Genomic DNA, 222,718 nt, shown 5'->3' on the forward strand with positions numbered 1-222,718 from the left:
CGCCTGGTTGACCGGCCCCTTGAAGTGCAGGTTGCCCCAGCCGCCATTGCCGCCCTTGCACAGGCGCACGACCATGCCGGGCGTGTCGAGGTCGGCGATCAGGGTTTCCTTGTCCTCTTCCAGCACCTGGGTGCCGACGGGAACCTTGAGGGTAATATCGGCACCGGCTGCGCCATGGCGGCCACGGCCCATGCCATGGATCCCGGTCTCGGCCTTGAAGTGCTGTTGATAGCGGTAGTCGATCAGGGTGTTGAGGCCGTCCACGGCCTCGATCCAGATATCGCCGCCACGGCCGCCGTCGCCACCGTCAGGGCCGCCGTATTCAATGTACTTTTCGCGTCGGAACGAGACCGCGCCGCCGCCGCCGTTGCCGGAGCGGATATAGATTTTGCACTGGTCCAGAAATTTCATGGACGTCTTTTGTCTCAAGGTGCTTGCCACGTCGAGCCGAAATGGCGCTGGACGGAGCATAGCCGCTTCAGCCTAACGCCGTTCCCGGGCGTGACGAAATGTTAAAGCTGACCGTGCAACAAAGAGTCTTGCTTTGAAACCGTCGTTTTTGACCGACGGCAAGGGAGACGGACGTTGACGACGACACGGGAGGAAGGAGCGGAAATCGCACGGGACCTGCGGGACCTGTCGCTCCAGGACCTGTGTCGCAAATACGCCGGCGAAGCCTCGATCCACCGCAATATCCTGATGAGCCGGGGGACCGGGGTCACCGGCACCTGGCGCGATTTCCGGGCGTTCCTGGGCGATATCGGCACCAGACCGACCGCCGAGCACGTACTGGTCCTGACCAATCGCACCGAACGCACCTATGGCCCCGGTCGCGCGCGCTGGATGACTCCCGCCGAGCAGGCGGTCCACGAGGCCGAGTTCGACCGTATCCAGGCCGAGAAACAACGCGAAGAGCAGCTTCTGCTGCACCAGGCTGCGGCGATGAAGCGCGCCAGCAATCCCAAGGCCGCGTCGTTTGGCCAGTGGACGCCCATGGGCGGCCAGCAGGTGGCCTATAGCGATGTCGCCAAGCGCCTGAACATCCCGGTCGCGGCCCTCTCCAAGACCATGACCGGCGGCAAGACGGCCGACGAACTGGTCAAGCGGGCGGCTGGAGCCAACGAACTGATCAATCAGGAGGCCACCTGGCTGCCGCCCGATCCGGCGCGCAAGGCCGGCTTCTTCGAGGCCTTCCGCATCTGGCACATGCAGGTTCAGCCGCAATTCAGCCGGGCCGCCACCCCGACCTTCCTGTTCCTCTACATCGCCCTGCCCGTCATGAAACAGTGCCGCGACGAGCTGATGGAGCTGGACCTGTGGAACCCGCTGAGCCAGCGCGCCATGAGCGCCCGTGACGCCCACAGCGCCTGGAAGAAGTACACCGAGTTCATGCCGCGCGCCCAGGTGGCCCTGATGGAGATCCCCATCTACGCCACCTATTCGCTGCTATCGGACCTGGACGCCCTGTGCGACCGGATCCTGACGGCCGAGAAACGCTTCCGCGAAGGCCAGCAAAAAGTGATCCAGACGCACCGCGCAGCCTAGGGCCGGGCCGCAGAACACTATGTGTGGGAGCTCACGGCTCCCGAGCCGGTTCGTGAAACCGGTCTTCCTGGCCCCTGTGCCCAGGACCCATAGCCGGCGGCAGGCTGTGAAACTCAGGTGTTCTGCAGCGGAAGAGCCCAGGGCTCAGGCCCAGCTCAGCTGTCCCTGACACCATGGATCCTGGGCACAAGGCCCAGGACGACAGACGTTTTTCGCCCTACCCTGTGCGAGAACCCTCCCCCTGAGTGAACCGTCAGGCGACCATCAGGCCAGCCAGACCATCATGCGCGTCGCCGCAGGCTGGCCGCGCGCGACCGACGGCTTCATCTCGACGACACCGGTATAGAGAAAGCCCGCCTTGATCAGCACCTGGGCGGAGGCGGGGTTGTCGGCGAAGTGACCGGCCACAACCAGCTTCTTGCGCCAGACCCGCCGCGCCCAGTCCAGGGCACCCTGAGCGGCTTCCGTCGCCAGGCCACGGCCCCAATAGGGCTTGCCGATCCAGTAGCCAATCTCCAGATGGCCACCTGGCGGCGTGAACAGACCCAGCACGCCGATGACGCCCTCATCATCCAGCTCAACGGCGAAGGTGTTGTCGCGACGGCGATCCTGAAGCTGGCAACGGGCCACGAAGTCTTCCGCGTCGCGGCGGCCATAGGGCCAGGGCATGCGGGTGGTCATGCGCGACACGTCGCGCTCGCCGCCCAGGGCCGCCAGGCGCGGCGCGTCGGCCATGGCCGGAGCGCGCAGCGTGATCCGCCGCGTCTCGATCGTGGGACAGGTCTCGATGACGCACATCACGCGCCTCCCGTATGTCTCGATCCCTCTTGGACGGAGACCGTGACGCCGCCATGGCGATCCTGCTTCAGGGCGGCGTTGGACAAAACAAAAGCGGGGAGCCCGGCGTTCCGGACTCCCCGCTTGGGTTCGTCTGTCCAGATCGCCTTCTCAACCGAGAAGCGCGACCCGAAAATCGAGTGCCTGCTACTCGGCGGGCTGCGCGGTCGGCGCAACCGTTACGTAGGTGCGGTCATGCTTCTTGGTCACGAACTTCACCGCGCCTTCGACGAGTGCGAAGAGGGTGTGGTCCTTGCCGATGCCGACGCCCGCGCCCGGCCAGAACTTCGTGCCGCGCTGACGGATGATGATGTTGCCAGCGAGAACCTTCTCGCCGCCGAACTTCTTCACGCCAAGGCGGCGGCCGTCGGAGTCGCGACCGTTGCTGGACGAGCCGCCTGATTTCTTGTGAGCCATCTTGCTCTCCTAATCTCTAGAGGCGCAGCCGCTTAGGCTTCGCCGTCTTCCGGGGCGGCTGCAGCCTTCTTCGGCGCGGCCTTCTTTTTCGGGGCGGCTTCAGCGACCGGAGCGGCCGACTGGGCGACCGGGATCGTGAAGGGCACAGCGGCGTCGCCGAGGCCACGAGCGCGGGCGTTCAGGATGACCTTGGGGGTCAGGTCGATGACGCCGTCCCACTTGGTTTCCGAACCAGCGCCCGACACCGAGGTCACGCGCACGACCGTTTCGGTCTGGCGGTGGCCGCGTGTGCGGCGATAGCCCTGACGGCGGATCTTCTTGAAGATCTTCACCTTCTCACCCTTGCGGGTTTCGATCAGGGTTCCGGAGACGACAGCGCCGTCCACCGTGGGGGCGCCGACCGTCACGGCCTCGCCTTCGCCAAGCATCAGGACTTCGCCGAAAGCGACTTCCGAGCCCGGTTCACCGTCGAGCTTTTCGACAACCAGCAGATCGCCGGCTTGGACCCGGTACTGCTTGCCGCCGGTTTTGATCACCGCGTACATAGGTTAGCGCCTTAAGAAACGTGCGTTCGCAAAATAGGGAACGCCCGCAAGGAAACCCGGCGGGCGAGGGGGCGGACTTATACAGCCGACCGACCCCGAGTCAACGGGCTCCAGGGGATGCGACACAGATTCCCACGCTTGAAACGCCGATACGTCGTCACAGCGTTTCACGGGGCCCGTCAATTCAGGGGCAAGGCGATTCAGGCTGGAACGTTACAATGTAACAGTATATAGCCACTTCCGTGACCTGGACCTTCTTCGCCTCTATCGCCGCCACCGGTTTCGCCGTGGCCTTCCTGCATGCGGCCCTGCCCACGCACTGGCTGCCGTTCGTGCTGGTGGGACGTGCGCAGAAGTGGTCCACGGGCCGCACTCTGGGTGTCACCTTGCTGGCTGGACTGGGCCATGTGGGCCTGACCATCGCCCTGGGCCTGGCGCTGGTGATGGCCGGCCTGGCCCTGCAGCCCAGCCTGGGCCACGTCTTTCACTGGATCGTCGGCGGGCTGATGGTGGCGGTCGGACTCTTCTATGTGCTGCGCGGCCGCCACAGCCATGCGATCCCTGACGCAGGCCGACGCGTCTACGCCTCCGACAGGGCCGCCATAGCCGCCCTGGTCACCCTGCTGACCCTGTCACCGTGCGAGGCCTTCCTGCCCTACTACCTGGCCGGCATGGAGCACGGCTGGCAGGCCTTCGTGGCCCTGAGCGTGGTCCTGATGGTCGCCACCGCGGCCGGCATGCTGATTTTCACCGGCCTCAGCCTGGCCGGCTTCAAGCGCCTGGGCCTGCACTGGGTCGAGCGTTACGAGGAAACCATCCTGGGCGCGGCCCTGATCCTGGTCGGTATCGCGGTAGCCTTCTTCAAGTCCTGAATGCGGGAGCTTCCGCCGGAGCTCGTGAGCCCCTAAATAGCGGCCATGACCCAGACCGCTTCCTCCACCGGCAAGATCCCCGTCACCGTGCTGACCGGCTATCTCGGCGCCGGAAAGACCACCCTGCTCAACCGCATCCTCACCGAGGCGCACGGCAAGCGCTATGCCGTGATCGTCAACGAGTTCGGTGAAGTGGGCATCGACAACGACCTGGTGGTCGGGGCCGACGAGGAAGTGTTCGAGATGAACAACGGATGCGTCTGCTGCACGGTGCGCGGCGACCTGATCCGGGTTCTGTCGGGCCTGATGAAGCGCAAGGGCGGCTTTGACGCCATCATCGTCGAGACCACCGGCCTGGCCGATCCGGGTCCTGTGGCCCAGACCTTCTTTGTCGACGAGGACGTCAAGGCCCGCACCTATCTCGACTCGGTCACCGCCCTGGTGGACGCCAAGCACATCCTGCTGCGTCTGGGCGACAGCCGCGAAGCCGTCGAACAGATCGCCTTCGCCGACCAGATCGTGCTCAACAAGACCGACCTGGTGTCGGAAGACGACCTGCGCCACGTCGAAGCTCGCATCCGCCGGATCAACCCGCTGGCTCCGATCCATCGCGCCCAGCGCAGCAATGTTCCGCTGTCGGCCATCATCGGCAAGCACAGCTTCGACCTGGAACGGATCACCGAACTGGAGCCGGCCTTCCTGAACCCGGCGCATGGCGAAGCCGGTCATGTGCACGACGAGCACTGCGGTCACGACCATCATCATCACGATCATGGCCATGGGCATGGGCACGACCATGTTCATGACGAGCATTGCGGTCACGACCACCATGACCATGCTCACGACCACGGGCATGCCAGCGCCATCCATGACGACGGCGTCAAGGGGATCTCCCTGACCCTGGACCGGCCCGTGGACGGCCAGAAGATCACCGCCTGGCTTAACGACCTGCTGGCCCGTCGCGGCCCCGATATCCTGCGCGCCAAGGGCATCATCGACGTGCAGGGCGAGAACCGCCGCCTGGTGTTCCAGGCCGTCCACATGATCCTCGAGGGCGACTTCCAGCGCCCCTGGCTGGACAGCGACAAGCGCTACAGCCGGATGGTGTTCATCGGCCGAGACCTGGACGAAGCCGAACTGAAGGCCGGGTTCGAGGCGACGGCGGCCTGAGGGGCCGTCTCCGCCTCTACCGGATCTCCTCGCTGATCAGGCCCACCCGGAACCAGCCTGCGGTCTGGAGCTGGTTCAGCACGCCCATGAAGTCGGCATAGGGCACGTCGGCGTCAGCGCGGATCATCACGCGCTGGTCGCCCTTGGGTCCCGCCTGGCCGGCAGCCATGAACCGGGCGTCCAGATCGATCTCGAGGTTCGCGATGCTGGTCTGACGGTCAGCGATGAAGATCGCGCCCGACTTCTGCACCGAGATGAAGACCGGCTCCTTCTGGTCGGCCCTACGGTCGCTGGCCTGAGGCAGATCGACCTTGATCGCCACTGTGGCCATCGGCACGGCGACCATGAAGATGATCAGCAGCACCAGCAGGATGTCCACGAACGGCGTGACGTTGATGTCGGCGTTCTGGTTCAGCGCATATTTGCCGCCCCCGCCGCCTGAAAGTTTCGCCGCCATCGCCTGTCTCCTCGCGCCTGGCCGATCTGGCCATTGAAGTTACAGTCGTAGTCTGGGCAAATTCCTGCGCCTGTAAAGATAGAAAACTACATCCGTAAAGCGTAGGGCGCAAAAAGAGAGGCCGGACGCGGGGTCCGGCCTCTGATTTTCGATGATCGGGGAAGGATCCTAGTGGATGTCTTCGTTGATCAGGCCGACCTTGAACCAGCCAGCGGTCTGCAGTTGGTTCAGCACGCCCATGAAGTCGGCGTACAGCACGTCAGCATCGGCGCGGATCATGACGCGCTGATCGTCCTTCGGGCCGGCTTGGCCGGTCGCGTTGAACTTGGCGTCCAGGTCGATCTCGAGATTGTCGAGGCTGGTCTGCTTTTCAGCGATGAAGATGGCACCCGACTTCTGGATCGAGATGAACACCGGCTCTTTCGGCTTCTCAGTCGCCAGGCTCGGCACTGCCGGGGGCAGGTCGACCTTGATTGCCACGGTGGCCATCGGCACGGCGACCATGAAGATGATCAGCAGAACGAGCAGAATGTCCACGAACGGCGTGACGTTGATGTCGGAATTCTGATTCAGGGAGTAGCGACCACCGCCACCACCGGAGAGTTTAGCCGCCATAGCCTGACTGTCTCCCAAAGGCCGCGTATGTCGCGTGCCTGGATTTCGTTACGACGCACGTCTGGCGCAGACGGGCGTGGAAGTAAAGCCCGACGACGCTGCGCAATGGCAACCCCCTTTCTGACTCTTAGTGGCCGAACATCGTTCGCACCTGTCAGGGCGCCGCAGTCGGCGCGGCGCCCTGCGGCTAGGCGCCCGTGTCCGCTCTTGGTATGGGCCGCAGATGATTTTCTCGTTCGACGCCTTTGTTACCGCCGCCCTGTTCGATCGTTCGGGCCAGGCCGTCTTTGCCCTGGGCGACGGCACGGTCCGCCTGCAGTCAGGCGATGACTATGTCACCGTCGAGGCTCATGGCGGGCAGATGGGCGCAGCGGTGCTGAGCGCGGTGATCCATCCCTCCGGCGTCGGTGTGATCACCGGCGGCGACGATGGCCGCGTGGTCTGGAGCCGAATCGAGAACGGCGAGGTGGTCGCCACGGTCCTGGCCGAGATCAGGGGCAAGTGGATCGAGCACCTGGCCGCCAGCCCCGCCTCGGGCCTGATCGCCTTTACGGCCGGCCGAGAGGCCCATGTGCGCGACGCCGCCGATCCGGCCTTCGCCCGCGCCTTCGCCCACGAAAAGACCGTGTCGGGCCTGGCCTTCGATCCCAAGGGCCGGCGCCTGGCCACGGCGGCCTATGGTGGCGCGCAGCTATGGTGGGCCAGGATCGCCGAGCAGAAGCCCCAGGTGCTGAAATGGGCCGGCAGCCATATCGCCGTCACCTTCAGCCCGGACGGCAAGTTCCTGGTTTCGTCGATGCAGGAAAACCAGCTGCACGGCTGGCGCCTGAGCGACGGCAAGGACATGCGGATGGGCGGCTATCCCGCCAAGATCAAAAGCGTGGCCTTCTTTGACAAGGGCAATCTGCTGGTCACCGCCGGCGCCAATGGCGCGGTGGTCTGGCCGTTCGCCGGAGCCAGCGGCCCGATGGGCAAGGAAGCCGCCGAAATCGGCTTCTCCCGCGATTCGATGGTGGTGCGGGTGGCGGGCGTCGAGACCCTGCCGGTCGCCCTGGCCGGTCAGGACAACGGCAAGATCTGGGCCGCCCACATGCGCACCGGCCGCATCGAGACCCTGAAGGCCGAGAAGGGCTCGCCGATCAGCGCCCTGTCAGTGTCGCCCGACGGCAAGGTCCTGGCCTGGGGCGACGAGGACGGCGAGGCGGGGCTGCTGGCGATCCCGGACCTCAGTGGGCCCCGCACGATCTGAGGAGGCTCTACCGCGCTTGCCCGCCCCCGTCGGCCTCGTCCATAAGACCCCATGGACGATAATCTGTTGAACGACGTGGTCTCGGCCGCACTCCGGGCCGGGGCCGACGCCGCCGAGGCTGTTTTCGCCGAACGGCAATCCCTCTCCGTCAGCGTGCGCCTGGGCGAGCTGGAAGAAGTCGAGCGCGAGGAGGCCCGCGATCTGGGCCTGCGGGTCTTTATCGGCCAGCGCAGCGCCACCGTGTCGGGCTCCGACATTTCCAGCCCTGCCCGCGCCCGCCTGATCGAGCGCGCCGTGGCCATGGCCCGCCTGGCACCCGAAGATCCCTATGCCAGCCTGGCACCCCGCGAGCGGCTGGCCAGCGGCCCCTTCCCCGACCTTGACCTGATCGACGCCTATGAGCCCAGCGCCGAGGCGCTGGAAGCCAGCGCCCGCGCCACCGAAGAGTCCGCCCGCGCCGTGGCTGGGGTCACCAATTCCGACGGCGGCTCGGCCAGCTGGAGCTCGGCGCGCTGGAGTCTGGCCACCAGCGACGGCTTTCTGGGTTCCCACGCCGCCACCGGCCATTCCCTGTCCTGCTCGGCCATCGCCGGCGAGGGCGCGGGCATGGAGCGCGGCGGTGAGGGCCGCTCGGCCCGCCACTTCGCCGACCTGCCGGGCGCCGACGCCATCGGGGCAGAGGCCGGCCGTTCGGCTGTGGCCCGCCTGAACGCCCGGAAGATCGCCTCGACCACCGCCCCGGTGATCTTCGAGAATCGCCTGGCCATGTCGCTGATCGGCCCGCTGCTGGGTGCGATCTCGGGACCGTCCATCGCGCGTGGCTCGTCGTTCCTGAAGGACAAGCTGGGTCAGGCCGTGTTCGCCCGGGGCGTCAGCCTGATCGAGGACCCGCACCGGGTACGCGGCCTGGGCTCGGCCCCCTTCGACGACGAGGGCGTCGACACCGTGCGCCGCGCCCTGATCGACGACGGCGTCCTGACCACCTGGCTGCTCAACACCAGCTCGGCCAAGCAATTGGGCCTGGAGACCACTGGCCACGCCTCGCGCGGCCTGGCGGGCCCTTCGGGCGTCTCGACGGCCAACCTGACCCTGTCGACCGGCGAGCGCGACCTGGCAGGCCTGATGAGCGACGCCAAGACCGGCCTGCTGGTCACCTCGATGTTCGGCCCCTCGCTGAACGGCAATACCGGCGACTGGTCGGTGGGCTGCTCGGGTCTGTGGTTCGAGAACGGCGAGGTCACCGGCCCCGTCACCGAAATCACCGTGGCCGGCAACCTGATCGACATCTATGCCCGGCTGATCCCGGGGTCTGACCTGGAGTTCCGGGGCTCGAACAACGCGCCGTCGATCCTGGTCGATGGTCTGGCGATCGCCGGCAAATGACCGACCTGGACCTGATCCTCGATGCGGCCAGGGAGGCGGGCGAACTGGCCCTGAAGGCCCGCGCCGGCGGCCTGAAGATCTGGTCCAAGGACGGCGGCTCGCCCGTCACCGACGCCGACCTGGCCGTCGACACCCTGCTCAAGCAGCGTCTGCGCGCCGCCCGGCCCGACTATGGCTGGCTGTCGGAGGAAACGGTCGATGATCCGGCCCGCCTGACCACGACCCGCCAGTTCGTGGTCGACCCGATCGACGGCACCGTGGCGTTCATGAAGAACAAGCCGTGGTTCGCCGTTTCGGTAGCCGTGGTCGAAAACGGCCAGCCCATCGCCGGCGTCGTCCATGCCCCGGCCCTCAACGAGACCTATGCCGCCCTGGCCGGTGGCGGGGCCACCCTGAACGGTGCGGCCATCTCGCCCAGCGACACCGAGGACCTGGAAGACGCCGCCATGCTGGGTGACGCCAAGATGTTCGTGCACCCGGCCTGGACCAATCCCTGGCCGGCCATGCGGGTCGAGAGCCGCAACTCCATCGCCTATCGGGTCTGCCTGGTCGCCGCCGGGGCCTTCGACGCAGCTGTGGCCCTGTCGCCCAAGAGCGAATGGGACGTGGCCGCTGCTGATCTGATCCGTTCGGAGGCCGGCGCCTGTCTGACCGACCACAAGGGCCGCAGCTTCAGCTATAATCAGCCCATTCCGCTGGTTCCCAGCCTGGTTTGCGCCAATGCGACACTTGCGCCATTGATCCTTAACCGGGTCGGGCATATCGACCTGCCATAAACAAAATTCCTCGCAGGAACGTGCTCACCCATGCCCGATAAGCAGCTTCTCCATCTCGTGATCGGCGGCGAACTGAAGGATGTTTCCGACATCGAGTTCCGCGATCTGGCGGCCGTCGAGTTTGTCGGCGCCTATGCCAGCTACGCCGACGCTCACAAGGCCTGGAAGGCCAAGGCCCAGGCCACGGTCGACAACGCCCATGCCCGCTACTTCATCATCCACGCCCACAAGCTGATGGATCCCAGCCTGGCCTGAAGCCGCACGCGACTGACGACGCCCGTCAGTCGCCGTAGCCGACTCCGACCAGATAGAGCCCGTCAGCCGGTGCCACCGGGCCGCAGGCCGTGCGGTCGCGGGCGTCCAGCGCCGCCCGGACGTCGTCGGGCGACCAGCGGCCGATGCCGACCTCGACCAGGGTGCCCGTCATCGACCGCACCTGTCGGTGCAGGAACGAGCGCGCCTCGAAATCCAGACAGACCTCTTCGCCCACCCGCCGCACGCGGGCCACGTCCAGCGTCTTCAGCGGCGACTTGGCCTGGCAGTGCATGTCGCGAAAGGTCGTGAAGTCATGCAACCCGACCAGATGCCGGGCGGCGGCGTTCATGGCCTCGGCGTCGAGCGGCTTCTTGACGTGCCAGACCCGGCCCTTGTCCAGGGCCGGCGGGGCCGGGCGATTGAGAATGCGGTACAGATAGCGCCGCTCATTGGCCGAGAACCGCGCATGCCAGTCGCCCTCGGCGACCTCGCAGGCCAGGATGCTGACCGCCTCGCGGGTCAGATGGGCGTTGAGGGCGTTCATCACCGTGCGGGCCGGCCAGTCGCGCTCCAGATCCACATGCACGACCTGCCCGGTGGCATGGACGCCGGTGTCGGTGCGGCCGGCCGCCGCAATGCGGATCTCCTGCCCGCAAAAGGCCTTCACCGCCGCCTCGATCGCACCCTGCACCGACGGCAGCGTCGCCTGGGCCTGGAACCCGCAATAGGACCGGCCGTCATACTCGACGAGGAGGCGGTAGCGGGGCATCAGGCCAGGATCGTCCCGGCCGGGATCGGGAAGCCGCGCACGAAGACGTCAGCCTCTTGCGCGCCCTTGCCCTCGCGCTGGGCCTTGAGCAGGCGCACCGCGCCGTCGCCGCAGGCGATCAATAAGGCGTCGTCCAGCACTGCGCCCGGCGCGCCATCGGCCTCCTCGACGCACGACAGCAACGCCTTGACCCGGACCGGGCCCTTTTCGGACGAAGCCTCGAACCAGGCTCCGGGGAACGGCGACAGGCCACGAATATGGGCGTCGACCTCTGCGGCCGGACGGCTCCAGTCGATACGGGCCTCGGCCGACTTGATCTTTTTGGCGTAGGTTACGCCGTCTTCGCTTTGCGGTGTTTCGCGCGCCCCACCGCGTTCGATGGCCCCCAGGGCCACCGGCAACATCCGCGCGCCGACAGCGGCGAGCTTGTCATGCAGGCTGCCGGCGGTCTCAAAGGTGTCGATCCGCACCTGCTCGGACATCAGGATCGGCCCCTCGTCGAGGCCCTCGCTCATCCGCATGACCTGGACGCCGGTGAAAGGGTCGCCGGCCATGATCGCCCGCTGGATCGGGGCGGCGCCACGCCAGCGGGGCAACAGGCTGGCATGCAGGTTGAAACAGCCCTCGCGAGGAGCCTCCAGCACCGCGCGCACCAGGATCTGGCCAAAGGCCACCACGACGGCGGCGTCGAGGTCCAGCGCCTGGAAGGCCTCGATCTCCTCGGGCGTCTTCATCGACACCGGCGTGCGGACGGGCAGACCGATACTTTCAGCGAAGGCGTGGACCGGCGAGGGCTTCAGATCCTGACCACGTCCACGCGGGGCCGGCGGTTGGGAATAGACACAGACGATCTCATGACCGGCCGCGACCAGTTCGGCCAGGCAGGCGACGGCGAAATCGGGAGTGCCGAGAAAAGCGATGCGCATCAGCGCGGTTTAGACGTCTGAAGCCTCGGGGGAAAGCCGCCGTCGGAACCTTGGCCTTGAGGGTTCGTTATCTGGCCCACGCAACCCCAGGAGCCCGACCATGCGTTCCCCCCTGATCTTCGCCGCCTGCGCCGCCGCCCTCTCGCTGGGCGCCTGCTCCAACGAACACGCCACCGAGATCAAGGAGGGTGCCAAGGCGGCCGCCAGCGACGTGAAAGCCGCCGCCAAGGACATCGCGACCGATCCGGACATCAAGGAAGCCGGGACTGCCCTCAAGGACAGCACCAAGGAAGCCGGGGCGGAGCTGAAGGAAGCCGCCGGCGACGCCACCGCCGCGATCAAGGACGCCGGCTCGGACATCAAGGCCGGCGCCAAGAAGGTCGGCCAGGAGACCAAGGAAGAGGTTCACGAGGCGACGCGCTAACAGCGCGGTCTCAAGCCCCTTTGCTTCGCTGCAGGCCAACGCTTCTGACGAGAGATTCGTTACGCCCGCTGTAAAAATAGCTCGTCACCCCGAGACTTGTTCCCGGGGCCCATGGTTCAGCGGCACGGATCCATATCGTTCTGCTCGGCGCGTGCGGCGGACAAATGGGTCCCGGGAACAAGTCCCGGGATGACGCTTCAGGGGCGTGAGGAAGTGCCCAATGGATCTTATCGTCAGGCTGCCTTGACGGCTGAGGCGATCGACCGGACCACCTTCTTGACCAGGGCCGGATCATCGCCCTCGGCCATGATCCGGATCAGGGGCTCGGTGCCCGAGGGGCGCACCACGATACGGCCCGAGCCGTTCAGCTGGGCCTCGCCGTCGGCGATGGCCTGCTTGACGCTGGACGCTTCCAGCGGCTTGCCGCCGGCGAAGCGCACGTTTTCCAGCAGTTGCGGCACCGGCTCGAACTGGCGGGCCAGGGCGCTCATCGGCAGGTCAGTCTCGATCATCACGGCCAGCACCTGCAGCGCTGCGATCAGGCCATCGCCCGTGGTCGAGAAGTCCGACAGGATCAGGTGCCCCGACTGCTCGCCGCCCAGGTTGAAGCCGCCTTCGCGCATCCGCGCCATCACATAGCGGTCGCCGACGCTGGTGCGCTCAAGGGTCAGGCCCTTGTCAGCCAGGAAGCGCTCAAGGCCCAGATTCGACATCACCGTGGCGACCACGCCGCCGGCCTTCAGCTTGCCGGCCTTGGCATAGGCGTCGGCGATGATGGCCATGATCTGGTCTCCGTCGACCACCAGGCCCGTCTCGTCGCAGATCACCAGCCGGTCGGCGTCGCCGTCCAGCGAAATGCCGATATCGGCCCGGTACTCGCGCACCAGCTTGGCCATGGCCTCGGGATGGGTCGAGCCGCATTCGGCATTGATGTTGGTGCCGTCGGGATCGACCCCGACGGTAATGATCTCGGCGCCGAGCTCATAGAGGGCGGTGGGTGCCACCCTGTAGGCCGCGCCATTGGCGCAATCGATCACGATGCGCAGGCCCGACAGCGACAGGTGGCGCGGGAAGGTGGCCTTGACGATCTCGACATATCGCGCCTGGGCATCGTCGATGCGCTTGACGCGTCCCAGGCCACGTGGCGGCGCCAGGCCTTCCTGCAGGCCCTCGTCCATCAGGGCCTCGATCTTCAGCTCCTGGGCGTCCGACAGCTTGTAGCCGTCGGGGCCAAACAGCTTGATGCCGTTGTCGGCGAAATCGTTGTGCGAGGCCGAGATCATCACGCCCAGATCGGCGCGCATCGAGCGGGTCATCATCGCCACGGCCGGGGTGGGCAGAGGCCCAAACAGCCGCACATCCATGCCCACGCTGGCGAACCCGGCGACCAGGGCAGGCTCGATCATGTAGCCCGACAGGCGCGTATCCTTGCCGATCACCACCAGATGGCGGCGGTCATCCTGCGAACGGAACAGCTTTCCGGCCGCCAGGCCCACCCGCAGGGCGACCTCGGCGGTCATCGGGTGCTGGTTGGCCTGGCCGCGGATGCCGTCGGTGCCGAAATAGGCGCGCTTGCTCATGGTCGTCTTCTGGTCTCGGTTTCGTAGCCCGGACCGCGAAACGATCCGAAATGCAGATTTATGAGAGGGTGGTTCGCACGAATGCTAAAGCCCGACCTCACGATATCCCGCGTCGACAGCAATAGTCTCCGTCGGCGCGTTCTACAAAGGATCATGGCTCATGTGCGGCATCATCGGCATCGTCGGAACCCAGCCCGTGGCCGACCGTCTGGTCGAGAGCCTCAAGCGCCTGGAATATCGCGGCTATGACTCGGCCGGCGTCGCCGCCGTGGTGGACGGCAAGGTCGAGCGCCGCCGCGCCCAGGGCAAGATCAAGAACCTGGAAGCCGTGCTGGCCGAGCACCCCCTGGTGGCCCAGAACGGCATCGGCCATGTGCGCTGGGCCACCCACGGTGCGCCTAACGTCAGGAACGCCCACCCCCACACCGCCGGCCGCGTCACCCTGGTCCACAACGGCATCATCGAGAACTTCGCCGAGCTGAAGGCCGAGCTGGCCGCCGCTGGCCGCACCTTCGAGAGCGACACCGACACCGAGGTCATCGCCCAGCTGATCGACGCCGAGCTGGCGACGGGTCTGGCGCCGCTGGACGCCTTCAAGGCCACGCTCGACCGCCTGACCGGCGCCTATGCCCTGGCCGTGCTGATCGAGGGCGCCGACAACCTGATCCTGGGGGCCCGCCGGGGCAGCCCGCTGGTCGTCGGCGAAGGTCAGGGGGAGATGTATCTGGGCTCCGACGCCCTGGCCGTGGGCCCCTTCACCAACCGGGTGATCTATCTGGAGGAGGGCGACTATGTGGCCCTCGACCACGATAGCGCCCGCATCTTCGACGCCTCGGGCGCAGCGGTGACCCGGCCGGTCAAGGTGGTGTCGCCCTCGGCCGTGCTGATGGAAAAGGGCAACTACCGCCACTTCATGGAGAAAGAGATCCACGACCAGCCCGACGGCTGCCAGCGGACCATCTCGGCCTATGTCGACGCCCTGACCGCGCGCACCGCCATCCCCGGTGACCTGGACCTCGCGGCCCTGGAGCGCATCCAGATCGTCGCCTGCGGCACCTCCTATATCGCCGGCGTCATCGGCAAGTATCTGATCGAGCAGTTGGCCGACCTGCCCGTCGATGTCGAGATCGCCTCGGAGTTCCGTTACCGCCAGCCGGCCCTGCGGCCGGGCTCGCTGGTTATCGCCATGTCGCAGTCGGGCGAGACCGCCGACACCCTGGCGGCCCTGCGCTACTGCAAGGCCAAGGGCATGAAGAGCGCCGTGGTCGTCAACGCCGTCGAATCGACCATGGCCCGCGAGGTCGACGTGGTCTGGCCGATCCATTGCGGCGTCGAGATCGGCGTGGCCTCGACCAAGGCCTTCACCGCCCAGGTCAGCGTGATGATCGCGCTGGCCGTCGGCGCGGCCAAGGCACGCGGCCGGATCGACGACGCCGAGGAGCAACGGCTGGTCCGCGTGATGCTGGAGGCCCCGCGCCTGATTGCCGAGGCCATCGGCCTGGAAGACGCCATCAAGGAGATTGCCGTCGAGATCGCCAAGGCCCGCGACGTGCTCTATCTGGGCCGTGGCCCGATGTCGGCCCTGGCCCTGGAAGGCGCTCTGAAGCTGAAGGAGATCAGCTATATCCACGCCGAGGGCTATGCCGCCGGCGAGCTCAAGCACGGCCCCATCGCCCTGGTGGACGACAAGACCCCGATCATCATTCTCGCGCCCTACGACTCTTGGTTTGAAAAGTCGGCCTCGAACATGAGCGAGGTGATGGCGCGCGGCGGCCAGGTGGTGTTCATCACTGATCCGCAAGGCGCAAAGCATGCCCCGGCCGGCGCCAGGGTGGTGGTCACCGCCCCCGCCTGCGACCCGCTTGTCTCGGCCCTGGTGATGTCGGCCCCGATCCAGCTGCTGGCCTATCACGTGGCCGTGCTGAAGGGTGCCGACGTGGACCAGCCGCGGAACCTGGCCAAGTCGGTGACGGTGGAGTGATCCACGCCCCGGCGCGGCGATCAGCTATTCGGGCACCTTCGCGTCTATGGCGTCGAGAACTTCGCGGGGATCAGCAGGCTTTTCCATCGCCGCTGTCTCGTCATCGACTCGGTCTTGGACTGTCGGCATGTCGCGGCGCAGTTCCTCGATGAGCGCGACGAGCTTGGCGCTCTTTTTATCGGCCAGCATGGCCAATTGCAGGGTCAGCTGAGCCCTGCGCTCCGACAGCTGGTTTTCGCGCCGCTGGGTGACCAGAATCAGGATGGCGACAAACAGGGCAGCCAGGGTGGCGCTCAACTCAAGCCAGGCAAAGGTCGGGCCGTGAATGCCTTTGGGCGATTGACTGGCCAGCACGATCCAGGCCGCCACGGCGCCTGCCAGCAGGAGCGCAAAGATCGGACGACCCAGCAGGTCCGTGATCCGGTCTATGCCGTTCTGGAGCGCCGACGAGCCTTGATGGTGTTCACGGTGAAGCGCGCCAAGCGACTCGACCGACTCCTCGACATGATCATCGAGTTCGGTAGCGGTCTCTGTGCCCGCCGGGTCTGCTTTGCGCTCGGTCATGCACAGCATAACGCCAGCCGCAACGCAGCGATCCCATAAAACGGCTCGGCTACGCGCCCAGCATGCCCCAGCAGAGACCGACCTGGCCGCCCCAGTAGAGGAACCAGATCGCCCAGGCCGTCAGGCGCGGCGAGCCAAAAAGCTTGGTGCCCTTGAAGAGGTCAAGCGACAGGATGGCGTCCGAGGCCATGAAGGCCAGGGCGCCGGCCGTGGCGGGCCAGAAGCGGGCGGGCAGCAGGAGGCCGGCGGTGACCATGCAGACGATGGCGACCCCATAGGCGATCACCGGTAGTCGCAGGGGGCCAAGCGAGCTCCACAGGGCCCGCAGCATAAGGCCTGCTGCAGCCACCACCGCCAGGGCGGCGATCCAGAACACCGTATCTGGCGAAGCGCCGTGCGCGCCCAGCAGCGGCGCATAGACCACATGGCCCACCAGGAAAGCGGCCAGGCCCAGCGGCAGCCACCGCTTGGGGTCGCCGGCCAGGAAGGCGTCGCCCACCGTACAGAGGGTCAGGGCCAGGGCCAGCAGCACGCTGCCGCCCTCCAGATAGGCGATCACCGCCAGCGCCCCGACCGCCAGGCACTTGACCAGGGTGCGGATGAGCGAAGGTGGTCGGGAGCTGAAGATCAGGCCATAGGCCAGGGCGGCGATTGCCGACAGGCCCCAAAGCCAGGCTTCAGTCATCGCTGGAGAGCTTGGCCAGGAAAGCCTTGGCGGCGTCCTTGTGGCGGGATTTGAGGTTCTTGCCGACGATGGCGATCACGGCGGCGATCACGGCCGCGTCGTCGGTCATGCCCAGGGCCGGCAGCACGTCGGGGATCACGTCGGTTGGCAGGACGAAATAGGCCAGGGCCGCCATCATCATGCCCTTGGCGGCGGCGGGGGTTTCCTTGTCGCGGGCGCACCACCAGACCGACAGCACGTCGGCGGCGAAGGGAATGCGCGCCGCGACCTTGCGGATCTTGGGCAGGAAGCCGCGCGCGACCTTCTCTTCATTGACCCGCACCGTGGCCGGAACCAGGGCCTTCGACGGGTCCAGGATCTGGTTTACGTCGGGGGACGGTTTGGCGTCGGCGCTCATCGGTCTAAAACCCTCTCCAAGTCGCCATCATAAACGCAACATACCGGGAAACGTCCATGAAACTCGACAACACCGTCGCTGCCGTCATCACCGGGGGCGCATCGGGCCTCGGCGAGGCCACCGCCCGCGCCCTCGCCGCCCACGGCGTCAAGGTCGCCATCTTCGACATGAACGAGGCCACCGGCGAAGCCGTTGCCAAGGATATCGGTGGCGTGTTCTGCAAGGTCAATGTCACGTCCGACGCCGATGTCGACGCCGGCTTCGAGAAGGCCCGCGCCGCTCACGGCCAGGAGCGCATCCTGGTCAACTGCGCCGGCACCGGCAACGCTGCCAAGACCGCCGGCCGCGACAAGGCCACCGGCGAGACCAAGCACTTCCCGCTCGACGCCTTTGACCGCATCATCCAGATCAACCTGGTCGGCACGTTCCGCTGCATCGCCAAGTCGGCCAAGGGCATGCTGGACCTGGAGCCGCTGGAAGACGGCCTGCGCGGCGCCATCGTCAACACCGCCAGCGTCGCCGCCGAAGACGGCCAGATGGGCCAGGCGGCCTATTCGGCCTCCAAGGGCGGCGTGGTGGGCATGACCCTGCCGATCGCCCGCGACCTGATGAGCGAAGGCATCCGCGTCAACTGCATCCTGCCGGGCATCTTCAACACCCCGCTGATGAACGGCGCGCCCGAAGCCGTAAAGGCCGGTCTGGCCGCCTCGGTGCCGTTCCCCAAGCGCCTGGGCAACCCTGAGGAATACGCCCACCTGGCCCTGACCATGATCACCAATGACTATTTCAACGGTGAAGATGTGCGCCTGGACGGCGGCATCCGCATGGCGCCGCGCTAAGCGTCTCACGACGATCCTCCCCCTCTGGGGGAGGTGGCCCAGAGGGCCGGAGGGGGCCAGCGCGGCATAGGCCGAGCAGCCCCCTCAGTCGCTCCGCGACAGCTCCCCCGAAGAGGATCAGCTCGCTACGTCTTCGGCGTCGGCAGAACGATGCTGCTGGCCAGGTTGGTCATGATCTCGCGGGCATCATAGGCCCGCGCATCGCCTTCGGGCTTCTTGCCCTTGTGCAGGACGATTTCGGCACCGGCCTCGAACTTCTCGACGGTCCGGATTTCCGCGCGGTCGCCGAAGAAGGGGTCGCCCCAGAAGGGATCCCAGCTACGCCAGCCGTAGCGCGGACCGAAATAGCGCCAGGACGGGCGCCAGAAGCCGTAGTCGAGCCCATAGCCGAAGCCCGGACGGCCCAGGGGGTCACCGTCAACGACCGTACGGGCGGTCCGGTCCGTCCGCCGGTCAGCGGTCTCGAACCAGTCATAGCCCTGCTGCACCGTCACCTCGGCGGCGCGGTACAGCAGGTAGCGCTCCACGGTCTCGCGCGAGGTCAGGCTGTTGCCGGCGAAGGCCACGCGATAGCGGTCGGCCTCCAGGCGCTGTTCGGAAAAGCCGCCGGTGATGGCACCGCTGGTGACCTTGGGCTGATAGGGCGTGGCGGTCGCGCAGGCCGAAAGGCCCGCCGTCAACACCAGAGCCCCTACGAGGGCGATCTTCTTGAGGGACATCGTAGCGCTCCTTGGCGCGGAGTCGTGATCTTGGAGACTATAACTTTGGCGATGCTTTGTGGTTTCGCCAAGGCGTTTAGATAACGCGGCTGAAACTCAGCCCCGCGAGACGATCAGAATGGCGGCGCAGATCAGCAGGACCCCCACCACGAAAGCGAAGCCCCGCCGGAAGGCCGGCTCGTTCATGCGGGTCGACAGGGCCGCGCCGCCCAGGCCGTAGGCGCTCATGGTGATCAGATCCATGCCGATGGTGGCGAAGGCGAACATCAGCAGTTGCGGAACCAGGGGCCGGCCGACATCGATGAACGGCGGCAGGACGGCCGTGAAGAACAGCAGGGCCTTGGGATTGGCGATCTGCACGGTGAAGCCGTCCAGGAAAGCCGAGCGTCCGGCCTTCACCGTGGCGGTGGCGTGGTTCTCGATATTGCGGATCCCGGCCCAGATCGACTTCAGGCCCAGCCAGACCAGATAGGCCGCGCCGGTCAGGGCCAGCACATGGAAGGCCTCGGGAAAGGCGATGATCAGGGCCCCCAGACCCAGGGCAGAGCCGGCGAACCAGATCAGGGTCGCGCAGTTCATGCCGACCACGCCCAGAAGCGCCGCGCCCTTGCCCTTTTCCATGCCGGTGGCGATGGCGAACAGGTTGGCGGGCCCCGGGGTAATGGCCATGACGAACATGGTGGCCAGGAAGGCACCGTAGCGAGCAGGATCGACGGGCAGGATCATGGAGCCGCTTTAAACAGAACCCCCGCCCGTCGAGAAGGGTCGATCAGGCCCCGACCGTCACCAGCATCCAGATCGCCCGTCCCAGGGCGCCAAACAGCAGGATCGCCGTCGCCGCCATCTGGATCACGAAGCCCAGCTCGCGCTTGTCGGCCGACTGGGCATAGCCCAGGGCGTAGAGCACCCGGCCGATGATCCAGACCACGCCCAGTCCGGCCGCGACCATGTCGCTCCAGTAGATCGCAAACAGCCACAGCGACGGCAGGAAGATCGGCAGCCATTCCAGCGTATTGGCCTGGACGCGGATGTGGCGCTCCAGCGCGGGATCGCCGGTCATGGCAGGCGCGTCGATACCGCTCTTCTTGCGCGCGCCGCCGACACGGACGCCCATCCAGATATAGACCAGCAGCGCGACCAGCGTGACGATGGCGACCCAGGAATGTGGCTGCATGTTGTGTTTCTCCCCTTTTCGCGAACCGCTTTTGCGCCAGCGCAAGGCCGGTTCGTCGTGAAGGGGCTAAACCATCATCAATCGCCGCGCGAGGCCAGAGCCCAGGCAAGCCCGCCCAGGGAACCCGATCAGGCTCCGGCTCGCTGTAGTGGCGACACGACCCCTTCGCGCGGAGGCTTCCAGCCATGCGAGTTCAGTCCACGGCGATCGCCCAGATCGACTACCGCCCCGAACACGGCAAGCTGTTCGTGACGTTCCATGACGGCGGCGAATACGTCTATGTCGGCGTGCCCGAGCGCGTCAGCCGGGCCTTTGCCCGCTCCGCGCTGAAGGGCCGCTTCTTCCAGCGGATCATCCGGGACCGGTATCCCTATAATCGGGTGTGACACGAGTTCTCGGCTTCACGCGGGCGGCCCGCTGAAGGGTGGGGAGGCGGCGGAGCGTCCGGGCCAGGCCCGGATGTGTGTTTGTAGAGGAGTACCGTTTCGGCTTGGGCCGGAGCGCTCCGCATGACCGATTTTCCAGTGAGCCCTCGGGGCGCGGGGTCTTAACCCGCTCCCGAAAGAGGCCCCCGACGGGCGGAGAGGGATGCGTCCCCTCCGGGCCGCGCGGGCGATTTCAGCCCGCACCTGTCGCGCCTCATCGGGACCCTCGCGGGTTTCTCGCCTTCGTCCCGCTTTTTCAGGGAGCCCGGTGGAGATCCGTTGCGAGCGGCGGTCATCCAAGACCCACCGACGAGCGCTACCCGCTCGATCATCCCCGCCGCGCGTTTGGTCGCCAGCTTCGCGCCCTCCCCTGCGACGGGGCGAGATGCAGTATGGGGGCGGTTTGGGGGGTGATGCGTCGATTTCGCATCGTGACGGTGGTGGCGGGGGTCAGGGCGTTGAAATCATTGGCGGCCGAAGGGCGTTATCCCCGTTCGACGACGGGGATAGGGGGCGGTAGGGGGTCTTCTCCCTTCCCCCTTGATGGGGGAAGGGTCGGGGATGGGGGTGACAGAGGGTCCGGATGGGGCGCGGTCGGCGTGAAGTCGTCCGGCGGTGTCACCCCCATCCCTGCCCTTCCCCCATCAAAGGGGGAAGGGTCGCGCCCTGATAGTCCGGATTTTGGCCAGGCCTCCGCGCCGGAGGGAGCCATCCTTACATCTCACGGCGAGACGATCGCAGGGCGGATCAGGTCACTCAAGGACGACGCGCCGCGTCGCCGCGCAGCGGCCGCCGGAGGCGGTCCTTGACTGACCTGATCCGCCCTGCACGCTGCAGCCTCCAAGAGATGTAAGGTTCGCACCGACCTGGCGAGGTCGTCTTTTCGACGCTGAGCGTACGGTCATGGCCCCTCTCTCTTTGTGTTTGGACCGGGGACATCCGTGACAGGTGTTCGGAGACATCCGTGACACATTTTCCGATCTCAGAGGGAGGTCGGGATGCCGTTCACGGGGGTGTCTGCGATGGATCGCAAACGGGAGTTTGTACGGCTGGCCTTGGTTGAAGGCTGTAACAGGCGGGAGCTTTGCCGGCGGTTCGGGGTCAGCGCGACGCTGGGCTACCGGCTCATGGCGCGCTATCGGGAGCAAGGCGATGCGGGCCTTGAGGCGCGATCTCGCCGACCGCGGACCTCGCCCCGGCGCACGGAGACGGCGGTTGAGGATGCGACGCTTCAGGTCCGTGCGGAGCATCCGGCCTGGGGTGGCCGCAAGATCGCGGCGGTGCTGCGGCGTGAGGGGCTTGAGGCTCCAGCCCCCTCGACGGTAACCCAGATCCTGCGCCGGGGTGGTGTGGCGCTGGGCGGTGAAGGCGGCGGCGCTCAGCCTTTCATCCGCTTCGAGCATCCCCAGCCCAACGATCTGTGGCAGATGGACTTCAAGGGCCACGTGGCCCTGGGCTCAGGGCGACTGCATCCCCTGACGGTGCTGGACGACCACTCGAGGTTTGCCGTGGTCTTGGCCGCCTGCGCCAACCAGAAGACCCAGACCGTCAAGGATCAACTGATCCAGGCCTTTACGCGCTATGGTCTGCCCTGGCGCATCGCCACCGACAACGGCTCGCCCTGGGGCAACGGCCCCGGCGATCCCTACACCCCGCTGGGCGTGTGGCTGATCGAGCTGGGCGTGCGCATCAGCCACTCCCGGCCCTATCATCCCCAGACCTTGGGCAAGGACGAGCGCTTCCATCGCACCCTAAAGGCCGAGGCCCTGAGCACCCCCTTCGAGACCCTCGACCATGCGGCCCGCGCGCTCGATCACTGGCGCGACATCTACAATCTGGTCCGGCCTCACCAGGCCCTGGACATGGCGGTTCCCGTCGATCGCTACCGACACAGTCCAAGGCCCTACCAGCCCGTCATCCCGCCCTTCGAGTACGGACCCGACGACCAGGTTCGCCGGGTCCAGCAAGGGGGCCATCTCAGTTTTGCCAACCGTCCGCTCAAGGTCCCAAAAGCCTTCGCTGGAAAAGCTGTCGCCCTGCGAGCCACCCAGACCGATGGCGTCTTCGACGTCTTCTTCCAGACCCAACGTCTCAAAACCATCGACCTGAGGACCGCAAAATAGCATCCTCAACCTGTCACGGATGTCTCCGAACACCTGTCACGGATGTCCCCGGTCCAAACACTTTGAGAGAGGGAGGGGCCCGTCCCGGCGAAGGCCGGGATGGGAGGGATAGGTTTCACCCTGTCCGAACCGAGCACGGCCAGCCTCTCCTCCTGAGGACTCCAACCGACAGGACGGCTGGCACCATTCGAACGATCACGTCTGCCAAGCCACGAGAAGCCGAAAAGCGGACGCTACGGACGTCTGAGAAGGGTGGAAGTCGGACGTTGCTCGATGGAGATTTTCAGTTGAACCTTCGGCATGGCAGCCGCTCAAAGCATGAGTCGTCGGATATCCTTGGTAGTCACCGCTTTTGCGTGCTTGCTTTTCGGGGCATGCGAGAAGGTCGCGGATCCTCCACGCCCGCAGGTTTCAAGTGAAGATTGTGCTCTTGCTGCGAAGGCCCTTGAACGACTGGTAACTGAAGGACCTTCTTCCTACGGCTGGCGTTTGGATTTTGGATCGCCTCGGACCTCTTGGAAACGTGATGCCTTCGTGCCTCCAGCAATACTGGAGCAATCGGGGTCCCAACAAGAATACGTATGGCTTGAGTTCGGCCCTGAAGTGCCTTCCCTGCTGCCTCGGTTCCTGCGTCGTCGCGATTTGAACCCTGACGGGGTGAAAGGTCCCTCTGTTGAGATGGCCCAAATGTTCGCCGCGTCTCGCCCAATAAATGCAGCCGGCTGCCCAGAGGTGCGCGCTTATGCGGCTTCTCAAAGGGCGCTACCGACGCGGGGCGACAGTACGCTGACTGCCCTTGGACCGAACGAGCATTGGCTAATGGTGGAACGGGCTGTCATATCTCCCGACGGCAAGGAAGCTATCGTATCGTTCGCCGAAAAGAATGGTGTCGGCATACTTGTTTTCTACCGAAGGCAAACAGACGGCAGTTGGCGAGAAGCCGCTTCGGTGAACTCATGGATTTCGTAGGGATATGTCTTAAAGGTCCGGCTCGGGTCGAGACCAGAAACCAGCCCACAGCCCGAAATCGGACCTTCGCAGCGCCCCGCCGCCTGATTAGCCGAAGGCCGCCGGCTGAGAGCCGGCCGGCACCCGAGCCGCACCGCAGACGCCTCATGGTCAAAAGGCTGCAAAATCAGGGCCTCTCGGCCGGCGGTGAAACCTCTCACCCTCCCATCCCGGCCGTCGCCGGGACGGGCCCCTCCCTCTCTTTATGAGAGAGGGGTTCCGTAATCACCTAACCACCCATGGCGGAGTCCGCCCCGCCCCAAACAGAAAAGGCGCCGCAGGTCTCCCCGCGACGCCCTTTCGATAGCTCAGCGCAAGCCGCCTAGCCGCGCTGGTCGCGCTTGGCCAGGACGCGCAGGCGCAGGGCGTTGAGCTTGATGAAGCCGCCGGCGTCGCGGTGGTCATAGGCCACCTTGCCTTCTTCGAACGTCACCAGATCCTGGTCGTACAGGCTGTGCGCGCTCTCGCGGCCGATGATGCTGACATTGCCCTTGTAGAGCTTGACCCGCACCTGGCCGGTGACGCGCTGCTGGCTGTAGTCGATGGCGGCCTGCAGCATCTCGCGCTCGGGGGCGAACCAGAAGCCGTTATAGACCAGCGATGCGTATTTGGGCATCAGCTCGTCCTTCAGGTGCATCGAGCCGCGATCCAGGGTGATGCTCTCGATGCCCCGGTGGGCGGCCAGCAGGATGGTGCCGCCGGGGGTCTCGTAAACGCCGCGCGACTTCATTCCGACGAAGCGGTTTTCCACCAGATCCAGGCGGCCGATGCCGTTGTCGCGACCCAGCTCGTTCAGCTTGGTCAGCAGGGTGGCGGGGCTCATGGCCACGCCGTCAATGGCGACCGGGTCGCCCTTCTCGAAATCGATGGTGATGACCGTCGGCTTGTCGGGCGCGTCTTCCGGCGCGATCGTGCGCATGTGGACGAACTCGGGGGCCTCGACGGCCGGATCTTCCAGGACCTTGCCTTCCGACGAGCTGTGCAGAAGGTTGGCGTCGACGCTGAACGGCGCTTCGCCGCGCTTGTCCTTGGCGATCTGGATCTGGTGCTTCTCGGCGAACTCCAGCAGGGCCTCGCGGGACTTGAAGTCCCATTCGCGCCAGGGCGCGATCACGTGGATGTCGGGCTCCAGCGCATAATAGCCCAGCTCGAAGCGGACCTGGTCATTGCCCTTGCCGGTGGCGCCGTGGCTGACGGCGTCGGCGCCGACCTTGCGGGCGATCTCGATCTGCTTCTTGGCAATCAGCGGGCGGGCAATCGAGGTGCCCAGCAGGTACTGGCCCTCATAGACCGTGTTGGCGCGGAACATCGGGAAGACGTAGTCGCGCACGAACTCTTCGCGCACGTCCTCGATGAAGATGTTTTCCGGCTTCACGCCGGCGGCCAGGGCCTTGGCCCGCGCCGGTTCGATCTCTTCACCCTGGCCCAGGTCTGCGGTGAAGGTCACGACCTCCGCGCCGTACTCGGTCTGAAGCCACTTCAGGATGATCGAGGTGTCGAGACCGCCCGAATAGGCGAGCACGACCTTCTTCACGGGCTTGTCGGCCATGAGCGGAGGTCCTTATCGAGAAAACACAGAGTTCGGCGGGTTCAAGGGCGCCCGGGGCCACGGGTCAAGCCCTATCGACCTAAAGACTGCCTTCGTCATGCAAGGTTCGCAGGGCGAACCGCAGGTGAAAGAGCTGGGCCAGGGCCATCAGGGCGGCCAGGGTGATGCGCACGCACAGCAGCATCATCGCATCCAGGCCGGTGGCCCTGAAGGTCAGGCCGCTCAGCGTGAAGGCGAAGATCATCAACATGGCCAGCACGGGAATGATCAGCAGGCCCAGCGGCTTGGCCGCGCGCCAGGTGGGCGCGCCGTCGCGGCCCCACTGCATGGGTATGGTCACCCCCTTGGGCACCCGCTTCCACGTGGCCAGGGCGGCCGAGGAAATGATGGCCAGGGCGGCGATGGACAGGCCATCGCCGACGATGCGCAGAATCGACTCCATCCCTAAACCGTCACCTGCGCGCCCAGCTCGACCACGCGGCCGGGCGGGATCTTGAAGAAGTCGGTCGGATTGGCCGCATTGCGCATCAGGTAGATGAACAGGCGATCCTGCCACAGCGGCATGCCGCTGTTGGCCGACGGCACGATGGAGCGGCGACCCAGGAAGAAGCTGGTGGCCATGATGTCGAACTTCAGGCCCTGCTTGCGACAGACCGCCAGGGCCTTGGGCAGGTTGGGGCTTTCCATGAAGCCATAGGTGATGGTCACCTTCTTGAAGTCGTCATTGACCTTCTCGATCTTGACGCGGTCGTCCTCATGCAGGCGCGGGGCGTCGGCCGTGCGGACCGTCAGCACTACATTGCGCTCGTGCAGCACCTTGTTGTGCTTGAGATTGTGCATCAGGGCGACGGGCGTCATGTCCGGGTCGGAGGTCAGGAAGATCGCCGTGCCGGGGGCGCGGTGCGGCGCGCGGGCCCGCAGGATCTCCATCAGATCGGCCAGGGGCACGCTGTCGCGACGGGTCTTGTCGGTCAGGATCTGCGAGCCGCGCACCCAGGTGGCCATGATCAGGAACAGGGCCGCGCCGATCAGCACCGGCAGCCAGCCGCCCGAGAAGAAGCGCAGGGCGTTGGCGGTCAGGAACACGACGTCCAGGGTCAGGAAGGGCACCAGGAAGCACAGGGCCTGCGGCAGGCTCCACTTCCACAGGCGGCGCATGACGATGAAGGCCATGCAGGTGGTCACGATCATGGTTCCGGTCACGGCCAGGCCATAGGCGTGGGCCAGGGCCGACGAGGTCTGGAAGGTGAACATGATGGCCAGCACGCCAAACAGCAGCATGGTGTTGAGCTGCGGTACGTAGATCTGGCCCGACTGGGTTTCAGAGGTGCGGCGCACGTCGAGGCGTGGCAGCAGGCCCAGCTGGATGGCTTGCTGGGTCAGCGAGAAGGCGCCGGTGATCACCGCCTGGCTGGCGATGACCGTGGCCGCCCCCGCCAGCAGCACCAGCGGCAAGCGGAACGCGGCCGGAGCCATCTCGAAGAACCAGTTCAATTCAGGCATCGGCCGGCCGGCGGCCTCGGCGGCCTCCAGGGTACCGAGCGCGAAGGCACCCTGGCCCAGATAGTTCATGGTCAGGCAGGGCAGCACGAAGAACAGCCACGCGGCCTGGATCGGCCAGCGACCAAAATGGCCCATGTCAGCGGTCAGGGCTTCGACGCCGGTCACGGTCAGGAACACTGCGCCCAGCACGATAAAGCCGGTCAGGCCGTGCTCGGCCAGAAAGCCGACGGCGTAGTGGGGGCTGATGGCCATCAGCACGCCCGGGTTCTGGGCCAGATTGATCGCGCCCAGCAGGAACATCACGCCAAACCACAGGGCGCAGACCGGGCCAAACAGCTTGCCCACCGAGGCGGTGCCCCGGCTCTGGATAAAGAACAGACCCAGCAGCATGACCGTGGCGATCAGCAGCACCACCTGGTTGTTGACGCTGTTTTCCAGCGCCGGAATGGTGCGCAACCCCTCGACCGCCGACAGCACCGACATGGCCGGGGTGATCAGGGCGTCGCCGTAGAACAGGGCCGCGCCGGCCACGCCGAGGGCGAACACCAGCATGGTGCGCCTGCCCATCGCGTGCTGGGCCAGGGCCATCAGCGACAGCACGCCGCCTTCGCCCTTGTTGTCGGCCCGCATGATGAAGACGACATATTTGATCGTCACGACCAGGATCAGCGCCCACAGGGCCAGTGACACCACGCCGTAGATCTCGGACCGCGTGACGCCGTCATGGGCGGCCGCGTGCAGGGCCTCCTTGAAGGCGTAGAGCGGGCTGGTGCCGATGTCACCGAACACGATGCCGACCGAGCCCAGGGCAAGCGCAAAGAAGCCGTGACCCTTGAGATCGGGCCCATGCTGCTTGGGGATGTCGGACGAGGCGGGGGCGCAATCCGGGGTCGGCGCGCTGGAGGCTTCGGAAGCCATTCAATGTCTCCGGGCGCCCCCACTCGCAAAATGCGCACGGCGGGCCCATATCGATCAAGCGCGGCGCGATACACCCAATCCGATCCGGGTTCAATCGTCACGCTACGTTCTCCTGCCCAGCCCCTTCGTCGAACGGAAACATCCGCTGGGCGAAAATGGCGTCCAAACTGACCAAGACTTACGCATTGCGGGCGGTAATCGGCCGCCAGGCCCAACCCCAGGCTTCGCGGCCATTTGATCGAACGGCGAGTTTTTCATTGAACGCGCGGCGATCGTCCCTAGGTTCCTAAAGAGATGTCCGACAGCCAAAAGTTCCCCGTGGCGGCCCATGCCCTCGCCTATCTCGCGCACAAGCAGGCCTTTTCGGCCGACCGCGCGGTGGCCAGCGCAGAACTGGCCGCGTCCGTGCCGACCAATCCGGTCGTGGTGCGGCGCGTGACCGCAATGCTGGGCAAGGCCGGCCTGATCGGGGCCAGGGCGGGCGCCAACGGCGGGGCCTGGCTGCTGAAACCCGCCGAACAGATCACGCTGGATGTGGTGTTGCGGGCCGTCAACGGCTGCGCCCACCTCGGTGTGGCCCCGCCCGGGGTCAAGGGCTGCCCGGTCGGCGAGAAGATCCCCGAAGCCGTCCGCGCCGCCATCACCGCTGCCGACGCCGCCGCTCATGAGCGCCTGGGCCAGATCACCGTGGCCGACCTGCTGGCCGGCGCGCACTGACGTCACGGGCCGTCAACGACGCCCTCCGCTTTTACCGCCGCCTTGAACCAAATCGCCGGCCGTGCTGGTCTCCGGCGAAGTTTCGCTTTCGCATCGGACACCTTGCCCATGGCCCGCCGTCTCGCCCTGATCACCGGCGCCTCCGCCGGCATCGGGGCCGCCTTCGCCCGTATCCTGGCCGGCCATGGCTATGACGTGGCCCTGACGGCGCGGCGCGCCGACCGGCTGGAGGCCCTGGCCGCCGAAATCCGCCTGCGCTTCGGGGTCGAGGCCTATGCCATCCCCGCCGACCTGGCCGATCCGGCGGGGGCCGACGCCGTGCTGGCGGGCGTCGAGGCCCAGGGCCGCGTCGTCGACGTGCTGATCAACAATGCCGGCTACGGCCTGCCAGGAACCTATGCCGCCACCACCTGGGCCGAGCAGAGCGTCTTCCTGCAGGTGATGCTGACCTCGGTCTGCGCCCTGACGCACAAGGTGCTGCCGGGCATGGTCGAGCGGCGGTTTGGCCGGATCGTCAATGTCGCCTCGCTGGCGGGTCTGGTGCCCGGCGCGGCGGGGCACACCCTGTATGCGGCGACCAAGGGCTTCCTGGTGAAGTTCTCCCAGAGCCTGCACCTGGAAAACCTGTCGACCGGGGTCCATGTCAGCGCCCTGTGCCCGGGCTTTACCTGGTCAGAGTTCCATGACGTCAACGGCACCCGCGCGCAACTCAACCAGTCCATGCCCGACTGGATGTGGCTGGGGGCCGACGAGGTCGCCGCCTCGGGCTATGAGGCCGTCGAGGCCAACCGCCCGGTCTGCGTGCCCGGCGCGCCCAACAAGACCATCGCCGCCATCGCCAAGCTGCTGCCCGACGACTGGGCCCTGGCCCTGATGGCCCGCCAGGGCGGCCGGTTCAGGAAGGTGTGAGCGGCCTGGGCGCTCAGTAGGCGCAGTCGGTGAACACCCGGCTGATATCGCCCTTCCAGGCTCCGTGATACAGCGCCAGCAGGCGGTCAGCCCGGGTCATGCCGCTGTCGGCGATCTCTTCCAACTCGCCCAGATAGATGGTCTCATCCAGGAAGCCGCCATTCATGTGGGCGCGGTCCTTGAGGCCGGACTTGGCGATGGCGACGAGATCGCGGGCCACATCCTGGGCAGTGCGGCCGGCGATCGGTGCCTTGAGGCCCAGAACCGGCACGTCGCGGCGTAGGGCCGCGCGATCCTCGGGCGTCCAGTGCTTGCACAGGTCCCAGGCGGCGGCCAGGGCGGCGTCATCATAGAACAGGCCGGTCCACAGGGCCGGCAGGGCGCACAGACTGCTCCACGGGCCAGCATCGGCGCCGCGCATTTCCAGATAGGTCTTCAGTCGCACTTCGGGGAACAGGGTGGTGGTGTGGTCGGCCCAGTCCTTGATCGAGGCGCGCTCGCCCGGCAGCTCTTCGATCTTGCCGTCGATGAAGTCGCGGAAATTGCGGCCGGCCAGGTCGATATAGCGGTCGCCGCGCTTGGCGAAATACATCGGCACGTCCAGCGCGTAGCGGGCGTAGCGCTCGAAATCGAAGCCGTCCTCGAACACGAAATCCAGCAGGCCGGTGCGGTCGGCGTCGGTGTCGGTCCAGACATTGGCCCGGCTGGAGAGGAAGCCGTTGGGCTTGCCTTCCGTGAACGGAGAATTGGCGAACAGGGCCGTGACGATCGGCTGCAGGGCCAGGCTCATGCGGAACTTGGCGACCATGTCGGCTTCGCTGGAGAAGTCGAGATTGGCCTGCACCGTGCAGGTGCGCAGCATCATGTCGAGGCCCAGGCCCCCGACCTTGGGCATGTAGTTGCGCATGATGACGTAACGCCCCTTGGGCATCACCGGCACCTGCTCGCGCGTCCACACCGGCGAGAAACCCAGGCCCATGAAGCCCAGACCCAGTTCGTCGGCGACGGTCTTGACCTCGTCCAGGTGCTGGCCGGTCTCGGCGCAGATGTCGTGCATGGTCAGCAGCGGGGCGCCGCTCAGCTCGAACTGGCCGCCGGGCTCCAGGCTGACATTGGCGCCGTTGCGCTCCAGCCCGATAATGACCTCGCCTTCCATCACCGGCGTCCAGCCAAAGCGCTGCAGGCCGACCAGCAGGGCGTGGACGCCCTTGTCGCCGTAATAGGGCACGGGCTCATGCGAACCCAGATAGAAGCCGAACTTCTCGTGCTCGGCCCCGACCCGGAAGGCTTCCTTGGGCTTGGAGCCCGAGGCGAAATAGGCGGTCAGATCATCGAGCGTCAGCGGACGCTCCTGCAGGCTGGTGGTGTCGGCCATGAGCCGTGTCTCCCCAAGATCTCATACGCATCAAGCAGGGAGAGGCCCATTTCCCCCACACCGGCCGCGACCGGAACCTGTCCTGCGGACAGGCTCCCATACAAAAAATCAGCGCGCGACCGCCGCCGAAACCGGTTTCCAGTTTCGACTGTCGCGCTGTCGAGAAGCGCAATTGGGCGTTTTCTTTGAGAACCTCAAGAGGCCTCTTCCGCATTAGCCCTAACGCCAGTCCCCAGCCGTCGCCTGCCACAGGGTCAGGGCCGCGATGGCCGCAGTGTCGGCGCGCAGGATGCGGGGCCCTAGTGACACCGGCGTGACGAACGGCAGGGCCCGCAAACGCTCGCGTTCCTCGGGCGAGAAGCCGCCTTCAGGGCCGATCAGGATGGCGGCGGGACCCTGGCTTGCGGCCAGGGCCTGGATCGCCGGCAAGGCGTCACCGCCCTCGTCGCAGAACACCAGCTTTCGCGCCGGATCCCAGCCGTCGAGGATCTCGGCCAGCTTTACGGGGTCCTCCACCGTCGGCACGTCCAGACGGCCGGTCTGCTCGGCGGCCTCCATGGCGATGGCATCGAGGCGCCCCAGCTTGACGAAGTCGACATTGGTCCGCCGGGTGATGGTCAGCCGCACCCGGCGCACGCCCAGCTCGGCGGCCTTTTCAACGATGGTCTCGACCCGGCCGCGCTTGACCAGGGCGATGACCAGATCAAGGTCAGGCCCCAGCGCCATGGGCCGGGCCAGCGCATCCACCTTCAGCAGCGCGCCGCGCTTGCCGGTCTCGGTCAGGGTGGCGGTCCACTCGCCGTCACGGCCGTTAAACAGCAGTACCTGGGCGCCGATGGCCTGGCGCATCACCGAGGTGAGATAGCGCGACTGGTCGAGGGTGAGGATGACGCCATAGCCGGCGGCCAGGTCCTGGGGAACGAAAAGACGGATCATGGGCTCCTTCTAGCGCAACTGTGCTTTCCGAGGGTAGGCTCACGAGATGAGCAAGTCAGACGACTACGAAACCGAGCTCGCTGCCCTGCAACTGGCCCTGATCCGGATGCAGCAGAAGGCCATCAAGGACGGCTGGAAGATCCTGACCGTATTTGAGGGCCGCGACGCCGCCGGCAAGGACGGGGCGATCAGCCGGATCACCGAGCACCTGTCGCGACGCAACACCCTGGTCGTGGCCCTGCCCAAGCCTTCCGACCGGCAGCAGGGCGAATGGTATTTCCAGCGCTATGTCGAATGGTTGCCGGCTTCGGGCGAGGCGGTGTTGTTCAATCGCTCCTGGTACAATCGCGGCGGCGTCGAGCCGGTGATGGGCTTCTGCACGCCGCAGCAGCACGCCCAGTTCCTCAATGACGTGCCCGCCTTCGAGAAGATGCTGGTCGACAGCGGCATGCGCTACGCCAAGTTCTGGCTGGATATCAGCCGCGAAACGCAGGGCGAGCGTCTCAAGGCCCGGGCCGAAGATCCGCTGAAGGCCTTCAAGATCAGCCCGCTCGACGCCGTGGCCCAGGAAAAATGGGACGACTACACCGCCGCCCGCGACGAGATGCTGACCCGCACCCATACCGAGGCCGCGCCGTGGATCTGCGTCCGCGCCGACCACAAGAAGGCCGCCCGCCTGAACATCATCCGCTGGCTACTGCATGCGGCCGGCGAGAAAAAGCTGGTCAAGGGCATCGCGCAGCCTGACCCCGAGGTGATCTTCCCGTTCGAGCTTGCCGCCCTCAGCGACGGACGGCTGGCGCGGTAGCGCACGAGCCTTCTCCCCTTGAGGGAGAAGGTGGCCCGAAGGGCCGGATGAGGGGTCGCGCCAGACTTTCATGGATTGGCGGGCGGCTGGCGCGAGCGACGGACAGGACTTTCAACCCCTCATCCGCCGGCCGGCGGCCGGCACCTTCTCCCGCAAGGGGAGAAGGATCTAGGAGCGCCCCTTCCGCCCGGCGCGCTCTGCGGCGAGCTCCAGGTTCTGCACCACGCGATACTGGACGATCTCACGGACCAGGGCCTCGGGCAGGGGCTTGTCCGGCTGGAAGCGGATCGTGCCCTTGCTGGTGTCGAAGTCCGCCAGTTGCTCGGCGAAATGCCCGATCACCGATCCCGCATAGAGAGAGCAGTGTTTGGCCGCCGCGCCGAAATGCACCAGATTGCCGTGCAGCTTGAAGGTGGGCAGACCATAGCTGATGGCTTCCTCCGCCTCCGGCACGACCGCGCGGATCTGACCCCGCAGGGCCTCGAGCGCGGCGCGCTGGTCGTCCGGCAGTTCGGCCAGATAGGCGGCGGTCGAGAGGGCAGCGGGTTTCACGGCGGAGGCTCCCGGGAGGCTTGGCGGCAGACTTGGCGGACGTCCCGCCCGAGACTGGCCTGACGGCAAACCGCAAGCAAGCCTGGGCCGGCTCAAGCCCGGTGACCGCCCGATGCGAAGGGTGAAGCGACCGCCACCGGCTTCACAGCGGGCGCGGGGCATGGTCCTGTCGCGCAAACGGCGAGGACGAGGCATGGACCTGACGGCAAACCCATCAGCCCGGACGACCACCGCCATCCGGTTGGGCGTGGGCCTTCTGCAGGGTCTGGCCCTGTACCTGCTGCAGCACGCCCAGACGGCCAAGACCTGGCCGGCCACCGCGCCGCTGGTCTTTGCGCCCCTGGTCCTGACCGCCGCCTTTGCACCCTTCGTCCTTCTGGCCGGGGCCGGAGCCCTGCGCCGCAACGCCCTCATCCTCTGGGGCCTGGTTGCGGCTGCCTTTGCGGCCGGCCTCGGGTTCCACGGGGCCTGGAACGGGGTGGACGGCGACCGGATGCCGGACGTGCCGGTCTTCATCGCCATCGCCGGCGGCCTGTTCATCGCCCACCACCTGGTCCAGCCGGCCGCCGGGCATCGCCGTCTGGTCGCGCCCTATGAAGCCTATTTCGACACCACCTGGATGCACGGCGTGCAGATGGCCCTGTCGGCGGCCTTCACCGGGGTGTTCTGGATCCTGCTGTTCCTGGGCTCGGCCCTGTTCGACATGATCGGCATCGACGCCTTTCGCAAACTGATCGCCGAGCAGGCCTTTTCGATCCCGGCCACCACGCTGATGTTCGCCGCCGCCGTGCAGCTGACCGACGTGCGGCCCAGCCTGGTGCGCGGGGTGCGGACCGTGGCCCTGACCCTGCTGGCCTGGCTGCTGCCGCTGATGACCCTGATCGCGGCGGGCTTCCTGGCCAGCCTGCCGTTCACCGGCCTTGAGCCCCTGTGGAAGACCCGCGCCGCCACGGCCCTGCTGCTGACCGCCGCCGCTCACCTGATCGTGCTGATCAATGCCGCCTATCAGGACGGCGAGGACGCCCCGCACCTGATCCTGAAATGGGCCGCGCGGATCGCCGGCCTGCTGCTGGTTCCGATCGGCCTGCTGGCCGCCTATGGGCTCTCCCTACGCATCGGCCAGCACGGCCTGACGCCCGAGCGGGTCTTTGCCGCCGCCTTCGTGGTCATCGCGCTGGGCCATGCCGCCGGCTATGCCGTCGCCGCCGCGCGACCCGGCGCCTGGATGAAGGGGCTGGAGCGGACCAATGTCGCCATGGCCTTCGTCAGCGTGGCCCTGATCCTGGCCCTGTTCACGCCCCTGGCCGACCCGGCGCGGCTGTCGGTGCAGGATCAAGTGCGGCGGCTGGAGACGGGCAGGGTGAAGCCCGAGGCGTTTGACTTCCAGTTCCTGCGGTTTGACAGCGGGCCCTACGGCAAGGCGGCGCTGGAAACGCTGAAGGCCAGCAAGGTTAGCGACATCGCCAGGCGGGCGCGGGCGACAACGGCCCAGACCGACAAGACGCCGCCCGAGCCGCGGAAGTCAGACTTCTCCGGCATCTCGGTCTATCCGGCAGGCGCGAAACTGCCCGACAGCTTCGTCAGGCAGGACTGGGGTCCTGACTCCGGCTCATTCTGCATCCGGCCGGGTTCGGTCTGCTCGGCCGTGATGCTCGACACGGACGGCGACGGCGTCAACGAGGTGCTGCTGGGGGCCGGTAGTTTCGAGGTGTTCAGGCTCGTGAACGGCCGCTGGCGCAAGACAGCGGAGGCCTCCACGGACTGTAACGAGGTCAATCTCGACGAAGCGCTGAAGGCAGGCACTGTGCGGATGTCCGAACCGGTGCAGCGCCGCGACATCCTGGTGGGAGGCCGGACCCTGGTTCTAGAGCCTTCCGGGCCGGGGTGTGCGCTTTAGGCGTGCCCGCACTTGCCCCCTCCGCGCCTGCGGCGCTCCTCCCCCAGAGGGGGAAGATGGGGTCGGCGCGCTTCATCTTCCCCCTTTGGGGGAAGACGATCGCGCAGCGATCCGTAGGGGGCCAGTGGCCTAACCCACCCCCTCGCTCACCGCATTGAGCCGCGCATAGACCCCGCCCTTCGCCTTCATCTCAGCATGGCGGCCTTCCTCGACGACGCGGCCCTTCTGGAAGACCAGGATGCGGTCGGCGCCGCGCACGGTCGACAGGCGGTGGGCGATGACGATGGTGGTGCGGCCGGCCATCAGGGCTTCGGCGGCCAGTTGCACGTCGGCCTCGGTCTCGACGTCCAGCGATGAGGTGGCCTCGTCCAGAACCAGGATCGGCGCGTCGGTCAGGAAGGCGCGGGCGATGGCCACGCGCTGGCGCTCGCCGCCCGACAGCTTGACGCCGCGCTCGCCGACCAGGGTGTCATAGCCGTGCGGCAGTTGCAGGATGAAGTCGTGGGCGAGGGCCTTGCGGGCGGCCGCCTCGATCTCCTCACGGGTGGCGTCCGGCTTGCCGTAGGCGATGTTCTCCGTCAGCGTGCGGTGGAACAGGGCAGGATCCTGCGGCACCACGGCGATGGCGCGGCGCAGGGAGCCCTGGGTGACCGCCGCCACGTCCTGGCCGTCGATGACGACCCGGCCGCCCTGCAGGTCGTGCAGGCGCTGGATCAGCTTGACGAAGGTCGACTTGCCCGAGCCCGTCGGCCCGACCAGGGCCACCCGCTCGCCCGGGGCGATGGTCAGGGAGAAGCCGTCATAAAGCGGCGCGCCGGCGGCCTTGTAGCGGAAGGTCACGTCCTCGAAGGCAATGCCGCCCGGGCCGACCCGGAAGTCGGGCGCGTCCGGCGCATCGGCGATCTGCGGCGGCAGGCGCTCCCAGGCGGCGACGTCCTCGGCGTCGTCGAGGCCCTTCTGCAACATGCGGATGTTCTCACCCAGATTGCGCAGATAGCCGCTCATCAGCATGAAGGCGGTAATGGCGAAGGCCACGTCGCCGGGCGAGGCCGTGCCCTGGCTCCAGCCCCAGACCATCGAGCCGGTCAGGCCGGCCTGCAGCAGAACCAGCAGCAGGTTCTGGCCCAGCCAGACATCGGTGAAGCGGTTCCAGGTGACCATCACCGCCTCGCGCCACTGGGCGGTGACGGCGGCGATCCGGGCCGTCTCGCGGGCCTCGGCCCCGAAGCTCTTGACGGTCGGGTTAGAGGTCACGGCATCGGCCAGGGCTCCGCCGATCTTCGAATCCAGCGCGTTGGAGCGCAGGTTGCTGGGCCGCACATAGCGCTCGGTGACGATCAGGTTGGCACCCAGATAGGCCGCGACCACCACCAGCGAGACCACCCCGGCCAGGGGTTGGCGAAACAGCATCATGAACGACAGGCCCACCAGCACGATGATCCCCGGCCCCAGCCAGATGGTCACCGCGTCGGTGACGCTGTCATAGCCCCACATGGCCCGGGTCAGCTTGCGCACCGTGGCCCCAGCGAAACTGTCGGCGTGCCAGTCGGACGAGAAGGCCTGGACGCGGGCAAAGCCCTCGTTAGTCATCTCCTCCATGTTGCGGGCGGCCAGCGGGATCCAGAACCGGTGCGAGATGTTGCGCACCACCGCAAAGGCGAAATAGACGCCGACAAACATCCACAGGGCCGACCAGGCCGACGGATCGCCGCGCGGCTTTTCCACCACCGTGTCGATCAGGTGTCCCGAGGCGTAGGGCAGGGCCAGATCGAAGGCCACCGCCACCAGGGTCAGACCCACGCCCAGCCAGAACAGCGCCGGCCGCCGCTTCCAGAACCGTGCGATGAAGCCCAGCACCTGGCCGTTGGACAGCACCCGCTTGCGGCTACCCGTTTCGTCCTCGTCGTCGATGAAGTCGCTCATGATGGGGGCTAGATAGGGGGTTCGGCGTGCCGAGACCAGCCACGCCGGGCTCGTCGGGGCGCCGCGTCTAGAGCAACGCGCGCGAAATCAAACTCGCTTGCCTTGCTCTAGCTTTTTTGTTTTCGCATCGTTTTTGCTGAAAACCGGCGTTCACTTTTCCGCACGATGCTTTAGCGCAAACCCCTGACCAAGGCCTTCGCCTCCGCCTCGATCTCGGCTCCCTTCTTCCGGACAGGGATCAAGGGACATGGAGCGCTCAGCACCTTCTGGCAGGGCGGCAGGACCCTGGGTTCGTTCGAGCGCGCCGCTGTGGCCAGCAGCGGGATCATCCGCGCCCACAGAACCGCTGGTTTCATGGGCTTTTCGATCACCATGTCGGCACCGCAGCACGCGGCCCGCGTGATGTTCACCCGCGAGGTTTCGGCCGTCATGATCGCGAACGGGGTGCGCTGGAGGCGCGGTGACGCGTGTTGGCGCACCCAGCGGACCAGGGCGAGACCATCCTCGTCCGGCATGAGCAGGTCGGAGATGATCATGTCGACATTGTTCTGCTCAAGCAGGATCTGGGCCTGGGCCACTGACGCACCGCCGAACACCGAGACCGCGCCCCAGGCGAACAGAACTTCACGCACCAGCCGGATCCATGCGGGGTTGTCGTCGACCACGAGGAAGCGCGACGATCGGACCAGGCCCTCGACGTCGCGCGACATGAACTCCCTTCCTTCCGAACGACTTCGGAAAGTGACTACCGCGTCATACTCGCCCTTAGGTCAAGATCCGTCACGAATAGTCAACCTAGGCACGCGGCTATATGCCTCAGGCGGCGCGCGCCGCGAGGCCTATCGACCGGCCTTTCTGCGCCCGCCGCCGAACGGCCGCCAGCGCAGGAAGCCCTTGATGGCCGGGCCTACAATAGGCGTGCGCAGGAGCGGCCGAACGACCAGCGGGCGGGTCTTGAGGAAGCAGACCACCGCCCCGATCCAGAAGACGGTGGTCGGCATGCCGGGCACCACGATCCCCACCGCGCCGGTGGCGACCAGGGCCCCGCCCACACCATCCAGCGCCCAGCGCTCGGCGCGGCTCAGCCTGCGCCGGCGGCGGGACGGACGCTCGGGACGGACCACGCTCATCGGGCGACCATCGCCGCTGACGCCCGGTGTGTCGAGAAAATTGAGAGCGAGTCGCAAGGTCTCAGGCCTCGCAGACCCCGCCCAGACGGCGCGGGGCCGGGCGCGACAGCCGGCGGCGGATGCGCGGGCCAAACTTGGTGGCCGACGTCAGGCGCAGCGCCATGCCGGTATCCCCGCCCCGGACGAAGGCGCGGCCGGCGGCGGTCCACAGAAGGGTGGTGACCGGCGCCGGCGCCACAATTCCCAAGGCTCCGCCCAGGATCAGCAGCACCCAGCCGGTCAGACGCGAGAGCCCGGAAACGAGATCGGCGGGCCGGGGGGCGGACATGGGGCAACTCCTGAGCAGGACGGGATCGGGGAGGGCGGAAAGCTGGGCGGATTCCACCCTCCCCGCGCCGACGGACTGTCAAGTTACGCAGACACTCCGGCGGCGGCGGTGGCGACGGTCGGCCCGGGAGCGAACCGATCCGTCGTTGAAAGGACCATGCGTTCCGCGTCGAAATTAATCCAATTGATCGTTTCAGTGTTCGCGATAGACGATCCCTATGGAGCACACGGTTTCCCCGACCCCCGACCCGCGCTAAGCCTTGGCCATGAGCACCATCCTGCCCGACGCCGCCCCCACCAACTGGGTCGACCGCCATGCGCCGCTGGCCCTGCGCCCGTGGCTGAAGCTGGGGCGCTTTGACCGTCCGGCCGGGATCTGGCTGCTGATGCTGCCGGGCTGGCAGGGCATCGCCCTGGCGGCCTCGGAAAAGGGCCAGTGGCCCAATCCACTGCTGCTGCTCGCCTTCTTCCTCGGCGCGGCCCTGATGCGGGCGGCCGGTTGCGCCTTCAATGACATCGTCGACCGCGACTTCGACGCCCAGGTCAGCCGCACCGCCATGCGGCCGATCCCGGCGGGTCTGATCTCGGTGAAGCAGGCCTGGGCCTTCGTGTTCGGCTGCTGCGGCGTGAGCTTCCTGATCCTGCTCTGTCTGGGCTGGATCGCCATCGGGCTGGGCGTGCTGTCCCTGGGCCTGGTCGCCGCCTATCCCTTCATGAAGCGGATCACCTGGTGGCCGCAGGCCTGGCTAGGCCTGACCTTCAACTGGGGCGTCCCCCTCGGCTACGCCGCCGCAACCCACGAACTCTCCTGGTCAGCCGCCCTGCTCTACGCCTCAGGTATTTTCTGGACCCTGGGCTATGACACGATCTACGCCGTGCAGGATCTGGAAGACGACGCCCTGGCCGGGGTGAAATCCTCGGCCCGCAAGCTGGGCGACCGGGCGCAGCTGGGCGTTGCGGCCTTCTATGCCGCCGCCTTCGTCCTGGCCGTGATCGCCGCCTGGGTGGGCAATCTGGGCGCGCTGTTCCTGCCGCTGGCCGCGCTGTTCGCCGTCCACCTTTCGCGCCAGGCCGCGGCCCTAAAGCTGGACGATCCGGCCGGCGCGCTGAAGCTGTTCAAGTCCAACACCCTGGCGGGGTTTGTCCTGTTCCTGGCCCTGGTGGCAGGACTGTGGAAGCCGGCGGGGTTCTGAAGACCGAGCCTGCCGCAACGGCAGGCTGTCGAACCTGACACGGCCGTGAAATGATCGTTCCATGGCCGTCGCCGCCCGTGTCAAACCACTGGACCTGTTCACGCCCGAGGAATGGGCGCGGATCTCGGCGCGCTCGTCCTGGCGGGGCATCGCCATGGTCGCCCACGCCTGGGGCGTGATCGTGCTGGCCGGTGCCCTGTTCGTCGCCTTCCCCAACCCTCTGACCTATCTGATCGCCGTGATGCTGATCGGCGCGCGGCAGCTGGGCCTGGCGATCCTGATGCACGAGGCGGCCCACGGCGGCCTGCATCCCAACCTGAAGGTCAATGACGGGCTGGGCGAATGGCTGTGCGCGGCCCCGACCGGCGCGGCGCTGAAGAGCTACCGGCCCTACCACCTGACCCATCACAAATATGCCCAGCAGGCCGAGGATCCCGACCTGATCCTGTCGGCCCCGTTTCCGACCACGCGGGCCTCACTCTGGCGCAAGGTCTTGCGCGACCTGACCGGCCAGACCTTCTTCAAGCAGCGGTTCGGGCCCCTGCTGGGCAAGCTGAAGACGCGCTCGCGCAGCCAGCCGGCCAGCGCGGTATTCGGGACCGAGGCCGTGCGCCAGGCCCCGTTCCTGCTGTGGAATCTCGGGCTGCTGGTCGCCCTGTCGGCGGCGGGCCTGTGGTGGGCCTGGCTGGCGCTGTGGGTCGTGCCGATGGCGACCTGGTTTCCACTGGTCACCCGTCTGCGCAACATCGCCGAGCATGCCCTGGTGGCCAGGGACGAACCCGACCCCTTCCGCCACGCCCGTACAACAAGGGCCAACTGGCTGGAGCGCGCCCTGATCGCGCCCTACTACGTCAACTTCCATGCCGAGCATCACATGATGATGCACACCCCGTGCTGGAACCTGCCTCTGGCGCACCGGCTGCTGGCGCAGAAGGGCCTGACGGGCAGGATGCTGACTGCCCGAGGCTATGTCGAGGTGCTGAAGGTGGCCTCGGCGGCGGGTTAGGCCGCCGAGGCGCCCAGGATTACTTGCAGCCCTTGGCCTTGTGCAGGTCAGCCAGGACAGCCTTGCGCTTGACGACCAGCGCCTCGGCCTTGTCGGCGTCCATATAGTTGCCGATAGCGGCCGGCCAGAACAGCAGCACCGCAGCGACATTGGCGCCGCTGACGCCCTTGTTGTGTTGCGCCTTTTCCAGGATGTCGTTCAGGCCCTTGTCCTGGGTCGCGATCTGCTCGCAGGTCAGGCTGCTGTCGTTAAGTTCGGTGGTGGCGACCTTCTTGTTGGTGGCGCAAGCGCCCAGAGCCAGGGTGGCGCACAGCAGAAGGCCCGCCTTTGCGGCGAGTTGAACGTCGAACTTCATGGTATTCCCCCGATATATGCGGCCCGCAACGGACCGACAACCTTCGCTACAGGGTTGCGAGCCATGGTCAAGCCACCAAAGGACGTTCCATTGCGCAACCCCGGGCAAAGATGATCGATCAGACCCTGCCGGGCCGCCGCGCCTTCATTCTCGAGAACACCCGGCTGCAACCGCCGCCGCATGCGCCGGAGCTGGTGCTGCATCTGGCCGACGAGATCACGCCGATCTGGAAGCTGACAGAAGAGGCGCTGGAGGAACTGGGCCTGCCGCCGCCGTTCTGGGCGTTCGCCTGGGCCGGCGGCCAGGCCCTGGCGCGCTATATTCTAGATCACCCCCAGATCGTCGCGGGCAAGACTGTGGTCGATTTCGCCACCGGCTCGGGCCTCGTCGCCATCGCCGCGATGAAGGCGGGGGCCAAGCGTGTGCTGGCCAACGACATCGACAGCTTCTGCCAGGCGGCGGTCGAGCTGAATGCGCAGGCCAATGGCGTGGTGCTGGACTTTACCGACGCCAACCTGCTGAACGCCCCGCCGCCCGTCTGCGACGTGCTGCTGGCCGGCGACATCTGCTACGAAAAGCCGATGGCCGAGGCGGTGATGGCCTGGCTGCGGCAGGGCCGGGTGGCCGGCGCGGCGGTGCTGATCGGCGACCCTGGCCGCACCTATTTCCGCAAGGATGACCTGATCAAGCTGGCCGAGTACCAGGTGGAGACCACCCGCGAGCTGGAAGATTTCGCGGTCAAGCGCACCAGCGTCTGGACTCTGCCCTGAGCCGAAACTAGAACAATAGAAGAACAACATGAGGGGCCGCGACCATGCGCGAAGACGGCAAGATCGACTATATCGAATGGCCCTCCAGCGACCTGCCGGGGACCAAGGCCTTCTATCAGGCGGCCTTCGGCTGGACCTTCGCGGACTATGGCCCGGACTATGTCGCCTTCCAGGACCAGGGCACGCACGGCGGGTTTTTCACGCCGGAGACAGCGCCGCCGCCCAAGCCGCTGGTGATCCTGTACGCGCATGATCTTGAGGCCATGGAGGCCCGGGTTGTCGCCGCCGGCGGGGTGATCAGCACGCCGATCTTCAGCTTTCCCGGCGGCCGCCGGTTCCACTTCATGGATCCGGGCGGCAATGAACTGGCCGTCTGGACCGAAGGGTAGTTTCAGATCCTCCCTCTCTAGGGGAGGTGGCCCGGAGGGCCGGAGGGGGACAGCTCGGCCTATCCAGCATTGGCCTCCTCAGTCGCTCCGCGACAGCTCCCCCAAAGGGGAGCCTCTAAAAAACCGTCACACGCCATCGCTAATGTCCGGCCCCGGAGTATCGGGGTCGGACGGATGGGCGAGCGAAGCTGCGGCGATTGCGGGATGTGCTGCAAGGTTCTGCACATCGGCGAACTGGAGAAGGCCGCCGGCGTCTGGTGCAGCCATTTCAAAAAGGGCGCCGGCTGCGGCAATTACGAGGCCCGCCCCCAGGCCTGCCGGGGCTTTACCTGCCTGTGGCTGGACTCGGTGCGGCTGGACGACCGCTGGCGGCCAGACCGGGCCGGGTTCCTGATGTATGCCGACAAGGACGGCAAGCGGCTGAACGTGGTGGTCGACACCGGCAAGCCGACCTCGTGGCAGCGCGAGCCCTACTATTCCAAGCTGAAGGCCATGTCGCAGCGGGCCTATGACGGTTTCGAGCTGATGATCTGCATCGGCGACCGCCGGGTGGTGATGTTCCCGTCGGAAGACGTCGACCTGGGCGTGCTCAATCCCGACCACAAGGTGGTCAGCGGCTATGTCGAGCGCGAGGGCCTGCAGGTTCCCTTCGCCATGGTACTGAGCGACGTCAACTAGAGCCCCGCGCTGAAAGCTCACCTTCATAAATTGTCATCCCGGAAGCCTCGTAGAGGCTGTCCGGGACCCAGGGGCAACCGCACTGCAATGGCCCTGGGTCCCGGCTCTCCGCTGCGCTGCGGCCGGGATGACAAGGATTTTGTGGGGGAGAAGGATCAGAACTTCGGGTGAAACCCTCGCGGCACCCAGCCGAAGTCTCGCGTCGCATCGCCGCTGTCGAAGGTCAGGTCCACACCCATCCGCGACCCCATGGCCGCTGTCGCGCCGGGCAGAAACGGTGAGGCCGTCTTCAGCGCCAGAGCAAAGAGCGCGGGCGGCAGGGTGATCACGACCGGGCGCCTTCCAAGGCCGATGAAGATGCGCCGGGCCATCTCGCGATAGGTCAGGGTCTCGCCGCCCACCAGGTCATAGGCGCGATTGGCAGCGGCAGGCGCGCTCGCCGCCGCCAAGGCGCCGATCGCCAGGTCCTGCGCATGGACCGGCTGGCGCAGGCCCTCGCCCTTGCCCGACAGCGGCAAGACGCCGAATCGGCGGATCAGGCCGGCCAGCCGACTGACATTGCCGTCATGGCCCTCGTCATAGATCAGGGTGGGCCTCAGGATCGTCCAGACCACGCCGTTCTGCGCGCAGAAGGCCTCGATCTCAGCCTCCGCCGCAGCCAGGCTGGCGGCCACCGCACGTTCCGCCGGGATGTCAGACGCCTGCTTGGTGAAGCGACTGGTCGAGGAAAAGGCCACCAGCCGCGACAGGCCCCGCGCCTTCAGGGCCGGCAGGGCGGCGGGCAGCAGCCAGATCGGCGACAGCGAGAACACGGTGGCCACCGGCGGCAGGCCCGCCTCCAGATGCGGATCGGCCAGGTCTGCGTCCAGCCATCCGGCCTCATCGCTCGGCGGGCGCCGGCTGACCGCCACGGGCTCGGCACCCTGATCGCGTAGGGCCGCCATCAGCCAGCGGCCGATCAGGCTGGTGGCGCCCAGAACCAGCACGGGCGTCTTGAGGGTGTTGTCGTGCGGCATCCTGTTCCTATAGTCGCATCGGGAGGCAAGACCCATGGCCATGACCTTTGAGGCGGTGCGCGCCTTCGCCCTCAGCCTGCCCGGCGTCGAGGAAGGGACCAGCTATGGCTATCCGTCCCTCAAGGCTCACGGCAAGTTCCTGACCCGGCTGAAGGAAGACGGCGACACCCTGGTCTGCCCCGGCGTGTCGTTCGATGAGCGCGAGATGCTAATCGCCGCCGAGCCTCAGACCTTCTATCTGACCGATCACTATCGCAACTATCCCTATGTGCTGATCCGGTTGTCATCGGTCGATCCGGGCACGGTGGAACGGCTGATCGAGCGCCACTGGCGGGCGACGGCGCCGAAAAAGCTGCTGAAGGCCTGGGACGGCCGGCCGGCTGTCGCAACGGAGACCCCATGAAAGCCTGGCGCATCCTGATCGCCCTCGTCGCCTGCCTGGGCCCGGCGTTGCAGTACGGCCTGATGCTGGAGGGTGAAACCCTGGCGACGGCAGCGGCCAAGTCGCTGGTGTTCTTCAGCTACTTCACCATTCTCAGCAACCTGCTGGCGGCTGTGGCCCTGACCGCGCCGCTGGTTGCGCCGGGCTCGGCCCTGGCCGGCTGGGCCGAGCGGTCCTCGACCCGCATCGGCATCGCCGTCTATCTGGCCGTGACGGCGGGCATCTATCACGCCCTGCTCGCTCCGCTTTGGGACCCCAAGGGCCTGCGCCTGGTGTCTGACACCGTGCTGCACACCATCACCCCGAGCCTTTTCGTCACAGACTGGCTGGTGCGCGGCGGCCAGGGGCCGGTTCGATGGAACGCATCCATAAAGGCACTGGCGCTTCCGACCCTCTATGGCGTCTGGACCCTGCTGCATGGGGCCTTGTCGGGCTTTTACCCCTATCCGTTCCTGAACGTGGCCAAGCGGGGCTATCTCGACGTCACCGTGACCATGCTGGTCATGGCGGCCGGCTTTCTGGTGGTGGCCCTGGCCTTTACGGCGCTGCACCAGGCCCGCGCCCGGCTGGCGGCCCGACGCACGGTGCCTATATCGGCCTGAGGCGTTTACTGCAGCGCCACGTCCTTTCCGGAGCCTCCATGTCCAAGCTTGTTCCCGCCGTCCGCTCGGGCGATGTCCTGATGCCCGCCCTGGGCTTTGGCACCTGGCAACTGGATAACGGGACGGCCCAGCCCCTGGTCGAGCAGGCGCTGGAGATCGGCTATCGCCACATCGACACCGCCCAGATCTATCGCAACGAGCGTGACGTGGGCGCGGGCATCGCGGCCAGCGGGATCAAGCGCGACGACATCTTCCTGACCACCAAGGTGTGGATCGACCAGTTCGCCGACGGCGATCTGCAACGTTCTGCCGAGAAGAGCCTGGAAAAACTGGGCGTCGATCACGTGGACCTGCTGCTGCTGCACTGGCCCAAGCCTGATGTGCCGTTGGCGCAGACCATGGCGGCGCTGAACGACGTCCGTGAGCGCGGCCTGACCCGGGCCATCGGCCTGTCCAACTTCCCCTCGGCGGTGATGGCCGCGGCCCAGGAGGCCTCAAAGGCGCCGATCGCCACCAATCAGGTCGAGTATCACCCCTATCTGTCGCAAAAGACCCTGATCGCCGCCGCCCATGCGGCCGGAACCTCGATCACAGCCTGGTCGCCCCTGGCCCAGGGCAAGGTGGCCGACGATCCCGTGCTGATCGGCATCGGCCAAACCCACGGCAAGACGCCGGGCCAGGTGACGCTGCGCTGGCTGATCCAGCAGGGCGTGATCGCCATTCCGCGCACCAAGACCCCGGCCCGCATCGCCGAGAACTTCGACATTCTCGATTTCGAGCTGTCCGACGCCGACATGGCCGCCATCTTCGCCCTGGCCCGACCCGATGGCCGGCTGGGGAACTGGCTGGACGAAGCCTATAGCTGGGACGTCGACTGACGCGCCCTACCCTTTCAGAACGTCATCGACCCAGGCTGGCACGACTTGGCTGGCCGGGCCATAGAGGCGCTGGTCGAAGGCCCGGGCACCGTCGGACGGCTCCAGATTGATCTCCAGCGTGGCGATGCCCCACTGGCGGGCCTGGGAGACGAAGCCGGCGGCGGGATAGACCGAACCGGACGTGCCGATGGCCACAAACAGATCGGCGTCCTGCAAGGCCTCGTCAATCTGGTCGAGGAACAGCGGCTCTTCGCCAAACCAGACCACATGCGGCCGCGCGGTCCCGATCCTGCCGCAGGCCGGGCAGGCGCTGTTAGCCGACAGTGTCGCGCGATCGGGCCAGGTGACCGCGCAGACGTCGCAGCGGGTCACGGCCAGTTCGCCGTGCATGTGGACGACGCGCCGGCTGCCACCCTGCTCGTGCAGGTCATCGACGTTCTGGGTGCACAGGAACAGAGCGCCCCCACGCTGCGCCAGACCTGCCTCCAGCTGCGCCAGGGCCAGGTGGGCGGCGTTGGGCTGGGCCGCGTCCAGATTGGCCCGCCGGGCGGAATAGAAGGCCCGCACCTTGGCCGGGTCGCGCGCATAGCCCTGCGGGGTGGCCACGTCGTTCAGATCGTACTGCGTCCACAGCCCGGCCTTGTCGCGGAACGTGCCCAGCCCGCTCTCGGCCGAGATCCCTGCCCCGGTCAGCACGAAGATATTCATGGACGCCCCCGAACCTGACGCCTGCGTCACTTTTTAATTTGACCCATCGTCGCCATTGAGTTGACAGTGTTCAGATTGTCGGAGGTCCGCGCAAGACGGAACCCGACCCGGCCGACAGGAGGAAACCCATGACGGACAAGAACATCACCAAGGACGCCATGTACGACGCGGTGGCTCCGGACGACTTCGTCTCGATGCTTGAGCTGGACCGCTACAACAACCGCTCCACAGCCTTCGACAAGATCATCTCGGCGACCCACGACCATTTCTGGGATCCGCTGGACAAGGCCTATATCGACTATGACGAGCCTTTCGACATGGAGAACCAGGCCCTGGTGCCCGAGGATCTCGTGATCGCCCTGTCGACCGACTATGTCTCAAACCACCTGTCCGACCCCAAGCAGCGCATCCGCTTCATCAACCAGTCGGTGCTGCGCAGCTTCTCGTCGATCCTGCACGGCGAGCAGGGCGCGCTGAACCTGTCGGCCAGCCTTTGCCATGTGCTGAAGGACCAGGGCGCGCAGGAATATGCCGCCAACCAGACCCGCGAAGAGGCCCGTCACGTCACCGCCTTCGCCAAATACATCAAGGCCCGCTGGGGCCGGCCGGTCGAGTGCGGCCCGGCGCTCAAGACCCTGCTGGTCGAGATCATCGGCGCGCCCGAGGTCTACAAGAAGATCATCGGCATGCAGATGCTGGTCGAAGGCCTGGCCATGGGGGCCTTCGCGACCTTCTACACCAAGATCAATGACCCGCTGGGCAAGAAGATGCTGCAGCTGGTGATGACCGACGAGGCCTTCCACCACAAGTTCGGCAAGATCTGGGCCGACCGCACGGTGCCCAAGCTGACGCCTGAAGAGCATGCGATCATCGAGGACTGGGCGGCCCACTGCTTCCAGACCCTGCTGTTCAACCTGGTCTCGCCGCACCAGCAGCTGGACCTCTATGCCGAATTTGGCCTGGATCCCGACAAGGTGGTCGAGGAGTACGGGAAGATCATGACCGACGACGTGCGTCGCGAGGCCATGAAGGAGCAGACCAACATCTTCCGCGTGCTGGTCAAGACCCTGCTCAATGCCGGCATCATCACCGACCGCACCAAGGCCTTCTATGCGATGTATGTCGACATTGAAGAACTGCGCGGCGAAGGCGACCGGATGGTCGGAGACGACATCGCCGAAGAGGGCATTCGCCACCTCCAGGCCATCAACTTCAAGGATCGGCCCTACAGCGGTGTGAGCATCGCCGCCGAATAGCCGAACGTTAGGCCTTGGAACGGACCGCCCGCCGGGAACACCGGCGGGCGGTTTGCGTTTGAAGAGGTCATCTGCAAGGTTTTTCAAAGATGCGCCTCAGCGCCCTCATGCTCGCCCCCGCCCTGGCCGTAGCCGCCCTCTCCGGCTCGGCCCTCGCGGCCGCCCAGCCGCCGGCCAAGGCGGTCTCGGCCGAGTTCTATTCGGGAAAGTGGTATGAGATCGCCCGCACGCCCAATGCCGGCCAGCGCGACTGCCAGGCCGCCACCACCCAGTTCACCAGCACCGGTTCCCGGGGCTTCAAGGTGGTGCAGGTCTGCCGCAAGGGATCGGCTTCAGGCGCGGCCAAGACCTTCAACACCACCGGCAAGATCGTTCCCAAGACCCGCAACGCCAAGTTCTCGATGAGCTTTCTGGGCGGACTGAAAAAGCAGGAATACTGGGTGCTGGACCGCGCCGACGACCAGTCATGGGCGATCATGGCCACACCCGGCGGCAACTATGTCTGGCTGCTGTCGCGCGAGGCTTCGATACCCGAGCCGGCGCGCATCCAGGCACTGGCGCGGGTCAGGGCGCTGGGCTACGCCAAGCTTGAATACCCCGCCCAGCAGCCCGCGTGAGCCCCATGAAAACGCCGATCCTCGCCCTTTGCGGCACCGCCCTGCTGCTGGCCGCCTGCGTCGCCGGACCCAGTGGCAATCCCAGCCCGCCCCAACCCGCCAAGTCGGTCGATCTGGATCGCTATCTGGGCCGCTGGTACGAAGTCGCCCGCTACGACATGCGATTCCAGAAGGGCTGCGAAGCCGTTACGGCCGAGTACTCAAAGCGTCCAGACGGTCTGATCCGGGTTCTGAACACCTGCCACGACGGCGCGGTCGATGGGCCGGTCAGGACCGCCGAAGGCAAGGCAAAGGTCGTCGACACCACCACCAACGCCAAGCTGAAGGTCTCGTTCTTCGGGCCGTTCTGGGGCGACTACTGGGTGATGGACCACGCCGACGACTACAGCTGGGCCATCGTCGGCGAGGGCTCGGGCAAGTATCTGTGGCTGCTGTCGCGCAAGCCGCCCAGCGATCTGGAGCGTGAAGCCCTCACCGCCCGCGCCAAGGCCCTGGGCTATGACGTGACGATGCTGCGGCCGACCAAGCAAGCGGTCCCTTAACGCTGCAACGCCGCATTGACTTGTACGGGAATTGGTACAAGTTAAAGGCTGATATAGAGGCCCAACATGGACGTCCTGAGCTATTCGGAGACCCGCGCCAATCTGAAGGACGTCATGGACCGCGTGGTCGATGACAGGACGCCCGTGGTGATCACGCGCCAGAAGGCGGAATCGGTCGTGATGGTCTCGCTGTCGGACTGGAACGCCATGGAAGAGACGCTGCACCTGCTGTCGTCGCCGGCCAACGCCGAACGTCTGAAAGCCTCCATCGCCCAGTTGAACGCCGGCCATGGTCAGGAACACGCGCTGATCGAACCGTGAGGCTGGTCTTTTCGGAACAGGCCTGGGCCGACTATCTGCATTGGCAAGCCGGCGACGCCACCACCCTCGACCGCGTCAATGCCCTGATCAAGGAATGCCTGCGCACGCCCTTCAAGGGCACGGGCAAGCCTGAGCCCCTGAAGGGCGATCTGAAAGGGTTCTGGTCGCGCCGGATCACCCTGACCGACCGCCTCGTCTATCGCGTGTCTGGGGCGGGCGAAGCCCAGCAACTGGAAATCGCCCAGTGCCGCTTCCACTATTAGGCGCGTGATGGTTTTTCACGGCCCGCTTTCAAAGCCGCTCTAAGCGCCCCTTGAAATCCGAACAAACCTAGAACAAGATCGCGCCATGGATGTCGTGATCGACCTTCGCCCGTCGCGGCCCGAAACCACCGATGCGGTCACGCGCGGCGCGGCGCGGTTTCTGGTCAGTCTGGGCTATGCGCCGCTGGCCGAAGTGACCCTGCCCAATGGCCGGCGGGCCGACCTGATGGCGCTGGGGCCCAAGGGCGACATCCTGATCGTCGAGGTCAAGTCGGGGCTGGAAGACTTCCGGATCGACCGCAAGTGGCCTGAATATGCGCCCTTTTGCGACGCCTTCTATTTCGCGGTCGCGCCCCATTTCCCCGAGGGCGTCCTGCCTGACGATCCTGGCCTGATCGTCGCCGACGGCTTTGGCGGGGCGGTGGTGCGCGAAGCTCCGGTCGCGCCGCTGGCGCCCGCCCGCCGCAAGGCCCTGACCCTGGCCTTTGCCCGGCTGGCGGCCCTGCGTCAGGCCGGCGTTCCCGCCGAGCGGCTCTGAGCGCGGGCGTCGCCCACTAGCCCGGCGCAGTCGGCGTCCTTGGCCTCAGCCGTACTGGCGACGAGCGGGATGGCGGCCCTGCGACATCAAGCCGGACGATGCTCTAGTAAACGAGACCCAGGCTGCTGACAGCCACCGCCGCCACAACGAAGGCCGCGATGGCGATCAGTTCATAGAGCTTGAAAAATGGCTGGCCGCGCATGCGCATGGTGTTTGGTTCCCCCGTCCCGAAATGGTCCGCCGACAGCCCGCTCCCGCAAACCCCGCGCCAGGAGTCAGGGTCGTTTGCCCGGCCAGACCAGATAGCCCTGAGCGTCCCGACCGGCGCTGCGGTAGTCCACGCGGTACGGCTCAGCTTGATACCCTGGGTCGAAACCTGAGCGCCCGTCCGGCCCTTCATCATCGTCCCGATACGAATAGCCAGGTTCTGCGACAGAACCGTGCGGCAGCGCCGCAAATCGCTCGCGATCCGACCAGCGGGAGGCGTCTGCATGTTCGACCACCTGGGGCGGACGGCCATAGCCCCATTGGTCGAAAGCCACCCAGCCGCGCTCGGCGTCGCACTCAACCCTGTCCCAGCGATAGGCGCCGCCCGGGCCGGTGACGCGGCGCACCACGCAGTCGCCCGGTCCCGTATTGGGTGGCAGCAGCATCGGGTCCAGCGGCAGGCCGACCCCGCCCTGGATCGGACCGGCATGGGCCGCAGCGGTAAGGCAGGCACCCGCCAGAAGGGCGAGGCCAAGACGGGAAACAGTCATGAAAGAGCTCCTGGACCTTCAGGAAACCACTGCAGGGCGCGCCTGGCTCCACCCTTCCCCCGCCGCGCGAGCGATTTTCGCCGGCTTGCCTCGCGCGAGGGCGCGCCCTACCGTGCGGTTAAACAAATGTTTGAGGCAACCATGGCGATCGAGGCGGTGATCTGGGATTTCGGCGGTGTGTTCACCACCTCGCCGTTCGAGGCCTTCCGCCGCTACGAGGCCGAGCATGGCCTGCCCGCCGACTTCATCCGCACAGTCAATTCCACCGATCCCGACGTCAATGCCTGGGCCCGGTTCGAGCGGTCCGAGATCGACGCAGCGGCCTTCGACACCCTGTTCCTTGAGGAAGCCACGCGCCTGGGTCATGCCGTACGCGGCGCCGACGTGTTGCCGCTGCTATATGGCGACATCCGTCCTCGCGTGGTCACCGCGCTGGAGACCTGCAAGGCCCGGTTCAAGGTCGGTTGCATCACCAACAATGTCACCACCGGCCATGGCGCAGGCATGGCCTCGACCACCGAGAAGGCCGAGGCGGTGGCCAGGATCATGAGCCACTTCGCCGTGGTGCTCGAAAGCTCCAAGGCAGGGGTCCGCAAGCCCGATCCGCGCATCTATCTGATGATGTGCGAGGCCCTGACCGTGGCCCCGGAAAACTGCATCTATCTCGATGACCTGGGCATCAACTGCAAACCCGCCGCAGCCCTGGGCATGACCGCGATCAAGGTCTCCAGCGAGGACCAACTGCTCGCCGACCTTGCGAAGGCGACCGGATTGGCGTTCTGAAGGGGACCACCGCCTTCGCATCAGGACTTGCCATGTCACGCCCCCGGATCGGCGCCGCCGCCGCTGTTGCTCAGCTTTCGGGCTGGAGCGCCGCGCCGGACAAGGACGCCATCACCAAGACGTTCAAGTTCGCCGATTTCAATACCGCCTTCGGCTTCATGACCCGCGTGGCCCTGATGGCCGACAAGCTCGACCACCATCCCGAATGGTTCAATGTCTACAACCGGGTCGAGGTCCTGCTGACCACCCACGACGCCGACGGCGTGACAGAGCTGGATCTGGCGCTGGCGACGTTCATGGACGGAGCGGCCGCCAGCTGAAGCTGTTTCCCCCTTCCGCCTCGCCCCCTTCCGGTTCAAACTGATGTTTGAATAGTTTGGGAGGACGCCGAATGGCGCAAGACACGGGCCGGGTCGCCGGCAAGAAGGCCTTCATCACCGGCGGGGCCCAGGGGCTTGGCGCAGCGGCGGGGCGAATGCTGGCCAAGGAAGGCGCGAAGGTCAGCCTGGCCGACATCAACCTGGCCGGCGCTCAAGCCGTAGCCGACGAGATCAACGCCGCCCACGGGGCCGGCACGGCCTTTGCCTTCCAGCTGGACGTCACCCAGGAAGACGAATGGATCGCCGTGCTCGAACAGGCGACCGAGGCCATGGGTGGGCTGTCGGTGCTGGTCAACAATGCCGGCATCGGCGGCGACGGCCCGATCGAGAGCCTCGATTTCGGCCTGTGGAAGAAGGTGATGTCGGTCAATGTCGACTCGGTCTTCCTGGGCGCCAAGCACGCCCTGACCCACATGCGGGCCCATCAGCCGGGCTCGATCATCAATCTCTCGTCGATCGCCGGCCTGATCGCCAACGGCAATTCTCCGGCCTACAACGCCTCCAAGGCGGCGGTCTGGCTGCTCAGCAAGAACATCGCGCTCTACTGCGCCAAGATGAAGCTGGATATCCGCTCCAACTCGATCCACCCCACCTTCATCGACACGCCGATCCTGGACGGCTTCACGGCGCGGTTCGGCAAGGAAGAGGCCCACGCCAAGCTGGCGCGGCAGGTGCCCCTGGGCCGCATCGGCGAGCCCAACGACATCGCCAATGCCGTGCTCTACCTGGCCAGCGATGAGAGCAAGTTCATGACCGGCTCGGAGATCAAGGTCGACGGCGGCATCTCGGCGATGTGATGCCTGAGTGATCCTCCCCCTCTGGGGGAGGTGGCCCAGCGGGCCGGAGGGGGCAAACTCGGCCCAGGCCGCATTAGCCCCCTCAGTCGCTCTGCGACAGCTCCCCCAGAGGGGGAGCACCTACCCAATGCCCTACCGCGGTGCCCTTTTCGCCAGGATCCGCTGCAGGGTGCGCCGGTGCATGTTCAGGCGCCGCGCCGTCTCGGACACGTTGTGACCGCACATCTCATAGACCCGCTGGATATGCTCCCACCGCACGCGGTCGGCGCTCATCGGATTTTCCGGAGGCGTTGGTGCAGCGTCCTTGGCGGCGAGCAGCGCCCTGGACACTTCGTCGGCGTCGGCAGGCTTGGACAGATAGTCGACAACCCCGGCCTTCACAGCCGCAACAGCGGTCGCGATATTGCCATAACCGGTCAGCATGATGATCTTGGCGTCCGGTCGGGCGTCGCGCACCGCTTCGACCACCTTAAGCCCCGTGCCGTCCTCCAGTCGCATGTCCAGCACCGCATGGGCGGGCGCAGGCTGGCTGCGCAACAAGGCCAGGGCCTCGGCGACAGAAGCCGCGAGGGTCACAAGAAAACCGCGCTGTTCCAGAGCGCGCCCAAGACGCGTTCTGAGCGGCGCATCGTCGTCCAGTAGCAGCAAGGTCTTGTCGGGCAGGGCCGCGACCAGCTCACCAATATCCGCCATGACTCTAGCGCCTCCCCGCGCATCTACTCAACCGCGTGTCGTTACTTCGCATCATGTCGCGCTAAAACCATTTGCATCAAGCCCCCGTGTAACCGGGCGCTTCAAGCGCCGACCTTGGCCAACGCGCCGAGACCACCGCCCCGCCACGACGTCCATTGCGAAAATCCACCGCAGCCCCGGTTCTTTCGAGCAAGGTCTTGGCGATGAAGAAGCCCAACCCCATGCCGATGTGCCCCGTTCGTGAGCCTTCGGCACCTGGCCGCGTGGTCACATAGGGCTCGCCCAGCTTGGCGAGAACTTCAGGAGAAAAGCCCGGGCCATCGTCGCGAACCTCGATCACAACCGAGCGCTGGTCGAAACGGGCAATGACCAGCACCTCGGCGCGGGCGAAGTCGACCGCGTTCTCAACGATCGAGGTCATGGCGTGGATCACCTCGGGTCGCCGCCAGATATCAGGGGCTGTCTCGCCGGACGGGCCATTGACCACGGCCTCGACCCGCACACCGTGCACCAGATGCGGCTCAATGACGTCCTGGACCAGCTGCAACAGGCTCATGCGCTCATGCACAGCGTCGGTGGCCTCGGGCATCTCGGTCAGGCGCTGCAGGATCTCGCGACAGCGCGCGGCCTGGCCGATCATCAGTTCGGCGTCTTCGCGCGTCTGATCATCCGGGGCGTTGCGGGCCATTTCACGGGCCACGACCGAGATGGTGGCCAGGGGCGTGCCCAGTTCATGCGCCGCCGCCGCGGCCAGGGCACCCAGGGCTGACAGTCGCTGCTCGCGCGCCAGCACCGTCTCGGTGACATTGAGGGCCAGCTCCATGCGCGCCGACTCGCTGGCCGCCTGCCACGCGTAGGCGCCGGTGATGACGATGCCCAGAATGCGCGCCACAACCATGACCGCCAGAACCTGGGGACTGGGCTCGGGCGCCGACGGCGCGCCCATCAGGGTCGGCACCGGCATATGGAAGAAGGCCAGCAGGATGGTGCAGGCCACGGCGAGCAGGCCCAGCCCCAGGGCATAGCGCGCCGGCAGGGTGGCCGCCGCCAGGGTGACGGGCGCAATCAGCAGCAGGGAGAAGACGTTCTGCGCCCCTCCGGTTAGATAGAGCAGGCCGGTCAGTTGCAGGATGTCGAAGGCGATCTGGGCGGTGGCCTCGCCCTCGCGCGCCAGCCGCTGTCCGGTCGACGCCAGGCCCAGCAAGACGTTCAGCCAGGCCGACAGGGCGATCAGCGAAAAACAAAGGGCCCAGGGGATCTGCAGCTTGAGCACCAACCCGACAAACAGCAGAGCCGCCGTCTGGCCACCCACCGCCAGCCAGCGCTGGGCCAGCAGCGATCGAACCCGCAGACGACCGCGACGCAGCCCCGGGGCGGCCCAGGACCAGTCATCATCTTGCGCCGGATCAGCGCCCGGATTATCGAGCCCCTTCGCACGCTGGTCGTTGGGCGCTCTATCGAACGAAACGTCAGCCATGTCGCAGGATTGTCCAGAATATCCCGTCTGGCGAGAGCGAAAGGTAAAATACGCATGCCTCGTCACCGACTGATCCTGATCCTGACGTGCCTGGTGGGTGCGGTCATCCTGGCGGGTCTGGCCTGGAGGGCCGGGGTGTTCACCCCAGCCCCCGCCCCGGCAGCCGTCGGCGGCCCCTTCCAGTTGGTCGACCAGACCGGCAAGCCGACCACTGAAAAGGCGCTGAAGGGCAAGTGGAGCGCGGTCTTCTTCGGTTTCACCTACTGCCCCGATGTCTGCCCCGGCACCCTTCAGGGCCTGGCGGCGGCGACCGATATCCTGGGCCCCAAGGCCAAGGATCTGCAGATCGTCTTCATCTCGGTCGATCCAGGCCGCGACGATGTGAAGCAGATGAATGCCTATGTGTCGGCCGACTATGTGCCCAAGACCACGCTGGGCCTGACCGGCACGCCTGAACAGGTCGCCGCGGCGGCCAAGGCCTATCGCGTCTACTACGCCAAGGTCGGCGAGGGTCCCGGCTATACGATCGACCACTCGACCGCGATCTATCTGATGGATCCCAAGGGCCGCTTCAGCACGGTCATCCCTTACAACCTGCCGCCTGAAGACATCGCACGGCGCATCAACGACGCCATGCAGGGGCGCTGATCGCAGGCCCGGTTCACCGGGCTGCGGTTCTGTGTGGACTTTCTTAGGTTTCGATATGCTATGCTGCGGCGCAACATATTGGATGCGCCATGCTCTACGCCCTTCATGAAGCGGCCTATTACGCCTCCTCACCCCTGCGCGAAGCCGCCAGGGTCGCACGGAACTTTTGGGGCTCTCCGCTAAATCCTGCCGCCAACACTGATATGGGCCGCCGAATCCACGCGGGTGCCGACCTGTTCTCGAACGTCACCCGGCGTTACGGCAAGCCGGCCTGGAACATCGACACCGTCAAGGTCGGCCAGGTCGATGTGCGGGTGCGGCCTACCGTAGTCTGGGAAAGCCCGTGGGCGCGGCTGATCCAGTTCGACCGCGACATGGCCGACATGCGCCGCGCCGGCAAGTTCTCGCTCGATCCGGCCGTGCTGATCGTCGCCCCCCTCTCAGGGCACTACGCCACTCTGCTGCGCGGCACGGTCGAGGCCTTCCTGCCCGACCACGCTGTCTTCATCGTCGACTGGGTCAATGCCCGCGAAGTGTCGATGCTGGAGGGCCGCTTCGACTTCCACGACTATATCGACCACATCATCCAGATGCTGGGCGTTCTGGGCCCCCGCCCCAATGTGGTTGCCGTCTGCCAGCCCGGACCGCCCGTACTGGCCGCCGCCGCCCTGATGGCCGAGGACAACCACCCCTCGCGCCCGGCCAGCATGACCTTCATGGGCTCGCCCATCGATGCGCGCCTGTCGCCGACCGTGACCAATACCCTGGCCGAGGAGAAGCCCTTCGCCTGGTTCCAGTCCAACATGATCTACACCGTGCCGCCGCCCTATGTGGGCGTGGGCCGGCGCGTCTATCCGGGCTTCGTGCAACTGGCCAGCTTCATGAGCATGAACAAGGCCAAGCACCAGGAAGCCCACAAGCGCTATTTCCAGGACCTGGTGAAGGGCGACGGCGACAGCGCCGACAAGCACCTGGAATTCTACGACGAGTATCTGTCGGTGCTGGACCTGACCGAAGAGTTCTATCTGCAGACCATCGACATCGTCTTCCAGCAGCACCTGCTGCCCAAGGGTGAGCTGAGCCATCGCGGCCGTCTGGTCCGGCCTGACCTGATCACCGACATCGGCCTGATGACGGTCGAGGGCGAGAAAGACGACATCTCGGGCATCGGCCAGACCCAGGCGGCCCACACCCTGTGCTCGAACCTGCCAGGCGAGATGAAGACCGACTATGTCCAGCCCGGCGTCGGCCACTACGGCGTGTTCAACGGCCGCCGGTTCCGCGAGGAGATCTATCCCCGGGTTCGGTCGTTCATCCGCAAGAGCGATCCCAACTTCCCGGACGAGGCCTGATCGACAGGGCCTGATGGGCGCGGCGGTCTTGCGCCGTCTGCCTGCAGACGCGATGTAGGGACATGGCTCTGCTTCGCGCCCCGCGCTTTTCCGACGGCGACCGGCTGGATGTGGCCGGCTGTCCCGTGCGGCTGAAGGTCGACGGACGGGCCCGGCGCATCTCGCTGCGGGTCGATCGCGCCAAGTCGGAGGTGGTGGCCCTGGCCCCCAGCCCGCGCCGCCTCTCGGAAGCCGCCGCCTTCGCCCATGAAAAATCGGCCTGGATCGCAGGGCAGCTGGCCGCCCTGCCCGGCCGCATCAGTCTTGCGCCCGGCGGCGTGCTGCGCCTGAACGGCAAGCCCTACCGGCTGGAGCAGGCCCCCGGCCGGCCGCGCATGACGGAAGAGGCCCTGATCGCGCCGGACGATGCCAACTGGGGCCTGAAGATCCTGCGCCTGGCCAAGCGCGAGGCCATCACCGTCCTGACCGAGCGCACTGCTGTCCACGCCGCCGCCCTGGGCCGTCCCATGCCCAGCGTGGCGGTGGCCGATCCCAAGGCGCGCTGGGGCTCTTGCCGGCCCGCGCGGCCAGGCGTTCCCGCTGCGATCCGATATAGCTGGCGGCTGATCCTGGCACCGGCCGAGGTGGCCGACTATGTGGCCGCCCACGAATGCGCCCACCTGATCGAAGCCAATCACGGGCCCAACTTCTGGGCGCTGTGCGAAAGGCTGGTCGGCGATCCGGCCCCGCATCGCCGCTGGCTGCGCGCCCATGCGGCCGAATTGCACGCGATCGGGGCGTAGGGGCTCATACCAAGCGCCGCTAAGCCCGACTCCTTGCGCCCTGTATATCCCGTCACCCCGGGACTTGTTCCCGGGGCCCATTGTTCCACCGCAGGTGCGGGGCAGAATAAACGCTCACGATGACGCTGACCCATGGCCCCCGGGAACAAGTCCCGGGGTGACGGGATATGTTCAGATTTGAGCCCTCTCAGGTCAGGATCAAAGGCCGTTGGTATCAGGGCGTCGGGGTGAACAGCTTCAGGCCCAGTATGCCCGCCACGATCAGGGCCAGGCACGCCAGACGGGCGGCTGTGGCCGGTTCCTTGAACAGCACAATGCCGACAATGGCGGTTCCGACCGCGCCTATGCCGGTCCACACGGCGTAGGCCGTGCCCAGCGGCAGGGTCTTCACGGCCCAGCCCAGCAGGCCCATCGACAGCACCAGGCTGATCGCCGTCAGGGCGATGGGGATGGGCCGGGTAAAGCCCTCGGTGAACTTCAGGCCCACGGCCCAGCCGATCTCGAACAGGCCGGCGATGAAGAGAATGATCCAGGCCATGACCTGCTCCGCGAAAAAGAGAGCGGGGCCGTCCCCGGAAACGTGAAAAGGCGCGGGGTCGTCCCCGCGCCTTTCCTAGATAGAACTGCCCCGCTGCCGGGGCAAGCAAACCGACCCTAGAGCCCTTTCCGACCTGATGGCTTCATCAGGGTCGGGCGAAAAGGGCTCCAAATCAAAAGTCTAGAGCATTTTTCGATCCGATAACCGTTTCACACTTATCGGAAAATGCTCTAGCGGCTGGTGGTGCTGTAAAGGACCTGGGCGCGCTCGAAGTTCTTGCCGACCGAGGTCTCGTCCAGCTTCTTCAGGCGCATATAGACCAGACCGGCGTGACCGGCCGCCCAGTTGTCGTCCCACGAGACGGTGAAGCGGCGGAAGTCGCTGCCGACGGTCTGATCGTTGCGGATCAGGCGCAGCTGCGGGCTGTTTTCCCAGCTCGCCCAGTCATGCAGGGCCGTGGCCAGGGCCTGGGCCTGAACGTCGCCCTGAGCATACTCGATGGTGATCGTGCAGACGTTCTTGTTGGAGCCCGGATTGTCCAGATACAGCTGGTAGGGCTTGCCCAGGTCAAGGAACCACTGCTCCTTCTTCTTCTTCAGCCCGGCCGCCTTGACCAGCGCCTGGAAGTCGCCGCCGACCACGGCGGGCTTGCAGATCGTGTCGAGCACGCCCAGCAGCTTGAGGGCGACCGGATCGGTGGTGGGCGGCGGACGGGTGGGTTCGACATAGGCCGGAGCGGCTTCCGCCGCCGGCGCGGCCACGACCGGCGCAGCGGCCGGATCGACGGGCGCAGCCGGGTCAACCGGAGCTTGGGCCGGCGTCTGGGCCGGGACAGCGGCGGGGGCCGGAGCAGTTTGCTCCTGGGCGACGGCGGCGGTCGAGACCATGCCGAGAGCGATCAGGCTGGCGAGCGCAAGGCGCATTATCGAGATATCCCCATCAAGCGAGAGGTCGGCATTAAAACCGACAAGCGGTCCCTCGCAACCCTTATGGCGACAGATTACGACGTAGATGAGGCCACAAGTGTAATTTTTTCGTCCCGACAGCAGAGGGGCGACGATTGAAGAGCAGATTTACGACAGAAAATCCGGATCGTCCCCTCGCAGCCAAGGGGAGCCTGGCAGGCTTGGCAGACGGGTGAGCGGCGTAGGGACCCAGCCCCCCGCAGCCAGGCGAGAGGCAGATCGCTTCCGCTCACCCGAGCCGTTTACTTTTTGCCCTTGTCGAGCTTGACCTTCGAACTCTTAAACCGGGCCTCATCAGCCGGGACCAGCCGGAAGCCGCCAGTCACGAGGCCCATGCGCACGGTCTGTTCGATATAATAGGTCTGGCCGGGCTCAACTTCGATCCTCAGACGATCCTCTGCCTTGTTGATCGCCATCGGACCAGTGATGTTGTAGCTGTGAATTCCGGGCTCGGCCTCAAGGCTGAAGGCACCGCCATTGGGCAGATCGCCCAGATAGGGGGCGTCCTTGGCCGCCTTGCCGTCATCGCCGACCTCGACGATGTGGTAGGTGTAGATCGCGCCAGACAGACGCCCGGGGCGGAAGAAGTAGATAAGACCCTTGCCGGACGGGGCAGTCGCGCCGGCGGCCGTTGTGCTCTCAGAGGCCGCTTCCGGCGTGGTTGCAGGTGTCGCTTGAGCAGGAGCCGCTTGGGCTGGTGCCTCTTGCGCGGGAGCCTCTTGAGCGAACGCCGTCGTCCCGAGCAGAAGCGACGCAGCGGCGCCCGCCACGATCATGGCCATTTTCACGTGTTAGTTTCCTGTTGCTGGTGGTGATGGAGCTAGCGGCAGTTCCACGTCTTCGGCCAGCCGGACGGTGGCCCGCGCGCCTGCCGGCATTTCAATGTCGCCGCCTTTGACAAGCACCGCCGCCATGCCGGCATAGGGGATCAGCAACACGCCCGTCGCCAGATCCACCCTGCTCTTGCCGGAGGCCATGAAGGTCATGCCCCGGACACGGACCTGCCGGCCACCAAGCTCGAGGTAGCGGGCGGAAACGATCAGCTTGCCTTGCTTGCCGCCCATGCCCGACCGCGCGACGTCAATCACTTCGCCTTCGCCCATGGCTCCAGCCGGCGCCACTTCTGTACCCTGCCAGGTGATCGGCTCGGCGAGGCGAAGCTTGAAGCGTTCGGAGAGCTTACTGGTGGCCGAGCTCAAGGTGTCGACCATTTCAACCTCAACCAGCGTTCCTGCGGGAAGCTTCGTTACGCTTGCGGTTGATGGGGCAGCCGCCGGAACTTGAGCCGGAGCCGGAGCCGGAGCCGCGACCGTGGCGGGGGCTGTGGGGGCCGGGGCACCGGCCTGTTGCGACGCAGGCTGCGCCAAGGCCAGCACAAGAAACACGGCGGCAAGCATTGGAAAAACTCCGAGAAGCTTAACCTTAGCATCGCGCATTACACCCGTAAAGGTTGTCTGGCTACGTCAGCGCGTGGCGTGTGGTGGGCCTGAGCGGGGCCTGTGCGGCGCGCAGAAAAGCGGACTCAGACCTGCCGCTCGATAGACACGAAAACGGCCCGGACACTCACGCGTCCGGGCCGTCTTTGAGCTCATGCCCTAACGCGTGCCGAAAAGCTTTACGCCGCCTCGACCGCGTGTTCGGCCAGGATGGTCAGGCCGTCGGGGCCGACATCGGCGAAGCCGCCCTGGATGTCGAACAGCTTGGTGGTCGCACCGTCCTTCACGGTGACGCGGCCTTCGCGCAGCGTCGTCATGAACGGGGCGTGGTTGGCCAGAACGCCGAAGTCACCTTCAGCGCCCGGAGCCTGGACCATATCGACCTCGCCCGAGAACAGTTCGCGTTCCGGAGCGACCAGAGAGAAATGCAGCTTAGCCATTATTCCACGATCTCCACGTCGCCGAGAGCCGCCTCGACGTCTTCGTCGGTTTGGATCTCGGTGCCGCAGAACGGGCAGTAGCGGATGGTGGCCAGCACGACGCCGGTCTCACCCTCTTCTTCCCGTTCGCCAAGGTTGAGCAGGATCAGGCCGCTGTCATGCTGGACAAGCGCGTCGGCCGGGTCCGAAGAGACCGCGTCCTCGAGCTCCTCGCAGCAGAAGCCAACCAGATCGTGTTCGTCGGTCATCAAGCTTCGCTCGCCAGCTTTTCGGCCTTGGCCACGGCTTCTTCGATGGCGCCGACCATGTAGAAGGCGGCTTCCGGCAGGTGGTCGTACTCACCTTCGACGATGCCCTTGAACGAGCGGATGGTGTCCTTCAGCTCGACGAAGGCGCCGGGCGTGTTGGTGAACTGCTCGGCCACGTGGAAGGGCTGGCTCAGGAAGCGCGAGATCTTGCGAGCGCGGGCAACCGTCAGCTTGTCCTCTTCCGACAGCTCGTCCATGCCCAGGATGGCGATGATGTCCTTCAGCGACTTGTACTGCTGAAGCACTTCCTGGACCGAACGGGCCACGTTGTAGTGCTCTTCGCCGATGACCAGCGGGTCCATGATCCGCGAGGTCGAGTCCAGCGGATCGACGGCGGGGAAGATGGCCTGGGCGGCGATGTCGCGCGACAGAACGGTGGTGGCGTCAAGGTGGGCGAACGAGGCGGCGGGCGCCGGGTCGGTCAGGTCGTCGGCGGGCACGTAGATGGCCTGGACCGAGGTGATCGAACCCTTGTTGGTCGAGGTGATGCGCTCCTGCAGGTTACCCATCTCGGTGGCCAGTGTGGGCTGATAGCCCACGGCCGAGGGGATGCGGCCCAGCAGAGCCGACACTTCAGCGCCGGCCTGGGTGAAGCGGAAGATGTTGTCGACGAACAGCAGCACGTCCTTGCCTTCTTCATCGCGGAAATACTCAGCGATGGAGAGGCCGGTCAGGGCCACGCGGGCGCGGGCGCCGGGGGGTTCGTTCATCTGGCCGTAAACGAGGGCGCAACGCGAGCCTTCCGTCGAGCCGTTATTGGCCTTCGGGTCGGTGTTGACGTTGGACTCGATCATCTCGTGATACAGGTCGTTACCTTCGCGGGTGCGCTCACCCACGCCGGCCAGAACCGAATAACCGCCGTAAGCCTTGGCGATGTTGTTGATCAATTCCTGCATCGTCACGGTCTTGCCGACGCCGGCGCCGCCGAACAGGCCGATCTTGCCGCCCTTGGTGTAGGGGCACATCAGGTCGATGACCTTGATGCCCGTGACCAGCACTTCAGCGGTGTTGGTCTGCTCGGCGAAGCTGGGGGCGTCGCGGTGGATGGTGCGGAAGATGTCCGACTTGATCGGGCCCTGCTCGTCGATCGGCTCGCCGATGACGTTCATGATGCGGCCCAGGGTGCCGGGACCGACCGGAACCCGGATCGACTCGCCGGTGTCGCGCACGGCCTGGCCGCGCACGAGGCCTTCGGTAGCGTCCATGGCGATGGCGCGGACGGTGTTCTGACCCAGGTGCTGGGCAACTTCGAACACCAGGCGCTGGCCGGAAGCCTGGTTGATGGTTTCAAGGGCGTTCAGGATCGCCGGCAGTTCACCGGTGAACTCGACGTCGACGACGGCGCCGATGATCTGAACCAGCTTGCCGGTCGCTGCGCCGATGGTGGCGGGAGCGGCCTGGGTCGCCTTGGGCGCAGCGGCCTTGGGGGCGGCCGGCTTCTTGGCGGCGGGAGCCTTGGGAGCAGCCGCTGCCTTGGGGGCGGCGGCGGCCTTGGGGGCGGCGGGCGTCTTGGCGGCAACCGGCTTTTCAGCGGCGGCGGCGGGAGCCTTAGCGGGGGTCTTGGCCATGGCGTGCGGGTCTTTCGTGCGTGCTCGTGCGTGCGTTTTTTACGTTAGGCTTTTGATCAGACGGCTTCGGCGCCGGAGATGATCTCGATCAGCTCCTTGGTGATCTGGGCCTGGCGGGAACGGTTGTACTCAAGGGTGTAGCGCTTGATCATGTCGCCGGCGTTGCGCGTGGCGTTGTCCATCGCCGTCATCTGGCTGGCATAGAAGCCGGCCATGTTGTCGAGCAGGGCCGACAGGATCTGGACCGTCAGGTTGCGCGGCAGCAGGGTCTCGAGGATGGCCTCTTCCGAGGGCTCATACTCGTAAACCGCCGAAGCGCCGGCAGCCGGGGCAGCGCCGCCTTCGACAACCGCCGGGATCAGCTGCAGCGCCGTCGGGGTCTGGGTGACCACCGACTTGAAGCGGCTGTAGAACAGCGTGACCACGTCGATGTCGCCGGCTTCATACAGGCGCGTAACGACGTCGGCGATCGGCTGGGCCACCGACAGGGTGAACTGGCGATAGGCCGACAGGTCGAAGTTCTCGACGATGCGTTCGGCATAGAGCCGGCGCAGCTGCACGGTCGACTTCTTGCCGACGCAGACGATCTTCACGTCCTTGCCCTGGGCGATCAGCCCGTCGATGTGCAGGCGCGCAGCCCGGACGATCGACGAGGTGAAGCCGCCGGCCAGACCACGATCGGCCGCCGCGACAATGACCAGGTGGCGGTCATCGCGACCGGTGCCGGTCAGCAGGGCCGGAGCCCCGTCTCCCGACACGCCGGCCGCCAGGTTGGCGATCACCGAAGCCAGGCGCCGGGCGTAGGGACGGGCGGCTTCAGCCGCATCCTGGCTCCGGCGCAGCTTGGCTGCCGCCACCATCTGCATCGCTTTCGTGATCTTTTGCGTCGCCTTGACGCTAGAGATCCGATTGCGCATTTCCTTCAAGCTGGCCATTCGGCGCTACTCTCTCCGAGCGTTCCGAGGGGGCTTAGGCGAAGGTCGACGAGAAGCTGTCGAGCGCGCTCTTCAGCGTGTTCTCCAGATCCTTGTCGAGCGCCTTCTTGGTGCGGATGCCGTCCAGCAGATCCTTGTGCTGGCTGTGCAGACGCGCCAGCAGTTCGCTTTCGAAGCGGCGAACGCTGCTGGTCGGGATCTTGTCGAGATAGCCGCGCGTACCGGCATAGATCACGCAGACCTGCTCTTCGACGGCCTGCGGCGAATACTGGGGCTGCTTGAGCAGCTCGGTCAGGCGCTCGCCGCGGGCCAGCATCTTCTGGGTCGAGGCGTCGAGGTCCGAGCCGAACTTGGCGAAGGCGGCCATTTCGCGATACTGGGCCAGCTCGCCCTTAATCGCACCGGCAACCTGCTTCATGGCCTTGATCTGGGCCGACGAACCGACGCGCGACACCGAGATACCGACGTTCACGGCCGGGCGGATGCCCTGGTAGAACAGGTCGGTTTCCAGGAAGATCTGGCCGTCGGTGATCGAGATCACGTTGGTCGGGATGTAGGCCGACACGTCGTTGGCCTGGGTTTCGATGATCGGCAGAGCCGTCAGCGAGCCCGAGCCATTGTCTTCGTTCAGCTTGGCGGCGCGTTCCAGCAGGCGGGAGTGCAGGTAGAACACGTCGCCCGGATAGGCTTCGCGGCCCGGCGGGCGGCGCAGCAGCAGCGACATCTGGCGGTAGGCGACGGCTTGCTTGGACAGGTCATCATAGATGATCAGGCCGTGCAGGCCGTTGTCGCGGAACCACTCGCCCATGGCGCAGCCCGAGAACGGGGCCAGGTACTGCAGCGGGGCCGGCTCGGAAGCCGAGGCCACGACGACGATGGTGTATTCCAGGGCGCCGTGCTCTTCGAGAGTCTTGACGATCTGGGCAACGGTCGAACGCTTCTGGCCGATGGCGACATAGACGCAATAGAGCTTGGCGCTCTCGTCGGTGCCGGCGTTGGCGGCCTTCTGGTTCAGGATGGTGTCGATGGCGACGGCGGTCTTGCCGGTCTGACGGTCACCGATGATCAGTTCGCGCTGGCCGCGGCCGACGGGGATCAGGGTGTCGATCGACTTCAGGCCGGTCTGCACGGGCTCGTGCACCGACTTGCGCGGGATGATGCCCGGGGCCTTGACGTCGACGCGGCGACGCTCGGTCGAAACGATCGGGCCCTTGCCGTCGATCGGCTCGCCCAGCGGGTTGACGACGCGGCCCAGCAGGCCGCGGCCGACCGGAACGTCGACGATCTCGCCGAGGCGACGGACTTCGTCGCCTTCCTTGATGGCCTGGTCCTGACCGAAGATCACGCAACCGACGTTGTCGCGCTCCAGGTTCAGGGCCATGCCCTTCACGCCGGCTTTCGGGAATTCGACCATTTCGCCGGCCTGGACGTTGTCCAGACCGTAGATGCGAGCGATGCCGTCACCGACGGACAGCACTTGGCCGACGTCGGACACGGCGGCGTCTTCGCCGAAATTGGCGATCTGCGACTTGAGGATGGCCGAGATTTCGGCGGCGCGGATGTCCATGGCTGTCTTGGGCTCTCTGCGATTTTTATCGTTTGGGCGCGCTTATACGCTTAGGCGCGCTTCAGGGCGAATTTCAGGGAATCGAGCTTCGAACGGAGCGAAGCATCGAACAGGCGGGAGCCGACACGCACCTTGACGCCGCCCAGAATGGACGGGTCGACGCGGGTCGAAAGTTCGGGGGTCTTGCCAAGGGCCTCGGCGAGAGCGGTCTGGACGCCCTTCAACTGGGCGGCAGTCAGGGCCGTGGCCGAGGTCACCTCGGCGGAAACCACGCCGCGATGCTTGGCCGACATTTCGGAAAAGGCGGTGATGGCGCCCATCAGGTCGCCGGCGCGGCCATTGGCGGCGACCAGGCCGAGGAACTTGCTGGTCAGGGGCTGGAAGCCGGCCTTCTTGGCGATGGCGGCCAGGCCCGTGGCCTTGTCCTGGGCGGAGAAGGCCGGCGAGGCGACAAGGCGGCGCAGATCGGCGCTGTCGGCGTACATCGCCCTCAGCGACTTCAGGTCGGCTTCGACCTTGGTCAGCTGATTGCCTTCAATCGTCAATTCGAACAGGGACTGCGCATAACGCTGACCCGCATCCGTCGCCTTGGTTTCGTCCGCCACTTGGTATCCGCCCGGTGCGTTGCAATGGCCGCAGACAAGAAGATTACCCCTTATCCCGGCTTAAAGGCTTGAGCGCGCTTGAAAAAAGCACATGGACGACCGACGCTGGCGCGTCGCTCGGTCCGAAGCCGCGCGCCTGATAACACGGGCTTTTCGCAGTCGCAACCAAACCGGCGCGATCAAGCCTCAACACGACGAAAGACAGCCGATCCGGCGGCCGCGAGGCTTCCGTTGCGGCGCCGGGCCTCGACCTGGGCGAAGACGAGGCTGCGGGTGGCCCGCTCGACCCAGGCGCGGACAGCAAGATCCTCATCCTGGCCCTCCGAACCATAATCAATAGTCAGGGAGGACGGGCGTGTGTCGGCGCCGGCGGCGTCGCGCAGCGCGGCTTCGATCTGGGCGGCAAGGGACGCGGTCATGATCTCTTCCCTAGTCCCGACGGCGAGAAAGAAAAAGGGCGGCGGGACCAGCCCGCCGCCCCATCAGGCGAATGCTCGAGGAAAACAGCCAGACGGGACGAATGTCCCAACGCGTCTGGGTACTGAAAGGTCAGCCCGGCCTCAGGCGGCCTTGGCCGAGGCGTTGCAGCGGGCCAGGTCGTCTGCGTCCAGCGACTTGGTCTCGCCGCCAAAGGCCGAAACGCGGCCCACTTCCTTGGCCAGGGCCTTGCAGGCGGCGGCGGTGATGGCGCGCGAGGGCGCATGAGTCGAGACGCATTCGGCACCGTCGCAGACGAAGACGGCGCCGCCGGCGACGATCTTGGTCTTGGCGGCAACCGGCGCTTCCAGGGCGGCGGCGACACGGCCATCCGCCAGGGCGGCGCCGGCAAACATGGACACGGACAGGGCGGCGACAGCCGCAAAGGTACGGAGCTTCATTAGAGCCCTCCAACGTTCAGGGGAGTTGTGCAAAGATCGGTGATCGGTGAGACGCTTAGATGTGCAAGTTACTGGCGTCCGACCTTCGGGATCAGGCACCGGTATCCCCACCGGCGCCAGAAGGCTGAACTAAGCACTGCTTAGATATCAGTGATAGGCAATAGCGCAAGCGAAATTTGGCGGCGCTCGATTTTTTTTGAAAACGGCCAAAGCCCAGGGGTTTTGGCGACCGATCAGACGTCCGGCTGGAGCGCGTTCCGAAAAGTGGGAACCGGTTTTCGGAATGAAACGCGCGTCAAAACAGAAGACTAGAGTGGGTGATCGGATTGCATCAGATCGCAACCCGCTCTAGAGGCCCAGGATCTGGTCGATCCGGCTTTCGGCCCGGGCATGGATGGCCCGCTCCTCGACCATGCCTTCAAGCCGGGCATAGCGACCATCCTTGCCGACCTTGCGCCGGATCCCGTCGGCGGTGAGCAACTGACCAGACCTTGGGCGGTCCGAAATCTGCTCCATGATCGAGGCCATCCACGCACTCACCAGGGCGGCAAGCACAGGCATGGCCACCCCGAGCGTACCCGTCCCAAAGACGAACTGAAGCTGGGTGATCAGGTGTTGGCGGTTGGGCTGCAGTGCCAGCTGGCTGATCAGAACCAGCACCCCGACCTCTATAAGGCCGACGGTGCCGACAGCGGCGACAACGCCCAGCAGTCGGGGACGAACCGACAGGCCGAGCATGGCACCCAGCAGTGCGGCGGTAACCAGCGCGATCATGGCTCAGGGCCCAGCACAGCCGGGGTCAAGACCCCGAATAGCCCGCTGTTCCGCAACGGCACGGTTGGCCGCCCCAAAGGCGGGCGCATACTCGCGGCAAGCAAGAAGAGTGCCTGGGAGGCAAGGCCATGGACTTCAACCTACCGCCGGAACTGACCGCCTATCTGACGGTCCTGGACCAGTTCATCGCTGACGAGATCGCGCCGCTTCAGGCTCGCGACGACAACGAGCGCTTCTTTGACCACCGCCGCGAATGGGCCCGCACCGACTGGGACGCCGGCGGCCTGCCCCGTCACGACTGGGAGGAACTGCTGGCCAAGGCCCGCAGGCTGGCTGACACCGCCGGCCACTACCGTTTCGCCCTGCCGCGCGCGTTCGGCGGCCAGGACGGCTCCAACCTCTGGATGGCGGTGATCCGCGAGCACCTGGCCAGCAAGGGCCTTGGCCTGTTCAACGACCTGCAGAACGAGCACTCGATCGTCGGCAACAATCCGTTCGTGCTGATGATCCGCGATTTTGGCCGGCCCGATCAGCAGCACCTGATCACCGACATGCTCGACAAGGGCGCCTTTCGCCCGACCTTTGGCCTCACCGAGCCCGACCATGGCTCGGACGCCACCTTCATGGAAACCCGCGCGGTGCGCGAGGTCCACAAGGGCGAGAGCGGCTGGCGGATCAATGGCGAGAAGATGTGGACCACCGGCATGCACGCCGCCACCCACTGCTGCCTGTTCGCCCGCACCAGCGGGCAGGACGGCGAGGCCAAGGGCATCACGGCGTTCCTCGTGCCGGCCCATGCGCCGGGCGTGAAGATCGAGGAGTATCTCTGGACCTTCAACATGCCCACCGACCACCCCAGAGTCAGCTTCACTGATGTGTGGGTGCCGGACTCAGCGATGTTCGCGCCCGAAGGCCAGGGACTGGCCCTGGCCCAGCACTTCGTGCACGAGAACCGCATCCGCCAGGCCGCCTCCAGCCTGGGGGCGGCGGTGTTCTGCATAGAAGAGAGCGTGAAGTACGCCAGAGTGCGCAAGCCGTTCGGCAAGCCCCTGGCCGAGAACCAGGCCATCCAGTTCCCGCTGGTCGAGCTGGCCAGCACCGCGGAGATGCTGCGCCTGCTGATCCGCAAGACCGCCTGGGAGATGGACCAGATGACCAAGCCGGAGGTGGAAAAGCGCCTCTCTGACAAGGTCTCGATGTGTAACTATCAGGCCAACCGGCTGGTCTGCGAGGCCGCCGACCGGGCCATGCAGGTGCACGGCGGCATCGGCTACTCCCGCCACAAGCCGTTCGAGCACATCTATCGCCACCACCGCCGCTACCGGATCACCGAGGGCAGCGAGGAGATCCAGATCCGCAAAGTGGCCGCCTGGCTGTTCGGCTATCTGGGCCCGCGCCGCAAAGCCTTCGCGGACATGGAGACCGTAGAGTCTCGCCCGACCTGACCATCCCGCCGTGATCCGGGCCGGAGCCCTCCGGCAAGGGTCTGGCCGCGGCGGCAGCCCTGACCGATAGTCATCCACTGAACGCCCAAGCGTCGCCCCGGAGGAACCATGTCCAGCATCGACCCCACCCGCGCCCAGTTCGACGCCTTCAAGGCCCTGCCGCGCGACAGGCCGATCCAGATGCTGAACCTGGTCCGCCTCCGCCCCCAGGCCGACTATCCGGCCGACCATCCCGACCACGGCAAGGGCCTGAGCGGGCTGGACGCCTATCGCGCCTATGGCCGCACCACGGCTGAGCTGTTCAAGCGGGTCGGCGGTCGCCAGATCTGGGCCGGACGCCCTGAGACCGTCGTCACCGGCCCGGCGGACGAGCGCTGGGACCTGGCCTTCATCGCCGAATATCCCGATGCCAAGGCCTTCCTGGCCATGGTCACCGACCCCGACTATCGCGAGTGGGTCAAGCACCGACAGGCCGCCGTCGAGGACTCTCGCCTGATCCGCCTGGCCCCGCTAACGCCGGGCGACGGGTTCGGCGAGTAGGACCCCCTCTTTACGCGCAAAGCCAAGCTCGATAGCCCTAGGCCATGAGGCGGGGGTCTCTAGCTAGAACCGGGCTTTTGCATGAGTGGTGCGAAGACTTCCGATCCGACCTCGTCGGTTCGACAAAAGGGCTTTCTGGGCGCGGTGGAGCGACTGGGCAATCTGCTGCCCGAACCCGTCATGATCTTCGTCTGGCTGATCCTGGGCCTGATGGTCCTGTCAGCCGTGGGCCAGGCGCTGGGCTGGTCGGCCTCGATCACCTATGGCGGCGACGAGGCCCCGCAGTTCGGCGAGCTGGAAAACGGCATACTGACCTATGCGGCCAGCAGCCTGTTTTCCGAGGCCAATCTGGCCCGGCTGTTCACCGAAATGCCCAAGACCCTGACCAGCTTCGCCCCCCTGGGCCTGGTGCTGGTGGTGATCCTGGGGGCGGCGGTGGCCGAGCGTTCGGGCCTGTTCAGCGCCCTGATCCGGGCCAGCCTGCGCGAGGCGCCCAAGGTGATCCTGACCCCGCTGGTGGTGGTGATCGGCATGGTCTCGCACCATGCCTCCGACGCGGCCTATGTGGTGTTCATCCCTCTGGCGGGTCTGCTGTTCGCTGCGGTGGGCCGCCATCCGCTGGCCGGCATCGCGGCCGGTTTCGCGGCCGTGTCGGGCGGTTTCGCCGGCAATCTGACGCCGGGCCAGTTCGACGTGGTGCTGTTTGGCTTCACCCAGGAAGCGGCCCGGATCATCGACCCGACCTGGACCATGAACCCGCTGGGCAACTGGTGGTACATCCTGGCCATCGTCTTCATCTTCACGCCCATCGCCTGGTTCCTGACCGACCGGGTGATCGAGCCGCGCCTGGGCCCCTGGGGCGGCGAGGCCGATGACAGCCTGAAGGCCGAACTGGCCAAGTCGGCGGTGACGCCAGAGGAAAAGCGCGGCCTGAAGCTGGCCGGTCTGGCGGCTCTCGCCGTAGTGGCGCTGTTTGCGGCCCTGACCCTGATCCCCGGCTTTACCCCCCTGATCGACGAGACCAAGACCGGTCCCGCCCAGCTGACCCCGTTCTACAGCGCCCTGATCGCCGGCTTCATGCTGCTGTTCCTGGCCTGCGGCGTGGCCTTCGGGGTCGGCGTCGGCGCGGTACGCTCGGACAAGGACGTGGTGATCATGATGGCCGAGGGGGTGCGCTCGGTGGCCCCCTATATCGTCTTTGCCTTCTTCGCCGCCCATTTCGTGGCCATGTTCAACTGGTCGCGTCTGGGTCCCATCGCCGCCATCCACGGGGCCGAGGCCCTGAAGGCCATGAACCTGCCGGCCCCGCTGCTGCTGGTCAGCGTGCTGGGCTTCTCGTCGGTGCTGGACCTGTTCATCGGCTCGGCTTCGGCCAAGTGGAGCGCCCTGGCCCCGGTGGTGGTGCCGATGTTCATGCTGCTGGGCATCTCGCCGGAAATGACCACCGCCGCCTATCGGATGGGCGACAGCTTCACCAATCTGATGACCCCACTGATGAGCTATTTCCCGCTGGTCCTGGCCATGACGAGGCGGTGGGACAACAGCATGGGCGTCGGCTCGCTGCTGGCCCTGATGCTGCCCTACGCCCTGGCCTTCATGGTGGCCGGCGTGGTCATGACCCTGGCTTGGGTGGCCTTCGACTGGCCGCTGGGTCCGGGCGCCCAGGTGCACTACACGCCGCCGGGTGGGTTGTTGAAATAGGGAGTAGGCGGGGGCAATCCCTCATACCCCTCCGTCATTCCCGCCCTTGTGGCGGGAACCTCTCGATCCGCCGCAGGTGCGGAAGGGGCGAAGTGCGCGCGCACTTCGCTGGCGTCTCACGGGTCAGCGAAACCAGGGATTCCCGCCACAAGGGCGGGAATGACGGTTGAAGGGGAGGGGAGTGTGAAACGGAAGGCCGCCAGCGGCGAGGCCTCGCCTTAAATCCTTGGAGGCGAGCTTGCTCTGAGGTCAGGCCGTGTCAATGACCGGCCAGAGGCCGGCCGCGCGCGGCGGCGCGGCGCGCCGTCATTGACACGGCCTGACCTCAGAGCTCCAATTCCGCCAAGGGTTTCAGGGCGCGCCAGCCTCCGCTGCGGCGGAGGCCGGCTTCGTTTGGACTGGCGGAGGCGCTACATGAGTAAGGCTACCGAGCTCTGGAATTGGAGCCTGCGGTTCCTGAAAGTATGCGCTCTCCCCGTCGGCTCGTTCCCTCTCATGGCCTATCTGATTCAGGGATGGGTTGAGGGTTGGCCCTCGGTCCTCGTTTGGGATTTCCGCTTGAATCAGGCGCTGCAATTTTCAACGACGACGTTGTGCGCCTTCCTGGTCTTCTTTGTGGTCAAGCTCGTTGCCCGGTCAATTCGCGGACCCGATGAACTAGGATGAGCGGTCACTAAAGCCACCCCCTCACCCAAAACCTAGCCACCACCGCCACTTCGCCCTATACCGCCCGCATGTTTGAAGGCCTCTCCCCCCTCGCCCGCGACGCACGCGCCTGGCCGTTCGAGCAGGCGCGCGCCCTGCTGGCCCGCACCCTGCGTCTGCGCCTGTCCGACGCCGAGCGCGATCTCGCCGCGACCCTGATCCACGCCGGCAAGACCGACGAAGCGGTCGCCACCCTGGAGGGCTTACGCAAACCGGTGGTGCTGGAGACCGGCTATGGCCCGTCGGGCCTGCCGCACATGGGCACCTTTGGCGAGGTGGCGCGCACGACCATGGTCCGCGCGGCGTTCCGCGCCCTGACCGATGATGCGATCCCCACGCGCCTGATCTCGTTCAGCGACGACATGGACGGCCTGCGCAAGATCCCGCCGAATGTGCCGAACGGCGAGGTCATGATCCCCGACCTCGACAAGCCGCTGACCGTGGTCCGCGACCCCTATGGCGAGTTCGAGAGCTTTGGCCATCACAACAACGCCCGCCTGCGCACGTTCCTTGACGGGTTCGGCTTCGACTATGAGTTCGTGTCCTCGACCGACTGCTATCGCGGCGGCCGCTTTGACGAGACCCTGCTGATCGCCCTGGAGCGCTTCGACGCCATCCAGAAGATCATGCTGCCCTCACTGGGCGAAGAGCGCCGGGCCACCTATTCGCCGTTCCTGCCGATCAGCCCCAAGACCGGCAAGGTGCTGCAGGTCCCGACCCTGGAGCGCAACGTGTCGAAGGGCACGATCGTGTTCCGCGACGAGGACGGCGAACTGACCGAGGTTCCGGTCACCGGCGGCGGCGTCAAGATGCAGTGGCGTCCCGACTGGGCGATGCGCTGGACGGCGCTCGGCGTCGACTACGAGATGAGCGGCAAGGACCTGATCGATAGCGTCCGTCTGTCGAACCAGGTCTGCAAGGTGCTGGGCGGCTCGCCGCCGGAAGGGTTCCACTACGAACTCTTCATGGACGAGAACAACCTGAAGATCTCCAAGACCAAGGGCAACGGCCTGACCATGGACGAGTGGCTGCGCTACGGCGCGCCCGAGAGCCTAGCCTACTACATGTTCCAGAGCCCCAAGAGCGCCAAGAAGCTCTATTTCGACGTCATTCCCAAGGCGACGGACGAATATCTGCAGCAGCTGGACGCCTTCCAGAAGCAGGAGCCGGCCAAGCAGATCGACAATCCGGCCTGGCATGTCCATTCGGGCAAGCCGCCGCAGCAGGGCTCGCCGGTGTCGTTCAGCCTGATGCTGAATCTCGTCTCGGCCGCCGACGCCTCGACCAAGGACATCCTGTGGGGCTTCCTGGGCCGTTACGTGGACGGCGCGACGCCGCAGAGCCAGCCGCTGCTGGACCGCCTGGCCGGCTATGCGATCAACTATTACGAGGACTTCGTGAAGCCCTCGAAGACCTTCCGCGCCCCGACGGACGTCGAGCGCGCGGCGATCGTCGACCTTCGCGCCCGCCTCGCCGCCCTGCCGGAAGGCTGCCAGGACGCCGAACTGATCCAGAACGAGGTGTTTGCGGTCGGCAAGGACCACGAATTCGATCCGCTGCGCGCCTGGTTCCAAGCTCTTTACGAAGTGCTGCTAGGGCAGAGCCAGGGGCCACGCTTTGGCTCCTTCGCGGCGATCTTCGGTCTGGACCGGACGATCGCGCTGATTGACGAAAAACTCGGCTAGCGGGCAGTTCGGCCCGCCGACCGGGCCATTGGCAGGTTCGTGCGTGCGGCGGGCGCTTTCTGACCCGATCCGCCCCATGTCCGGCCAGCTGAAAATTTCCCGGCGTCTGTGACGCCTCTGCGGTTGCGCCGCCGCGCGAAAAGCGTGACGAGCGACCGATGTTTTATTTCGCTCCCGGCGCGGGGCGGCCGCCAAAGAGGACTCCATGCGCGTAGTGATGATCGGCACGGGCTATGTCGGACTGGTGTCCGGGGCTTGTTTCGCGGACTTTGGTCACGTGGTGACTTGCGTGGACAAGGATCCGAGCAAGATCGAGCGGCTGGAGCGGGGCGAGATCCCGATCTTCGAACCGGGCCTGGATGATCTGGTGGCGCGCAATGTGCGCGAGGGCCGCCTGTCCTTCACGCTCGAAGGCGCGGCCGCCATCAAGGAAGCCGACGCGGTGTTCATCGCCGTGGGCACCCCCACCCGGCGCGGCGACGGGCATGCCGACCTCTCTTATGTCTATGCCGCCGCCGAAGAGATCGCCGGCCTGATCGAGGGCTTCACCGTCATCGTCACCAAGTCGACCGTGCCCGTGGGCACCGGTGACGAGGTCGAGGCCATCACCAAGCGCGTGCGCCCCGACGCCCAGTTCGCCGTGGTCTCCAACCCCGAGTTCCTGCGCGAAGGCGCCGCCATCGAGGACTTCAAGCGTCCCGACCGCGTCGTCGTCGGCACCGAGGACGAGCGCGCCCAGGCGGTGATGCGCGAGCTCTATCGCCCGCTGTCGCTGAACGAGACGCCGATCGTCTTCACCGGCCGGCGCACCAGCGAACTGATCAAGTATGCCGCCAACGCCTTCCTCGCCATGAAGATCACCTTCATCAACGAGATGGCCGACCTGTGCGAAAAGGTCGGGGCCGACGTCCAGCAGGTGGCCAAGGGCATCGGCCTGGACAAGCGCATCGGCGGCAAGTTCCTCAATGCCGGCCCCGGCTATGGCGGTTCGTGCTTCCCCAAGGACACCATCGCTCTCGTCAAGACCGCCCAGGACTATGGCGCGCCCACCCGGCTGATCGAGGCCACCGTCGAGATCAACGACGCCCGCAAGAAGGCCATGGCCACCAAGGTCGCCGCCGCCCTGGGCTCGCAGGATCTGTCGGGCAAGACCGTCGGTGTGCTGGGCGTGACCTTCAAGCCCAATACCGACGACATGCGCGACGCCCCCAGCCTGGACATCCTGCCGGCCCTGCAGGCCATGGGCGCCAGCGTCCAGGCCTTCGACCCCGAAGGCGGCCACGAGGCGGTCAAGATGCTGCCGGGCGTGACCTTCGCCGCCGGCCCCTATGAGGCGGCAGAGGGTGCCGACGTCCTGCTGATCCTCACCGAATGGGACCAGTTCCGGGCGCTCGACCTGGACCGCCTCAAGTCCGCCCTCAAGGCCCCCGTCGTCGTCGACCTGCGCAATGTCTACAAGCCCGCCGACATGGTCCGCGCCGGATTCACCTATACCTCCATCGGGCGCGCATGATCGCACGCCTGCGCGAACTGGCCGGAAAGCCCGAGCTCCGGTCTTTCGCCATCTCTTTCGCCCCGACCCTGGCGGCCCTGGTCTTTCAGCTCGGCACCTTCGTGCTGATGGGCCGGTCGCTGGGCGCGGCCCAGTTTGGCCAGCTGGCCGCCGCCATGGCCCTGACCGTGGTGGTGGTCGAGGTCGTGGGTCTGGGCTCGGGCGATATTCTGGTGCGCGCCATCGTCCAGCGGCCCGAGCGGTTCGGTGACTATTTCGGCAACTCGGTCTGGCTGGGCCTGCTCAGCCTGCCGGTCTGCGTGGGCGCAGCCTATCTGATCGCCACCCAGCTGCTGCATATCGCCATCGCCCCGCTGGCCCTGATCGTGATGCTGGCCACCGACACGCTGAACGCTCGCGTGGCGGCCAGTGTCGAGAACGTCTTCGTGGCCCACCGCGAGGTGGTTCGCGCCAGTTTCGTGCGACTGTTCTCGGCCGTAAGCCGCTTCGCCCTGGCTGCGGCGGTACTGGGCTTTGGCGGCGTCAAGCAGGTCGAGACCTGGATCTGGTTCACGGCTGGCTATGCCATCGTCACCTCCGCGCTCTATCTGGCCATGGTCGTGCGGCGCTATGGGCCGCCCAGCCTGCATATCGAGCGCGCCGAGTTCGGCACGGGGGTTCTGTTCTCGGTCAACCAGACCGCTCGCGCCGCCCAGGGCAACCTGGACCGGGCCATGATGGCCGCCGTGGCCCAGGGCTCGCTGATCGGTGCCTATGCCGCCGCCTCACGCGTCGCCCAGCTGGCCCTGTTTCCCATCCAGATTGCCAACCGGCTGCTGTATCCGCGGTTCTTCGCCCATGGGGCGGCCGGCGGGCTGGCGGCGACCCGCAAGTTCGCCATCCGCTGCGCGCCGCTGCAACTGGCCATCGGCCTGGCCTGCGGGGCAGGCGTCGCGGTGGCGGCTCTGAAGATCCCGGCCCTGATGGGCGAGGGCTTTGCCGAGACCACCGCCATCACGCTGGGCCTGGCCTGCGCCCTGCCGCTGATGGCCGTGCAATATCCCGCCGCCGACGCCCTGACCGGGGCCGGCCGGCAGGGCCTGCGCACCGTGATCTTCACCCTGGCCACCGTCGTGTTCAGCGCGGGTCTGGCGGCCGGGGCCAAGTTTGGCGGCATGTGGGGCGTGGTCGCGGCCTTCGTCGGCGGCCATGCGGCCATCGCCGCCACGCTGTGGATCCTGCTGTTCAGCCTGCGCGACACCCCGCCCACGGCGCCCGCCCAGGCCTGAGAAAGACGCTCGCACGCGGCGCGCCGCCTCATCTTCGTCAAATGGAAAGATTTGATAAGGATAAAAGGTCACACCTTCAGGCGGTTAAGGGCGCGTTGTGCGACCTGAGCGCCGGCCTTGCCCGCTCGCCATGCTCTGGCGTGGGCCGGGCAGGTTTGGCAAACTCGACCCGGGCGTCACCGGACGCGGCGTAGATCTGGATTAGATATGGCCCTCAGCGATAGCCCCCGGATGATCGTCACCCAGCCCGGCCTCGACGCGCCGGTGCAGGATTTCCTGGCCATGACGCTGGGCATCGCCCTGTCGCTGGCCCTGGCCATGGGTATCATCGAGTTCTCGACGGCGTGGTTCTGGCCTCAGAACGGCGTCGATTTCTTCTTCACCATCCAGCGGGTGGGCGGCGGCGCATTCCGCTCGGCGCTGTGGATGGTGATCGCCCTGGGCTTCATGGGCGCGCTCATTCGCGGACCGGTCTACGCCCTGCTGGGCGGCTTTGGTCCCCTGGCCGCCTTCTGGTGCATCGCCCTTCTGTCATCGGCCCTGGGCGACGACCCTGCCAATTCCCTCTGGTTCCTGACGCTCTGGACCGCCATGGCCTGCGCGGCCCTGTCCATCGGGACCCAGAGCTCGGGCCGGCACATCGGGACCGTGGTGGCTTTTACCTTCTCGATCGTCGCCCTGATCTCGCTGCTGCTGTTCGTCGCCAAGCCCGAATGGGGCTCCATGCAGGGCAACGGCCGGACGCTGATGCGCGGCCTGTTCCTGCACAAGAACACCTGCGGCTGGTTCGGCGCCATCGGCTTCCTGTTCATCCTGTCCTACACCAGCGGTGCCAACATCTTCCGCTGGGGCGTGCTGGCCCTGTGCGCCGCAATCGCCGTGCTCAGCCAGTCGGGCACCGCCCTGGGCATGATGATGGTCGGCACGGGCTTCCTGATCCTGCTGCGCCAGCTCAAGCAGATCCGCGTCACCGCCGCCTTCAAGGTGCTGGTGATCGTGGCCTTTCTGGTCGTCCTGGCCTTGACCATCAACTATGTGCTGCCGGCGATCACCGAGGCCCTCGAAAAGGGCCAGAGCCTGCGCAACCGCGAGTCGGGCTGGAACCTCTATCTGCGCTTCTTCGAAGGCCACATGGTCCTGGGGCGTGGCCCCGGCTCGTTCGTGACCGGCACCTCGGTGATCAACAAGATGATCTCCGAGACCTTCGTCAACGATGTGAACATGAGCGTTCACAACATGTATCTGGCCCTGCTGGGCGAGATCGGTGTGCTGGGCCTGACGGCCTTTGTCGGCGGCTACCTCTATATCGTGGTCATCGGATCCACCCAGGCCAACGTCAATCGCGGCGACATCACTGCCGCCATCCTGGCCCTGGCGGTGCTGGGGGCGGGCTTCACCGAAGCGCGCGACACCCTGGTGCCCAATGTGGCCACCTTCCTGATGTTGCTGACCCGGGCCTCTGCCGTGAAGCTGCGCTACAGCGAGATGCGCGCCCGGCGCGGATCTGCGGGCTCTGCCGAGCCGGCGACGGCGTGATCCGTCGTTCGACACGGCTCTGGCCGGCCGCCCAGCGAACGTTCGACGGCGACAAGATTTCTGGCAGCATCGCCGCCAACCGTCACATGGACATGCCAAGCTGGCGTTGTTTGTCGCCGAGCGTTCACCAGAACGCTACGGTTGAATGACGATAAAACGGGTGAAACGGAATCGAGCGCGACAGGCGATCATGCCGCGTCGCCTCGCAGTCCTCGACATGAGCCTTTCAGAAGACTTCGGGCGCGAATGAGCAAAGATCTGCAATACCGACCCGATATCGATGGCCTGCGGGCGATCGCGGTCCTGTCCGTGGTGCTGTTTCACATCGGCGTGCCGCACATGGAAGGCGGCTATGTCGGGGTCGACATCTTCTTCGTCATCTCGGGCTTTCTGATCACCAAGATCATCGCCAGCGAGGTCGAGCGCGGCGATTTCAGCATCATCCGCTTCTATGAGCGCCGTATCCGGCGAATCTTCCCGGCGCTGTTTGTGATGCTGATCATCACCGCCCTGGTTTCAGCGGCCGTGCTGATGCCGCTGGACTTCAAGGAGTTCTCGGCCAGCGCGGTGGCCACCACCCTGTTCAGCTCCAACATCTTCTTCTGGCTGAAATCGGACTATTTCGACCAGGCCGCCGAGCTCAAGCCCCTGCTGCACACCTGGTCGCTGGCGGTCGAGGAGCAGTACTACACAGTCTTCCCGCTGTTCATGGCCCTGGTCATGCCGCGCTGGCGCCACTGGCGCTGGGCGCTGGGCGCCGTGACTCTGGCCTCGCTGGTGCTGAGCATGGTGCTGGTGCGCCACGATCCGAACATGACCTTCTACCTGCCGTTCTCGCGGTTCTGGGAACTGCTGATCGGCTCGCTGATCGCTGTGGGCGTACCGCCCCCGATCCAGAACAAACCCGCCCGACAGGCGCTGGCCCTGACCGGCCTGGGCCTGATCCTGTTCAGCGTCGCCACCTATACGCACGAAACCCGCTTCCCCGGCGAGAGCGCCCTTCTGCCCTGCCTGGGCGCGGCCTTCATCCTCTATGCCGACATTCGCGGCCCCACCTGGGTGGGAAGCCTGCTGTCGCTGCGTCCGATGATCTGGATGGGGCTGATCTCGTACTCGCTGTATCTGTGGCACTGGCCGGTGCTGGTCTTTGCCCGCTATGTGCTGATGCGGCCGCTGGAGACCCTCGACAAGGTTCTGATCTTCCTGGTCGTCATGGTCCTGGCCTATCTGAGCTGGCGCTTCGTGGAGCGGCCCTTCCGGCGCGCCCGCAATATCGGCCCCAAGCCCCTCTTCATCGGTGCGGGCGCCGTGGCGGCCGTGATCCTGGCCGTCGGCGGCGCGGGCTATGTTTTCAACGGCCTGCCCGACCGCTTCCCTTCAGCTGTGCGGCGCTACGCCCTGGCCTCTGAAGACATCAACCCCCGCCGCGCGACCTGCGACCGGCGCTCGCCGTCCGACATCGCTGCCGGCAAGGTCTGCACGCTGGGCGCCCCGGGCGCAGGCCCCGCCACCTTTGCGGTGCTGGGCGACAGCTTTGGCGACTCGCTGATCCCGGGTGTCGACACCGCCGCCCGCCAGGCCGGCCGCAAGGGCGTGATCCTGACCCAGAGCGGCTGTTACGCCCTGATCGGCGTCGACCAGGGCAATCCCGATTGCCAGAAGCAGCTGGAGGCCAGCCTGGCCTTCATCCGCAAGTCGCCGGACATCAAGACCGTGCTGCTGATCGGCCGCTGGACCACCGCCGTCAACGGCAGCCGTTTCGGCGCGCTGCGCGAGAAGGCGATGTTCATCCGCGACAGTGACTCTGCCCAAAGCTCTTACGCCGAGAACCAGCGGGTGTTCGAGCGGTCCATGGCCCGCACCATCGGCCGGCTCAAGCCCCTGAACATCGTGGTCGTGGCCTATGTGCCCGAACAGGCCGTGGACGTGCCGCGCGCCGCCGCCCTGATCCGCTATTTCAATCCCAATCCCGAGATCGGCGTGGCCCGCGATGTCTATGACTCCCGCCAGGCGCCGGTCGAGGCGATCCTGACGCCCCAGTCCCAGGACCTGGGCTTCAAGATTGTGGATGCGGGCAAGGTGCTGTGCGACGCGCGTGAGTGCGTCGGGGCCAAGGACGGCAAGGTGCTCTATTTCGACGATAACCATCTGAGCGCCACCGGGGCCCAACGGCTGAGCGGCGTGATCGCCCAGGCGCTGAAGGACTCGTAAGACCACGCCCTGATCAGGGCGTGGTCCAGGCCCGAACATAGTCGATCTCGAGCGCCGCAGGATACTCACCGAACGCCGGGTTTCCCGCCGTCTTGTCGCTGACCGCCAGGTTCAGCAGCATGTACATCGGCTGGCTGTAGCGGAACGGCGTGCGCCAGGTTTCGACGTCGTCGAGATAGAAGACCAGCTCGGACGCCGTCCACAGCACGCCATAGGTATGGAACCCGGTCGTGGTGATGCGAGGCTGGGCCGGCGGACGTTGCATCTGTTCGGCGGTCTTCACCCCTGTATGGACGGTGATGTTGGCCTGGCCCGTGCGGTCCAGCGGTACGCCGGGGCGGATCTGCACCGTGGGGTGCGGACCCGCATAGTGCTCGAACACATCGATTTCAGGCAGCCGCCCGGCATTGGCCGGCGTGTTCTCCACCGGCAGCAGCCAGAAGGCCGACCATGTGCCCCAGATGTCCGGGACCTTCACCCGGGCTTCGAAATAGCCATAGGTCTGGCGCAGGCTTTTCTGGGTGGTGATCAGGCCGCTGGCATAGGCGCGCTTGCCCTGGCTGCAGGCGACGGCATCGGCCACCGACAGCCGCGAGGCCTCGATCGACAGCTTGCCATCGGCCACCTTGAAGGGGTCTAGCCCGCAATAGGCCTCATCGACATAGACCTGCAGTTCGCCGGGAATGGTTCGGGCGACGAACTGCTCGTCGCGTCCGGGCCGATGATCGCGGCGGTCGCGCTGGGCCCCGAAATAGTAGTCGCTTTTCCAGATACCCCCGGGGTTGTCCGGGCTCCAGAGATCAAGCTTGCCGTCGGCCGCGTCGAACTCGGCCGAGAAGGTGGGCTGGAAACCGCTGCGGTCCAGCGGGGTGCCGCCAGGCTGGGCCGCAGCGGCGGCCGTCGCCATCAGGGCGGCGGCCGTCAGAGCGACGGCAAGCGACCGGATCTGGCCTGACGCCATGCGGGGAACTCCTGACTGAAAGCCGATGGCCTGCATTAGGCGATCGCTGCTGCGGCGTCACTAAGGCGGCGGCCGGTCCGAGTGCTATTCCGGCGGAGTCGCCGCCGCCAGGGCGCGGCGCGACAACTGGTGCTCGCGCAGGGTGATGAACAGGGTCGAGGCCACCACGATGCCGGCTCCGATCAGGGTCGCAGCCCGTGGGACCTCATGGAACAGCACGAAACCCGCAATGACCGCGAAGACCAGCCGCGTATAGTCGATGGGGGCCATGACGGCGGCCTCACCGGCCTGCATGCCCTTGATGTAGCAGCCCTGAGTCACCGTGCCGATCACGCCCATCGCCGCCAGCAGACCAAGGTCAGGCAGGCTGGGCCAGCGCCACACGAACAGGGCCGGCGGCAACGAGAACACCAGGCCCAGCACCGCCGCATAGACCAGCAGGGTGAAGGGCGAGTGGTCGCGGGTCATCACCTTCATCCCGGTGATGGTCAGGGCGAACAGCAGGGCCGAAGCCAGGGCGGCCGCCTGGGGCCAGCCCAGCCAGCCACCGGAACCGCCGGCTCCCGGCTGCAGCATGACCAGCACCCCGGCAAACCCGGCCACGGCGGCCCCGATCCGCAAGGGTCCCAGAGGTTCGCGCAGCACGATCGCCGCCAGGGGCACCAGCCAAAGGGTGCGCGTGAACGACAGGGCGTTGGCGTCGGCCAGCGGCAGGGCCTGATAGGCGTAGAAGCCCAGGATCAGGGCCAGCACGCCCGCGCTGGACCGGAAGATCAGAAGGCCGGGGCGAGTGGTCCGGAACGTCCCTCGCCAGTCGCGGGCGACCAGGGGCAGCAGCACGATCACGCCCGCCAGCTGACGATAAAAGGTCTGCAACGCAGCCGGATAGCCCGGGCCCAGATACTTGATCAGGGTGGTCATCACGGTGAAGCCCAGCGCAGAGGCCAGCATCCACAGCGCGCCGCGCAGGTTGGGCGTGAGGGCGTTCCGCTTCACCCGGCCGCGCCGGAGGCGATCATGGCCTCACGCATCTGCTCGGCCTGCTCGGGCGTGATGCCCATGGCCGACAGCAGGGGCGAGGGGGCCTCGCGGTTCCAGCTGTGGGTTCCGCCGATGGTGATGCCGCCATCGACCACGATGTGGGTGCCGGTGACGAATTCGGAATCGTCGCTGGCCAGGTAGAGGGCGGCGCGGGCGATGTCTTCGGGCAGGCCGGCCTTGGGGATCGGCTGGATCCTGGATCCCACCTCGGCGACACGGGCGGCCATCTGGTCGGCGACCTCGCGCGGCAGCCCCATGGAAGCCCCAAAGATCGAGGTGGCGATCAGGCCCGGGCAGATGGCGTTGACCCTGATCTTCTGCGGCGACAGTTCTGCGGCCGCGCAACGGCTCATGTGGATCACGGCGCACTTGGCGGTGGAATAGGCCAGGGGCCCAAAGCCCGCCTGCAGTCCGGCGATCGAGGCCGTGTTGATAATGGACCCGCCGCCCCGCTCCAGCATCAGGGGCAGGGCGTGCTTCATGCCCAGAATCGGACCGCGCAGCAGCAGGGCGAAGGTGTGGTCCCAGCCCTCGGCGGTCATGTCGGCCACGCCCAGCGGCGTGCCGCCGTGGCCGGCATTGTTGAACAGGATGTCCAGCCCGCCAAAGGCGTCCCTGGCCAGGGCGATGGCGGCGGCGATGTCGGCTTCAACGGTGACGTCGCAGCGGGCGAAGCGCACCGCGTCAGGGAAGCGCCGCTCCAGCATTTCGCCCTTCTCGGCCTGGAGATCGGCGGCGATCACCTTGGCACCCTGCGCCACAAACAGCTCCACCGCGCCCAGGCCGATGCCCGAACAACCGCCGGTGATCACGGCGACCTTGCCGTCCAGACGTCCAACCATGGTGTAGTCCCTTCCCTGCCGCCCGACCTCTGCTGGGTCGGTGATCAACGATCATACTCGCGGAGTGAAAGGGGCTTGGCTAGCCCTGGATCGCGGATGTCTCGACCTGGGCCTCAGACTCGGGCGAGCGTCGCAAACAGGCCTGGCGCAGGTCGCTCATGGCCGGACCCACCAGGCTCCAGGGCTCAACGCAATAGCGCACGAACAGCCGGCGCGGATCGACGACCAACCGGAACAGCCACTCCACGCCGAGGCGTCCCATCCAGCGCGGCGCGGCCTTCTGGGCACCGGCCTCATAGTCGAAGGCCCCGCCGACCGTGAAGCTGGCGCAGGGCGCGGTCAGGGCGGGATGGTTTTCGAGCACCCAGACCTCCTGACGCGGCATGCCCATGCCCACCAGCAGGATCTGCGGGCCAAAAGCGTTGACCGCCTCGACCACGGCGGCGTTTTCGGCCGATCCCGACGTGGCGTCGAAATAGCCGTGATGGGTGGCGAGGTTCACATCGGGAAAGTCGGCCAGGATCCGCTTGCGGGCCGTGTCGGCCACGCCCGGCGCGCCGCCGACGAAGAAGACCCGCCAGCCCTCGGCCTGGGCCCTGGCCCAGAACAGGTCGCGCCAGTCCAGATAGGTGCAGCGATGGAACGGCCGGCTGGAACGGCCGATCAGCCGCGCCCACAGGATCAGCGGCGTCGAATCGACCTCGACCAGATCGGCGGCGGCGAAAAAGGCCCGCACCGCAGGACTTTTGCCTGCCAGATACAGGCTGTGCAGATTGTGGTTGGCGATGATCGCGCCCTGGCCCCGGGCCAGTCGGCCAGCCACGAACTGGAACACCTCTTCGGGCCGGACCAGATCCATGGCCGCACCCAGCACCATGACGCGTTCGCTGCTGCGCCGCTGGCGGCGGAACGGACGGGCGGGCGCCGAAGGCTGAGGGCTGGACAGGGCGACGTCGGACATGCGGCCAAGCTTGGCCTAGCGACGTAAGCATCCCGCTAAACTTCATGCTTAGCGGGGGGTAACCCTGACGGCCCGGCGCGCCGGAGCCGTCAGATTCAGGCCGTCCTAGTCGTTGGTCACCACGACCTTGCCCATGGCCTTGCGGCTGGCCAGGTGGGCGATGGCCTCGCCGGCCCGGGCCAGGGGGAAGCGCTCCGAGACGTGCGGCTTGATCTTGCCCTCGGCATAGAGGGCCATCAGCTCCCTGACGTTCTGGGCATGGCCGGCCGGATCGCGGGCCACCGCCGCGCCCCAGAACACGCCCACGATGTCACAGGACTTCAGCAGGGTCAGGTTCAGGGGGATCTTGGGAATGCCCGACGGGAAGCCGATCACCAGGAAGCGGCCACCCCAGCCCGAAGCCCGGATGGTGGCTTCGGAATAGTCGCCGCCGACCGCGTCATAGGCCACGTCCCAGCCGCCCGGACCGCAAGCGTCCTTGATCAGATTGGCCAGGGCCTTCTGGCCGTCCTTGTCGAACGGGCCGCGCGGATAGATCACGCCGGCGTCGGCGCCGTGGGCGATGGCCAGGTCGATCTTTTCCTGGCTGGAGGCCGCTGCGATCACGCGAGCGCCCGCCGCCTTGCCCAGTTCCACCGCCGCCAGGCCCACGCCGCCGGCCGCGCCCAGCACCAGCAGGGTCTCGCCGGCCTTCAGGTGACCGCGTTCCTTGAGGGCGTAGTAGGAGGTGCCATAGGTGAGGATGAAGGCCGCCGCCTCGTCAAAAGGCATGTTGTCGGGAATGGCCGTGCAGCGCGCCTCGTCCAGGGCCAGCTTCTCGGCCATGCCGCCGTGGCCGGTGGAGGCCAGCACCCGGTCGCCGACCTTGAAGCGGGTCACGCCCTCGCCGACGGCCGCGATCAGGCCCGAGACCTCACCGCCGGGCGCAAACGGGCGCTCGGGACGGAACTGGTACTTGTCTTCGATGATCAGCACGTCGGGATAGTTGACGCCGCAGGCCTTGACCTCCAGCAGCACCTGGCCGGGACCGGCCACGGGATCGGGCAGTTCGGACAGTTCCAGGGTTTCGGGTCCGCCGACCACCGTGCTGAGAACCGCCTTCATCTGTCTTCTCCCGGGTTTTTTCGTTAAGAGCGGCGGACGCTAACGCAGGGCGCGCGACCAAGGAAGCGGAATGTCAAACAAACGTTTTAGCCTGGCCCTGCACGGCGGAGCCGGCGCGGCGCCGGGCCATGATTACAGTGTCGAGATCGCCCATATGCGCGGTCTGGTCGAGATCGCCCGCGACCGGCTGGCCGCCGGGGCCGGCGCCCTGGATGTCGCCGTCGAGACCGTGGTCGCTCTTGAAGCCAGCGGCCTCTACATCGCCGGCAAGGGCGCCTCGCCCAATGCGGCCGGGGCCTATGAGCTGGACGCCTGCCTGATGGACGGGGCCAGCGGCCGGGCCGGATCGGTCGCCGCCCTGCAAGGCTTCGAGAGCCCGATCCTGGCGGCCCGCGCCGTGATGGAGAAAACGCCGCACGTGATGCTGGCCGGCGAGGGCGCCATGGCCTTTGCCCGCGCCCAGGGCCTGGCGCAGATCGCTGACCCCGACAGCTGGTTCACGAAAGCCGGAGCCTTCGAGAGCAACCATCCGCCCGATCACCCGACCGGCACCGTCGGCTGCGTGGTCCGCGACGCGGAGGGCCGGCTGGCCGCCGCCACCTCGACGGCCGGTGTGTTCGGCAAGATGCCGGGCCGCGTGGGCGACTCGCCCATCATCGGGGCCGGGGCCTGGGCCGACGACACCGCCGCTGTGTCCTGCACCGGCCAGGGCGAGTTCTTCATCCGCACGGCGGTGGCCGTGCAGATCGCCCACCGCATGCGGTTCGGCGGCGAGAGCCTGGAGACCGCCGCAGCCGCCGCCATCGCCGCCGTCGCGGCCCTGGGCGGCGACGGCGGGCTGATCGCGATCGACAAGGACGGCAATGTCGCGATGCCGTTCGCCTCGAACGGCGTCAAACGCGCGGCGCTGTTCCCCGATGGCACGATCTTCAGCGCCGCCTTCTAGGGCCGTAGCGGCGGGCGGCTGCTTTACGTTTGCGTGACCTTTCCCATCCGGAAATCCCGGTCTAGGGTGCCCCCAATTCAAACTAACGTTTAACGGGGAGAAGCGCCCATGCGCGAAGCGGTCATCGTCTCTTACGCCCGCACCGGTCTGGCCAAGTCCAACCGCGGCGGTTTCAACAACACCCACGGTGCGGCCATGGCGGGTCACGCCATCCAGCACGCCGTGTCGCGGGCCGGCCTTGAGGGCGGCGAAGTCGAAGACGTGGCCCTGGGCTGCGGCGGCCCCGAAGGCGCCACCGGCATGAACGTGGCGCGCAACGCCGCCATGTGGGCCGGCCTGCCGGTCACCGTTTCGGGCCAGACCATCAACCGCTTCTGCTCGTCGGGCCTGCAGGCCATCGCCACGGCGGCCAACTATGTCCGCAATGACGGTGCCAATGTCGCCATCGGCGGCGGCGTCGAGTCGATCTCGCTGGTGCAGGGCGGCGGTCACATGAACCGCTTCCACATCACCGAAGAAAAGCTGATGGGCACCCATCCGGCCCTCTGGATGGCGATGATCGACACCGCCGACATCGTGGCCAAGCGCTATAATCTCAGCCGCGAATACCAGGACGAATACGCCCTGCGCAGCCAGCAGCGCATCGCCGCCGCCCAGGCCGCCGGCCTGTTCAAGGACGAGATCGTGCCGATGGCCACCAAGATGAAGGTGGTCAACAAGGAAACCAAGGAAGAGAGCTTCGTCGACTACGTGGTCGACAAGGACGAGTGCAACCGCGCCGACACCACGCTGGAAGGCCTGGCCAGCCTCAAGCCCGTCATGGGCGAAGGCAAGTTCGTCACCGCCGGCAATGCCAGCCAGCTGTCGGACGGTGCCGCCGCCGTGGTGGTGATGGAAGCCGCCGAGGCCGCCCGTCGCGGCCTGACCCCGCTGGGCGCCTTCCGTGGCTTCGCCGTCGCCGGCTGCGAGCCTGACGAGATGGGCATCGGCCCCGTCTATGCCGTGCCACGCCTGCTGGAACGCCATGGCCTGAAGGTCGACGACATCGACCTGTGGGAACTGAACGAAGCCTTCGCGTCGCAGTGCCTCTACAGCCGCGACAAGCTGGGCATCGATCCTGAGAAGTATAACGTCAACGGCGGCTCCATCGCCATCGGCCACCCCTTCGGCATGACCGGCGCCCGCTGCGCCGGCCACCTGCTGCTGGAAGGCAAGCGTCGCGGCGCCAAGCTGGGCGTCGTGACCATGTGCATCGGCGGCGGCATGGGAGCGGCTGGATTGTTCGAGATCTTCTGATTTCGCGCTGACTACCGACCTGGACGGGCCGGGACCTTCGGGTTTCCGGCCCGTTTTCGTTTGTGGGGGCGCAGCAGATGGATCGGACACGGACTGACAGCCTCACGCGGCGTTGGCCGCTGAAGGGGTTGGGGAGGCGCGAAGCGGCCGGGGCGAACCCGGGGACCGTGATGGGTATTGTGTGCGTTTCGGCTCGTCTCTTCCGCTTCGCAGAAGCTGTTCTGACCGTGAGGATGGCGAGCTCGCGAGCGCTGTTTCAGCTCTGGCCCCCAATTGTCCCCCGGACGGGCGCGCCCAACCCCTGCGGTGCATCCGTGAGGGGTCCGACGGGTCGCGATAGACGGCTTTACGATCACCGCCCTGTCGTTCCGCGCTGTCTGGCAAGCAAGACCTCCGGTGGCCCCGGATCAATCCAACGAACAGGCCACTTTCATCCTCGCTGCGTGACCGCGCGGCCCCGCTCAGCTTCATCCCCATCGCCGCTTCGGGCCGGTACCAAGCGCCCTCCCCCTGCGACGGGGACAGCTGTGATTATGGGGGTGGTTTTGGGCGCGTCTGACGGCGCGGTGCGAGATTTTTGCAGGGCGTTGATTTGGCGAGGGTTTGTCGGCGATACGCCGGGGATGTAAGCGGCTGGATCCCCGTTCTCCAAGCCCAAAAAAGCTTGTCATCCCGGCCGGACGCCCGAAAGGGCGGGAGCGCCGGGACCCAGGGGCAGCCGGCAGTGAGGCGGCCCCTGGGTCCCGGCTCTCCGCTACGCTGCGGCCGGGATGACAAGCTTTTTTGGGATCAGCTTACAATGGTGCCCAGGCCTCGCCTTAAAACCTTGGAGGCGAGCTTGCTCTGGGGCCAGGCCGTGTCAATGACCGGCCAGAGGCCGGCCGCGCGCGGCGGCGCGGCGCGCCGTCATTGACACGGCCTGGCCCCAGAGCTCCAATTCCACCAAGGGTTTCAGGGCGCGCCAGCCTCCGCTGCGGCGGAGGGCGACGTCGGCAGGCAGACGGTAGGAGAGGCTATGGTGGGTGGTTAGCGGACAGGCCCTCTCCATCCTGACGAGGGTGCAGACGGCAAGTGGCAACCTTCAGCGGAAGAAAAAATCACTGCTCGAATAGCCCAAGGTTATGGGGCTGAGCTCATCTTCTCGGTAAGAAGCTACAGCGAGTGCGTGGTTGCGGATGATGAATATAGGCCAATGTCCAAATTTCGACGGGCACCCCGCTGGAAGGTAATGCTTGCAGGAAATCTGCGTGGTTGAGACAGGCACATATTCGTTCGCCGGAAACACTTGATCGATACACTCGAAGCTCAAGCGCTGCATTTCCGCGCGGAAAGCAGTGGCGCGAGGCTTTGGGCCGATCACCCGGTCAGCTTCTTGCTCCAGAACTAGGCCACGCACGATGCCGGTTGGCAAACGCCAGCGCCATACATCGTTCGGATCGGAACCGTGTTTAACCTTACGTTTGTACGCGGCGCGCCTTTCGAACTCTCTTGCAAGTAGGTCGCGGCGTTTCACAGGGTTTGACCACGTCGCGTTCACAACCCTGGACAGTGGATCGTTCGGACACGGCACCGGACCGAATGGCGGAGGTTGATGAGCACCCATTAGGGTTGGCGGTTTTTGGAATGAAAGAAACGATAGCGTGCCGTACCCGGCGGCAAGCAGCAGGGCTCCTAAAGCAATCCAGCGCTTCTTCATGTCATCCCCGTTATACACGCTAAAGGTGTCTGCAACATCAGTAACAGCACGCCAGAAAAGCGCTACCGCAGGCTAACGACGGACCTTAGCCGAGACTCGGGACTTGTTCGGGCCCTGTCCGCGTCCAGCGTGGTTCCTGTGAACTCCGGTCAGGGTCGGCAACACAAGTTTAGCCCACCCCGCAAACCGGACATTCGCTTGCCGTCCAGAACGCCCACTTTTTGAGAGTCACGGATGGACGCTGAGACACAACAATCCTTCTCCCCTTGCGGGAGAAGGTGGCGCGAAGCGCCGGATGAGGGGTCGAAAACCCTGTCGGAAGGGCCTGCGCGACCCCTCACCCGACCCGCTGCGCGGGCCACCCTCTCCCGCTGTTTGGACCGGAGACATCCGTGACAGGTGTTCGGAGACATCCGTGACACATTTTCCGATCTCAGAGGGAGGTCGGGATGCCGTTCACGGGGGTGTCTGCGATGGATCGCAAACGGGAGTTTGTACGGCTGGCCTTGGTTGAAGGCTGTAACAGGCGGGAGCTTTGCCGGCGGTTCGGGGTCAGCGCGACGCTGGGCTACCGGCTCATGGCGCGCTATCGGGAGCAAGGCGATGCGGGCCTTGAGGCGCGATCTCGCCGACCGCGGACCTCGCCCCGGCGCACGGAGACGGCGGTTGAGGATGCGACGCTTCAGGTCCGTGCGGAGCATCCGGCCTGGGGTGGCCGCAAGATCGCGGCGGTGCTGCGGCGTGAGGGGCTTGAGGCTCCGGCCCCCTCGACGGTGACCCAGATCCTGCGCCGGGGTGGTGTGGCGCTGGGCGGTGAAGGCGGCGGCGCTCAGCCTTTCATCCGCTTCGAGCATCCCCAGCCCAACGATCTGTGGCAGATGGACTTCAAGGGCCATGTGGCCCTCGGCTCAGGGCGACTGCATCCCCTGACGGTGCTGGACGACCACTCGAGGTTTGCCGTGGTCTTGGCCGCTTGCGCCAACCAGAAGACCCAGACCGTCAAGGATCAACTGATCCAGGCCTTTACCCGCTATGGTCTGCCCTGGCGCATCGCCACCGACAACGGCTCGCCCTGGGGCAACGGCCCCGGCGATCCCTACACCCCGCTGGGCGTGTGGCTGATCGAGCTGGGCGTGCGCATCAGCCACTCCCGGCCCTATCATCCCCAGACCTTGGGCAAGGACGAGCGCTTCCATCGCACCCTAAAGGCCGAGGCCCTGAGCGCCCCCTTCGAGACCCTCGACCATGCGGCCCGCGCGCTCGATCACTGGCGTGACATCTACAATCTGGTCCGGCCTCACCAGGCCCTGGACATGGCGGTTCCCGTCGATCGCTACCGACACAGTCCAAGGCCCTACCAGCCCGTCATCCCGCCCTTCGAGTACGGACCCGACGACCAGGTTCGCCGGGTCCAGCAAGGGGGCCATCTCAGTTTTGCCAACCGTCCGCTCAAGGTCCCAAAAGCCTTCGCTGGAAAAGCTGTCGCCCTGCGAGCCACCCAGACCGATGGCGTCTTCGACGTCTTCTTCCAGACCCAACGTCTCAAAACCATCGACCTGAGGACCGCAAAATAGCATCCTCAACCTGTCACGGATGTCTCCGAACACCTGTCACGGATGTCTCCGGTCCAAACACCCGCAAGGGGAGAGGGGCAAGCCCCTACCGCTCTTCGTCGAACCGGTTCGCAACCAGCTCCGTCAGCGCCTCGACGGCAGCCTCGGCTTCCGGGCCCTCAGCCGCGATGTCGATGGTGGAGCCGATGCCGGCGGCCAGCATCATCAGGCCCATGATCGAGCGGGCGTCGACGCACGCGCCCTCGCGGCTGACGGTGACCTCGGCGTCAAAGCCGGCGGCCATCTTGACGAACTTGGCCGAAGCCCGGGCGTGCAGGCCCCGCTCGTTGACGATCTCGACCGTTTTCGCCGCCATGCGACTCATTTTTCTCCCGCCAGCACGTAGGAGGCCACGGAGATGTATTTGCGTCCAGCCTCCTGGGCGTGGGCGACGCAGGCCTGCAGGTCCTCGCGCTGGCGCACGCTGGCCAGCTTGATCAGCATCGGCAGGTTCAGCCCGGCGATCACCTCGGCGCGGGTCTGTTCCATCACCGAGATGGCCAGGTTGCTGGGCGTGCCGCCGAACATGTCGGTGACCAGAATCACGCCGCTGCCGTCATCGACGACGGCGCAGGCCTTCAAAATGTCCGATCGACGGCGCTCCATGTCGTCCTCGGGACCGATACAGATCGCCTTCACGGCGCTCTGCGGTCCGACAACATGTTCCATGGCGGAGACAAACTCCTCCGCCAGGCGACCGTGCGTAACGATCACGAGCCCGATCATGCCTGATTTCTCAAACGGGAACCCCTAACCCGGCGCGGCCGGGAGGAGCCGCGCGGGCGGCCTTGATACGCTCGTTAGAGAGCGACTCCAAGATGCTCCAGCATGCGTCTTATTTTCACCGGGGCGGCGGGTTCCATCGGCCACAGGTCGAAAACGGGAACATTCACGCCCGCCAGGGGCTGGAACCGCGCCTGAGGCAGGCGTTCGACCTTCGAAGGGGCGTCAACACAGCGCACGACAAGAACAATTTCGCAGACCGGGATAGCCGGCTGGGCCACGACGCCCAGGCCGCGAATCTCCAGCAGGCCCGCCAGGGTCTGGGGTGCCTTGCCATAGGGACGCCCGCCCGATGCAAAGACCAGGGTGCGGTCGTCGGCCACCAGGCGGAAGCCTGATTCGAGCGCGCGGAGCGCCAGATCGCTTTTGCCGACCCCCGAGGGCCCCTCGATCAGCACGCCCCGCCAGTAGCCGCCCACCTGCAGGGCCAGAAGGCCGGCATGACGAATCACTCGCGGGCTTCCGGCAGGTCGACGGTAAAGCGGGCACCCAGGGTGCGGCCGTCGGCGTCGAGGCGGTTCTCGGCCTTCAGCGCGCCGCCATGGGCCTCGACGATTTGCCGGGCGATGGACAGGCCCAGTCCTGAATTGCCGCCGAACGCCCGCCCCTTGGGCCGCGAGGTGTAGAAGCGCTCGAAGATCGTCTCGAGATTCTCCGGCGGCATGCCCGGACCGTCATCGTCGATGGTGGTGATCAGCCGGCCGCGCGTGCGGGTCAGCACGACGCGAACCTCGCCATCGGCCGGGCTGAACGAGCGGGCATTGTCGATCAGGTTGCGGAACACCTGGCCGATCGGCGTCTCGCGGGCCATCAGCCGGGCCGTGGCACCCGGCTCGCCGGTGACGACGGTGACCCGCACGCTGCCGGGAGCCTCGCCCGGGCGAAGCTGGGCCTCATAAAGGCTGGCGACCTCGGCCAGCAGCTTGGCCAAGTCGAGCGCGCGCGGCGCTTCCCGCGACAGCTCGGCGTCCAGGCGCGAGGCGTTGGAGATGTCGGTGACCAGCCGGTCCAGCCGGTTGACGTCGTTTTGCAGGATGGCCAGCAGCCGGGCTCGCGCCACGGGGTCGGAGACCAGGTCCAGGGTCTCGATGGCCGAACGGATCGAGGTCAGGGGATTCTTGATCTCGTGGGCCACGTCGGCGGCGAACCGCTCGATACCGTCCATGCGCTCGGACAGCGAGTGGGTCATCTCCTCCAGGGCGCGGGACAGGTCGCCGATCTCGTCCTGCCGCCGGGCGATATCGGGCAGGGAGATGGCGCGCGCGCCCTGCAGCCGCACGCGGTCGGCGGCGCGGGCCAGGCGCAAAACGGGCTCGGCGATCAGCCGATGCAGCAGGATCGACGAGATCAGGGTCGCGGTAATCGCTACGAGGATAAAGGGCAGCAGGGCCCGCCGCTCGGCCGCGATGATCGCATCGACATCGCCGGCCTCCAGCGTCAGGACACCCAGAACTGCCCGCACGTGCTGGATCGGGATCGAGACCGAAACCACCCGCTCGCCGTTCTCGGACACCCGCGTGCCCGACACCGGGCCGCCGCGCAGGGCCAGGGCTACCTCGTCGGCCAGGGCCTTGCTGGCCCGGGCGCTCTTGGCGGCAGCGGCGGGGTCGAGGTGGGTGTCGGCATCGTCCTGGCCCGGCTTGCGGGCGGGCGGCAGCACCTTCCATTCGACCCGGTCGGCGACCACGAAACTGTCGGCCAGCACCTTGCCCTGGGCGTCGAACAATCGCGCCCGTTGCGAGCGGGGAATGAACAGCAGCTGGAAGATCGCGCTGGCCGTATAGGGATCCAGCGCCGGCTCAGGGTCGCCCACCGTCGCCGACTGGTCGATGACGTTGGCGATCAGCTCGCCCTGGGTGGTCAGGCTGTCGATCCGGGCATTGACCAGACCGCTGCGCAGCTCATTGAGCACCAGCGCCCCGATCACCAGGATCGCCAGCGCCAGCACGTTCAGACCAATGATCAGCCGGCCCAGCCGCGAGCCGCGCGGCCAGGACCAGCGCCGGCCGCGCGGCTCGCCGTCAGACTTCGCGATAACGGTAGCCAACGCCGTACAGGGTCTCGATGGAATCGAACTCGGGATCGACCTGGCGGAACTTCTTGCGCATCCGCTTGATGTGGCTGTCGATGGTACGGTCGTCGACATAGACCTGATCGTCGTAGGCGGCGTCCATCAGGTTGTCGCGGCTCTTCACGAAGCCCGGACGCTGGGCCAGGGATTGCAGCAGCAGGAACTCGGTGACCGTCAGGCGCACCGGCTTGCCTTCCCACAGGCTGTCATGGCGGGCTGCGTCCAGGGTCAGCTTGCCGCGCTTCATCACCTTGGAACCGGCGGTGCCGGGGGCGGACGACGGCTCGTCGTCCTCGGGGCGGGCGCGGCGCAGCACAGCCTTGACCCGCTCCAGCAGCAAGCGCTGGCTGAAGGGCTTGTGCATATAGTCGTCGGCGCCGAGGTTGAAGCCGAGGATCTCGTCGATCTCGTCGTCCTTCGAGGTCAGCATGATGACCGGAATCTCGGAGGTCTGGCGCAGGCGGCGCAGCACTTCCATGCCGTCCATGCGGGGCATCTTGACGTCGAGGATCACCAGATCCGGTGCCTGGCTTTCGACAGCCTCAAGACCTGAGGCCCCATCATAATAGGCCTTGACCGTGTGGCCGTGGCTTTCGAGGGCCAGCGAGACGGAGGCGACGATGTTCTCGTCGTCGTCGATGAGCGTGATAGCGGCCATGGAGCCCGTGTGATCCTTCACCTTCGTTCGGCGCGATCCTATCGACCGCCCGCCTCCGCTTCAACGCGCGGTGCGGCAAAGCTTTCCAAGGTCTTTGCGGCCCCAGCGTGGCGCCATTGCGACCCAAGATGTCGCGAGCGGCGAGTCGGCGGAACGGCCTCAACCTCGTTTTAAGGTCTTGTATCCCATAAGTGGGTCTTCGGGAGCCCTTCGCCTATGAGCGACGTCCATTACGAACTGTTTGTGCGTCGCAAGGCCGGCGCGGCCTGGACCCTGGAAATGGCCACGGAGGTCCGCACGACCGCCGTGCAGAACGCCGAAGAGGTCCTGACCTCGGGTCGAGCCATCGCCGTTCGGGTGACCAAAGAGACCCTCGACCCCGAAACCCGCGAATACAAGTCGATCTCGATCTTCACCAAGGGCATGGTCGACGGCGGCAAGCCCAAGAAGCAGGTCGAGGACCTGGACCCCCTGTGCGTCCAGCCGGCCGACCTCTACACCGCCCACGCCCGCGACCGGATCGGCCGCCTGCTGGAAGGCTGGCTGGCCCGCCACAACGCAACCCCCTTCGAGCTTCTGCACCGGCCAGACCTGGTCGAAAAGCTGGAAGCCTCGGGCACCGACCTGCAGCACGCCCTGCAGAAGATCGCCATTCCCGAAGCCGAGGCGCGCGGCGTTTCGGTGCATGAGCTGATCCGTACCCTCCAGTCGCTGGTCGAGCGTTCGATCACCAACCTGACCAAGGCCTTCAAGAAGGGCCAACTTCCGGACCTCGACAAGGAAGGCTTCGCCAGGGCCGCCACGCGTCTGGCCGGCGACCCCGACCGCGCCTTCCTGCTGGGCGCCGGCGTCGCCGCCTCCATCGCGCCCGGCGTCAGCTGGTCCGACAAGATCGCCCGCCTGCTGGACCTGGCCGACGCGGCGCCGACCGAGCCCGTGCCCCGCGCCGTGGCCATGCACGCCATCGAGCAGCCCCTGGCCGAGATCATCGGCTCGCGCGCCGGCATGGCCGATCTGCTGGGCACCAGCGACGACCTGGGCTTGACCCTGGCCGCCATGACCCGCCTCACCGGCGGTGCCCAGGTGGAAGCCCTGATCCGCGTCCAGCCCAATGTCGCCGCCTGCATGCCCGAGCTCAGCGGCACGGCCCGCCGCCTCAGCGACTGGCTGTCAGGCGATCAGTTCGCCGCCGTCCGTGCCTCCATCGCCCGCCGGGTGCTCAAGGAGCTGAACGGCGTGCGCCGTCTCAAGCCCACCGACGCCGAGGCCGAGATCGAGTTCCTGCGCGCCCTGGCCATGAGCCTGACCGCCGCCGCCGGACGCATCCTGCCGGCTGAAGACATCCAGGCCGCCTTCACCACCCGCTCCAAGACCCTCTTGAACGGCGAGTTCATCGAGGCCCTGCTGGGTCGCGACCGCTCGGCGCGCGACGAGGTCGGCTTGCTGATCCGCCTGGCCGAGAACGTGATGGGCGCGGTCAACAAGCGTCAGGCCGCGCGCTGGCTGAGCGCCAATATCACCTCGCTGCGCCTCGAGAAGGAACTGCGGCAGGGCCCTGAATCGCCCGTCGCCAAGATGGCGGCGCTGGCCGGCCTGCAGCGCAGCGTGATGCGCTCGGGCCTGGTGCGCGAAGACTTCGAGCCGGTGTGCGCCAAGCTGGGCCAACTGGGTTCGCTGGTCGAGGAAGACAGCCGCCTGTTGACCATGCTGGTGCGCGCCCCCGCTCCGATCGGCCATCGCCTGACCCTGCTGGCCAAGCTGGCCATGGGCGAGGCCGGCCCGACCGGACCGGTGGCCGAACGCGCCCGGATCGAGGCCCTGAAACTGGCCCGGGCCCCCGAGGCCCGCGAGGCCCTGGCGGCTTCACCGGCCACAATGCAGCTGATCAAGGGTCTGCTGCAGCAGCAGGCCGCTTAGAGCGCGTTCCGAAAAGTGGGAACCGGCTTTCGGAATCAAACGCGCGTGAAAGCAAAAAGCCAGAGCGGGTGATCTGATTTCATCAGATCGCAACCCGCTCTAAGCCAAGACCTCGGCCAGAGCGTTCACGACCCTATCGACATCCTCATCGGCCATGCCCGGATAGAGCGGCAGGGTCAGGCAACGGTCGTACCAGGCCTGGGCACCCGGCAGGCTCAAGGCCCCGTAGCGCTGCACATAGTAGGGCTGCTGATGGACCGGGATGTAGTGAACCTGGCTGCCGATCCCCCGCGCCTTCAGACCCTCGACCACCGCCCGCCGCGATAGACCCGCGGCCTCGAAGTCGATCAGCACGGTCAGCAGGTGCAGGGCCGGATCCGACCAGGCCGGGGTGGTCGCCAGGCGAACATGCGGCGACAGGGCCGCCAGCTGCTCGACATAGAGGGCCGTCAGCGCCCGGCGCCGCGCGACGAACCGGTCCAGCTTGGCCAGTTGCGACAGGCCCAGCGCGCACAGCACGTCGGGAATGCGATAGTTGAAGCCGATCTCCGGCATCTCATACCACCAGGGATCCGACCCCGGCGGCCGCACCATGCCGTGGCCGCGCAGGGACCGGGCCCGCGCCGCCAGGGCAGCGTCGTTGGTGGTCAGCATGCCGCCCTCGCCGGTGGCCAGGGTCTTGACCGGATGGAACGAGAAACTGGCAAAGGCGCTGTGGGCCCCGTCACCGACCGGATGGGCCACGCCATCGAAGGTTCCCACCGAGCCCAGGGCATGGGGCGCATCCTCGACCAGCACCGCGCCGGCCGCATGGGCCATGGCGCGCAGAGCCGGCAGGTCGCAGACATCGCCGCGCAGATGCACCGGCAACACCGCCTTCACCCGCCGCTCGCCCGCCCGTTGCAGAGCCTGGGCCAGGGTGTCGGGGGTCATCAGGCCGGACTCGGGATCGACATCGGCGAACACCACCTCGGCCCCGACATAGCGGGCGCAGTTGGCGGTCGCCAGGAAGGTGATCGAGGGCACGATGCAGACATCACCCTCTCCCACCCCCAGGGCCAGCATGGCCAGGTGCAGGGTGGCGGTGCCGTTGGCGGCGGCGATGGCGTGGGCGGCGCCCACCTTTTCGGCAAAGGCGCGCTCAAAGGCCTCGACGGTCGGACCGGTGGTCAGGAAGTCGGCGCGCAGGGCCGCCGCCACGGCCGCCACATCATCATCCTCGATGGTCTGGCGGCCATAGGGCAGGAAGGGCTGCGGCCCGCCCGACATCAGTCGGCCTTTTCCGCCAGCATGGCCAAAAGGCCCTCGGCCGACAGCCAGTCGTCATTATTGTCGCTGCTGTAGCAGAAGCCCTCGGCCACCGGCCGGGCACCGTCATCGGCACCGAAACGCTTGCGCGGATATTCCACGAAGGTGGGCTCGATCACATAGCGGTCGTCCAGCTCGATGGTGGCCCGCGCGTCATCGGCGCTGATCATCATCTCGTGCAGTTTCTCGCCCGGACGGATGCCGACGACCTTGATCCCCGCGCTGGGCGACAGGGCCTTGACCAGGTCAGGCATGGTCATCGACGGGATCTTGGGCACGAAGATCTCGCCGCCGCGCATCAGGTTCAGCGACGAGAGCACGAAATCGACCCCCTCGTTGAGGGTGATCCAGAAGCGGGTCATGCGCGCGTCGGTGATCGGCAGCTCGGTCGCGCCATTGGCCAGCAGGCGCTTGAACAGTGGCACCACGCTGCCGCGCGAACCGACGACATTGCCATAGCGCACCACGGCGAAGCGGGTGCCGATGTCGCCCGACAGGTTGTTGGCGGCCACGAAGGTCTTGTCCGAGGCCAGCTTGGTGGCGCCGTACAGATTGATCGGGTTGCAGGCCTTGTCGGTCGACAGGGCGACGACCTGTTTCACATGGTTGGTCAGGCTGGCCCAGACCACGTTCTCGGCGCCCAGCACATTGGTGTGGATGCACTCGGACGGATTGTACTCGGCGGCCGGCACCTGTTTCAGGGCGGCGGCGTGGATCACGATATCGACCCCGCGTAGGGCCAGGGTCAGGCGCTGGCGGTCGCGCACGTCACCCAGGAAAAATCGCATCTTGGCATAGGTCGCCTCGTCGAACTGCTCGCGCAGTTCGATCTGCATGTCGCTCTGCTTGAGCTCATCGCGCGAATAGACGATCACCTTGCGCGGATTGGACAGTCGCAGGACCGTCTCGATGAAACGACGCCCGAACGATCCCGTGCCGCCGGTGATCAGGATCACCTTGCCGTCCAGGTCGAGGGTCTGCGGAGAAAAACGCCCCACGTTCAGCCTCCTGAGCCGCCCGCCGCGAAGATCCGCGAGGGTGCGATTCGTGGTTAACGCACCTTTGTCGCGCCTAGGCGTAAAGAGGACGTCAATCCCGTTGCGCTATTCATAGCGAATGCTTCGCGCTCCGCCCCTGCTTCAGATCGTCCTTGCCTGCGCCGCGCTGGCCGCGCCGGGGTCCGCACTGGCCAGTGCCCCCAAGAAAGAGGAGAAGGCGCCGGTCACCTATTTCGCGCTTCAGCCCCTTACAGCCGTGGCCATACGCCGTGACGGCCGGCGCGGGGTTCTGACCCTGGAAGCGGGTCTGGAGGCCAAGGACCCCAAGCTGATGGAGCGCGCCCAGCAGTCGCAGCCGCGCCTGCGGGCCGCCTTTGCCCAGGTGCTGATGACCTATGCCGCAGGCATGCGCCGGGGCGAGCCGCCGGATGTCGACTATATCGGCCGCGAGATGCAGAAGGCCGCCGACAAGGTGCTGGGCAAGCCCGGCAGCCGCGTCCTGCTGGGTTCGGCCCTGCTGAACTAGGGTTTCGGCATAGATGATGCTCCCCCTTTTGGGGGAGCTGTCGCGGAGCGACTGAGGGGGCAGCGCCGGCGAAACGGAAGCGGAGCTCTATCTGGGCCAGCCCACGCTGCCCCCTCCGGCCCTCTGGGCCACCTCCCCCAGAGGGGGAGGATCTTCGCCTACCCCTTCTTCCCCCGCCGCGCGCGGAAAAAGCCGCGCAGCAGGTCGGCGCTCTCCTGGGCCATCACCCCGCCGGTCACTTCGGGCCGCCAGTGGCAGGTGGGCTGGGCGAAGAACTTGGGGCCGTTCACCACCGCCCCGCCCTTGGCGTCGTCGGCGCCGAACACCACCCGGCCGATCCGCGCATGGCTGATGGCCCCGGCGCACATGGCGCAGGGTTCCAGCGTCACCACCAGGGTCAGACCGGTCAGGCGATAGTTTTCCAGCTTCGCCGCCACCTGTCGCATCACGGCGATCTCGGCATGGGCGGTGGGGTCATGGGCGGCGATCGGACCATTGCCGGCCACGCCCAGCACCTGGCCGGTGGCCGGATCGAGGATCACGGCCCCGACGGGGGTTTCTCCGGCCGTCGCCGCAGCCCGGGCGGCGTCGAGGGCCAGACTCATCATGGCGCGGTCTTGATCGTCCTGCAGATCGGTGCGCATTTGCCCAAAAGCCCATCGTGAGATGCGCCCGGCCCCTCGAAGGAACGACAATGACCAGCACGCCCCACGACCCCCTATACGATCCCGGCACCGACGGCGACCTCGACGATCCCTCGACCGGCGAACGCGTCGCCAAGGCCCTGGCCCGCGCGGGCGTAGCCTCGCGGCGCGAGGTCGAGCGCCTGATCGAGGCCGGACGCGTAGCCATCAACGGCAAGGTGCTGACCACCCCGGCGGTCAAGATCGCTCCGGGCGACTTCCTGACCGTCGATGGCAAGCTGGTGGCCGAGCGCGAGCCCACGCGGGTGTTCCGCTATCACAAGCCCACCGGCCTGATGACCACCCACAACGATCCCAAGGAGCGCCCGACGGTGTTCCAGGCCCTGCCGCGCGAGCTGCCGCGCCTGATCTCGGTGGGCCGTCTGGATCTCAATTCCGAAGGCCTGCTGCTGCTGACCAATGACGGCGAGCTGTCACGCAAGCTGGAAGCCCCCAACAACGGCTGGATTCGCCGCTACCGCGTGCGCGCCTTCGGCAACACCGACCAGGCCCGGCTCGACCGGCTGAAGGACGGCGTCACCATCGAGGGCGTCCGCTACGGCTCCATCGAGGCCAAGCTCGACAAGGCCCAGGACAAGGTCGGCGGCAAGAATATCTGGATCACCATCTCGCTGACCGAAGGCAAGAACCGCGAAATCCGCCGGGTGCTGGAGCACCTGGACCTGAAGGTCAATCGCCTGATCCGCCTGTCCTATGGCCCGTTTGCCCTGGCCACCCTGCTGCCGGGTCAGGTCGAGGAAGTCGGCCCCCGCGTGATCCGCGAACTGCTGGCCGACCTGGTCGCCGAAGAAGACATGCCCAAGGGCGACAAGCCGCAGTTCATCGGCATCGCCGATCCGCTGCACGCGCCCGGCACCGCCAGGGGCGGTGAGCTGCAACGCCGGGCCATCAAGTCTGCGCCCCTGCCCAAGGTCGCCGAGCCCGGCGAGCGCAGCGTTGAAAAGCCGGTCTACAAGGCCGGTTGGGCCAAGCCCAAGAAGAAGGTGGTGATCGCGGGCGTCAAGCCGATCAAGCGCGCGCCCAAGGGCATCGAGAGCAAGATGATCGGCCCCGATCCGCTTTCGCCGCGAGGGGCCAGGCCGTCGACGGCGGCCAAGTCGTTCGGTGCCAAGGCAGCCGGCGGCGTGGCGGGAACGAAATCGTTCGACAAGGCAGGAGCCAAGCCGGGTGCCAAGCCGGCCCCGGCCAGCGGCTTCGAGAGGCGTTCGGCGGAAAAGGCCTGGAGCAAGCCATCTGCCGGCAAGCGTGTCGGTTCCAGCGAGGCCAAGCCCTTCGACAGGCCGGCCGCGAAGCTGGCCTCAGCCAGGCCGGCGCGCGCCGGTGGATTTGAGGCGAGCTCGGCGGAACCGGCCAAGGGCAAACCCTTCACGGCCAAGGCGTTCGACAGTCCGGACACGAAGCCGTCTTCGGCCAGGCCGGCCCGCTCCACCTTCGAGGCTCGCGCGGCCGAGCCTGGAAAGGCGGGCGGCAAGCCCTACACCGGCAAGCCGGCCGGTCCCGGCGGTTCCAAGGCGTTCAGCAAGCCTGGCGCGAAACCCATGGCGGGCAAACCCGCGCGAGCGGCCCCTGCCGCGTTCGACGCCAAACCCGGCGCGCCGCGTCCCTACAAGGGTCCGAAGACGCCGCGCTAACTCAATCCTTGTCATCCCGGCCGCAGCGGAGCGGAGAGCCGGGACCCAGGGGTCATCGCAGTGCGCCACCCCCTGGGTCCCGGATAGCCTCTGCGAGGCTTCCGGGATGACAAGTTTATGTGCGCTTTGAACTCGAATCCTCCCCCAACCACCCCGCCAGCCGCCGGGTGCGCCGCGCCACGGTGACCAGGGCCCCTGCCGCGATCAGCGCCAGCGCCAGCAGCATCACCTGCCCCTTGCCGCCCCAGAGCGGCTCGAAGGCCGAGATCACGCAGGCGACCGTCAGGGCCGCCATCCGCTGCGGCTTGGCCATGGGACCGGAAAAGTCGGCCGGCTGGCCAAGGCCCCGGCCCAGTTCGCGCACATAGGCTGTAGTCACCGCCAGCACGGCGGCGATCCAGCCGGCGACTTCGGCGCCGTGCAGGCCCAGCGCCCGCGCGCCATAGCCGGCCCCGACCAGCAACAGCACGTCGGCCACCCGGTCGGGCAGTTCATTCCAGATCGGCCCGGCCGGTCCGCCCCTGCCGTGCTCGACCGCCACCAGTCCGTCCAGCAGGTTGCAGACCAGTCGCAGCTGGACGCACAGGGCCGCCACGATCAGGGCCGCCGCTCGTCCGGCCGGCTCCAGCAGGCCCGACAGCAGCAGCAAGGCGCCGCCCAGCGCCGCAAAGGCCACGCTGGCGGCCGAGATCGCGTCGGGGCTGACCTTGGCCGCCGCCAGACGCGCCGCCAGGACCCGAGGCCAGGCAGCGGCGCGCACCTTCAACGGTCGGCGGTTCTGCGGCGTGTCGGTCATGACGGCTCCGGCTGTGTCGCTGCAGGCGACAACTAGGCTATACCCCACGTGTCGCGAATGGGGCGTGGATGTCGATCCTGGACCAAGTGAGCCGTTTTCTGGCCAGCCAGCCGCCCGCCCTGCTGTGGGGCCTGGCCGGGGTGGTCGCCCTGCTGGGCGTCGCCGCGCTGATCGCCGCCGTGCTGCCGGTGCTGAAGCCGCAGAAATCGTACGAGGAACTGCGCCTGCGGATCAGCAGCTGGTGGGTGATGGTGGCGCTGCTGGCCGGCGCCCTGCTGGCCGGCTGGCAGGCGACGGTGGCGGTGTTTGCCCTGATCTCGTTCCTGGGCCTACGCGAGTTCCTGTCCCTGGCCCCCACCCGGCGCGAGGACCGGTTCGCGATCCTGGCGGCCTATGGGGTGCTGATCGCCTCCTACGGCTTCATCGTCGGCGATCTCTACATGTTCTATCTGGTCTTCATCCCGGTGTGGGTGTTCCTGGGCATGCCGTTCCTGATGGCCATGCTGGGTCAGACGCGGGGATACCTCGCGACGGCGGCGACCTTTCACTGGGGGCTGGTCACCTGCGTCTACAATCTGGGCTTCGCGGCCTTCCTGATGCGGACGCCCGCGGTCGAGGCCCTGCCGGCCGGGGCTGCGGGCCTGGTGTTCTTCCTGCTGCTGGCCACCGAGTTCAACGACGTGGCGCAATATGTCTGGGGCAAGCTTCTGGGCCGCCACAAGATCCTGCCGACGGTCAGTCCCAACAAGACCTGGGAAGGCTTCCTCGGCGGCTGGATCAGCGCGGGCCTGCTGATCTGGTTTCTGGGCCCCGTCTTCACGCCGCTGTCGGGTCTGGGCCTGGCGATCATGGCGCTGGTCCTGCCGGTGGCGGGGTTTGCCGGCGACGTGACCATGAGCGCGGTCAAGCGCGACATCGGCGTCAAGGACACCAGCCACGCCATCCCCGGCCACGGCGGGGTGCTGGACCGCGCCGACAGCCTGACCTTCACCGCCCCGCTCTATTTCCACCTGATGGCGCTGTATGCGCTGGACCGGTTCTGACGTGAGCTTCCTGCGCTCCCTGCTGCTGATCCTGATCTTCCGTCCGATCGCCCTGTTCATGACCGGGGCCGACGTGTCGAACCGCGAGCGCCTGCCCCTGAAGGGCCCGGCGATCATCGCCGCCAACCACTCCAGCCATGTCGACACCCTGCTGATGCTGGCGATCTTTCCGTCGAAGGCGCTACGTCGCCTGCGGCCGGCGGCGGCGGCGGACTATTTCCTGCGCGACCCGGTGATCGGCTGGTTCTCGCGCCGCATTATCGGCATCGTGCCGGTGGCGCGCGCCAAGGCAGGCAGCGGCGAGGATGTTCTTGCTCCGGCCCGCGAGGCCCTGGCGGCGGGCGACATCGTGCTGGTCTTCCCCGAAGGCACGCGCGGCGAGGGCGAGAGCGACGAGATGGGCCAGTTGAAAAGCGGCGTGGCGCGTCTGGCCGAAGCTTTCCCCGAGGCCCCGGTGATTCCGGTCTGGATCCAGGGCGCGGGCCGCGTGCTGCCCAAGGGCGAGGTGGTGCCCGTGCCACTAAACTGCGCGGTGCTGGTGGGCGAGCCCCTGCACTGGGAGGGCAGCCGGCCGGCCTTCATGGATACCTTGCGCCAGGCGCTGCTGGCCCTGAAGGCCGACGCTCCGCCCTTGCGCTGGCGGGATAGCTAGAGCGCGATGGCATTTGCCGGAACCGTTCCTATAGCCGCTCTTCCCCGCGAAAGCGGGGACCCAAGCTGAGCTAACGGAGCCTTTGCCGGACACCCGGCTTGGATCCCCGCTTTCGCGGGGAGGAGCGGGGTAGGCGTGCGATTCCCAGCAAGCGCAACCCGCGTTAGACCGGCGCCGGGTCGCCGCGCCGGTCGATCCTGCGGGTCATGACCGGCCAGCGCACCACCGCCTCGGCCAGGGCGACATAGGACACACCCACCACGGCGGCGGCGACCAGCGACTCGGCCTGAAAGGTCTGCATCGCCTGGGGGATCGGTACGCCTTCAGCCGGCAAGCTCATTGGCCGCACCAGCAGCATGACGACGATGTTGTGGGCGGCATGGGCCCCGATCGCCAGCTCGATCCCGCCGGTGCGCAAGGTCATCCAGGTCAGGCCGGCGCCCATGGCGGCGCGCAGCACGAAGGCCTCGAGGCTGGGATCGAAGTGAATGGCCGCAAACAGCAGGCCATTGAGGCTCATCAGCACCACGGGATTGCGGGTGAAGGCGGCGCTGTGCTTGAGCAGCCAGCCCCGGAAGAGGATCTCCTCGGCCGCCGCCGCGATCACCAGCAGTACGACGGTGACGACGGCATAGGTCGCGCGCCCGACACTCGACGAGGCCAGGGTCAGGATCGGGGCTGTCGACATGGCGCTCGAAAACGCTGCCGAAATGAAGAACAGCACGGTCATCAGGCCGCCGACCAGCAGCAGACCGGCGATCAGCAGCCGGCTGCGGAACGGCGTCTCCACCACCCCATAGCGTCGCCACGTGCGGTGGGTCAGGCTGGCGGCGACGGCGACGAACGCCAGGGCCGCCGCGCCATTGCCTCCCGCCAGCACCGCCGACAGGAACAGTGAGGCCTGGGCGCTGGTCTGGGCCAGGGCCGGCTGGTCGAAAACGGCGAGCAAGGCGGTCGCGGCGGGCACGCCGTCCAGTCCGCTGATGATGATCATGAACGCCAGGCAGGCCGCCCCGACGCCCAGCAGGGCGGCGACCACCGCCGCCAGAGCGCCCAGAAAAACGGTCAGGGCCAGCGTCCGCAGGTCGCGATCCTGCGCCGTCAGGTCCGCAAGGAACCGCGACTCCCGCACCGCAGCCCAGATCACACCCCTCGCCATCGCCTCGCCAAGCTCTTCCTGCTTGGGCGACTAAGACGGGGCGGCCGGGAGCTTGTAAAGCGTCCGACTTGCCCGAAAGCGTCAACAGCGGCACACACGCCACACTGTATCGAAGGTTTGATCATGGCTGACGCCGTTCCGGGCGCGATCCGCGCTTTCCGTCCCGCATTTTTCGGCCACGCCGTCTGATGCGCATCGTCTCGGGACAGTATCGCGGCAAGGCCATTGTCGCCCCGCCCGGCGACGCCACACGGCCCACCTCGGACCGGGCGCGACAGGCGATCTTCAATATTCTGGAGCATGCCGCCTGGGCGCCGGAACTTCACGGCGCGCGGGTGCTGGACGTGTTTGCCGGCTCGGGCGCGCTCGGGCTGGAAGCCCTGTCACGCGGCGCGGGTTTTTGCCTGTTCGTCGAGACCGCCGATCCGGCGCGCGGCGCGATCCGCGAGAACATCGACGCCATGGGCCTGTTCGGGGTCAGCCGAGTGCATCGCCGCGATGCGACCGACCTGGGCCCCCGCCCGTCCAGCGCCGGCGCGCCGTTCAACATCGCCTTCCTCGACCCGCCCTATGGCAAGGGCCTGGGCGAGAAGGCCCTGGCCGCCATGCTGGCCCACGACTGGCTGGCCCCCGGCGCGATCGTGATGTTCGAACGCGGCCGCGACGAGCCGGCCCCGGTCACGCCGGGCTTTTCGGTGATCGACACCCGCGACTATGGCGCGGCCCGGGTGCTGTTCCTCAAAGCGGACTGAAGCGCTTCAGTTATCCCGCACGACCTTCAGCACCGCCTCGCCATAGCGATCCAGCTTGCCCTGACCGACGCCGCCGGCCTTGGCCAGGGCGGGCAGGCTGGCCGGACGCGCGGCGGCGATCTCGGCCAGGGTGGCGTCGTGGAAGATCACATAGGGCGGCACGTGCTGGGCCTGGGCCTGTTCCTTGCGCCAGGCGCGCAGGGCCTCGAACAGGCCCTGGTCGGCCATCGGCACGGTCAAAGCCTTGCCCTCGCGGCGCTTGCGCGGCGCGCCTGAGCGCGTGTCGGCGGCCGCCTCGACCTGCTGGCGCAGGCTGACCCGGCGCTCGCCGCGATAGACGGCCTTGACGCCCTCGACATCGCCCAGCCCGACCAGGGGCCGACCGTCATTGGGATCTTCCCGAAGCAGGCCCTCGAACACCAGGGTGTCGAGCAGGTCGCGCCAGGTGACGGGGCTGTATTCGCGGCCGATGCCGAAGGTCGACATCTGGGCTTCCTGCGGGGTGACGTCCTTGGTCTTGCCCAGCAGGTGGTCGATCAGACGCCCGCGCCCGAACCGCCCGCCCAGGCGGTGGGCGGCCGACAGCGCCTTCTGGGCGGCTTCGGTTGCGTCGATGCCCTTGGGCGGCGAGGTGCAGATGTCGCAGACCCCGCAGACGGCCACGCCCTCTTCGCCGAAATAGCGGCGCACGGCGGCGGCCCGGCAGGTGGTCCCCTCCAGCATGGCGTAGAACTGGCGCAGCTTGCGGGACTGGACCTGGCGGACCTCGTCGGGGGCGTCGCGGCCCTCGATCCGCTTGCCGGCCCAGGCCATGTCGGCCGAGCCATAGAGGGTGATGCCCTCGGCCGGCTGGCCGTCGCGCCCGGCCCGGCCGATTTCCTGCCAATAGGCCTCGATGGCGGCGGGCGGATCGGCGTGGATCACGAAGCGCACGTCCGGCTTGTCGACGCCCATGCCGAAGGCGATGGTTGCCACCATCACCGCCGCATCAGCCTCGAGGAACTCTTCCAGCCGGCGGGCGCGGACGTTTTTATCCAGACCAGCGTGATAGGCCAAAGCCGGTATGCCCTCGGCGATCAGCTTCTCGGCCAGCTTCTCGGTGGAATCGCGGCTGCCGGCATAGACCACGCCGGCCCGGCCCGGCCGCTCCAGCACCAGCTCGACCACCCGGTCATGGCCCTTGCCGCGCTTGCGCTCGGCGTTCAGGGCCAGTTCGGGGCGGGCAAAGCTGTCGACGAATTCGGCGGCGCCCTCCAGCCGCAGTTCGGCGCGGATATCGTCGCGGGTGCGGGCGTCGGCGGTGGCGGTGACGGCCAGGCGCGGGACCCTGGGGAACACCTCGGCGATACGGCCCAGCATCCGGTATTCGGGGCGGAAGTCATGACCCCACTGGCTGACGCAGTGGGCCTCGTCGACGGCCACCAGCGCCAGGTTCAGGCGCGACAGACGGTCCAGCATCGAGGGCTGCATCAGGCCTTCGGGCGACAGATAGAGCAGGTCCAGCTGGCCGTCCTCGATCCGTCGCCAGATGTCGGTGCGCTCGGCCGGCAGGGTGTTGCTGTCCAGGCGCTCGGCCGCGACGCCGGCCTGCTGCAGGCCCGCCACCTGGTCGGCCATCAGGGCGATCAGCGGCGAGACCACCAGGCCAAGGCCCGGACGGATCAGGGCGGGGATCTGGTAGCACAGGCTCTTGCCGCCCCCCGTGGGCAGCACGGCCATGGCGCTGCGTCCGGCCAGCAGCTCGCCGATCACCCCGGCCTGCAGGCCGCGGAAATCGGCGTGACCGAACGTGCGGCGCAGGACCTCGCGCGCGGTGTCGAGATCAGGGGAATCAGGGGTCTGGAGCACAGCGGACTTGTGACAGCGGCCGGCGCCAGCGCCAAGGCTTTCCGCGCGAAACCGGCCTGCCACAGGAGCGCCGCGATCGCCGTTCATCTCTCGTCAATCATGTCGCGCGTTTTGTGGGCTTGGGCTAAACGGGGCGCTGACGAGCGTCCTTTGACGTAGCGTGGGATGACGACGAGATGGCGAACGGAACCTTCGGCGGTAATCGGCCGGCGAAGCCGCAGCGCACGCCGCTTCAGGCGCTGCTGTACTGGACGACCGTGCTGGGCGTCTGGGGGCTGATCTTCGTCGTCGCCTTCTTCGCGGTGTTCGCCACCGACCTGCCCGACACCTCCAAGCTGTATGACGTCAAGCGTCAGCCCTCGATCAACTATCTGGACCGCTCGGGTGCCTTGCTGGCCGTGCGCGGCAGCCAGTATGCCCCGCCGGTCGATATCGACGCCCTGCCCAAATATGTGCCCGCCGCCTTCGTCGCGATCGAGGACCGCCAGTTCTATCGCCACTTCGGGTTCAACCCGTGGGGCATCATCCGCTCGGTGGCCTGGAACATGACCCATGACGGGCCCCAGCGCGGCGGCTCGACCATTACCCAGCAACTGGCCCGCAACCTGTTCCTCAGTCCGGCCCAGAACTATCGCCGCAAGGCCCAGGAGCTGATCCTGGCCGTCTGGCTGGAGCTGAAGTTCAGCAAGAAGCAGATCCTGGCCCTCTATATGAACCGGGTCTATTTCGGGGCCGGGGCCTATGGCATCGAGGCCGCCTCGCAGCGCTATTTCAACAAGCCCGCCAGCCAGCTGACCATCGGCGAGAGCGCCCTGCTGGCCGGCATGATGAAGGGCCCCGCCCGCTATTCGCCGGTCAGCGCCAGCGAGCGCGCCGCGCGTCGCGCCACCGTGGTGCTGGACGAGATGGTTCGCATCAAGGCGATCACGCCCCAGCAGATGGAAGAGGCGATCAAGGAGCCGGTTCGCGTCTCGGCCACCCTGGCCAACCAGCGCGCCCAGTATTTCACCGACTATATCGACGCCCAGGTCCGCTCGCTGGTCGGCGAACCGACCGAAGATCTGGTCGTCGAGACCACGCTCGACCTGCCCATCCAGGTAGCCGCTGAACGCTCGGTCAAGCTGGGCGTCGAGGGCCATATCAAGCAGGGCGTACAGCAGGCAGCCCTGGTGGCCATCGACGGCGAAGGCCGCATCCGCGCCTATGTCGGCGGGGCCGACTATGGCGAGACCCAGTTCGACCGCGCCACCACCGCCCGGCGCCAGGCCGGCAGCGCCTTCAAGCCCTTCGTCTATCTGACCGCCATGGAGCAGGGCCGCACCCCCGCCGTGATGGTGGTCGATGAGCCGGTCAAGATCGGCACGTGGGAACCCAAGAACTACACCAACAAGTATCTGGGTCCGATGACCCTGCAGACGGCCCTGGCCCAGTCGATCAATACGGTCGCCGCGCGCCTGGCCAATGAGGTGGGCACCGGCAATGTGGCCCAGACCGCCCGTCGCCTGGGCATTTCCAGCAAGATCCAGCTGGACCCGTCGATGGCCCTGGGCGCGGTCGAGGTCTCGCCCATGGAGATGGCCCAGGCCTATGCGCCATTCTCGAACGGCGGCTTTCTGGCCAAGGGCTATGGCATCGAGCGCATCCGCACTGCCAGCGGCCAGGTGCTGTACGACCACAATGTCGAAAAGGTTTCTCGACCGTCAGTGATCGGCTCACCGGCCCTGCAGTACATGAACCAGATGATGCGTGAGGTCGTGACCACGGGCACCGGCACACGGGCGCGGGTCGGCGACTACGACATTGCCGGCAAGACCGGCACGACCAGCGATTATCGTGACGCCTGGTTCGTCGGCTATACGGGCGGCTTCGTGGCCGCCGTCTGGACCGGCAAGGACGACAACACGCCGATGAAAAGGATCACCGGCGGCGGGGCCCCGGCCGAGATCTGGCGCAACTTCATGGCCGCCGCCCTGCCGCGCCTGAAATCAACCCCGATCCCCGGCGGGCTGGTCGAGCCTCCGCCCGCGCCGGGCGAAGATCCGATCGGCGACCTGATCGACCCCGCCACCGCACCCGAAGGGCCGTCGGCCGAGGTTCCCGCTGCGGCGGGTCCGCCGCCGGCCGATCAGTTGCCGTACTAGGCTGCGGCCCGGTCCCGGGCCTGGATGAAGTCCAGGCAGCGCTGGGCCACGGCTTCCCAGCCCGGTTCGCCCGGCAGCCAGTGGCTCATCTCCGGGAAGACCTCGACCGCGCCGTTCAGGCGAGCGGCCGTCTGGCGCACCGTGGCGGGCGGATGGATCACGTCCTTGCCGCCGGCTATGGCCAGGGTGGGCGCGCCCGAGGGCGTGGCGCTGGTGGTCATGAACGGATCCAGCCACCAGTTCAGCGTCTCCCACAGGGCCCGGCCGCTTTCGGGCGTCATGCGGGCATAGAGGGCCTTGCGCTCGGCGCGCTCCAGCCGGTCCAGGCTGTAGCGCTTGACCACGGTGTAGTCAGGATCAACGGCCTGCAGCCAGTAGGGACCCAGGGCATAGAGGCTGACGGCCGAAACCGCCTCTTCCAGGCTGGCCCCCGACACGCCCCAGGGCGGCGACGGAGCCAGCAGGATCAGGCGCGAGACCTTGGCGCGGGCGGCCGCCATCTGGGCGACCAGGCCGCCCATCGAGTGGCCGATCAGCACCGGCGGCTCGTCGCAGGCCGCGCACAGGGCGGCGATCTGCCTGGCGTAGTCGGTCATCGAGCGACCGGCGACGGCGCCCTGCCCTTCGCGGCCCAACAGATCCGGCGTGTGGACCACATGCCCGGCCGCCTCGAAAGGCTGACGGAAGAGGTCGAATGTCCAGCCACCGCAGAACGCGCCGTGGACCATGATAACAGGTGCGGGCATGGCCGCCTTTCGTACTTCGCCGACCCAGGATCAGCTGTCTGGACCCTACACGCTCTTCTTCGGCTTCGGCGAAGATTTGGCGGGCGCCTTTGTCGCAGCCGGCTTGGCCGGGGTGGCGGACGACGCCTTCGACCTGGCAGCGGCCTTGGGCTTGACGACCGCCGTCGGCGGCGACACGGCCTTTTCAACCTTGGCCTTGGGTGCCTTGGCCGGCTTTGGCGGCGACGCGGCCTGCACAACCGGCTTGGCCGAGGCCGTCTTCGCCTGAACCTTGGGCTTGGCGGCGACAGGCGCTTCAGCGGCGACCGGCGCGGGCTTCGGCGCGACATTAACCGGGGCCGGGGCGGGCGCAGGCTTGACCGCCTTGGGCCGGGGCGACGCCAGCCCCTTGGCGTTCAGCCAGCCGATGACGTCGTCCAGAATGACTGCCGTGCCCGGCTCGTCGATCAGCCAGTGGGCGTTGTCGGGATATTCCGAATAGTCCGCGCCATATTTCTGGCTGACCAGACGCACGTCCTCGACCGGCGTGGTGCGGTCAAGGACGCCGGCCACGACCATCACCGGGACCTTCACCCTGGCGGCGTCGACATGGACCGTGCGGTTGGGGTCCTTGTCGGGCCAGGCCAGGTCCGAAAGCGCGCGTCCGGAATCATAGACCGCCGCAGCGTAGAGAGCGTCGTGGCGGCTGGCGGGCACGGCGTTGAGCACGCCCCACTTGAAGCCGGTCTTCCACATCTTCACCGCCCGGGTCTCGGGGCGGGGCGACAGGGCGATATTGAGGAAGGTGAACACCGGCGACAGCTTGGGCTTGGCCCGCGCATCGGCCGGCGAGGCCGGTGCAAACAGCACGATCCCGGCGGTCAGGCCGGCCTCGGCCAGCTTCTGGGCGATCATGCCGCCCATCGAGTGACCAAAGACGATCGGTGCCGCGCCGGTTTCGCGCGCGAGCGAAGCGGCCAGGGCGCTCATGTCGGCGACATAGTCGGCCAGGGACAGCCCCGCCAGGCCCGCGCCCGGCGCCGCGACCCGGCGCAGCTCGCCCCGCAGGGTGGGGGTCTTGACGCGATAGCCTTCTGCGCGCAGCCGCGCGGCCACGCCGCCCCAGCAATCGCCGGCGCAGCCATAGCCGTGGATCATCAGAATGGTTCGCGGCATGCAATCGTCCTCCCTCGCGGGAGACTTATGCGTCGCCTCGCGCGTAGCCCCTGAACGCGGCGACCACCGTCTCGTAGACCCCGCGCTTGAAGGGTACGATCAGTTCCGGGGTTTCGTCGAGGCTTCCCCAGCGCCAGGCGTCAAACTCGACCTCACCATGAGCTTCCAAGTCAATCTCGGCCTCCTCGCCCGTGAAGCGGAAGGCGAACCAGACCTGTTTTTGACCAAGCCAGCCGCGCGCCTTTTTCGAGCCGGCGAAGTCGGCGGGAAAGTCATAGGCGATCCAGCCTTCGGTGCGGCCCAGCAGGTCGGCGGAGACCACGCCGGTCTCTTCGGCCAGCTCGCGGCGGGCGGCATCCAGCAGCTCTTCGCCGTCGTCGACGCCGCCTTGCGGGAATTGCCAGTTGTGGGGCGCAGGCTGCTGGTGGCGACGCCCCAGCCAGACGCGGCCATCGGCATGGAACAGCACCACCCCGACATTGGGACGGTGGCGCGGCAGGTCGTCGGTCGTCGGGATCGCACTCATCGCCGGGCCATGGCCGAAGCGGGGGCCAACTGCACGCCCCGCGCAGGCAGGCCCGCAGCCCAGGCACGCACCTGGTTGATCGTCACGGGATAGGCGAAGCCCGAACCCAGCGACTGGCCCCGGGCGGCGGCGCCGGTTTCGAGCGCACGCAGCTGGGCGTCGATGGCCGAGGCCGACAGCTCGTCGTCGATCACCCGGTCGGCCGAGGCGCGCGGGATCGCCCCACCCCGCCGCGCGGCCAGACCATCATCGACAAAGGCCAGGCCCCGGGCCTTCAGCGTCGCATTAAAGGTGTTCATGGCGGCGTCCGACTCGACGAACCGCGCGCCCAGATAGTTGCTGAGACCGAAATAGCCCGTAGCCCGCGACATCAGCCATTCCAGCTTGCGCACCGTGTCTTCGGGCCGGTTGGCGGCGATCAGGGTGTAGGGACCCGGGTCATTGGCCGGATAGTCGGCCGGCTCCATCGGGGTTTCCAGCAGCACCTCATGGCCATTGGCCCGCGCCAGGTCGATCCAGCCCTGCAAGCCCTCGGCATAGGGCGCGAAGGACAGGGTGATTTCCGGCGGCAGGGTCTCGATGGCGGCGCGGGTGGTCTGGGGGTTGAGGCCCAGGCCGCCGATCACGACCGACACCCTGGGCCGACCGGTGGCGGTAAACGGCCGGGCATAGGCCTCGGCGGCGGTCTGGCCATTGGCGGCGATGATCGGCAAGGGCGCGCCGCCCGGGCCGGGCGCGCTGAGACCGGCCAGAGGCGCCTGGGGCAGGGCGCCGCCGGTCACCGTGACGGGCACAGGCGGGGCCTCGCCCATGACCGAGATCGTCGCCTCGCCCTGGGGCGCCTCGACAATGGGCTTGGCCGAAAGATCGAAGGTTCCCGGCTGGAAGGCGGCTTCCTGATCGCTCTCGTCGGCCAGGGCCTCGCGCCAGCCCTCCGGCGCATTTTTCGTCGCGCCGATCTTGGTCAGTTCAGCCCGGACCAGAGGCGCGCCGGCATTGGGATCGCCCGTGACCAGGACCAGCACAGCCAGGGTGGACAGGAACAGCAGCCCCGCGCCGCCGGCGGCGATATAGGGATTGCTCGCGGCGGCCATCAGGCGCGCGCGCAGGTCGCCCGACGCCTCTGAAACAGGCGCGGCGGCGGCATAGGCGGGCTTGCGGGAGAACATGGCGGCCATCGACGCGACCCTAGCCGGCAAGCTTCAAATTTATGGTTAACAGAGCCCTGCGACCAATTGGCCCCCGACCTGAAAAGGCGGGGGCCAAAAGGGGCTATTTCTTCTCGATAACCGGCTTGCCCTGGGCGGCGGCCTTGGCCGTGACCTCGGCGATCTTGGCGGCCGGCTTGGGCATCTTGGGCGTCGTGGCGACCGAGCCGGCCTTCAGGACGGCCAGGGCGCGCTCCAGCTGGAAGTCGCCCCTCTTGTCGTCGAAGCCGGCGGGCGGGGCTTCGGCCGGGGTATGGGCTCCCTGGCGGGTCTTGCCCTCGTCGGCATTGAGCGCGTTCTTGAAGCTGGCCTCGCTGAACCAGACGCGGTTGGCGATGTCCTGGGCCTGGTCGCGGGTCTGGGCGACCTCGAGATCAGGCGCGATGCCGGTCTTCTGGATCGAGCGACCCGACGGCGTGAAATACTTCGCCGTGGTCAGCTTCAGGGCACCATCGGCACCGCCGCGCAGCGGGATCACGGTCTGGACCGAGCCCTTGCCAAAGCTTGTCAGCCCCACCAGCTCTGCGCGCTTGCGGTCCTGCAGGGCGCCGGCGACGATTTCCGCCGCCGAGGCCGAGCCCTGGTTGATCAGCACCACCAGCGGCAGGCCATTCAGCAGGTCGCCGGCCTTGGCGTTGTAGCGCTGGATGTTGCGCGGATCGCGGCCGCGCTGGCTGACCACCTCGCCGCCGTCCAGGAACACGTCGGCCACGCCCACGGCCTGATCAAGCAGGCCGCCGGGATTGTTGCGCATGTCCAGGACCAGACCCTTCATCTTGGGGTTCTTGGTCTTCAGCTCATTGATCGAAGAGACCAGCGCGTCGGTGGCCTTTTCGTTGAAGCCCGGCAGACGCACATAGCCATAGTCGCCTTCCATGCGGGCGATGGCGGCCTTGGGCTTGATGATCTCGCGCACCAGCTTGACGTCGAAGGGGTCGGTCTTTTCGCGGGCGATGGTCAGGGTCACCGGTTCACCCGGCGCGCCGCGCATCTGCTTGACCGCCTCGTTGACGGTCAGGCCCAGCACGCTCTGATTGTTGACGGCGGTGATATAGTCGCCGGCCTGGATACCGGCGCGCGAAGCCGGGGTGCCGTCCATCGGCGAGACGATCTTGACGACCCCCTCCTCGCTGGTGACTTCCAGGCCCAGCCCGCCATATTCGCCGCGCGTGGTGTCCTGCATGTCCTCGAAACTGTCGGGCGACAGATAGCCCGAATGCGGGTCCAAGCTGGTCAGCATGCCGTCCAGCGCCGCCTCGATCAGCTTCTTGTCATCGACCTCGGTGACATACTGGTCCTCGACCGTGCCCAGCACATCGCCGAACAGCTCCAGCAGCTTGTAGGTCTTGGCCTTGGGCGCGCTGTTGGCCTGCGCCATGGGGCTGACATAGGCCATGGCCCCCGCGCCGAGGACAAAGGCCGAAACTCCGATGAACAGGTACTTGCGCATTAGGCCCTGAAGGTTCCCTGGCGACGCTGTGCGGCGCACTGTGATGACTCTGGCTCAACCCTGCGGGAAGAGAACGTTCGATTTACGGCCATCATTGCTGAAAAAGTCGTCTACGGCGACCCTTGCTTCATCCAGCGTTCGGGATCGACCGGGGCGCCCTCTTTTCGGACCTCCAGATAGAGCTCCGGATCTGCAGATACACGATCACCCATCTTTCCGATCGGTTCGCCGGCCGCGACCGATTGTCCGGGGCCGACCGAAACCTGATCCAGACCGGCCAGCACCACATGGTAGGCGCCCTGGGCGCGCAGGATCAGGACGACGCCCCATCCATTCAGCGCGCCGGCATATTCGACGGTTCCGGCCACGGGGCTGCTTACGGCCCGGCCCTTGTCCGCGCGGATCGCCAGACCACTGGAACGGCCGCCGGCCGGCAGCGTGTCGCCAAACCGTCGGGCGATCGGTCCCGGCGCCGGCATCGCCAGGATCAGGGGCCCGGTCGGCTCACGGCTGATCAGGCCATCGGTCAGGGCACCAAGAGTGCGCAGTTCGCTGGCCTCGACCAGGGCTTCCTGGGCATAGGCGCGCTCCAGGCGGGTCTTCTCGATGATCAGGCGCTCGATCTCGCCCTTGCGGTCAGCCACCACGCTCTCGGCGGTAAACAGCTCGGCCGCCGCCGCCGCTGCCTCGCGACGCAGCGCCCCCACGGCCGAGGCCTGGCGGGCATAGCCGTCGGCCCGCCGCTGCAGGTCGGGCGTCATGGCCCTCACCAGGATCGCCGCCCGCACGGCGTCGCGGGCGTCGCTCGGGCTGACCAGAAGGGCCGGTGGCGGATTGCGACGAAACATCTGCAGGGCCGACAACAGGCGGGCCAGGTGGTGACGGTCACGCCCCAGATTGGCCAGAACCGAGACCTCGCGCGCATTCAGCATCTCCAGCCGCGCGCGCTTGAGGTCCACGTCATCGCCGGCGGCCAGGCGCGCATTGTCCAGGCGCGTCAGTTCGCTGCGCAGGTCTTCGATCTCCCGGCGGGTGTCGATGGCCGACTGCCTGTCGCGCGCCCGCTGGTCGGCGTTCTGACGCGCGACCCCGACCCCGGCCGCCGACAGGGCGAGAACCAGGGCGACCACCGACAGAACGAGAGGCGAGCGGCGCTGCAACATCAGACTCGCTCTTAACCCTAGAGCAACGCGCGCGAAATCAAACTCGCTTGCCTTGCTCTAGATTTCTGTTTTCGCATCGCTTTTGCGGAAAACCGGGGACCACTTTTCCGCGCGATGCTTTAGTCGCGATGATAGGGCGAGCCCGACAGGATGGTGACGGCGCGATAGATCTGCTCGGCCAGCATCGCCCGGGCCAGGGCGTGCGGCCAGGTCTGGGGGCCAAAGGCCAGGGTTTCGTTTGCGCTGGACAGGATCGACGGATCCAGGCCGTCGGCTCCGCCGATCAGGAACACGACCTTGCGCGTCCCATCGTCGCGCAGCCGGCCGATGTGCTCGGCGAAGGCGCGGCTGGGCCGCACCTTGCCGTGCTCGTCGCAGGCGATGACATAGGCACCCTCAAGATGCGGACGCAGCACCTCGGCCTCGGCGGCCTTGCCGGGCTTCCTGGCCTCGACCTCGACGATCTCGGCCGGACCCAGGGCCAGGGCGCGGCCGGACGCCGTGGCGCGGGACATATAGTCCAGCGCCAGCTGCGCCTCGACCATGCGGCCAAGCTTTCCAACGGTGAGGATGGTGAGCTTCATTCCAGCGAGCATGTGCCACGAACGGCCCGCTTCGTCGCCACGAAAGCCTTGGCGGACGCGACGAAGCAGTCGGGCGCGGTGAGCAGCAGGAAGTGCGGGCCGCCCTTGACGATCGTCAGGCCCACGCGGCCGGCCGGCTTGAGGCGTGCGGTCTGGGCCTGGGCTCCGGCCAGGGGGGTCTTGGGGTCGAGATCACCCTGCAGCACCAGGACGGGCGGCAGCTTGGCGGGCATCTTGCCGAACCCGCTATCGCGCGGATAGGCGTTGCTCGCGCCGCCAATCAGCTGTCCGGGCAGGGGGCTGGTGAACAGCAGGCCCGCAGCCTCGGCGTCGATCTGGGCCTTGGTCAGGCCGGGGCGGGCGTTGTTTTCCGAGGCGCTGATCAGGCTGACCAGCGGGACCGACATCGATGACTGCTCAAAGCGCATGAAGTCGCGCGCGAAGGCCTCGAGTTCGGCTTTCGCCTTGAGGGCCGGAGCGGGATCACCGGCGCGTAACGCCGCCAGTATGCCGGGGATTTGGGCGCGCTGGGCGGGATGGTCGAGCAGGGCACCGAAGAACAGCTTGGGCTTGCCGCCCGGGACCAGGGCCGCGAGCTTCGGGCCATCGACCACGGCCTGCATCGCCGCGACCGCCGAGCCGCCAAGCCTGGTCCGGCACGCCTTGTCGGCGTCGCAGCGCGCCAGCACCCGGCGGCCGACGGCGTCGACCACGGCCGAGCGGTGGCTGAGGTCCAGTGTCGTCGTGTCGTCGGGCGGAACCAGGGAGTCGAGAATGACGCCGTCCACGCGCCTGGGCGGTGCGACCGCCAGGGTCCGCAGCACCAGTTGCGTACCATACGAGACGCCGTACAGGATCGTCGGCCTGTCGCCGCCATAGCGATCCATCAGGGCGCGCAGGTCACCGGCCGCGTTGCTGATGGTGAAGGCCTTGGCGCGGGGCCCAGTCAGGGCTGAAAAGCAGGTGCTCCATTCAGCCCCGCTCAGCGCCATACCGCCCGGACTTTGGGGCGCTTCTTCGGTCGGACATAGTCGCGTGGAGAAGCCCGTGCCCCGATGGTCGGGGATCATCAGATCGTAGCCGGCGAACGCCGCCCGCAAAGGCTTCAGCAGCGGATAGAAACTGGCGCCGGATTCGCCCGGTCCGCCTGCGATCAGCCAGACCTGACCCCGCGACGGGGCTTGGGCGGGGAACTGGCGGACGAACAGCTGGGCGTCACCAAGCTGCGGATCAGCGGGACTGAGGGGCGCCTGGAAACGCGCGCACAGCGACCCCGTCAGGGCAGTGTCCTTGGCGGCGTCGGCACAGGGCGCAAAAGCGTCGGAGGCGGAGTCGAAGGGCGCGGCCAGGCCGGGGCTGGCAATTGCGGTCAGCCATAACGCGGCGGCCGCGGAAACAAGGGATTTCATCCGTCACTCCAAAGGAGCGCGCACGATGATGGAATGCGCCGGTCGGCGCAGCTTAAGCTTTCGTCATCTGGAGAAAGCACGGCCTGCCGCTCACCGTCTGGCAAGCTGGCAGGGCCGGTCTCGAACGATCAGTTGGCCGCAGGAATGCGGTGCGGGGCGTCGACCGCCCAGATCTTCTCGATGTTGTAGAAGCTACGCACTTCGGGACGGAACAGGTGAACCACCACGTCGCCGGCGTCGATCAGCACCCAGTCGCAGTGCGGCAGGCCCTCGACCCGCGCCTTGCCGAACCCGTTTTCCTTCAGGGCGCGGAGGACGTGATCGGCCAGGGCGCCGACGTGACGGTGCGAGCGGCCGGACGCCACGATCAGGCTGTCGGCCACGGAGCTCTTGTCCGTCAGGTCGATGTGGACAATGTCCTGCGCCTTGTCGTCGTCCAGGCGGGACAGGATCAGGGTCTCGAGAGCCTTGATGTTCAGGTCCGGCGTGAGGCCGGGGTGTTTGAGGGAAGATTCGGTGGAAACCGTATCTTCCTGCGCAATTTGCGCGGGGTCGCTACGCAGCGGAATGCTCCTTATGGGGTCGCGCGGGTCCCTCTCATAGCACGGATGAGTCGGAAACGTGAGGGGTTGCGTGAAAGAGGCTAAATCGGCCGCCTTCAGGGCGCCTTGTTGAGCCGTTCGCGCATCGCCGTTGACGAGGCGAAGTTCAAAGGTCCGGTCAGATAGATCCAGGCCGGGGCCGTGGCGTCGGGCAGGGTGGCGGCGGCGCTGGCCGGTTTGCGGGCATGGGCAAAGCGCCGCGCGGCCGGGGAAGTTCGCGATTTCAGGGCCGCCCACGGGCGCGAAATTACCGCCACCGGCACTTCGCGCATGATCTGGGTCCAGCCTCGCCAGCGGTGGAAGGTGGCCAGGCTGTCGGCCCCCATCACCCAGACGAACTTCACGCCCGGAAACCGCGCCCGCAGCACCCGCAGGGTGTCGATGGTGTATTGCGAGCCCAGGCGTGTTTCAGCGTCAGAGACGATCATGCCGCTGCTGCGGGCATGCTTTCGCGCCCCCGCCAGACGCTCGGCCAGGGGTCGGGTCTGCGCCGAAGACTTCAGAGGATTTTGCGGCGAGACCAGCCAGATCACGCGGTCGAGGTTCAGGCGGCGCAGGGCGGTCTCGGCCACGTGGGCATGGCCCTCGTGCGCGGGATTGAACGAGCCCCCGAACAGCCCGACGCGCATGCCCGGTTCCAGATGGAATCCCAGACGCTGCGCGTTTGGCCGCCCGGCCTCAGGGACGAGTCTGGCCGGTCCCGCGAACCACATATTTGAATGTCGTCAATTGCTCGGCCCCAACCGGACCGCGGGCGTGTAGCTTGTCGGTGGCGATGCCGATCTCCGCGCCAAATCCAAACTCGCCGCCATCGGCGAACTGCGTCGAGGCATTGACCAGCACGATGGCGCTGTCGACCTGGGCCGTGAAGGCTTCGGCGGCGGCTTCGTCTTCGGTGACGATGGCGTCGGTATGGCCAGAGCCATAGCGAGCGATGTGGGCGGCGGCGCCGTCAACGCCATCCACCACAGCCACCGACAGGATCGGGGCCAGATACTCCGTCGTCCAGTCGGCCTCGACCGCCGCCTTCATGTCGGGCTCGATGGCGCGGGCGGCGGCGTCGCCGCGCAGTTCGCACCCGGCCTTGATCAGCAGGTCGGCGATGGGCGGCAGCAGAGCGGCTGCGCCGGCCCGGTCGATCAGCAGGGTCTCGGCCGAACCACAGACTGACACCCGGCGCATCTTGGCGTTCAGGGCGATGGCGGCGGCCTTCTTCGGCTCGGCAGCGGCATGGATGAAGACGTGGTTGAGGCCTTCCAGATGGCCCAGCACCGGGGCGCGGGCCTCGGCCTGGACGCGGGCCACCAGGCTCTTGCCGCCACGCGGAATGATCAGGTCGACGGTCTTGTTCAGGCCCGACAGGATGGCACCGACGGCGGCGCGGTCGGCGGTGGCCACAGCCTGAACGGCGCTGGCGGGCAGGCCGGCGGCCAGCAGGCCCCGGACGATAGCCGCATGGATGGCCAGGCTGGAGGCCAGGCATTCCGAGCCGCCGCGCAGGATCACCGCATTGCCCGAGCGCACGCACAGCGCCGCCGCGTCGGCGGTGACGTTGGGGCGGCTCTCATAGATCATGGCGATCACGCCGATGGGGGTGCGGACGCGAGAAATGTCCAGCCCGTTGGGCCGGGTCCATCGCGAGGTCGCCACGCCCAGTGGGTCGGGGATCGCCGCCACGGTCTCGACGCCAACAGCCACGCCTTCCAGGCGGGCGGCGTCCAGCATCAGCCGGTCCAGCATCGGGCCTGACAGGCCGTTGGCGCGCGCCTGGTCGAGATCCTTCAGGTTGGCGGCCAGGATTTTGCCGGCATCTTCGCGGATCGCGACGGCCATGGCGGACAGGGCTGCGGTGCGCTGCTGGGCCGAGGCGAGGCGCAGGGCGCGCGCGCCGTCACGGGCCGCCTCGCCCATCGCTGCCATCATCGCCTGCAAGCTAACGCCCGCGTCGTCCATGATATCGCCGTCCCAGCTTATGCTCAGGTTGAGCCTTACTAAAGGGTGAGCCTCGAAACTGTAAGTCTTTTCGGCGCGTCCCCCGGGGGCCAGCCATAGAACCTCACCTTGCAAGGTGAAACAGGCTTTGTCTGAAGGCGGATGGAGGTTGGCTGATACTGGCGCGAAAGGCTCAAGCCTCTTCGTCCGGATCGGCCTCTTCCAAACCTTCCAGATCGGCCAGAACACCGGGATAGCGCCGGGCCAGGCCGATCAGCCGTTGAACGAGATCCTCGCGGGTTTCCAGCTCAAGCCCTTCGCGCAGCCGGGCGAACCGCCCTTTTGCAGTGCGCACCTCGCCCTCGCTGAGGCTGTTATAGACCAGGGCCGTCGCCACGACGTGCTTGCAGACGCCGAAGTTGTTGAACGCCGGACAGGTGCAGAGTCCCAGCCCGGCCGACGGCGTCAGCTGGACGACATAGAGTTCCGTGCCCTCGACATGGGCCAGCACCGCGTCGTCGTCGATGTCGATCAGCTCCACATAGCCGCCTTCGGCATAGGCTTCGCCCCGGGCGAACACCTTGGGGTCGGTCTCATCTCGCAGGACCTTCAGGTCAAAAGGGGTATGGCCCATTACTCGCCCTCGATACGGTCGATGTCGTCGTCCGACAGTCCAAAATGGTGGCCGATCTCGTGGACCAGCACATGGCTGACCAGATCGCCCAGCGAAACATCGCCGCGCTCGCACCATTCATCCAGGATCGGACGGCGATACAGGAAGACCATCGAGGGCATGGCCTGGGCGTCCAGCACCGAGCGGTGCCCCAGATCGACGCCCTGATAGAGGCCCGTCAGCTCGAACGGATCCTCTATGCCCAGCTCGTCCAGCACCTCGTCGGTGGCGAAGTCGTCGACGCGGATCACCACGTCGCCGGCCAGTTTGCGGAACGGGTCGGACAGGGCCTTGAACGCCGCCTGCGCCAGGGCGGCGAAGTCATCGAGCGAAGGGGCGAGGCGTGAGGTGGGGTCCATCACCTTCAGATAGACCGATTGGGACGTTTCGCCACCCGTCTGCAGACTGCGCGGCGGATCGCGCTCTGGTCACAGCCGGACTAATCTGTGATTCTGATTCGGCAATACCGAGAGTTTTGGAGCGCCGGAGATCCATCCAACGGATCCACTTTGCCGGATGCGCTCCGGGGGCTAAGCGACGGGCTTGATGACTGCGCATGAACTGATCCTCGCGGCGACGGCCGGCGCGGTTAGCCTCGCCCTTTCCACGACCCTGTGGGCCCTGGCCCAGAGGCGCCGGTTCGAGGCGCGGCTGGCCGTGCTTTCGCGTCGGCTTGAGGGCCTGGAGGGCGGCGCGACGACGGGCCACGCCTCGCTCGAGGCCTTCGACAGCGCGCTGATCTCCATGGAAAACAGCCAGGCGAACCTGGTGTCCGGCGGCGACAGCCTGGTCGCCTGCGCCGGCATCCTGGGCGTGGTCGCCCAGGCCCAGGATGTGGTCACCGCCCTGATGCGTGCCGATCCCGACCATGCCCTGCGGCTGCGCGGCCTGTTCGAGCGCGGCGAGCCTTGCCAGTTCGAAGTGCGCGGCACCGAGGGGGCGGTCAAGGTCGAGGGGCGCGCCACGGGCGCGGTCGGCTGGCTGCGCCTGACCGCCGCTGCGGCTGAAGAAGAGGGCCTGCCCTCGTCCGCCCGATTCGCCGCCTTTGTGGATGGCCTGGTCGAACCCGCCTGGATCTCCGGCGCGGACGGCGCGCCCGTCTGGGGCAACGCCGCCTATCTGCGCGCCGTCGATACGGCCTCGGCCGGGGCTGCGGCCAAGCTCGGAAAGACCTTTGACCGTGCCGCCGACGCCCTGGCGGTCGAAGCCGCCAACAGCGGCGAGCCGCGCGAAAGCCTGCGCTGGGTGAATGTCGATGGGCGCCGCCGGGCGTTCCGCGTCGCCGCCCGCGCGCTGGACGGGGGTGGCGTTGGCGTGTTCTGCACCGACGTCACCGAGATCGAGGATGTTCGCGACGCGCTCAAGAAGCATGTCGAGGCCCACGACGAGACGCTCAACCACATCGCCGACGCCGTGGCGATCTTCAGCCAGTCGCGTCGCCTGGCGTTCCACAACACCGCCTTCGCCGAGCTGTGGGGCCTTGAGCCCGCCTGGCTCGCCGAGCGCCCGACCCATGGCGAGGTGCTGGACCGTCTGCGCCAGCGTCGCCGTCTGCCAGAGACCATGGACTACGCCAGGTGGAAGGCCGAGGAACTGGCCCGCTACGAGGACCTGGGTCCCCAGGCCGACGAGCTGTGGGACCTGCCCGACCGCCGTACGCTGAAGGTGGTGCGCCAGCCCCACCCGCTGGGCGGCATGCTGCTGCTCTATTCCGACATCACCGGCGAGCTTCGCCTCAAGGCCCAGTACAACGCCCTGATCCAGGTGCAGCAGGCCACGCTGGACAAGCTGAACGACGCCGTGGCCGTGTTCGGCTCGGACGGGCGGCTGCGTCTGCACAATGAAGCCTTCGAAAACTTCTGGAACATCACGGCCCAGGCCCTGGAGGCCGCTGTCGATTTCGAGGGTGTGGTCGATCTGTGCGTGCCGCGCCTGCACGACCTGGCCTTCTGGCGGGAACTCAAGGGCCGGGTCGCCGATCCCGATCCGCAGATGCGTGCCCCGACCTCGGGCGAGGTTCGCACCTCCGATGACCGCATCGTGCTCTATCAGTCACGCCCCCTGCCCGACGGCGCGACCCTGATCGCCTTTGCCGACGTCACCGACACCCGCGAGCTGCAAAGCGCCCTGGCCGACCGCTCGGCCGCCCTGGCCGAGGCCGAACGCCTCAAGCGCGACTTCGTGGGCAATGTCTCCTACGAACTGCGCACGCCCCTGACCACGATCATCGGCTATTCGGAGCTGCTGGAGCGCGCCGACGGCCTGCACGAGCGAGGCCGCAACCATGTGGCCGCTGTGCGCGCCGCCGCAACCCAGCTGGCCCGCTCAATCGACGACGTGCTGGACATGGCCCAGATCGACGCCGGTGAAATGGCCCTCGAAATTCAGGACATCCGGGTCATCGAACTACTGGAACAGGCCCGCGACCGCGCGGCCAAGGACGCCCAGCTGGGCGGGGTCAATCTGGTCATCGACTGTGACGAGGATGTGGGCCTGATCCGGGGTGATCTGAAGCGTCTGTCCCAGACGGTCGATCATCTGGTCGAGAACGCCCTGCGCCAGACCCCGCCCGACGGCACGGTTACCCTTTCGGCCCGCCGGGCCCTGGGTGAGGTCCGGCTGGACGTTCGGGACACCGGGCGCGGCGTGCCCTTCCATGTGCAGGCACACATCTTTGACCGCTTCGTCGGCCGCGATCGCGGCGGCCCCGGCCTGGGCCTGGCCTTGGTCAAGGCGCTGGTCGAACTGCACGGCGGCTGGGTGGCGCTGGAAAGCGAGCCCGGCGCGGGCTCCACCTTCACCTGCCACCTTCCCGAAACCCAGCAGCCCGGGGCGATGCAGCCCGAGCTGCGGTTCTAAGGTGCCGACCATGACCGACGCGGCGCAGCAGACAGCCCTCGCCCTGATCGGTCAGTATGGCGACGACGCCGAGGTGATCGCCACTCTGCGCGCGGCCGAATATGCGGCCGCCGGGGATGTCGAAGCCCTGGCCCATTGGGACGCGATCATCGCCCGGATCGTCGCCATCGAGGCCGGCGCGCCGGGCGCACGAAGCTTGCAGTAGGCCTTAGGAGCTGTGGACACTTATCGCATCCAGAGTATTGCGGCAGCGAGGTGCAGGACGGCGAGGTAGTTTCTCGCCGTCTTCTCGAAGCGGGTGGCGACACGGCGGAACTGCTTGAGGCGACTGAAGCAGCACTCGACGAGGTGGCGCTGGGCGTAGAGGTGCGGGTCGAGCGTATATTTCTGAGCGCGTGAAGGATTGTTGGGGATGACGGCGACGGCGCCCTTGGCGGTGATCGCCTGACGCAGATGATCTGCATCGTAGGCGGTGTCGGCCATGACGACCTTGGCCGGCAAGCCTTCGATCAACGGACCCGCTTGAGGTGCGTCTCCCCGTTGCCCGGCCGTGAGAATGAACCGGACTGGTTGGCCCAGGCCTCGCACGGCCATGTGGACCTTGGTGCTCAGTCCGCCGCGCGAGCGTCCAAGGGCTTGATCTTCAGACCCCCCTTTTTGGCCCCGCTAGCGTGCTGGTGGGCGCGGACGATGGTGGAGTCTATGATCAGGTATTCGAAGTCTGGATCGCCCGACATCGCCTCGAAGATCCGCCGCCAGACGCCCTTCTGGCTCCAGCGACTGAACCGCCGGAAGGCGCTATTCCAATCGCCGAACACCTCGGGCAGATCGCGCCAGGGCGAGCCCGTCCTCACGATCCACAACACGCCCTCGACGAACATCCGGTTGTCGCGGCCGGTCGAGCCCTTCTGGTCAGGACGCCCGATGATCAGGCCAGACATCCGGTCCCAATCAGCGTCACTCAGCACCAAACGATCCATCACACCCAAGACCGCCTCCCAAAAGACAGTCTTGAATCACGCTTCGCACCCTTCGGGAATCCCTAGAGTCCACAGCTCCTAGGGCGCGTTCCGAAAAGTGGGAACCGGTTTTCGGAATGAAACGCGGGTGAAAACAAAAGACTAGAGCGGGCGATCTGATTCCATCTGATCGCAACCGGCTCTAGCGCACGATCCGCGCCACGCCGCGGGCCCGGGGATCGGCCACGGCGATGGGCGCGCCGTCCTTGATCTGGATGGCTTCGATGTCACCGTTAAAGTCCTGGGTTTCCAGCCGGTAGCCGCGCGCCGTCATGGCCTGGCTCAAACCCTCGGACGGCGGCGCATAGGGCTCGAAGAAGATCGTGTTCTCCGGCAGAAGCTGATGATGGAAGCGCTGGGCCGCCACGGCCTGGTCCAGCGGCAGGCCGTGGTCATAGACATTGGCCAGCACCTGGAACACCGACGTGAAGATCCGCGATCCGCCGGGCGTGCCCAGCACCATGGCGACCTGTCCGTCCTTCATCAGGATGGTGGGCGTCATGGACGACAGGGGGCGCTTGCCCGGCGCGATGGCGTTGGCGTCGCCGCCGACCACGCCGAACTGGTTGGGCGCGCCCGGCTTGACCGAGAAGTCGTCCATTTCATCGTTGAGCAGGAAGCCGGCGCCCTCGACCACCACCCCGGCCCCGAACCAGCCATTGAGCGTGTAGGTGTTGGAGACGGCGTTGCCCCACCGGTCGACGATCGAGAAGTGAGTGGTCTGCGGCTTTTCCAGCCCAGGCTTGACCTTGGCCGTCGCCGAAGGCTGCCGGGGGTCGATCTCGGCGGCGCGCCGATCCAGATAGCCGGGGTCGATCAGGGCCTTGACCGGAACGCTCACCACATCCGGATCGCCCATATATTCGGCCCGGTCGGCGAAGACCCGCTTCTCGATCTCCGAGACCAGATGCAGATATTGCGGGCTGTTGAGCGGCGCATCCTCGAACAGCGGCGCCGCCCGCGACTTGAGACCCAGAAGCTGCAGCAGAGCGACGCCACCCGAACTGGGCGGCGGGGCGGTGATTACGGTGTGGCCCCGCCATTGCCCCAGCAGCGGCTCGCGCCATACAGCCCTGTAGCCGGCCAGGTCTGCCCTGGTGATCAGGCCGGGCCTGGCGCCGCGGGCCATCTGGGCGACCAGCAGGTCGGCGGTTTCGCCTTCGTAAAACGCCTTGTCGCCGCCTTTCGCGATGCGGATCAGGGTCTCGGCCAGCTCGGGCTGACGAAAGGTTTCTCCGGCCTTGAGGGCCCCGAAGTAGCGCTGGAAATTGGTGACGCCGACGAACGGCGCCTGGCTGCCGTCCCGGATGCCGATCAGCTGCGGCGTGACCAGGAACCCGTCACGGGCATAGCGGATGGCCGGCTCCAGGGTGCGCGCCCAGGACAGCTTGCCAAACCGGGCGTGGGCCTGGGCCATGCCCCGCACCGTGCCGGGCACGCCTGCGGCCAGTTCGCCGACCAGGCTGAGTTGCGCGATTGGTTCGCCGGCCGCATCCAGATACATCGTCGCCGTGGCGGCCGCCGGCGCGGTCTCGCGATAGTCCAGAAAATAGGGCTTGCCGTCGACCAGCAGGGTCATGAAACCGCCGCCGCCCAGGTTTCCCGCCTCGGGATAGGTGACCGCCAATGCGAAGGCCGTAGCCACGGCGGCGTCCACCGCATTGCCGCCCGCCTTGAGGATCTCTTCAGCCGCCAGCGCGCCATAGAGGTCCGGCGACGCCACGGCTCCGGCTGTCAGCGGTTTTGGCGCGGCATGGGCCGGGGCCATCGGCGCGAAGAGCGACAGCGCCATGAGCGCAGCGACGAAGGACTTGATAAACTGCAAGGTCAGGCTCCGCGCGAGAGATCAGACCATAACCGTAGGGCGGCGGCCGCCGTCTGTCACCGCATGAGGCGCTGCACAGATTTTGCTGCCGCCGGGCTTAAACGAAAAAAGCCCCCCCGAATGAACGGAGGGGCTTTTTCAAACTCCGCCGAAGCGAAGCCTGTCTTGGGTGCGGGGACAGGATTTGAACCTGTGACCTTCAGGTTATGAGCCTGACGAGCTACCGGGCTGCTCCACCCCGCGGCGAAGAGGGTAGTTTGTGATCGTGTTGGTAGGGGGACTTTGAAGTACGACTTGCTGTAACGACATCCTTTTAGCGGACCTGGCGGCGACCTACTCTCCCGCGCCTTGAGACGAAGTACCATTGGCCCTGGGGGACTTAACGACCGAGTTCGGAATGGGATCGGGTGGGGAACCCCCGGCATAGCCACCAGGTCAGCAAAAAGGATGCGTGCGGTGCGCCAAACTCAAGAGAGTGAGAAGCACCGGTTATATCAAGTCGAAGAAGACATCGTATGTCTGATGCTACAAAGAGCATTTGCATAGGTTTGGCTGAAGAACGATCAAGCCTATCGAGCTATTAGTACCAGTAAGCTACACGCCTCACAGCGCTTCCACACCTGGCCTATCAACGTGGTGGTCTTCCACGGCTCTCAGCGAGACCTTGTTTTGAGGTTAGTTTCCCGCTTAGATGCTTTCAGCGGTTATCTAGTCCACACTTAGCTACCCTGCTGCACAGCTGGCGCCATGACAGGTCCACCAGAGGTGTGTCCATCCCGGTCCTCTCGTACTAGGGACAGATCCTCTCAAGTCTCGTACACCCACGGCAGATAGGGACCAAACTGTCTCACGACGTTCTGAACCCAGCTCACGTACCACTTTAATCGGCGAACAGCCGAACCCTTGGGACCTGCTCCAGCCCCAGGATGTGATGAGCCGACATCGAGGTGCCAAACTTTGCCGTCGATATGGACTCTTGGGCAAAATCAGCCTGTTATCCCTAGAGTACCTTTTATTCGTTGAGCGATGGCCCTTCCACGCAGGACCACCGGATCACTATGGCCGACTTTCGTCTCTGCTCGACTTGTCAGTCTCGCAGTCAGGCGGGCTTATGCCATTGCACTCGACGACCGATTTCCGACCGGTCTGAGCCCACCATCGCGCGCCTCCGTTACACTTTGGGAGGCGACCGCCCCAGTCAAACTGCCCGCCACGCCATGTCCCGGACCCGGATAACGGGCCGCGGTTAGACGTCAACAACAATAAGGGTGGTATTTCAAGGATGGCTCCCCCGGAACTGGCGCCCCGGATTCATAGCCTCCCACCTATCCTACACATGTTGTTGCTAACGCCAAGGCGAAGCTGCAGTAAAGGTTCATAGGGTCTTTCCGTCTGACCGCGGGAACCCCGCATCTTCACGGGGAATTCAATTTCGCTGAGCCCATGCTGGAGACAGTGGGGAAGTCGTTACGCCATTCGTGCAGGTCGGAACTTACCCGACAAGGAATTTCGCTACCTTAGGACCGTTATAGTTACGGCCGCCGTTTACCTGGGCTTCAGTTCGCTGCTTGCACAACTCCCTTTAACCTTCAGGCACCGGGCAGGCGTCAGACCCTATACGTCGCCTTACGGCTTCGCAGAGCCCTGTGTTTTTGATAAACAGTCGCTACCCCCTGGCCTGTGCCACTCTACTCTGGTTGCCCAAAGCAGAGTCACGCTTATCCCGAAGTTACGCGTGCAATTTGCCGAGTTCCTTCAGCATGGTTCTCTCAAGCGCCTTGGTATACTCTACCTGCCCACCTGTGTCGGTTTCGGGTACGGTCTCCGTTGGAGTTATTTCCAGGGACCTGTTCACTGCCCAGAGCAATCCAATAAGCCTAGACAATTTACCAGATCCGTCACTTCCAACTGGTTCAGGAATATTCACCTGATTCCCATCGACTACGCCTTTCGGCCTCGCCTTAGGGGCCGACTAACCCTGCGCAGATTAGCTTTACGCAGGAACCCTTGGGCTTTCGGCGAGAGTGTCTCTCACACTCTTTATCGCTACTCATGTCAGCATTCTCACTTCCGATACCTCCAGCAAGGCTCACGCCTCACCTTCAACGGCTTACGGAACGCTCCGCTACCGCGTGCTTACGCACACCCATACCTTCGGCGTCTGGCTTGAGCCCCGTTACATTTTCCGCGCAGGTTCGCTTGACCAGTGAGCTGTTACGCTTTCTTTAAATGATGGCTGCTTCTAAGCCAACATCCTGGTTGTCAAAGCAAACCCACATCGTTTCCCACTTAGCCAGAACTTGGGGGCCTTAGATGATGGTTAGGGTTGTTTCCCTTTTCACGACGGACGTTAGCACCCGCCGTGTGTCTCCCAGATATCTCTCTTGGGTATTCGGAGTTTGATTAGAATTGGTAGAGATCGCTCCCCCCGCATCCATTCAGTGCTCTACCCCCCAAGGAGTCCGTCTGAGGCACTACCTAAATAGTTTTCGCGGAGAACCAGCTATGTCCAGGTTTGATTGGCCTTTCACCCCTATCCACAAGTCATCCGAGAATTTTTCAACATTCACCGGTTCGGTCCTCCAGTAAGTGTTACCTTACCTTCAACCTGCTCATGGATAGATCACCTGGTTTCGGGTCGTCATGCGACGTACTTATTCGCCCTATTCAGACTCGCTTTCGCTGCGCCTACACCTAACGGCTTAAGCTTGCACGGCACATGAAGTCGCTGACCCATTATACAAAAGGTACGCCGTCACCACGCGCGGTGGCTCCGACTGCTTGTAGGCTTCCGATTTCAGGATCTGTTTCACTCCCCTTGTCGGGGTGCTTTTCACCTTTCCCTCACGGTACTTGTTCACTATCGGTCATTGAGGAGTACTTAGGCTTGGAGGGTGGTCCCCCCATGTTCAGACAGGATTTCACGTGTCCCGCCCTACTCGAGTCTGTCGCTATTTGACGCTTACGGGGCTATCACCCACTATGGCCGACCTTTCCAAGTCGTTCAGCTTTATGTCACGACAGCACTGGCCTGGTCCCGGTTCGCTCGCCACTACTACGGGAGTCTCGGTTGATGTCCTTTCCTCCAGGTACTGAGATGTTTCAGTTCCCTGGGTTTGCTTAATGGAGCCTATGTATTCAGCCCATTATACCTCTTCTGACCATCCAATCCTGGCCCCGACCGAAGTCGAAGCTAAGTTGGGTGACCATAAAGGTGGGTTTCCCCATTCGGAAATAGCCGGATCAAAGGGTGCTCGCGCCTCCCCGGCTCTTATCGCAGCGTGCCACGTCCTTCATCGCCTCTCAATGCCAAGGCATCCGTCAGAAGCCCTTATGCGCTTGATCGTTCTCAGCAAAACCCATGCGCTTACCCTCTAGGGAGGGCTCGCATGCGCTTTGTATTTGTCAGACATTTGATGTCTTCTTCAAAGTCCGCCCTAAAACCAGCTGCATCCCCAAGGGGAGATACAGACGGCGGGAGAACCCTACCTTCACGATGTCATTTCGTAGCTCACGCGCGGCCCAAAAGGCGGGGCGCAAGCTACAAACTTGATCATTCCTCGATCGCGTTACCAACACCTCCGGATGAAGTGATGGTGGAGCCAGACGGATTCGAACCGACGACATCCTGCTTGCAAAGCAGGCGCTCTACCAACTGAGCTATGGCCCCTCACCAACGGTGAGTTGCTTTGCCCAGGAGAGCCTGGTCGGTACGTGTCCGCGCTTCAGGGGGAGAGTGGTAGGCCCGACAAGATTTGAACTTGTGACCTCACGCTTATCAAGCGTGCGCTCTAACCAACTGAGCTACGGGCCCATAGGCCGCATAGACCAAATTCCATCCGTAAAGATGGAACCCGTTCCTGGGCTCGCGATCGCCTCAATAACCTGATCGGTTATCAAGGAGTGGAAAGAGAAACGAAGACGGCGGCGATCCGCTCATCTGTATATTTTAGACGTCTCAATAAGGCCGAAACCTTGGAGAGACAGTCCTTAGAAAGGAGGTGATCCAGCCGCAGGTTCCCCTACGGCTACCTTGTTACGACTTCACCCCAGTCGCTGACCCTACCGTGGTCGCCTACCTCCCTTACGGGTTAGCGCAGCGCCTTCGGGTAGAGCCAACTCCCATGGTGTGACGGGCGGTGTGTACAAGGCCCGGGAACGTATTCACCGCGGCATGCTGATCCGCGATTACTAGCGATTCCAACTTCATGCACTCGAGTTGCAGAGTGCAATCCGAACTGAGACGACTTTTAGGGATTGGCTCCCCCTCGCGGGATTGCAGCCCTCTGTAGTCGCCATTGTAGCACGTGTGTAGCCCACCTTGTAAGGGCCATGAGGACTTGACGTCATCCCCACCTTCCTCCGGCTTACCACCGGCGGTCCTATTAGAGTGCCCAGCCAAACCTGATGGCAACTAATAGCGAGGGTTGCGCTCGTTGCGGGACTTAACCCAACATCTCACGACACGAGCTGACGACAGCCATGCAGCACCTGTGTCCCAGTCCCCGAAGGGAAAACCACATCTCTGTGGCGGTCCGGGCATGTCAAAAGGTGGTAAGGTTCTGCGCGTTGCTTCGAATTAAACCACATGCTCCACCGCTTGTGCGGGCCCCCGTCAATTCCTTTGAGTTTTAATCTTGCGACCGTACTCCCCAGGCGGAGTGCTTAATGCGTTAGCTGCGTCACCGACATGCATGCATGCCGACAACTAGCACTCATCGTTTACAGCGTGGACTACCAGGGTATCTAATCCTGTTTGCTCCCCACGCTTTCGAGCCTCAGCGTCAGTAACGGACCAGTATGTCGCCTTCGCCACTGGTGTTCTTCCGAATATCTACGAATTTCACCTCTACACTCGGAGTTCCACATACCTCTTCCGTACTCAAGATAGCCAGTATCAAAGGCAATTCCAAGGTTGAGCCCTGGGCTTTCACCTCTGACTAAACTATCCGCCTACGCTCCCTTTACGCCCAGTAATTCCGAGCAACGCTAGCCCCCTTCGTATTACCGCGGCTGCTGGCACGAAGTTAGCCGGGGCTTCTTCTCCGGGTACCGTCATTATCGTCCCCGGTGAAAGAATTTTACAATCCTAAGACCTTCATCATTCACGCGGCATGGCTGCGTCAGGCTTTCGCCCATTGCGCAAGATTCCCCACTGCTGCCTCCCGTAGGAGTTTGGGCCGTGTCTCAGTCCCAATGTGGCTGATCATCCTCTCAGACCAGCTAAGGATCGTAGCCTTGGTGGGCCTTTACCCCACCAACTAGCTAATCCTACGCGGGCCGCTCTAATGGCGATAAATCTTTCCCCCGAAGGGCTTATCCGGTATTAGCTCAAGTTTCCCTGAGTTGTTCCGAACCAAAAGGCACGTTCCCACGTGTTACTCACCCGTCCGCCACTAATCCCGAAGGATCCGTTCGACTTGCATGTGTTAGGCCTGCCGCCAGCGTTCGCTCTGAGCCAGGATCAAACTCTCAGGTTGAGTTGACCGCTAACACAGACTTCAATTCCAAGGGGAAAACCGAGGAATTGGTTCTGGTTTGCATAGTATCTTGACGAGTTCCCAATCACATCGATGAATTGAAAGCCGAAGCCTTCAGTCCAATGATATTCATGGTGTCTTCAAGAGACCGCATTTTGTCAGCGTTCGAGATGAACCTTTTCAGTCCATCGCCAGAGCGCCGCCGCCTGCGTTTCTCTTTCCAAATCAACAATGTCAAAGACCCAGAGCCGAAGCTCCCAGAACCGCCTCTCAGCAGCACCACCGTTTAGCGCCCGGTGTCGGCGGAGGCGGCTATCTAGCGAACCTCGAATTCCATGTCAAATCGTTTTTTTCAAAACTTTCTGACCCGGACCGGCGAACCCGGAAAACCCGGAACCGCCAGAGTGCCCAGCTTCTAGAGAAGAGGGCCAATCCAGTCAACTGATTATTTTGAAGAAACTTCAGAACAATCACTGACTAGACTTAACACCGCACCGCTGAACTCTTGCGAAGTCTTGGTGGCAGTGTCCGGAGCGGCGCTTCTAAAGAGGCGACACTCCGAAGTCAACCAACTCTTTTCGGCCTTTTCGAGAACCGGAAAACCGGACCTTGAGAACGCAAAAGGATGGACCAGGGCCGCCTAGGCTTCCCTCGTGTTTTCCATCACCGAGTCGATTGGAGCGCGGAAACTAACGAAGTGATCCGGGCGATGCAAGCGCCCTTTCGGGGCCCGCGCCGTCCGGCCGCGATGCGGTTCCGAGCGAGGGGCGGATTTAGTCCCGCGCCCCGCTCATGGCAAGCCCTTCGTGACGATATAACAACGCTTTCTGGGCAGCGTGCTTAATGCTGGCTTTCCGGAAGCCGGACAATCAGGCCGTCCAGGGCGTCGCTCACCTTGATCTGGCAGGACAGACGGCTGCCCGGTTCGACGTTCTCGGCGAAATCGAGCATCGACTCTTCCATGGCCGACTTCTCGCCGGTCCTGGCCAGCCAGGCCTCATCCACATAGACATGGCAGGTCGCGCAGGCGCAGGCCCCGCCGCAATCGGCGTCGATCCCGGGCACGTTGTTCTTTACCGCGCCCTCCATGACCGTAAGGCCCGGCTTGACCTCGATGGCATGTTCCGTGCCGTCGTGCTGGATATAGGTGATCTTGGCCATCGGCTTCCTTGCTTCCCCTTGAGGGGCTCCCCTTTGGACGGCTTTAGGCCGCCACGTCCTTCATGGATATGGTCAGGTCGGCGAGCTTGGCGACCGACACCGGCGTACGCCTGCCGATCAGCTGCTTGCCCGCCATGAATTCCGGCGGCGCATTGACCGCCTCCACCGCCTGGACGAGATCGCCCTTGAGATGGAACACCGCAAACTTCGCTGCCTTCACGTCGCCGCGCACCACGATCTGGTCGGCGTCGAACGGCATCCCGGCGATCTGCAGCTTCAGATCATACTGATCCGACCAGAACCACGGCACTTCCGGGACCGGGCCAGCGCGACCGACAATGGCGGCGGCGGCCTGTTTGGCCTGCTCCAGCGCATTGGGCACACTCTCCAGCCGGACCTGACGATCATAAAGCGGCAAGGGGCGGCTGCTGACGTCGCCGATCGCATAGATCCGCGCATCGCTGGTGCGGGCCTGAGCATCGACAACAATGCCGTTGGCGCAGTCGAGGCCAGCCGCGCGGGCCACGTCGTCATTGGGAATTGCGCCCACCCCGACCAGGGCAACGTCGCAGGCCACAGTGCGGCCATCCGCCAGACGGACCCCGGTCACGCGCCCGTCCGCGCCCTCAAAGGCCTCGACCCCGGCATTCAGCTCGAAATTCACGCCGCGCGCGGTGTGATAGTCCTGGAAGAAGGTCGACAGCACCTCGCAGGCCACCCGGGCCAGAACGCGGCTTTCGCGCTCAATGATTAGGGCGTGGCTGCCCAGCGCCCGGGCCGAGGCTGCCGCTTCAAGCCCGACATAGCCGCCGCCGACCACGGCCAGACGCTTGCCGGGGCCCAGGGCCGCTTTCAGCAATTCGGCATCAGCCGCCGTGCGCAGGGCCAGGACCCCGTCGAGATCCGCGCCCGGGATATCCAGGGTCCGGGCCCGGGCCCCGGTCGCCAGGACCAGCGCGTCGTAGGCGGCGGCTTCACCGGAGGCCAGGTGAACGAGGCGGGCCTCGCGGTCGATCTTGACGACGGTGCCGCCCAGCCGGAGCGACACACCCGCCTCGGCGTACCAATCGGCGGGCTTGAGGGCGAGCGACTCGGCGTCGGCCTCGCCCTTCAGCCAAGCCTTTGACAGCGGCGGGCGCTGATAGGGCAAGAGCGGCTCATCACCGATCAGCACAATGGGACCGGTGTGGCCATACTGGCGCAGGAACGCCGCCGCAGAGCCGCCGGCATGGCCGGCGCCGACAATGACCACGCGTGCGTTCAAATCGCCCGACTCGTCTGCGCTCAAGGACGCGCCCTCCCGTTTCGTCAAAAATGACGGCAGCGTCACCTTTTGGCAAGCGCCTTGCGCGGAGGCGACGAAGCCGAACGCGTCAGACGACGCGCTCGACCATCATCTTCTTGATTTCGGCGATCGCCTTGGCCGGGTTCAGACCCTTGGGGCAAACCTGGGCGCAGTTCATGATCGTGTGGCAGCGATAGAGCTTGAACGGATCCTCGAGCTGGTCGAGGCGGTCGCCCGTGGCTTCATCGCGGCTGTCGATCAGCCAGCGATAGGCGTGCAGCAGCGCTGCGGGGCCCAGATACTTGTCACCGTTCCACCAGTAGCTGGGGCACGAGGTCGAGCAGCAGGCGCACAGGATGCACTCGTAAAGGCCGTCCAGCTTCAGACGGTCTTCCGGGCTTTGCTTCCACTCGGTCTGCGGCTCGGGCGTATCGGTGTGCAGCCAGGGCTCGACCGAGGCGTACTGCGCATAGAACAGCGTCAGGTCCGGGATCAGGTCCTTGACCACCGGCGCGTGCGGCAGCGGGGCGATCTGCACGGCCTTGCCGGGCACTTCGGCCCAGCCGTGGGTGCAGGCCAGGGTGTTGCGACCGCCGATGTTCATCGAGCAGGAGCCGCAAACCCCTTCCCGGCACGACCGGCGGAAGGCCAGCGTCGGGTCGATGCTGTTCTTGATATAGAGCAGGGCGTCCAGGACCATCGGCCCGACCGCTTCCATATCGACGTCGTACGTATCCCAGCGCGGATTGCCGCCCGCCTCGGGGTCGTAGCGATAGATCTTGAAGGTCTTGACCTTCGTGGCTCCGGCGGGCGCCGGCCAGTGCTTGCCGGCCTTGACCTGGGAGTTCTTGGGAAGCGTAAGCTCGACCATAGGACCCTCAATAAACCCGTGCTTTGGGCGGGATGTAAGCGATGTCGTCAGACATGGTGTAGCTGTGCACCGGGCGGTAATCGATCTTCACCTTGCCGGTGTCGACGTCGAGCCAGGCCAGGGTGTGCTTCATCCACTCGCCGTCGTTGCGATCACCGAAGTCTTCCCGGGCGTGGGCGCCGCGGCTTTCGGTGCGGTTGACCGCGCCGGCCACCGTCACGACCGCCTGGCCGATCAGGTTGTCGAACTCAAGCGTCTCCATCAGGTCGGTGTTCCACACCAGCCCGCGATCGGAGACCTTGATGTCCTTGGCCTTCTCCCAGACGTTTGCCAGGCGCTGGGCGCCGCCGTCCAGGGTTTCGCCCGTGCGGAACACGGCGGCGTCTTCCTGCATCGCCTTCTGCATTTCCAGACGCAGGGCTGCGGTGCCCTGGGTGCCGTTGGCGTTGCGATAGCGGTCGAAGCGCGTCAGGTGCGCGTCGGTATTGGCGTTCTTCAGCTCCGGCTGGGTGGCTCCGGCCTTGAGGATCTCGGCGCAGCGCAGGGCTGCCGCGCGGCCAAACACCACCAGGTCGATCAGGCTATTGGAGCCCAGGCGGTTGGCGCCGTGCACCGAAACGCAGGCCGCTTCGCCCACGGCCATCAGGCCGGGGATCACCTGGTCGGGGTTGTCGCCCGACTTGGTGACGACTTCGCCGTGATAGTTCGTCGGGATGCCGCCCATATTGTAGTGGACGGTCGGCAGAACCGGGATCGGAGCCTTGGTAACGTCGACGCCGGCGAAGACCTTGGCGGTCTCGGAGATGCCGGGCAGGCGCTCGTGCAGGATCTTGGGATCCAGGTGATCCAGGTGCAGGAAGATGTGGTCCTTGTTGGGGCCCACGCCGCGACCTTCGCGAATCTCGATGGTCATGGCCCGGCTGACCATGTCACGCGGGGCCAGGTCCTTCACGGACGGCGCATAGCGCTCCATGAAGCGCTCGCCTTCCGAGTTGGTCAGATAGCCGCCTTCGCCGCGGGCGCCTTCGGTGATCAGGCAGCCGGCGCCGTAGATGCCGGTGGGGTGGAACTGCACGAATTCCATGTCCTGCAGCGGAAGGCCGGCGCGCAGGGCCATGGCGTTGCCGTCGCCGGTGCAGGTGTGGGCCGAGGTGGCCGAGAAATAAGCGCGACCGTAACCGCCGGTGGCCAGGATCACCATCTGGGCCTGGAAGCGGTGCAGGGTGCCGTCGTCGAGCTTCCAGGCGGTAAGGCCCCGGCAGACGCCGTCTTCCATGATCAGGTCGAGGGCGAAATACTCGATGAAGAACTCGGTGTCGTGAGCCAGGGACTGGCCGTACATCGTGTGCAGCATGGCGTGACCGGTGCGGTCGGCCGCCGCGCAGGTGCGCTGGATCGGGCCTTCGCCATAGTTCTTGGTCATGCCGCCGAAGGCGCGCTGATAGATCTTGCCGTCAGCGGTGCGCGAGAAGGGCACGCCCCAGTGCTCGAGCTCATAGACGGCGGCCGGCGCGTTGCGGGTCAGGTACTCGATGGCGTCCTGGTCGCCCAGCCAGTCCGACCCCTTGACGGTGTCGTACATGTGCCAGCGCCAGTCATCCTGACCCATGTTTCCCAGCGAGGCCGAGATGCCGCCCTGGGCCGCCACGGTGTGGCTGCGGGTCGGGAACACCTTGGTGACGCAGGCGGTCTTCAGGCCGGCCTGGGCGCAGCCGAGCGCGGCGCGGAGGCCAGAGCCGCCGGCCCCGACGACGACGACGTCGAACTTGTGATCGATGAACTTGTAGGCCGACATCAATAGGCTCCGGTGAGGGCGACCTTGAGGATCGAGAAGACCCCCAGGGCGCCGCTAAGCACGCAGACGAAAACGTTGAGAATGACCAGGGCGCTCTTGGTCGTGAACTTGTGGATATAGTCCTCGATCACGACCTGGACGGCGCTCTGCAGATGGATCAGGGCCGTGACCAGCAGCAGGCTGAGCAGCACGGCGTTGATCGGGCTGGACAGCCACACGGCCGCGCCTTCGAAATCGCCGGCGGCCAGCTTCAGGCCGGCGAACACGGCCCAGAGCGACAGGGGCACCAGGGCCAGGCCCGAGACGCGCTCGGTGATGAAGTGGCTGACGCCGTGACGCGATGCGCCGGTGCCGCGCGCCCGCGACAGCGGGGTGCGGAAGCGTTCGGAGTGGGTCTCGGCCATTAGTACAGCGCTCCCGTGGCGGCGGCGATCACCCAGGTGACCGCCGTGGCGACCACCGCAAAGGCGATGGCGGCGGCGCCGGTCAGGTCAGCGGTCTTCGGCGCAAAGCCGACGCCCGCGTCCCAGAAGCTCTGGCGGATCGTATAGGCGATATTGAAAAACAGGGCGAAGGTCAGGCCCAGCAGCACCAGCTTGCCGATCAGCGACCCCAGCAGGCCGGTATAGGCGGCATAGGCGTCCGGTCCGAGCGCCAGCGACAGGGCCCAGCCGGCCAGCAGGACCGCGCCGACATACAGGCCGATCACGCAGCCACGGTGGATAATCGAGCACGCCATGGTGATGTGCCAACGCCACACCTGCAGGTGCGGCGACATCGGGCGCTCGGGCAGCCCCCGGCTCGTGTCGGTCATGATTGGTCCAACCCCAGTAGCCATTGTGCGTTGCGAGATGCATTTAAGCCTTGGCGCGGGGGTGTCAACGAAGCGGTCCTTGTTGAGAAACGTTCTCAGACCCGGTGCGGGTCCTTCAAGGCCAGCTACGGACCCGGACCGCGCGAGGATGCAGCAATCCCGGCCGGACGAACGATCGCCTAGACCCGGAACACCGTCAGCGCCAGGTGCTGCAGCAACATGATGGTCTTGGCGTCGCGGATGCGGCCGTCGCTGATCATGGCCAGGGCTTCGTTGATCGAGGGCTCCAGCACCTCGATATCCTCGCCCTCGTCGGGATGGCCGCCGCCGTCGCCGATCCGCATGGCCGCATCATATTCGGCCACGAAGAAGTGCAGGATCTCGGTCACCGAGCCGGGGCTCATGAACGCCTCGAAGACCTTGCGCACCGCGCCCAGGCGATAGCCCAGCTCTTCCTCGACCTCGGCGCGGATGCGCACCTCGGGCTCGGCATCGTCCAGCAGACCGGCGGCGGCCTCGATCAGCAGGTCGTCATAGCCGTTGACGAAGGCGGGATAGCGGAACTGCCGCACCAGCAGGACGGTGCGGTTCTGCAGATTGTAGGGCAGCAGCGCCGCGCCATTGCCGCGATCATAGTGTTCACGATGCTGGGTCTGCCAGGTTCCGTCGCTGCGCTTCCAGTCGAAGCGGGTGGTCTTCAGGACGTACCAGTTGTCCGACAACAGCCTGGTCTCGTGGACGCGAACCCGGTCCTTGACGCTCATGGTCGTTCCTCATCATTGACACGTGGTGCCTCGAAATCCGCGCGGATTAGTCGCGGACCCGAGCCACATAGTCAGCCGAGCGCATTTCCTGCAGGCGCGATACCGTGCGCTCGAACTCGAACGCCCCGTCGCCGGCCGGATACAGCGCCTCGGGCTCAGCCTCGGCCAGGGCGACCAGCTTGGCGTTCGCCTCATAAAGGGCGTCGATCAGGGTGTTGAAGCGCTTGGCCGCATCGCGCCGCTCGGGCGTCAGGCGCGGCACGTCCTCCAGAAAGATCGTGTGGAAGCGTTCGGCCACGGCCAGATAGTCCTGCGGCCCCAGGGCCTGCTGGCACAGGCTGGCGAAGGACGAGCGCAGCAGCCCCCCGGCGGCGCGCGGCAGGCGGATGTCGCGGCCCAGCACCTTCAGGGTCGCGCCGGTTTCGGGCGCCCCGTCCAGCATGTCGGCCCAAAGCCGTTCGAACTCGCCCTGGCAGGCCTTGTCGTTGGGTGCCAGCCAGGTGCGCGCCGCCCGCAGCCGGTCGAGACGGAAATCGACCGGACCGCGCACGGCCACCACGTCCAGCGCCTGTTTCAGCATGTCGATGAAGGGCACGAACAGCTGGCGGTTCAGGCCGTCCTTATAGAGATCATCCGGCGGCCGGTTGCTGGTGGCCACCAGGGTGACGCCGCGCGCGAAAAGGGCCTCGAACAGCCGCCCCAGGATCATCGCATCGGCGATATCGGTGACCTGCAGCTCGTCGAAACACAGCAGGCGGGCCCCGCCGGCGATCAGTTCGGCCGTCGGGGCCACGGGGTCATCGCCCTTGGACTGGCCAAAGCGCGCCTTGCGCGCCGCCGCATCGCCCTTGCGCCAGGCGTCGATATGGCCGTGAACCTCCGCCATGAAGGCGTGGAAGTGGATGCGCCGCTTGCGGGCCACGGGAGCCGACTCAAAGAACAGGTCCATCAGCATGGACTTGCCGCGCCCGACCGGTCCCCACAGATAGACCCCCCTCTGGCTCTTGGGCTTGCGCCCGAACAGCGAGAAACCCGGCTCGCCTGCCGAGTCGAGATCGGCCTCCAGCCGCGACAGGGCCTCGACGGCGGCGGCCTGGGCCGCATCGGGCCGGATCTCGCCCTGGGCCAGGCGTTCACGATAGGCAGTGCGGAGTGAGGTCGGCATCGCGATTGCGGTTAGCGCGTGCGACGCGGCAGGGAAAGAGGGCTGTCGAACTCAGCCTCGACCCTTTCGCAGGCGACGGGCGGCGTCAGCGGCAAAAGGCCTCCGACGCCAGGACATAGCTGGGGCCGCTGGCCTGCCAGATTTCACCGAAATCGAACCCGGCGTCGTCGGTGAACACCACCAGGATCCGGCCACGATCCGGGGCGATGATATTGCGCACCTGCACGCCATCGACCGCGCCGCGCCGTTCGATCATCGCGACCTCGCCCGTGCAGCCCGCCAGCGGCGCGCTGAACGACCAGGCACCCAGCGCCACATAGCCAATCGCCGGATCGCCCTTCCACATTGTCTCGGTTGAGGCGGGGCTGATCAGCCGCTGCGCCATCAGCGCCTGGTCGAACTTCACGAGGTCTTCCGGCGACCCCAGCACCGCGCCCGCCGCACCAAAGGTGGCCAGGTTGATCGGCGGCACGGCCCGTCCCCTGGCGTTGGCGACGACCGGCCGCTCATTGGGCCTGGCCAGACGTACGGATGTGAGGCCGAGCGGCTGTGCGATCTGGTCGGCCAGCAGACGCGGGTAGCTATGGCCGGTCACCGATTCCAGCACCCCCGCCAGCACCAGGGTATCGCAGTTGTTGTACTCGAACCGCGTTTCAGGCGCACGCCTGGGCGGCCCCGCGCAAAAACCGATCGCGTCGGCGTCGCGCGCCGCCCCGCCCACGTCGCGGCGCAGATAGAAGGCCGGAACACCATCGGTCTGCGGCGTCTCATCGGGATTGGGCAAGCCGCTGGTGTGACGCAGCAACTGCCGGACCGTCACGGCCCCCGTCTGGGCATTGGGAAAGGCCTTCCAGCGCGACGCAATGGTATCGTCCAGGGCGAGCTTGCCGTTATCGACCGCGATCATCGTCAGCGCGGCGGCGACCTGCTTGCTCACCGACCCCCAGGGCCAGACAGGGGCATCGCCATAGGGGCCCGCCCGCTCGTCGGACAGGATGCGCTCGCTGTCGGCCACCAGCACCCGGCCCGTCAGGGCGGGTCCACCAGACCGGCCCAGGGCCGCCAGCGGTCGGGGGGGAGCGGTCTGGGCCAGAGCGGGCGTGAGGGCCGACAGGGCGGCGATCAGCCCTGCGGCTCCGGCGAGCGCCAGCCTCAAAGCCCCAGATCCTTGCGCAGGTAGCGATAGGTCTCGCGCTTTTCGCAGGCGCAGGCCTTCATCTCGCCCTCCGGGGTCCACCAGACCATCAGCGGCCAGGCGAAGCTGACGCCGTTGTCTTTCAAAAGCGGGATCAGCTTTTCGACATTGGCGCGGCCGGCCTCGATGACGGCGGTGCGGGCGATATCGCCGTCAGCGGGCTTGATGCCCGGCGCGGTCCAGGCCTCGACCGGGGTCGCCTCCCAGCGCTCGGCCAGGGCCCAGCTGCGATTGACCCATAGCTCGGCCACCGTGGCGCGCTCGACAGCGGTGGACTTGGCGATGCCGTTCTTGTCGGCGCGGGCGATCTCGATCAGGCGGGTGTCGACCCCGGCCTCGTGCAGTTTCGGAAACTCCTCGGCCTTGAACCGCACGCAATCGGGGCAGGTGCGAAAACTGACCATGTAGAGCTTGGGGCCCGTCAGGCCCGGCGACACCCAGCCCGACTCCTGAAGGATCTTGGCGATTTCGGCCTGGTGCTTGGTGATCGTCTTGGGCCGCCAGCGCAGCTCCATAGTCCAATAGCCATAGGCCCCGGCGGCAATCACCGCCGCGATCCCAAAGGCGATCAGCCCGCGCATGAAGGTCTTCAATGTCGCCACTCCTGTCGATCCTTGAATCCTAGGTTCAACCGACGCGCCCTGAACGTCAATTTTCCTGACATGGCCCGCAACGGCACCTAAGCTCCCGGCATGGTCAACGCTCAAGCGGCGCGTCCGGCGCCCAGACCCCCGCATATCGTCGACACGCTGATCGCCGAGCGTGCGCCCCGGCTGACCGCCTCGCCCCTGTGGCCGCTCCTGCGTCCGCCGCTCTACGCCCTGCTGGGCTATGGCAAGGCCCGGCGCATGGCCGATGACATCGCCACACTGGGCGGTCGTGCGGCGCTGGAGCATGTCTCCGCCCTGCTGGACCTCAAGGTTTCGGTTCGCGGGCTGAAGCATCTTCCGGGCACGGGGCGGGCGATCATCGTCGCCAACCATCCCACCGGCATCGCCGACGGGGTCGCCGTCCACGACGCCTTGAAAGCCGCCCGGCCAGACATTGCCTTCTACGCCAATGCCGACGCCCACCGCGTGTGCGCCCAGTTCGACGAGGTGCTGATCCCGGTCGAATGGGTCGAGGCGAAACGCAGCCGCGAGCGCATGCGCCTGACCCTGCAGATGACCCGGCAGGCGCTGGAGGCCGAACGCGCCCTGATGATCTTCCCGGCCGGGCGGCTGGCGGTGAAGGATGGGCAGGGCCTGCTGACCGACCCGCCCTGGGCCGCCTCAGCCGTCTCCCTCGCTCGCAAATATGAGGCTTCGATCATACCGATCCACGTGGCCGGACCCTGGTCGACCCTGTTCCATCTGTTCGACAGGCGCTCGCAAGAGCTGCGCGACATCACCCTGTTCCACGAGCTGCTGAACAAGACCGGCCGGAGGTTCGACCTGATCGTCGGGCGGCCCGTCGATCCCGCCGCGCTGCCGGGCGATACGGAGGAAGCCACGACCGCCCTGAAACGCTATGTGGAGCGGGTCCTGCCAAAACACCCTGAAGGTGCCCTGACTTGAGCTCTCTCCACCTCGCCGACGAGGCCGCCACTCAAGAGCTCGGCCACGCCCTGGCCCGCGCCCTTCAGTCTGGCGACACCCTGTGCCTGACCGGCCCGCTGGGCGCCGGCAAGTCGACCCTGGCCCGCGCCCTGATCCGCGCCCTGACCACGCCCGACGAAGAGGTCCCCAGCCCGACCTTCACCCTGGTGCAGTTCTACGAGACGGCGGCGTTTCCGTTGGCCCATTTCGACCTCTACCGACTGTCGGATCCCGACGAGGCCTATGAGATCGGCCTGGACGAAGCGCTGGACGGCGGCGTGGCGCTGATTGAATGGCCGCAGAGGCTGGAAGGGCGTTTGCCCCCGACTCGGCTCGATATAGACATCGCCCTCGATGGCGACGCACGACGCGTCACCATCACCCCGCATGGCGATTTCAAAGGCCGCACCCTTGAGTTCTGAGCGCCCCCCAGTTTCCGACAGAGAGGCCACCAAGGCCGCGTTTCTGGCCACCCACGGCTTTGGCGACGTTCGGCGCGAAAGCCTGGGCGGCGACGCCTCGACCCGCAGCTATGAGCGCCTGCACAGAGACGGCGGCCAAAGCTTCATCTTCATGGACCAGCCGCCGTCGGTGGAAACCGCGCCCTGCCCGCCGGACGCCACGCCCGCCCAGCGCGCCGCCCTCGGCTATAACGCCCTGGCGCGCCTGGCCGCCGGCCGGGTGGACGCCTTCGTGGCTTGCGCGGGATGGCTCAAGGCCCAGGGCTTGTCGGCGCCCACGGTGCTGGCCGCCGACCCGGCCGCCGGCCTGGCGGTGCTGGAGGATCTCGGCGATGACCTCTATGCCCGACTGATCGAGGCCGGGACCGACGAGGCCCCGCTCTATGACGCCGCCATCGACGGCCTGCTGGCCCTCCACGCCGCGCCGACCCCGGGGGTTCTGGATTTTGACGGCTCGACCTGGCCGCTGCTGGCCTTTGACGACCTGGCCCTGAAGACAGCCCACGACATCTTTGTCGAATGGCAGCCGAAATTTCGCGAGGTGGCGTTCGATGCAGCCGCCCTGGCCGACTGGGAGGCCATCTGGGCTCCGATCCGCGCCACCGGCGAGGCCGGCGCCACGGTGTTCTGCCATCGCGACTATCACGCCGAGAACCTGATCTGGCTGCCGCAGCGCGACGGCGCGGCGCGGGTCGGGATGCTCGATTTCCAGGACGCGGTGCTGGCCCATCCGGCCTGGGACCTGTCGATGCTGCTGCATGACGCCCGCCGCACCGTGTCGCCGCTGCGCGAGACCGCGTGCCTCGAGCGCTATCTGGCCGCCCGTCCCGACCTGGATCGCACCGCCTTCCTGGCCGACTATCACGCGCTGGGGGCGCTCAACATCATCCGCATCCTGGGCATCTTCGCGCGCCTGGTGACCCGCGACGGCAAGCCCCGCTATGCCGACTTCATTCCCCGGCTCTGGACCTATCTGGACGTCTGTTTCGCCGATCCAGCCCTGACCGACCTCAAGGCCTGGTTCGACGCCCACGTGCCGGCGGAGGCCCGCAGATGAGCGGCCCGAAACTGGCCATGGTCCTGGCTGCCGGCCTGGGCACCCGCATGCGCCCCCTGACCGACGACCGGCCCAAGGCCCTGGTCGAGGTGGGCGGCCGCGCCCTGATCGATCACATGCTCGATCGCCTGGCCGACGCCGGGGTCGAGACTGCCGTGGTCAATGTCCACGCCTTCGCCGACCGGCTGGAGGCGCATCTTCAGGCCCGGCAGGCAACGGGCGCAGCGCCCCGTATCGTCATCTCCGACGAACGCCCCCAGGCGCTGGAGACCGGCGGCGGCATCAGGAACGCCCTGCCCCTGCTGGGCGAAGGCCCCGTCTGGGTGGCCAATATCGACTCGGTCTGGATCGAGAGCGGCGCCCCCGCCCTCGACGCCATCGCGGCGGCCTGGGACCCAGGCGCCATGGACGTCTGCCTGATGCTGGCCCCGACCGCCGGATCGCTGGGCTTTCACGACAGCGGCGACGTCTTTCTGGAAGACGGCGGCGCGGTTCGGTTCAAGGCGCCGGGCGAGACTGCGCCGCTGGTCTATGTGGGCGTCCATATCTGCAAGCCTGCGATCACGGCCGGCGGGCCTGAAGGTCCCTTCTCGCTGACGCCGATCTGGAAGGCTCTGGCCACGCAGAGCCGCGTGCACGGCGTCGCGCCCGAGGGTCTGTGGATGCACGTCGGCGATCCCGTCGCCCGTGATCTGGCTGAAGAGAAGCTGAAATGATCCCCGTCGGCCCCTTCGACCGTTCGGGGCCGCGCTGGTTCTCGATCCCCGCCCATCGCCCCTTTGTCGACGACCTGGCCAGGGGGTTTCTGGACGCCCTGTCGCACATGGGCCCCGAGGCCCTGCCGCGCGCCACCATCCTGACGCCGACCAAGCGCGGGGCCCGGGCCGTGGCAGACGCCCTGCTGGCGGCCAGCGGCGGCAAGGCCCTGCTGCTGCCGCAGATCCGGCCGCTGGGCGACCTGGACGAGGGCGAGCCGCCGTTCGAGCCCGGCGACCTGGCCCTGGACCTGCCGCCCGCCATCGCCTCGCGCCGTCGCCGGTTTGAACTGGCGCGGATCGTGGTGGACCATGCCGACCTCTTGACCTTCACCCCCGGCGCCTCGCAGGCCCTGGAGATGGCCAAGGCCCTGGCCGAGTTTCTCGACAGCTGTCGCATCGAGGAGGTCCGCACCGACGACCGGCTGGACGGCCTGGCCGACGGGGACCTCGCCCAGCACTGGCAGGTCTCGGCGAGATTTCTCAAGGCGGTTCTGGCCGCATGGCCAAGGCGCCTGGAAGCGCTGGGCCTGATCGACGTGGCCGACCGCCGGGTGCGTCTGCTGCGGGCCCTGGCCCAGCGCTGGACCGAGCAGCCGCCCACAGAGGTGCTGGTCGCCGCCGGGTCCACCGGCACGGCCCCCGCCACCGCTGACCTGCTCCGCGTCGTGGCCGCCACCCCGCTCGGCGCTGTCGTCTTGCCGGGTCTGGACGAGGATCTGGCGGAAAGCGCCTGGGAGAAGGTCGGCGAACAGCACCCGCAGGGCGCCATGCGCCGCCTTCTGGACCGCGCAGAGATCACCCGCGCCGATGTGCGGCCGTGGTTCCCGCAGAGCGACAGCCGGGGCCGCTGGCGCCGCCGCATCGTCAATGAAGCCCTGCGTCCGGCGGAGGCCACCGCCGACTGGCTGGCCCAGATCGAAAGCCTGCGGGCCGAAGCGCCGGATCTCGACCCCGTCGAGGAGGGCCTCAAGGGCCTGTCGTTAATTGCCGCCCGCACCGAGGAAGAGGCCGCCAGCGCCTGCGCGCTGCTGCTGCGTGAAGCGCTGGAGACACCGGGCCAGACCGCCGCCCTGGTCACGCCCGACCAGACCCTGGCCCGCCGGGTCAGCGCCCGGCTGCTGCGCTGGGGCGTGATCCCCGACAGTTCGGCCGGCGCGCCCCTGGCCGCCAGCCCTGCCGCCATCCTGGCCCAGCACCTGGCAGGCCTGGTCGCCCAGCCGCTGGACCCCGTGCGCCTGCTGGCCCTGGCCAAGCACCCCCTGGTCCGCGACGAGGCCGATCTTGAGGCCTCAACCACCCTGGAGCTGAAAGGCCTGCGCGGCCCGGCACCGGCGTCGGAAACGGCCCTGCTGGCCAGGCTGGACGAGTTTCCCTCCGCAAAGGCCCTGGCCCAGCGCCTGCTGGCCGCCGTGGCTCATGCCGCGTCGCCCTATGTCGATGACCTGGCCCTACCCGCCACGGTCGCCCTGGCCCTGACCCAGGCGCTGGAAAGTCTGACCGGTCCTGATCGTCTGTGGACGGGATCGGCGGGCGAATGCCTGGGCGCCCTGCTCTCGGCCCTGATCGAGGACGGCGTCGTGCTGCCGCCCGCCCGCCCCCAGGCCTTTGCCGACATCCTCGACCGGCTGGTCAATGAAGAGACCCTGCGGGTCGGCGGCGCCACCCATCCGCGCCTGCGCATCCTGGGGGCCATCGAGGCCCGGCTGGTGCGCGCCGACCGGCTGGTGCTGGCCGGGCTGGAGGAAGGCGTCTGGCCGCAGGGCGCGCCGATCGATCCGTTCCTGTCGCGGCCGATGCGCGAAAAACTGGGCCTGCCGCCGCCCGAGCGCCGGGTGGGCCTGACCGCCCACGACTTCGCCCAGGCCGCCAGCGCCCCGGACGTGATCCTGGTCCATTGCGAGCGACGCGGCGGCGCGCCGGCCGTCGAATCCCGCTGGCTGTGGCGACTGAAGACCCTGGCCGGCGGCGCGGGGCTGAAGCTGCCGCAGCGCCAGGACGCGCTGGACTGGGCTCGCGCCCTCGACGCCCCTGGCGCCTACACACCCTATGCCCGTCCGGCCCCGACCCCGCCGGTCGAGGATCGCCCCCGTCGCATGGCCGTGACCCGCGTCGAAGCCCTGACCCGCGACCCCTATGCCGTCTGGGCTCGCGACATCCTCAAGCTCTATCCGCTGGAGCGCCCCGACGAGCCGGTCGAAGCGCGGGCGCGCGGCACCGCCATCCACGCGGCGTTCGAGACCTTCGCCGAAGAGCATCCCGGCCCGGTTCCCGCCGATGCGGCCGCGATCTTCGAGGCGCTCTATATGAGCCAGCTGGTCGCGGCCGGCATGCCGACCACCGCCCTGGCCCGCGAACGGGCCCTGGCCAAAGAGGCCGCCGCCTGGGTGGCCGACTGGGAACGTGACCGCCGAGCAAGGGCGCAGACCATCATCGTCGAGGCCGAGGGCCGCCTGACCTTCGACATCAACGGTCGCCCCTTCACCCTGACCGCCAAGGCCGACCGCATCGAGCCCACCCGCGACGGCCGGGCCCACATCCTCGACTACAAGACCGGCGCCGCCCCCTCGAAGAAGCAGGTGGCGACCGGCTTCTCGCCGCAACTGACCCTGACGGCGGCGATCCTGCTGAACGGCGGCTTCCCGGATCTGACCAACCGCAAGCCAGGCGACCTGACCTATGTGCGCGTCACCGGCCGCAAGCCGGCGGGTCTGGAAGAGGTCGCGGTCGAGGCAAAGGACAGCGAAGCCGCCGCCATCGAGGCCCTGCAGGGCCTGCGCGACCTGATCGGCCAGTACGATGACCGCGCCCAACCCTACCGCTCGCGCACGGCCCCGCAGTTCGTGAAGGGCTATCCCGGCGACTATGACCACCTGGCGCGGGTGTTCGAATGGTCGACCAGCGGCGACGACGGGGAGGGCGAATGAGGAACGCTGAACAGATCCTCCCCCTGAAGGGGGAGGTGTCGGCGAAGCCGACGGAGGGGGTAGTCTTGCCGGCGTCCTCAGACTTCCCCCTCCGGCGCTGCGCGCCACCTCCCCCTTCAGGGGGAGGATCAACCTCATGATCGACCCCCAGCGCACCGCCGCCGACCCCGCCATATCGGCCTTCGTCACCGCCAATGCCGGTTCGGGCAAGACCAAGACCCTGATCGACCGGGTGGCGCGGCTGCTGCTGGCCGGTTCAGCGCCCGAGGCCATCCTGTGCGTGACCTACACCAAGGCCGCCGCCGCCGAGATGCAGCGCCGCCTGTTCGAGCGGCTGGGCGGCTGGTCAGTGACGGCCGACGCGGCCCTGCGCACCGAACTTGCCAAGCTGGTCGGCGAGCCCAAAGCGCATTTCGACGCCGGCAAGCTGTCGAACGCCCGCGCCCTGTTCGCCCGCGCCCTGGAAACCCCCGGCGGGCTGAAGATCCAGACCATCCACGCTTTTTGCGAAAAGCTGCTGAAGCGCTTTCCGCTGGAGGCCGGGGTCTCGCCGGGCTTCACCGTGATGGACGACCAGGCCGGCTCGGCCGTGGCCCGCGCGGCGCGACGCACCGTGGCGACCTATGTCGATACCCATGACGACACCTATTCCGACGCCTATGCCCGCTTCTCGGTAGCGCTGGACTATCAGGCCTTCGAGTCGATGTTCGGGACCTTCGAGATCCGGCGCGGCGAGATCGCGGCCTATTTCGCCCGTCACGACGGTCCGGCCGGTGCCATCGACAATGTGTGGCAGGCCTGCGGTTTCGACGGCCCCACCGATCCCGAAGCTGTCGCCGCCGAGGCGATGGACGAGCTGGACCCCGACCTGTGGGAGGCCTGCGCCAGCCTGCTGGAGTCCAGCGGCAAGATGCGCGACACCGAACATGCCGCCCGGCTGCGGAAAACCCTGGCCACGGGCGTCTTCGACGACGCCCTGAGCGCCCTGTTCACCGACAAGGAAGAACCCCGCAAGCACTTGCAGACCACCACCACCCTCAAGTCGCGCGAGGACCTGCGCGAGGCGCTGCTGGAAGAGACCGACCGCCTGTCGTTCGTGCGCCAGCAGGTCCGGGCGGCGCGGGTGGCGCACGACACCGCCGGCGCCCTGAACCTGGCGGCGCTCTACATCCTGGCCTACGCCAACGAGAAGGCCGCGCGCGGAGCGCTGGACTTCACCGACCTGATCGAGCACGCCCGCATCCTGCTGACGGAAAAGGTCGATGCCGCCTGGGTGCTCTACAAGCTGGACGGCGGCATTGACCACATCCTGCTGGACGAGGCCCAGGACACCGCGCCCGAGCAGTGGGACATCCTGCGCGCCCTGACCACCGACTTCTTCGCCGGGGCCGGGGCGGGCGGCTGGCGCAAGACCCGCGACGCACGGACCCTGTTCGTGGTCGGCGACGAGAAGCAGTCGATCTATTCCTTCCAGGGGGCTGATCCGCAGCGGCTGCTGGTCGAGACCCAGGGTTATATCGACCGGATCGAGGCTGTGGGTCAGATCGGGCTGGGCGTTCCTCTGACCGTGTCCTATCGCTCGACGACCGAGGTCCTGAGCTTCGTCGACGCCCTGTTCTCAGATCCCGCCACCCGCGAGGGCGTGCCGCTGCCGGCCGGCGAGGACGTGGTGCGCCACCAGCCGTTCCGCGAAGACGGCCCCGGCTGCGTCGACCTGTGGCCCCTGACCCGCGAGATCGCCGGCGAGGACCGCGACGCCTGGACCACCCCGGTGGACGCCCAGGCCGAGCACAGCGCCAACCGCCGCCTGGCCGAAGCCATCGCCGCCGAGATCAAGGCCATCCTCGATCGCGGCGACGAGGTTCACGACAAGGACGAACGCCGCAGACGGGCGGCCCATGCCGGCGACATCCTGATCCTGGTGCGCCGTCGCAAGGTGCTGTTCGAGGAGATCATCCGGGCCCTGAAACGGCGCGGCGTGCCGATGGCGGGCGCCGACCGCCTGTCGCTGTCGAGCCATATCGCCTTCCAGGACCTGCTGTCCCTGGGACGGTTCGTGCTATTCCCCGACGATGACCTGACCCTGGCGGCCCTGCTGAAAAGCCCGTTCTGCGGTCTGACCGACGAAGACGTCTATGAGCTGGCCAGGGGTCGCAAGGCCACGCTGTGGGCGGTGCTGACGACGCGCGGCGGCGAGGATCCGCGCTGGGTCGCCGCCCGCGACCTGCTGGACTGGGCCCTGGTCGAGGGCCGCAAGCGCCAGCCGTTCGAGTTCTTCGCGACCTTGCTGGGCCGGGTCGGGAGCGATGGCCTGTCCAACCGCGCCCGCGTACTGACCCGTCTGGGCGGCGAGGCCGACGAGGCCCTGGACGAGTTCCTGGCCCAGGTGATGAACGCCGAACAGCGCAACATCCGCGACCTCGAAGCCCTGGTCGCCGACTTCGCGGCCCTGGACATTATCGTCAAGCGCGAGATGGAAGGGGCCCGGCGCGAGGTGCGGGTGATGACCGCCCACGGCTCGAAGGGGCTGGAGGCACCCATCGTCTTCCTGCCCGAGACCACGATGAAGCGCGGGGCCGGCGGCTCGCCCCTGCTGACCACGGAAGCGGGCGGCCTGCTGTGGTCGACCAGCGGCAAGACCGACTGCAAGGCCTCGTCCGACGCCCGCGCTCTGCGCGACAGGAAGGACGCCGAAGAGGCGCTGCGGCTCTATTACGTGGCCCTGACCCGGGCGCGTGACCGGCTGGTGCTGTGTGGCCGGGTCGCCGCCAATGCCAAGGATGAGACGGTCGGCGGCTGGTACGGCGCGGCCCGCGCCGCCTTCGCCCATGCCGACATCGCCCCGCAGGTGCGCCAGATCGGCGATCCTGACGCGCCGATCCTGCGCTTTGGCCCGGATCCCATGACCCTGCCGCGCGAGGCCGAAGCGGCGGCCTCGACCGCCGCCCTGCCGGCCTGGGCCACAGGCCAGGCGGCGCCCGAGCCGAAGACAGCGCGCTATGCCGCCCCCTCCCGCATCGAGGACGAGGCCGACAGCCGCGCCCCGGCCCCCTCGCCCCTGGCCAAGGTGGCCGGCCTGGGTCGCTATCGGCGCGGCGAGGTGATCCACCGGCTGCTGCAGATCCTCCCCGACATCGCACCCTCAGAGCGGCGGGCGGCGGGCGGGCGACTGCTGGCCGCCGAACGCGACCTGACCGACGACCAGCGCGCCGAAATGGCCGCCGCCGCCTTCGGGGTGCTGGAAGACGACCGCTTTGCCGCCGTGTTCGGCCCCGGCTCGCGGGCCGAGGTGGCCCTGGCCGGAACCAGCCCGGCCCTGCCCAAGGGCCTGGCGATCTCTGGCCGGGTCGACCGGCTGGTGGTCACCGACGATCAGGTGCTGGTGGTCGACTACAAGACCAACCGCCCCGCCCCGGACCGCATCGAGGACGCCGATCCGGCCTATCTGGCCCAGATGGCGGTCTATGTGGCGGTGCTGCGCGAGGTGTTCCCGGACCGCCGGGTCGAGGCCGCCCTGGTCTGGACTGATGGTCCCAAACTGATGCCGGTTCCAGAAAAGGTGATATCGGAGTCCCTGCAGCGCATCGGCTAGGCCGTTGCCGGGACCTCGCGCGGCGCCTACATCTTTCTCAAGCGCCCGCGACGACTCGCGGGTTTTGGATATTTGCGTCGCCCAAGGCGGCGCCCTGATGGAGCAGACGATATGAGCACCGTGACGGTGACCGACGAGTCCTTTGAACGCGACGTGCTGCAGGCCGAAGGGCCCGTGCTGGTCGACTTCTGGGCGGAATGGTGCGGCCCCTGCAAGCAGATCGCCCCGGCCCTGGAGCAGATCTCCGAAGAGCTGGCCGATCACGTTGTGGTCGCCAAGGTCAATATCGAGGACAGCCCCACGACCCCGTCTCGCTATGGCGTGCGCGGCATCCCGACGATGATGCTGTTCCGTGGCGGCCAGATGACCTCGATGAAGGTCGGCGCCATGCCCAAGCAGAAGATCCTGGAATGGCTGACTGAGGCCGGCGTTCAGCCCGCCTGACGTCAGGCCTGATCGTCAGATCAAAAAGCGCCCGTCCCGCCGATGCGGGGCGGGCGTTTCTGTTGGCGCCGATCAGAACTTGGTGCGGCAGCCTTGCTTGACATGGACGCCGCGGATGAAGCCGCGGCGGGCATAGCCTGCATCAATGGCGGCGTTCAGACGGCGCTCGGCCGGCGCCGCGCCGGAGATTTCCCGTACCAGGCCGCGAAACGGAATGATCGAGTTGACCACGGTGCGCCCGCCGGCGGCGGCGAGCCGCCCTGCCCGGCTTTCCTTGACTTCGTTGCCGACGATGTAGTCGGGACCCAGAACCTCGTTCAGGGCCGTGACCTCGGCGGCCAGCTGCTTGCAGGTTTTCAGGCCCTTGAGGCTGTAGGGATTGTCGTGCGCCTTTTCGAGGATCGGCGGAATGTCGCGTCGGGTGATGCCGACGTCACGGGTCGGCTGGCTGCCGATCTCGACGGCCTTCTTGCGGGTCTCGCTCATCCAGCCGGGCGAGGTTTCCTCAGGCGGATCCTTGGGCTTGGGATCGGCGGGACGGTTCTGGGCGTAGGCGGAGGAGCCCGCCGCCAGCAGGGCCACGATCAGCGCCGCCTGGCCAAACTGTCTATTCCGGAAAGTCATTGAAGCCCCATGCACATCGATACCGCGCTCCGGCGAAAGCCCGCGCACGGATCAATAACGACAAGCTGGGCTGTGGGTTCCCGACCAGCGGGCACGCCACAAACCGCGCCCTACTTCTTGGCCGACGTGACGATGAACGGCGAGGTCGAGACCGGAGCCGCCTTCTTGTCGGCCTTGGGCTTGCGCACTTCCTTGTTGGACTTCTTCTGACCCTTGGCCATCGACGGTTCCTGCCAGGACGGGCGCGCGCGCCGGGGATGTCCGGCGGGCCGTGCCGCCCTATCGGCGTAGCGCAGCCTTACGCCGAACCGGGGCCCCGCGCCTGCTTTTCTTGCGTCAGCTCGGCCAGGTCTCTTCGCTCATCGCCAGCACCTCACCGGCCAGATACAGCGAGCCGCAGATCAGCACATGCGGTGTCGGCGTCTGGGCCAGGGCCTTGGCCAGGGCGTCGGCAAGGCTGTTGCAGGCATGGGCGCGCAAACCAGCCAGCTCGGCGGCGGCGGCGGTCTGGGCGGCGGGCGCGGCGGCGTGGCCCTCGAACGTCACCGCATAGACCTGGGCCCTCAAGGGGGCGAAAGCCTGGAAGAAGCCCGTGGCGTCCTTGTTGGCCAGCAGGCCCGAGACCAGCGCGACGGGTCGACCGTCGCGCGCCGCCAGATCGCCCAGGGCCCGCGCCACGGCCGCGCCGGCATGGGGATTGTGGCCACCGTCCAGCCACAGGTCGGCGCCTGCCGCACGGGCCTGCTCCGCCAGGGGCCCGGCGGTCAGGCGCTGGAAGCGGGCCGGCCAGACCGTCCCGGCGATGCCGGAGGCCATGGCGGTCTCGTCGATGCGCGGGTCGTTGAAGGCCAACAAGGCGGCCACGGCCAGCCCCGCATTGGCGAACTGGTGGTCGCCCGGCAGGGGCGGCGCGGGCAGATCCAGCAGGCGGTCCTGCATCTGCACCAGCAGGCGGCCGCGCTCGTTCCAGGCGTCGAAATCCCGCCCCATCAGGGTCAGCTCCACCCCGGCCAGGGCGGCGGCGGTCTCGATGACGCTTTCAGCCTCCTCCCGCTGACGGGCCGAGACGGCAGGCGCGCCGGGCTTGATGATCCCGGCCTTCTCGACCGCGATCTCGGCCAGGGTGTCGCCCAGGAACTCGCGATGGTCGATGTCGACGGGGGCGATCACGCTGACGGCAGGCGTGACGACATTGGTGGCGTCCAGCACCCCGCCCAGGCCCACCTCGACGATGCACAGGTCGGCCGGCACATCGGCAAAGGCCACAAGCGCGGCGGCCGTGGTGATCTCGAAGAAGGTGATCGGCAGGCCGGCATTGGCGCGCTCCACCCGGTCCAGCACCTCGGCCAGCTGATCATCGGTGATCAGGGTCCCGGCCAGGCGGATGCGTTCGGCAAACCGCACCAGATGCGGCGAGGTGAAGACATGCACCTTCAGCCCCGCTGCCTCGGCCATGCCGCGCAGATAGGCCACGGTCGAGCCCTTGCCGTTGGTGCCGGCCACGTGGATCACCGGGGGCAGGCGGTCCTGCGGATTGTCCAGCGCCGCGCACAGCCGCAGCATGCGCTCCAGCGACAGGTCGATCAGCTTGGGATGCAGGGCCTGCAGGCGGGCCAGGGCGGCGTCGTGGACGCGGAGGTGATCGGTCATCGAGGCGCTCAAGATCCTCCCCCTCCGGGGGAGGATCCAACAGGACTAAGCCGCCTTGCGACGACCCATCATCAGGGTGCCCAGGATCGAGCCCAGAACGGCGGGCAGGTCCTTGCGCGGCGTGACCCGGTCGACCATGCCCTTTTCGACCAGATATTCCGAGCGTTGGAAGCCCGGCGGCAGGGTCTCGCGGATGGTCTGCTCGATGACGCGGGGACCGGCAAAACCGATCAGGGCGCCCGGCTCGGCCAGGTGAACATCGCCCAGCATGGCGTAGGAGGCCGTGACGCCGCCGGTGGTCGGGTCGGTGAGGACCACAACGTAAGGCAGGGCAGCCTCTTTCAGTTCATTGATGGCCAGGGTCGTGCGGGCCATCTGCATCAGGGACAGGGCCCCTTCCTGCATCCGTGCGCCCCCGGCGGCGGTAAAGACCACCAGCGGGATTTCGCGCTCCAGGGCGGCGCGGGCGGCGGCGACGAAGCCTTCGCCGGCGGCCATGCCCAGCGAGCCGCCCATGAAGGCGAAGTCCTGGACCAGCACCACGGCGCGGGCACCGCCGACCAGGCCTACGCCGATGGCCATGGCGTCAGGCTCGCCGGTGGCCTTGCGGGCCGCGATCAGGCGGTCCTTGTAGGGCTTGCCGTCGGAGAAGTGCAGCGGGTCTTCGGGCACCGCCGGTGTCGGCAGGCTTTCATAGGCACCGTCATCGAAGGTGAACTTGAAGCGGGCCTCGGGGCCGATCCGCATGTGGCGACCGGCCGGCGTAACCCAAAGGGCCGCTTCCAGGTCGGAACGGAAGATCATTTCGCCGGTATCGGGGCACTTGACCCAGAGGTTTTCAGGCGTTTCGCGCTTGGCGAAAGCCCCGCGCACACCAGGCGCAATCCGCGAGAGCCAGCCCCCGCCGCGACGGCCCTCAGCCGAGGCCTTTGATTTGTCGCCCTTTTTCGGGTCCTGGGGTTCAGCCATAGCCATAGCCTTAAAGCCTCACTTCGTGCCCGACGCGCGCAGAACGCACAGCCTTAGCCAGCTCTGACGCCTTGAGAAGAACCTTCTCGGTCACATTTTCGTTCAACTGGGCCGCCGATTCGATTTCATCGACAAGCGCCGAGCCCACCACGGCGGCGTCGGCGATGCGAGCCACGGCTGCGGCCTGGTCCGGTGTGCGGATGCCAAAGCCCACGGCGACCGGCAGGCCGGAGGCCTTGCGCAGGCGCTCGACGGCCGGAGCGACGTCGGCCGCGTCGGCCGACTTGACGCCGGTCACACCGGCGACCGACACGTAATAGACAAAGCCCGAGGTCCGGCGGATCACCATCGGCAGGCGGGCATCGTCGGTGGTCGGGGCGGCCAGGCGGATCAGGGCGATGCCTTCGGCCTCCAGCGCGTCCGACAGCGGATCAGCCTCTTCCGGCGGGCAATCGACGATGATCAGGCCATCGACCCCGGCCGCGTTGGCGGCGGCGGCGAAGCTCTCGAAACCCCGGTTCAGCACCGGATTGAGATAGCCCATCAGGATGACCGGGGTGTCGGTGTCGCCTTCGCGGAAGGCGGCGACCAGATCCAGCGTGCCCTGCAGGGTCATGCCCGAGCGCAGGCCGCGCTGGGCGGCGCGCTGGATGGTGGGCCCTTCAGCCATCGGATCGGAGAAGGGAAAGCCCAGCTCGATCAGGTCGGCGCCGGAGCCCGGCAGGCCCTTGAGCACGGACAGCGTCGTGGCGGCATCAGGATCGCCGGCCATGATGTAGGTCACGAAACCGGCGCGGTTCTCGGCCTTCAGCGCCGCAAAGCGACGGTCGATACGGTCTTTGGTCACGCTGGTCTCAGTCCTAGATCTTGCGCCCGAGGGCCTCGGCCACCGTGAAGATGTCCTTGTCGCCGCGACCGCAGAGATTCATCACCACGATCTTGCCCTTGCCCAGCTGCTGGGCGATCTCGCCGACCCGGGCCAAAGCGTGGGCCGGTTCGAGGGCCGGGATGATGCCTTCAAGCGTCGAGCACAGCTGGAAGGCCGCCAAGGCCTCCTCGTCGGTGGTCGAGACATATTCGGCGCGGCCGATCTCGTGCAGGAACGAGTGCTCGGGACCGATGCCGGGATAGTCGAGCCCGGCCGAGATCGAGTGGGCGTCGATGATCTGGCCGTCGTCGTCCTGCAGCAAGTAAGTGCGGTTGCCGTGCAGCACGCCGGGGCGGCCACCGGTCAGGGAGGCGGCATGCTTGTCGGTGGAGACGCCGTGGCCGGCCGCCTCGACGCCGATCAGGCGCACGCTGTCGTCGTTGAGGAACGGATGGAACAGGCCGATGGCATTGGAGCCGCCGCCGATGCAGGCGACCACCGCGTCGGGAAGACGGCCTTCCATCTCCAGGATCTGCTGGCGGGCCTCGATGCCGATCACGCTCTGGAAATCGCGGACCATCACCGGATAGGGGTGCGGGCCGGCCGCCGTGCCGATCAGATAATAGGTGTCGTGCACGTTGGTCACCCAGTCGCGCATCGCCTCGTTCATGGCGTCCTTGAGGGTGCCGGTGCCCGAGGTCACCGGGCGGACTTCCGCGCCCAGCAGGTTCATGCGGAACACATTGGGCTTCTGACGCTCGACGTCGGTGGCGCCCATGTAAACGACGCAAGGCAGGCCGAAACGCGCGCAGACGGTGGCGGTGGCCACGCCGTGCTGGCCGGCGCCGGTCTCGGCGATGATCCGGGTCTTGCCCATGCGCATGGCCAGCAGGATTTGGCCCAGGGCATTGTTGATCTTATGCGAGCCGGTGTGGTTCAGCTCATCGCGCTTGAAATAGATCTTGGCCCCGCCGAAATGCTCGGTCAGCCGCTCGGCAAAATACATCGGGCTGGGCCGGCCGGCATAGTGGGTGTTGTAGCTGGTCAGCTGGGCCTGGAAGTCCGGGTCGGCCTTGGCGGCGGCATAGGCGTCGCCCAGTTCCAACACCAGAGGCATCAGGGTCTCGGCCACATAGCGGCCGCCGAAGTCGCCGAAGCGGCCGTTGGCGTCGGGATAGGCCGAGTAGTCATTGGGCTTTGCAGGAGCGTTCACGGAGACTTCCTAGGGACTTCCAAGGGCTCAGGCGCGTTTGACGGCGTCGAGAAAGGCCGAGATCAGAGCCGGGTCCTTTAGGCCGGGTCCGCGTTCCACGCCAGAGGAAACGTCCAGCAGGGGCGCGCCGGAGGCTTTTACCGCCTCGGCCACGTTCCAGGGATCCAGCCCCCCGGCCAGGAAATGCGGTCGCTCAAAGCGCCGGCCGTCCAGCAGGGTCCAGTCGAAGCGCGCGCCGGTGCCGCCGGGCAGAACCGAGCCCTCAACGGGTCGCGCGTCGAACAGGAACTGCTCGGCAACGGTCTCGAAGGCGCGGGCCTGGTCGACATCTGAAGCGGATGAGACCGAGAACGCCTTGATCACCCCGGTGCCGGAGCGCTCGGCGATCTGGCGCACGCGGGCGGGGGTTTCCTTGCCGTGTACCTGGATGAGATCGGGCTTCATGGTGGCCATCAGCCGGTCAATCAGCACGTCGTCGGGATCGACCGTCACGGCCACCGTCTTGACCGCGCCATGGCCGCGCAGGGGGGCGACCAGACGGGCGGCGGCCTCGGGCGTCAGGTTGCGGGGGCTCTTCTCGAAGAAGACGAAGCCCAGATAGGCCGCGCCGCCGTCCAGCGCGGCGCGCACGGTCTCCGGCGTCGACAGCCCGCAGATCTTGGCTTTAGTCATGGGCGCGGACTTAAGCCCCGGCGCCCGTGGGGACAAGCGCTCAGTGTTCCCGGCGGCGCGCGCCTGCGGCGGGAGGCGAGGTTTTTGAGCCGATGGCGTCGCCCAAACCCGCAGACGGGTGTTAGAAACCCATCATGACCCAGCGCCATGCTCTGATCGCCCTGCCGTTCCTGCTGCTCGCCGCCTGCGGCCCGGTGGAGAAGAAAGCCGCCGAGGCGGGAGCTGCGCCGCCACCCGTGCAGCCAGGCCAGAGTGGTTCAGTCGCCATGGCCGTGACGCCCTATATCGAGGGTCCGCTGCAGATTCGCGCCGACGGCGTGGGTCCGATCAACGCGTCCATGGCGTTTGACGAGGCCACCCTGAAGGCTCTGTTCCCCAAGGCCCTGATCAAGACCGCCTTCCTGCATTTCGGACCCGGGCCGGCCCAGCCTGTCCTGATCGTCGAGCAGAACCAGACCCCGATGCTGGAAATCTCCAAGGGCGAAGACGGCGGCCTGGGCGTCATCAGGCTGGAGGGCGGCGACGTGCGCGGCCCCCGCGACGAGACCCTGCTGACCAGGTGGTCGGCCCTGGATCTGGACCTCGCCCACTGCCGGGCCGGCGAAGGCCGCGACGTCAATGGCGTGACCTGCGTTCGTCCCGAGGCGCCCAATGTCCGCTATCTGATCGGCGTGCCGGGCTGGACGAAGGGCGGCCTGCCGCCGGTCGAGACGCTGAAGGCCAAGGGCCAGTTGAACGGCTTTTCCTGGCGCCCCGCCGAGGGCGCGGCGGTCGGCTCGGCCTGATCGCGCAGCGACCATGATCCTGTCCATAGACACCTGCCTGGGCGCCTGTTCGGTCGCCGTACTGGACGGCGAGCACGTGCTGGCCGTCCGCAGCGAGCCCATGACCCGTGGCCACCAGGAGCGAATCGGCATGCTGGCCCGCGAGGTCGCGGCCGAAGCCGGCGTGAAATTCCCCGATCTGACCCGGATCGCCGTGACGGTGGGACCCGGCTCCTTCACCGGCCTGAGGGTCGGACTGGCCTTCGCCAAGGGCCTGGCCACGGCCTTGTCGATCCCCTGCGTCGGGGTCAATACGCTGGAGGCCCTGGCGGCCGGCGTTCCTGGACGGGGCTTCGTCGCCGCCGTACTCGATGCTCGGATGAGCCAGGTCTATCTGCAGGTCTTCGACGGCGGCGTGGCCCTGATGGCGCCCGACGCCCTCGACCTGGGCTCGGCGGCCGCCCGGCTGGCCGAGCTGCATGGCGGTCAGGCCGTGACCCTGATCGGCTCCGGCGCGCCGCTGCTGGCCGAGCTGTTTCCGGCCGCGACGCTGCTGACGCCGGTCTCGCCCGACCCCGTCGCCATCGCCCGGCTGGCCGCTGCCCGGCCCGCGCCCTTCCATTCGCCCCGGCCGCTGTATCTGCGCGCGCCCTACGCCACCCTGCCCGCAACATGATCCTGCGCCCCGTGGGCCTGGAGGCCTGTTTCATCCTCGCCGACCTGCACGACCGCGCCTTTCCCCGGCCGTGGAGCGCGATCGAATTCGAAGACCTTCTGAAATCACCAGGCGTCTTCGCGGTGCTGGGCGAGGCGGGCGAGCCGGCCGTCGAGAAGGGCTTCATCCTGTGCCGCTCGATTGCCGGCGAGGCCGAGATCCTGACGATCGCCGTCGATCCGGTGGCCCGCCGTCGTGGCTGGGGCGCGGCCCTGGTCGAAATGGCGGCCGGCATCGCCACCGAGACCGGCGCCGAGGCAGTGTTCCTTGAGGTCGCGGCCGACAACGCGGCCGCCATCGCCCTTTATGCGGCGACGGGCTTTGCCCGGGTGGGGCTGCGCAAGGGCTATTATCCCCATCCGGATGGCGCTAGGGACGCGCTTGTCATGCGGCGGGCGCTTAACACTTAAGGGTTCACCGCCTATCCTGCCATCGACTCAGACGGAGGCGCCGCCTTGGATCGACTTGAAAAAGCCTGCATCGATAAAGGGATGCGAATGACCGACCAGCGTCGGGTCATCGCCCGCGTGCTGTCGGCCGCCGACGACCACCCCGATGTGGAAGAGCTGCACCGCCGCGCCCACTCGGTTGACCCGCACATCTCGATCGCGACGGTTTACCGGACCGTGCGCCTGTTCGAAGAGAGCGGCATCATCGAGCGTCACGACTTCCGCGACGGCCGCTCGCGCTATGAAGAAACCCCCGACCATCACCACGACCACCTGATCGACATGAAGACCGGCAAGGTCGTCGAGTTCGTGGACGAAGAGATCGAAGCCCTGCAGAACGCCATCGCCCAGCGGCTGGGCTACAAGCTGATCGACCACCGGCTGGAGCTTTACGGGGTTCCGATCGAGGAGTGATCGCCCAAGATCCTCCCCCTGAAGGGGGAGGCGGCCGGAGGCCGGTGGGGGAAGACCGCACCGAGGCAGCAGCACTTCCCCCTCCGTCGGCTTCGCCGACACCTCCCCCGCCAGGGGGAGGATTTCCGCGCTGATCTTGCGCCCGGGCCCGCTCGCCCTCATAACCTCGCCCATGAGCGAGACCCCGCAAAAGCGCCTCTATATCAAGACCTACGGCTGTCAGATGAACGTCTATGACAGCGAACGCATGGCCGATGTCCTGCGTCCGCTGGGCTATGGCGTGGTCAGTGACCCCGAGGGGGCCGATCTGGTGGTGCTCAACACCTGCCATATCCGCGAGAAGGCCACCGAAAAGGTCTATTCGGAACTGGGCCAGATCAAGCTGATGAAGGACCGCAAGGCGGCCGATGGCGGGGGTCGTATGACCATCGCCGTGGCCGGCTGCGTGGCCCAGGCCGAGGGCAAGGAGATCATGCATCGCCAGAAGGCGGTGGATCTGGTCGTTGGTCCGCAATCCTATCACCAGCTGCCCGAGCTGATCGCCCGCGCCCACCGGGCCACCGGCGAGCGGCTGTCGACCAGCTTTGCCGCCGACGAGAAGTTCGACGCCCTGCCGGCCGAGCGCCAGGTCAACGGCGTCACCGCCTTCCTGACCGTGCAGGAGGGCTGCGACAAGTTCTGCACCTTCTGCGTGGTGCCCTATACGCGCGGCGGCGAGTGGTCACGGCCGGTGAACGATATCCTCGAAGAGGCCCGGCGCCTGGCCGCCCAGGGCGTGCGCGAGGTCACCCTGCTGGGCCAGAACGTCAACGCCTATGACGGCGACGGCTCGACCCTGGCCAAGCTGGTTCGCCAGCTGGCGAAGATCGATGGCCTGGATCGCATCCGCTACACCACCAGCCACCCGCGCGACATGGGCGATGACCTGATCGAGGCCCATGGCGAGCTGCCCGAGCTGATGCCCTATCTGCACCTGCCGGTGCAGGCCGGCAGCGACAAGATCCTGAAAGCCATGAACCGCGACCACACGGCCGAAAGCTATGTGAAGCTGATCGAGAAGATCCGCGCGGCGCGGCCCGACATCGCCATGAGCGGAGATTTCATCGTCGGCTTCCCCGGCGAGCGTGACGGCGATTTCGAAAAGACCCTGGAACTGGTCCGCGAGGTCGGTTTCGCCTCGGCCTTCTCGTTCAAATACTCGCGTCGCCCCGGCACGCCGGCCTCGGCCATGACCGGACAGGTCGACGAGGCGGTGAAGGCCGAGCGGCTGGAGCGTCTGAACCAGCTGCTGGATCAGCAGCAGAAGGCCTTCAACGCCGGCCAGGTGGGCAAGACCCTGCCGGTGCTGTTTGAAAAGGCCGGTCGCCATGCCGGTCAGATCGTCGGCCGCAGTCCCTATCTACAGGCGGTCCACGCCGAAGGCGCGGAAAGCCTGATCGGAACCATCGTTCCGGTTCGTATCGACTCCGCCGCCAAGATGAGCCTGGGCGGCGTGCTGGAAACCTCTTCAGTTCTGGAAACCGCTTGAGCCGCACCCCTGAGTTCATGCCGCTGTCGGACGACGCCGTTCACGCCGTCTCCGGCCCCAATGGCCGTCACGCCGCCCTGATCGAGGACGCCTTCAAGGTTCTGATCGAGACTCCGGGCGGCGGTGTCACCATCACCGGCGACGTCAAGGGTCGCACGGGTGCCAAGCGGGCCCTGCGCGACCTCGCCATCCGCGCCGACGCCGGCGAGGAAGTGGTCGAGGCTGATGTTCGCATTGCTGTCGGTGAAGCCCAAAGCACCGGCGGCGTGGCCTCGGCCCGCACCGTTCGCAAGGGCGCCATCTCGCCCAAGACCAAGGGCCAGGCCCGCTATATGGAGGCCATGGGCAGCCATCCGCTGTCGTTTGGTCTGGGCCCGGCCGGCACCGGCAAGACCTTCCTGGCCGTCGCCCACGGCGCCGGCATGCTGCTGCGCGGCGAGGTCGACCGCCTGATCGTCACCCGCCCCGCCGTCGAGGCCGGCGAGAAGCTCGGATTTCTTCCGGGCGACCTCAACGAGAAGGTCGACCCCTATATGGCTCCGGTCTGGGAGGCCCTGACCGACATCATGGGCGCCGACCAGCTGCGTCGTCGTCGGGAAAAGCTCGAGATCGAGGTCGCGCCCATCGCCTTCATGCGCGGCCGCACCCTGGCCCACGCCTTCGTCATCGTCGACGAGGCCCAGAACTGTTCGCGCCTGCAGATGAAGATGGTCCTGACCCGTCTGGGCGAGGGATCGCGCATGGTGGTGACGGGGGATCCGACCCAGATCGACCTGCTCAATCCCCGCGACTCGGGCCTGGCCCACGCCGTGTCGATCCTGGAAGGGGTCGAGGGGGTTTCGGTCTCGCGCTTCACCGCCGCCGACGTGGTGCGTCACCCGCTGGTCGAACGCATTGTCCGGGCCTATGACGCCGACGCCCTGCAGGCGAGCACACGATGACCATCACTGTCGATATCGAGATCGAGGACGAAGCCTGGATCAAGGCCGAGCCCGAAGCCGAAGCCCTGGTCTGGCGCGCCGCCCAGGCCGTTCTGGACGCCCATCAGGACATCGAAGGCCAGGGGATCGTCATCCTGCTGGCCGACGACGACAGCGTTCAGGCCCTGAACCGCGACTTTCGCCAGAAGGACTACGCCACCAACGTCCTGTCGTTTCCCTCGCCCCCTAACCCGGAAGGTCAGATCGGCGACATCGCCCTGGCGTTCGGGGTCTGCCAGCGCGAAGCGATCGAGCAGGGCAAGTCTCTGGCCCACCACCTGCAACATCTGGTGGCGCATGGGGTGCTGCATCTCCTAGGATACGATCACGAAGGCGACGAAGAGGCTGAGTCCATGGAGGCCCTGGAACGCGAGATCCTGGCCACCCTGGACGTGCCCGACCCCTATGCCGGCGACCGAGCGTGACAGCCGAAAGTGGATGCCGGTTTCGGCGCCTGTCACGCTCTAACTCTAATTGTCGAAACGTTCACAAGAGCGTTTAGACAGGGACACTGATCCAAGGCGATGCCCAGCGACGACTCTAGTCAACAGCCCGCCGTTCCCGCGCGACACAGCCGGGGCGTGCGGGCGTTCTTTCGCAGGATGCGCAAGCGGCTGACCCCGCCAGGCCAGACGCTCCGCCCGTCCGAGCCCGTCGAAGACGGCGCCGTCGACATCGTCGACCAGGCCGAGGCCTTCAAGACCCTGCGGGTGGCCGACGTCATGACCCCCCGGGCCGATATCGTCTCGGTCGAGGTCTCAACGCCCTTTGAAGCCCTGATCGCCCAGTTCACCGAGGCCGAGCATTCACGGATGCCGATCTATCGCGAGACGCTGGACGACCCGGTGGGCGTGATCCACGTCAAGGACGTGTTCCGTCTGCTGGCCTCTGACGACAAACGCCCGGCGCCGACCGACCTGGTTTTGCAGAAACTGCGGCGCGAGGCCCTTTATGTGCCGGCCTCAATGCGGGCCGCCGACCTGCTGCTGCGCATGCGCACCAGCCGCATCCACCTGGCCCTGGTCATCGACGAGTTCGGCGGCACCGACGGGCTGGTGACCATGGAAGACCTGATCGAGGCCGTGGTCGGCGAAATCGACGACGAGCACGACGACGCCACCGTCGCCGGCATTGTCGCCCGCCCCGGCGGGGTATTCGAGGCCGACGCCCGCGCGCCACTGGAAGAGCTGGAAGCGGCGCTCGGCCAGGAACTGGCCCCGCCCGACATGGAAGAAGACATCGACACCGTCGCCGGCCTGGTCGTGGCCCTGGCCGGCCGGGTGCCCCAGCGCGGCGAGGTGATCGCCCATCCCGATGGTTTCGACCTGGAGGTGGTCGAGGCCGATCCGCGTCGGGTGCGCCGCATACGGGTTCGCCCCGCCGCCGCCCGGACCGAAGCCACCGTCTCGTGACGCTGGCGTTCAAGTCGCCCTGGCCGGCGCGCGGCCTGGCCTTGCTGGCTGGCCTCGCCGCCGCCCTGGCCCATCCGCCGTTCGGGATCCTGCCTGGCCTGCTGGGCTATGCCCTGCTGCTGGGTCTGCTGGACGCCGTCGACGGCCCCCGCCCCCTGCGCTCGGCCTTTTTCCGGGGCTGGCTGGCGGGCCTGGCCTATTTCGGTCTGGGCACCTGGTGGATCGCCGAAGCCTTCCTGGTCGACGCCGCCAACCAGGGCTGGATGGCGCCGTTCGCCGTCGCCGCCATGGCCGGGGGGCTGGCCCTGTTCTGGGGCGTCGCCGCCCTGCTCTATCGGCTGCTGCGCCCCGCCGGCGTGCGACGGGTGCTGGTGTTCGCCGGGACCCTGGCCCTGATGGAATGGCTGCGCGGCCATGTGCTGACCGGCTTTCCGTGGAACCTGCCGGGCGAAACCTGGAAGGCCGGCTCGGCACCCTCACAGGCCGCCGCCCTGGTCGGGGCCTATGGCCTGACCTGGATCACCCTGGCCATCGCCGCCGCGCCCGCCGTCTGGCGCGAGGGCCTGGCCGGTCGAAAGGCCATTGCAGCGGCAGCGGCCCTGCTGGCGGCCCTCTATCTGAACGGCCTTGTCCCGAACCGGCCCATGCCCAAGGCTCCGCCGGTCAGCGTCCGCATCGTTCAGGCCGACATCAAGCAGGAGGCCAAGTGGGATGAGGGCCGCTTCGCCCAGATCGTCCAGGCCTATACGTCCCTGACCGCACGGCCCTATGCCGGTAAGCCTGCCGACCTCGTGGTCTGGCCCGAAGGCGCCCTGCCAGCCGCCATCAACGACTATCTGGCCCCTGGCACCTGGGTGCGTCAGGCCATCATTGAGGCCCTAAAGCCGGGTCAGCTGCTGCTGATCGGCGGCTATCGCTATGACGGCACCCCGGACAAGCCGGTCTATTACAACAGCCTGATCGCCCTGCGGCGCAGCGCTGACGACCTCGAGGTCGTCGGGATCTATGACAAGCACCGGCTGGTGCCGTTCGGCGAGTATCTGCCGATGGACGCCCTTCTGACCAGAATCGGCGTCAAGAGCCTGGCCCATCTGGGCGACGGCTTCGCTACCGGACCGCGCCCGGCGCCGCTGAAGATCGGCCCCGGCCTGACAATCCAGCCGCTGATCTGCTACGAAAGCCTGTTTCCGGGCCTGGCCCGCCCGGCCCCGGGCGTGCGGGCGATCGTCAATGTGTCGAATGACGCCTGGTTCGGTGTCACCTCAGGACCGCTCCAGCATTTAAATCTGGCCAGCTATCGGGCCATCGAGACCGGAATTCCGATTATTCGCGCCACCCCGACGGGGGTTTCAGCGCTTATCAATGGTCAGGGAAAAATCGTGCCCGGAGCGCGCCTGGATCTGGGGGTAACCGGGGTCATTGATGGCGACCTACCCAATTTGAGCAATTCTACACCCTTTTCGCGCCTCGGCGATGGCCCCTTCTGGTTGCTGATTCTGCTGTCTGCGTCCGTTCTTGTTCGCCCGGCAGCGGGTAAGGGCTTTTAATTATTACCGATTTGTTAGACACAGGATAAATTAAAACCGCAATTTCAGCTATCAAGCGTAGGCATGAGCGCTCCCATCGACACCGACCGCCACCCCAATCCGATCGACCTGCACGTCGGCGCTCGGATCCGAATGCGACGCAAGATTCTGGGCGTCAGCCAGGAACGGTTGGCCGACGATCTGGGCCTGACCTTCCAGCAGGTGCAGAAGTATGAGCGCGGAGCCAACCGGGTCAGCGCCAGCAAGCTGTACGAGATCGCCCGCAGCCTGCAGTCCTCGGTGTCCTATTTCTTCGAGGGCCTGGCCGATCCGACCGATGCCGACGGCATGGCCGAGACCGGTTCGGAGCAGTTCGTCCACGACTTCCTGATGACCCCGGAAGGCCTGGAACTGGCCAGCCTGTTCCCCAGGATCGCCAAGACCAAGGTGCGTCGTCGCATCCTGGACCTGGTGCGCTCGATGGCGGACGAGGAAGTGGCCGAGACCGAAGGCTGAGCCTGCGGCCTCGCGCCGCTTGCCGACATAAACATATCTTTATATGCTGCTCGGACTCTGGGTGGGCCTATCGTTCATCCGGGCGATTTTTTTGGCCGGAGTTGTCCCTTGAGCCGTTCGTCTTACATTTTCACCAGCGAAAGCGTCTCCGAAGGTCATCCGGACAAGGTCGCCGACCGGATCAGCGACACGGTGGTCGACGCCTTCCTGAGCGTCGATCCCGAAGCCCGCGTCGCCTGCGAGACCCTGGTCACCACCAATCGCATCGTGCTGGCCGGCGAAGTGCGGGCCGGCAAGCCCGATGGCGACAAGGCCGCCAACAAGCAACTGACCAAGGATATCCTGAAGTCGCTGGAGCCCAAGGTGCGGGCCGCGATCAAGGACATCGGCTATGAGCAGAAGGGCTTCCACTGGGAGAAGGCGAAGTTCGCCAACTATCTGCACGGTCAGTCGGCCCACATCGCCCAGGGCGTTGACGCCAGCGACAGCAAGGACGAAGGCGCCGGCGACCAGGGCATCATGTTTGGCTATGCCAGCACCGAAACCCCGGAGCTGATGCCTGCCACCCTGCAGTACAGCCACAACATCCTCAGCCGTCTGGCGGCGCTGCGTCACAGCGGCGAGTTGTCGGCTCTGGAGCCCGACGCCAAGAGCCAGGTGACCCTCGAGTATGACGGCAGCGGCAAGCCAGTGCGCGTCGTTTCCATCGTGGTGTCGCACCAGCACAAGAAAAACATTGACGGCAAGTCGGCGACCTCCAAGCGCGTGCTGGACCTGATCCGTCCGCACATCCTGCCGATCTTCCCCGAAGAGCTGATCACCAAGAAGACCCAGTGGCTGGTCAATCCGACCGGGCGCTTCGAGATCGGCGGCCCTGACGGCGACGCCGGTGTCACCGGCCGCAAGATCATCGTCGACACCTACGGCGGCGCAGCTCCGCACGGCGGCGGGGCCTTCTCGGGCAAGGATCCGACCAAGGTCGACCGCTCGGCCGCCTATGCCTGCCGCTACCTGGCCAAGAACGTCGTCGCCGCCGGCCTGGCCGACCGCTGCACCATCCAGATCGCCTATGCCATCGGCGTCGCCCAGCCGGTGTCGTTCCACGTCGACCTGCATGGCACGGGAAAGGTTGATCCGGCCGTGCTGGAAAAGCTGCTGCCCACCCTGATCGGCGGCGCAACCCCGCGCGGCATCCGCCAGCACCTGCAGCTGAACCGCCCGATCTACGCCCGCACCGCCGCCTACGGCCACTTTGGCCGCACGCCCGACAACGAGGGCGGCTTCTCGTGGGAAAAGACCGACCTGGTCGATGAGCTGAAGGGCCTGGCGTAAGCTTGGCTAACGCCCGCTATCGAATTCTACTGGCCGCCCTTGTGGCGGCCAGTCTTTCGTTGAGCGGCTGCGATGGGTTTCAGCGTCAGTCCTTTGACCGTGCGGCTTGGATAGCTGCCGACGTCGATGCGACCCAAACACGGATGCGAATGGTCAAGGATTTGCTCCAGCACCATCCGCTAGTGGGCATGACCCGCGCCGATGTGCTCGGATTGCTCGGCCCGGCAGAGCGAACAGACAAATGGTCGCAGAACGACCTAGTCTATGTGCTGGGCCCGCAAGGCATCGATTTCAATTGGCTTGTCATCAAGTTCGGTCCCGACGATCGGGTGAGTGAGCATGCCGTGGTAGCGGACTGACCCTTCGCTTTCGCTGATTTCGGCGCTAAGAGCCGCCCCATGACCAACGCCCCCATCCCCCACGGGCCGCTGCGCTCGTTCGGCCGCATCAAGGCGCGCCCGGTGAAGCCGCGCCAGCAGGCCCTGCTCGACACCCTGCTCCCTGAAATCTCGATCCCGACCGCCCCGTTCCAGCCTATAGACCTGATGGCCGAGGCCACCGAGGTATGGCTGGAGATCGGCTTTGGCGGCGGCGAGCACATGGCCACCCAGGCCGGTCGCCATCCCCATGCCCTGATCCTCGGGGCCGAGCCCTTCGTCAACGGCGTGGCCAGCGCGGTGCGTCACATCGAAGAACAGGGCCTGAAGAACGTCCGCATCCACGAGGGCGATGCCCGCGACGTGCTGTCGTGGCTGCCCGACGCCTGCCTGAGCCGGGTGTTCATCATGTTCCCCGACCCCTGGCACAAGGCCCGGCACAACAAGCGCCGCCTGATCCAGCCGGCGGTGGTTACTGAGCTGGCGCGCGTTCTGAAGCCCGCCGGCCGCCTGCGCTTCGCCACCGACTGGGCCGACTATGCCGAATGGACGATCGAGCGGGTGCTGGCCGATCCGGCCTTCCGGTTCGAAAGCGAGACCGCCGACCGCAACGCCCCGCCGGCCGACCACGTGACCACGCGCTACGAGGAAAAGAAGCTGGGCGACTGCGCGCCGGTGTTTCTGGATTTCGTCAGGGCCTGAAGCCCTGTAGGCCTGTCCCGGGCCCGCGACATGACGGGCCATGGGGGGCTTCAATGGCTTGGCTTGCAGGTAACTTCCACATCGTCCTGACGGTCAGCGGCCTGCTGACCCTGACCATGCTGCAGTTCGTGATCGCGCCGGGCCGCTCGATGCGCTCGACCTATGGCGAGACCCTCGAGGGTCCGCTGGCGGATGTGATCGTGCGCGGCTGGGGCCTGCTGATCGGCCTGACCGGCGGCATGCTGATCTGGTCGGCCTTCCATCCCGAGACCCGCGACCTGGCGGTCGGTGCGGCCGTGATCAGCAAGGTCTTCTATATGGGCTCGCTGCTCGCCAAGGGCGGGCGCTTCATCAAGGGCTTCTCCGGCATCACGGTCGTGATCGACGCGGTGATGGTGGCCCTGCTGATCGCCGGACAGTTTCTGTAACGGCTTCCCGCTCCGGCGCGGAGAGGGAAGCCGCCAGGCTGTCTCAGTAGCTTTCGTCGTGGCGCTTGATCGCCGTACGGATGATCTCGGCGGTTTCTTCCAGATCGGCCCAGCCGGTGATCTTGGTCGACTTGCCCTTTTCCAGATCCTTGTAGTGCTGGAAGAAGTGGGCGATCTGCTCGGTGAGGATCACCGGCAGGTCACGCCAGCTGTTCACACCCGTATAGAAGGGGTGCAGCTTGTCGACCGGCACGGCCAGGATCTTTTCGTCCGAACCGGCTTCATCGACCATCATCAGCGTCCCGATCGGACGGCAGCGGATGATCGCGCCCGGCACCACCGGGGTGGGGCCCACCACCATGATGTCGGCGGGGTCGCCGTCGTCAGCCAGGGTGTGGGGAATGAAGCCGTAATTGGCCGGATAGAACATCGCGGTATGCAGGAAGCGGTCGACCATCAGGGCCCCGCTTTCCTTGTCGATCTCGTACTTCACCGGCTCGCCGCCCTGCGGGATTTCGATGATGGCATTAAGGTCGTAAGGCGGGTTCACGCCCGTGGCGATCTTTGAGAGGTCCATTGTGACTCTTCTTGAGGAGAGGCCCGAGGAGGCGGCCCTGCGCGGGCGTCTGTATAGGCCACAATTGTTGCGGTGCGAAAGAGGCGGCTTCGCATTGACCCAGCGCTAGCGCCTCGGCAAGTTGCAACTCAAACGGGGGATTGTGGATGTCGAACGACTTTAAGGGGTTTGCCGCGACAGCGGTGCCGCTTTCCAGAACGCCGCTCGGCATCATCGCCCTATTCATCGTACTAATTTATGGCTTCGCATGTTTATTGACAGGCTTGAGTTCGGGCCTCTCTTTCTATGAGCGCATCCCGCTAATCTACTTTGCGGTAATTTTTCCAGTCATTGTACTCTGCCTTTTCGGCTTTCTCGTCGTCAAATATCCAGACAACCTCTATGGTCCGAGTGACTATAAGGATGAGCAGAACTACATTCAGATGCGGCAACTGGCTAAAGCGGCGGCATCACTCGCTGTAGCGTCATCGCAGCGTGATGGAGCGGGCGCCAATCTTCAAGTGAACATTGAGCAGGCCGTCAATAGCGTAGAAGCGATCCGAAATTCACGCCGAGCGAAGACTCAATGTGTACTTTGGGTAGATGACCGGCCTGAAAACAACAAACATGTCATCGACGCATTTCATGCCGTCGATATCGAGGTTGTTCTGGCACTCAACACCAACCAGGCTTTGGAATTGTTGGGCTCGAACAGCTATTCAGCGATTATATCTGACATGGGCCGAAAGGAGGGGCCGACCGAAGGTTATGTCTTACTGGAGGCGGTTCGCAAGAATGGCGACAAGACTCCATTCTTTATCTTCGCAGGGTCCAATCTCAAGGAACATCGCGATGAGGCAGTGCGGCGAGGCGCACAGGGTTCGACTAATAGCGCCAACGAACTTTTCATGAGCGTCACTAAGGTCGCGCTTGGTACTTGATCGCCTCGGTCCACAGCCCCCCTGAGGGGGGCTTCCACCGGCCCGAACATCGCGCTATAAAGCCCTCACATCGTCCGTCAGCGCTGCTAGCGCTTTCGAGCGGCGGCCCGAAAGGCTGCCGCTTTTTCTTTGGCTGTTTGGCGCCCGCGCCCGATGGCCCCCAGTTTCGAGTAGAGAACAGCCCGTGCGCGGCAAGACGCAGGAAGACAAGGATCTGATCGAGCTGCTCGATCCCGTGGCGCAATCCGTGGGGTACGAGATCGTCCGCCTGCGCCTGATGGGCGGGGCCGAGACGCGGCGTCTTCAGATCATGGGTGAACGTCCCCTCCTCGAGGACGGGACCGGCGGCGACATGAACGTCGAGGATTGCGCCAAGCTGTCGCGTGCGATCTCCGAAGTGATGGATGCAGCCGACCCGATCACCGGCGAATATACGCTGGAGGTCTCCAGCCCCGGCGTCGACCGTCCGCTGACCCGCCTGAAGGACTTCGACACCTATGCCGGCCTTGAGGTCCGCATCGAACTGGACCGCGTGGCCGAGGGCCGCAAGCGGTTCAAGGGCGAGCTGGCCGGCGTTGAGGATGGCCAGGTGGGCCTCAACCTTGAGGGCGAGGACGACACCACCGTCTATTTCCCGTTCGAGTGGCTGGTCGAGGCCAAGCTGGTCCTGACCGACGCCCTGATGAAGCGCGGTGCCGACCAGCGCGCCGCCCGGGTTGCGGCGGACGGCGAAGGCGCTGACCAAGACGAAGACGATTTCGGCGACGACGCCGAAGACGAAGATTTTGACCTGTCCGAAAGTGAAGAGGACTGACCATGGCCATCGGCATTTCAGCCAACCGGCTCGAGCTGCTGCAGATCGCTGATGCGGTCGCGCGCGAAAAAGGCATCGAGAAGGAAGTCGTCATCGAGGCGATCGAGGACGCCCTGCAGAAGGCGGCTCGCGCCCGTTACGGCGCCGAGCACGACATCCGGGTGAAGATCGACCCCAAGACCGGTGAGACCTCGCAAAAGCGCATCATCACCGTGGTCGGCGACGACCAGGAGATCGAAGGCGAAATCGGCCAGGTCCAGCTGTCGATCGCCAAGCGCACCTGGCGCGACGCCGAGATCGGCAAGGTCTATGAAGAAGACCTGCCGCCGTTCGAGATCGGCCGCGTCCAGACCCAGATGGCCCGTCAGGTCGTCATGCACAAGGTTCGCGAAGCCGAGCGCGAGCGCCAGTACGACGAGTACAAGGATCGCGCCGGCGAGATCATCAACGGCAGCGTCAAGCGCGTCGAATACGGCAATGTCATCGTCGACCTGGGCCGTGGCGAAGGCATCATGCGCCGCGACCAGTCGATCCCGCGCGAGAACTTCAACGTCGGCGACCGCATCCGCGCCTATATCTACGACGTGCGTCGCGAGACCAAGGGCCCGCAGATCATGCTGTCGCGCGCCCACGGCGGCTTCATGGCCAAGCTGTTCGCGCAGGAAGTGCCGGAAGTCTATGACGGCGTCATCGAGATCCGCGCCGTGGCGCGCGACCCGGGCTCGCGCGCCAAGATGGCCGTGATCTCCAATGACGGCAGCATCGACCCCGTCGGCGCCTGCGTCGGCATGCGCGGCTCGCGCGTGCAGGCGGTGGTGGCCGAACTGCAGGGCGAAAAGATCGACATCATCCAGTGGTCCGAGGACGAGGCGACCTTCATCGTCAACGCCCTGGCCCCGGCCGAGGTCTCCAAAGTCGTCATGGACGAGGAAGACGAGCGCGTCGAAGTCGTGGTGCCCGATGAGCAGCTGTCGCTGGCCATCGGCCGTCGCGGCCAGAACGTCCGCCTGGCTTCCCAGCTGACCGGCTGGCAGATCGACATCATGACGGAAAGCCAGGAGAGCGAGCGCCGTCAGAAGCAGTTCACCGAGACCACGGCCCTGTTCCAGGAAGCCCTGGACGTGGACGAGGTCATCGCCCAGCTGCTGGTCACCGAAGGCTTCGCCGCCGTGGAAGACGTGGCCTATGTCGAGCCGCACGAGATCGCGGCCATCGAGGGCTTCGACGACGAGACCGCCGAGGAACTGCAGGCCCGCGCCCGCGAATTCCTCGACAAGGAAGCCGCCGCCCTGGACGCCAAGCGCGTCGAACTGGGCGTCGAGGACAGCGTGCTCGAGATCGAAGGCGTCACCCTGGCCATGGCTGTCGCCCTGGGCGAAGGCGATGTGAAGACCGTCGAGGATCTGGCCGGTCTGGTGCCTGACGACATGCGCGGCTGGTTTGAAACCAAGGACGGTGCCCGCGTTCGCGAGCCGGGCATCCTGGAAAGCTTCAACCTGTCGCCCGAAGACGCCGAAGCGCTGATCATGCGCGCCCGGATCGTCATGGGCTGGGTCGAGGCCCCGCCGGAACCGGAATACGAAGAGGTCGAGGAAGAGGCCGAATTTGTCGAGGGTGAAGCCGAGGCGGATGCCGAAGCCGAGCCTGACGCCGAAACGCCGGCCCAACCGGCCGAAGAGACGCAGGACTAAGAGACGCTTCGGCCCTTCCGGCATTCCGGGAGGGCCGAGGTCTTTCAGAGCCTCATGAACCAAGAGCCCCTCGATACACCCGCTGATGGGGTCGACGTTCCCGTCGATCTGCCCATCGACCCCAATGCGCCCAAAACCCATGCCGAGGCTTCGCGCCGACGCAAGGACGTGGTGCTGGGCGAAGCGACCGACGAGGCGCGGCTGATCCGCTTCGTCGAGGGCCCGGGCGGGATCGTGGTTCCAGACCTGGCGCGCAAGCTGCCGGGGCGCGGCATCTGGGTCGGTGCCGACCGGGACTCGATCACGACAGCGGCCAAGAAGGGCCTGTTTTCACGCTCGGCCAAGACCAAGCTGACGGCCCCCGGCGACCTTGCCGACCAGGTCGAGACCTTGCTCGTCAGGCGGGTCCTGGACGGCCTGGGCCTTGCACGGCGGTCGGGAAGCATTATCTCGGGCTTTGAGAAAGTGGTCGCCGCGCTCAATTCCGGCAAGACCGCCTGGTTGATCGAGGCGTCGGACGGCGCCGACGACGGTCGCCGAAAGATGCTTACCGCTGTCTACAAGGCCCCGAACACACCAAGAATCTTCGGGATGTTCACTTCCGACGAATTGGGTTTGGCCTTGGGCGGGGAGAATGTGATACACACGGCGCTTCTTGCCGGTCGCGGCACTGATCGCTGGACTTTGGACGTCGAGCGGTTATCAGGCTTTCGCCCGCTCTTCCCTCCGACCTGGTCGGCGAGTTGGCGCGCGGAGCGCTAGGGTCTTTCGATTGAACCGGTTTGGCCGGTCTGATCGCAAGGCTCTAGAATCTTTGAGGTGGAGCGCGACCTTCGGGTCGGGCCCGTGAGTGAAGGGTCGGGAAACGCGCTGTCTTCGTGACAGTACGTCCAGGCCCCTTTCTCACATGGACGAACGGTTTTTGGCCGGGCATCGCCTGGCGGAAGTACAAGCGAGCGCATGAGCGACGAGAACGATAACGGTCGGCCCGGCACCCCAGGTGGGCGCGCGCCCATCACACTGAAGCCCCGCCAGGGCTCGGTGAGCGCCGGCGTGGTGAAGCAAAGCTTCAGCCACGGTCGCACCAAGACGGTAGTGGTCGAAACCAAGCGGACACGCCCCCACGCGGCGCCTTCGGGCAATATGGCGGCGCCGTCTTCGGCCGAGCGCCGTTACAGCAACGATCCGCGCCCTTCCCAGGGCTCGGGTGGTGGCGGTTCCGCCGGCGGCCTGTCGCAGGACGAGATGCGTGCGCGTCAGCGCGCCATCGAGGCCGCTCGCGAAACCCAAGGCCGCCAGGCTGCGGATCGCGCCGCCGCCGCCGAGGCCGCCGCTCGCGCGGCTGAGGCTGCCGCCCGCGAAGCCGCCGCCAAGGCTGCCGCTGCCGCAAATGCTGCGGCTGCCGCAAAGGCCGCTGCCGAGCCTCCGCCCGCTCAAACCCCTGCGCCCGTCGCGCCGGTGGCTCAGGTGCCGGTCGCACCGACGCCTGTCGCCCCCGTGGCGGCTGCGCCTGCGCCGCAAGCGCCCGTCGCGCCCCCGGCCCCCGTGGCTCCGCCCGTCGCCGCTGCGCCCGTCGCGCCGCGCGCCGAAGCGCCGCGTCAGGACGGTCCGCGTCCTGCGCCGGGCAACCAGACCCGGACCTACGAGCCCAGCCGCGACCGTCGCGATGATCGCTCGTCGACCACCACCTATCGGCCGCCGGCCGGCGAGCGTCCGCCCCAGGGCGAACGTCCACAAGGTGATCGTCCGCAGCCTGACCGTCCGTTCAACCAGCGCGCTCCGCGCCAGGACGGCCCCTACAATCAGCGCGCCCCGCGTCCGGAAGGTGCCGGTGGTCCGCCGCGCGGTCCCCGTCCCGAGGGCGGCTTCCGCAACGACCGCCCGCAAGGCGACCGTCCCCAGGGCGATCGGCCCCAGGGTGATCGTCCGCAAGGCGACCGCAATCAGGGCGACCGCCCCACCCAGACCGTCCGCTATTCGGCGCTTGCGCCGCGTCCGGCTCCCGGTGCCCGTCCAGGCCCCGGTGGTCCGCCGCGCGGTCCGCGCCCCGGCGCTCCGGCCGCCGCTCCGGCGACCCCGGAAGTCCAGCGCGCCATGCGCTCGGCCCCGCGTCCCGGCGGCGAAGTCAGCCGCAGGCCCGATGACGAGGACGATCGCCGCAAGGCCGCCGCCCCCGGCAAGGCCGTGTCGCGCGCCAAGGGTGCTCCGGTGCGCCGCGAAGGCCGCCTGACCATCCAGACCGTGGCCGGCGACGGAGACTCCGCCGACCGCATGCGTTCGCTGGCCTCGGTTCGCCGGGCCCGCGAGCGTGAAAAGGAAAAGCGCCGCGGCGGTCCCGCCGAGGTCGTCAAGGTCGCCCGCGAAGTCGTCATCCCCGACGTCATCACCGTGCAGGAGCTATCCAACCGGATGGCCGTGCGCGGCGTCGAGATCATCAAGTTCCTGATGCGTCAGGGCGTGATGCTGAAGATCAACGACGTCATCGACAATGACACCGCCGAGCTGGTGGCGACCGAGTTTGGTCACACTGTGCGCCGCGTGTCGGAAGCCGACGTCGAAGAGGGCTTCATCGGCGCCGAGGACATCGACGATCACCTGGAGTCGCGGCCCCCGGTGGTCACGGTCATGGGTCACGTCGACCACGGCAAGACCAGCCTGCTGGACGCGCTGCGCAAGGCCGATGTGGCCAGCGGCGAGCACGGCGGCATCACCCAGCACATCGGCGCCTACCAGGTTCGCCTGGAAAGCGGCGACAAGGTCACCTTCCTTGACACCCCCGGCCACGCCGCCTTCTCGCAAATGCGGGCTCGCGGCGCCAACATCACCGACCTGGTGATCCTGGTCGTGGCCGGCGACGACGGCGTGATGCCCCAGACGGTTGAGGCGATCAAACACGCCCGCGCCGCCAACGTGCCGATCATCGTTGCCGTCAACAAGATGGACAAGCCGGGCTCGGACTCGACCCGCGTGACCAACGAACTGCTGCAACACGAGATCGTTGTGGAAAGCCTGGGCGGCGAAACCCAGATCGTCGAAGTCTCGGCCAAGACCGGCCAGGGCCTGGACGAACTGATCGAGCGCATCCTGCTGCTGGCCGAGGTCATGGACCTGAAGGCCAACCCCGACCGCACCGCCGACGGCGTGGTGATCGAGGCCAAGCTCGACAAGGGTCGCGGCGCGGTCTCCACCGTGCTGGTCAATCGCGGTACGCTCAAGCGCGGCGACATCGTCGTGGCCGGCAGCCAGTTTGGCCGGGTTCGCGCCCTGCTCAACGAGCGTAACGAGCAACTCACCGAGGCTGGCCCCGCCACTCCGGTCGAGATCCTCGGCCTGGACGGCGTTCCCTCGCCCGGCGACACCTTCGCCGTCGTGGAAAACGAAGCCCGCGCTCGCGAGCTGACCGAGTACCGTATCCGCCAGAAGCGCGAGAAATCGATGCATCCGGTCGGCGCGGGCGCCACCAGCATGGCCGACATGATGGCCAAGCTGCAGGACAAGAAGTTCCGCGAACTGCCGCTGGTCATCAAGGCCGACGTGCAGGGTTCGGCCGAGGCGATCATCGGCTCGCTGGACAAGATGAGCACCGACGAGGTCCGCGCGCGGATCATCCTGTCGGGCGCCGGCGCGATCAGCGAAAGCGACGTCATGCTGGCCAAGGGGGCCGGCGCGCCCCTGATCGGCTTCAACGTCCGGGCCTCGGCCCAGGCGCGGGCGCTGGCCGAGCGCGAGGGTGTCGAGATCCGCTACTACGCGATCATCTACGACCTGCTGGACGACATCAAAGGCGTGCTCTCGGGCATGCTGGCGCCAATCCAGCGCGAAACCTTCCTGGGCAATGCCGAAGTGCTGCAAGCCTTCGACATCTCCAAGGTCGGCAAGGTCGCCGGTTGCCGCGTCACCGAAGGTGTCGTGCGCAAGGGCGCCAAGGTCCGGATCATCCGTCAGGACATCGTGGTGCTCGAACTGGGCACCCTGCAGACGCTCAAGCGCTTCAAGGACGAGGTCAACGAAGTCCCGTCCGGCCAGGAGTGCGGCATGATGTTCGCCGGCTTCCAGGACATCAAGGTCGGCGACACCATCGAGTGCTTCACCGTCGAAGAGATCAAGCGCCAGCTCGACTAGGGCTTGCGGCTTGACCTAAACTATCGGAAGGGCGCGGATCGCAAGGTCCGCGCCTTTTTCGTTTGGGGGGATGATCGTGGATAGCGAGATCGTCGGCCATCAGCTGCAGGAACGACAGCCGATCCCTGGTCTATCTGGGCCGTGGCCGCGCTGGGGGTCGTGACCTGTATCGTAGGGGCGTCCAGTTTCGTCTGGCTGACTGGCGCGTTGCTGCTCGGGATCGCAGGATGGTTTCTGTTTCTTTTAGTCGCAGGGCCTGATCAGCTACGTTTGTCCTTCACACGCTTATCTAAAGGCGGATCCGGCATCCGCGAACCACAAGCGATCTAATGAAAGGTGGGGTTATCGCTACGCACCTTGTGAAAGGTCATATGTCGAATCGCGTTTCATAAATGGCAAGGACACGCTAGACTCGTTTCACTGGAACGAGTCCTGTCATGTCACCCTGCATCCCTGACGAACTGCCGCTCACGAACCTGAACTGGCGCGCGCTGTTGCCGCTCATCGGCAAGGCCAACGGTGCCTTGGCCCGATACGACGGGATGTTGCAGACCCTGCCCAACCCGGCCGTGCTGCTGTCGCCGATCACCGTCAACGAAGCCGTGCTGTCATCTCGGATCGAAGGCACCCAGGCGACTCTTGATGAGGTTCTGGAGTTCGACGCGGGGCTCCGTGCCGACGACGCCCGGCTGGGCGATATTGAGGAAGTCTCCAACTACCGGGTCGCGGTCCAGGTGGCCGAACAGGCGCTGACCGAGCGCCCGCTGTCGTTGTCCCTGATCAAGGGCGTCCACCAGCGGCTAATGCAAGGCGTGCGAGGCCGCGATAAGGAGCCCGGCGCGTTCCGCACGGATCAGAATTGGATCGGCCGCCATGGCGACCCCATGGAGCGTGCGCGATTTATACCGCCAAGCCCGCTTGTCCTTCCTCAGGCGCTGGAGGCCTGGGCGGCCTATCTGCGTTCGGATGACGAGGACCCGATCCTGCAAGTGGCCATCGCCCACGCACAATTCGAGATCCTTCACCCTTTCAAGGACGGCAACGGGCGCATAGGACGCATGCTTATTCCGCTGCTGCTCTTTCAGCGCCGGGCGCTGTCGCGGCCGATGTTCTACCTGTCGGAATACCTAGAGGCGAACAGAGACGGCTATTATGACCGGCTCCTCGCCATCACCAATGACGGCGACTGGCACGGCTGGCTGGAGTTCTTCGTCGGTGCCCTAATCTCGCAGGCGGAAGCCAATCTGGAGAAGGTGAAGGCCATCCGCGACCTCTACGAAGAGATGCGACGGCGCTTTATCGATGCCACGCGTTCGCAGTTTGCAATGAGCGCCGTGGACGCCTTCTTCATGCGCCCGGTCATTCCTGGGCCGGACTTTGAGCGCATCGCCGGCTTCAACAATCGGATCACCGCCAACGGCATGCTTCGTCAACTCGAAGCCGAAGGGCTGATTACACGGATCAGAGAAGGTATGGGCCGAACCCCCTCCGTCTATGCGATGCCTCGCCTGATCAACATCACTGAGGGAAGAGCCGTCCTCTAGGAGCTGTGGACTCTAGGGATTCCCGAAGGGTGCGAAGCGTGATTCAAGACTGTCTTTTGGGAGGCGGTCTTGGGTGTGATGGATCGTTTGGTGCTGAGTGACGCTGATTGGGACCGGATGTCTGGCCTGATCATCGGGCGTCCTGACCAGAAGGGCTCGACCGGCCGCGACAACCGGATGTTCGTCGAGGGCGTGTTGTGGATCGTGAGGACGGGCTCGCCCTGGCGCGATCTGCCCGAGGTGTTCGGCGATTGGAATAGCGCCTTCCGGCGGTTCAGTCGCTGGAGCCAGAAGGGCGTCTGGCGGCGGATCTTCGAGGCGATGTCGGGCGATCCAGACTTCGAATACCTGATCATAGACTCCACCATCGTCCGCGCCCACCAGCACGCTAGCGGGGCCAAAAAGGGGGGTCTGAAGATCAAGCCCTTGGACGCTCGCGCGGCGGACTGAGCACCAAGGTCCACATGGCCGTGCGAGGCCTGGGCCAACCAGTCCGGTTCATTCTCACGGCCGGGCAACGGGGAGACGCACCTCAAGCGGGTCCGTTGATCGAAGGCTTGCCGGCCAAGGTCGTCATGGCCGACACCGCCTACGATGCAGATCATCTGCGTCAGGCGATCACCGCCAAGGGCGCCGTCGCCGTCATCCCCAACAATCCTTCACGCGCTCAGAAATATACGCTCGACCCGCACCTCTACGCCCAGCGCCACCTCGTCGAGTGCTGCTTCAGTCGCCTCAAGCAGTTCCGCCGTGTCGCCACCCGCTTCGAGAAGACGGCGAGAAACTACCTCGCCGTCCTGCACCTCGCTGCCGCAATACTCTGGATGCGATAAGTGTCCACAGCCCCTAGGGCGTGTTCCGAAAAGTGGGAACCGGTTTTCGGAATGAAACGCGCGTGAAAACAAGAGACTAGAGCGGGCCTCGTGTCGGTATCCAGTTGGGTCAGAGATCCAACGATTGATCGACGACTCCCGCCACCCCGCGCCGTGAGCGCTGATCGCGACCCGTTTGGGAAACGAGCCTTCGCTGATCTTCCGATTGAGGGTCGATCGGCTCAGGCCCGTCCGTGCAACCACGGTCTTGAGGCGGACTATTCGGTCGAGGTCGGCCATCGCTACAAGCTCCACACACTGGGATCTCACCCTCTCCGCCGCCACGACTGAAAGGCCTAGCAACCCCACATCCGACCTGCGGACGCGGGCCACCTGCTCCCGCAAGGGGAGAAGGATCAGGCCCGGACTGGAAATCGCCCGATTTCGGCTCTACGCCTTAGACCATGCGTATCAGAACCCTGCTCGCCCTCACCCTCGCGGCCGCGTCCTTGAGCGCCTGCGCGACGGCTGACCGCTATGATGCGGCCGGCGATATCCATGCCCTGCTGACGGCGATCCGGGATCGTGACCGGGCCGCCTTCGATGCGCGGGTCGACCGTCAGGCCCTGAAGGGGCAGATCGAGGCGCGGCTGATGGCCGAGGCCCGCAACCGCAAGGCCGACAACAGCCTGATGGCCGTGGCCGCCGTGCTGGCCGGGCCCGTGGCCGATGTGGCGGGTGAGGCCCTGATCCGGCCCGAGACCTTTCGCGCCGCCGCCAACTATTACGGCTACACGCCCGACAAGCCCCTGCCCGGCCGCATCGCCATCGCCGCCGCCCTGCGCCCGGCCGGCGACGGCAAGGTCTGCGCGGCCAAGAAGGACGGCCCCTGCCTGCTGACCTTCACCCGCGAAGGCTCGGTCTGGCGGCTGAGCGGCTTTGACGCCTCGGCCGCGACCCTGAATTTCAAGCGATGAGGCCGGCGGTTCTCGTCGCCCTGGCGGCCTGCGTCCTGGCCCCGGCCACCGCCCAGGCCGAGCGGCGGATGTTCTCGTATGACCCGATCTCGCCCGACGCCAAGCGCCTGACCGGGGCGGGGCTGACGGTCCTGTTCGAGCAGGGCCTGCTGGGCGGCGGCAAGCCCATCAAGGTGCTGGCCACCGGGGTTCCCGCCCAGGGCCTGCTGATGAAGGCCCGCGACAGGGACCTGGGTCCCCGGGGCCTGGCGGGCCTGGCCGGTGTCGACGCCGACGCGGCGCTTTACGAAATCGACCCCAAGGCCGAGCAGGGCCGGATCTATGTCCGCGCCTTCTGCCCCGGCGCCACCCGCCTGTGGCTAAGCTTCAGCCCCATCGCCCTGCGCCGCGACCTGCGGGTACAGGCGCTGGGCGATGATCCCAAGTCCCCCGGCCAGGTCCGCGTCTGCGGCACGCTGGACTTCTCCTGGCGCGGCGAGTGGAAACTGCCCGGCGGCAACCGTCCCGATCCGCTGGAAGACTGGACCGACACGCTAAACGGGGTGCGGTAGGGGGCCCTTTAAATCTTGTCATCCCGGAAGCCTCGCAGAGGCTATCCGGGACCCAGGGGCAACCGCAGTGATGGCGGCCCCTGGGTCCCGGCTCTCCCCCCGGCTTTCGCCGGGGTCCGGCCGGGATGACAAGTTGGGCGGCGGAGGCTTGTCGATGGCCCGTTCGACAGCCAAGCTCGCCTCAACAAAAAAGGGGGCGAAACATGACCGACGCGCTGGAGGGTTTCACCCGCTTCGAGTTCGACGACGGCCGCTGGACGCGCGAGGTCTACCGGATGGGCACCGGCCCCGCCGTCATCGTCATTCACGAGATGCCCGGCCTGCACCCCGGTGTTCTGGCCTTCGCCCGCGACGTGGCCGCCGCCGGCATGACGGTCTTCTGCCCCAGCCTGTTCGGCGCGCCCGCGAAACCGCTCAGCCTCGGCTATGCCCTCGGCGAGATCGCCAAGACCCTGTGCGTACGCCGCGAGTTCACCGCCTGGGCCACTGACCGTTCCAGCCCGATCGTCGACTGGCTGCGGGCCCTGGCCCGTCAGGCGCACCAGGAGTGCGGCGGCAAGGGCGTCGGGGCGGTGGGCATGTGCTTCACCGGCGGTTTTGCCCTGGCCATGATGACCGAGCCTTCGGTGGTGGCGCCGGTGATGTCGCAGCCCTCACTGCCGTTCGGCGGCAAGGGCAAGGGATCGCTGGCCTGCTCGGCGGCCGAGATCGCCTGCGCCCGCACCCGGTTCGAAACCGAAGACCTCTCGCTGATGGCCCTGAGGTTTACCTCCGACAAGCTGGTGCCCGACGCCCGCTTCGAGACCCTGGAGCGCGAGTTCGGCGACCGCGTCGAGATTGTCGAGCTGGCCGACGCCGACGCGGCCCAGGGCGTGCCGATGGCCCCGCACTCGGTGTTGACCCTGCACCTGAACCGCGCCGATCCGCTGGGGCCGACCATGCAGACCCGCGACAGGGTGATCGCGTTTTTCAAGGCGCGAACGGGGGCGTGAGCAGAAGATGCTCCCCCTCTGGGGGAGCTGTCGGCAAAGCCGACTGAGGGGGCCATCCTGGCCGATACCGCGCTGCCCCCTCCGGCCCTTCGGGCCACCTCCCCCAAAGGGGAGGATCACTGCCGCTCTGGACTTATCCCCCCCACAGGCCTAGACACCGCGCCTTGCATTTTTCCCCGCGCTCCGGTGTTCGATCCGCCGGCCGGGCCTTAAGGACTTCGCGCCATGAAGCGCCATACCGACAAGTCACCCAAGGCGGCGCCGACGGGGCCGTCGCAACGCCAGCTGCGCGCCGGCGAACTGATCCGCCACGCCCTGGTCGAGATCCTTCGCGAGGAGGACCTGCAGGACCCGGCCCTGCTCAACATCTCGGTGACCGTCACCGAGGTGCGGATGACACCCGACCTGCGCCACGCGGTCTGTTTCGTCGAGCCCCTGGGGGCCGGCATCGCGCCCAAGATCAACCGCGAAGCCTCGTCGGCGTCGCGGATCGCCGTCGAATATGGCAGCCCCGAAGTGGTGGTCGCCGGCCTCAACCGCGTGGCCAAGTTCCTGCGCGGCCGGCTGGGCAAGACCATCGACATGAAGTTCACGCCCGACCTGAAGTTCATCCACGACGAGAGCTTCAACTCGGCCGCCTATATGGACCGCCTGTTCGACAACCCGGTGGTGCAGCAGGACCTGCGTCGCCTGTCCGACGTCGTGGGCGACGAGGACTGAGCATGGCCCGCCGCAAGAAGGGCGACGCCATTTCGGGCTGGATCTGCCTGGACAAGCCCTATGACCTGACCTCGACCAGCGCCGTCTCGCGCGTGCGCCGGGCGTTCAACGCCCAGAAGGGTGGTCACGCCGGCACGCTGGATCCTCTGGCCACCGGCATCCTGCCCATCGCCCTGGGCGAAGCCACCAAGACGGTTCCGTTCCTGATGGATGCCGACAAGGCCTATCGCTTCACGATCCAGTGGGGCCGCAACACCACCACGCTGGACCGTGAGGGCGAGACGACCGGCACGTCGGACGTGCGTCCGACCCGCGAGCAGGTCGAGGCCGCCCTGCCCGCCTTCATCGGCGAGGTCGACCAGATCCCGCCCAACTTCTCGGCCATCAAGGTGGATGGCGAGCGGGCCTATGACCTGGCCCGCGACGGGGTTGAGTTCGAGCTGGCGACCCGCAAGGTCAATATCCACGCCCTGCGCGTGGTCGAGGTGATCGACGCCGATCACATCGTGCTGGAGATGGACTGCGGCAAGGGCACCTATGTCCGCGCCGTGGCCCGCGACCTGGCGGCGATGCTGGGAACCTGCGGCCATGTCGACCAGCTGCGCCGCACGCGGGTGGGCCGGTTTGCCGAGGATGCGGCGATATCGCTGGAAACTCTTGAGAATTTGAGCTATGAGGCCCGCCTGTCGGAGGCATTACTTCCGGTCGAGACCGCGCTGGACGACATCCCGGCGCTGGCCGTGACCGATGAAGACGCCTTCCGGCTTGCGCAGGGACGCGCCATCGTTCTGCTCCCAAGGCAGGTTGAAACGCTGAAAACCGAGCTCGCGCCCGGTGATCGAACCGTTTCCGCCATGTCGGGAGAGAGGTTGGTGGCCCTGTGCGAGATGCGCGCCGGACGGCTCAATCCGGTGCGGGTCTTCCAACTCACCTGAGCGGAGACAACCCGATGTCGATCACTGCCGAGCGCAAGACCGCTCTTATCGCCGAACACGCCCGCACCGAGGGTGACACCGGCAGCGCCGAAGTCCAGGTCGCGATCCTCTCCGAGCGCATCGCCAACCTGACCGAGCACTTCAAGACCCACAAGAAGGACAACCACAGCCGTCGTGGTCTGTTGATGATGGTTTCCCAGCGTCGCAGCCTCCTCGACCACCTGAAGAAGTCCGATGTTGGTCGTTATACGACCCTCATCGAAAAGCTGGGTCTGCGCCGCTAGTTTTGGCGCAGTCGGCCGCCTCGCTCACGCGGGGCGGCCGAACGCTTTTATGGAGCGTGACAGTCGAAAGTGGATTCCGGTTTCGACGCCCGTCACGCGACCAAGTTTAGAGGCTCTCGTTTCAAGACAGGCTGAGACGAGAGTTGCTGCTGATCCGCCTCGCGCGGGTCTGGATGGTAAGCCGGGGATCCATATTCCCGGACGCCTGTCGAACTGGATGAGGAAATCTCGGGACCGCCCTTTGGCCGCCCGCCCCTGTCCGTCCTGAAGGAAATGGGTCCTTCGGAACCGAAAGAAGCAAAAATGTTCGAAATCATGCGCAAGACGATCGAGTGGGGCGGCAAGACGCTGGTCCTCGAAACCGGTCGCATCGCCCGTCAGGCTGACGGTGCCGTTCTGGCCACCATGGGCGAAACCGTCGTCCTGGCCACCGCCGTGTTCGCCAAGAAAGCCAAGCCCGGCCAGGACTTCTTCCCCCTGACCGTCAACTACATCGAGAAGACCTATGCTGCGGGCAAGATCCCGGGCGGCTTCTTCAAGCGCGAAGGCCGTCCGTCGGAAAAGGAAACCCTGGTTTCCCGCCTGATCGACCGTCCGATCCGCCCCCTGTTCGTCAAGGGCTTCAAGAACGAAGTCCAGGTCGTCTGCACCGTGCTGCAGCATGACCTTGAGAACGATCCCGACATCGTCGCCATGGTCGCCGCCTCGGCCGCCCTGGTGATCTCCGGCGCCCCGTTCATGGGCCCGATCGGCGGCTGCCGCGTAGGCTACGTCAACGGCGAATACATCCTGAACCCGACGCTCGACGAGCTGAAGGAAAGCAAGATGGACCTGGTCGTGGCCGGCACCGCCGACGCCGTGATGATGGTTGAATCCGAAATCCAGGAACTCTCGGAAGAGATCGTCCTGGGCGGCGTCACCTTCGCCCACAAGTCGATCCAGCCCGTCATCAACGGCATCATCGAACTGGCCGAACACGCCGCCAAGGAACCCTTCGACTTCCAGCCGGAAGACACCGACGCCCTGAAGGCCGAAGTGAAGAAGGCCGTCGGCGCCGACCTGGCCGACGCCTACACCATCCGCGCCAAGGGCGACCGCGTCGCGGCCCTCTCGGCCGCCAAGGCCAAGGCCGTCGACACGTTTGCCAAGAGCGACACCAACCCGGCCGGCATCGATCCGCTGAAGCTGATCTCGGTGTTCAAGGAACTGGAAGCCGACATCGTTCGTCGCTCCATCCTCGACACCGGCATCCGCATCGACGGCCGCACCGTCGACAAGGTCCGTCCGATCCTGGGTGAAGTCGGCATCCTGCCGCGCACCCACGGCTCGGCCCTGTTCACGCGCGGCGAAACGCAAGCGATCGTCGTGGCGACCCTGGGCACCGGCGACGACGAGCAGTTCATCGACGCCCTGGAAGGCACCTACAAGGAATCCTTCCTGCTGCACTACAACTTCCCTCCCTTCTCGGTCGGTGAGACCGGTCGGATGGGCAGCCCCGGCCGCCGCGAAATCGGCCACGGCAAGCTGGCCTGGCGCGCCCTGCGCCCGATGCTGCCAGCCAAGGAAGACTTCCCCTACACCATCCGCCTGGTCTCCGAGATCACCGAGTCGAACGGCTCGTCCTCGATGGCCACGGTCTGCGGCGCCTCCCTGGCCATGATGGACGCGGGCGTGCCGCTGATCCGTCCGGTCTCGGGCATCGCCATGGGCCTGATCCTCGAGAGCGACGGCTTTGCCGTTCTGTCCGACATCCTGGGCGACGAAGATCACCTGGGCGACATGGACTTCAAGGTGGCCGGCACCAGCGAGGGTCTCACCTCGCTGCAGATGGACATCAAGATCGCCGGCATCACCGAAGAGATCATGAAGCAAGCGCTGGCCCAGGCTAAGGGCGGTCGCGAGCACATCCTCGGCGAGATGAACAAGGCGATGGATGCGCCGCGCGAAGAAGTCGGCGACTACGCGCCGAAGATCGAAACCATCACCATCCCGACCGACAAGATCCGGGAAGTGATCGGCACCGGCGGCAAGGTGATCCGCGAGATCGTCGCCACCACCGGCGCCAAGGTCGACATCAACGACGAAGGCACGGTCAAGGTTTCGGCCTCGGACGGCGCCAAGATCAAGGCCGCCATCGACTGGATCAAGTCGATCACGCAGGAAGCTGAAGTCGGCGCGATCTATGACGGCAAGGTCGTCAAAGTCGTCGATTTCGGCGCCTTCGTGAACTTCTTCGGCGCCAAGGACGGCCTCGTCCACGTCAGCCAGATCAGCAACGAACGCGTCGCCAAGCCGTCGGACGTGCTGAAGGAAGGCCAGATCGTCAAGGTCAAGCTTCTCGGCTTCGACGATCGCGGCAAGACCAAGCTGTCGATGAAGGTTGTCGACCAGGAAACTGGCGAAGACCTGACCAAGAAGGAAGCGGCGGCCGAAGAGGCGTAAGCCTTTTCAGCCCGGTTTTTCCGGACGGAATGCAGCGGGCGGCTCCGAAAGGGGCCGCCCGTTTTGCGTTTGGGGATTAGCGACGCTAGGTTTGAAGCGCATTTTTGGGGGACGTGAGCGTGATCGCGCGAGACCAGATGTTCGAGCCAATGTTGGCGGCCAATCCCTCGTTTCGAACGACATGGGATGAGTTTGTTGAAGAGTAGCGGGACGAATTGGAGCTTCCCCAATATCTCCTGCTGTCCGCCTTGGCCCGAGATCTAATCGCCAAGCTAGAAGGTGGAGATACCGCAGCTTTCCCAGCCATCTTCGCCGTCGTCGAGCGATGGCATGTCGAAGGCGACGACTATGTTCGCGAGGCTGCGGCGATTGGCCTTCTCGAGGGCCTGCAGAACCTGAATCTGCATACGCGGACCAAGCCGGAGCAGTTCGTTCCGTGGATGGAGCCGGTCAGCCGTCGCTACTGGGCCAAGGTGGAGGCGTTTTGGAAAGATGGCATCCTGATCCGCCACGACGACGTAATCATTCGGGTTCGCCAAAAGGCCAGAAAGGGCTTCTTCGGATGAGCATCCGCTCGGGATGCTTTCCCACCCTAAAACCCTTGGTGGAATTGGAGCTCTGGGGTCAGACCGTGTCAACGACGGCCCGGAGGGCTGCCCGTCTTGCGTTTGGGAGGGAGTGGGCTTGGCTGACTAGCGCAGATGCCCGGGGCTTGGCATGCTAAAGCGATGAAGATCGCCGGTACTGTCTCTCTTCAAGAACTTCGAAAGTTGGGATGGGCTCTGTGGGATCCACTAGGCTTAGACAGCATGGCGCCCATCGATGAGTACGACAGCTATTTGATGGGACTTGTCAGTCGGTTGCGACATGGGGCGAGCGATGAAGAAGCAAGCGCTTACCTGGTTAAGGTAGAGGCAGACCTTATGGGCATCGCCCCATCACCGGCAGTTGAAGCTGCACCACCGATTGTTGACGCGGTCAGAAGCTATCTGGAACAGTTCCCGCCAGGGCCGTTGAAGTTCCGTTGAGCGTCGCCCGCCGACCTCCAGGGTCGGTGCGATCCTTAGATCTCTTGGAGGCTGTAGCGTGCCGAGGCGTACAGGTCTGTCAAGGACGGCCCTCCGGGCCGCCGCGGCGCGGCGACGCGTGCGCGTCGTCCTTGAGAGACCTGTACGCCTCGGCGATCGTCTCGCCGTGAGATGTAAGGATGGCTGCGCCCGGGAGGGCGTGGGGGTGAGCGCCAAATCCCTCTTCCATAGGGAGAGGGAGGGGCCCGCCGCCGGAGGCGGTGGGAGGGTGAGGGGTTTCAGCGATTGCCGGATGGACCGGAATCCATGGGCGGTGGGCTCAGTTGACGGGGCTTTTTCGGGGCCTCTGCTTCGATCCTACCCTGTCCGGACACGGTGAAACCCCTCACCCTCCCACCGCTTCGCGGCGGGCCCCGCCCTCTCCCTTTGGAAGAGGGAAATTCGCGCTATCCCCGTTCTCGTATGGGCATAACGCCACCCCAAACCCAGCAAATTCAACGCCCTGACCCGCACCACCACCGTCACGATCAAAAATCGACGCACACCCCCGCAAACCGCCCCCATACTGCTTCTCGCCCCGCCACGGGGGAGGCCGTCCAGCTGGCGACCTGACGGGTGGCGGGGAGGGTCGAGCGGGAAGTGTCCCGTCGGCCGTCGTTTGAAGGCCCGGCAGGGTCTGGCGGAGCAGGACAGCCCAACGGGGCGCTGTGTTGAGGCCAGGCCGGGACCGCCGGGAACTCCCTTTGGCGACGCCCGCGAGACGCGACAGGTCCGGGCTGAAATCGCCTGGACGGCCCGGGGAGCGCCATCTCCCCGCCCGCCGGAGGCCTCTTTGGAAGCGGGTTAAAACCCCGCGCCCCGAAGGCTTTCGTCCACCGATCCTGCGGAGCGCTCCGGCCCAGGCCGAAACGGTACTCCACTACAAACACACTTCCGGGTTTGGCCCGGACGCTCCGCCGCCTCCCCACACTCTCCGGTGAAATTCCGGCGAGGGCGCGAACCTGCGTCGCGATGCTCTCGTGGCGGATCATAATCATTTTTGCGAATGATTATCATTGCGTCCGGATTGCAGCGTCGCTAAGAACGCCTCGCAATATCAGAAGGGGCGCGAGGGATCGTCGCCCGGCTGGGACAGGATTTTTCATGCGTAACCTCAAGACCACCGGCGTCGTCAGCCGCCCCCGTCGCGCCCTGGGCGCCGCCGCCGTGGCCGGCCTGGCCGGCCTGACCCTGGGCGGTGGCCTGGCCCATGCCGCCCCCGAGGCCGACGCCCCGATGGCGACCGCCGCCATGGCTGCGGCGATGCCGGACGACAGCACCGAGGTCTCCAGCGTCAAGATCGACGGCAAGAAGACCGCGCTGGACTCGCCCAAATACACCGCCAAGCCCCTGAACACCCCGCAGACCGTGACCGTCGTCTCGCGCGGCGTGATCGAGGCGCAGAACCTGCTGTCGTTGCGCGACATCCTGTCAACCGTGCCGGGCATCACCTTCGGGGCCGGCGAGGGCGGCGGCGGTTTTGGCGACAGCATCAACCTGCGCGGCTATTCGGCCAACAACGACCTGACCATCGACGGCGTGCGCGACAGCGCCCAGTACAGCCGCTCAGACCCGTTCAACCTGGAACAGCTGGAAGTCACCAACGGCGCCAACGGCGTCTATTCGGGCTCCGGCTCGGTGGGCGGCACCATCAACATGGTGACCAAGCGTCCCTCCCGCCGGGACTCGACCACCGTGACCGGCGGCGTCGGCACGGACGGCTATCTGCGCGCCACCATCGACGCCAACCATCTGGTCACCGACGACATTGCCGTGCGCCTGAACGCCATGGCCCACCAGAACGACGCGCCGGGTCGCGATGTCGAAAGCTTCGAGCGCTGGGGCATCGCCCCGTCGGTGACCTTCGGCGTCACCGGCCCGACCCAGTTCACGGTGCTCTATACCCACCAGGAAGACACCAATACGCCCCAGTACGGCGTGCCGTTCTTTAACGGACGCGCCCTGCCCGGCGTCGATCCGGCCAACTACTACGGCTACAGCAACCTCGATACCCAGGAGCAGACCCTGGATGTCCTGACGGGCATCATCGACCATGAGTTCAGCGAAAATTTCTCGGTGCGCAACCTGTCGCGCTACCAGAAGGTCAGCCAACTGATCGTTGTGGACGCGCCGCAGGGGACCTACTGCCTGGCCAACGGCCAGAAGCCCGTCGCCTGGAGCGCCACCAACACCACCGGTTTCACCGCCTGCCTGGCCAGCGATCCGGCCCCCGGCTTCTATCTGCCCAGCGGTCCGCGCGGCCGGCTGCGGGATTCTGAAAACACCCTGCTCTACAATCAGACCGATGCGACCCTGACCTTCGCGACCGGCGCCTTCAAGCACAGGCTGGTGGTCGGGGCGTCCTTCCTGGCCGAGGACTATCACCTGGACACGGGTGATATCACCCGAAACGCCAATGGGACGGCCGTCGCCCTGCCGGCCATGAACATAGCCGACCCCAACACCGTCTATGCGGGTCCGATCAACTATATCCGCTCCGGCATCCAGGACGGCCAGCGTCAGAACCAGGCGGTCTATGTCTTCGACAATGTCGAATTCAACGACAAGGTCTCGCTGAACTTTGGCCTGCGTTATGAACACAACGAGGGCGAGAACCGCACCGATGCCTATGCGACCACATCGACGGCGACCGTCGCCCTGGGCACGGTAACTCCCGGCGTCACCTTCCGCAACGACGAGGAACTGTTCTCCTATCGCTTCGGCCTGGTCTACAAGCCGGTGCCCAACGCCAGTCTCTATGTCGCCTATGGCAACGCACAGACCCCGTCGCAGGCTACGGTCAACGGCTCGGGTGCCTGCACCCTGGCCACCTGCACCGTCGATCCCGAAGAGGCCGAAAACATCGAACTGGGCGCCAAGTGGGACATCTATGGCGGTCGCCTGTCGCTGACCGGCTCGGTGTTCCGCAATGATCGCACCAACTACAAGGTCGCCTCGGGCGATCCGACGGTTCCCGACCAGCAACTGGACGGCAGCGCCCGCGTCGACGGCGTGGCCCTGGGTGCCTCGGGACGCCTGACCGCCAAGTGGTCGGTATTTGCCAACTACACCTATCTGGACAGCAAGGTTCTGCAGGGGGTTTCGGACCTCAGCGCCGCCCAGGGCCTGGACTACACCAAGGGCGACCCGCTCACGAGCGTGCCCGACCACGCCTTCAGCCTGTTCACGACCTATGACCTGCCGCGCGATATCCAGGTGGGTTACGGCCTGACCTATCAGGGCGAATACTATCTGACCCAGCATGTGGCCGGTGCCTCGGCAGGGGTGCGCAGCACCTTCCCGCTGGTCACGGCGCAGGACTATTGGGTGCATCGCGCCACGGTGTCCTGGAACGTGAACCGCGCTCTGGAACTGCGCCTCAACGTCAACAACCTGCTGGATGAAGAATATTACAGCCGCGGCCGCAACAATGGCTGGGCGACCCCTGGCGATCGTCGCAACGCCACGATCACCGCCAACTATCGGTTCTGATCCTCCCCCGTGTCAGATCGATAGCGCCCCGTTCGAGCCTGGAGGCTCGGGCGGGGCTTCGTCTTTTCCGTCGCCGCCGGCGGGTGCTAGCGACTTGAAACCAATGCCGCTTTATGGGCTTGAAACGATCCCGGTCGAGGCGGACGGGCTCTGGAGACCGCGACGATGATGCTGCAGATCCCGCAAGTTCTGACCAAGGACCAGGTGGCGCAGTGCCGGGCGATCATGGACGCCGCGCCCTGGGTCGACGGCAACAGGACCTCTGGCTTTCAGGCGGCCCTGGCCAAGCAGAACCAGCAACTGCCGCAGGAGGGCGAGGCGGCCCGCACGGTGGGGGCGGTGATCCTCAAGGCGCTGGAGAGCCATCCGCTGTTCATCTCGGCCGCCCTGCCGCGCACCACCCTCTCGCCGATGTTCAACCGCTATGGCCAGGGCATGGGCTTTGGCGACCACATCGACAATTCGGTGCGCCGCGATCCGGTGACCGGCCAGACCCTGCGCACCGACCTGTCGGCAACGCTGTTCCTGAGCGAACCGGACGACTATGACGGCGGCGAACTGGTGGTCGATGACCTCTATGGCAGCCATACCGTCAAGCTTGGGGCCGGCGACCTGATTCTCTATCCGGCCTCAAGCCTGCACCATGTGACGCCGGTGACGCGCGGCGTTCGGACAGCCAGTTTCTTCTGGATCCAGAGCCTTGTGCGCGAGGACGCCCGGCGCGCTCTGCTGCTGGACATGGACATGGCCATCCAGCGCCTGTCCCAGGCCGTAGGCCCGACCGATCCTTCGATCCTGACCCTGACCGGGACCTACCACAACCTGCTGCGCCAGTGGGCCGAGGTCTGAGGCCCGCTTTCCGAGCACCGCGATCGGCGAACATTGATACGGAACGACAACCGGAAGTTTACTCTTGGGCCCCACCATCCGTCGCGAAACCGACCGGAGTCTGAATGTCCGCTGCGCAGCCTTCCGACGCGACCCTGATCGCGCCGTCGCCGTTTGGCGAGGCGGAGGCCGCGCGCTGGTTCTTCGAGAACGCCAACGACCTGTTCGCGGTGATCTCCCCGCAGGGGCGATTCGTCAGCGCCAATCCGGCCTGGACCACCCTGACCGGCTGGACGCAGGATGAGCTGATCGGCCGCCAATGCGCCGACTTCGTCCATCCCGACAGCCACGCCGAGCTGATCGAGACCGGCCGCCGCATTCGCGACGAAGGCTCAGCCATCAACCGGCTGCGGGTGCTGTGCAAGGACGGCTGCTCGGTCTGGCTGGAAGGGCGCTCACGGCGCGGCCCCCAGGGCGAGATGGTGGGAACCCTGCATGACGTCTCGGCCCGGATCACGGCAGACCGCACCCGGGAGATGCTGGCCGAGGCGGCCGGCATCGGGGTCTGGAGCTATGATCCCCGCACCGAGACCCTCGACTGGTCGCCCGACGCCCTGACCCTGGCTGGCCTGCAGCCCGCCGAGGTCGCCACGGCGGACCAGATGCTGGAACGCCTGCCCGCCGACCAGCGCGATGCGTTCAGGGCGCAGATCCATAATGCCGTACGGTCGGGACAGCCTGGCGTGGTCGAGTTTCGCCTGCGCGGCGCCGACGACGGCTGGTTCACCTTCCGCTCGACCTTCCGGGCCGAACCGCTGGGCTGTGGGCTGTTCATGCTCAAGGGCATTTCCCAGAACATCACCGACGTGGCCCGCAGCCGCGACGCGGCCCTGTGGGGCGAGCGCCATGCCCGGCAGCTGGTCGAGGAAGCCCCCTTTGCCGTGGCGGTCTATGATCTGGACCTGAAGCTGCGGGTGGCCAGCCCGCGCTTCCTGAAGATCTTCAAGGCCCATGAGACGGAGATCATCGGCCGCTCGCTGCATGAGCTAACCCGAGGCATGCGCCAGCGTTTTGTCTCGGCTGTCACCCGGGCCCTCTCGGGCGAGGTCGTCACCCGTCGCGAGGATCGCCTGGAGGACTCCGAAGGCGTCGAGCATTCCCTGCGGTGGGAAGGTCGCCCCTGGCGCAATGCCGAAGGCGAGATCGTCGGCGTGATCACCTATCTGGACGACGTCACCGCTCTGGCGACGGCGCGGCGCGAGGCGCGGGCCAACGCCCGGCGGCTGAAGATCGCCCTGGGGGCGGCGCGGGCCGGGGTTTATGAGATCGACCATGCCGGCCGGGCCTTGTGGGGCTCACCCGAGTTCCACCGCATGCTGGGCCGCAAGGTCACCTATGACGACGTTCGCGAAGCTGTCTGGCCGATGATCCATCCCGAGGATCGCGCGACGATCCTCGCCTCGACCGACGCCTGGAAGCGTACCGGGGCCTGGGACGCGTCGTCGATCGATGCGCGGCTGGTCTCGCCCTCGGGCGAAGAACGCTGGATGCGGATCTTTCACCAGGTGCGCAGCGACGCCGGCGGCCGGGTTCGCAAGGCCTTTGGCCTGATCCTCGACATCGACGAAAAGAAGCGCGCCGAACTGGCCCTGGTCGAAGCCGAGCGCGCCGCCCAGGCCGCCAGCGAGGCCAAGGCCCAGTTCCTGGCCAATATGAGCCACGAGATCCGCACGCCGATGAACGGCGTACTGGGCGTCTTGCACCTGCTCAAACGCCAGGCGCTGCCGGCCGACGCCAGTGGCCTGCTGGACGAGGCCCTGGCCTGCGGCAAGATGCTGTCGACCCTGCTGGACGACGTCATCGACATCTCGCGTATCGAAGCCGGCAGGCTGGAGATCCATCGCGAGCCGGTCGATCCGCGTGAACTGCTGGGCAGTGTGGCCCGCCTGCTGTCGAGCCAGGTCGAGCACAAGGGTCTGACGCTGAAGATCGACGCCCCGGACATGGGCTGGATCGATACGGATCCCACCCGCCTTCGCCAGGCGCTTTTCAACCTGATCGGCAATGCTGTGAAGTTCACCCTGAAGGGCTCGGTGATCGTTCGCGCCCGCCGTATCGAACGCCCGACCGGGCCGCAGATCACCTTCGAAGTGATCGACACCGGGGTGGGCGTGCCTATGGCGGCCCAGACGCGCCTGTTCGATCGCTTCGAGCAGGGCGACGCCAGCACCACCCGGCGCTTCGGCGGCTCGGGCCTGGGCCTGGCCATCACGCGGCGTCTGGCCGAAATGCTGGGCGGTGGGGTTTCCTTCCTGTCCGAGCCGAATGTCGGCTCGTGTTTCACCCTGACCATCGCCGCCCCGCCGGTCGCGCCTGTTCAGGCCGTCCAGCCCGCGGCCGACGAGATCCTGTCGGGTCTGCGCATCCTGCTGGTCGAGGACAATCCCACCAACCAGATGGTCGCCTCGCGCATCCTGCAGCAACTGGGCGCCGTGATTTGCACCGCCGACGACGGCCTGGCCGGAGTCGAGGCCGCCAGCATGGCCCCGTTCGACCTCGTACTGATGGATGTCCAGATGCCCGGTATCGACGGGCTGGAGGCCGCGCGCCGCATCCGGGCCCTGCCTGGGCCGGCCAGCCGAACGCCGATCATCGCCCTGACCGCCAATGTCATGGTCCACCAGCAGGCGAGCTATCGCGCCGCCGGCATGGACGGGGTGGCCGCCAAGCCCATCGTGCCGGCCGCCCTGATCGCCGAGATCCTGCGCCTGGCCGATCTCGAGCCGGATACCGCCGTCGCCTGAGTTTCCCCCGCCGTCGAACCGCGCTAAAGCTGGCGCGAAAAATCGGGGGAAACACGCATGACCGACCAGACAACCGAAAAAGAAGGCGCGTCCATGCGCACGGTAGTGTCGGCCTCGTCGGCCGGCACGGCGTTCGAATGGTATGACTTCTTCATCTTCGGCAGCCTGGCCCAGGTCATTTCCAAGACCTTCTTCACCGGCCTGACCGACACAGCCGGCTATATCGCTGCCCTGGCCCTGTTTGGCGTGGGCTTCGCCTTCCGGCCGCTAGGCGCGCTGGTGTTTGGCAAGATCGGCGACCAGGCCGGACGCAAGGGCGCGTTCCTGGCCACGGTGCTGCTGATGGGCGGCGCCACGTTCGCCATCGCCTTCCTGCCGACCTACGAACAGGCCGGGATCATCGCGCCGATCCTGCTGATCATCCTGCGCTGTGTTCAGGGCTTTGCCCTGGGCGGAGAATATGGCGGGGCCGCGATCTACGTCGCCGAGCACTCCCCCCCGAACAAACGCGGCTGGTCCACCTCGTGGGTGCAGACCTCGGCGGCGTTCGGCCTGTTCGGTGCCCTGCTGGTGATCATGGGAACCCGCGCCGCCGTCGGCATCGAGGCCTTCGACGCCTGGGGCTGGCGGATTCCGTTCGCCGTCTCGATCGGCCTGCTGGGCATTTCGGTGTGGATGCGCCTGAAGCTGACCGAAAGCCCCGCCTTCGCCAAGATGAAGGCCGACGGCGAAGCCTCCAAGGCGCCCTATGCCGAAGCCTTCGGCCAGTGGAAGAACATGAAGCTGGTGATCCTGGCCTTCCTGTCGATGATGTGCGCCCAGGGTGCGGTCTGGTACACCAGCTTCTTCTATAGCCAGACCTTCATGGAGAAGTTCCTCAAGGTCGATCCGGTCACCATCAACGCCCTGATGATGACCGCCACGGCCGTCAGCGCGGTGTTCTACGTCGTGTTCGGCTGGCTGTCGGACAAGGTGGGCCGCAAGCCGGTGATGCTGGGCGGCATGACCCTGGCCCTGGCCTTCTACTTCCCGGGCTTCCACCTGTTGGAACGGGCGGCCAATCCGGCCCTGGCCGAGGCCTCGGCCCGGTCGCCCGTCGTGGTGATCGCCGATCCGGCCGATTGCGCCCTGCAGTTCGATCCCGTCGGCAAGGCGGCTTTTGTCTCGTCCTGCGACATCGTCAAGAGCGCCCTGGCCAATGCCGGGGTCTCCTACGCCAACCAGAAAGCTCCGGCGGGAGCCCAGGCGGTGATGAAGGTGGGCGCTGTCGAGATCGCCTCGCCCAGCGCGACGGGCCTCTCAAAAGACCAGACCAAGGCCGTCAAGGCCAAGACCGAAGCCGCCATCAAGGCCGCCCTGACCACCGCCGGCTATCCGGCCAAGGCCGATCCGGCCCGCATGAACCTGCTGGGCATGTTCGGCGTGCTGTTCGTCTTCGTGATCGCCGCTACCGCGCTGTTCGGACCCTTGGCCGCCTGCCTGGTTGAGCTGTTCCCAACGAGGGTGCGCTATACCGCCCTGTCGCTGCCCTATCACATCGGCACCGGCTGGGTCGGCGGCTTCGTGCCGTTCTTCGCCTTCGCCATCGTGGCGGCGGTGGGCAACATCTATGCCGGTCTCTGGTATCCGGTGGCCTTCACCCTGATCAGCGTGCTGGTCACGCTGTTCCTGCTGCCGGAGACCAACGGGCGACCGCTGGACGAGGTCTGAAGGCGGTTTAGCCGGTCGGGGCCGACAGCAGGACCTCGACCGCCACGCCGGCGGCGGTCAGGGCGTGGATGGTCGCCGGCTCGACCGGCCCGGTGATCAGGCGCACGATCTGCCGGCCCTCCGCCGCCAACTGGATCAGATGAGCTGCATCAGCGTCCTGAGGCGCGACCCGCTCGGCGTCGCGGCGCGCCATGGTCATCACCTGCGGATCTGCGTCGGCGTCGGCCACCAGAACATCAGCGGCCGACAGGGCGCGCAGCGCCCGCAGGGTCAACAGGTCGGAAGGCCCCCTGCCGGCGACAAAACGGACGCGGCCCTTGCGCGCCGAGCCCTTGGCCAGGGCCTCGCGGAACAGGCGTCCTGCCGTCTCCATGTCGCCGGCCATCGCGGCCTCGGCAGCCGCGCCGGTGGCGGCGTCGCGCAGGAACATGCGTCGCTCGTGCATCACCGGCAGGGTCTTGCGCACCTCTTCCTGGAACCGCCGCAGCATGGCGGCCACCCGGCCGGCCCCCTCGGGCACCTGGGCCTCGATATCGCTACGCAGCATGGTGGCCAGGACCGGGGCCGAGCCGCCGGTGCCAACAGCCGCCACCACCTCGCCCCGGTCGATCACGGCAGGTGTGTTGAAGTCGCACAGGGCCGGCTTGTCGACCACATTGACCAGCACCCTGGCGGCCCGAGCGGCGCTGGCAGCCGCCTGCACGAAGACGTCGTCTTCGCTGGAGATAAAGGCGAGCACGGCTCCGGAATAGGAGCCGGGCAGGAAGGCGTCATGGCCCTCGAGACGGACCACCGTGGCGGGCGAACCCTCAAACAGGCGAGCCTTGTTGTCGGCGCCGTCACCGGATCCGGCGATCACCACCTTGCGGCCGGCCAGGGGGAAAAAGGCGGGGAAGGAATCCAAGATCGTATCCTCAGTGAGCCAGGCAATCGACATAGGGGCCGCCCGGGAAGCCCTTGAGCCGAGCACTGTCGCCCTTGCCCCAAAGTTCGAACTGGCCCCTGGCGTAGCGCGCTCCGGACGCAGAGCGGGCCAGGGGCAGGGTCTTGCTCAGGCCACCGGCTGAAACGACGACCCGGTCACCCTTGGCAGGGTAGGTCGCCGTGAAGCGCTTTGCGGCCTTGCAGCCATAGGTCACCGGCGTCGTCACCGCCTGGGTCGGCGCGACCGTGGCGCAGGCCGACAGGGTCAGCAGCACGACAGCGGAGGCGAGCAGCAGGCGGCGCAAGAGAACTCCTGAACAGGGGTGCCGTCATGGGCAGGTGGCGGCGAAGCAAGCATAGCCGGTTTCGACAGGACGGCGCGCTTCCCTCTTCGCCCGGCGACTCTTTTCGGGCGACTGCTTTCAACCCGGCAGGGAAACCAGGGGTTATGGGCCCGCAAAAAATTGCTGGTCCTGGCCGGTGTGAACGATGTTAGGATTGACCCAGCAGAGCCGCGTCCCCGGCCCCTGCCTTCGTTGGGAGGCGAAGATCCATGACTGCAACTCTGGACGTAAACGGCAAGACGATGTCGGTGCAGGCCGACCCCGCGACACCCCTGCTCTGGGTCCTGCGCGACGAGCTGGGCCTGACGGGAACCAAGTTCGGCTGTGGCGTGGCCCAGTGCGGCGCCTGCACGGTCCATATCGACGGCCAACCCGTCCGCTCTTGCGTTACCCCCATCGAGGGTCTTTCCGGCGTCAAGATCACCACCATCGAGGGCCTCGGCGGTGCCCACCCGCTGCAACAGGCCTGGGTCAAGCATGACGTGCCGCAATGCGGCTATTGCCAGTCGGGGCAGATCATGTCGGCCGCCGCCCTGATCGCCCAGAACAAGGCCCCCTCCGACGACGACATCGACGAGGCCATGAGCGGCAATATCTGTCGCTGCGGGACCTATCAGCGCATCCGCGCGGCCATCAAGGACGCAGCCGGCGGCAAGCTCGCCGTCGCGACGGCCGGCTCGACCCTTGAGGAAACCGCTGAGGAAATGGCCGCTTCGGCTGGCGCGACCAGCCGTGGAGCCGGCCGATGAACGCCCCCTTCAACAAGCTGCTCGGCCGCGCCGAGGTCAGCCGTCGCGACGTCGTCGTGGGTTCGGCCCTGGTCGGCGGTGCCCTGCTGGTCGGCTGCTCGCCCGCCGATATCATGAGCGCCGGCTCCAAGGTCGAGGTCGGTGCCTTTGGGCCCTTCATCAAGATCGCGCCCGATGGCCTGGTGACCGTGATCTCCAAGCATATCGAGTTTGGCCAGGGCAATCACGCGGGCCTGGCGGCCATCGTGGCAGAAGAGCTCGACGCCGACTGGACACGGGTTGTGGTCGAGCAGGCCCCCGCCAATGCCAAGCTCTACGGCAACGGGGCAATGGGCGCGCAGCTGACCGGCGGCTCGTCGGCAATCTCCAATTCCTGGACCCAGCTGCGCACCGCCGGCGCCGCGACCCGGGCGATGTTCATCCAGGCCGCCGCCGCCAGGTGGAGCGTTCCGGCCAGCGAGATCACGGTCAAGGACAGCGTCCTGAGCCATGCATCAGGCAAGACCGCCGGCTTTGGCGAACTGCTGGCCGAGGCCGCCAAGATCACCCCGCCGGCCAGCCCGGCCCTGAAGGATCCCAAGGCCTTCACCCTGATCGGCACCGACCGGGTCAGGCGCAAGGACTCCCAGGCCAAGAGCGACGGCACCGCGCGCTTCACCCAGGACGTTCGCTTGCCCGACATGCTGACGGCCATGGTCGCCCATGCGCCGCGCTTTGGCGGCACGGTGAAGAGCTTCGACGCCACCGAGGCGAAAAAGGTCCCGGGCGTTGTCGAGGTCTATGAGATCCCGTCAGGCGTGGCCGTGGTGGCCCAATCCACCTATGCCGCCCGCATGGGCCGCGAAGCCCTGAAGATCGAGTGGAACGAGGACAAGGCCGAAAAGCGCGGCTCGGCGGCCATTGCCGCGTCGTTCCGAGACATCGCCGCCGACAAGGGCCCCGCCGACCTGAAGTGGGAGAGCTTTGAATCCAAGGGCGACGCCGCCGCGATCAACACCGCCAAGGCCGGCCCGCGTGTGCTGGAGGCGACCTACGAGTTTCCCTATCTGGCCCATGCCACCATGGAGCCGATGAACTGCGTAGCCGCAGTGGACGGCAACAAGGTCAAGCTGACCTTCGGCTCGCAGGGTCAGACCCTGGATCAGTTGAACGCCGCCAAGATTGTCGGGACCCTGCCGGGGTCGGTCGAGATCGAGACCCTGTTCGCCGGCGGCTCGTTTGGCCGTCGCGCGACCTTCACCTCGGACTATGCGGCCGAGTGCGTCCACATCGCCAAGAAGGTCGGCAAGGGCCGGCCGGTCAAGCTGGTCTGGACCCGCGAGGACGATATGCGCGCCGGCTATTTCCGGCCGCTGGTGATCCATGGGGTTCGCATCAGCCTCGACAAGGACGGCTATCCGGCCGCCTGGCGTCACCGGATCGTCAGCCAGTCGATCATGAAAGACTCGCCGATGGGCTCGAAGGGCCCGGACCCGTCCTCGACCGAGGGCACGTTGGGCTCGCCCTATCTGAAGGCGACGCCGATCGTGGACGCTCAGCTGGCAAGCCCCGAGGCGGGCGTTCCGGTCCTGTGGTGGCGCTCGGTGGGGGCCACTCACACGGCCTTCGTCATGGAACACACCATCGACCAGCTGGCCCGCAAGGCCGGCAAGGATCCCGTCGACTATCGCCGGGCGCTCTACGCCAAGGCGGGGGCGGATCGGCACTTGGCCGTGCTGAACCTCGCCGTCGAGAAGGCCGGTCCGACAGCGACCGCCGGCTGGAGCCGGGGCGTGGCGGTGCATGAGAGCTTCGGCTCGGTCGTCGCCCAGGTTGCCGAGGTCAAGCTGGTGGAGGGCGTTCCCAAGGTGGGCCGCGTGGTCACCGCCATCGACTGCGGCGTGGCCATTTCGCCCGACCAGATCGCGGCCCAGATGGAAGGCGGGACCTGCTATGGCCTGTCGGCCGCGCTGTTTGGCGAGATCACCCTGACCGACGGCGCTGTCGACCAGGGCAATTTCGACACCTACCGCGTGCTGCGCATGAACGAGGCCCCAAAGGTCGAGACCCATATCGTGCCGTCGGGCAATCCGCCCAGTGGCGTGGGCGAGCCCGGCACACCCGTGATCGCCGCCGCTGTGGCCAATGCGATCCTCGCGGCCACCGCCAAAGCCACCTCGCGCCTGCCCTTCTCGGGTCAGGCCGCCTAAAGCAAGGCGCGCGATTTCGGAATCGCGCGCCTTGCTCCAGCTTTTTGTTTGCGCATCGCTTTGCGGAAAACCGGCGGCCACTTTTCCGCGCGATGCTCTAGCTTTGAGACGCTCCGCGTCGGCTGAAGCTGGACGCGGAGCGAACCTCGCCCCATGCTAGCGGTATGGTGGAACCATACGACAGTCAGGGTTTCGAACGCCTCACGCCCCGTGAGCGTGAGATCCTGCGCCTCATCGCCAGCCATCTGCAGTCCAAGGAAATCGCCCGCCTGCTCAGCCTGTCGCCCAAGACGGTCGAGATGCACGTGCTCAGCGCCCGGCGACGATTGTCGGGCATGAGCCGCCGTGACGCGGCCCTGGCCTTCATGGCCTGGGAAACCGACCCCGGTAATGACTACCGTAGGCAATCGGGCGACCTAGCCCTGGCCCCGTCGCCGGTCTCTTCTCGCTCCAAAGGCGGGAACAACCATGAACGACAACCAGACCCGGAACCCGGCGCGCAATCGCTCCGAGACCTCGGGCTTCTTCATCGCCAGCTGGCAGTCCCTGGAAGAGAGCCTGGTGCTGCTGGCGGGGACCCCGGAACGCGGCCAACTGGTCTCGGAGACGGTGTCGGCCCTGAAGAAGTCGCAGGCAGCGGGCGATCCGCCCTCCAAGCTGCTGCTCCGCGTGCTGGCGGCGACGGCCTTCCTGGCCGACGACCGACCGCTGCGGACCGAACAGGGAGGCGTTGGCTCGATGACCTGACGCCCCTGCAATGGCTGGGTCTGATCGTGGCGACTGCGGTGCTGAGCGGACTTCTGCTCGGTGCCCTGACCACCGGGGCCCATGACTTCCTCTTCGCCCTCCAGCGGTTCCGCGAGGGCTGGAGCCCACCGCCCGTCCGCTAGAGCCCTTTCCGACCTGATGGCTTCATCAGGGCCGGGCGAAAAGGGCTCTAAATCAAAAGTTTAGAGCATTTTTCGATCCGATAACCGTTCCGCACTTATCGGAAAATGCTCTAGGGACAGGCTAGCAACCCGACAATTCGGAAGACCTAAACGTGCGGGCAAGCCCCGTGCGACAGGGAGAGTCTGGCATGAAACGGATCGATGCGGCCCGCGCTGGGGCGCAGAAACTGATGCGCGCCGAGGCGGCGATCGACGCCGCTCTGCGCGAAACGGCCGAACTGATGGGCCTGCTGCCGAGCCTGCGCCTGGAAGCCAATCTGTCAGCGGTACTGGGTCAGGACGCTGCCGACGAGGTCGGCGAGACCCTGCGCCATATCCTGGCGGCCCGGCGCACCATTATCCGCGCCCACGCCGACCTGCAGATGGTGCGCGAACAGATCGGCTGCCGCACGGTGTCTGTCGGCGAGATGGACAAGCCGCCTGAGGTGCCTCGTACACGCGGGCTCCAGGCTGTCGAGGGAGGCCGCGCCGCATGACGACGGCCTTTTACAAGCGTCAGGCTTCCGGCATGGTCGCGCGCCGATTCGCGCCGGGACCATGCCGTGTACCATTCCCTGACTCCCTGGATTTCCCTGAGTGTGGCGGTGCTGATCTGCGGCTTCGCGATCTGGAAGGGCGACCGCTGGGCGCGCTTTGTTGCGGTGGTCTATCTGGCAGGATGGATCGCCACACCGCTGCTGGCGGTGGGCGATCCGCTGCAGCCCGAATGGGCCGTGATGGGCGTGGACGTCGTGGTGATGCTGCTGCTGGTCTGGGCCTCGCTGAAGGCCCGGCGGCTGTGGAGCGTGTTCGCCGCCGCCTGCCAGATGATGGCCGTGGCCTCGCACGTGGTGTCGATCATCGACCTGCGAATCTACATGGTCACCGTAGTCGTCGGCCTGACCGTGCTCAGCTACGGTGTTCTCGTCGCCCTGCTGGTCGCCACCCTGTCGGCCATCAAGACCCGGCGGGTGGCGCATGAGCGGGACATCGACCCTCGTCCATGACGTCTCCGCCGAGGAGATCGCCGAGTTTCGCCGTGGTCTCAACGCCCTGGGACCCCTGCACCGGCGCATCCTGGCCCTGCTGATCCCGCAGCTGATCGCCTTGGAGGAGCGTGGCGACACCGACGGTGCCATTCGCGTCGTCGATGAGATCCGCCTGATCCTTTGGGAAGGCCGCGACACCCGTCACTGACCCCTACGTCGCTAAAGCATCGCGCGGAAAAGTGGCCGCCGGTTTTCCGCAAAAGCGCGTGAAAACAAAAGACTAGAGCGGGTGATCTGATTCCATCCGATCACCCGCTCTAGCGGCCGGCCTCGAGATCCTCGGGCCGGTCGATGTCGAACAGCACGCCGGGGTCATCGGTCTCGACAAGCCGCAAACGGTCCCCGGCCTGCCGGATCAGCGCCTGGGCACCGACGTCGCCGTCGAGGTCTCGCAGTGCCGGGATCCACGCGCCGCCAAACAGCACCGGATGACCACGCTTGCCGTCATGAACCGGAGCCACGACGCCGTCGGGACGGTTCAAGGCCCCGGCGAGGGCCGGGGCCTCCTCACGCCCGATCAACGGCATGTCGCCCAGAAAGACGAAGACGCCGTCGGTGTCGGCCGGAACGGCGCGCGCCGCCGCCGCCAGGGAAGCGCCCAGGCCCTGGGCCGGGTCGCTGATCCTGACCAGAAGCACGCTCGGCGCGAACGTCGAGACCACCGCCTCCAGAGCCGGATCGTCGCTGATCGCCACAATGACCGAGGTGACCGGCGTGGCCAGGGCCGTGTCCAGCGCCCCGGCGATCAGGGGCCTTCCCCGGAACGGCGCGGTCAGCTTGCCACCGCCAAAGCGGGTGCCCAGACCCGCCGCCAGGACGATCGTCGCCAAACGCATGCTTTTGCTTTCCGCCATGTCGCCCAGCGCCTATCCTCAGTTCCAGACATGACGCCCTATGACGACAGCCCTGCGCAAGCGGCCATGACCGCGCCCCGTCTGATCGACGGGTTCGGCCGTGCCGTCACCTATCTTCGCGTGTCGGTCACAGACCGCTGCGACCTGCGCTGCGTCTATTGCATGGCCGAGCACATGACCTTCCTGCCCAAGGCGCAGGTGCTGACACTGGAGGAGCTGGATCGCCTGGCCTCGACCTTCGTAGGTCTGGGGGTGCGCAAGCTGCGCCTGACCGGCGGCGAGCCTCTGGTGCGCAAGGGCTTCATGGAGCTGGTCGGCGGCCTGTCGCGCCATCTGCGGTCGGGGGCGCTGGACGAGCTGACCCTGACGACCAACGGCACCCAGCTGGCGAAATATGCCGAGGATCTGGCCGGGCACGGCGTGCGCCGGATCAATGTGTCGCTCGACACCCTCAAGCCCGACCTGTTCCGGCGGCTGACCCGGGGCGGCGACGTGGATCAGGTGATCGGCGGGATCGACGCGGCCCTGGCGGCGGGGATCGCCGTCAAGATCAACGCTGTGGCCCTCAAGCATGACAATGCCGCCGAGCTGCCGGACCTGATCACCTGGGCCCATCATCGCGGCTGCGACATGACCCTGATCGAGACCATGCCGCTGGGCGAAATCGACGAGGATCGCACCGATCAGTACCTGTCGCTGACGAACGTGCGCCGGGACCTGGCCTCGTTCTGGACGCTGCAGGACGAGCACGGCTACGCCACCGGCGGTCCGGCCCGCTATGTCCGCGTCGCTGAGACCGGCGGACGCCTGGGCTTCATCACCCCGCTCAGTCACAATTTCTGCGAGGCCTGCAACCGGGTCCGCCTGACCTGCACGGGCACCCTGCACACCTGCCTTGGCCGCGACGACGCGTCCGACCTGCGGGCCGTGATCCGGGCCGGCGCAACGGACGGCGAGCTGGAACAGGCGATCTTCGCCGCCATCGGGTCCAAGCCGCAGGGCCATGACTTCCAGATCGCCGGCGCGAGGCCCGCCGTGGCGCGGCACATGTCGACGACGGGCGGCTGAGATGGCGCGGGTGCTGCTGTTTGGGCGCCTGGCCGACCAGGCCGGCTGGCGCGACCGGAATGTCGAGGCGACCTCGCTGGCCGCCCTGCGCGCATCGATCGCCAACGATGATCCTGACCTGGCCGAAGCCCTTGGCGGCCCTGGCGTGCAGGTCGCTGTCGACAAGGCCCTGGTCAGGGGCGAGGCGACCCTGACCGCCGCCACCGAAGTGGCCTTCCTGCCGCCGATGAGCGGCGGATGATCACCCTCACCTCCGAGCCGTTCGAGCCCGGCGCCCTGCTGACCGCCTTTTGCGCGGGGCGTGAGGAGACCGGCGCGGTCGCCAGCTTCACCGGCCTGGCGCGGTCCGAGCAGGGCCAGGCCGCCGCGCTGGAGCTGGAAGCCTATCCCGGCTTCACCGACACGGCGATCAGCCAGTTCGCACAGGCCGCCAAGGCCCGCTTTCATCTGCACGACTACCGCATCGTCCACCGCACCGGCGTCATCGCGCCGGGCGAGGCCATCGTCTTCGTGGCCACCGCCGCCGGACACCGCCGCGAGGCCTTCGAGGCCTGCGATTTCCTGATGGACTGGCTGAAAAGCCGCGCCCCGTTCTGGAAGAAGGAGCATGGCCCGGCCGGCGCCCGCTGGATCGAACCGACGGACCGCGATAGGACCGACGCATCGCATTGGGATCAGGAGTAGATCATGTCTGCAGCAGGCCTCACCCCCGGCGGCGGGATCAAGCCCGACCTTCCGTTCACCCCGGTGCGGGTGGCGATCCTGACCATTTCCGACACCCGCGACGAGGAAAGCGACACCTCGGGCCAGGTGCTGGTCGATCGCGTCAAGGCCGCCGGCCATGAGCTGGGCGGCCGCGCGGTGGTGCGTGACGACATCGGCCAGATCCGCGACCAGGTTCGCGCCTGGATCGCCAGCGGCCAGGTGGACGCCATCGTCACCACCGGCGGCACCGGCCTGACTGGTCGCGACGTGACGGTCGAGGCTCTGGAGCCGCTGTTCAACAAGAAGATCGACGGCTTTTCGGTGGTCTTCCACATGGTCAGCTACGCCTCGGTCGGCCTGTCGACCCTGCAGTCGCGGGCCACGGCGGGCCTGATCGACGGGGTGTTCGTGTTCTGCCTGCCGGGCAGCAACGGCGCGGTGCGCGACGGCTGGGACAAGGTCATTTCCGCCCAGCTCGACAGCCGCCACAAGCCCTGCAACATGGTCGAGCTGATGCCGAGGCTTCTGGAGCAGTGAGCAAGCTCACCCACATCGATGACCAGGGCCGGGCCCGCATGGTCGATGTCTCGGGCAAACCCGAGACGGCCCGCGAGGCGGTGGCCGTCGGCTTCGTGCGGATGAGCCCTGAGACCCTGGCGCTCGCCGTCTCCGGAACCGGCCGCAAGGGCGATGTCCGCGCCGTGGCCGAGATCGCCGGCGTCATGGCCGCCAAGAAAACCTCCGACCTGATCCCTCTGTGCCACCCTTTGGCCCTGAGCAAGGTGGTGGTCGAGGTCGAGCCGGGCGAGGGAGGCCTCGCCGTCACCGCCCGGGTCAAGACCACAGGCCCGACCGGGGTCGAGATGGAAGCCCTGACCGCCGTCTCGGTGGCCTGCCTGACGATCTACGACATGCTGAAGGCCGCCGAGAAGGGCATGGTCATCGAGGCCGTGCGCCTGATCGAGAAGACCGGCGGCAAGTCGGGCGACTGGCGCGGCGAATAGGCCAGAGCGGGCGCGCCGAGGCGGCCAAACTGCTCTATGGGCGTCGTACTCCCCAGCCGAGGCCCGCCCATGCCCCAAGCCGATACCTGGATCGCCTTCGCCCTGCTGTGCCTGGGCATGGCCCTGACTCCGGGGCCCAACATGCTGTACCTGGTCAGCCGGGCGATCAGCCAGGGACCGATGGCGGGGATCGTCTCGCTGATCGGCACGGCTGCGGGCTTCGTGGTGTTTCTCGCCTGCACGGCCCTGGGCATCACCGCCCTGTTGATGGCTGCCCCCATCGCCTATGACATCCTGCGGTTCGGCGGCGCGCTGTATCTGCTGTGGCTAGCCTGGCAGGCGATCCGGCCGGGTGGCGCCGCGCCGTTCCAGGTGCGCGAGCTGCCCAAGGATACCCCGGTCCGGTTGATGACGATGGGTTTCCTGACCAATATCCTCAATCCCAAGGCGGCGATGCTGTACCTGTCATTGCTGCCGCAGTTCATCGATCCGGCGCGGGGTCAGGTGCTGGGCCAGTCCCTGGCCCTCGGCGGAACCCAGATCGTCATCAGCCTGACGATCAACGGCCTGATCTGCCTGGCGGCAGGCCGGATCGCCCTGTTCCTGGCCGGGAGTCCGGCCTGGGTTCTGATCCAGCGCTGGCTGATGGCCACGGTGCTGGGCGGGCTGGCGGTCCGCATGGCCACCGAGGCGCGGCGCTGACCCCGGCTTGACGGAGGGGCCGGCGGGCGCCCCTATCGCGCCCTGATTTCGGAGCCCGACATGAAGACCCAGCCTGCTCTCGCACTCGCCGTCGCCCTGGCCCTGGCCCTGGCCGGCGCGGCCCAGGCTGACGGTCTGAAATCCTGCGTCATTCCCCGCGATATCGTCCCGGCCCCGGCCGAGACTCCGCCTGCCGACCAGATCCAGGCCGAGATCCCGACCGCCGCCTATCTGCTGGCCCTCTACTGGTCGCCCGAGGCGTGCCGGTCGAACATTCCGGAATCGGACAAGGCGATCCAGTGCCAGGCCAACAGCTTCGGCTTCACCGTTCACGGCCTGTGGCCTAACGGCCCCGCCCGGGTGCATCCGCGCTATTGCAAGCCCAGCCCGCCGATGGCCCTAAAGACGGTGAAGGCCAATCTGTGCATGACCCCCTCGCCCTGGCTGCTGCAGCACGAATGGCAGGCCCATGGCACCTGCGAATGGCCCACGCCCGAGGCCTATTTCAAAAAGACCCGCCAGGTGCGCGACCGCCTCAATGTGCCCGACCTAAAGCCCGGTCCCGACGAGATGATGACCGCCGGCGAGATCCGCCAGGCCTTCATCACCCGCAATCGCGGCATGACCAGCGATGGCCTCAACGTGCGGGTCAACAAGCAAAACCGGCTGAGCGAGGTGTGGGTCTGCATGGACCTGAAGTTCAAACTGGCCGCCTGTCGCGGTGGCAACGGCACGCCCGATCACGTCGCCATCCGGGTGACGCCCAGGCGGTAGACGCAGGTTCGCAGCCTCGCCGGAAATTCACCGGCAAGTGTGGGGAGGCGGCGGAGCGTCCGGGCCAAACCCGGATGTGTGTTTGTAGAGGAGTACCGTTTCGGCCTGGGCCGGAGCGCTCCGCAGGATCGGTGGACGAAAGCCTTCGGGGCGCGGGGTTTTAACCCGCTTCCAAAGAGGCCTCCGGCGGGCGGGGAGATGGCGCTCCCCGGACCGTCCAGGCGATTTCAGCCCGGACCTGTCGCGCCTCGCGGGCGTCGCCAAAGGGTGTTCCCGGCGGTCCCGGCCTGGCCTCAACGCAGCGCCCCTGTGGGCTGTCCTGCTCCGCCAGACCCTGCCGGGCCTTCAAACGACGGCCGACGGACACTTCCCGCTCGACCCTCCCCACCACCCGTCAGGTCGCCAGCTGGACGGCCTCCCCCGTGGCGGGGCGAAGAGAACTATGCGGCCGGTTTGCGGGGGGGTCGTGTCCCGGGACGTGGTGTAGCTCGTTGGCGATAGCGTAGCCGCTCGCGACGCGCGCCTTCCCCATGGCGCCGTAGCGAGCGAGCGGCGTAGCGGTGGTCATCCACGATCTTCGGTAGGGTTGGGTTGCGAAGCTCAACCTGAACCAAGGACCGAAGATGACCGAAGACACAATCGCCCTTCGCGGGCTGATGGAGAAGAGCGGCGACAGCGATTTTCTACGCGAGATGATCGGGTTCGCCGCCCAACGCCTTATGGAGCTGGAGGTGGGCGGCCTGACTGGGGCTGCGCACGGCGAGAAGAGCCCCGAGCGGCTGGCGCAGCGCAACGGCTACCGCGATCGCGACTGGGAGACGCGGGCGGGCACGGTGGAACTGCGGATCCCAAAGCTTCGCAAGGGCTCCTACTTTCCGGGCTTCTTGGAGCCGCGGCGGCTGGCCGAGAAGGCACTGACCGCGGTGATCCAGGAGGCCTACATCCAGGGGATCTCGACCCGCTCGGTGGATGACCTGGTCAAGGCGATGGGCATGAGCGGCATCTCCAAGAGCCAGGTCTCGCGGCTCTGCGAGGAGATCGACGAGCGCGTCCAGGCCTTCCTGACCCGGCCGATCGAGGGCGACTGGCCCTACCTGTGGATCGACGCCACCTATGTGAAAGACCGCACCGCCGGGCGTATCGTGTCCAAGGCCGTCATCGTCGCCGTGGGCGTCAACGCCGATGGCCGGCGCGAGGTGCTGGGCCTGGCGGTGGGCCCTTCCGAGGCCGAGACGTTCTGGACGGACTTCCTCAGAAGCCTGGCCCGGCGCGGCCTGCGGGGCGTCAAGCTGGTGACCTCCGACGCCCACGAGGGTATCAAGGCGTCGGTCTCCAAAATCATGAACTGCACTTGGCAGCGTTGCCGCGTCCACTTCATGCGCAATGTCATGGCTCACGCCGGCAAGAGCGGTCGCGCCATGGTCTCGGCCTTCATCGGCACGGCCTTCGCCCAGGACGACGCCCAGGCCGCCAAGACCCAATGGCGCGGCGTCGCCGACCAACTGCGGCCCAAACTCCCCAAGCTGGCCGGCTTCCTCGACCAGGCCGAGACCGATGTCCTGGCCTACATGACCTTCCCCGCCGCCCACCGCACCAAGTTGCACTCCACAAACTCCCTGGAGCGGCTCAATGGCGAGATCAAACGCCGGACAGAGGTCGTAGGCATCTTCCCCAACGAGGCCGCCATCATCCGGCTCGTCGGCGCCATTCTGCTCGAGCAGAACGACGAATGGGCCGTCCAACGATGCCGCTACATGACCCTGGAAAGTGTCGCTCCCTTGAGCGATGATCCCATCGTCAGCCTGCCCATCATGGCGGCCTGACCAATCCGGCTCAGCCGGAGAGCGCGGTGATCACGCCGACGCAGTTACACCACGCGATGGGACACGACCTTGCGGGGGTGTGCGTCGATTTTTGATCGTGACGGTGGTGGCGGGTGTCAGGGCGTTGAATTTGCTGGGGTCTACGCGGGTCTATCCCCGTGCGACAACGGGGATAGCGCTCGCTCAGGCACCCAAAGCCCGCCGGAGCGTCAGATTGATCCGCCCGCCGCCGGGCACCAGGCTGGACGAGCCGGCAATCACCCGGTCCACGCCATGAAAGGCCAGACGCGCGGGCCCTGACAGGCGGCAGACATCGCCAGAGGTCAGTTTCAGGCTGCGGGTGGGGTCTTTGCGCGATGTCCCGCCGATGCGGAACACCGCCGTGTCGCCCAGTGAGATCGACAGCACCGGAAAGCGCGGATCAGCCTCGTCGCGGTCCTGGTGCAGACCCATGCGGGCGTCGCCGCGATAGAGATTGACCAGGCAGGCGTCGGGCGGCACGTCCGGGTCGCCCAGGTCGGCCCACAGGTCGAACAGGGCCTGGGGCATGGCCGGCCACGGCGCGCCCGTTCCCGGATGCCGGGCGGCATAACGATAGCCTTGCGCGTCGCTGACCCAGCCCAGCGGGCCAAGGCTGGTCATGCCCACACTCATCGCCTTGCCATAGGCGGTGGCGTAATGGCCGAACGGCGCGGCGGCGCTCGCCGCCAGAACGCTGTCCAGCAAGTTGCGCTGGGCGTCGGGGGTCAGCAGGCCCGGCCAGAGGTCGAAACCCGGGCTAACGCAAAGGGGCTGGATCATGAGGGCGTTATAGGCCCGAAATCTGGTCCTTGCGCCGCGCCCGGCGAAGGGGTCGGAACATTGTTCAGTCACAGGGCTATTTGCGGCGCGTGAGGCAGAGAAGGCCAAGGCCAGCGTCACCCACCGCCTCAATGTGCGCGAAACCCGGCTGCCGGCGATCACCGCCTGGGTGGCCAAGGCGGGCGGCTGAACGCAAATGACCCGGCATAACCACCGGTCGCGCCCGCTCGGTGCAGCGGTTTTTCCGTGCGCGAAGGCAGATTCCCCTTCACGGAATGAGGGAATGGGCTTGCGAGCGGCTGGCTATCCCCCATATCCGGCGTCGAGCGGGGTTGACGGGCTCGTCAACTTCGAAGAACCCATTCTGCCCGCACGGCCTTGGCCGCGTCGGAATGAATTTGGATCAACCGTTAGAGAGTCCGACCAGACGGGGACGGAGCGAGAAAAACCGGGGCGCTTGACCGTGAGGCCCTTGTCACCGCCGTCCGCCAACAGGAGCGACAGGTTCGTAAGATGAGCAAGATTATTGGTATCGACCTTGGCACCACCAATTCGTGTGTGGCCATCATGGACGGCAAGACGCCAAAGGTGATCGAAAACGCCGAGGGCGCTCGCACCACCCCGTCGGTGGTTGCGTTCCTCGAGGATGGCGAGCGCCTGGTTGGCCAGCCCGCCAAGCGTCAGGCCGTGACCAACCCGACCAACACCCTTTTCGCGATCAAGCGCCTGATCGGCCGCAATGCCTCCGACCCGGTGGTCGAGAAGGACAAGGCCATGGTGCCCTACGAGATCGTCAAGGGCCCGACCGGCGACGCCTGGGTGAAGGCCCAGGGCAAGGACTATTCCCCGCAGGAAGTCTCCGCCTTCATCCTGCAAAAGATGAAGGAAGCGGCCGAGACCCATCTGGGCGAGACCGTGACCAAGGCCGTGATCACGGTTCCGGCCTATTTCAACGACGCCCAGCGTCAGGCCACCAAGGACGCCGGCAAGATCGCCGGTCTGGAAGTGCTGCGCATCATCAACGAGCCGACCGCGGCTGCCCTGGCCTACGGCCTGGACAAGAACGACGGCAAGAAGATCGCCGTCTATGACCTGGGCGGCGGCACCTTCGACGTCTCGGTCCTGGAAATCGGCGACGGCGTCTTCGAGGTGAAGTCGACCAACGGCGACACCTTCCTGGGCGGCGAAGACTTCGACCTGCGGATCGTCGACTACCTGGCTGACGAGTTCAAGAAGGAGCAGGGCGTCGACCTGCGCAAGGACAAGCTGGCCCTGCAGCGCCTGCGCGAAGAAGCGGAAAAGGCCAAGAAGGAGCTGTCCTCGACGGCCCAGTACGAGGTCAACCTGCCCTTCATCTCGATGAACGCGTCGGGCCCGCTGCACCTGAACATCAAGCTGTCGCGCTCCAAGCTGGAAGCCCTGGTCGAAGACCTGATCGCCCGCACCATCGGTCCGTGCGAACAGGCCCTCAAGGACGCCGGCCTCAAGAAGAGCGACATCGACGAAGTGATCCTGGTCGGCGGCATGAGCCGCATGCCCAAGGTTCAGCAGGCGGTGCAGGACTTCTTCGGCCGCGAGCCGCACAAGGGTGTGAACCCTGACGAAGTCGTGGCCCTGGGCGCCGCCGTTCAGGCCGGCGTTCTGCAAGGCGACGTCAAGGACGTACTGCTGCTGGACGTGACCCCCCTGACCCTGGGCATCGAGACCCTGGGCGGCGTGTTCACCCCGCTGATCGAGCGCAACACCACCATCCCGACCAAGCGCTCGCAGACCTTCTCGACCGCTGACGACAACCAGTCGGCCGTGACGATCCGCGCCTTCCAGGGCGAGCGTCCGATGGCCGTCGACAACAAGTTCCTGGGTCAGTTCGACCTGCAGGGCATTCCCCCGGCACCGCGCGGCGTGCCGCAGATCGAGGTCACCTTCGACATCGACGCCAACGGCATCGTCAATGTTCACGCCAAGGACAAGGCGACCAACAAGGAGCACTCGATCCGCATCCAGGCCAATGGCGGCCTTTCCGACGCGGACATCGAGCGCATGGTCAAGGAAGCCGAGGCCAACAAGGCCGGCGACGAAAAGAAGAAGGCTCTGGTCGAGGCCAAGAACCAGGGCGAGGCCACCGTGCACGCCACGGAAAAGGCCATGGCCGAGCACGGCGACAAGGTCGCCGGCGACGACAAGGCGGCCATCGAGACCGGTCTCACCGATCTGAAGACCGCGCTGGAAGGCGACGACGTCGAGCTGATCAAGGCCAAGACCGACGCCCTGCGTCAGGCCTCGATGAAGCTGGGCGAGGCGATGTACGCCTCGCAACAAGGCTCGGCCGGCGACGAAGCTGCGGCGGACGACGGCGTTGTCGACGCCGAGTTCGAGGAAGTCGACGACACCAAGCCGGCGTCCTAACCCTCGCCATGCGCGCGCCGCGAAACGTTCCTGTCCTGATCGTTTCGCGGCGCGACCGCACGGCCTTGCGCGGATTTGACGCCTTGCGCCGAGCGCCGCGCGATCCCACCTCCCTTCACATCAACGCCTCTCCCGTGGGCCTTTTGGGCGCCAGACGCTGACGATGCGCGACTATTACGAAGTTCTCGGCGTGACCCGGACCTGCGATGACGCGGGCCTCAAGTCCGCATTCCGCAAGCTGGCGATGGAGCACCATCCCGACCGCAACGGCGGTTGCGAGGATGCGTCCGGCCGGTTCAAGGAAATCAACGAGGCCTATTCGATCCTGTCGGATCCGCAGAAGCGCGCGGCCTATGACCGTTTCGGCCATGCCGGGGTCAATGGCCCGCAAGGCGGAGGCGGCGGACGCGGCAGCGACCCCAACGACATCTTCAGCGACGTGTTCGGCGACGTGTTCGGCGAGATGTTCGGGGGCGGTCGCCGTCCCTCGAACGGCCCGCAGCGCGGCCAGGACCTGCGCTATGATCTGGAGATCACCCTGGAGCAGGCCTATGCCGGTGCCGAGGTCGAGATCAAGGTTCCTGCCGCCATCACCTGCGAGGTCTGCGACGGCTCGGGCGCGAAGCCGGGCACCAGCCCGACGGTCTGCGGCACCTGCGGCGGCGCGGGCCGGGTGCGTGCCACCCAGGGCTTCTTCGCCGTCGAGCGCGGCTGCCCGCGCTGTGGCGGTTCGGGCCGGCTGGTGCTGGACCCCTGCGTCAGCTGCAACGGCCATGGCCAGGTGCGCCGCGAGCGCATCCTGTCGGTCCGCATCCCGGCCGGCGTCGATGACGGTGCCCGCATCCGCCTGTCGGGCGAAGGCGACGCCGGGGCCCGCAGCGGCCCGCGCGGCGACCTCTACATCTTCCTGTCGGTGATCCCGCACGAGCTGTTCGAGCGCGATGGTCTCGACCTGCTCTGCACCGTACCGGTGCCGATGACCGTGGCCGCGCTGGGCGGCGAGATCGAAGCCCCCTGCCTGATGGGCGGCGAGGCCTGCGACGGCGCCTGCAAGATCACCGTCAAGGTTCCCGAAGGGTCGCAGACCGGCAAGACCGTCCGCCTCAAGGGCAAGGGCATGCCGTCCCTGCGCAGCCGCCAGCGCGGCGACCTGCTGGTGGAACTGTTCGTGGAAACCCCGACCCACCTGTCGGCTCGCCAGAAAGAGCTCCTCAAGGAGCTGGCCGGCCTCTGCGACGACAAGCAGAACCCCAAGTCTGCCAACTTCGTCGGCAAGGCCAGGCGGTTCTGGGACGAGGTCACGGGGAGCTAGGGGCGCGTTCCGAAAAGTGGGAACCGGTTTTCGGAATGAAACGCGCGTCAAAACAAAAGCCTAGAGCAAACGCCGTGATTCAATCGTGGCAATCCTTGCTCTAGCCAAAAAGCTCGCTGTGAGACCCTAGTCGCAGAAGCTCGATCGCTGTCTTGGTCTTGCGATAGATCATGACCAGATCGGGCTTGAGGTGGCAGTCGCGGCACCCTTTCCATTCGCCCCTGAGCGGGTGATCCTTGTTGGCAACCGGCAGTGGCGTCTCGCTGACGAGCAACGCCGTCACCGTCTTGAAAACGGCGTCCAGGTCCGCGTGCCTCCCCGCCTTCTCGCGCTTGTAGTCACGCTTGAACTGACCGGTGATCTCCAGCCCCAGCATTCTGCGTCTCCGATGGTAACGGCCAGGCGCGACGGATTCAGATTGACGATCGCCTCTCCGTAGCTACATTGTAGCTACAATCTGCCCCTTGAAGGACCAACCCGCATGGCCGCTCTGGACACCGTTAGAGCGCGGATCGATGCGGACCTGAAAAGGGACGCGACGGCGGCGCTGGCCGATATGGGCCTCACGATCTCGGACGCCATCCGCCTCATGCTGGTTCGGGTCGCCGCCGAAAAGGCTCTGCCGTTTGATGTCAGGACACCGAACGCCACGACGCGCGCCGCCATCGAGGCGGCTGATCGGGGCGAACTTGTTCGCTTCGCGACCGTCGATGCGGCCCTGGCTGACCTCAACGACTGAAGCTTCGTCCAGACGCTCCGCCCGCCTGAGCGCCGCTGTCATGGATTCCCTGACAGCTGAGTTCGCCATCCCCCCTTGGTTCATGCCGCCCCGCTCGCCAGCCGCATAAAGTGTCGGCACAAAACATGAACATTATACATGATGCTTCTGCGAAGCAGCGTCAAACGTTAAGTCATGGCGTCATGAACGCCCCCGCCGCTCCGACCATCCAGACCTATGACGCCACCGGCGCGACGCCGGTGATGCAGCAGTTCTTCGAGATGAAGGCGCGGCAGCCCGATGCCCTGATCTTTTTCCGGATGGGCGATTTCTACGAGCTGTTCTTTGACGACGCGATCCGTGCGGCGGCGGCGCTGGGCATCAGCCAGACCTTTCGTGGCACCCATGCCGGCCAGCCGATCCCGATGGCGGGGGTGCCCCAGCACGCGGCCGAGGCCTATCTGTCCAAGCTGATCCGGCTGGGGTTCAAGGTCGCCGTCTGCGAGCAGATGGAAGACCCGGCCGAAGCCAAGAAGCGTGGCTCCAAATCCATCGTCCGCCGCGACATCGTGCGGGTGGTTACGCCGGGTACGCTCACCGAGGATGGGCTGCTGGACGCGCGAGGCGCCAACCGCCTGGCCGCCGTGGCCGTGCGGGCCGGACAGGCGGCGGTGGCGGCGGTGGAGCTGTCGACCGGCGAGGTCGAGGTGTTTTCGGTCAGCAAGGATGGCGTCGCCGCGATCCTGGCCGCCCTGGCCCCATCCGAGACCCTGGTGGCCGACCGGCTGCTGTCGGACGACTCCATTTCCCAGACCCTGAAGATCTGCGGCGGGCTGGTCCAGCCGATGCCGTCTGCCCTGTCGGAGCCCCTGGCGTCCGAGGCGCGGGTCAAGCGCCTCTATGGCGTCGACACGCTGGACGGCTTTGGCGGGCTGTCGCCGGCCGAGATCGGGGCGCTTGGCCTGATCGCCGCCCATCTGGAAATGACCCAGGCGGGCAAGCTGCCGGCCCTGCGGGCACCGCGCCGGGCGGCCGACGCCGATGTCATGGCCATCGATCCGGCCACGCGCGGCAGCCTGGAGATCGACCGCACCCAGGGCGGCGACCGCAACGGCTCGCTGCTGGCCGCCATCGACCGCACAGTCAGCGCCGGCGGGGCCCGGCTGCTGGCCTCGCGCCTGGCCCGGCCGCTGCTGGACGTGGCCGCGATCGACCAGCGCCTGGACGCGATCCAGTGGTTCGTTGAGCACCGGCCCCTGCGTCAAAAGCTGCGGGAAATTCTGAAGGGCTCGGGCGACATGGCCCGCGCCCTGTCGCGCCTGGCCCTGGGCCGGGGCGGACCGCGTGACCTGGGCTGCATCCGCGACACCCTGAAGATCGGCGAGCAACTGGCCGCCCTGGTAGCCGGCTCGGGCGACGCCCTGTCTTCGCCACCGTTCGAGCTGGAGCACGCCTTTCGCGCCCTGACCCCAGCCCTGAATGCGGATCTGGCGCGGTTCCTGGCCACCTTGGAGGCGGGGCTTGGTCCTGACCTGCCGGCCCTGGCCCGCGACGGCGGCTTTGTCGCCGCCGGGGTGCTGGCCGAGCTGGATGAGGCCCGGGCCCTGCGCGACAACAGCCGCAAGGTGATCATCGCCCTCGAGGCCCAGCTGGTGATGGACAGCGGCGTGCCGCTGAAGATTCGCCACAACGGCGTTCTGGGCTATTTCGTCGAGGCCACGGCCGGCAAGGCCGACCCGCTGTTCCAGCCGCCCCTGAACGCCACCTTCATCCATCGCCAGACCCTGGCCAATCAGGTGCGCTTCACCACCGTGGAGCTGGCAGACCTCGACGCCCGTATCGCCCAGGCCGCCGAGCGCGTGCTGGCCATGGAGGTCGCCGCCTTCGAGACCTGGCGCGAGGTAGCCCGCCTGCTGGCCGACGCCATCCAGATCGCCGCCGAGGCGCTGGCCAGGCTCGACGTGGCCGCAGCCCTGGCCGAGTGGGCCGAAGACTCCGGCGCGACCCGGCCCGTCGTCGACCGGTCCCTGGCCTTCGACGCCCGCGCGGCCCGACATCCTGTGGTCGAGGCGGCCGTCAAGCGGGCCGGCGATCCCTATACGCCCAATGACTGCCGCCTGGACGCCTCCGGCGAGACCGCCGCGCGGTTGTCGATCGTCACCGGACCGAACATGGCCGGTAAGTCGACCTTTCTGCGCCAGAACGCCCTGCTAACCATCCTGGCCCAGTCGGGCTGCTATGTGCCGGCCGCCAGCTTCCGGTTGGGCGTGGTGGATCGCCTGTTCAGCCGGGTCGGGGCCGGGGATGACCTGGCCCGGGGCCGCTCGACCTTCATGATGGAAATGGTCGAGACCGCCGCCATCCTGACCCAGGCCACGCCGCGCAGCCTGGTGATCCTGGACGAGATCGGCCGGGGCACGGCCACCTATGACGGTCTGGCCATCGCCTGGGCCTGCGCCGAGGCCCTGCACGACACCAACCAAAGCCGCGCCCTGTTCGCCACCCACTATCACGAGCTGGCGACGCTGGAGGCGCGGCTGGACCACGTGTCCAACCTCTCGCTGCGCGCCAAGGAGTGGAACGGCGACCTGGTGTTCCTGCACGAGGCCGCCTCCGGGCCAGCCGATCGTTCCTACGGCGTGCAGGTGGCCAAGCTGGCGGGCGTGCCCGGCCCCGTGGTGGCCCGGGCCCGCGAGGTGCTGGACCGGCTGGAGAGCAAGGACCAGTCACCGGCCCGCCTCGACGACCTGCCGCTGTTTGCGATGAGCCAGGCCGCAGCGGCCCCCGCCCAGGCCCCGCCCAGTGCGGTGGAGGCCGGCCTGAAAGATCTCGATGTTGACGGAATGTCGCCCCGCGAAGCGCTCGAAGCCCTATATCGCCTTAAGGGTCTCCTCAGGACCTAGCCGGTAAACTGTAAGCATCATGCCCCGTCGCCTTCGCCCCACCCCGCTGGAACATGTCGTCGACGGCCACGCCCTGCGTGCGCGTCTGTCGGCCGCCGCCCTGGATTGTCTCGGCGACGAGGCCGCCCAGCGCGCCCGCGCCATCGAGATCCTCAAACAGGCGCTGTTTCGCGGCCGGATGATCGCCAAGGAGCGGCTGGAGAATGGCGCAGGGGGCCTTGAGACCTCGCGCCTGCTCAGCGGCGTTACCGACGAGGTGATCACCGCCCTCTATGACTTCACGACGGTTCACGTGTTCCGGGCCCGCAACCCGACAGAGGGCGAGCGCCTGTGCCTGCTGGCCGTCGGCGGCTATGGCCGGCGCACCCTGGCCCCCTATTCCGATATCGATCTGCTGTTCCTGCGCCCCTACAAGACCACGCCCCACGCCGAGAGCGTGATCGAGTTCATGCTCTATGCGTTGTGGGACCTGGGCTTCAAGGTCGGCCACGCCTCGCGCACGGTCGAGGAATGCGTGCGCCTGTCGCGCGAGGACTTCACGATCCGCACCACCATCCTGGAGGCCCGCCGGCTGACGGGTGACGAGCGCCTGGCCGCCGACCTGAAGAAACGCTTCCAGGACGATGTGATGAAGGGCACCGGTGCCCAGTTCGTGGCCGCCAAGCTCAAGGAACGCGACGATCGCCAGGCCCGGGCCGGGGCCAGCCGCTACATGGTCGAGCCCAATGTCAAAGAGGGCAAGGGCGGCCTGCGCGACCTGCACACCCTGATGTGGATCGCCGAGTATCTGCACCCCGTGGATCGCCCCGAAGACGTCTTCAAGCTGGAAGTGTTCGACCGGCGCGAGGCGAAAGCCTTCATCCGCGCCTTCGACTTCCTGCACGCCGTGCGCGCCCACCTGCACTTCGCCACCGGCCGGCCGGAAGAGCGCCTGACCTTTGACCTGCAGCCCGAGATCGCCCGCCGCATGGGCTATGGCGACCGGGGCGACGCCCCGGCGGTCGAGCGCTTCATGCGCCGCTACTTCCTGATCGCCAAGGAAGTGGGCGCCCTGACCCGCGCCTTCTCGGCCAAGCTGGAAGCCGAGCATTTCAAGAACGAGCCCAAGGGCATTTCTCGCTTTCTTCCGGGCGGCGGGCGGCCCAAGCGCAAGGCACTGGATGTCGACGGCTTCTACGAGGACGGCGGCCGCCTGAACATCGACGGCCCCGAAGTGTTCGAGGCCGATCCGGTCAATCTGATCCGCCTGTTCAAGATCGCCGACGAACGCGACCTGGACCTGCACCCCGACGCCTTTACGGCCGTGACCCGGTCGCTGGCCCTGATCACCTCGCGCGTGCGGCGCGACGAGGACGCCTGCCATGCCTTCCTCGACCTTCTGGCCCGGGGCAAGCGCAGCTATCGCACCCTGACCCTGATGAACGACGCCGGGGTGCTGGGCCGGTTCATCCCCGAATTTGGCCGCATCGTCGCCCAGATGCAGTTCAACATGTACCACTCCTATACGGTGGACGAGCATACCCTGCGGGCCGTGGGCGTGATCGGCGACATCGCCGCCGGGCGCCTGGCCGACGACCATCCGCTGGCCGTCTCCATCATGCCGTTGATCGAGGACCGCGAGGCCTTGTTCCTGACCATGCTGCTGCACGACACCGGCAAGGGCGGGGTGGGCGGCCAGGAGAAGGCCGGGGCCCGCAGCGCCCGCAGCGCCTGCGAGCGCCTGGGCGTCGACCGCGCCAAGGTCGAGCTGGTCGCCTGGCTGGTCGAGCACCATCTGGTGATGAGCGATTTCGCCCAGAAGCGCGATGTCTCCGACCCCGGCACGGTGGCCGCCTTCGCCCGCATCGTCGAGAATCCCGAGCGCCTGCGCCTCTTGCTGGTCATCACCGTCGCCGACATTCGCGCCGTGGGGCCGGGCGTCTGGAACGGCTGGAAGGGCCAGCTGCTGCGCGAGCTCTACAACGCCACCGAGGCCGTGTTCCGGGGCGGACGGGGCTCAGATGCCGCCGCCAGCATCCAACGGCATCAGGAGGCCGCCGCGGAGGCGGCGCGCGAGGCCCTGGTCGCTGACGATCCCGCCGCCAAGGGCTGGGCCTGCGCCATGGAGGCCGCCTATTTCGGGGCCTTCCCGGCCCAGGACCTCAAGGACCATGCCGCCCTGGCTCGCCGCGCCGCCATCCAGGGCGGGGCCGCCGCCGAGGGCCGAGTCACGCCCGGGGCCAACGCCGCCGAGGTGGTGGTGGCCGCCAAGGACCGGCGCGGCCTGTTCGCTGACCTGGCTTTGGCCATCTCGTCGCTGGGCGGCAATGTGGTGGGCGCGCGGGTCTTCACCTCGCGCCAGGGCCAGGCCCTGGACGTGTTCCATGTGCAGGACATCACCGGCGCGCCGCTGGGCTGTGAAAACCCCCGGGCCCTGCGCCGCCTGGCTGACGCCCTGGAGGCCGCCAGTCGCGGCGAGACCCTCAGCTTTGAGCCCCGTCGCACCACTGAAGCCTCGCGCACGGCGGCCTTTACCATCGCGCCCAGCGTGGTGATCGACAATGAGTCGTCTGATGACGCCACGGTGGTCGAGGCTTCGGGCCGCGACCGCCCGGGGCTGTTGCACGCCCTGGCCCAGACCCTGGCCCAGAACGGCCTGTCCATCCAGTCAGCCCATATTGACGGCTATGGCGAGCGCGCGGTCGACGCCTTCTATGTCCAGACCGCCGAGGGCGGAAAACTGGCCGACACCCGCAGGATCACGGCGCTGAAAGGCGACCTGCTGGCGGCGCTGGAAGCCAATGAGGCCGGCGCGCCCAATACCCGCCCGGGACTCAAGCGTGCGCGGGCCAGCGTAGCGCGGTAGTCTGGCTAAAGCCGATCTGGGGACAATCGATGAAGCCGCCCATCAAACGCCTGAGCGATCTGAAACCCGCCGCCGCTCCGGCCGGGGCCTATGCCCGGCCAACGCCCAAGGTGGTCCGGCGCAAGAGCGCCAAGACCCTGACGGAAGCCGAACGCGCGGCGTTACTGGCCTCGCGGCCCGACCTGTCGTCCAAGTCGTGAGCAGGCCGGCTAATACCAACCGCCGCTGAGCTTGACTCCTTGAGCTCTATATCTTCGTCACCCCGGGACTTGTTCCCGGGGCCCATCGTTCCACCGCAGGTGCGGCGACGAATAGAACTTTCACGGTGAAGCTGACCCATGGGCCCCGGGAACAAGTCCCGGGGTGACGGGGTGTTTTCAGATCTGGACCCTCTGAGGTCAGTATCAACGGCTGTTGGTATGAGGCCGTGCGATAGAACGGGGCCGCCCACCAGACGGCCCCTGTTCGTCATTCCACCCCAGATCAGCCCCGCAGCTTGCGGGTCAGCACTTCCAGGTCCTGGTTGAGGGCGTTGTCCTCGATCCGCAGGGCCTCGATGCGGCGCACGGCGTGCAGGACGGTGGTGTGGTCGCGACCGCCGAAGCGCCGGCCGATGTCGGGCAGCGAACGGGTGGTCAGCTGCTTGGCCAGCCACATGGCCGCCTGGCGCGGACGGGCGATGGCGCGGTTGCGGCGCTCGGACAGCAGGTCGGCCTGTTTCATGCCGTAGTGCTCGGCGGTGGCCTTCTGGATGTCGTCGATGGTGATGCGCTTCTCGCCGGTGCGCAGGTGCGGGCGCAGGATGGCCTGCACCTCGTCGAGCGTCAGGCGCGAGAGGCCCTCGCCGGCCCGGGCCGACAGGGTGTTGAGCGCGCCTTCCAGCTCGCGGACGCTGTCGGTGAAACGGTCGGCCAGGAACTGCAGAACTTCCGGGCGCATGGTCGGCTCAAAGCCGTGCGCGCCCGACAGGGTCTGGATCTTGCGCTCCAGGATGCCCAGGCGCAGCGAGCGGTCGGCCGGCTCCAGGCCGCAGACCAGGCCCGCCGACAGGTGCGAGCGCAGGTGGGCGTCCATCTCGGTCATGGCCGACGGCGGACGGTCCGACGAGAAGACGACGCGGCGGCCCTCTTCGACCAGCGCTGTCAGGGTGTGGAACAGCTCTTCCTGGGTGGACTGCTTGCCGGCGATGAAATGCACGTCGTCAATGATCAGCAGGTCGGCAGCACGCAGCTCTTCCTTGAAGGCGGCCGTCTGGCGATCCATCACGGCGCGCACGAAGGTCGACAGGAAGCGCTCGGCGGTCAGATAGACCACGCGCTTGGTCGGGGCCTGACGCATGGCCTCCCAGGCCAGGGCGTTGAGCAGGTGGGTTTTGCCAAAGCCGTAGGGGCCGTGGAACAGCACCGGGTTGAAATGGCCGTCGGCCCAGTTGGCGATCCGGCGCGCCACAGCGTGGGCGAACTCGTTGGCCGGACCCGGAACGAAGGTATCGAAGGAGAAGCGCTCCTGCAGGCCCTGGGTGCGCGAGGGCTTGCCGGTCGGCACCGGGGCCAACGAGGGCGCATCGGTCGACACGGGCAGCACGATCTCGATGGGTTCAGCCTTGGCGCCGTCGCCACAGGCGCCGACCGAGGCTTCAAACTCCTGGCGCGACATCAGTTCGATGCGACGGGCCGCGGGATCGTTGGCGGTCCACAGCTCGCCGATGCGGCGCCAGGCGCTGCGACGGATCCAGTCGCGAGCGATGCCGGTCGGGGTGACCAGGACCACTTCGCCGGACGGGCCTTCGCGCAGAACCGCAGGCGCGATCCACGAGCCAAAGGACGCGTCGCCCAGCTCGCGCTTCAGCGCCACGCAGGCCTTGTGCCAGACGCCACCGGCCGGCTCACAGGCAACCGCAGGAATCGCAGCCGAAAACGCCTGGCTCGCTACCCCACCCTTGATTGTCATCAGTCCACCGCCTCGCACAAAAACAACCGTCCGAACGCCAGCCGCCGCCCCCCATGGCGAACGATTGGTTTCTCCCCCAGCACACACAGGTTCTCGACCGGCGACCCGAGGGTCTCCGCCATTACCGTTTCATCCATGAGCTGGAAGAGCGCTGAGATCCTTAAAC

218 protein-coding genes, 3 tRNA genes, 3 rRNA genes and 3 pseudogenes (1 of these 227 cut by a window edge) are annotated in these 222,718 nt (G+C 66.7%); 119 read left to right on the top strand and 108 right to left on the bottom strand.

Annotated features, from left to right (window positions below; translation table 11 throughout):
- Positions 1-411, bottom strand: the start of a protein-coding gene (gene obgE / locus ACW179_RS03715; RefSeq protein ID WP_492062961.1) for a GTPase ObgE. Its footprint begins 654 nt before the window's first position; the window shows 411 of its 1,065 coding nt (coding positions 1-411); the start codon lies at positions 409-411; the stop codon falls past the left edge of the window.
- A gap of 174 nt (positions 412-585) precedes the next feature.
- Between obgE and ACW179_RS03720 the strand changes: the two genes are divergently transcribed.
- On the top strand, positions 586-1,545 hold the full coding sequence (locus ACW179_RS03720; RefSeq protein WP_492062962.1) for a hypothetical protein: 960 nt from the start codon (positions 586-588) through the stop codon (positions 1,543-1,545).
- Positions 1,546-1,809: 264 nt separating this feature from the next.
- Here the strand turns inward: ACW179_RS03720 and ACW179_RS03725 are convergent, their stop codons facing one another.
- From ACW179_RS03725 to rplU, 3 genes are all read right to left on the bottom strand, one after another.
- Positions 1,810-2,343 carry a GNAT family N-acetyltransferase gene (locus tag ACW179_RS03725; RefSeq protein WP_492062963.1) on the bottom strand — a complete coding sequence of 178 codons (534 nt, stop codon included), beginning with the start codon at positions 2,341-2,343 and terminating at the stop codon, positions 1,810-1,812.
- 186 nt (positions 2,344-2,529) lie between these two features.
- Positions 2,530-2,799 (bottom strand): 50S ribosomal protein L27, encoded by a 270-nt coding sequence (gene rpmA / locus ACW179_RS03730; protein WP_492062964.1) that lies wholly within the window; start codon positions 2,797-2,799, stop codon positions 2,530-2,532.
- A gap of 32 nt (positions 2,800-2,831) precedes the next feature.
- Complete coding sequence (gene rplU / locus ACW179_RS03735; protein ID WP_492062965.1) at positions 2,832-3,344, bottom strand: 50S ribosomal protein L21; 513 nt, start codon at positions 3,342-3,344, stop codon at positions 2,832-2,834.
- A 242-nt stretch (positions 3,345-3,586) separates the two neighbouring features.
- Here rplU and ACW179_RS03740 point away from each other — a divergent pair, with 242 nt between their 5' ends.
- Both ACW179_RS03740 and ACW179_RS03745 read left to right on the top strand, forming a co-directional pair.
- Positions 3,587-4,216 (top strand): hypothetical protein, encoded by a 630-nt coding sequence (locus tag ACW179_RS03740; protein WP_492062966.1) that lies wholly within the window; start codon positions 3,587-3,589, stop codon positions 4,214-4,216.
- 45 nt (positions 4,217-4,261) lie between these two features.
- On the top strand, positions 4,262-5,386 hold the full coding sequence (locus ACW179_RS03745; RefSeq protein ID WP_492062967.1) for a CobW family GTP-binding protein: 1,125 nt from the start codon (positions 4,262-4,264) through the stop codon (positions 5,384-5,386).
- A gap of 16 nt (positions 5,387-5,402) precedes the next feature.
- On the opposite strand, the gene ACW179_RS03750 is transcribed toward ACW179_RS03745, so the two are convergent.
- On the bottom strand, positions 5,403-5,843 hold the full coding sequence (locus ACW179_RS03750) for a biopolymer transporter ExbD (RefSeq protein ID WP_492062968.1): 441 nt from the start codon (positions 5,841-5,843) through the stop codon (positions 5,403-5,405).
- 168 nt (positions 5,844-6,011) lie between these two features.
- The gene (locus ACW179_RS03755; RefSeq protein ID WP_492062969.1) at positions 6,012-6,458 is read right to left on the bottom strand and encodes a biopolymer transporter ExbD; all 447 of its coding nucleotides are present in this window, start codon (positions 6,456-6,458) and stop codon (positions 6,012-6,014) included.
- Between the two features lie 223 nt (positions 6,459-6,681).
- Here ACW179_RS03755 and ACW179_RS03760 point away from each other — a divergent pair, with 223 nt between their 5' ends.
- The 4 genes from ACW179_RS03760 to ACW179_RS03775 are packed head-to-tail and all read left to right on the top strand — an operon-like array spanning position 6,682 to position 10,121.
- Positions 6,682-7,707, top strand: a complete 1,026-nt coding sequence (locus ACW179_RS03760) for a WD40 repeat domain-containing protein (RefSeq protein ID WP_492062970.1) — start codon at positions 6,682-6,684, stop codon at positions 7,705-7,707.
- 51 nt (positions 7,708-7,758) lie between these two features.
- Complete coding sequence (locus ACW179_RS03765) at positions 7,759-9,090, top strand: TldD/PmbA family protein (RefSeq protein WP_492062971.1); 1,332 nt, start codon at positions 7,759-7,761, stop codon at positions 9,088-9,090.
- A complete protein-coding gene (locus ACW179_RS03770) occupies positions 9,087-9,866 on the top strand; it encodes a 3'(2'),5'-bisphosphate nucleotidase CysQ (protein WP_492062972.1) in 780 nt (259 codons plus the stop codon). Before ACW179_RS03765 ends, ACW179_RS03770 begins: the two co-directional genes overlap by 4 nt.
- Positions 9,867-9,896: 30 nt before the next feature.
- The gene (locus ACW179_RS03775) at positions 9,897-10,121 is read left to right on the top strand and encodes a DUF4170 domain-containing protein (protein ID WP_492062973.1); all 225 of its coding nucleotides are present in this window, start codon (positions 9,897-9,899) and stop codon (positions 10,119-10,121) included.
- Between the two features lie 25 nt (positions 10,122-10,146).
- Here the strand turns inward: ACW179_RS03775 and truA are convergent, their stop codons facing one another.
- Both truA and fmt read right to left on the bottom strand, forming a co-directional pair.
- On the bottom strand, positions 10,147-10,890 hold the full coding sequence (truA, locus tag ACW179_RS03780) for a tRNA pseudouridine(38-40) synthase TruA (RefSeq protein WP_492062974.1): 744 nt from the start codon (positions 10,888-10,890) through the stop codon (positions 10,147-10,149).
- Positions 10,890-11,816, bottom strand: a complete 927-nt coding sequence (fmt, locus tag ACW179_RS03785; RefSeq protein WP_492062975.1) for a methionyl-tRNA formyltransferase — start codon at positions 11,814-11,816, stop codon at positions 10,890-10,892. The genes truA and fmt overlap by 1 nt, the downstream gene beginning before the upstream one ends.
- A 100-nt stretch (positions 11,817-11,916) precedes the next feature.
- Between fmt and ACW179_RS03790 the strand changes: the two genes are divergently transcribed.
- A complete protein-coding gene (locus ACW179_RS03790; RefSeq protein WP_492062976.1) occupies positions 11,917-12,240 on the top strand; it encodes a cell surface protein in 324 nt (107 codons plus the stop codon).
- A 233-nt stretch (positions 12,241-12,473) separates the two neighbouring features.
- Here the strand turns inward: ACW179_RS03790 and glmM are convergent, their stop codons facing one another.
- On the bottom strand, positions 12,474-13,820 hold the full coding sequence (glmM, locus tag ACW179_RS03795) for a phosphoglucosamine mutase (RefSeq protein WP_492062977.1): 1,347 nt from the start codon (positions 13,818-13,820) through the stop codon (positions 12,474-12,476).
- Between the two features lie 160 nt (positions 13,821-13,980).
- Here glmM and glmS point away from each other — a divergent pair, with 160 nt between their 5' ends.
- Complete coding sequence (glmS, locus tag ACW179_RS03800) at positions 13,981-15,801, top strand: glutamine--fructose-6-phosphate transaminase (isomerizing) (protein ID WP_492062978.1); 1,821 nt, start codon at positions 13,981-13,983, stop codon at positions 15,799-15,801.
- Between the two features lie 24 nt (positions 15,802-15,825).
- On the opposite strand, the gene ACW179_RS03805 is transcribed toward glmS, so the two are convergent.
- Genes ACW179_RS03805 through ACW179_RS03815 form a run of 3 tightly spaced genes read right to left on the bottom strand, consistent with a single transcriptional unit; the run spans position 15,826 to position 17,447 of the window.
- The gene (locus tag ACW179_RS03805) at positions 15,826-16,365 is read right to left on the bottom strand and encodes a DUF1003 domain-containing protein (protein WP_492062979.1); all 540 of its coding nucleotides are present in this window, start codon (positions 16,363-16,365) and stop codon (positions 15,826-15,828) included.
- Positions 16,366-16,414: 49 nt separating this feature from the next.
- The gene (locus tag ACW179_RS03810) at positions 16,415-17,050 is read right to left on the bottom strand and encodes a lysoplasmalogenase family protein (RefSeq protein WP_492062980.1); all 636 of its coding nucleotides are present in this window, start codon (positions 17,048-17,050) and stop codon (positions 16,415-16,417) included.
- On the bottom strand, positions 17,043-17,447 hold the full coding sequence (locus tag ACW179_RS03815; protein WP_492062981.1) for a YkvA family protein: 405 nt from the start codon (positions 17,445-17,447) through the stop codon (positions 17,043-17,045). The genes ACW179_RS03810 and ACW179_RS03815 overlap by 8 nt, the downstream gene beginning before the upstream one ends.
- Before the next feature lie 56 nt (positions 17,448-17,503).
- Here ACW179_RS03815 and ACW179_RS03820 point away from each other — a divergent pair, with 56 nt between their 5' ends.
- Entirely contained in the window at positions 17,504-18,286 is a 783-nt protein-coding gene (locus ACW179_RS03820) for an SDR family NAD(P)-dependent oxidoreductase (protein ID WP_492062982.1), read from the top strand.
- Between the two features lie 125 nt (positions 18,287-18,411).
- Here ACW179_RS03820 and ACW179_RS03825 read toward each other — a convergent pair whose 3' ends face one another.
- The 3 genes from ACW179_RS03825 to ACW179_RS03835 form a co-directional block, all read right to left on the bottom strand.
- Positions 18,412-19,005 (bottom strand): CC0125/CC1285 family lipoprotein, encoded by a 594-nt coding sequence (locus tag ACW179_RS03825; RefSeq protein WP_492062983.1) that lies wholly within the window; start codon positions 19,003-19,005, stop codon positions 18,412-18,414.
- Between the two features lie 96 nt (positions 19,006-19,101).
- Positions 19,102-19,731: a LysE family translocator gene (locus ACW179_RS03830; protein ID WP_492062984.1), complete on the bottom strand. Its 630-nt coding sequence runs from the start codon at positions 19,729-19,731 to the stop codon at positions 19,102-19,104.
- A gap of 43 nt (positions 19,732-19,774) precedes the next feature.
- Positions 19,775-20,179, bottom strand: a complete 405-nt coding sequence (locus tag ACW179_RS03835) for an MAPEG family protein (protein ID WP_492062985.1) — start codon at positions 20,177-20,179, stop codon at positions 19,775-19,777.
- 185 nt (positions 20,180-20,364) lie between these two features.
- Here ACW179_RS03835 and ACW179_RS03840 point away from each other — a divergent pair, with 185 nt between their 5' ends.
- On the top strand, positions 20,365-20,565 hold the full coding sequence (locus tag ACW179_RS03840; RefSeq protein ID WP_492062986.1) for a KTSC domain-containing protein: 201 nt from the start codon (positions 20,365-20,367) through the stop codon (positions 20,563-20,565).
- Positions 20,566-21,602: 1,037 nt separating this feature from the next.
- The gene (locus tag ACW179_RS03845) at positions 21,603-22,727 is read left to right on the top strand and encodes an IS481 family transposase (RefSeq protein ID WP_492059470.1); all 1,125 of its coding nucleotides are present in this window, start codon (positions 21,603-21,605) and stop codon (positions 22,725-22,727) included.
- A gap of 1,330 nt (positions 22,728-24,057) precedes the next feature.
- On the opposite strand, the gene ACW179_RS03850 is transcribed toward ACW179_RS03845, so the two are convergent.
- The 3 genes from ACW179_RS03850 to ACW179_RS03860 form a co-directional block, all read right to left on the bottom strand.
- Positions 24,058-25,284: an argininosuccinate synthase gene (locus ACW179_RS03850; RefSeq protein ID WP_492062987.1), complete on the bottom strand. Its 1,227-nt coding sequence runs from the start codon at positions 25,282-25,284 to the stop codon at positions 24,058-24,060.
- A 79-nt stretch (positions 25,285-25,363) separates the two neighbouring features.
- Positions 25,364-25,726 (bottom strand): hypothetical protein, encoded by a 363-nt coding sequence (locus ACW179_RS03855; RefSeq protein ID WP_492062988.1) that lies wholly within the window; start codon positions 25,724-25,726, stop codon positions 25,364-25,366.
- A gap of 2 nt (positions 25,727-25,728) precedes the next feature.
- Positions 25,729-27,705 carry a potassium transporter Kup gene (locus tag ACW179_RS03860; RefSeq protein ID WP_492062989.1) on the bottom strand — a complete coding sequence of 659 codons (1,977 nt, stop codon included), beginning with the start codon at positions 27,703-27,705 and terminating at the stop codon, positions 25,729-25,731.
- Between the two features lie 294 nt (positions 27,706-27,999).
- On the opposite strand from ACW179_RS03860, the gene ACW179_RS03865 reads away from it, so the two are divergent.
- Both ACW179_RS03865 and ACW179_RS03870 read left to right on the top strand, forming a co-directional pair.
- A complete protein-coding gene (locus ACW179_RS03865) occupies positions 28,000-28,422 on the top strand; it encodes an Rrf2 family transcriptional regulator (protein ID WP_492062990.1) in 423 nt (140 codons plus the stop codon).
- Positions 28,423-28,530: 108 nt separating this feature from the next.
- Positions 28,531-29,331 carry an SDR family NAD(P)-dependent oxidoreductase gene (locus tag ACW179_RS03870; RefSeq protein WP_492062991.1) on the top strand — a complete coding sequence of 267 codons (801 nt, stop codon included), beginning with the start codon at positions 28,531-28,533 and terminating at the stop codon, positions 29,329-29,331.
- 13 nt (positions 29,332-29,344) lie between these two features.
- Here ACW179_RS03870 and ACW179_RS03875 read toward each other — a convergent pair whose 3' ends face one another.
- Together ACW179_RS03875 and ACW179_RS03880 are read right to left on the bottom strand one after the other, a co-directional pair.
- Positions 29,345-30,706 (bottom strand): glutamate--cysteine ligase, encoded by a 1,362-nt coding sequence (locus ACW179_RS03875; RefSeq protein ID WP_492062992.1) that lies wholly within the window; start codon positions 30,704-30,706, stop codon positions 29,345-29,347.
- Positions 30,707-30,925: 219 nt separating this feature from the next.
- The gene (locus ACW179_RS03880; protein ID WP_492062993.1) at positions 30,926-31,642 is read right to left on the bottom strand and encodes a 16S rRNA (uracil(1498)-N(3))-methyltransferase; all 717 of its coding nucleotides are present in this window, start codon (positions 31,640-31,642) and stop codon (positions 30,926-30,928) included.
- 46 nt (positions 31,643-31,688) lie between these two features.
- On the opposite strand from ACW179_RS03880, the gene ppk2 reads away from it, so the two are divergent.
- The gene (gene ppk2, locus ACW179_RS03885; RefSeq protein ID WP_492062994.1) at positions 31,689-32,450 is read left to right on the top strand and encodes a polyphosphate kinase 2; all 762 of its coding nucleotides are present in this window, start codon (positions 31,689-31,691) and stop codon (positions 32,448-32,450) included.
- 168 nt (positions 32,451-32,618) lie between these two features.
- Here the strand turns inward: ppk2 and ACW179_RS03890 are convergent, their stop codons facing one another.
- Positions 32,619-33,002 (bottom strand): iron chaperone, encoded by a 384-nt coding sequence (locus tag ACW179_RS03890; RefSeq protein WP_492062995.1) that lies wholly within the window; start codon positions 33,000-33,002, stop codon positions 32,619-32,621.
- A gap of 193 nt (positions 33,003-33,195) precedes the next feature.
- Here ACW179_RS03890 and ACW179_RS03895 point away from each other — a divergent pair, with 193 nt between their 5' ends.
- Positions 33,196-34,899 (top strand): DUF4153 domain-containing protein, encoded by a 1,704-nt coding sequence (locus ACW179_RS03895; RefSeq protein ID WP_492062996.1) that lies wholly within the window; start codon positions 33,196-33,198, stop codon positions 34,897-34,899.
- A gap of 129 nt (positions 34,900-35,028) precedes the next feature.
- Here the strand turns inward: ACW179_RS03895 and ACW179_RS03900 are convergent, their stop codons facing one another.
- From ACW179_RS03900 to ACW179_RS03915, 4 genes are all read right to left on the bottom strand, one after another.
- Entirely contained in the window at positions 35,029-36,822 is a 1,794-nt protein-coding gene (locus ACW179_RS03900) for an ABC transporter ATP-binding protein (RefSeq protein ID WP_492062997.1), read from the bottom strand.
- Positions 36,823-36,992: 170 nt separating this feature from the next.
- A complete protein-coding gene (locus tag ACW179_RS03905) occupies positions 36,993-37,532 on the bottom strand; it encodes a response regulator (RefSeq protein ID WP_492062998.1) in 540 nt (179 codons plus the stop codon).
- Between the two features lie 129 nt (positions 37,533-37,661).
- The gene (locus ACW179_RS03910) at positions 37,662-38,009 is read right to left on the bottom strand and encodes a DUF454 family protein (RefSeq protein WP_492062999.1); all 348 of its coding nucleotides are present in this window, start codon (positions 38,007-38,009) and stop codon (positions 37,662-37,664) included.
- 4 nt (positions 38,010-38,013) lie between these two features.
- On the bottom strand, positions 38,014-38,280 hold the full coding sequence (locus ACW179_RS03915; protein WP_492063000.1) for a hypothetical protein: 267 nt from the start codon (positions 38,278-38,280) through the stop codon (positions 38,014-38,016).
- Positions 38,281-38,545: 265 nt separating this feature from the next.
- On the opposite strand from ACW179_RS03915, the gene ubiA reads away from it, so the two are divergent.
- Together ubiA and ACW179_RS03925 are read left to right on the top strand one after the other, a co-directional pair.
- Positions 38,546-39,472, top strand: coding sequence for a 4-hydroxybenzoate octaprenyltransferase (ubiA, locus tag ACW179_RS03920; RefSeq protein WP_492063001.1), 927 nt, complete (start codon positions 38,546-38,548; stop codon positions 39,470-39,472).
- 61 nt (positions 39,473-39,533) lie between these two features.
- Positions 39,534-40,478 carry a fatty acid desaturase family protein gene (locus ACW179_RS03925; RefSeq protein WP_492063002.1) on the top strand — a complete coding sequence of 315 codons (945 nt, stop codon included), beginning with the start codon at positions 39,534-39,536 and terminating at the stop codon, positions 40,476-40,478.
- A gap of 19 nt (positions 40,479-40,497) precedes the next feature.
- Here the strand turns inward: ACW179_RS03925 and ACW179_RS03930 are convergent, their stop codons facing one another.
- Positions 40,498-40,833 (bottom strand): hypothetical protein, encoded by a 336-nt coding sequence (locus tag ACW179_RS03930; protein ID WP_492063003.1) that lies wholly within the window; start codon positions 40,831-40,833, stop codon positions 40,498-40,500.
- 110 nt (positions 40,834-40,943) lie between these two features.
- Here ACW179_RS03930 and ACW179_RS03935 point away from each other — a divergent pair, with 110 nt between their 5' ends.
- From ACW179_RS03935 to ACW179_RS03945, 3 genes are all read left to right on the top strand, one after another.
- The gene (locus tag ACW179_RS03935) at positions 40,944-41,603 is read left to right on the top strand and encodes a class I SAM-dependent methyltransferase (RefSeq protein WP_492063004.1); all 660 of its coding nucleotides are present in this window, start codon (positions 40,944-40,946) and stop codon (positions 41,601-41,603) included.
- A 44-nt stretch (positions 41,604-41,647) separates the two neighbouring features.
- The gene (locus ACW179_RS03940) at positions 41,648-41,992 is read left to right on the top strand and encodes a VOC family protein (protein WP_492063005.1); all 345 of its coding nucleotides are present in this window, start codon (positions 41,648-41,650) and stop codon (positions 41,990-41,992) included.
- Between the two features lie 204 nt (positions 41,993-42,196).
- Complete coding sequence (locus ACW179_RS03945; RefSeq protein WP_492063006.1) at positions 42,197-42,670, top strand: YkgJ family cysteine cluster protein; 474 nt, start codon at positions 42,197-42,199, stop codon at positions 42,668-42,670.
- 155 nt (positions 42,671-42,825) lie between these two features.
- On the opposite strand, the gene ACW179_RS03950 is transcribed toward ACW179_RS03945, so the two are convergent.
- Positions 42,826-43,686: an SDR family oxidoreductase gene (locus tag ACW179_RS03950; protein WP_492063007.1), complete on the bottom strand. Its 861-nt coding sequence runs from the start codon at positions 43,684-43,686 to the stop codon at positions 42,826-42,828.
- Positions 43,687-43,726: 40 nt separating this feature from the next.
- Here ACW179_RS03950 and ACW179_RS03955 point away from each other — a divergent pair, with 40 nt between their 5' ends.
- From ACW179_RS03955 to ACW179_RS03965, 3 genes are read left to right on the top strand one after another with little or no spacing between them, the layout of a single operon-like run.
- Entirely contained in the window at positions 43,727-44,089 is a 363-nt protein-coding gene (locus ACW179_RS03955; protein ID WP_492064248.1) for an MmcQ/YjbR family DNA-binding protein, read from the top strand.
- Positions 44,086-44,730 (top strand): Pr6Pr family membrane protein, encoded by a 645-nt coding sequence (locus tag ACW179_RS03960; RefSeq protein ID WP_492063008.1) that lies wholly within the window; start codon positions 44,086-44,088, stop codon positions 44,728-44,730. Before ACW179_RS03955 ends, ACW179_RS03960 begins: the two co-directional genes overlap by 4 nt.
- A gap of 38 nt (positions 44,731-44,768) precedes the next feature.
- Positions 44,769-45,608 (top strand): aldo/keto reductase, encoded by an 840-nt coding sequence (locus tag ACW179_RS03965; protein WP_492063009.1) that lies wholly within the window; start codon positions 44,769-44,771, stop codon positions 45,606-45,608.
- 6 nt (positions 45,609-45,614) lie between these two features.
- On the opposite strand, the gene ACW179_RS03970 is transcribed toward ACW179_RS03965, so the two are convergent.
- A complete protein-coding gene (locus tag ACW179_RS03970; protein WP_492063010.1) occupies positions 45,615-46,316 on the bottom strand; it encodes an NAD-dependent deacylase in 702 nt (233 codons plus the stop codon).
- 128 nt (positions 46,317-46,444) lie between these two features.
- On the opposite strand from ACW179_RS03970, the gene ACW179_RS03975 reads away from it, so the two are divergent.
- The 6 genes from ACW179_RS03975 to mmcB all read left to right on the top strand — a co-directional run bounded on the left by ACW179_RS03975 (position 46,445) and on the right by mmcB (position 49,853).
- Positions 46,445-47,572 (top strand): ferritin-like domain-containing protein, encoded by a 1,128-nt coding sequence (locus ACW179_RS03975; RefSeq protein ID WP_492063011.1) that lies wholly within the window; start codon positions 46,445-46,447, stop codon positions 47,570-47,572.
- Between the two features lie 89 nt (positions 47,573-47,661).
- Positions 47,662-48,189, top strand: a complete 528-nt coding sequence (locus ACW179_RS03980; protein WP_492063012.1) for a lipocalin family protein — start codon at positions 47,662-47,664, stop codon at positions 48,187-48,189.
- A 5-nt stretch (positions 48,190-48,194) separates the two neighbouring features.
- Positions 48,195-48,731, top strand: coding sequence for a lipocalin family protein (locus ACW179_RS03985; protein WP_492063013.1), 537 nt, complete (start codon positions 48,195-48,197; stop codon positions 48,729-48,731).
- A gap of 66 nt (positions 48,732-48,797) precedes the next feature.
- Positions 48,798-49,052, top strand: a complete 255-nt coding sequence (locus tag ACW179_RS03990) for a type II toxin-antitoxin system Phd/YefM family antitoxin (RefSeq protein WP_492063014.1) — start codon at positions 48,798-48,800, stop codon at positions 49,050-49,052.
- Positions 49,049-49,315: a Txe/YoeB family addiction module toxin gene (locus ACW179_RS03995; RefSeq protein ID WP_492063015.1), complete on the top strand. Its 267-nt coding sequence runs from the start codon at positions 49,049-49,051 to the stop codon at positions 49,313-49,315. The genes ACW179_RS03990 and ACW179_RS03995 overlap by 4 nt, the downstream gene beginning before the upstream one ends.
- Before the next feature lie 85 nt (positions 49,316-49,400).
- A complete protein-coding gene (gene mmcB / locus ACW179_RS04000; RefSeq protein WP_492063016.1) occupies positions 49,401-49,853 on the top strand; it encodes a DNA repair putative endonuclease MmcB in 453 nt (150 codons plus the stop codon).
- Positions 49,854-49,956: 103 nt separating this feature from the next.
- Here mmcB and ACW179_RS04005 read toward each other — a convergent pair whose 3' ends face one another.
- Together ACW179_RS04005 and ACW179_RS04010 are read right to left on the bottom strand one after the other, a co-directional pair.
- Positions 49,957-50,061: a hypothetical protein gene (locus ACW179_RS04005; RefSeq protein WP_492063017.1), complete on the bottom strand. Its 105-nt coding sequence runs from the start codon at positions 50,059-50,061 to the stop codon at positions 49,957-49,959.
- Positions 50,062-50,128: 67 nt separating this feature from the next.
- Positions 50,129-50,611, bottom strand: a complete 483-nt coding sequence (locus tag ACW179_RS04010) for a hypothetical protein (RefSeq protein ID WP_492063018.1) — start codon at positions 50,609-50,611, stop codon at positions 50,129-50,131.
- A 141-nt stretch (positions 50,612-50,752) separates the two neighbouring features.
- Between ACW179_RS04010 and ACW179_RS04015 the strand changes: the two genes are divergently transcribed.
- The 3 genes from ACW179_RS04015 (at position 50,753) to ACW179_RS04025 (ending at position 52,571) form a co-directional block, all read left to right on the top strand.
- Positions 50,753-51,394: an HAD-IA family hydrolase gene (locus ACW179_RS04015; protein WP_492064249.1), complete on the top strand. Its 642-nt coding sequence runs from the start codon at positions 50,753-50,755 to the stop codon at positions 51,392-51,394.
- A gap of 32 nt (positions 51,395-51,426) precedes the next feature.
- Positions 51,427-51,714, top strand: a complete 288-nt coding sequence (locus tag ACW179_RS04020) for a 4a-hydroxytetrahydrobiopterin dehydratase (RefSeq protein WP_492063019.1) — start codon at positions 51,427-51,429, stop codon at positions 51,712-51,714.
- Positions 51,715-51,785: 71 nt separating this feature from the next.
- A complete protein-coding gene (locus tag ACW179_RS04025) occupies positions 51,786-52,571 on the top strand; it encodes an SDR family oxidoreductase (protein ID WP_492063020.1) in 786 nt (261 codons plus the stop codon).
- A gap of 132 nt (positions 52,572-52,703) precedes the next feature.
- On the opposite strand, the gene ACW179_RS04030 is transcribed toward ACW179_RS04025, so the two are convergent.
- A complete protein-coding gene (locus tag ACW179_RS04030) occupies positions 52,704-53,264 on the bottom strand; it encodes an ActR/PrrA/RegA family redox response regulator transcription factor (protein WP_492063021.1) in 561 nt (186 codons plus the stop codon).
- Positions 53,265-53,340: 76 nt separating this feature from the next.
- A complete protein-coding gene (locus tag ACW179_RS04035) occupies positions 53,341-54,741 on the bottom strand; it encodes an ActS/PrrB/RegB family redox-sensitive histidine kinase (RefSeq protein WP_492063022.1) in 1,401 nt (466 codons plus the stop codon).
- A 54-nt stretch (positions 54,742-54,795) separates the two neighbouring features.
- Here ACW179_RS04035 and ACW179_RS04040 point away from each other — a divergent pair, with 54 nt between their 5' ends.
- The 3 genes from ACW179_RS04040 to ACW179_RS04050 all read left to right on the top strand — a co-directional run bounded on the left by ACW179_RS04040 (position 54,796) and on the right by ACW179_RS04050 (position 57,523).
- On the top strand, positions 54,796-55,389 hold the full coding sequence (locus ACW179_RS04040) for an SCO family protein (protein WP_492063023.1): 594 nt from the start codon (positions 54,796-54,798) through the stop codon (positions 55,387-55,389).
- 89 nt (positions 55,390-55,478) lie between these two features.
- On the top strand, positions 55,479-56,741 hold the full coding sequence (locus ACW179_RS04045) for a polyhydroxyalkanoate depolymerase (protein WP_492063024.1): 1,263 nt from the start codon (positions 55,479-55,481) through the stop codon (positions 56,739-56,741).
- Positions 56,742-56,803: 62 nt separating this feature from the next.
- Positions 56,804-57,523 (top strand): M48 family metallopeptidase, encoded by a 720-nt coding sequence (locus ACW179_RS04050; RefSeq protein ID WP_492063025.1) that lies wholly within the window; start codon positions 56,804-56,806, stop codon positions 57,521-57,523.
- A 214-nt stretch (positions 57,524-57,737) separates the two neighbouring features.
- On the opposite strand, the gene sugE is transcribed toward ACW179_RS04050, so the two are convergent.
- From sugE to ACW179_RS04115, 13 genes are all read right to left on the bottom strand, one after another.
- Entirely contained in the window at positions 57,738-58,061 is a 324-nt protein-coding gene (gene sugE, locus ACW179_RS04055) for a quaternary ammonium compound efflux SMR transporter SugE (protein WP_492063026.1), read from the bottom strand.
- Between the two features lie 230 nt (positions 58,062-58,291).
- Positions 58,292-58,984, bottom strand: a complete 693-nt coding sequence (locus ACW179_RS04060; RefSeq protein ID WP_492063027.1) for a hypothetical protein — start codon at positions 58,982-58,984, stop codon at positions 58,292-58,294.
- A 284-nt stretch (positions 58,985-59,268) separates the two neighbouring features.
- Entirely contained in the window at positions 59,269-59,814 is a 546-nt protein-coding gene (locus tag ACW179_RS04065) for a hypothetical protein (protein WP_492063028.1), read from the bottom strand.
- Positions 59,815-59,817: 3 nt separating this feature from the next.
- On the bottom strand, positions 59,818-60,237 hold the full coding sequence (locus tag ACW179_RS04070; protein WP_492063029.1) for a hypothetical protein: 420 nt from the start codon (positions 60,235-60,237) through the stop codon (positions 59,818-59,820).
- A gap of 404 nt (positions 60,238-60,641) precedes the next feature.
- The gene (locus ACW179_RS04075) at positions 60,642-60,902 is read right to left on the bottom strand and encodes an ATP synthase F1 subunit epsilon (RefSeq protein WP_419319068.1); all 261 of its coding nucleotides are present in this window, start codon (positions 60,900-60,902) and stop codon (positions 60,642-60,644) included.
- A complete protein-coding gene (locus tag ACW179_RS04080) occupies positions 60,902-61,150 on the bottom strand; it encodes a hypothetical protein (RefSeq protein WP_492063030.1) in 249 nt (82 codons plus the stop codon). The genes ACW179_RS04075 and ACW179_RS04080 overlap by 1 nt, the downstream gene beginning before the upstream one ends.
- Complete coding sequence (gene atpD / locus ACW179_RS04085; protein WP_492063031.1) at positions 61,150-62,778, bottom strand: F0F1 ATP synthase subunit beta; 1,629 nt, start codon at positions 62,776-62,778, stop codon at positions 61,150-61,152. The genes ACW179_RS04080 and atpD overlap by 1 nt, the downstream gene beginning before the upstream one ends.
- A 56-nt stretch (positions 62,779-62,834) precedes the next feature.
- Positions 62,835-63,713: a F0F1 ATP synthase subunit gamma gene (locus ACW179_RS04090; RefSeq protein ID WP_492063032.1), complete on the bottom strand. Its 879-nt coding sequence runs from the start codon at positions 63,711-63,713 to the stop codon at positions 62,835-62,837.
- Between the two features lie 34 nt (positions 63,714-63,747).
- Positions 63,748-65,280: a F0F1 ATP synthase subunit alpha gene (gene atpA / locus ACW179_RS04095; protein WP_492063033.1), complete on the bottom strand. Its 1,533-nt coding sequence runs from the start codon at positions 65,278-65,280 to the stop codon at positions 63,748-63,750.
- Between the two features lie 50 nt (positions 65,281-65,330).
- Complete coding sequence (locus tag ACW179_RS04100; protein ID WP_492063034.1) at positions 65,331-65,885, bottom strand: F0F1 ATP synthase subunit delta; 555 nt, start codon at positions 65,883-65,885, stop codon at positions 65,331-65,333.
- A 179-nt stretch (positions 65,886-66,064) separates the two neighbouring features.
- Positions 66,065-66,304, bottom strand: coding sequence for an acyl-CoA thioesterase domain-containing protein (locus tag ACW179_RS04105; protein WP_492063035.1), 240 nt, complete (start codon positions 66,302-66,304; stop codon positions 66,065-66,067).
- 141 nt (positions 66,305-66,445) lie between these two features.
- A complete protein-coding gene (locus ACW179_RS04110) occupies positions 66,446-66,763 on the bottom strand; it encodes a DUF8200 family protein (RefSeq protein ID WP_492063036.1) in 318 nt (105 codons plus the stop codon).
- 348 nt (positions 66,764-67,111) lie between these two features.
- Complete coding sequence (locus ACW179_RS04115) at positions 67,112-67,537, bottom strand: hypothetical protein (protein WP_492063037.1); 426 nt, start codon at positions 67,535-67,537, stop codon at positions 67,112-67,114.
- A gap of 128 nt (positions 67,538-67,665) precedes the next feature.
- On the opposite strand from ACW179_RS04115, the gene ACW179_RS04120 reads away from it, so the two are divergent.
- The 9 genes from ACW179_RS04120 (at position 67,666) to ACW179_RS04160 (ending at position 80,141) form a co-directional block, all read left to right on the top strand.
- Positions 67,666-68,982, top strand: coding sequence for an acyl-CoA dehydrogenase family protein (locus ACW179_RS04120; RefSeq protein WP_492063038.1), 1,317 nt, complete (start codon positions 67,666-67,668; stop codon positions 68,980-68,982).
- 108 nt (positions 68,983-69,090) lie between these two features.
- Complete coding sequence (locus ACW179_RS04125) at positions 69,091-69,522, top strand: DUF1330 domain-containing protein (protein WP_492063039.1); 432 nt, start codon at positions 69,091-69,093, stop codon at positions 69,520-69,522.
- An 81-nt stretch (positions 69,523-69,603) separates the two neighbouring features.
- Entirely contained in the window at positions 69,604-71,223 is a 1,620-nt protein-coding gene (locus ACW179_RS04130) for an AbgT family transporter (protein ID WP_492063040.1), read from the top strand.
- A 414-nt stretch (positions 71,224-71,637) separates the two neighbouring features.
- Positions 71,638-71,889, top strand: coding sequence for a hypothetical protein (locus tag ACW179_RS04135; RefSeq protein WP_492063041.1), 252 nt, complete (start codon positions 71,638-71,640; stop codon positions 71,887-71,889).
- A 68-nt stretch (positions 71,890-71,957) separates the two neighbouring features.
- Positions 71,958-73,613, top strand: a complete 1,656-nt coding sequence (locus ACW179_RS04140) for a lysine--tRNA ligase (RefSeq protein ID WP_492063042.1) — start codon at positions 71,958-71,960, stop codon at positions 73,611-73,613.
- A gap of 205 nt (positions 73,614-73,818) precedes the next feature.
- On the top strand, positions 73,819-75,126 hold the full coding sequence (locus ACW179_RS04145; protein WP_492063043.1) for a UDP-glucose dehydrogenase family protein: 1,308 nt from the start codon (positions 73,819-73,821) through the stop codon (positions 75,124-75,126).
- A complete protein-coding gene (locus tag ACW179_RS04150) occupies positions 75,123-76,394 on the top strand; it encodes a lipopolysaccharide biosynthesis protein (protein WP_492063044.1) in 1,272 nt (423 codons plus the stop codon). The genes ACW179_RS04145 and ACW179_RS04150 overlap by 4 nt, the downstream gene beginning before the upstream one ends.
- Positions 76,395-76,601: 207 nt before the next feature.
- Positions 76,602-77,930: an O-antigen ligase family protein gene (locus ACW179_RS04155; protein ID WP_492063045.1), complete on the top strand. Its 1,329-nt coding sequence runs from the start codon at positions 76,602-76,604 to the stop codon at positions 77,928-77,930.
- Positions 77,931-78,176: 246 nt separating this feature from the next.
- The gene (locus ACW179_RS04160) at positions 78,177-80,141 is read left to right on the top strand and encodes an acyltransferase family protein (RefSeq protein ID WP_492063046.1); all 1,965 of its coding nucleotides are present in this window, start codon (positions 78,177-78,179) and stop codon (positions 80,139-80,141) included.
- Between the two features lie 13 nt (positions 80,142-80,154).
- On the opposite strand, the gene ACW179_RS04165 is transcribed toward ACW179_RS04160, so the two are convergent.
- The 5 genes from ACW179_RS04165 to ACW179_RS04185 all read right to left on the bottom strand — a co-directional run bounded on the left by ACW179_RS04165 (position 80,155) and on the right by ACW179_RS04185 (position 85,050).
- Positions 80,155-81,102 (bottom strand): glycoside hydrolase family 16 protein, encoded by a 948-nt coding sequence (locus ACW179_RS04165; RefSeq protein WP_492063047.1) that lies wholly within the window; start codon positions 81,100-81,102, stop codon positions 80,155-80,157.
- A gap of 84 nt (positions 81,103-81,186) precedes the next feature.
- On the bottom strand, positions 81,187-82,098 hold the full coding sequence (locus ACW179_RS04170) for a DMT family transporter (RefSeq protein WP_492063048.1): 912 nt from the start codon (positions 82,096-82,098) through the stop codon (positions 81,187-81,189).
- Entirely contained in the window at positions 82,095-82,985 is an 891-nt protein-coding gene (locus ACW179_RS04175; RefSeq protein ID WP_492063049.1) for an SDR family NAD(P)-dependent oxidoreductase, read from the bottom strand. The genes ACW179_RS04170 and ACW179_RS04175 overlap by 4 nt, the downstream gene beginning before the upstream one ends.
- A 79-nt stretch (positions 82,986-83,064) precedes the next feature.
- The gene (locus ACW179_RS04180; RefSeq protein ID WP_492063050.1) at positions 83,065-83,946 is read right to left on the bottom strand and encodes a WecB/TagA/CpsF family glycosyltransferase; all 882 of its coding nucleotides are present in this window, start codon (positions 83,944-83,946) and stop codon (positions 83,065-83,067) included.
- 105 nt (positions 83,947-84,051) lie between these two features.
- Complete coding sequence (locus ACW179_RS04185; protein WP_492063051.1) at positions 84,052-85,050, bottom strand: NADPH:quinone oxidoreductase family protein; 999 nt, start codon at positions 85,048-85,050, stop codon at positions 84,052-84,054.
- 70 nt (positions 85,051-85,120) lie between these two features.
- Here ACW179_RS04185 and ACW179_RS04190 point away from each other — a divergent pair, with 70 nt between their 5' ends.
- Both ACW179_RS04190 and ACW179_RS04195 read left to right on the top strand, forming a co-directional pair.
- Positions 85,121-85,996 carry an isoaspartyl peptidase/L-asparaginase family protein gene (locus tag ACW179_RS04190; RefSeq protein ID WP_492063052.1) on the top strand — a complete coding sequence of 292 codons (876 nt, stop codon included), beginning with the start codon at positions 85,121-85,123 and terminating at the stop codon, positions 85,994-85,996.
- Between the two features lie 108 nt (positions 85,997-86,104).
- Complete coding sequence (locus ACW179_RS04195; protein WP_492063053.1) at positions 86,105-87,292, top strand: acetyl-CoA C-acyltransferase; 1,188 nt, start codon at positions 86,105-86,107, stop codon at positions 87,290-87,292.
- A gap of 1,081 nt (positions 87,293-88,373) precedes the next feature.
- Here the strand turns inward: ACW179_RS04195 and ACW179_RS04200 are convergent.
- A complete protein-coding gene (locus ACW179_RS04200; RefSeq protein ID WP_492063054.1) occupies positions 88,374-88,988 on the bottom strand; it encodes a hypothetical protein in 615 nt (204 codons plus the stop codon).
- 449 nt (positions 88,989-89,437) lie between these two features.
- Here ACW179_RS04200 and ACW179_RS04205 point away from each other — a divergent pair, with 449 nt between their 5' ends.
- Positions 89,438-90,562 carry an IS481 family transposase gene (locus tag ACW179_RS04205; protein ID WP_492061778.1) on the top strand — a complete coding sequence of 375 codons (1,125 nt, stop codon included), beginning with the start codon at positions 89,438-89,440 and terminating at the stop codon, positions 90,560-90,562.
- Between the two features lie 85 nt (positions 90,563-90,647).
- On the opposite strand, the gene ACW179_RS04210 is transcribed toward ACW179_RS04205, so the two are convergent.
- The 5 genes from ACW179_RS04210 to chvI form a co-directional block, all read right to left on the bottom strand.
- Positions 90,648-90,926: an HPr family phosphocarrier protein gene (locus tag ACW179_RS04210; protein ID WP_492063055.1), complete on the bottom strand. Its 279-nt coding sequence runs from the start codon at positions 90,924-90,926 to the stop codon at positions 90,648-90,650.
- Positions 90,923-91,327, bottom strand: coding sequence for a PTS sugar transporter subunit IIA (locus ACW179_RS04215; protein ID WP_492063056.1), 405 nt, complete (start codon positions 91,325-91,327; stop codon positions 90,923-90,925). The genes ACW179_RS04210 and ACW179_RS04215 overlap by 4 nt, the downstream gene beginning before the upstream one ends.
- A gap of 74 nt (positions 91,328-91,401) precedes the next feature.
- Positions 91,402-91,836 (bottom strand): HPr kinase/phosphorylase, encoded by a 435-nt coding sequence (locus tag ACW179_RS04220; RefSeq protein WP_492063057.1) that lies wholly within the window; start codon positions 91,834-91,836, stop codon positions 91,402-91,404.
- Positions 91,833-93,431, bottom strand: coding sequence for a two-component sensor histidine kinase ChvG (gene chvG, locus ACW179_RS04225; RefSeq protein ID WP_492063058.1), 1,599 nt, complete (start codon positions 93,429-93,431; stop codon positions 91,833-91,835). The genes ACW179_RS04220 and chvG overlap by 4 nt, the downstream gene beginning before the upstream one ends.
- Positions 93,406-94,113, bottom strand: coding sequence for a two-component response regulator ChvI (gene chvI, locus ACW179_RS04230; RefSeq protein WP_492063059.1), 708 nt, complete (start codon positions 94,111-94,113; stop codon positions 93,406-93,408). Before chvI ends, chvG begins: the two co-directional genes overlap by 26 nt.
- Positions 94,114-94,329: 216 nt before the next feature.
- Between chvI and ACW179_RS04235 the strand changes: the two genes are divergently transcribed.
- On the top strand, positions 94,330-96,030 hold the full coding sequence (locus ACW179_RS04235) for a hypothetical protein (RefSeq protein WP_492063060.1): 1,701 nt from the start codon (positions 94,330-94,332) through the stop codon (positions 96,028-96,030).
- A gap of 99 nt (positions 96,031-96,129) precedes the next feature.
- Here ACW179_RS04235 and pseC read toward each other — a convergent pair whose 3' ends face one another.
- The gene (gene pseC, locus ACW179_RS04240) at positions 96,130-97,299 is read right to left on the bottom strand and encodes a UDP-4-amino-4,6-dideoxy-N-acetyl-beta-L-altrosamine transaminase (protein ID WP_492063062.1); all 1,170 of its coding nucleotides are present in this window, start codon (positions 97,297-97,299) and stop codon (positions 96,130-96,132) included.
- Positions 97,299-98,336 carry a UDP-N-acetylglucosamine 4,6-dehydratase (inverting) gene (gene pseB / locus ACW179_RS04245; RefSeq protein WP_492063063.1) on the bottom strand — a complete coding sequence of 346 codons (1,038 nt, stop codon included), beginning with the start codon at positions 98,334-98,336 and terminating at the stop codon, positions 97,299-97,301. The genes pseC and pseB overlap by 1 nt, the downstream gene beginning before the upstream one ends.
- Before the next feature lie 118 nt (positions 98,337-98,454).
- On the opposite strand from pseB, the gene ACW179_RS04250 reads away from it, so the two are divergent.
- Positions 98,455-98,862: a hypothetical protein gene (locus tag ACW179_RS04250; protein ID WP_492063064.1), complete on the top strand. Its 408-nt coding sequence runs from the start codon at positions 98,455-98,457 to the stop codon at positions 98,860-98,862.
- A 158-nt stretch (positions 98,863-99,020) separates the two neighbouring features.
- Here the strand turns inward: ACW179_RS04250 and ACW179_RS04255 are convergent, their stop codons facing one another.
- Positions 99,021-99,506 (bottom strand): nucleoside deaminase, encoded by a 486-nt coding sequence (locus ACW179_RS04255; RefSeq protein WP_492063065.1) that lies wholly within the window; start codon positions 99,504-99,506, stop codon positions 99,021-99,023.
- 50 nt (positions 99,507-99,556) lie between these two features.
- On the opposite strand from ACW179_RS04255, the gene ACW179_RS04260 reads away from it, so the two are divergent.
- Entirely contained in the window at positions 99,557-101,197 is a 1,641-nt protein-coding gene (locus tag ACW179_RS04260) for a pseudouridine synthase (protein ID WP_492063066.1), read from the top strand.
- Between the two features lie 115 nt (positions 101,198-101,312).
- Here ACW179_RS04260 and ACW179_RS04265 read toward each other — a convergent pair whose 3' ends face one another.
- Entirely contained in the window at positions 101,313-101,993 is a 681-nt protein-coding gene (locus tag ACW179_RS04265; RefSeq protein WP_492063067.1) for a CDP-alcohol phosphatidyltransferase family protein, read from the bottom strand.
- Positions 101,994-102,061: 68 nt separating this feature from the next.
- On the opposite strand from ACW179_RS04265, the gene ACW179_RS04270 reads away from it, so the two are divergent.
- Together ACW179_RS04270 and ACW179_RS04275 are read left to right on the top strand one after the other, a co-directional pair.
- Entirely contained in the window at positions 102,062-103,036 is a 975-nt protein-coding gene (locus ACW179_RS04270) for a phosphatidate cytidylyltransferase (protein ID WP_492063068.1), read from the top strand.
- Position 103,037: 1 nt separating this feature from the next.
- Positions 103,038-103,688 (top strand): lysophospholipid acyltransferase family protein, encoded by a 651-nt coding sequence (locus ACW179_RS04275; protein ID WP_492063069.1) that lies wholly within the window; start codon positions 103,038-103,040, stop codon positions 103,686-103,688.
- Between the two features lie 163 nt (positions 103,689-103,851).
- Here the strand turns inward: ACW179_RS04275 and ACW179_RS04280 are convergent, their stop codons facing one another.
- Positions 103,852-104,847 (bottom strand): CPBP family intramembrane glutamic endopeptidase, encoded by a 996-nt coding sequence (locus tag ACW179_RS04280; RefSeq protein ID WP_492063070.1) that lies wholly within the window; start codon positions 104,845-104,847, stop codon positions 103,852-103,854.
- A 188-nt stretch (positions 104,848-105,035) separates the two neighbouring features.
- On the opposite strand from ACW179_RS04280, the gene rsmD reads away from it, so the two are divergent.
- Positions 105,036-105,599, top strand: coding sequence for a 16S rRNA (guanine(966)-N(2))-methyltransferase RsmD (gene rsmD, locus ACW179_RS04285; protein ID WP_492063071.1), 564 nt, complete (start codon positions 105,036-105,038; stop codon positions 105,597-105,599).
- A 6-nt stretch (positions 105,600-105,605) separates the two neighbouring features.
- On the opposite strand, the gene recQ is transcribed toward rsmD, so the two are convergent.
- Entirely contained in the window at positions 105,606-107,447 is a 1,842-nt protein-coding gene (gene recQ, locus ACW179_RS04290; protein WP_492063072.1) for a DNA helicase RecQ, read from the bottom strand.
- Positions 107,448-107,623: 176 nt separating this feature from the next.
- Between recQ and ACW179_RS04295 the strand changes: the two genes are divergently transcribed.
- Entirely contained in the window at positions 107,624-109,588 is a 1,965-nt protein-coding gene (locus ACW179_RS04295; RefSeq protein WP_492063073.1) for a transglycosylase domain-containing protein, read from the top strand.
- Here the strand turns inward: ACW179_RS04295 and ACW179_RS04300 are convergent.
- The 13 genes from ACW179_RS04300 to ACW179_RS04360 form a co-directional block, all read right to left on the bottom strand.
- Positions 109,585-110,334 (bottom strand): alpha/beta fold hydrolase, encoded by a 750-nt coding sequence (locus ACW179_RS04300; protein WP_492063074.1) that lies wholly within the window; start codon positions 110,332-110,334, stop codon positions 109,585-109,587. The genes ACW179_RS04295 and ACW179_RS04300 overlap by 4 nt on opposite strands.
- 45 nt (positions 110,335-110,379) lie before the next feature.
- Positions 110,380-111,489, bottom strand: coding sequence for an alpha/beta hydrolase (locus tag ACW179_RS04305; RefSeq protein ID WP_492063075.1), 1,110 nt, complete (start codon positions 111,487-111,489; stop codon positions 110,380-110,382).
- Positions 111,490-111,514: 25 nt separating this feature from the next.
- Positions 111,515-112,015, bottom strand: coding sequence for an RNA pyrophosphohydrolase (locus ACW179_RS04310; protein ID WP_492063076.1), 501 nt, complete (start codon positions 112,013-112,015; stop codon positions 111,515-111,517).
- Positions 112,012-113,193 (bottom strand): divergent polysaccharide deacetylase family protein, encoded by a 1,182-nt coding sequence (locus ACW179_RS04315; RefSeq protein ID WP_492063077.1) that lies wholly within the window; start codon positions 113,191-113,193, stop codon positions 112,012-112,014. The genes ACW179_RS04310 and ACW179_RS04315 overlap by 4 nt, the downstream gene beginning before the upstream one ends.
- A 94-nt stretch (positions 113,194-113,287) precedes the next feature.
- Complete coding sequence (locus ACW179_RS04320) at positions 113,288-114,673, bottom strand: S41 family peptidase (protein ID WP_492063078.1); 1,386 nt, start codon at positions 114,671-114,673, stop codon at positions 113,288-113,290.
- 110 nt (positions 114,674-114,783) lie between these two features.
- Complete coding sequence (locus ACW179_RS04325) at positions 114,784-115,836, bottom strand: murein hydrolase activator EnvC family protein (protein WP_492063079.1); 1,053 nt, start codon at positions 115,834-115,836, stop codon at positions 114,784-114,786.
- A 119-nt stretch (positions 115,837-115,955) separates the two neighbouring features.
- Positions 115,956-116,420, bottom strand: coding sequence for a 23S rRNA (pseudouridine(1915)-N(3))-methyltransferase RlmH (gene rlmH / locus ACW179_RS04330; protein ID WP_492063080.1), 465 nt, complete (start codon positions 116,418-116,420; stop codon positions 115,956-115,958).
- The gene (locus ACW179_RS04335) at positions 116,417-117,829 is read right to left on the bottom strand and encodes an alpha/beta hydrolase (protein WP_492063081.1); all 1,413 of its coding nucleotides are present in this window, start codon (positions 117,827-117,829) and stop codon (positions 116,417-116,419) included. The genes rlmH and ACW179_RS04335 overlap by 4 nt, the downstream gene beginning before the upstream one ends.
- A 128-nt stretch (positions 117,830-117,957) precedes the next feature.
- Complete coding sequence (gene rsfS, locus ACW179_RS04340; protein ID WP_492064250.1) at positions 117,958-118,392, bottom strand: ribosome silencing factor; 435 nt, start codon at positions 118,390-118,392, stop codon at positions 117,958-117,960.
- A gap of 95 nt (positions 118,393-118,487) precedes the next feature.
- Positions 118,488-119,144, bottom strand: coding sequence for a nicotinate-nucleotide adenylyltransferase (locus tag ACW179_RS04345; RefSeq protein WP_492063082.1), 657 nt, complete (start codon positions 119,142-119,144; stop codon positions 118,488-118,490).
- Entirely contained in the window at positions 119,110-120,384 is a 1,275-nt protein-coding gene (locus ACW179_RS04350) for a glutamate-5-semialdehyde dehydrogenase (protein WP_492063083.1), read from the bottom strand. Before ACW179_RS04350 ends, ACW179_RS04345 begins: the two co-directional genes overlap by 35 nt.
- A gap of 172 nt (positions 120,385-120,556) precedes the next feature.
- Entirely contained in the window at positions 120,557-120,997 is a 441-nt protein-coding gene (locus tag ACW179_RS04355) for an SWIM zinc finger family protein (RefSeq protein ID WP_492063084.1), read from the bottom strand.
- Positions 120,997-121,395 (bottom strand): metallopeptidase family protein, encoded by a 399-nt coding sequence (locus ACW179_RS04360; protein ID WP_492063085.1) that lies wholly within the window; start codon positions 121,393-121,395, stop codon positions 120,997-120,999. Before ACW179_RS04360 ends, ACW179_RS04355 begins: the two co-directional genes overlap by 1 nt.
- Positions 121,396-121,582: 187 nt before the next feature.
- Between ACW179_RS04360 and divL the strand changes: the two genes are divergently transcribed.
- Together divL and ACW179_RS04370 are read left to right on the top strand one after the other, a co-directional pair.
- Positions 121,583-123,895, top strand: a complete 2,313-nt coding sequence (gene divL / locus ACW179_RS04365) for a cell cycle protein kinase DivL (protein ID WP_492063087.1) — start codon at positions 121,583-121,585, stop codon at positions 123,893-123,895.
- Between the two features lie 10 nt (positions 123,896-123,905).
- Positions 123,906-124,100: a hypothetical protein gene (locus tag ACW179_RS04370; protein ID WP_492063088.1), complete on the top strand. Its 195-nt coding sequence runs from the start codon at positions 123,906-123,908 to the stop codon at positions 124,098-124,100.
- A 20-nt stretch (positions 124,101-124,120) separates the two neighbouring features.
- Here ACW179_RS04370 and ACW179_RS04375 read toward each other — a convergent pair.
- The 18 genes from ACW179_RS04375 to ACW179_RS04460 form a co-directional block, all read right to left on the bottom strand.
- Positions 124,121-124,884, bottom strand: a protein-coding gene (locus tag ACW179_RS04375) for an IS5 family transposase (RefSeq protein ID WP_492059466.1) whose coding sequence is annotated in 2 segments (ribosomal slippage) — positions 124,121-124,546 and positions 124,549-124,884 — 762 coding nt in all. Because the reading frame shifts where the segments join, the coding sequence is not laid out codon by codon here.
- A gap of 172 nt (positions 124,885-125,056) precedes the next feature.
- Positions 125,057-126,739: a gamma-glutamyltransferase gene (gene ggt, locus ACW179_RS04380; protein ID WP_492063089.1), complete on the bottom strand. Its 1,683-nt coding sequence runs from the start codon at positions 126,737-126,739 to the stop codon at positions 125,057-125,059.
- Positions 126,740-126,905: 166 nt separating this feature from the next.
- Positions 126,906-126,982 (bottom strand) — tRNA-Met (locus ACW179_RS04385).
- A gap of 77 nt (positions 126,983-127,059) precedes the next feature.
- Positions 127,060-127,174: ribosomal RNA gene (gene rrf / locus ACW179_RS04390) — 5S ribosomal RNA — on the bottom strand.
- Between the two features lie 124 nt (positions 127,175-127,298).
- A 23S ribosomal RNA gene (locus tag ACW179_RS04395) occupies positions 127,299-130,084 on the bottom strand.
- A gap of 249 nt (positions 130,085-130,333) precedes the next feature.
- A tRNA-Ala gene (locus ACW179_RS04400) sits at positions 130,334-130,409 on the bottom strand.
- Positions 130,410-130,476: 67 nt separating this feature from the next.
- Positions 130,477-130,553 (bottom strand) — tRNA-Ile (locus ACW179_RS04405).
- A gap of 180 nt (positions 130,554-130,733) precedes the next feature.
- Positions 130,734-132,219 (bottom strand): 16S ribosomal RNA (locus tag ACW179_RS04410).
- Together the 16S, 23S and 5S rRNA genes with 3 tRNA genes alongside form the textbook arrangement of a ribosomal RNA operon.
- Positions 132,220-133,059: 840 nt before the next feature.
- Entirely contained in the window at positions 133,060-133,380 is a 321-nt protein-coding gene (locus tag ACW179_RS04415; RefSeq protein WP_492063090.1) for a 2Fe-2S iron-sulfur cluster-binding protein, read from the bottom strand.
- A 43-nt stretch (positions 133,381-133,423) separates the two neighbouring features.
- A complete protein-coding gene (locus ACW179_RS04420) occupies positions 133,424-134,644 on the bottom strand; it encodes an NAD(P)/FAD-dependent oxidoreductase (RefSeq protein WP_492064251.1) in 1,221 nt (406 codons plus the stop codon).
- A 109-nt stretch (positions 134,645-134,753) separates the two neighbouring features.
- Positions 134,754-135,536: a succinate dehydrogenase iron-sulfur subunit gene (locus tag ACW179_RS04425; RefSeq protein WP_492063091.1), complete on the bottom strand. Its 783-nt coding sequence runs from the start codon at positions 135,534-135,536 to the stop codon at positions 134,754-134,756.
- A gap of 7 nt (positions 135,537-135,543) precedes the next feature.
- Entirely contained in the window at positions 135,544-137,331 is a 1,788-nt protein-coding gene (sdhA, locus tag ACW179_RS04430; protein WP_492063092.1) for a succinate dehydrogenase flavoprotein subunit, read from the bottom strand.
- On the bottom strand, positions 137,331-137,735 hold the full coding sequence (gene sdhD, locus ACW179_RS04435; protein ID WP_492063093.1) for a succinate dehydrogenase, hydrophobic membrane anchor protein: 405 nt from the start codon (positions 137,733-137,735) through the stop codon (positions 137,331-137,333). Before sdhD ends, sdhA begins: the two co-directional genes overlap by 1 nt.
- The gene (gene sdhC, locus ACW179_RS04440) at positions 137,735-138,145 is read right to left on the bottom strand and encodes a succinate dehydrogenase, cytochrome b556 subunit (protein ID WP_492063094.1); all 411 of its coding nucleotides are present in this window, start codon (positions 138,143-138,145) and stop codon (positions 137,735-137,737) included. The genes sdhD and sdhC overlap by 1 nt, the downstream gene beginning before the upstream one ends.
- 179 nt (positions 138,146-138,324) lie before the next feature.
- On the bottom strand, positions 138,325-138,909 hold the full coding sequence (locus ACW179_RS04445; RefSeq protein WP_492063095.1) for a GDP-mannose pyrophosphatase: 585 nt from the start codon (positions 138,907-138,909) through the stop codon (positions 138,325-138,327).
- Positions 138,910-138,955: 46 nt separating this feature from the next.
- Positions 138,956-140,074, bottom strand: a complete 1,119-nt coding sequence (zapE, locus tag ACW179_RS04450) for a cell division protein ZapE (RefSeq protein WP_492063096.1) — start codon at positions 140,072-140,074, stop codon at positions 138,956-138,958.
- Between the two features lie 85 nt (positions 140,075-140,159).
- Positions 140,160-141,230: a serine hydrolase domain-containing protein gene (locus ACW179_RS04455; RefSeq protein WP_492063097.1), complete on the bottom strand. Its 1,071-nt coding sequence runs from the start codon at positions 141,228-141,230 to the stop codon at positions 140,160-140,162.
- A complete protein-coding gene (locus tag ACW179_RS04460; protein ID WP_492063098.1) occupies positions 141,227-141,871 on the bottom strand; it encodes a hypothetical protein in 645 nt (214 codons plus the stop codon). Before ACW179_RS04460 ends, ACW179_RS04455 begins: the two co-directional genes overlap by 4 nt.
- Positions 141,872-141,961: 90 nt before the next feature.
- Here ACW179_RS04460 and ACW179_RS04465 point away from each other — a divergent pair, with 90 nt between their 5' ends.
- From ACW179_RS04465 to trxA, 7 genes are all read left to right on the top strand, one after another.
- Positions 141,962-142,825, top strand: a complete 864-nt coding sequence (locus ACW179_RS04465; RefSeq protein ID WP_492063099.1) for a 1-acyl-sn-glycerol-3-phosphate acyltransferase — start codon at positions 141,962-141,964, stop codon at positions 142,823-142,825.
- Positions 142,822-143,268, top strand: a complete 447-nt coding sequence (gene tsaE / locus ACW179_RS04470) for a tRNA (adenosine(37)-N6)-threonylcarbamoyltransferase complex ATPase subunit type 1 TsaE (protein WP_492063100.1) — start codon at positions 142,822-142,824, stop codon at positions 143,266-143,268. Before ACW179_RS04465 ends, tsaE begins: the two co-directional genes overlap by 4 nt.
- The gene (gene amgK / locus ACW179_RS04475; protein ID WP_492063101.1) at positions 143,234-144,364 is read left to right on the top strand and encodes an N-acetylmuramate/N-acetylglucosamine kinase AmgK; all 1,131 of its coding nucleotides are present in this window, start codon (positions 143,234-143,236) and stop codon (positions 144,362-144,364) included. Before tsaE ends, amgK begins: the two co-directional genes overlap by 35 nt.
- On the top strand, positions 144,361-145,080 hold the full coding sequence (murU, locus tag ACW179_RS04480; RefSeq protein WP_492063102.1) for an N-acetylmuramate alpha-1-phosphate uridylyltransferase MurU: 720 nt from the start codon (positions 144,361-144,363) through the stop codon (positions 145,078-145,080). Before amgK ends, murU begins: the two co-directional genes overlap by 4 nt.
- Positions 145,077-148,046, top strand: a complete 2,970-nt coding sequence (gene addB, locus ACW179_RS04485) for a double-strand break repair protein AddB (RefSeq protein ID WP_492063103.1) — start codon at positions 145,077-145,079, stop codon at positions 148,044-148,046. The genes murU and addB overlap by 4 nt, the downstream gene beginning before the upstream one ends.
- Before the next feature lie 136 nt (positions 148,047-148,182).
- Entirely contained in the window at positions 148,183-151,638 is a 3,456-nt protein-coding gene (gene addA / locus ACW179_RS04490; RefSeq protein ID WP_492063104.1) for a double-strand break repair helicase AddA, read from the top strand.
- Positions 151,639-151,749: 111 nt separating this feature from the next.
- Entirely contained in the window at positions 151,750-152,082 is a 333-nt protein-coding gene (gene trxA / locus ACW179_RS04495; protein ID WP_492063105.1) for a thioredoxin, read from the top strand.
- Positions 152,083-152,154: 72 nt separating this feature from the next.
- On the opposite strand, the gene ACW179_RS04500 is transcribed toward trxA, so the two are convergent.
- The 7 genes from ACW179_RS04500 to ACW179_RS04530 form a co-directional block, all read right to left on the bottom strand.
- Positions 152,155-152,706, bottom strand: coding sequence for a hypothetical protein (locus tag ACW179_RS04500; protein WP_492063106.1), 552 nt, complete (start codon positions 152,704-152,706; stop codon positions 152,155-152,157).
- A gap of 110 nt (positions 152,707-152,816) precedes the next feature.
- Positions 152,817-152,927 carry a hypothetical protein gene (locus tag ACW179_RS04505; protein ID WP_492063107.1) on the bottom strand — a complete coding sequence of 37 codons (111 nt, stop codon included), beginning with the start codon at positions 152,925-152,927 and terminating at the stop codon, positions 152,817-152,819.
- Between the two features lie 115 nt (positions 152,928-153,042).
- Positions 153,043-154,356 (bottom strand): bifunctional folylpolyglutamate synthase/dihydrofolate synthase, encoded by a 1,314-nt coding sequence (locus ACW179_RS04510; protein ID WP_492063108.1) that lies wholly within the window; start codon positions 154,354-154,356, stop codon positions 153,043-153,045.
- 45 nt (positions 154,357-154,401) lie between these two features.
- Positions 154,402-155,331 carry an acetyl-CoA carboxylase carboxyltransferase subunit beta gene (locus ACW179_RS04515; RefSeq protein WP_492063109.1) on the bottom strand — a complete coding sequence of 310 codons (930 nt, stop codon included), beginning with the start codon at positions 155,329-155,331 and terminating at the stop codon, positions 154,402-154,404.
- 4 nt (positions 155,332-155,335) lie between these two features.
- Complete coding sequence (gene trpA / locus ACW179_RS04520; protein ID WP_492063110.1) at positions 155,336-156,172, bottom strand: tryptophan synthase subunit alpha; 837 nt, start codon at positions 156,170-156,172, stop codon at positions 155,336-155,338.
- 13 nt (positions 156,173-156,185) lie between these two features.
- Positions 156,186-157,406 (bottom strand): tryptophan synthase subunit beta, encoded by a 1,221-nt coding sequence (gene trpB, locus ACW179_RS04525; RefSeq protein WP_492063111.1) that lies wholly within the window; start codon positions 157,404-157,406, stop codon positions 156,186-156,188.
- Positions 157,407-157,433: 27 nt separating this feature from the next.
- Complete coding sequence (locus ACW179_RS04530) at positions 157,434-158,078, bottom strand: phosphoribosylanthranilate isomerase (protein ID WP_492063112.1); 645 nt, start codon at positions 158,076-158,078, stop codon at positions 157,434-157,436.
- A gap of 134 nt (positions 158,079-158,212) precedes the next feature.
- Here ACW179_RS04530 and ACW179_RS04535 point away from each other — a divergent pair, with 134 nt between their 5' ends.
- The 14 genes from ACW179_RS04535 (at position 158,213) to ACW179_RS04600 (ending at position 169,221) form a co-directional block, all read left to right on the top strand.
- Positions 158,213-158,863, top strand: a complete 651-nt coding sequence (locus ACW179_RS04535) for a DUF1131 family protein (protein WP_492063113.1) — start codon at positions 158,213-158,215, stop codon at positions 158,861-158,863.
- Between the two features lie 13 nt (positions 158,864-158,876).
- Positions 158,877-159,518 (top strand): tRNA (adenosine(37)-N6)-threonylcarbamoyltransferase complex dimerization subunit type 1 TsaB, encoded by a 642-nt coding sequence (gene tsaB, locus ACW179_RS04540; protein ID WP_492063114.1) that lies wholly within the window; start codon positions 158,877-158,879, stop codon positions 159,516-159,518.
- The gene (locus tag ACW179_RS04545; protein ID WP_492063115.1) at positions 159,515-159,967 is read left to right on the top strand and encodes a GNAT family N-acetyltransferase; all 453 of its coding nucleotides are present in this window, start codon (positions 159,515-159,517) and stop codon (positions 159,965-159,967) included. Before tsaB ends, ACW179_RS04545 begins: the two co-directional genes overlap by 4 nt.
- A 45-nt stretch (positions 159,968-160,012) precedes the next feature.
- Positions 160,013-160,420, top strand: a complete 408-nt coding sequence (locus ACW179_RS04550) for a Fur family transcriptional regulator (protein WP_492063116.1) — start codon at positions 160,013-160,015, stop codon at positions 160,418-160,420.
- A 172-nt stretch (positions 160,421-160,592) separates the two neighbouring features.
- Complete coding sequence (gene miaB / locus ACW179_RS04555; protein ID WP_492063117.1) at positions 160,593-161,948, top strand: tRNA (N6-isopentenyl adenosine(37)-C2)-methylthiotransferase MiaB; 1,356 nt, start codon at positions 160,593-160,595, stop codon at positions 161,946-161,948.
- Complete coding sequence (locus ACW179_RS04560; protein ID WP_492063118.1) at positions 161,945-162,889, top strand: PhoH family protein; 945 nt, start codon at positions 161,945-161,947, stop codon at positions 162,887-162,889. Before miaB ends, ACW179_RS04560 begins: the two co-directional genes overlap by 4 nt.
- Before the next feature lie 14 nt (positions 162,890-162,903).
- The gene (gene ybeY, locus ACW179_RS04565; protein WP_492064252.1) at positions 162,904-163,353 is read left to right on the top strand and encodes an rRNA maturation RNase YbeY; all 450 of its coding nucleotides are present in this window, start codon (positions 162,904-162,906) and stop codon (positions 163,351-163,353) included.
- Positions 163,354-163,452: 99 nt separating this feature from the next.
- Positions 163,453-164,340, top strand: a complete 888-nt coding sequence (locus tag ACW179_RS04570) for a hemolysin family protein (protein WP_492063119.1) — start codon at positions 163,453-163,455, stop codon at positions 164,338-164,340.
- Positions 164,337-165,887 carry an apolipoprotein N-acyltransferase gene (gene lnt, locus ACW179_RS04575; RefSeq protein WP_492063120.1) on the top strand — a complete coding sequence of 517 codons (1,551 nt, stop codon included), beginning with the start codon at positions 164,337-164,339 and terminating at the stop codon, positions 165,885-165,887. The genes ACW179_RS04570 and lnt overlap by 4 nt, the downstream gene beginning before the upstream one ends.
- 63 nt (positions 165,888-165,950) lie before the next feature.
- On the top strand, positions 165,951-166,382 hold the full coding sequence (locus ACW179_RS04580) for a helix-turn-helix domain-containing protein (RefSeq protein ID WP_492063121.1): 432 nt from the start codon (positions 165,951-165,953) through the stop codon (positions 166,380-166,382).
- A gap of 108 nt (positions 166,383-166,490) precedes the next feature.
- A complete protein-coding gene (gene metK / locus ACW179_RS04585; RefSeq protein ID WP_492063122.1) occupies positions 166,491-167,714 on the top strand; it encodes a methionine adenosyltransferase in 1,224 nt (407 codons plus the stop codon).
- 2 nt (positions 167,715-167,716) lie between these two features.
- Positions 167,717-168,073 carry a hypothetical protein gene (locus tag ACW179_RS04590; RefSeq protein ID WP_492063123.1) on the top strand — a complete coding sequence of 119 codons (357 nt, stop codon included), beginning with the start codon at positions 167,717-167,719 and terminating at the stop codon, positions 168,071-168,073.
- Between the two features lie 39 nt (positions 168,074-168,112).
- Positions 168,113-168,793 carry a tRNA (guanosine(46)-N7)-methyltransferase TrmB gene (gene trmB / locus ACW179_RS04595; RefSeq protein WP_492063124.1) on the top strand — a complete coding sequence of 227 codons (681 nt, stop codon included), beginning with the start codon at positions 168,113-168,115 and terminating at the stop codon, positions 168,791-168,793.
- 53 nt (positions 168,794-168,846) lie between these two features.
- The gene (locus ACW179_RS04600) at positions 168,847-169,221 is read left to right on the top strand and encodes a hypothetical protein (RefSeq protein WP_492063125.1); all 375 of its coding nucleotides are present in this window, start codon (positions 168,847-168,849) and stop codon (positions 169,219-169,221) included.
- A gap of 43 nt (positions 169,222-169,264) precedes the next feature.
- On the opposite strand, the gene ppa is transcribed toward ACW179_RS04600, so the two are convergent.
- Positions 169,265-169,798: an inorganic diphosphatase gene (ppa, locus tag ACW179_RS04605; RefSeq protein WP_492063126.1), complete on the bottom strand. Its 534-nt coding sequence runs from the start codon at positions 169,796-169,798 to the stop codon at positions 169,265-169,267.
- A 146-nt stretch (positions 169,799-169,944) separates the two neighbouring features.
- Here ppa and ACW179_RS04610 point away from each other — a divergent pair, with 146 nt between their 5' ends.
- The 7 genes from ACW179_RS04610 (at position 169,945) to ACW179_RS04640 (ending at position 179,722) form a co-directional block, all read left to right on the top strand.
- The gene (locus ACW179_RS04610; RefSeq protein ID WP_492063127.1) at positions 169,945-170,718 is read left to right on the top strand and encodes a response regulator; all 774 of its coding nucleotides are present in this window, start codon (positions 169,945-169,947) and stop codon (positions 170,716-170,718) included.
- 184 nt (positions 170,719-170,902) lie between these two features.
- Complete coding sequence (rimP, locus tag ACW179_RS04615; protein WP_492063128.1) at positions 170,903-171,532, top strand: ribosome maturation factor RimP; 630 nt, start codon at positions 170,903-170,905, stop codon at positions 171,530-171,532.
- A 2-nt stretch (positions 171,533-171,534) separates the two neighbouring features.
- A complete protein-coding gene (gene nusA / locus ACW179_RS04620; protein ID WP_492063129.1) occupies positions 171,535-173,223 on the top strand; it encodes a transcription termination factor NusA in 1,689 nt (562 codons plus the stop codon).
- Between the two features lie 54 nt (positions 173,224-173,277).
- Positions 173,278-173,985 carry an RNA-binding protein gene (locus tag ACW179_RS04625; protein WP_492063130.1) on the top strand — a complete coding sequence of 236 codons (708 nt, stop codon included), beginning with the start codon at positions 173,278-173,280 and terminating at the stop codon, positions 173,983-173,985.
- Positions 173,986-174,183: 198 nt separating this feature from the next.
- Positions 174,184-177,345 (top strand): translation initiation factor IF-2, encoded by a 3,162-nt coding sequence (gene infB, locus ACW179_RS04630; protein WP_492063131.1) that lies wholly within the window; start codon positions 174,184-174,186, stop codon positions 177,343-177,345.
- Positions 177,346-177,782: 437 nt separating this feature from the next.
- Positions 177,783-178,889: a Fic family protein gene (locus ACW179_RS04635; protein ID WP_492063132.1), complete on the top strand. Its 1,107-nt coding sequence runs from the start codon at positions 177,783-177,785 to the stop codon at positions 178,887-178,889.
- A gap of 69 nt (positions 178,890-178,958) precedes the next feature.
- Positions 178,959-179,722, top strand: a protein-coding gene (locus ACW179_RS04640) for an IS5 family transposase (RefSeq protein ID WP_492059466.1) whose coding sequence is annotated in 2 segments (ribosomal slippage) — positions 178,959-179,294 and positions 179,297-179,722 — 762 coding nt in all. Because the reading frame shifts where the segments join, the coding sequence is not laid out codon by codon here.
- 123 nt (positions 179,723-179,845) lie between these two features.
- On the opposite strand, the pseudogene ACW179_RS04645 reads toward ACW179_RS04640, so the two are convergent.
- Positions 179,846-180,001 (bottom strand): annotated as a pseudogene (locus ACW179_RS04645) (helix-turn-helix transcriptional regulator); the annotation flags it as partial.
- Positions 180,002-180,165: 164 nt separating this feature from the next.
- Here ACW179_RS04645 and ACW179_RS04650 point away from each other — a divergent pair.
- The 13 genes from ACW179_RS04650 to ACW179_RS04710 all read left to right on the top strand — a co-directional run bounded on the left by ACW179_RS04650 (position 180,166) and on the right by ACW179_RS04710 (position 196,503).
- Positions 180,166-180,678 carry a DUF2939 domain-containing protein gene (locus ACW179_RS04650; RefSeq protein WP_492063133.1) on the top strand — a complete coding sequence of 171 codons (513 nt, stop codon included), beginning with the start codon at positions 180,166-180,168 and terminating at the stop codon, positions 180,676-180,678.
- Entirely contained in the window at positions 180,675-181,229 is a 555-nt protein-coding gene (locus ACW179_RS04655) for a hypothetical protein (protein WP_492063134.1), read from the top strand. The genes ACW179_RS04650 and ACW179_RS04655 overlap by 4 nt, the downstream gene beginning before the upstream one ends.
- 203 nt (positions 181,230-181,432) lie before the next feature.
- Positions 181,433-182,221 carry a dienelactone hydrolase family protein gene (locus ACW179_RS04660; protein WP_492063135.1) on the top strand — a complete coding sequence of 263 codons (789 nt, stop codon included), beginning with the start codon at positions 181,433-181,435 and terminating at the stop codon, positions 182,219-182,221.
- A gap of 225 nt (positions 182,222-182,446) precedes the next feature.
- Positions 182,447-182,941, top strand: a complete 495-nt coding sequence (gene rbfA / locus ACW179_RS04665; protein ID WP_492063136.1) for a 30S ribosome-binding factor RbfA — start codon at positions 182,447-182,449, stop codon at positions 182,939-182,941.
- A 2-nt stretch (positions 182,942-182,943) separates the two neighbouring features.
- Complete coding sequence (gene truB, locus ACW179_RS04670) at positions 182,944-183,876, top strand: tRNA pseudouridine(55) synthase TruB (protein ID WP_492063137.1); 933 nt, start codon at positions 182,944-182,946, stop codon at positions 183,874-183,876.
- Between the two features lie 14 nt (positions 183,877-183,890).
- Positions 183,891-184,160, top strand: a complete 270-nt coding sequence (rpsO, locus tag ACW179_RS04675) for a 30S ribosomal protein S15 (protein ID WP_099446642.1) — start codon at positions 183,891-183,893, stop codon at positions 184,158-184,160.
- Between the two features lie 303 nt (positions 184,161-184,463).
- Positions 184,464-186,602, top strand: coding sequence for a polyribonucleotide nucleotidyltransferase (pnp, locus tag ACW179_RS04680; RefSeq protein ID WP_492063138.1), 2,139 nt, complete (start codon positions 184,464-184,466; stop codon positions 186,600-186,602).
- 215 nt (positions 186,603-186,817) lie between these two features.
- On the top strand, positions 186,818-187,168 hold the full coding sequence (locus tag ACW179_RS04685; RefSeq protein WP_492063139.1) for a DUF7674 family protein: 351 nt from the start codon (positions 186,818-186,820) through the stop codon (positions 187,166-187,168).
- Between the two features lie 243 nt (positions 187,169-187,411).
- Positions 187,412-187,630, top strand: coding sequence for a hypothetical protein (locus ACW179_RS04690; RefSeq protein ID WP_492063140.1), 219 nt, complete (start codon positions 187,412-187,414; stop codon positions 187,628-187,630).
- Between the two features lie 1,143 nt (positions 187,631-188,773).
- Complete coding sequence (locus ACW179_RS04695; protein WP_492063141.1) at positions 188,774-191,161, top strand: TonB-dependent receptor; 2,388 nt, start codon at positions 188,774-188,776, stop codon at positions 191,159-191,161.
- 165 nt (positions 191,162-191,326) lie between these two features.
- Entirely contained in the window at positions 191,327-192,010 is a 684-nt protein-coding gene (locus ACW179_RS04700) for a Fe2+-dependent dioxygenase (protein WP_492063142.1), read from the top strand.
- Positions 192,011-192,114: 104 nt separating this feature from the next.
- Entirely contained in the window at positions 192,115-194,793 is a 2,679-nt protein-coding gene (locus ACW179_RS04705; protein ID WP_492063143.1) for a PAS domain S-box protein, read from the top strand.
- 57 nt (positions 194,794-194,850) lie between these two features.
- Positions 194,851-196,503, top strand: coding sequence for an MFS transporter (locus ACW179_RS04710; protein WP_492063144.1), 1,653 nt, complete (start codon positions 194,851-194,853; stop codon positions 196,501-196,503).
- A gap of 7 nt (positions 196,504-196,510) precedes the next feature.
- Here the strand turns inward: ACW179_RS04710 and ACW179_RS04715 are convergent, their stop codons facing one another.
- Both ACW179_RS04715 and ACW179_RS04720 read right to left on the bottom strand, forming a co-directional pair.
- A complete protein-coding gene (locus ACW179_RS04715) occupies positions 196,511-197,407 on the bottom strand; it encodes a precorrin-2 dehydrogenase/sirohydrochlorin ferrochelatase family protein (protein ID WP_492063145.1) in 897 nt (298 codons plus the stop codon).
- A 10-nt stretch (positions 197,408-197,417) separates the two neighbouring features.
- Positions 197,418-197,732 (bottom strand): MliC family protein, encoded by a 315-nt coding sequence (locus ACW179_RS04720; RefSeq protein ID WP_492063146.1) that lies wholly within the window; start codon positions 197,730-197,732, stop codon positions 197,418-197,420.
- A 248-nt stretch (positions 197,733-197,980) separates the two neighbouring features.
- Between ACW179_RS04720 and ACW179_RS04725 the strand changes: the two genes are divergently transcribed.
- From ACW179_RS04725 to ACW179_RS04755, 7 genes and pseudogenes are all read left to right on the top strand, one after another.
- On the top strand, positions 197,981-198,520 hold the full coding sequence (locus ACW179_RS04725; protein ID WP_492063147.1) for a (2Fe-2S)-binding protein: 540 nt from the start codon (positions 197,981-197,983) through the stop codon (positions 198,518-198,520).
- A complete protein-coding gene (locus tag ACW179_RS04730; protein WP_492063148.1) occupies positions 198,517-200,709 on the top strand; it encodes a xanthine dehydrogenase family protein molybdopterin-binding subunit in 2,193 nt (730 codons plus the stop codon). Before ACW179_RS04725 ends, ACW179_RS04730 begins: the two co-directional genes overlap by 4 nt.
- Before the next feature lie 164 nt (positions 200,710-200,873).
- A pseudogene (locus tag ACW179_RS04735) lies at positions 200,874-201,008 on the top strand (LuxR C-terminal-related transcriptional regulator); the annotation flags it as partial.
- A 169-nt stretch (positions 201,009-201,177) separates the two neighbouring features.
- Positions 201,178-201,456, top strand: a complete 279-nt coding sequence (locus ACW179_RS04740; protein WP_492063149.1) for a hypothetical protein — start codon at positions 201,178-201,180, stop codon at positions 201,454-201,456.
- A gap of 331 nt (positions 201,457-201,787) precedes the next feature.
- Complete coding sequence (locus ACW179_RS04745) at positions 201,788-202,135, top strand: hypothetical protein (protein ID WP_492063150.1); 348 nt, start codon at positions 201,788-201,790, stop codon at positions 202,133-202,135.
- A gap of 66 nt (positions 202,136-202,201) precedes the next feature.
- On the top strand, positions 202,202-202,645 hold the full coding sequence (locus tag ACW179_RS04750; protein WP_492063151.1) for a hypothetical protein: 444 nt from the start codon (positions 202,202-202,204) through the stop codon (positions 202,643-202,645).
- Positions 202,617-202,835 (top strand): hypothetical protein, encoded by a 219-nt coding sequence (locus tag ACW179_RS04755; protein ID WP_492063152.1) that lies wholly within the window; start codon positions 202,617-202,619, stop codon positions 202,833-202,835. The genes ACW179_RS04750 and ACW179_RS04755 overlap by 29 nt, the downstream gene beginning before the upstream one ends.
- A 109-nt stretch (positions 202,836-202,944) precedes the next feature.
- Here ACW179_RS04755 and ACW179_RS04760 read toward each other — a convergent pair whose 3' ends face one another.
- A complete protein-coding gene (locus ACW179_RS04760) occupies positions 202,945-203,523 on the bottom strand; it encodes a nucleotidyltransferase family protein (protein WP_492063153.1) in 579 nt (192 codons plus the stop codon).
- Between the two features lie 48 nt (positions 203,524-203,571).
- On the opposite strand from ACW179_RS04760, the gene moaA reads away from it, so the two are divergent.
- The 8 genes from moaA (at position 203,572) to ACW179_RS04800 (ending at position 209,617) form a co-directional block, all read left to right on the top strand.
- Positions 203,572-204,609 (top strand): GTP 3',8-cyclase MoaA, encoded by a 1,038-nt coding sequence (gene moaA / locus ACW179_RS04765; protein ID WP_492063154.1) that lies wholly within the window; start codon positions 203,572-203,574, stop codon positions 204,607-204,609.
- A 1-nt stretch (position 204,610) separates the two neighbouring features.
- The gene (locus tag ACW179_RS04770; protein ID WP_492063155.1) at positions 204,611-204,850 is read left to right on the top strand and encodes a MoaD/ThiS family protein; all 240 of its coding nucleotides are present in this window, start codon (positions 204,611-204,613) and stop codon (positions 204,848-204,850) included.
- Positions 204,847-205,293, top strand: coding sequence for a molybdenum cofactor biosynthesis protein MoaE (locus ACW179_RS04775; protein ID WP_492063156.1), 447 nt, complete (start codon positions 204,847-204,849; stop codon positions 205,291-205,293). The genes ACW179_RS04770 and ACW179_RS04775 overlap by 4 nt, the downstream gene beginning before the upstream one ends.
- Before the next feature lie 3 nt (positions 205,294-205,296).
- On the top strand, positions 205,297-205,851 hold the full coding sequence (gene moaB / locus ACW179_RS04780) for a molybdenum cofactor biosynthesis protein B (protein WP_492063157.1): 555 nt from the start codon (positions 205,297-205,299) through the stop codon (positions 205,849-205,851).
- On the top strand, positions 205,848-206,318 hold the full coding sequence (moaC, locus tag ACW179_RS04785; RefSeq protein WP_492063159.1) for a cyclic pyranopterin monophosphate synthase MoaC: 471 nt from the start codon (positions 205,848-205,850) through the stop codon (positions 206,316-206,318). Before moaB ends, moaC begins: the two co-directional genes overlap by 4 nt.
- 69 nt (positions 206,319-206,387) lie before the next feature.
- A complete protein-coding gene (locus tag ACW179_RS04790; protein WP_492063160.1) occupies positions 206,388-207,020 on the top strand; it encodes a LysE family translocator in 633 nt (210 codons plus the stop codon).
- Positions 207,021-207,080: 60 nt separating this feature from the next.
- On the top strand, positions 207,081-207,794 hold the full coding sequence (locus ACW179_RS04795; protein ID WP_492063161.1) for a ribonuclease T2: 714 nt from the start codon (positions 207,081-207,083) through the stop codon (positions 207,792-207,794).
- A gap of 623 nt (positions 207,795-208,417) precedes the next feature.
- Positions 208,418-209,617, top strand: coding sequence for an IS256 family transposase (locus ACW179_RS04800; RefSeq protein WP_492059584.1), 1,200 nt, complete (start codon positions 208,418-208,420; stop codon positions 209,615-209,617).
- A 183-nt stretch (positions 209,618-209,800) separates the two neighbouring features.
- Here the strand turns inward: ACW179_RS04800 and ACW179_RS04805 are convergent, their stop codons facing one another.
- Positions 209,801-210,418: an alpha-ketoglutarate-dependent dioxygenase AlkB gene (locus ACW179_RS04805; protein WP_492063162.1), complete on the bottom strand. Its 618-nt coding sequence runs from the start codon at positions 210,416-210,418 to the stop codon at positions 209,801-209,803.
- 510 nt (positions 210,419-210,928) lie between these two features.
- Between ACW179_RS04805 and dnaK the strand changes: the two are divergent.
- Together dnaK and dnaJ are read left to right on the top strand one after the other, a co-directional pair.
- Positions 210,929-212,824 (top strand): annotated as a pseudogene (gene dnaK / locus ACW179_RS04810) (molecular chaperone DnaK); the annotation flags it as partial.
- Positions 212,825-212,987: 163 nt separating this feature from the next.
- Positions 212,988-214,136 carry a molecular chaperone DnaJ gene (gene dnaJ, locus ACW179_RS04815; RefSeq protein ID WP_492063163.1) on the top strand — a complete coding sequence of 383 codons (1,149 nt, stop codon included), beginning with the start codon at positions 212,988-212,990 and terminating at the stop codon, positions 214,134-214,136.
- Between the two features lie 100 nt (positions 214,137-214,236).
- Here the strand turns inward: dnaJ and ACW179_RS04820 are convergent, their stop codons facing one another.
- Positions 214,237-214,512 carry a type II toxin-antitoxin system YafQ family toxin gene (locus ACW179_RS04820; protein WP_492063164.1) on the bottom strand — a complete coding sequence of 92 codons (276 nt, stop codon included), beginning with the start codon at positions 214,510-214,512 and terminating at the stop codon, positions 214,237-214,239.
- A 105-nt stretch (positions 214,513-214,617) separates the two neighbouring features.
- Here ACW179_RS04820 and ACW179_RS04825 point away from each other — a divergent pair, with 105 nt between their 5' ends.
- From ACW179_RS04825 to ACW179_RS04840, 4 genes are all read left to right on the top strand, one after another.
- Positions 214,618-214,875: a type II toxin-antitoxin system RelB/DinJ family antitoxin gene (locus ACW179_RS04825; RefSeq protein ID WP_492063165.1), complete on the top strand. Its 258-nt coding sequence runs from the start codon at positions 214,618-214,620 to the stop codon at positions 214,873-214,875.
- Positions 214,876-215,057: 182 nt separating this feature from the next.
- Positions 215,058-217,757: a DNA mismatch repair protein MutS gene (gene mutS, locus ACW179_RS04830; RefSeq protein WP_492063166.1), complete on the top strand. Its 2,700-nt coding sequence runs from the start codon at positions 215,058-215,060 to the stop codon at positions 217,755-217,757.
- Between the two features lie 19 nt (positions 217,758-217,776).
- Positions 217,777-220,602 carry a [protein-PII] uridylyltransferase gene (locus ACW179_RS04835; protein WP_492063167.1) on the top strand — a complete coding sequence of 942 codons (2,826 nt, stop codon included), beginning with the start codon at positions 217,777-217,779 and terminating at the stop codon, positions 220,600-220,602.
- A gap of 29 nt (positions 220,603-220,631) precedes the next feature.
- A complete protein-coding gene (locus tag ACW179_RS04840; protein ID WP_492063168.1) occupies positions 220,632-220,802 on the top strand; it encodes a hypothetical protein in 171 nt (56 codons plus the stop codon).
- A 283-nt stretch (positions 220,803-221,085) separates the two neighbouring features.
- On the opposite strand, the gene dnaA is transcribed toward ACW179_RS04840, so the two are convergent.
- Positions 221,086-222,552, bottom strand: coding sequence for a chromosomal replication initiator protein DnaA (dnaA, locus tag ACW179_RS04845; protein WP_492063169.1), 1,467 nt, complete (start codon positions 222,550-222,552; stop codon positions 221,086-221,088).
- Positions 222,553-222,718 lie beyond the last annotated feature (166 nt).

This window comes from Caulobacter sp. AVps18 (assembly GCF_058681425.1).

Bases quoted from the DNA above. Each gene is read 5' to 3' on its own strand.
- ACW179_RS03725 (WP_492062963.1), bottom strand. From the start codon at position 2,343: ATGTGCGTCATCGAGACCTGTCCCACGATCGAGACGCGGCGGATCACG.
- rpmA (WP_492062964.1), bottom strand. From the start codon at position 2,799: ATGGCTCACAAGAAATCAGGCGGCTCGTCCAGCAACGGTCGCGACTCC.
- rplU (WP_492062965.1), bottom strand. From the start codon at position 3,344: ATGTACGCGGTGATCAAAACCGGCGGCAAGCAGTACCGGGTCCAAGCC.
- ACW179_RS03745 (WP_492062967.1), top strand. From the start codon at position 4,262: ATGACCCAGACCGCTTCCTCCACCGGCAAGATCCCCGTCACCGTGCTG.
- ACW179_RS03750 (WP_492062968.1), bottom strand. From the start codon at position 5,843: ATGGCGGCGAAACTTTCAGGCGGCGGGGGCGGCAAATATGCGCTGAAC.
- ACW179_RS03755 (WP_492062969.1), bottom strand. From the start codon at position 6,458: ATGGCGGCTAAACTCTCCGGTGGTGGCGGTGGTCGCTACTCCCTGAAT.
- ACW179_RS03760 (WP_492062970.1), top strand. From the start codon at position 6,682: ATGATTTTCTCGTTCGACGCCTTTGTTACCGCCGCCCTGTTCGATCGT.
- ACW179_RS03765 (WP_492062971.1), top strand. From the start codon at position 7,759: ATGGACGATAATCTGTTGAACGACGTGGTCTCGGCCGCACTCCGGGCC.
- ACW179_RS03770 (WP_492062972.1), top strand. From the start codon at position 9,087: ATGACCGACCTGGACCTGATCCTCGATGCGGCCAGGGAGGCGGGCGAA.
- ACW179_RS03775 (WP_492062973.1), top strand. From the start codon at position 9,897: ATGCCCGATAAGCAGCTTCTCCATCTCGTGATCGGCGGCGAACTGAAG.
- truA (WP_492062974.1), bottom strand. From the start codon at position 10,890: ATGCCCCGCTACCGCCTCCTCGTCGAGTATGACGGCCGGTCCTATTGC.
- fmt (WP_492062975.1), bottom strand. From the start codon at position 11,816: ATGCGCATCGCTTTTCTCGGCACTCCCGATTTCGCCGTCGCCTGCCTG.
- ACW179_RS03790 (WP_492062976.1), top strand. From the start codon at position 11,917: ATGCGTTCCCCCCTGATCTTCGCCGCCTGCGCCGCCGCCCTCTCGCTG.
- glmM (WP_492062977.1), bottom strand. From the start codon at position 13,820: ATGAGCAAGCGCGCCTATTTCGGCACCGACGGCATCCGCGGCCAGGCC.
- glmS (WP_492062978.1), top strand. From the start codon at position 13,981: ATGTGCGGCATCATCGGCATCGTCGGAACCCAGCCCGTGGCCGACCGT.
- ACW179_RS03805 (WP_492062979.1), bottom strand. From the start codon at position 16,365: ATGACCGAGCGCAAAGCAGACCCGGCGGGCACAGAGACCGCTACCGAA.
- ACW179_RS03810 (WP_492062980.1), bottom strand. From the start codon at position 17,050: ATGACTGAAGCCTGGCTTTGGGGCCTGTCGGCAATCGCCGCCCTGGCC.
- ACW179_RS03815 (WP_492062981.1), bottom strand. From the start codon at position 17,447: ATGAGCGCCGACGCCAAACCGTCCCCCGACGTAAACCAGATCCTGGAC.
- ACW179_RS03820 (WP_492062982.1), top strand. From the start codon at position 17,504: ATGAAACTCGACAACACCGTCGCTGCCGTCATCACCGGGGGCGCATCG.
- ACW179_RS03825 (WP_492062983.1), bottom strand. From the start codon at position 19,005: ATGTCCCTCAAGAAGATCGCCCTCGTAGGGGCTCTGGTGTTGACGGCG.
- ACW179_RS03830 (WP_492062984.1), bottom strand. From the start codon at position 19,731: ATGATCCTGCCCGTCGATCCTGCTCGCTACGGTGCCTTCCTGGCCACC.
- ACW179_RS03835 (WP_492062985.1), bottom strand. From the start codon at position 20,179: ATGCAGCCACATTCCTGGGTCGCCATCGTCACGCTGGTCGCGCTGCTG.
- ACW179_RS03840 (WP_492062986.1), top strand. From the start codon at position 20,365: ATGCGAGTTCAGTCCACGGCGATCGCCCAGATCGACTACCGCCCCGAA.
- ACW179_RS03845 (WP_492059470.1), top strand. From the start codon at position 21,603: ATGCCGTTCACGGGGGTGTCTGCGATGGATCGCAAACGGGAGTTTGTA.
- ACW179_RS03850 (WP_492062987.1), bottom strand. From the start codon at position 25,284: ATGGCCGACAAGCCCGTGAAGAAGGTCGTGCTCGCCTATTCGGGCGGT.
- ACW179_RS03855 (WP_492062988.1), bottom strand. From the start codon at position 25,726: ATGGAGTCGATTCTGCGCATCGTCGGCGATGGCCTGTCCATCGCCGCC.
- ACW179_RS03860 (WP_492062989.1), bottom strand. From the start codon at position 27,705: ATGGCTTCCGAAGCCTCCAGCGCGCCGACCCCGGATTGCGCCCCCGCC.
- ACW179_RS03865 (WP_492062990.1), top strand. From the start codon at position 28,000: ATGTCCGACAGCCAAAAGTTCCCCGTGGCGGCCCATGCCCTCGCCTAT.
- ACW179_RS03870 (WP_492062991.1), top strand. From the start codon at position 28,531: ATGGCCCGCCGTCTCGCCCTGATCACCGGCGCCTCCGCCGGCATCGGG.
- ACW179_RS03875 (WP_492062992.1), bottom strand. From the start codon at position 30,706: ATGGCCGACACCACCAGCCTGCAGGAGCGTCCGCTGACGCTCGATGAT.
- ACW179_RS03880 (WP_492062993.1), bottom strand. From the start codon at position 31,642: ATGATCCGTCTTTTCGTTCCCCAGGACCTGGCCGCCGGCTATGGCGTC.
- ppk2 (WP_492062994.1), top strand. From the start codon at position 31,689: ATGAGCAAGTCAGACGACTACGAAACCGAGCTCGCTGCCCTGCAACTG.
- ACW179_RS03895 (WP_492062996.1), top strand. From the start codon at position 33,196: ATGGACCTGACGGCAAACCCATCAGCCCGGACGACCACCGCCATCCGG.
- ACW179_RS03900 (WP_492062997.1), bottom strand. From the start codon at position 36,822: ATGAGCGACTTCATCGACGACGAGGACGAAACGGGTAGCCGCAAGCGG.
- ACW179_RS03905 (WP_492062998.1), bottom strand. From the start codon at position 37,532: ATGTCGCGCGACGTCGAGGGCCTGGTCCGATCGTCGCGCTTCCTCGTG.
- ACW179_RS03915 (WP_492063000.1), bottom strand. From the start codon at position 38,280: ATGTCCGCCCCCCGGCCCGCCGATCTCGTTTCCGGGCTCTCGCGTCTG.
- ubiA (WP_492063001.1), top strand. From the start codon at position 38,546: ATGAGCACCATCCTGCCCGACGCCGCCCCCACCAACTGGGTCGACCGC.
- ACW179_RS03925 (WP_492063002.1), top strand. From the start codon at position 39,534: ATGGCCGTCGCCGCCCGTGTCAAACCACTGGACCTGTTCACGCCCGAG.
- ACW179_RS03930 (WP_492063003.1), bottom strand. From the start codon at position 40,833: ATGAAGTTCGACGTTCAACTCGCCGCAAAGGCGGGCCTTCTGCTGTGC.
- ACW179_RS03935 (WP_492063004.1), top strand. From the start codon at position 40,944: ATGATCGATCAGACCCTGCCGGGCCGCCGCGCCTTCATTCTCGAGAAC.
- ACW179_RS03940 (WP_492063005.1), top strand. From the start codon at position 41,648: ATGCGCGAAGACGGCAAGATCGACTATATCGAATGGCCCTCCAGCGAC.
- ACW179_RS03945 (WP_492063006.1), top strand. From the start codon at position 42,197: ATGTGCTGCAAGGTTCTGCACATCGGCGAACTGGAGAAGGCCGCCGGC.
- ACW179_RS03950 (WP_492063007.1), bottom strand. From the start codon at position 43,686: ATGCCGCACGACAACACCCTCAAGACGCCCGTGCTGGTTCTGGGCGCC.
- ACW179_RS03955 (WP_492064248.1), top strand. From the start codon at position 43,727: ATGACCTTTGAGGCGGTGCGCGCCTTCGCCCTCAGCCTGCCCGGCGTC.
- ACW179_RS03960 (WP_492063008.1), top strand. From the start codon at position 44,086: ATGAAAGCCTGGCGCATCCTGATCGCCCTCGTCGCCTGCCTGGGCCCG.
- ACW179_RS03965 (WP_492063009.1), top strand. From the start codon at position 44,769: ATGTCCAAGCTTGTTCCCGCCGTCCGCTCGGGCGATGTCCTGATGCCC.
- ACW179_RS03970 (WP_492063010.1), bottom strand. From the start codon at position 46,316: ATGAATATCTTCGTGCTGACCGGGGCAGGGATCTCGGCCGAGAGCGGG.
- ACW179_RS03975 (WP_492063011.1), top strand. From the start codon at position 46,445: ATGACGGACAAGAACATCACCAAGGACGCCATGTACGACGCGGTGGCT.
- ACW179_RS03980 (WP_492063012.1), top strand. From the start codon at position 47,662: ATGCGCCTCAGCGCCCTCATGCTCGCCCCCGCCCTGGCCGTAGCCGCC.
- ACW179_RS03985 (WP_492063013.1), top strand. From the start codon at position 48,195: ATGAAAACGCCGATCCTCGCCCTTTGCGGCACCGCCCTGCTGCTGGCC.
- ACW179_RS03990 (WP_492063014.1), top strand. From the start codon at position 48,798: ATGGACGTCCTGAGCTATTCGGAGACCCGCGCCAATCTGAAGGACGTC.
- mmcB (WP_492063016.1), top strand. From the start codon at position 49,401: ATGGATGTCGTGATCGACCTTCGCCCGTCGCGGCCCGAAACCACCGAT.
- ACW179_RS04005 (WP_492063017.1), bottom strand. From the start codon at position 50,061: ATGCGCATGCGCGGCCAGCCATTTTTCAAGCTCTATGAACTGATCGCC.
- ACW179_RS04010 (WP_492063018.1), bottom strand. From the start codon at position 50,611: ATGACTGTTTCCCGTCTTGGCCTCGCCCTTCTGGCGGGTGCCTGCCTT.
- ACW179_RS04015 (WP_492064249.1), top strand. From the start codon at position 50,753: ATGGCGATCGAGGCGGTGATCTGGGATTTCGGCGGTGTGTTCACCACC.
- ACW179_RS04020 (WP_492063019.1), top strand. From the start codon at position 51,427: ATGTCACGCCCCCGGATCGGCGCCGCCGCCGCTGTTGCTCAGCTTTCG.
- ACW179_RS04025 (WP_492063020.1), top strand. From the start codon at position 51,786: ATGGCGCAAGACACGGGCCGGGTCGCCGGCAAGAAGGCCTTCATCACC.
- ACW179_RS04030 (WP_492063021.1), bottom strand. From the start codon at position 53,264: ATGGCGGATATTGGTGAGCTGGTCGCGGCCCTGCCCGACAAGACCTTG.
- ACW179_RS04035 (WP_492063022.1), bottom strand. From the start codon at position 54,741: ATGGCTGACGTTTCGTTCGATAGAGCGCCCAACGACCAGCGTGCGAAG.
- ACW179_RS04040 (WP_492063023.1), top strand. From the start codon at position 54,796: ATGCCTCGTCACCGACTGATCCTGATCCTGACGTGCCTGGTGGGTGCG.
- ACW179_RS04045 (WP_492063024.1), top strand. From the start codon at position 55,479: ATGCTCTACGCCCTTCATGAAGCGGCCTATTACGCCTCCTCACCCCTG.
- ACW179_RS04050 (WP_492063025.1), top strand. From the start codon at position 56,804: ATGGCTCTGCTTCGCGCCCCGCGCTTTTCCGACGGCGACCGGCTGGAT.
- sugE (WP_492063026.1), bottom strand. From the start codon at position 58,061: ATGGCCTGGATCATTCTCTTCATCGCCGGCCTGTTCGAGATCGGCTGG.
- ACW179_RS04060 (WP_492063027.1), bottom strand. From the start codon at position 58,984: ATGCGCCTTGCGCTCGCCAGCCTGATCGCTCTCGGCATGGTCTCGACC.
- ACW179_RS04070 (WP_492063029.1), bottom strand. From the start codon at position 60,237: ATGGTCGACACCTTGAGCTCGGCCACCAGTAAGCTCTCCGAACGCTTC.
- ACW179_RS04075 (WP_419319068.1), bottom strand. From the start codon at position 60,902: ATGGCTAAGCTGCATTTCTCTCTGGTCGCTCCGGAACGCGAACTGTTC.
- ACW179_RS04080 (WP_492063030.1), bottom strand. From the start codon at position 61,150: ATGACCGACGAACACGATCTGGTTGGCTTCTGCTGCGAGGAGCTCGAG.
- atpD (WP_492063031.1), bottom strand. From the start codon at position 62,778: ATGGCCAAGACCCCCGCTAAGGCTCCCGCCGCCGCCGCTGAAAAGCCG.
- ACW179_RS04090 (WP_492063032.1), bottom strand. From the start codon at position 63,713: ATGGCCAGCTTGAAGGAAATGCGCAATCGGATCTCTAGCGTCAAGGCG.
- atpA (WP_492063033.1), bottom strand. From the start codon at position 65,280: ATGGACATCCGCGCCGCCGAAATCTCGGCCATCCTCAAGTCGCAGATC.
- ACW179_RS04105 (WP_492063035.1), bottom strand. From the start codon at position 66,304: ATGACCGCGTCCCTTGCCGCCCAGATCGAAGCCGCGCTGCGCGACGCC.
- ACW179_RS04110 (WP_492063036.1), bottom strand. From the start codon at position 66,763: ATGAAGCTCCGTACCTTTGCGGCTGTCGCCGCCCTGTCCGTGTCCATG.
- ACW179_RS04115 (WP_492063037.1), bottom strand. From the start codon at position 67,537: ATGATCGCGCTGGTTACCGCCGCACTGCTGGGTGCCATGCTCGGCCTG.
- ACW179_RS04120 (WP_492063038.1), top strand. From the start codon at position 67,666: ATGGACTTCAACCTACCGCCGGAACTGACCGCCTATCTGACGGTCCTG.
- ACW179_RS04125 (WP_492063039.1), top strand. From the start codon at position 69,091: ATGTCCAGCATCGACCCCACCCGCGCCCAGTTCGACGCCTTCAAGGCC.
- ACW179_RS04130 (WP_492063040.1), top strand. From the start codon at position 69,604: ATGAGTGGTGCGAAGACTTCCGATCCGACCTCGTCGGTTCGACAAAAG.
- ACW179_RS04135 (WP_492063041.1), top strand. From the start codon at position 71,638: ATGAGTAAGGCTACCGAGCTCTGGAATTGGAGCCTGCGGTTCCTGAAA.
- ACW179_RS04140 (WP_492063042.1), top strand. From the start codon at position 71,958: ATGTTTGAAGGCCTCTCCCCCCTCGCCCGCGACGCACGCGCCTGGCCG.
- ACW179_RS04145 (WP_492063043.1), top strand. From the start codon at position 73,819: ATGCGCGTAGTGATGATCGGCACGGGCTATGTCGGACTGGTGTCCGGG.
- ACW179_RS04150 (WP_492063044.1), top strand. From the start codon at position 75,123: ATGATCGCACGCCTGCGCGAACTGGCCGGAAAGCCCGAGCTCCGGTCT.
- ACW179_RS04155 (WP_492063045.1), top strand. From the start codon at position 76,602: ATGGCCCTCAGCGATAGCCCCCGGATGATCGTCACCCAGCCCGGCCTC.
- ACW179_RS04160 (WP_492063046.1), top strand. From the start codon at position 78,177: ATGAGCAAAGATCTGCAATACCGACCCGATATCGATGGCCTGCGGGCG.
- ACW179_RS04165 (WP_492063047.1), bottom strand. From the start codon at position 81,102: ATGGCGTCAGGCCAGATCCGGTCGCTTGCCGTCGCTCTGACGGCCGCC.
- ACW179_RS04175 (WP_492063049.1), bottom strand. From the start codon at position 82,985: ATGGTTGGACGTCTGGACGGCAAGGTCGCCGTGATCACCGGCGGTTGT.
- ACW179_RS04180 (WP_492063050.1), bottom strand. From the start codon at position 83,946: ATGTCCGACGTCGCCCTGTCCAGCCCTCAGCCTTCGGCGCCCGCCCGT.
- ACW179_RS04185 (WP_492063051.1), bottom strand. From the start codon at position 85,050: ATGAAGGCGGTTCTCAGCACGGTGGTCGGCGGACCCGAAACCCTGGAA.
- ACW179_RS04190 (WP_492063052.1), top strand. From the start codon at position 85,121: ATGTCAAACAAACGTTTTAGCCTGGCCCTGCACGGCGGAGCCGGCGCG.
- ACW179_RS04195 (WP_492063053.1), top strand. From the start codon at position 86,105: ATGCGCGAAGCGGTCATCGTCTCTTACGCCCGCACCGGTCTGGCCAAG.
- ACW179_RS04200 (WP_492063054.1), bottom strand. From the start codon at position 88,988: ATGAAGAAGCGCTGGATTGCTTTAGGAGCCCTGCTGCTTGCCGCCGGG.
- ACW179_RS04205 (WP_492061778.1), top strand. From the start codon at position 89,438: ATGCCGTTCACGGGGGTGTCTGCGATGGATCGCAAACGGGAGTTTGTA.
- ACW179_RS04210 (WP_492063055.1), bottom strand. From the start codon at position 90,926: ATGAGTCGCATGGCGGCGAAAACGGTCGAGATCGTCAACGAGCGGGGC.
- ACW179_RS04215 (WP_492063056.1), bottom strand. From the start codon at position 91,327: ATGATCGGGCTCGTGATCGTTACGCACGGTCGCCTGGCGGAGGAGTTT.
- chvI (WP_492063059.1), bottom strand. From the start codon at position 94,113: ATGGCCGCTATCACGCTCATCGACGACGACGAGAACATCGTCGCCTCC.
- ACW179_RS04235 (WP_492063060.1), top strand. From the start codon at position 94,330: ATGAGCGACGTCCATTACGAACTGTTTGTGCGTCGCAAGGCCGGCGCG.
- pseC (WP_492063062.1), bottom strand. From the start codon at position 97,299: ATGTCGGGCGGGCCGCAGCCCTTCCTGCCCTATGGCCGCCAGACCATC.
- ACW179_RS04250 (WP_492063064.1), top strand. From the start codon at position 98,455: ATGCTTCGCGCTCCGCCCCTGCTTCAGATCGTCCTTGCCTGCGCCGCG.
- ACW179_RS04255 (WP_492063065.1), bottom strand. From the start codon at position 99,506: ATGCGCACCGATCTGCAGGACGATCAAGACCGCGCCATGATGAGTCTG.
- ACW179_RS04260 (WP_492063066.1), top strand. From the start codon at position 99,557: ATGACCAGCACGCCCCACGACCCCCTATACGATCCCGGCACCGACGGC.
- ACW179_RS04265 (WP_492063067.1), bottom strand. From the start codon at position 101,993: ATGACCGACACGCCGCAGAACCGCCGACCGTTGAAGGTGCGCGCCGCT.
- ACW179_RS04270 (WP_492063068.1), top strand. From the start codon at position 102,062: ATGTCGATCCTGGACCAAGTGAGCCGTTTTCTGGCCAGCCAGCCGCCC.
- ACW179_RS04280 (WP_492063070.1), bottom strand. From the start codon at position 104,847: ATGGCGAGGGGTGTGATCTGGGCTGCGGTGCGGGAGTCGCGGTTCCTT.
- rsmD (WP_492063071.1), top strand. From the start codon at position 105,036: ATGCGCATCGTCTCGGGACAGTATCGCGGCAAGGCCATTGTCGCCCCG.
- ACW179_RS04295 (WP_492063073.1), top strand. From the start codon at position 107,624: ATGGCGAACGGAACCTTCGGCGGTAATCGGCCGGCGAAGCCGCAGCGC.
- ACW179_RS04300 (WP_492063074.1), bottom strand. From the start codon at position 110,334: ATGCCCGCACCTGTTATCATGGTCCACGGCGCGTTCTGCGGTGGCTGG.
- ACW179_RS04305 (WP_492063075.1), bottom strand. From the start codon at position 111,489: ATGCCGCGAACCATTCTGATGATCCACGGCTATGGCTGCGCCGGCGAT.
- ACW179_RS04310 (WP_492063076.1), bottom strand. From the start codon at position 112,015: ATGAGTGCGATCCCGACGACCGACGACCTGCCGCGCCACCGTCCCAAT.
- ACW179_RS04315 (WP_492063077.1), bottom strand. From the start codon at position 113,193: ATGGCCGCCATGTTCTCCCGCAAGCCCGCCTATGCCGCCGCCGCGCCT.
- ACW179_RS04320 (WP_492063078.1), bottom strand. From the start codon at position 114,673: ATGCGCAAGTACCTGTTCATCGGAGTTTCGGCCTTTGTCCTCGGCGCG.
- ACW179_RS04325 (WP_492063079.1), bottom strand. From the start codon at position 115,836: ATGTTGCAGCGCCGCTCGCCTCTCGTTCTGTCGGTGGTCGCCCTGGTT.
- rlmH (WP_492063080.1), bottom strand. From the start codon at position 116,420: ATGAAGCTCACCATCCTCACCGTTGGAAAGCTTGGCCGCATGGTCGAG.
- ACW179_RS04335 (WP_492063081.1), bottom strand. From the start codon at position 117,829: ATGAAATCCCTTGTTTCCGCGGCCGCCGCGTTATGGCTGACCGCAATT.
- ACW179_RS04345 (WP_492063082.1), bottom strand. From the start codon at position 119,144: ATGTGGTTCGCGGGACCGGCCAGACTCGTCCCTGAGGCCGGGCGGCCA.
- ACW179_RS04350 (WP_492063083.1), bottom strand. From the start codon at position 120,384: ATGGACGACGCGGGCGTTAGCTTGCAGGCGATGATGGCAGCGATGGGC.
- ACW179_RS04355 (WP_492063084.1), bottom strand. From the start codon at position 120,997: ATGGGCCATACCCCTTTTGACCTGAAGGTCCTGCGAGATGAGACCGAC.
- ACW179_RS04360 (WP_492063085.1), bottom strand. From the start codon at position 121,395: ATGGACCCCACCTCACGCCTCGCCCCTTCGCTCGATGACTTCGCCGCC.
- divL (WP_492063087.1), top strand. From the start codon at position 121,583: ATGACTGCGCATGAACTGATCCTCGCGGCGACGGCCGGCGCGGTTAGC.
- ACW179_RS04370 (WP_492063088.1), top strand. From the start codon at position 123,906: ATGACCGACGCGGCGCAGCAGACAGCCCTCGCCCTGATCGGTCAGTAT.
- ACW179_RS04415 (WP_492063090.1), bottom strand. From the start codon at position 133,380: ATGGCCAAGATCACCTATATCCAGCACGACGGCACGGAACATGCCATC.
- ACW179_RS04425 (WP_492063091.1), bottom strand. From the start codon at position 135,536: ATGGTCGAGCTTACGCTTCCCAAGAACTCCCAGGTCAAGGCCGGCAAG.
- sdhA (WP_492063092.1), bottom strand. From the start codon at position 137,331: ATGTCGGCCTACAAGTTCATCGATCACAAGTTCGACGTCGTCGTCGTC.
- sdhD (WP_492063093.1), bottom strand. From the start codon at position 137,735: ATGGCCGAGACCCACTCCGAACGCTTCCGCACCCCGCTGTCGCGGGCG.
- sdhC (WP_492063094.1), bottom strand. From the start codon at position 138,145: ATGACCGACACGAGCCGGGGGCTGCCCGAGCGCCCGATGTCGCCGCAC.
- ACW179_RS04445 (WP_492063095.1), bottom strand. From the start codon at position 138,909: ATGAGCGTCAAGGACCGGGTTCGCGTCCACGAGACCAGGCTGTTGTCG.
- zapE (WP_492063096.1), bottom strand. From the start codon at position 140,074: ATGCCGACCTCACTCCGCACTGCCTATCGTGAACGCCTGGCCCAGGGC.
- ACW179_RS04465 (WP_492063099.1), top strand. From the start codon at position 141,962: ATGGTCAACGCTCAAGCGGCGCGTCCGGCGCCCAGACCCCCGCATATC.
- amgK (WP_492063101.1), top strand. From the start codon at position 143,234: ATGGCGATTTCAAAGGCCGCACCCTTGAGTTCTGAGCGCCCCCCAGTT.
- murU (WP_492063102.1), top strand. From the start codon at position 144,361: ATGAGCGGCCCGAAACTGGCCATGGTCCTGGCTGCCGGCCTGGGCACC.
- addB (WP_492063103.1), top strand. From the start codon at position 145,077: ATGATCCCCGTCGGCCCCTTCGACCGTTCGGGGCCGCGCTGGTTCTCG.
- addA (WP_492063104.1), top strand. From the start codon at position 148,183: ATGATCGACCCCCAGCGCACCGCCGCCGACCCCGCCATATCGGCCTTC.
- trxA (WP_492063105.1), top strand. From the start codon at position 151,750: ATGAGCACCGTGACGGTGACCGACGAGTCCTTTGAACGCGACGTGCTG.
- ACW179_RS04500 (WP_492063106.1), bottom strand. From the start codon at position 152,706: ATGACTTTCCGGAATAGACAGTTTGGCCAGGCGGCGCTGATCGTGGCC.
- ACW179_RS04505 (WP_492063107.1), bottom strand. From the start codon at position 152,927: ATGGCCAAGGGTCAGAAGAAGTCCAACAAGGAAGTGCGCAAGCCCAAG.
- ACW179_RS04510 (WP_492063108.1), bottom strand. From the start codon at position 154,356: ATGACCGATCACCTCCGCGTCCACGACGCCGCCCTGGCCCGCCTGCAG.
- ACW179_RS04515 (WP_492063109.1), bottom strand. From the start codon at position 155,331: ATGGCTATGGCTGAACCCCAGGACCCGAAAAAGGGCGACAAATCAAAG.
- ACW179_RS04530 (WP_492063112.1), bottom strand. From the start codon at position 158,078: ATGACTAAAGCCAAGATCTGCGGGCTGTCGACGCCGGAGACCGTGCGC.
- ACW179_RS04535 (WP_492063113.1), top strand. From the start codon at position 158,213: ATGACCCAGCGCCATGCTCTGATCGCCCTGCCGTTCCTGCTGCTCGCC.
- tsaB (WP_492063114.1), top strand. From the start codon at position 158,877: ATGATCCTGTCCATAGACACCTGCCTGGGCGCCTGTTCGGTCGCCGTA.
- ACW179_RS04545 (WP_492063115.1), top strand. From the start codon at position 159,515: ATGATCCTGCGCCCCGTGGGCCTGGAGGCCTGTTTCATCCTCGCCGAC.
- miaB (WP_492063117.1), top strand. From the start codon at position 160,593: ATGAGCGAGACCCCGCAAAAGCGCCTCTATATCAAGACCTACGGCTGT.
- ACW179_RS04570 (WP_492063119.1), top strand. From the start codon at position 163,453: ATGCCCAGCGACGACTCTAGTCAACAGCCCGCCGTTCCCGCGCGACAC.
- ACW179_RS04580 (WP_492063121.1), top strand. From the start codon at position 165,951: ATGAGCGCTCCCATCGACACCGACCGCCACCCCAATCCGATCGACCTG.
- trmB (WP_492063124.1), top strand. From the start codon at position 168,113: ATGACCAACGCCCCCATCCCCCACGGGCCGCTGCGCTCGTTCGGCCGC.
- ACW179_RS04600 (WP_492063125.1), top strand. From the start codon at position 168,847: ATGGCTTGGCTTGCAGGTAACTTCCACATCGTCCTGACGGTCAGCGGC.
- ppa (WP_492063126.1), bottom strand. From the start codon at position 169,798: ATGGACCTCTCAAAGATCGCCACGGGCGTGAACCCGCCTTACGACCTT.
- ACW179_RS04610 (WP_492063127.1), top strand. From the start codon at position 169,945: ATGTCGAACGACTTTAAGGGGTTTGCCGCGACAGCGGTGCCGCTTTCC.
- nusA (WP_492063129.1), top strand. From the start codon at position 171,535: ATGGCCATCGGCATTTCAGCCAACCGGCTCGAGCTGCTGCAGATCGCT.
- ACW179_RS04625 (WP_492063130.1), top strand. From the start codon at position 173,278: ATGAACCAAGAGCCCCTCGATACACCCGCTGATGGGGTCGACGTTCCC.
- infB (WP_492063131.1), top strand. From the start codon at position 174,184: ATGAGCGACGAGAACGATAACGGTCGGCCCGGCACCCCAGGTGGGCGC.
- ACW179_RS04635 (WP_492063132.1), top strand. From the start codon at position 177,783: ATGTCACCCTGCATCCCTGACGAACTGCCGCTCACGAACCTGAACTGG.
- ACW179_RS04650 (WP_492063133.1), top strand. From the start codon at position 180,166: ATGCGTATCAGAACCCTGCTCGCCCTCACCCTCGCGGCCGCGTCCTTG.
- ACW179_RS04655 (WP_492063134.1), top strand. From the start codon at position 180,675: ATGAGGCCGGCGGTTCTCGTCGCCCTGGCGGCCTGCGTCCTGGCCCCG.
- ACW179_RS04660 (WP_492063135.1), top strand. From the start codon at position 181,433: ATGACCGACGCGCTGGAGGGTTTCACCCGCTTCGAGTTCGACGACGGC.
- rbfA (WP_492063136.1), top strand. From the start codon at position 182,447: ATGAAGCGCCATACCGACAAGTCACCCAAGGCGGCGCCGACGGGGCCG.
- truB (WP_492063137.1), top strand. From the start codon at position 182,944: ATGGCCCGCCGCAAGAAGGGCGACGCCATTTCGGGCTGGATCTGCCTG.
- rpsO (WP_099446642.1), top strand. From the start codon at position 183,891: ATGTCGATCACTGCCGAGCGCAAGACCGCTCTTATCGCCGAACACGCC.
- pnp (WP_492063138.1), top strand. From the start codon at position 184,464: ATGTTCGAAATCATGCGCAAGACGATCGAGTGGGGCGGCAAGACGCTG.
- ACW179_RS04690 (WP_492063140.1), top strand. From the start codon at position 187,412: ATGGCGCCCATCGATGAGTACGACAGCTATTTGATGGGACTTGTCAGT.
- ACW179_RS04695 (WP_492063141.1), top strand. From the start codon at position 188,774: ATGCGTAACCTCAAGACCACCGGCGTCGTCAGCCGCCCCCGTCGCGCC.
- ACW179_RS04700 (WP_492063142.1), top strand. From the start codon at position 191,327: ATGATGCTGCAGATCCCGCAAGTTCTGACCAAGGACCAGGTGGCGCAG.
- ACW179_RS04705 (WP_492063143.1), top strand. From the start codon at position 192,115: ATGTCCGCTGCGCAGCCTTCCGACGCGACCCTGATCGCGCCGTCGCCG.
- ACW179_RS04710 (WP_492063144.1), top strand. From the start codon at position 194,851: ATGACCGACCAGACAACCGAAAAAGAAGGCGCGTCCATGCGCACGGTA.
- ACW179_RS04725 (WP_492063147.1), top strand. From the start codon at position 197,981: ATGACTGCAACTCTGGACGTAAACGGCAAGACGATGTCGGTGCAGGCC.
- ACW179_RS04730 (WP_492063148.1), top strand. From the start codon at position 198,517: ATGAACGCCCCCTTCAACAAGCTGCTCGGCCGCGCCGAGGTCAGCCGT.
- ACW179_RS04740 (WP_492063149.1), top strand. From the start codon at position 201,178: ATGAACGACAACCAGACCCGGAACCCGGCGCGCAATCGCTCCGAGACC.
- ACW179_RS04745 (WP_492063150.1), top strand. From the start codon at position 201,788: ATGAAACGGATCGATGCGGCCCGCGCTGGGGCGCAGAAACTGATGCGC.
- ACW179_RS04755 (WP_492063152.1), top strand. From the start codon at position 202,617: ATGAGCGGGACATCGACCCTCGTCCATGACGTCTCCGCCGAGGAGATC.
- ACW179_RS04760 (WP_492063153.1), bottom strand. From the start codon at position 203,523: ATGCGTTTGGCGACGATCGTCCTGGCGGCGGGTCTGGGCACCCGCTTT.
- moaA (WP_492063154.1), top strand. From the start codon at position 203,572: ATGACGCCCTATGACGACAGCCCTGCGCAAGCGGCCATGACCGCGCCC.
- ACW179_RS04770 (WP_492063155.1), top strand. From the start codon at position 204,611: ATGGCGCGGGTGCTGCTGTTTGGGCGCCTGGCCGACCAGGCCGGCTGG.
- ACW179_RS04775 (WP_492063156.1), top strand. From the start codon at position 204,847: ATGATCACCCTCACCTCCGAGCCGTTCGAGCCCGGCGCCCTGCTGACC.
- moaB (WP_492063157.1), top strand. From the start codon at position 205,297: ATGTCTGCAGCAGGCCTCACCCCCGGCGGCGGGATCAAGCCCGACCTT.
- ACW179_RS04790 (WP_492063160.1), top strand. From the start codon at position 206,388: ATGCCCCAAGCCGATACCTGGATCGCCTTCGCCCTGCTGTGCCTGGGC.
- ACW179_RS04795 (WP_492063161.1), top strand. From the start codon at position 207,081: ATGAAGACCCAGCCTGCTCTCGCACTCGCCGTCGCCCTGGCCCTGGCC.
- ACW179_RS04800 (WP_492059584.1), top strand. From the start codon at position 208,418: ATGACCGAAGACACAATCGCCCTTCGCGGGCTGATGGAGAAGAGCGGC.
- ACW179_RS04805 (WP_492063162.1), bottom strand. From the start codon at position 210,418: ATGATCCAGCCCCTTTGCGTTAGCCCGGGTTTCGACCTCTGGCCGGGC.
- dnaJ (WP_492063163.1), top strand. From the start codon at position 212,988: ATGCGCGACTATTACGAAGTTCTCGGCGTGACCCGGACCTGCGATGAC.
- ACW179_RS04820 (WP_492063164.1), bottom strand. From the start codon at position 214,512: ATGCTGGGGCTGGAGATCACCGGTCAGTTCAAGCGTGACTACAAGCGC.
- ACW179_RS04825 (WP_492063165.1), top strand. From the start codon at position 214,618: ATGGCCGCTCTGGACACCGTTAGAGCGCGGATCGATGCGGACCTGAAA.
- mutS (WP_492063166.1), top strand. From the start codon at position 215,058: ATGAACGCCCCCGCCGCTCCGACCATCCAGACCTATGACGCCACCGGC.
- ACW179_RS04835 (WP_492063167.1), top strand. From the start codon at position 217,777: ATGCCCCGTCGCCTTCGCCCCACCCCGCTGGAACATGTCGTCGACGGC.
- ACW179_RS04840 (WP_492063168.1), top strand. From the start codon at position 220,632: ATGAAGCCGCCCATCAAACGCCTGAGCGATCTGAAACCCGCCGCCGCT.
- dnaA (WP_492063169.1), bottom strand. From the start codon at position 222,552: ATGACAATCAAGGGTGGGGTAGCGAGCCAGGCGTTTTCGGCTGCGATT.